At 65.6% G+C, this 209,968-nt stretch carries 194 protein-coding genes (1 of these 194 running past the window's edge); 90 read left to right on the plus strand and 104 right to left on the minus strand.

The genetic code is table 11. The features are described from left to right. From AC3EC3_RS11065 to AC3EC3_RS11075, 3 genes are all read left to right on the plus strand, one after another. A protein-coding gene (locus AC3EC3_RS11065; protein ID WP_488489660.1) for an aminotransferase class I/II-fold pyridoxal phosphate-dependent enzyme crosses the window boundary here: on the plus strand, nucleotides 1-1,073 show its 3' portion. It extends 142 nt beyond the left edge of the window; only the last 1,073 of its 1,215 coding nucleotides appear in the window; its start codon lies beyond the left edge, outside the window; it ends in the stop codon at nucleotides 1,071-1,073. 209 nt (nucleotides 1,074-1,282) lie between these two features. After that, nucleotides 1,283-1,735 (plus strand): hypothetical protein, encoded by a 453-nt coding sequence (locus AC3EC3_RS11070; protein ID WP_488489661.1) that lies wholly within the window; start codon nucleotides 1,283-1,285, stop codon nucleotides 1,733-1,735. 244 nt (nucleotides 1,736-1,979) lie between these two features. Further along, entirely contained in the window at nucleotides 1,980-2,759 is a 780-nt protein-coding gene (locus tag AC3EC3_RS11075; RefSeq protein WP_488489662.1) for an SDR family oxidoreductase, read from the plus strand. Nucleotides 2,760-2,811: 52 nt separating this feature from the next. On the opposite strand, the gene AC3EC3_RS11080 is transcribed toward AC3EC3_RS11075, so the two are convergent. From AC3EC3_RS11080 to AC3EC3_RS11170, 19 genes are all read right to left on the minus strand, one after another. Further along, nucleotides 2,812-3,414, minus strand: a complete 603-nt coding sequence (locus tag AC3EC3_RS11080) for a response regulator transcription factor (protein ID WP_488489663.1) — start codon at nucleotides 3,412-3,414, stop codon at nucleotides 2,812-2,814. Between the two features lie 170 nt (nucleotides 3,415-3,584). Continuing rightward, complete coding sequence (locus tag AC3EC3_RS11085) at nucleotides 3,585-3,959, minus strand: flagellar protein FliS (protein WP_488489664.1); 375 nt, start codon at nucleotides 3,957-3,959, stop codon at nucleotides 3,585-3,587. A 4-nt stretch (nucleotides 3,960-3,963) separates the two neighbouring features. Continuing rightward, complete coding sequence (gene fliD / locus AC3EC3_RS11090) at nucleotides 3,964-5,406, minus strand: flagellar filament capping protein FliD (RefSeq protein WP_488489665.1); 1,443 nt, start codon at nucleotides 5,404-5,406, stop codon at nucleotides 3,964-3,966. Between the two features lie 43 nt (nucleotides 5,407-5,449). Next, nucleotides 5,450-6,595, minus strand: coding sequence for an EscU/YscU/HrcU family type III secretion system export apparatus switch protein (locus tag AC3EC3_RS11095; RefSeq protein WP_488489666.1), 1,146 nt, complete (start codon nucleotides 6,593-6,595; stop codon nucleotides 5,450-5,452). Further along, entirely contained in the window at nucleotides 6,592-7,362 is a 771-nt protein-coding gene (fliR, locus tag AC3EC3_RS11100; protein ID WP_488489847.1) for a flagellar biosynthetic protein FliR, read from the minus strand. The genes AC3EC3_RS11095 and fliR overlap by 4 nt, the downstream gene beginning before the upstream one ends. 5 nt (nucleotides 7,363-7,367) lie before the next feature. Continuing rightward, nucleotides 7,368-7,658: a flagellar biosynthetic protein FliQ gene (locus AC3EC3_RS11105; RefSeq protein ID WP_260925074.1), complete on the minus strand. Its 291-nt coding sequence runs from the start codon at nucleotides 7,656-7,658 to the stop codon at nucleotides 7,368-7,370. A gap of 14 nt (nucleotides 7,659-7,672) precedes the next feature. Further along, entirely contained in the window at nucleotides 7,673-8,422 is a 750-nt protein-coding gene (gene fliP, locus AC3EC3_RS11110) for a flagellar type III secretion system pore protein FliP (protein WP_488489848.1), read from the minus strand. A gap of 62 nt (nucleotides 8,423-8,484) precedes the next feature. After that, nucleotides 8,485-8,841, minus strand: a complete 357-nt coding sequence (locus AC3EC3_RS11115) for a flagellar biosynthetic protein FliO (protein ID WP_488489667.1) — start codon at nucleotides 8,839-8,841, stop codon at nucleotides 8,485-8,487. Next, complete coding sequence (gene fliN, locus AC3EC3_RS11120) at nucleotides 8,841-9,155, minus strand: flagellar motor switch protein FliN (RefSeq protein ID WP_488489668.1); 315 nt, start codon at nucleotides 9,153-9,155, stop codon at nucleotides 8,841-8,843. The genes AC3EC3_RS11115 and fliN overlap by 1 nt, the downstream gene beginning before the upstream one ends. Continuing rightward, entirely contained in the window at nucleotides 9,152-10,135 is a 984-nt protein-coding gene (locus AC3EC3_RS11125; protein ID WP_488489669.1) for a FliM/FliN family flagellar motor switch protein, read from the minus strand. Before AC3EC3_RS11125 ends, fliN begins: the two co-directional genes overlap by 4 nt. 16 nt (nucleotides 10,136-10,151) lie before the next feature. Continuing rightward, nucleotides 10,152-10,742 carry a flagellar basal body-associated FliL family protein gene (locus AC3EC3_RS11130; RefSeq protein ID WP_488489670.1) on the minus strand — a complete coding sequence of 197 codons (591 nt, stop codon included), beginning with the start codon at nucleotides 10,740-10,742 and terminating at the stop codon, nucleotides 10,152-10,154. Nucleotides 10,743-10,773: 31 nt separating this feature from the next. After that, a complete protein-coding gene (locus AC3EC3_RS11135; protein ID WP_488489671.1) occupies nucleotides 10,774-12,495 on the minus strand; it encodes a hypothetical protein in 1,722 nt (573 codons plus the stop codon). 36 nt (nucleotides 12,496-12,531) lie between these two features. Continuing rightward, a complete protein-coding gene (locus tag AC3EC3_RS11140) occupies nucleotides 12,532-12,975 on the minus strand; it encodes a hypothetical protein (RefSeq protein ID WP_488489672.1) in 444 nt (147 codons plus the stop codon). 22 nt (nucleotides 12,976-12,997) lie between these two features. Beyond that, nucleotides 12,998-14,323, minus strand: coding sequence for a FliI/YscN family ATPase (locus AC3EC3_RS11145; RefSeq protein ID WP_488489849.1), 1,326 nt, complete (start codon nucleotides 14,321-14,323; stop codon nucleotides 12,998-13,000). Nucleotides 14,324-14,340: 17 nt separating this feature from the next. Continuing rightward, nucleotides 14,341-14,994 (minus strand): FliH/SctL family protein, encoded by a 654-nt coding sequence (locus AC3EC3_RS11150; protein WP_488489673.1) that lies wholly within the window; start codon nucleotides 14,992-14,994, stop codon nucleotides 14,341-14,343. Further along, nucleotides 14,987-16,003, minus strand: coding sequence for a flagellar motor switch protein FliG (locus AC3EC3_RS11155; protein WP_488489674.1), 1,017 nt, complete (start codon nucleotides 16,001-16,003; stop codon nucleotides 14,987-14,989). Before AC3EC3_RS11155 ends, AC3EC3_RS11150 begins: the two co-directional genes overlap by 8 nt. Further along, nucleotides 16,000-17,664: a flagellar basal-body MS-ring/collar protein FliF gene (gene fliF, locus AC3EC3_RS11160; protein ID WP_488489675.1), complete on the minus strand. Its 1,665-nt coding sequence runs from the start codon at nucleotides 17,662-17,664 to the stop codon at nucleotides 16,000-16,002. Before fliF ends, AC3EC3_RS11155 begins: the two co-directional genes overlap by 4 nt. Before the next feature lie 4 nt (nucleotides 17,665-17,668). Then, complete coding sequence (gene fliE, locus AC3EC3_RS11165) at nucleotides 17,669-18,067, minus strand: flagellar hook-basal body complex protein FliE (RefSeq protein ID WP_488489676.1); 399 nt, start codon at nucleotides 18,065-18,067, stop codon at nucleotides 17,669-17,671. Beyond that, a complete protein-coding gene (locus AC3EC3_RS11170; RefSeq protein WP_488489677.1) occupies nucleotides 18,064-19,422 on the minus strand; it encodes a sigma-54 interaction domain-containing protein in 1,359 nt (452 codons plus the stop codon). The genes fliE and AC3EC3_RS11170 overlap by 4 nt, the downstream gene beginning before the upstream one ends. A 350-nt stretch (nucleotides 19,423-19,772) precedes the next feature. Between AC3EC3_RS11170 and AC3EC3_RS11175 the strand changes: the two genes are divergently transcribed. Both AC3EC3_RS11175 and AC3EC3_RS11180 read left to right on the plus strand, forming a co-directional pair. Further along, on the plus strand, nucleotides 19,773-20,597 hold the full coding sequence (locus AC3EC3_RS11175) for a flagellin N-terminal helical domain-containing protein (RefSeq protein ID WP_488489678.1): 825 nt from the start codon (nucleotides 19,773-19,775) through the stop codon (nucleotides 20,595-20,597). A 309-nt stretch (nucleotides 20,598-20,906) separates the two neighbouring features. Next, complete coding sequence (locus AC3EC3_RS11180) at nucleotides 20,907-23,123, plus strand: TonB-dependent siderophore receptor (protein WP_488489679.1); 2,217 nt, start codon at nucleotides 20,907-20,909, stop codon at nucleotides 23,121-23,123. An 84-nt stretch (nucleotides 23,124-23,207) separates the two neighbouring features. Here the strand turns inward: AC3EC3_RS11180 and AC3EC3_RS11185 are convergent, their stop codons facing one another. The 13 genes from AC3EC3_RS11185 to flgB are packed head-to-tail and all read right to left on the minus strand — an operon-like array spanning nucleotide 23,208 to nucleotide 33,006. Then, on the minus strand, nucleotides 23,208-24,053 hold the full coding sequence (locus tag AC3EC3_RS11185) for a flagellar motor protein MotB (protein ID WP_488489680.1): 846 nt from the start codon (nucleotides 24,051-24,053) through the stop codon (nucleotides 23,208-23,210). Nucleotide 24,054: 1 nt separating this feature from the next. Further along, nucleotides 24,055-24,918 (minus strand): flagellar motor stator protein MotA, encoded by an 864-nt coding sequence (motA, locus tag AC3EC3_RS11190; RefSeq protein ID WP_260925040.1) that lies wholly within the window; start codon nucleotides 24,916-24,918, stop codon nucleotides 24,055-24,057. A 31-nt stretch (nucleotides 24,919-24,949) separates the two neighbouring features. Then, nucleotides 24,950-25,888, minus strand: a complete 939-nt coding sequence (flgL, locus tag AC3EC3_RS11195) for a flagellar hook-associated protein FlgL (protein ID WP_488489681.1) — start codon at nucleotides 25,886-25,888, stop codon at nucleotides 24,950-24,952. 4 nt (nucleotides 25,889-25,892) lie between these two features. Beyond that, on the minus strand, nucleotides 25,893-27,242 hold the full coding sequence (gene flgK / locus AC3EC3_RS11200) for a flagellar hook-associated protein FlgK (RefSeq protein ID WP_488489682.1): 1,350 nt from the start codon (nucleotides 27,240-27,242) through the stop codon (nucleotides 25,893-25,895). A gap of 6 nt (nucleotides 27,243-27,248) precedes the next feature. Continuing rightward, a complete protein-coding gene (locus AC3EC3_RS11205) occupies nucleotides 27,249-27,611 on the minus strand; it encodes a rod-binding protein (RefSeq protein WP_488489683.1) in 363 nt (120 codons plus the stop codon). Nucleotides 27,612-27,655: 44 nt separating this feature from the next. Next, nucleotides 27,656-28,816: a flagellar basal body P-ring protein FlgI gene (locus tag AC3EC3_RS11210; RefSeq protein ID WP_488489684.1), complete on the minus strand. Its 1,161-nt coding sequence runs from the start codon at nucleotides 28,814-28,816 to the stop codon at nucleotides 27,656-27,658. Then, nucleotides 28,816-29,496 (minus strand): flagellar basal body L-ring protein FlgH, encoded by a 681-nt coding sequence (locus AC3EC3_RS11215; RefSeq protein ID WP_488489685.1) that lies wholly within the window; start codon nucleotides 29,494-29,496, stop codon nucleotides 28,816-28,818. Before AC3EC3_RS11215 ends, AC3EC3_RS11210 begins: the two co-directional genes overlap by 1 nt. A gap of 2 nt (nucleotides 29,497-29,498) precedes the next feature. Next, entirely contained in the window at nucleotides 29,499-30,287 is a 789-nt protein-coding gene (gene flgG / locus AC3EC3_RS11220) for a flagellar basal-body rod protein FlgG (RefSeq protein WP_488489686.1), read from the minus strand. 38 nt (nucleotides 30,288-30,325) lie between these two features. After that, a complete protein-coding gene (locus AC3EC3_RS11225; protein ID WP_488489687.1) occupies nucleotides 30,326-31,069 on the minus strand; it encodes a flagellar basal body rod protein FlgF in 744 nt (247 codons plus the stop codon). 28 nt (nucleotides 31,070-31,097) lie between these two features. Further along, the gene (locus tag AC3EC3_RS11230) at nucleotides 31,098-31,907 is read right to left on the minus strand and encodes a flagellar hook-basal body protein (RefSeq protein WP_488489688.1); all 810 of its coding nucleotides are present in this window, start codon (nucleotides 31,905-31,907) and stop codon (nucleotides 31,098-31,100) included. A 28-nt stretch (nucleotides 31,908-31,935) separates the two neighbouring features. Further along, nucleotides 31,936-32,250, minus strand: coding sequence for a flagellar hook assembly protein FlgD (locus tag AC3EC3_RS11235; protein ID WP_488489689.1), 315 nt, complete (start codon nucleotides 32,248-32,250; stop codon nucleotides 31,936-31,938). After that, nucleotides 32,247-32,654: a flagellar basal body rod protein FlgC gene (gene flgC / locus AC3EC3_RS11240; RefSeq protein WP_488489690.1), complete on the minus strand. Its 408-nt coding sequence runs from the start codon at nucleotides 32,652-32,654 to the stop codon at nucleotides 32,247-32,249. Before flgC ends, AC3EC3_RS11235 begins: the two co-directional genes overlap by 4 nt. 4 nt (nucleotides 32,655-32,658) lie before the next feature. Next, entirely contained in the window at nucleotides 32,659-33,006 is a 348-nt protein-coding gene (flgB, locus tag AC3EC3_RS11245) for a flagellar basal body rod protein FlgB (RefSeq protein ID WP_488489691.1), read from the minus strand. Between the two features lie 234 nt (nucleotides 33,007-33,240). Between flgB and AC3EC3_RS11250 the strand changes: the two genes are divergently transcribed. The 8 genes from AC3EC3_RS11250 (at nucleotide 33,241) to AC3EC3_RS11285 (ending at nucleotide 39,799) form a co-directional block, all read left to right on the plus strand. Further along, complete coding sequence (locus tag AC3EC3_RS11250) at nucleotides 33,241-33,906, plus strand: MotA/TolQ/ExbB proton channel family protein (RefSeq protein WP_488489692.1); 666 nt, start codon at nucleotides 33,241-33,243, stop codon at nucleotides 33,904-33,906. Beyond that, nucleotides 33,903-34,343, plus strand: coding sequence for a hypothetical protein (locus AC3EC3_RS11255; protein WP_488489693.1), 441 nt, complete (start codon nucleotides 33,903-33,905; stop codon nucleotides 34,341-34,343). The genes AC3EC3_RS11250 and AC3EC3_RS11255 overlap by 4 nt, the downstream gene beginning before the upstream one ends. Nucleotides 34,344-34,412: 69 nt before the next feature. Next, entirely contained in the window at nucleotides 34,413-34,913 is a 501-nt protein-coding gene (locus tag AC3EC3_RS11260; protein ID WP_488489694.1) for a flagella basal body P-ring formation protein FlgA, read from the plus strand. Between the two features lie 106 nt (nucleotides 34,914-35,019). After that, the gene (locus tag AC3EC3_RS11265) at nucleotides 35,020-35,346 is read left to right on the plus strand and encodes a flagellar biosynthesis anti-sigma factor FlgM (protein WP_488489695.1); all 327 of its coding nucleotides are present in this window, start codon (nucleotides 35,020-35,022) and stop codon (nucleotides 35,344-35,346) included. Next, on the plus strand, nucleotides 35,343-35,708 hold the full coding sequence (locus tag AC3EC3_RS11270) for a flagellar protein FlgN (protein ID WP_488489696.1): 366 nt from the start codon (nucleotides 35,343-35,345) through the stop codon (nucleotides 35,706-35,708). Before AC3EC3_RS11265 ends, AC3EC3_RS11270 begins: the two co-directional genes overlap by 4 nt. Before the next feature lie 220 nt (nucleotides 35,709-35,928). Next, on the plus strand, nucleotides 35,929-36,864 hold the full coding sequence (locus AC3EC3_RS11275; protein WP_488489697.1) for a transglycosylase SLT domain-containing protein: 936 nt from the start codon (nucleotides 35,929-35,931) through the stop codon (nucleotides 36,862-36,864). 5 nt (nucleotides 36,865-36,869) lie between these two features. Continuing rightward, a complete protein-coding gene (locus AC3EC3_RS11280) occupies nucleotides 36,870-39,005 on the plus strand; it encodes a flagellar biosynthesis protein FlhA (protein ID WP_488489850.1) in 2,136 nt (711 codons plus the stop codon). Then, the gene (locus AC3EC3_RS11285; protein ID WP_488489698.1) at nucleotides 39,002-39,799 is read left to right on the plus strand and encodes a sigma-70 family RNA polymerase sigma factor; all 798 of its coding nucleotides are present in this window, start codon (nucleotides 39,002-39,004) and stop codon (nucleotides 39,797-39,799) included. The genes AC3EC3_RS11280 and AC3EC3_RS11285 overlap by 4 nt, the downstream gene beginning before the upstream one ends. Before the next feature lie 4 nt (nucleotides 39,800-39,803). Here AC3EC3_RS11285 and AC3EC3_RS11290 read toward each other — a convergent pair whose 3' ends face one another. Further along, complete coding sequence (locus tag AC3EC3_RS11290) at nucleotides 39,804-41,864, minus strand: protein-disulfide reductase DsbD family protein (RefSeq protein WP_488489699.1); 2,061 nt, start codon at nucleotides 41,862-41,864, stop codon at nucleotides 39,804-39,806. Nucleotides 41,865-41,993: 129 nt separating this feature from the next. Between AC3EC3_RS11290 and AC3EC3_RS11295 the strand changes: the two genes are divergently transcribed. Together AC3EC3_RS11295 and AC3EC3_RS11300 are read left to right on the plus strand one after the other, a co-directional pair. Continuing rightward, on the plus strand, nucleotides 41,994-43,676 hold the full coding sequence (locus AC3EC3_RS11295; protein ID WP_488489700.1) for an alkaline phosphatase family protein: 1,683 nt from the start codon (nucleotides 41,994-41,996) through the stop codon (nucleotides 43,674-43,676). Then, entirely contained in the window at nucleotides 43,673-44,917 is a 1,245-nt protein-coding gene (locus AC3EC3_RS11300; RefSeq protein ID WP_488489701.1) for an FAD-dependent monooxygenase, read from the plus strand. Before AC3EC3_RS11295 ends, AC3EC3_RS11300 begins: the two co-directional genes overlap by 4 nt. Nucleotides 44,918-45,123: 206 nt before the next feature. Here the strand turns inward: AC3EC3_RS11300 and AC3EC3_RS11305 are convergent, their stop codons facing one another. The 4 genes from AC3EC3_RS11305 to hemC form a co-directional block, all read right to left on the minus strand. Continuing rightward, entirely contained in the window at nucleotides 45,124-45,750 is a 627-nt protein-coding gene (locus AC3EC3_RS11305; protein ID WP_488489702.1) for a hypothetical protein, read from the minus strand. 202 nt (nucleotides 45,751-45,952) lie between these two features. Further along, entirely contained in the window at nucleotides 45,953-46,969 is a 1,017-nt protein-coding gene (locus tag AC3EC3_RS11310; protein WP_488489703.1) for a hypothetical protein, read from the minus strand. Then, nucleotides 46,969-47,703: a uroporphyrinogen-III synthase gene (locus AC3EC3_RS11315; protein ID WP_488489704.1), complete on the minus strand. Its 735-nt coding sequence runs from the start codon at nucleotides 47,701-47,703 to the stop codon at nucleotides 46,969-46,971. Before AC3EC3_RS11315 ends, AC3EC3_RS11310 begins: the two co-directional genes overlap by 1 nt. Nucleotides 47,704-47,709: 6 nt before the next feature. Beyond that, a complete protein-coding gene (gene hemC / locus AC3EC3_RS11320; protein ID WP_488489705.1) occupies nucleotides 47,710-48,642 on the minus strand; it encodes a hydroxymethylbilane synthase in 933 nt (310 codons plus the stop codon). Between the two features lie 64 nt (nucleotides 48,643-48,706). On the opposite strand from hemC, the gene tsaD reads away from it, so the two are divergent. The 5 genes from tsaD to AC3EC3_RS11345 all read left to right on the plus strand — a co-directional run bounded on the left by tsaD (nucleotide 48,707) and on the right by AC3EC3_RS11345 (nucleotide 53,893). Continuing rightward, a complete protein-coding gene (tsaD, locus tag AC3EC3_RS11325; RefSeq protein ID WP_488489706.1) occupies nucleotides 48,707-49,753 on the plus strand; it encodes a tRNA (adenosine(37)-N6)-threonylcarbamoyltransferase complex transferase subunit TsaD in 1,047 nt (348 codons plus the stop codon). Further along, complete coding sequence (locus AC3EC3_RS11330) at nucleotides 49,750-50,754, plus strand: NAD(P)H-dependent glycerol-3-phosphate dehydrogenase (protein WP_488489707.1); 1,005 nt, start codon at nucleotides 49,750-49,752, stop codon at nucleotides 50,752-50,754. Before tsaD ends, AC3EC3_RS11330 begins: the two co-directional genes overlap by 4 nt. Continuing rightward, complete coding sequence (locus AC3EC3_RS11335; protein WP_488489708.1) at nucleotides 50,751-52,358, plus strand: lipopolysaccharide biosynthesis protein; 1,608 nt, start codon at nucleotides 50,751-50,753, stop codon at nucleotides 52,356-52,358. Before AC3EC3_RS11330 ends, AC3EC3_RS11335 begins: the two co-directional genes overlap by 4 nt. Before the next feature lie 32 nt (nucleotides 52,359-52,390). Continuing rightward, a complete protein-coding gene (locus tag AC3EC3_RS11340) occupies nucleotides 52,391-53,113 on the plus strand; it encodes an OmpA family protein (protein ID WP_488489709.1) in 723 nt (240 codons plus the stop codon). Between the two features lie 156 nt (nucleotides 53,114-53,269). Then, nucleotides 53,270-53,893 carry a hypothetical protein gene (locus AC3EC3_RS11345; protein ID WP_488489851.1) on the plus strand — a complete coding sequence of 208 codons (624 nt, stop codon included), beginning with the start codon at nucleotides 53,270-53,272 and terminating at the stop codon, nucleotides 53,891-53,893. Nucleotides 53,894-54,079: 186 nt separating this feature from the next. Here AC3EC3_RS11345 and AC3EC3_RS11350 read toward each other — a convergent pair whose 3' ends face one another. The 3 genes from AC3EC3_RS11350 to uvrB all read right to left on the minus strand — a co-directional run bounded on the left by AC3EC3_RS11350 (nucleotide 54,080) and on the right by uvrB (nucleotide 59,562). Then, on the minus strand, nucleotides 54,080-55,594 hold the full coding sequence (locus AC3EC3_RS11350) for a S10 family peptidase (protein ID WP_488489710.1): 1,515 nt from the start codon (nucleotides 55,592-55,594) through the stop codon (nucleotides 54,080-54,082). A 149-nt stretch (nucleotides 55,595-55,743) separates the two neighbouring features. Then, nucleotides 55,744-57,249, minus strand: a complete 1,506-nt coding sequence (gene scpC, locus AC3EC3_RS11355; protein WP_488489711.1) for a succinyl-CoA:acetate CoA-transferase ScpC — start codon at nucleotides 57,247-57,249, stop codon at nucleotides 55,744-55,746. Between the two features lie 123 nt (nucleotides 57,250-57,372). Further along, on the minus strand, nucleotides 57,373-59,562 hold the full coding sequence (gene uvrB, locus AC3EC3_RS11360; RefSeq protein ID WP_488489712.1) for an excinuclease ABC subunit UvrB: 2,190 nt from the start codon (nucleotides 59,560-59,562) through the stop codon (nucleotides 57,373-57,375). Between the two features lie 127 nt (nucleotides 59,563-59,689). Here uvrB and AC3EC3_RS11365 point away from each other — a divergent pair, with 127 nt between their 5' ends. The 3 genes from AC3EC3_RS11365 to AC3EC3_RS11375 all read left to right on the plus strand — a co-directional run bounded on the left by AC3EC3_RS11365 (nucleotide 59,690) and on the right by AC3EC3_RS11375 (nucleotide 63,031). Further along, complete coding sequence (locus tag AC3EC3_RS11365; RefSeq protein ID WP_488489713.1) at nucleotides 59,690-60,235, plus strand: DUF3617 domain-containing protein; 546 nt, start codon at nucleotides 59,690-59,692, stop codon at nucleotides 60,233-60,235. Between the two features lie 63 nt (nucleotides 60,236-60,298). Then, on the plus strand, nucleotides 60,299-61,129 hold the full coding sequence (locus tag AC3EC3_RS11370) for an esterase/lipase family protein (RefSeq protein WP_488489714.1): 831 nt from the start codon (nucleotides 60,299-60,301) through the stop codon (nucleotides 61,127-61,129). Between the two features lie 144 nt (nucleotides 61,130-61,273). After that, complete coding sequence (locus AC3EC3_RS11375; protein WP_488489715.1) at nucleotides 61,274-63,031, plus strand: hypothetical protein; 1,758 nt, start codon at nucleotides 61,274-61,276, stop codon at nucleotides 63,029-63,031. A gap of 102 nt (nucleotides 63,032-63,133) precedes the next feature. On the opposite strand, the gene AC3EC3_RS11380 is transcribed toward AC3EC3_RS11375, so the two are convergent. Both AC3EC3_RS11380 and AC3EC3_RS11385 read right to left on the minus strand, forming a co-directional pair. Beyond that, on the minus strand, nucleotides 63,134-63,964 hold the full coding sequence (locus tag AC3EC3_RS11380; RefSeq protein WP_488489716.1) for a TraB/GumN family protein: 831 nt from the start codon (nucleotides 63,962-63,964) through the stop codon (nucleotides 63,134-63,136). A 20-nt stretch (nucleotides 63,965-63,984) separates the two neighbouring features. Beyond that, entirely contained in the window at nucleotides 63,985-65,493 is a 1,509-nt protein-coding gene (locus tag AC3EC3_RS11385; RefSeq protein WP_488489852.1) for a YifB family Mg chelatase-like AAA ATPase, read from the minus strand. Nucleotides 65,494-65,662: 169 nt separating this feature from the next. On the opposite strand from AC3EC3_RS11385, the gene AC3EC3_RS11390 reads away from it, so the two are divergent. From AC3EC3_RS11390 to AC3EC3_RS11435, 10 genes are all read left to right on the plus strand, one after another. Continuing rightward, nucleotides 65,663-66,535 (plus strand): alpha/beta hydrolase, encoded by an 873-nt coding sequence (locus tag AC3EC3_RS11390; protein WP_488489717.1) that lies wholly within the window; start codon nucleotides 65,663-65,665, stop codon nucleotides 66,533-66,535. Between the two features lie 306 nt (nucleotides 66,536-66,841). Then, nucleotides 66,842-66,976 (plus strand): 50S ribosomal protein L34, encoded by a 135-nt coding sequence (rpmH, locus tag AC3EC3_RS11395; protein WP_086494189.1) that lies wholly within the window; start codon nucleotides 66,842-66,844, stop codon nucleotides 66,974-66,976. Between the two features lie 155 nt (nucleotides 66,977-67,131). Continuing rightward, complete coding sequence (gene rnpA / locus AC3EC3_RS11400; protein WP_488489718.1) at nucleotides 67,132-67,599, plus strand: ribonuclease P protein component; 468 nt, start codon at nucleotides 67,132-67,134, stop codon at nucleotides 67,597-67,599. Next, nucleotides 67,596-67,853 (plus strand): membrane protein insertion efficiency factor YidD, encoded by a 258-nt coding sequence (yidD, locus tag AC3EC3_RS11405; RefSeq protein WP_260924943.1) that lies wholly within the window; start codon nucleotides 67,596-67,598, stop codon nucleotides 67,851-67,853. Before rnpA ends, yidD begins: the two co-directional genes overlap by 4 nt. Nucleotides 67,854-67,943: 90 nt before the next feature. Continuing rightward, entirely contained in the window at nucleotides 67,944-69,713 is a 1,770-nt protein-coding gene (gene yidC, locus AC3EC3_RS11410) for a membrane protein insertase YidC (RefSeq protein WP_488489719.1), read from the plus strand. 22 nt (nucleotides 69,714-69,735) lie between these two features. Next, nucleotides 69,736-70,389, plus strand: a complete 654-nt coding sequence (yihA, locus tag AC3EC3_RS11415; RefSeq protein WP_260928006.1) for a ribosome biogenesis GTP-binding protein YihA/YsxC — start codon at nucleotides 69,736-69,738, stop codon at nucleotides 70,387-70,389. 10 nt (nucleotides 70,390-70,399) lie between these two features. Then, entirely contained in the window at nucleotides 70,400-71,524 is a 1,125-nt protein-coding gene (locus tag AC3EC3_RS11420) for a DUF47 family protein (protein ID WP_488489720.1), read from the plus strand. A gap of 16 nt (nucleotides 71,525-71,540) precedes the next feature. Further along, nucleotides 71,541-72,542, plus strand: a complete 1,002-nt coding sequence (locus AC3EC3_RS11425) for an inorganic phosphate transporter (protein ID WP_488489721.1) — start codon at nucleotides 71,541-71,543, stop codon at nucleotides 72,540-72,542. A 256-nt stretch (nucleotides 72,543-72,798) separates the two neighbouring features. After that, nucleotides 72,799-73,464, plus strand: a complete 666-nt coding sequence (locus AC3EC3_RS11430) for a glutathione S-transferase family protein (protein ID WP_488489722.1) — start codon at nucleotides 72,799-72,801, stop codon at nucleotides 73,462-73,464. Between the two features lie 7 nt (nucleotides 73,465-73,471). Beyond that, nucleotides 73,472-74,323, plus strand: a complete 852-nt coding sequence (locus tag AC3EC3_RS11435; protein WP_488489723.1) for a S1/P1 nuclease — start codon at nucleotides 73,472-73,474, stop codon at nucleotides 74,321-74,323. A gap of 19 nt (nucleotides 74,324-74,342) precedes the next feature. On the opposite strand, the gene AC3EC3_RS11440 is transcribed toward AC3EC3_RS11435, so the two are convergent. Then, nucleotides 74,343-74,810: a cupin domain-containing protein gene (locus tag AC3EC3_RS11440; RefSeq protein ID WP_488489724.1), complete on the minus strand. Its 468-nt coding sequence runs from the start codon at nucleotides 74,808-74,810 to the stop codon at nucleotides 74,343-74,345. A gap of 74 nt (nucleotides 74,811-74,884) precedes the next feature. Between AC3EC3_RS11440 and dapE the strand changes: the two genes are divergently transcribed. Both dapE and AC3EC3_RS11450 read left to right on the plus strand, forming a co-directional pair. Then, entirely contained in the window at nucleotides 74,885-76,057 is a 1,173-nt protein-coding gene (gene dapE, locus AC3EC3_RS11445; RefSeq protein WP_488489725.1) for a succinyl-diaminopimelate desuccinylase, read from the plus strand. Nucleotides 76,058-76,221: 164 nt separating this feature from the next. Continuing rightward, a complete protein-coding gene (locus tag AC3EC3_RS11450) occupies nucleotides 76,222-77,541 on the plus strand; it encodes a dicarboxylate/amino acid:cation symporter (RefSeq protein WP_488489726.1) in 1,320 nt (439 codons plus the stop codon). Between the two features lie 44 nt (nucleotides 77,542-77,585). Here the strand turns inward: AC3EC3_RS11450 and AC3EC3_RS11455 are convergent, their stop codons facing one another. From AC3EC3_RS11455 to dapB, 3 genes are all read right to left on the minus strand, one after another. Continuing rightward, nucleotides 77,586-77,786, minus strand: a complete 201-nt coding sequence (locus tag AC3EC3_RS11455; RefSeq protein ID WP_488489727.1) for a hypothetical protein — start codon at nucleotides 77,784-77,786, stop codon at nucleotides 77,586-77,588. A gap of 68 nt (nucleotides 77,787-77,854) precedes the next feature. Continuing rightward, nucleotides 77,855-78,517: an endonuclease III gene (nth, locus tag AC3EC3_RS11460; protein ID WP_488489728.1), complete on the minus strand. Its 663-nt coding sequence runs from the start codon at nucleotides 78,515-78,517 to the stop codon at nucleotides 77,855-77,857. Then, entirely contained in the window at nucleotides 78,514-79,257 is a 744-nt protein-coding gene (dapB, locus tag AC3EC3_RS11465; protein ID WP_488489729.1) for a 4-hydroxy-tetrahydrodipicolinate reductase, read from the minus strand. Before dapB ends, nth begins: the two co-directional genes overlap by 4 nt. A gap of 36 nt (nucleotides 79,258-79,293) precedes the next feature. Here dapB and AC3EC3_RS11470 point away from each other — a divergent pair, with 36 nt between their 5' ends. After that, nucleotides 79,294-80,013, plus strand: coding sequence for an NAD-dependent deacylase (locus AC3EC3_RS11470; RefSeq protein WP_488489730.1), 720 nt, complete (start codon nucleotides 79,294-79,296; stop codon nucleotides 80,011-80,013). Between the two features lie 89 nt (nucleotides 80,014-80,102). Here the strand turns inward: AC3EC3_RS11470 and AC3EC3_RS11475 are convergent, their stop codons facing one another. The 6 genes from AC3EC3_RS11475 to AC3EC3_RS11500 all read right to left on the minus strand — a co-directional run bounded on the left by AC3EC3_RS11475 (nucleotide 80,103) and on the right by AC3EC3_RS11500 (nucleotide 85,402). Beyond that, a complete protein-coding gene (locus tag AC3EC3_RS11475) occupies nucleotides 80,103-80,480 on the minus strand; it encodes a DUF2750 domain-containing protein (RefSeq protein ID WP_488489731.1) in 378 nt (125 codons plus the stop codon). Nucleotides 80,481-80,607: 127 nt separating this feature from the next. Then, nucleotides 80,608-81,474: an acyl-CoA thioesterase gene (locus AC3EC3_RS11480; protein ID WP_488489732.1), complete on the minus strand. Its 867-nt coding sequence runs from the start codon at nucleotides 81,472-81,474 to the stop codon at nucleotides 80,608-80,610. Further along, nucleotides 81,471-81,854, minus strand: a complete 384-nt coding sequence (locus AC3EC3_RS11485) for a MerR family transcriptional regulator (RefSeq protein ID WP_488489853.1) — start codon at nucleotides 81,852-81,854, stop codon at nucleotides 81,471-81,473. Before AC3EC3_RS11485 ends, AC3EC3_RS11480 begins: the two co-directional genes overlap by 4 nt. A 59-nt stretch (nucleotides 81,855-81,913) precedes the next feature. Beyond that, complete coding sequence (locus AC3EC3_RS11490; RefSeq protein WP_488489733.1) at nucleotides 81,914-83,602, minus strand: long-chain-fatty-acid--CoA ligase; 1,689 nt, start codon at nucleotides 83,600-83,602, stop codon at nucleotides 81,914-81,916. Next, nucleotides 83,602-84,900, minus strand: a complete 1,299-nt coding sequence (locus AC3EC3_RS11495; RefSeq protein WP_488489734.1) for an OmpP1/FadL family transporter — start codon at nucleotides 84,898-84,900, stop codon at nucleotides 83,602-83,604. The genes AC3EC3_RS11490 and AC3EC3_RS11495 overlap by 1 nt, the downstream gene beginning before the upstream one ends. A gap of 52 nt (nucleotides 84,901-84,952) precedes the next feature. Further along, the gene (locus tag AC3EC3_RS11500; protein ID WP_488489735.1) at nucleotides 84,953-85,402 is read right to left on the minus strand and encodes a DUF2147 domain-containing protein; all 450 of its coding nucleotides are present in this window, start codon (nucleotides 85,400-85,402) and stop codon (nucleotides 84,953-84,955) included. 189 nt (nucleotides 85,403-85,591) lie between these two features. Here AC3EC3_RS11500 and AC3EC3_RS11505 point away from each other — a divergent pair, with 189 nt between their 5' ends. The 3 genes from AC3EC3_RS11505 to AC3EC3_RS11515 all read left to right on the plus strand — a co-directional run bounded on the left by AC3EC3_RS11505 (nucleotide 85,592) and on the right by AC3EC3_RS11515 (nucleotide 90,914). Then, nucleotides 85,592-86,728: a thiolase family protein gene (locus AC3EC3_RS11505; RefSeq protein ID WP_488489736.1), complete on the plus strand. Its 1,137-nt coding sequence runs from the start codon at nucleotides 85,592-85,594 to the stop codon at nucleotides 86,726-86,728. Further along, entirely contained in the window at nucleotides 86,725-89,040 is a 2,316-nt protein-coding gene (locus AC3EC3_RS11510; RefSeq protein ID WP_488489737.1) for a 3-hydroxyacyl-CoA dehydrogenase/enoyl-CoA hydratase family protein, read from the plus strand. Before AC3EC3_RS11505 ends, AC3EC3_RS11510 begins: the two co-directional genes overlap by 4 nt. A gap of 83 nt (nucleotides 89,041-89,123) precedes the next feature. Continuing rightward, nucleotides 89,124-90,914 carry an acyl-CoA dehydrogenase C-terminal domain-containing protein gene (locus AC3EC3_RS11515; RefSeq protein ID WP_488489738.1) on the plus strand — a complete coding sequence of 597 codons (1,791 nt, stop codon included), beginning with the start codon at nucleotides 89,124-89,126 and terminating at the stop codon, nucleotides 90,912-90,914. Between the two features lie 108 nt (nucleotides 90,915-91,022). Here AC3EC3_RS11515 and AC3EC3_RS11520 read toward each other — a convergent pair whose 3' ends face one another. Together AC3EC3_RS11520 and AC3EC3_RS11525 are read right to left on the minus strand one after the other, a co-directional pair. After that, a complete protein-coding gene (locus AC3EC3_RS11520) occupies nucleotides 91,023-92,015 on the minus strand; it encodes an autotransporter outer membrane beta-barrel domain-containing protein (RefSeq protein WP_488489739.1) in 993 nt (330 codons plus the stop codon). Next, on the minus strand, nucleotides 92,012-94,213 hold the full coding sequence (locus AC3EC3_RS11525; RefSeq protein WP_488489740.1) for an ATP-binding protein: 2,202 nt from the start codon (nucleotides 94,211-94,213) through the stop codon (nucleotides 92,012-92,014). The genes AC3EC3_RS11520 and AC3EC3_RS11525 overlap by 4 nt, the downstream gene beginning before the upstream one ends. 617 nt (nucleotides 94,214-94,830) lie before the next feature. Here AC3EC3_RS11525 and AC3EC3_RS11530 point away from each other — a divergent pair. Together AC3EC3_RS11530 and AC3EC3_RS11535 are read left to right on the plus strand one after the other, a co-directional pair. Beyond that, complete coding sequence (locus tag AC3EC3_RS11530) at nucleotides 94,831-95,610, plus strand: response regulator (RefSeq protein WP_488489854.1); 780 nt, start codon at nucleotides 94,831-94,833, stop codon at nucleotides 95,608-95,610. Nucleotides 95,611-96,051: 441 nt separating this feature from the next. Then, nucleotides 96,052-99,132 (plus strand): autotransporter domain-containing protein, encoded by a 3,081-nt coding sequence (locus AC3EC3_RS11535; RefSeq protein ID WP_488489741.1) that lies wholly within the window; start codon nucleotides 96,052-96,054, stop codon nucleotides 99,130-99,132. Between the two features lie 104 nt (nucleotides 99,133-99,236). On the opposite strand, the gene galE is transcribed toward AC3EC3_RS11535, so the two are convergent. Continuing rightward, nucleotides 99,237-100,253 (minus strand): UDP-glucose 4-epimerase GalE, encoded by a 1,017-nt coding sequence (gene galE / locus AC3EC3_RS11540; RefSeq protein ID WP_488489855.1) that lies wholly within the window; start codon nucleotides 100,251-100,253, stop codon nucleotides 99,237-99,239. 176 nt (nucleotides 100,254-100,429) lie between these two features. On the opposite strand from galE, the gene AC3EC3_RS11545 reads away from it, so the two are divergent. Together AC3EC3_RS11545 and AC3EC3_RS11550 are read left to right on the plus strand one after the other, a co-directional pair. After that, nucleotides 100,430-101,461 carry an NAD-dependent epimerase/dehydratase family protein gene (locus AC3EC3_RS11545; RefSeq protein WP_488489742.1) on the plus strand — a complete coding sequence of 344 codons (1,032 nt, stop codon included), beginning with the start codon at nucleotides 100,430-100,432 and terminating at the stop codon, nucleotides 101,459-101,461. A 78-nt stretch (nucleotides 101,462-101,539) separates the two neighbouring features. Further along, nucleotides 101,540-102,850 (plus strand): UDP-glucose dehydrogenase family protein, encoded by a 1,311-nt coding sequence (locus AC3EC3_RS11550; RefSeq protein ID WP_488489743.1) that lies wholly within the window; start codon nucleotides 101,540-101,542, stop codon nucleotides 102,848-102,850. On the opposite strand, the gene AC3EC3_RS11555 is transcribed toward AC3EC3_RS11550, so the two are convergent. After that, a complete protein-coding gene (locus tag AC3EC3_RS11555; protein ID WP_488489856.1) occupies nucleotides 102,826-103,680 on the minus strand; it encodes a PDZ domain-containing protein in 855 nt (284 codons plus the stop codon). The genes AC3EC3_RS11550 and AC3EC3_RS11555 overlap by 25 nt on opposite strands. 218 nt (nucleotides 103,681-103,898) lie before the next feature. On the opposite strand from AC3EC3_RS11555, the gene AC3EC3_RS11560 reads away from it, so the two are divergent. From AC3EC3_RS11560 to AC3EC3_RS11580, 5 genes are all read left to right on the plus strand, one after another. Further along, nucleotides 103,899-104,147: a hypothetical protein gene (locus AC3EC3_RS11560; RefSeq protein ID WP_488489744.1), complete on the plus strand. Its 249-nt coding sequence runs from the start codon at nucleotides 103,899-103,901 to the stop codon at nucleotides 104,145-104,147. A gap of 242 nt (nucleotides 104,148-104,389) precedes the next feature. Continuing rightward, nucleotides 104,390-105,757 carry a hypothetical protein gene (locus AC3EC3_RS11565; RefSeq protein WP_488489745.1) on the plus strand — a complete coding sequence of 456 codons (1,368 nt, stop codon included), beginning with the start codon at nucleotides 104,390-104,392 and terminating at the stop codon, nucleotides 105,755-105,757. Between the two features lie 60 nt (nucleotides 105,758-105,817). Further along, nucleotides 105,818-107,089, plus strand: a complete 1,272-nt coding sequence (locus AC3EC3_RS11570; protein ID WP_488489746.1) for a nucleotide sugar dehydrogenase — start codon at nucleotides 105,818-105,820, stop codon at nucleotides 107,087-107,089. Between the two features lie 145 nt (nucleotides 107,090-107,234). Then, nucleotides 107,235-108,539: an oligosaccharide flippase family protein gene (locus AC3EC3_RS11575; RefSeq protein WP_488489747.1), complete on the plus strand. Its 1,305-nt coding sequence runs from the start codon at nucleotides 107,235-107,237 to the stop codon at nucleotides 108,537-108,539. Then, the gene (locus tag AC3EC3_RS11580; protein ID WP_488489748.1) at nucleotides 108,532-109,434 is read left to right on the plus strand and encodes a glycosyltransferase family 32 protein; all 903 of its coding nucleotides are present in this window, start codon (nucleotides 108,532-108,534) and stop codon (nucleotides 109,432-109,434) included. The genes AC3EC3_RS11575 and AC3EC3_RS11580 overlap by 8 nt, the downstream gene beginning before the upstream one ends. Before the next feature lie 128 nt (nucleotides 109,435-109,562). On the opposite strand, the gene metH is transcribed toward AC3EC3_RS11580, so the two are convergent. The 5 genes from metH to AC3EC3_RS11605 are packed head-to-tail and all read right to left on the minus strand — an operon-like array spanning nucleotide 109,563 to nucleotide 115,824. Next, entirely contained in the window at nucleotides 109,563-112,205 is a 2,643-nt protein-coding gene (gene metH, locus AC3EC3_RS11585) for a methionine synthase (protein WP_488489749.1), read from the minus strand. Between the two features lie 22 nt (nucleotides 112,206-112,227). Continuing rightward, nucleotides 112,228-112,791 (minus strand): GNAT family N-acetyltransferase, encoded by a 564-nt coding sequence (locus AC3EC3_RS11590; RefSeq protein ID WP_488489750.1) that lies wholly within the window; start codon nucleotides 112,789-112,791, stop codon nucleotides 112,228-112,230. A gap of 14 nt (nucleotides 112,792-112,805) precedes the next feature. Further along, a complete protein-coding gene (locus tag AC3EC3_RS11595; RefSeq protein WP_488489751.1) occupies nucleotides 112,806-113,852 on the minus strand; it encodes a homocysteine S-methyltransferase family protein in 1,047 nt (348 codons plus the stop codon). Then, entirely contained in the window at nucleotides 113,849-114,766 is a 918-nt protein-coding gene (gene metF / locus AC3EC3_RS11600; RefSeq protein WP_488489752.1) for a methylenetetrahydrofolate reductase [NAD(P)H], read from the minus strand. Before metF ends, AC3EC3_RS11595 begins: the two co-directional genes overlap by 4 nt. Beyond that, entirely contained in the window at nucleotides 114,763-115,824 is a 1,062-nt protein-coding gene (locus AC3EC3_RS11605) for a metalloregulator ArsR/SmtB family transcription factor (protein ID WP_488489753.1), read from the minus strand. The genes metF and AC3EC3_RS11605 overlap by 4 nt, the downstream gene beginning before the upstream one ends. 167 nt (nucleotides 115,825-115,991) lie before the next feature. On the opposite strand from AC3EC3_RS11605, the gene AC3EC3_RS11610 reads away from it, so the two are divergent. From AC3EC3_RS11610 to gltX, 5 genes are all read left to right on the plus strand, one after another. Beyond that, nucleotides 115,992-116,165: a hypothetical protein gene (locus AC3EC3_RS11610; RefSeq protein ID WP_260924874.1), complete on the plus strand. Its 174-nt coding sequence runs from the start codon at nucleotides 115,992-115,994 to the stop codon at nucleotides 116,163-116,165. 171 nt (nucleotides 116,166-116,336) lie between these two features. Next, on the plus strand, nucleotides 116,337-118,019 hold the full coding sequence (locus AC3EC3_RS11615; protein ID WP_488489754.1) for an NAD+ synthase: 1,683 nt from the start codon (nucleotides 116,337-116,339) through the stop codon (nucleotides 118,017-118,019). A 439-nt stretch (nucleotides 118,020-118,458) separates the two neighbouring features. After that, nucleotides 118,459-118,659 carry a hypothetical protein gene (locus AC3EC3_RS11620; RefSeq protein ID WP_260924868.1) on the plus strand — a complete coding sequence of 67 codons (201 nt, stop codon included), beginning with the start codon at nucleotides 118,459-118,461 and terminating at the stop codon, nucleotides 118,657-118,659. 40 nt (nucleotides 118,660-118,699) lie between these two features. Further along, a complete protein-coding gene (locus AC3EC3_RS11625; RefSeq protein ID WP_488489755.1) occupies nucleotides 118,700-119,587 on the plus strand; it encodes a bestrophin family protein in 888 nt (295 codons plus the stop codon). Between the two features lie 59 nt (nucleotides 119,588-119,646). Then, nucleotides 119,647-120,972: a glutamate--tRNA ligase gene (gene gltX / locus AC3EC3_RS11630; RefSeq protein ID WP_488489756.1), complete on the plus strand. Its 1,326-nt coding sequence runs from the start codon at nucleotides 119,647-119,649 to the stop codon at nucleotides 120,970-120,972. Nucleotides 120,973-121,126: 154 nt separating this feature from the next. On the opposite strand, the gene mauJ is transcribed toward gltX, so the two are convergent. From mauJ to AC3EC3_RS11655, 5 genes are all read right to left on the minus strand, one after another. After that, a complete protein-coding gene (gene mauJ / locus AC3EC3_RS11635; RefSeq protein ID WP_488489757.1) occupies nucleotides 121,127-122,134 on the minus strand; it encodes a methylamine utilization protein MauJ in 1,008 nt (335 codons plus the stop codon). A 92-nt stretch (nucleotides 122,135-122,226) separates the two neighbouring features. Next, entirely contained in the window at nucleotides 122,227-122,775 is a 549-nt protein-coding gene (locus AC3EC3_RS11640) for a pseudouridine synthase (protein ID WP_488489758.1), read from the minus strand. A 77-nt stretch (nucleotides 122,776-122,852) separates the two neighbouring features. Further along, complete coding sequence (locus tag AC3EC3_RS11645; protein ID WP_260924854.1) at nucleotides 122,853-123,635, minus strand: 3-hydroxybutyrate dehydrogenase; 783 nt, start codon at nucleotides 123,633-123,635, stop codon at nucleotides 122,853-122,855. Nucleotides 123,636-123,692: 57 nt separating this feature from the next. Continuing rightward, nucleotides 123,693-124,850 (minus strand): patatin-like phospholipase family protein, encoded by a 1,158-nt coding sequence (locus AC3EC3_RS11650; protein ID WP_488489759.1) that lies wholly within the window; start codon nucleotides 124,848-124,850, stop codon nucleotides 123,693-123,695. A 265-nt stretch (nucleotides 124,851-125,115) separates the two neighbouring features. Beyond that, the gene (locus AC3EC3_RS11655) at nucleotides 125,116-127,863 is read right to left on the minus strand and encodes a [protein-PII] uridylyltransferase (protein WP_488489760.1); all 2,748 of its coding nucleotides are present in this window, start codon (nucleotides 127,861-127,863) and stop codon (nucleotides 125,116-125,118) included. 201 nt (nucleotides 127,864-128,064) lie between these two features. On the opposite strand from AC3EC3_RS11655, the gene lgt reads away from it, so the two are divergent. Genes lgt through AC3EC3_RS11675 form a run of 4 tightly spaced genes read left to right on the plus strand, consistent with a single transcriptional unit; the run spans nucleotide 128,065 to nucleotide 131,302 of the window. Beyond that, a complete protein-coding gene (lgt, locus tag AC3EC3_RS11660) occupies nucleotides 128,065-128,979 on the plus strand; it encodes a prolipoprotein diacylglyceryl transferase (protein ID WP_488489761.1) in 915 nt (304 codons plus the stop codon). Beyond that, nucleotides 128,976-130,082 (plus strand): class I SAM-dependent methyltransferase, encoded by a 1,107-nt coding sequence (locus AC3EC3_RS11665; protein WP_488489762.1) that lies wholly within the window; start codon nucleotides 128,976-128,978, stop codon nucleotides 130,080-130,082. The genes lgt and AC3EC3_RS11665 overlap by 4 nt, the downstream gene beginning before the upstream one ends. Nucleotides 130,083-130,085: 3 nt before the next feature. Then, the gene (locus AC3EC3_RS11670; protein WP_488489763.1) at nucleotides 130,086-130,784 is read left to right on the plus strand and encodes a TMEM175 family protein; all 699 of its coding nucleotides are present in this window, start codon (nucleotides 130,086-130,088) and stop codon (nucleotides 130,782-130,784) included. Beyond that, entirely contained in the window at nucleotides 130,781-131,302 is a 522-nt protein-coding gene (locus AC3EC3_RS11675; RefSeq protein WP_488489764.1) for a DUF2306 domain-containing protein, read from the plus strand. Before AC3EC3_RS11670 ends, AC3EC3_RS11675 begins: the two co-directional genes overlap by 4 nt. A 220-nt stretch (nucleotides 131,303-131,522) precedes the next feature. Here the strand turns inward: AC3EC3_RS11675 and AC3EC3_RS11680 are convergent, their stop codons facing one another. From AC3EC3_RS11680 to AC3EC3_RS11695, 4 genes are all read right to left on the minus strand, one after another. Further along, nucleotides 131,523-134,957 (minus strand): AAA family ATPase, encoded by a 3,435-nt coding sequence (locus tag AC3EC3_RS11680; RefSeq protein ID WP_488489765.1) that lies wholly within the window; start codon nucleotides 134,955-134,957, stop codon nucleotides 131,523-131,525. Between the two features lie 42 nt (nucleotides 134,958-134,999). Next, a complete protein-coding gene (locus AC3EC3_RS11685; RefSeq protein WP_488489766.1) occupies nucleotides 135,000-135,755 on the minus strand; it encodes a DsbA family protein in 756 nt (251 codons plus the stop codon). 97 nt (nucleotides 135,756-135,852) lie between these two features. After that, nucleotides 135,853-136,596 carry a thioredoxin domain-containing protein gene (locus tag AC3EC3_RS11690; RefSeq protein ID WP_488489767.1) on the minus strand — a complete coding sequence of 248 codons (744 nt, stop codon included), beginning with the start codon at nucleotides 136,594-136,596 and terminating at the stop codon, nucleotides 135,853-135,855. Further along, on the minus strand, nucleotides 136,596-137,195 hold the full coding sequence (locus AC3EC3_RS11695) for a DUF721 domain-containing protein (protein ID WP_488489768.1): 600 nt from the start codon (nucleotides 137,193-137,195) through the stop codon (nucleotides 136,596-136,598). Before AC3EC3_RS11695 ends, AC3EC3_RS11690 begins: the two co-directional genes overlap by 1 nt. A gap of 29 nt (nucleotides 137,196-137,224) precedes the next feature. On the opposite strand from AC3EC3_RS11695, the gene AC3EC3_RS11700 reads away from it, so the two are divergent. From AC3EC3_RS11700 to nudC, 3 genes are read left to right on the plus strand one after another with little or no spacing between them, the layout of a single operon-like run. Next, complete coding sequence (locus AC3EC3_RS11700) at nucleotides 137,225-138,319, plus strand: A/G-specific adenine glycosylase (RefSeq protein WP_488489769.1); 1,095 nt, start codon at nucleotides 137,225-137,227, stop codon at nucleotides 138,317-138,319. Further along, nucleotides 138,316-139,623: a serine hydrolase domain-containing protein gene (locus AC3EC3_RS11705; RefSeq protein WP_488489770.1), complete on the plus strand. Its 1,308-nt coding sequence runs from the start codon at nucleotides 138,316-138,318 to the stop codon at nucleotides 139,621-139,623. The genes AC3EC3_RS11700 and AC3EC3_RS11705 overlap by 4 nt, the downstream gene beginning before the upstream one ends. A 2-nt stretch (nucleotides 139,624-139,625) precedes the next feature. Then, a complete protein-coding gene (gene nudC, locus AC3EC3_RS11710; protein WP_488489771.1) occupies nucleotides 139,626-140,552 on the plus strand; it encodes an NAD(+) diphosphatase in 927 nt (308 codons plus the stop codon). Nucleotides 140,553-140,579: 27 nt separating this feature from the next. Here nudC and AC3EC3_RS11715 read toward each other — a convergent pair whose 3' ends face one another. The 5 genes from AC3EC3_RS11715 to AC3EC3_RS11735 all read right to left on the minus strand — a co-directional run bounded on the left by AC3EC3_RS11715 (nucleotide 140,580) and on the right by AC3EC3_RS11735 (nucleotide 145,143). Then, nucleotides 140,580-142,058 (minus strand): MFS transporter, encoded by a 1,479-nt coding sequence (locus AC3EC3_RS11715; RefSeq protein ID WP_488489772.1) that lies wholly within the window; start codon nucleotides 142,056-142,058, stop codon nucleotides 140,580-140,582. Beyond that, nucleotides 142,055-143,176 carry an NADH:flavin oxidoreductase/NADH oxidase gene (locus AC3EC3_RS11720; RefSeq protein ID WP_488489773.1) on the minus strand — a complete coding sequence of 374 codons (1,122 nt, stop codon included), beginning with the start codon at nucleotides 143,174-143,176 and terminating at the stop codon, nucleotides 142,055-142,057. The genes AC3EC3_RS11715 and AC3EC3_RS11720 overlap by 4 nt, the downstream gene beginning before the upstream one ends. A gap of 138 nt (nucleotides 143,177-143,314) precedes the next feature. Beyond that, on the minus strand, nucleotides 143,315-143,668 hold the full coding sequence (locus tag AC3EC3_RS11725; protein ID WP_488489774.1) for a type 1 glutamine amidotransferase family protein: 354 nt from the start codon (nucleotides 143,666-143,668) through the stop codon (nucleotides 143,315-143,317). Then, a complete protein-coding gene (locus tag AC3EC3_RS11730; RefSeq protein ID WP_488489775.1) occupies nucleotides 143,643-144,641 on the minus strand; it encodes an alcohol dehydrogenase catalytic domain-containing protein in 999 nt (332 codons plus the stop codon). Before AC3EC3_RS11730 ends, AC3EC3_RS11725 begins: the two co-directional genes overlap by 26 nt. A gap of 1 nt (nucleotide 144,642) precedes the next feature. Continuing rightward, nucleotides 144,643-145,143 (minus strand): lactoylglutathione lyase family protein, encoded by a 501-nt coding sequence (locus tag AC3EC3_RS11735; protein WP_488489776.1) that lies wholly within the window; start codon nucleotides 145,141-145,143, stop codon nucleotides 144,643-144,645. Between the two features lie 105 nt (nucleotides 145,144-145,248). Between AC3EC3_RS11735 and AC3EC3_RS11740 the strand changes: the two genes are divergently transcribed. Next, nucleotides 145,249-146,127, plus strand: a complete 879-nt coding sequence (locus tag AC3EC3_RS11740; protein WP_488489777.1) for a LysR family transcriptional regulator — start codon at nucleotides 145,249-145,251, stop codon at nucleotides 146,125-146,127. Nucleotides 146,128-146,161: 34 nt separating this feature from the next. On the opposite strand, the gene AC3EC3_RS11745 is transcribed toward AC3EC3_RS11740, so the two are convergent. Further along, nucleotides 146,162-147,697, minus strand: coding sequence for a TolC family protein (locus AC3EC3_RS11745; RefSeq protein WP_488489778.1), 1,536 nt, complete (start codon nucleotides 147,695-147,697; stop codon nucleotides 146,162-146,164). Between the two features lie 167 nt (nucleotides 147,698-147,864). Here AC3EC3_RS11745 and AC3EC3_RS11750 point away from each other — a divergent pair, with 167 nt between their 5' ends. Both AC3EC3_RS11750 and AC3EC3_RS11755 read left to right on the plus strand, forming a co-directional pair. Then, on the plus strand, nucleotides 147,865-149,622 hold the full coding sequence (locus AC3EC3_RS11750; RefSeq protein WP_488489779.1) for a type I secretion system permease/ATPase: 1,758 nt from the start codon (nucleotides 147,865-147,867) through the stop codon (nucleotides 149,620-149,622). Then, nucleotides 149,619-150,962, plus strand: coding sequence for an HlyD family type I secretion periplasmic adaptor subunit (locus AC3EC3_RS11755; RefSeq protein ID WP_488489780.1), 1,344 nt, complete (start codon nucleotides 149,619-149,621; stop codon nucleotides 150,960-150,962). Before AC3EC3_RS11750 ends, AC3EC3_RS11755 begins: the two co-directional genes overlap by 4 nt. Nucleotides 150,963-151,501: 539 nt before the next feature. Here AC3EC3_RS11755 and AC3EC3_RS11760 read toward each other — a convergent pair. From AC3EC3_RS11760 to mutM, 5 genes are all read right to left on the minus strand, one after another. Beyond that, the gene (locus AC3EC3_RS11760; protein WP_488489781.1) at nucleotides 151,502-152,305 is read right to left on the minus strand and encodes a HesA/MoeB/ThiF family protein; all 804 of its coding nucleotides are present in this window, start codon (nucleotides 152,303-152,305) and stop codon (nucleotides 151,502-151,504) included. A gap of 204 nt (nucleotides 152,306-152,509) precedes the next feature. Continuing rightward, nucleotides 152,510-153,358 (minus strand): GGDEF domain-containing protein, encoded by an 849-nt coding sequence (locus AC3EC3_RS11765; RefSeq protein ID WP_488489782.1) that lies wholly within the window; start codon nucleotides 153,356-153,358, stop codon nucleotides 152,510-152,512. 246 nt (nucleotides 153,359-153,604) lie between these two features. Then, the gene (gene dnaA, locus AC3EC3_RS11770; protein WP_488489857.1) at nucleotides 153,605-155,038 is read right to left on the minus strand and encodes a chromosomal replication initiator protein DnaA; all 1,434 of its coding nucleotides are present in this window, start codon (nucleotides 155,036-155,038) and stop codon (nucleotides 153,605-153,607) included. A gap of 637 nt (nucleotides 155,039-155,675) precedes the next feature. Beyond that, complete coding sequence (gene rpsT / locus AC3EC3_RS11775) at nucleotides 155,676-155,936, minus strand: 30S ribosomal protein S20 (protein ID WP_260924799.1); 261 nt, start codon at nucleotides 155,934-155,936, stop codon at nucleotides 155,676-155,678. Nucleotides 155,937-156,080: 144 nt separating this feature from the next. Next, a complete protein-coding gene (mutM, locus tag AC3EC3_RS11780; protein ID WP_488489783.1) occupies nucleotides 156,081-156,893 on the minus strand; it encodes a bifunctional DNA-formamidopyrimidine glycosylase/DNA-(apurinic or apyrimidinic site) lyase in 813 nt (270 codons plus the stop codon). A gap of 151 nt (nucleotides 156,894-157,044) precedes the next feature. Between mutM and AC3EC3_RS11785 the strand changes: the two genes are divergently transcribed. The 4 genes from AC3EC3_RS11785 to dut all read left to right on the plus strand — a co-directional run bounded on the left by AC3EC3_RS11785 (nucleotide 157,045) and on the right by dut (nucleotide 161,336). Further along, nucleotides 157,045-157,776: a class I SAM-dependent methyltransferase gene (locus AC3EC3_RS11785; protein WP_488489784.1), complete on the plus strand. Its 732-nt coding sequence runs from the start codon at nucleotides 157,045-157,047 to the stop codon at nucleotides 157,774-157,776. A 10-nt stretch (nucleotides 157,777-157,786) separates the two neighbouring features. Further along, nucleotides 157,787-159,361, plus strand: a complete 1,575-nt coding sequence (ubiB, locus tag AC3EC3_RS11790; protein ID WP_488489785.1) for a 2-polyprenylphenol 6-hydroxylase — start codon at nucleotides 157,787-157,789, stop codon at nucleotides 159,359-159,361. 69 nt (nucleotides 159,362-159,430) lie between these two features. Beyond that, nucleotides 159,431-160,879: a bifunctional phosphopantothenoylcysteine decarboxylase/phosphopantothenate synthase gene (locus AC3EC3_RS11795; RefSeq protein WP_488489786.1), complete on the plus strand. Its 1,449-nt coding sequence runs from the start codon at nucleotides 159,431-159,433 to the stop codon at nucleotides 160,877-160,879. Beyond that, nucleotides 160,866-161,336: a dUTP diphosphatase gene (dut, locus tag AC3EC3_RS11800; RefSeq protein WP_488489787.1), complete on the plus strand. Its 471-nt coding sequence runs from the start codon at nucleotides 160,866-160,868 to the stop codon at nucleotides 161,334-161,336. The genes AC3EC3_RS11795 and dut overlap by 14 nt, the downstream gene beginning before the upstream one ends. A gap of 32 nt (nucleotides 161,337-161,368) precedes the next feature. On the opposite strand, the gene AC3EC3_RS11805 is transcribed toward dut, so the two are convergent. From AC3EC3_RS11805 to AC3EC3_RS11815, 3 genes are all read right to left on the minus strand, one after another. Then, nucleotides 161,369-161,542 carry a hypothetical protein gene (locus AC3EC3_RS11805; protein ID WP_488489788.1) on the minus strand — a complete coding sequence of 58 codons (174 nt, stop codon included), beginning with the start codon at nucleotides 161,540-161,542 and terminating at the stop codon, nucleotides 161,369-161,371. Nucleotides 161,543-161,752: 210 nt separating this feature from the next. After that, nucleotides 161,753-161,926 carry a hypothetical protein gene (locus AC3EC3_RS11810; protein WP_488489789.1) on the minus strand — a complete coding sequence of 58 codons (174 nt, stop codon included), beginning with the start codon at nucleotides 161,924-161,926 and terminating at the stop codon, nucleotides 161,753-161,755. A 259-nt stretch (nucleotides 161,927-162,185) separates the two neighbouring features. Beyond that, entirely contained in the window at nucleotides 162,186-162,851 is a 666-nt protein-coding gene (locus AC3EC3_RS11815; protein WP_488489790.1) for a DUF4136 domain-containing protein, read from the minus strand. Between the two features lie 221 nt (nucleotides 162,852-163,072). Here AC3EC3_RS11815 and AC3EC3_RS11820 point away from each other — a divergent pair, with 221 nt between their 5' ends. Next, complete coding sequence (locus AC3EC3_RS11820; RefSeq protein ID WP_488489791.1) at nucleotides 163,073-163,726, plus strand: MOSC domain-containing protein; 654 nt, start codon at nucleotides 163,073-163,075, stop codon at nucleotides 163,724-163,726. Nucleotides 163,727-163,752: 26 nt separating this feature from the next. Here the strand turns inward: AC3EC3_RS11820 and AC3EC3_RS11825 are convergent, their stop codons facing one another. The 4 genes from AC3EC3_RS11825 to secB form a co-directional block, all read right to left on the minus strand. Next, entirely contained in the window at nucleotides 163,753-164,094 is a 342-nt protein-coding gene (locus AC3EC3_RS11825; protein ID WP_488489792.1) for a hypothetical protein, read from the minus strand. 58 nt (nucleotides 164,095-164,152) lie between these two features. Next, nucleotides 164,153-165,172, minus strand: a complete 1,020-nt coding sequence (gene trpS, locus AC3EC3_RS11830) for a tryptophan--tRNA ligase (protein ID WP_488489793.1) — start codon at nucleotides 165,170-165,172, stop codon at nucleotides 164,153-164,155. A 63-nt stretch (nucleotides 165,173-165,235) separates the two neighbouring features. Next, complete coding sequence (murJ, locus tag AC3EC3_RS11835) at nucleotides 165,236-166,801, minus strand: murein biosynthesis integral membrane protein MurJ (RefSeq protein ID WP_260924768.1); 1,566 nt, start codon at nucleotides 166,799-166,801, stop codon at nucleotides 165,236-165,238. Nucleotides 166,802-166,883: 82 nt separating this feature from the next. Continuing rightward, nucleotides 166,884-167,381: a protein-export chaperone SecB gene (gene secB, locus AC3EC3_RS11840; RefSeq protein WP_260924766.1), complete on the minus strand. Its 498-nt coding sequence runs from the start codon at nucleotides 167,379-167,381 to the stop codon at nucleotides 166,884-166,886. A 359-nt stretch (nucleotides 167,382-167,740) separates the two neighbouring features. On the opposite strand from secB, the gene AC3EC3_RS11845 reads away from it, so the two are divergent. The 3 genes from AC3EC3_RS11845 to AC3EC3_RS11855 all read left to right on the plus strand — a co-directional run bounded on the left by AC3EC3_RS11845 (nucleotide 167,741) and on the right by AC3EC3_RS11855 (nucleotide 170,444). Further along, nucleotides 167,741-168,424 (plus strand): Tim44/TimA family putative adaptor protein, encoded by a 684-nt coding sequence (locus AC3EC3_RS11845; protein ID WP_488489794.1) that lies wholly within the window; start codon nucleotides 167,741-167,743, stop codon nucleotides 168,422-168,424. A 108-nt stretch (nucleotides 168,425-168,532) separates the two neighbouring features. Next, nucleotides 168,533-169,840: a murein transglycosylase A gene (mltA, locus tag AC3EC3_RS11850; RefSeq protein WP_488489795.1), complete on the plus strand. Its 1,308-nt coding sequence runs from the start codon at nucleotides 168,533-168,535 to the stop codon at nucleotides 169,838-169,840. 1 nt (nucleotide 169,841) lies between these two features. Continuing rightward, nucleotides 169,842-170,444, plus strand: a complete 603-nt coding sequence (locus AC3EC3_RS11855; RefSeq protein ID WP_488489796.1) for a Smr/MutS family protein — start codon at nucleotides 169,842-169,844, stop codon at nucleotides 170,442-170,444. 25 nt (nucleotides 170,445-170,469) lie between these two features. Here the strand turns inward: AC3EC3_RS11855 and AC3EC3_RS11860 are convergent, their stop codons facing one another. The 5 genes from AC3EC3_RS11860 to ahpC all read right to left on the minus strand — a co-directional run bounded on the left by AC3EC3_RS11860 (nucleotide 170,470) and on the right by ahpC (nucleotide 174,699). Next, a complete protein-coding gene (locus AC3EC3_RS11860; RefSeq protein WP_488489797.1) occupies nucleotides 170,470-170,838 on the minus strand; it encodes a hypothetical protein in 369 nt (122 codons plus the stop codon). 263 nt (nucleotides 170,839-171,101) lie between these two features. Beyond that, on the minus strand, nucleotides 171,102-171,287 hold the full coding sequence (locus AC3EC3_RS11865) for a hypothetical protein (RefSeq protein WP_260924758.1): 186 nt from the start codon (nucleotides 171,285-171,287) through the stop codon (nucleotides 171,102-171,104). Between the two features lie 68 nt (nucleotides 171,288-171,355). Then, nucleotides 171,356-172,150 carry a hypothetical protein gene (locus tag AC3EC3_RS11870; RefSeq protein ID WP_488489798.1) on the minus strand — a complete coding sequence of 265 codons (795 nt, stop codon included), beginning with the start codon at nucleotides 172,148-172,150 and terminating at the stop codon, nucleotides 171,356-171,358. A 211-nt stretch (nucleotides 172,151-172,361) separates the two neighbouring features. Further along, nucleotides 172,362-173,990, minus strand: a complete 1,629-nt coding sequence (ahpF, locus tag AC3EC3_RS11875; protein ID WP_488489799.1) for an alkyl hydroperoxide reductase subunit F — start codon at nucleotides 173,988-173,990, stop codon at nucleotides 172,362-172,364. A 142-nt stretch (nucleotides 173,991-174,132) separates the two neighbouring features. Beyond that, nucleotides 174,133-174,699 carry an alkyl hydroperoxide reductase subunit C gene (ahpC, locus tag AC3EC3_RS11880; RefSeq protein WP_488489800.1) on the minus strand — a complete coding sequence of 189 codons (567 nt, stop codon included), beginning with the start codon at nucleotides 174,697-174,699 and terminating at the stop codon, nucleotides 174,133-174,135. A 368-nt stretch (nucleotides 174,700-175,067) separates the two neighbouring features. Between ahpC and AC3EC3_RS11885 the strand changes: the two genes are divergently transcribed. Further along, nucleotides 175,068-175,949, plus strand: a complete 882-nt coding sequence (locus AC3EC3_RS11885) for a GGDEF domain-containing protein (protein WP_488489801.1) — start codon at nucleotides 175,068-175,070, stop codon at nucleotides 175,947-175,949. A gap of 4 nt (nucleotides 175,950-175,953) precedes the next feature. Here AC3EC3_RS11885 and AC3EC3_RS11890 read toward each other — a convergent pair whose 3' ends face one another. Then, entirely contained in the window at nucleotides 175,954-176,391 is a 438-nt protein-coding gene (locus AC3EC3_RS11890) for an SPFH domain-containing protein (protein WP_488489802.1), read from the minus strand. Nucleotides 176,392-176,485: 94 nt separating this feature from the next. Then, a complete protein-coding gene (gene aroC, locus AC3EC3_RS11895) occupies nucleotides 176,486-177,598 on the minus strand; it encodes a chorismate synthase (RefSeq protein WP_488489803.1) in 1,113 nt (370 codons plus the stop codon). 136 nt (nucleotides 177,599-177,734) lie between these two features. On the opposite strand from aroC, the gene AC3EC3_RS11900 reads away from it, so the two are divergent. Beyond that, complete coding sequence (locus tag AC3EC3_RS11900) at nucleotides 177,735-178,037, plus strand: antibiotic biosynthesis monooxygenase family protein (RefSeq protein ID WP_488489804.1); 303 nt, start codon at nucleotides 177,735-177,737, stop codon at nucleotides 178,035-178,037. An 18-nt stretch (nucleotides 178,038-178,055) separates the two neighbouring features. On the opposite strand, the gene AC3EC3_RS11905 is transcribed toward AC3EC3_RS11900, so the two are convergent. Next, nucleotides 178,056-178,727, minus strand: coding sequence for a TetR/AcrR family transcriptional regulator (locus tag AC3EC3_RS11905; protein WP_488489805.1), 672 nt, complete (start codon nucleotides 178,725-178,727; stop codon nucleotides 178,056-178,058). Between the two features lie 37 nt (nucleotides 178,728-178,764). On the opposite strand from AC3EC3_RS11905, the gene AC3EC3_RS11910 reads away from it, so the two are divergent. Both AC3EC3_RS11910 and AC3EC3_RS11915 read left to right on the plus strand, forming a co-directional pair. Beyond that, complete coding sequence (locus AC3EC3_RS11910) at nucleotides 178,765-179,130, plus strand: darcynin family protein (RefSeq protein WP_488489806.1); 366 nt, start codon at nucleotides 178,765-178,767, stop codon at nucleotides 179,128-179,130. A 197-nt stretch (nucleotides 179,131-179,327) separates the two neighbouring features. Then, on the plus strand, nucleotides 179,328-179,669 hold the full coding sequence (locus AC3EC3_RS11915; protein ID WP_488489807.1) for an arsenate reductase: 342 nt from the start codon (nucleotides 179,328-179,330) through the stop codon (nucleotides 179,667-179,669). Nucleotides 179,670-179,736: 67 nt separating this feature from the next. Here the strand turns inward: AC3EC3_RS11915 and ubiG are convergent, their stop codons facing one another. Further along, nucleotides 179,737-180,525 carry a bifunctional 2-polyprenyl-6-hydroxyphenol methylase/3-demethylubiquinol 3-O-methyltransferase UbiG gene (gene ubiG, locus AC3EC3_RS11920; RefSeq protein ID WP_488489808.1) on the minus strand — a complete coding sequence of 263 codons (789 nt, stop codon included), beginning with the start codon at nucleotides 180,523-180,525 and terminating at the stop codon, nucleotides 179,737-179,739. A gap of 89 nt (nucleotides 180,526-180,614) precedes the next feature. On the opposite strand from ubiG, the gene AC3EC3_RS11925 reads away from it, so the two are divergent. After that, nucleotides 180,615-181,874 (plus strand): aspartate kinase, encoded by a 1,260-nt coding sequence (locus AC3EC3_RS11925; protein WP_409934907.1) that lies wholly within the window; start codon nucleotides 180,615-180,617, stop codon nucleotides 181,872-181,874. Nucleotides 181,875-181,998: 124 nt separating this feature from the next. Here the strand turns inward: AC3EC3_RS11925 and AC3EC3_RS11930 are convergent, their stop codons facing one another. Then, the gene (locus tag AC3EC3_RS11930; protein WP_488489809.1) at nucleotides 181,999-182,688 is read right to left on the minus strand and encodes a winged helix-turn-helix domain-containing protein; all 690 of its coding nucleotides are present in this window, start codon (nucleotides 182,686-182,688) and stop codon (nucleotides 181,999-182,001) included. Between the two features lie 209 nt (nucleotides 182,689-182,897). Between AC3EC3_RS11930 and AC3EC3_RS11935 the strand changes: the two genes are divergently transcribed. After that, nucleotides 182,898-185,453, plus strand: a complete 2,556-nt coding sequence (locus AC3EC3_RS11935; RefSeq protein WP_488489810.1) for a TonB-dependent receptor — start codon at nucleotides 182,898-182,900, stop codon at nucleotides 185,451-185,453. A 98-nt stretch (nucleotides 185,454-185,551) separates the two neighbouring features. Here the strand turns inward: AC3EC3_RS11935 and AC3EC3_RS11940 are convergent, their stop codons facing one another. Then, nucleotides 185,552-187,081, minus strand: a complete 1,530-nt coding sequence (locus AC3EC3_RS11940) for a catalase (protein ID WP_488489811.1) — start codon at nucleotides 187,079-187,081, stop codon at nucleotides 185,552-185,554. 315 nt (nucleotides 187,082-187,396) lie between these two features. Here AC3EC3_RS11940 and AC3EC3_RS11945 point away from each other — a divergent pair, with 315 nt between their 5' ends. Continuing rightward, nucleotides 187,397-188,413 (plus strand): NAD(P)H-dependent flavin oxidoreductase, encoded by a 1,017-nt coding sequence (locus AC3EC3_RS11945; RefSeq protein WP_488489812.1) that lies wholly within the window; start codon nucleotides 187,397-187,399, stop codon nucleotides 188,411-188,413. A gap of 40 nt (nucleotides 188,414-188,453) precedes the next feature. Continuing rightward, entirely contained in the window at nucleotides 188,454-189,308 is an 855-nt protein-coding gene (purU, locus tag AC3EC3_RS11950) for a formyltetrahydrofolate deformylase (protein WP_488489813.1), read from the plus strand. Here purU and AC3EC3_RS11955 read toward each other — a convergent pair. After that, nucleotides 189,305-191,440 carry a DUF3857 domain-containing protein gene (locus AC3EC3_RS11955; protein ID WP_488489814.1) on the minus strand — a complete coding sequence of 712 codons (2,136 nt, stop codon included), beginning with the start codon at nucleotides 191,438-191,440 and terminating at the stop codon, nucleotides 189,305-189,307. The genes purU and AC3EC3_RS11955 overlap by 4 nt on opposite strands. A 189-nt stretch (nucleotides 191,441-191,629) precedes the next feature. On the opposite strand from AC3EC3_RS11955, the gene AC3EC3_RS11960 reads away from it, so the two are divergent. The 3 genes from AC3EC3_RS11960 (at nucleotide 191,630) to AC3EC3_RS11970 (ending at nucleotide 195,597) form a co-directional block, all read left to right on the plus strand. Next, nucleotides 191,630-192,511 carry a dienelactone hydrolase family protein gene (locus tag AC3EC3_RS11960; protein WP_488489815.1) on the plus strand — a complete coding sequence of 294 codons (882 nt, stop codon included), beginning with the start codon at nucleotides 191,630-191,632 and terminating at the stop codon, nucleotides 192,509-192,511. A 237-nt stretch (nucleotides 192,512-192,748) separates the two neighbouring features. Further along, on the plus strand, nucleotides 192,749-193,147 hold the full coding sequence (gene msrB, locus AC3EC3_RS11965) for a peptide-methionine (R)-S-oxide reductase MsrB (protein WP_488489816.1): 399 nt from the start codon (nucleotides 192,749-192,751) through the stop codon (nucleotides 193,145-193,147). Between the two features lie 137 nt (nucleotides 193,148-193,284). Then, nucleotides 193,285-195,597 (plus strand): transglycosylase domain-containing protein, encoded by a 2,313-nt coding sequence (locus tag AC3EC3_RS11970; protein ID WP_488489817.1) that lies wholly within the window; start codon nucleotides 193,285-193,287, stop codon nucleotides 195,595-195,597. Between the two features lie 145 nt (nucleotides 195,598-195,742). Here AC3EC3_RS11970 and AC3EC3_RS11975 read toward each other — a convergent pair whose 3' ends face one another. From AC3EC3_RS11975 to hflK, 3 genes are all read right to left on the minus strand, one after another. Next, a complete protein-coding gene (locus AC3EC3_RS11975) occupies nucleotides 195,743-197,314 on the minus strand; it encodes a Do family serine endopeptidase (protein ID WP_488489858.1) in 1,572 nt (523 codons plus the stop codon). A gap of 170 nt (nucleotides 197,315-197,484) precedes the next feature. Further along, nucleotides 197,485-198,258 (minus strand): protease modulator HflC, encoded by a 774-nt coding sequence (gene hflC, locus AC3EC3_RS11980; protein ID WP_488489859.1) that lies wholly within the window; start codon nucleotides 198,256-198,258, stop codon nucleotides 197,485-197,487. Nucleotides 198,259-198,335: 77 nt separating this feature from the next. Continuing rightward, nucleotides 198,336-199,583 carry a protease modulator HflK gene (gene hflK / locus AC3EC3_RS11985; protein ID WP_488489818.1) on the minus strand — a complete coding sequence of 416 codons (1,248 nt, stop codon included), beginning with the start codon at nucleotides 199,581-199,583 and terminating at the stop codon, nucleotides 198,336-198,338. Between the two features lie 171 nt (nucleotides 199,584-199,754). On the opposite strand from hflK, the gene AC3EC3_RS11990 reads away from it, so the two are divergent. From AC3EC3_RS11990 to AC3EC3_RS12025, 8 genes are all read left to right on the plus strand, one after another. Beyond that, nucleotides 199,755-200,789 carry an Mrp/NBP35 family ATP-binding protein gene (locus AC3EC3_RS11990; RefSeq protein ID WP_488489819.1) on the plus strand — a complete coding sequence of 345 codons (1,035 nt, stop codon included), beginning with the start codon at nucleotides 199,755-199,757 and terminating at the stop codon, nucleotides 200,787-200,789. Continuing rightward, the gene (locus AC3EC3_RS11995; protein WP_488489820.1) at nucleotides 200,789-203,074 is read left to right on the plus strand and encodes a molybdopterin cofactor-binding domain-containing protein; all 2,286 of its coding nucleotides are present in this window, start codon (nucleotides 200,789-200,791) and stop codon (nucleotides 203,072-203,074) included. The genes AC3EC3_RS11990 and AC3EC3_RS11995 overlap by 1 nt, the downstream gene beginning before the upstream one ends. A gap of 2 nt (nucleotides 203,075-203,076) precedes the next feature. Continuing rightward, nucleotides 203,077-204,099, plus strand: a complete 1,023-nt coding sequence (gene hemH / locus AC3EC3_RS12000) for a ferrochelatase (protein ID WP_488489821.1) — start codon at nucleotides 203,077-203,079, stop codon at nucleotides 204,097-204,099. A gap of 148 nt (nucleotides 204,100-204,247) precedes the next feature. Next, nucleotides 204,248-205,231, plus strand: coding sequence for a MarR family transcriptional regulator (locus AC3EC3_RS12005; protein WP_488489822.1), 984 nt, complete (start codon nucleotides 204,248-204,250; stop codon nucleotides 205,229-205,231). 378 nt (nucleotides 205,232-205,609) lie between these two features. Then, on the plus strand, nucleotides 205,610-206,650 hold the full coding sequence (locus AC3EC3_RS12010) for a mannose-1-phosphate guanylyltransferase (protein WP_488489823.1): 1,041 nt from the start codon (nucleotides 205,610-205,612) through the stop codon (nucleotides 206,648-206,650). 192 nt (nucleotides 206,651-206,842) lie between these two features. Beyond that, nucleotides 206,843-207,262, plus strand: a complete 420-nt coding sequence (locus AC3EC3_RS12015; RefSeq protein WP_488489824.1) for a hypothetical protein — start codon at nucleotides 206,843-206,845, stop codon at nucleotides 207,260-207,262. A 12-nt stretch (nucleotides 207,263-207,274) separates the two neighbouring features. Next, nucleotides 207,275-208,165 carry a nucleotide sugar dehydrogenase gene (locus AC3EC3_RS12020; RefSeq protein ID WP_488489825.1) on the plus strand — a complete coding sequence of 297 codons (891 nt, stop codon included), beginning with the start codon at nucleotides 207,275-207,277 and terminating at the stop codon, nucleotides 208,163-208,165. Nucleotides 208,166-208,189: 24 nt separating this feature from the next. Further along, nucleotides 208,190-209,692 carry a glycosyltransferase gene (locus AC3EC3_RS12025; protein ID WP_488489826.1) on the plus strand — a complete coding sequence of 501 codons (1,503 nt, stop codon included), beginning with the start codon at nucleotides 208,190-208,192 and terminating at the stop codon, nucleotides 209,690-209,692. Here the strand turns inward: AC3EC3_RS12025 and AC3EC3_RS12030 are convergent. Then, on the minus strand, nucleotides 209,676-209,968 hold a 293-nt coding region (locus tag AC3EC3_RS12030), incomplete at its 5' end, for a hypothetical protein (protein ID WP_488489827.1). The two genes, AC3EC3_RS12025 and AC3EC3_RS12030, sit on opposite strands and share 17 nt — an antisense overlap.

Consider the following 209,968-nt stretch of genomic DNA (forward strand, 5'->3'; position numbering starts at 1 on the left):
CGCCAGCCGCGGCGCTGGCTGCTGCGCAGGCCTCGCTGTCGGGGGCGCCACGTGGGTATTGGGAAAGCACCGCCTTGCTCGATCGCATCGCGCGGTATTATCGCGAGGCGCACGGCGTGCATGTCGATCGCGAGCAGGTGGTACTGACCTGTGGGGCTTCGCCTGCGCTGGTCCTGGCGCTCTCCAGCCTGTTCGCGCCGGGAGCCAGAGTGGCGATGGCGCGTCCGGGCTACGTTGCTTATCGCAATACGCTGCGGGCGCTCTATCTCGAACCGGTGGAGATCGCCTGCGGCCCGGCCGAGCGCTACCAACTCACCGCGCAGGCCCTGCAGGCGCTGGATCCCGCGCCGGACGGGCTGATCCTTGCCAGTCCCGCCAATCCCACGGGCACGGTGATCGCGCCGGACGAAATGGAGGCCATCGCGGCGATCTGTCGGCAACGGGGCATTCGGGTGATTTCCGACGAGATTTATCACGGGCTCGCCTACGCGGACGCCGGGGAGGGAGCCGCCCTGCTGCAGGTGCGTTCCATGCTGGAGTTTCTGGACGATGCCGTGATCGTCAACAGTTTCTCCAAATACTATTCGATGCCGGGCTGGCGGCTCGGCTGGCTACTGGTTCCGCCGCAACTCGTCGGCGCGGCACGGGCGCGGATGGGCAATCTGTTCCTGACGCCATCCGAGATGGCGCAGCATGCAGGACTGGCGGCGTTCGAGGCACGCGAGGAGTTGGAGGGGCACATTGCCAACTACCGACGCAACCGCGAGATGCTGCTGGCGGCGATGCCTCGCCTTGGGCTCAATCGGATCGCGCCGCCCGACGGGGCGTTCTACATATGGGCGGACATCGGCCATCTGACACGGGACAGCCTCGGCTTCTGTCGTGCATTGTTGCAGGATACCGGCGTCGCCACCGCGCCGGGAATCGATTTCGATCCGGTCGACGGTCACCGTTTCATGCGCTTCAGTTTTGCGGTTTCGCCAGAGGAAGTCGCTGAAGCCATCGTGCGGATGGAGCCATGGTTCGCGCAGCGACAGGCAGAGGCGAAAGCCGTGATCGGAACAAGCGACTGACACGCTGACATTTATCGTCTGCGCCGCCTTCATGATTGCTTTCATGATTGCGCAGTCTTGGTGCAGTTCCCGCCATTTCTGCGGCAATTCCGACCTGTCGCAACTCGGGACGGATACGTACGCCCGTGTTTCTGCCCATTGACGAGGGCGCGTTTCAGGCGTTCTTTCCCGCTAATTAAGGGACGCACAAGAACAAAGCGATAAAGACCATGAAGACCGCACACGAAGTGCAGGGATGGACTGTCAGCCTGGACGGTCTGCGGCGGGCATGCATGTCCTGCGCCGCGCAAGAGGAACTCCAGCGCCTGCACGAGGCGCTCGACCTGTTGCGCCGCACGCCCAAGGAGCTGGGGCAAGCGCTGAGCCGGGCCGAAGCGGGCAGGATCGAGATTATGCTGGCCTGCGGAGCGGCGGAAAGCGCGGCGCTTTGCCTGATTGGGCCGCAGACGTCGGTGATGATGTCTCGCGGCAGCCATGGTCAGTGCCTTGCCAGTGCGGTGACGGAGCCGGATGGGCTGGAACTGATGTGCGAAGGGGCGACTGTCAGCCTCGCGGTTCTGGCAGCGCATCTCTCGATGGTCATGGAGGCGCTCGGCTTGCCTGAAGCCCAGATGGGCGAGCGGCTGGTTTCCGGCTGGGAGGATCCGGTGACGCTGCACTGAATAGCGGTTCCCGTTCCCGTTCCCGTTCCCGTTCCCGTTCCGGTGTCAGGTGATGTCCGCTGGCGTCTCTTGATACGTTCTTCCCGGTTCGGGATGACCGGGGCGTTGTCGCTATCGCGTGATTGCGATACTCTTGCGTGCGGCTCACAGGAGTTTCTCGAAATGATCCCGCGCTACCGCTGAGGCGGATCGACATAGGCTGGTGGAACAATCCGCCGATCGGATTTCTGTTTTCGAGAACATCATGCACAGACTGACAGGCAAGACATGCGTCGTCACCGGCGCGGCGCGCGGGATCGGACGCGCCATCGCGGCCCGTTTCCACGACGAGGGCGCGCGGGTTATCGTGACCGATATGGACGAGGCGGGGGGCGCGGCAACAGCAGCCGAAATTGGCTGTCGGTTCGAACCGCTGGACGTGCGTGAGGAGGCCGCCTGGGCGCGGCTGGCGATTGGCGTCCCGGTGGCGGACGTTGTGGTCAATAACGCGGGCATCACCGGATTTGAGGCAGGCATGGTGCCGCACGATCCGGAGCATGCCAGCCTTGCGGATTGGCGTGAGGTTCACCGGGTCAATCTCGACGGCACGTTTCTGGGCTGCCGTTATGCGATCGGGGCGATGAAAGCGGCGGGCAAGGGCTCGATCATCAACATCTCCTCCCGCTCCGGACTGGTCGGCATCCCCGGTGCCGCGGCCTATGCCTCGTCCAAGGCCGCCATACGCAATCACAGCAAGACGGTTGCGCTCTACTGTGCCCAGCAGGGTTGGCAGATACGGTGCAATTCGATCCATCCGGCGGCGATCCTGACGCCGATATGGGAGCCGATGCTGGGGAATGGCCCTGATCGCGAGAAGAGGATGCAGGCCTTCGTTGCAGATACACCGCTGAAACGCTTCGGGATGCCTGAAGAAGTCGCAGCGATTGCGGTCATGCTGGCATCGGACGAGGCGCCCTATATCACCGGGACCGAAGTGAATATCGACGGCGGATTGCTTGCCGGTTCGGCAGCTTCGCCGGGCTGATTGTCGCATCGGGTTTGCTCAGCTGGCGGTCTGGATGCGGCACCCCCCTTTTTTACGACACCAGCGATGCCTCGATGGCGATGCGGATCGCGTCGGAGGTATGGTTGGCGCCCAGCTTGTTGAGCATGTTAGCGCGGTGGATTTCCACGGTGCGCGGGCTAATCGAAAGCTTTTCGCCGATCAGGCGGTTGGAAAGCCCGCTGGCGACGCCGCCCAGCACTTCGCGTTCGCGCCGGGTCAGCCGCTCGATCCGCGCGCGGGCCATGACCTCGCGCAGCTTGGCATTGCCGATCTGGTCTGCGCGGCCCATCGCGCGGGTGAGGATCGTGGCGAGTTCGACCGGGCTGATCGGCCAGCCGACATAATCGATCGCGCCGTCAAGAATGGCCTCGACCACGCGGCCGGTGGTGGCGTCTTCGGAGAAGGCGATGATCGGAAACCAGTCACCGTGCGCGGCCATGCGTTCCACCACGTCGGCAATCGCGCCGGGAGCATCATGGATCAGGATCACGCCCGAGCGCGGCCAGCTGCCCGACAGTTCCGACGTGCTTTCGAAAGGCTCCACATGGATGCCGGAAGACGACAGCGCATGGCTGATCGCGGCGCGGCGGCGCATATCGGCATCGATCAGAAGCAGATTCGAAAGACGCTCCACGGACATTCTCCCTATCGGTTTGTCCGTAGGGGGGTGCCTTTTAATTGTCCGGCATGCTCGTCCTACAAGGTCCGGTTCCGAGGCAAGTTACCGGTATGGCTGGTAAAGACATGGCAATCAGGGGTTTTGCGGTGCCGAAATGGTGGCGTATTCACTCTGAGTAAATGTTGTCAATTAACCCGCATGGCGCTGGCGATTTCGAGAAAATCATCGCGCAATGCTCCGACCCGGTGTGCATCGAAAGCAATGGCACTGTCGAGAATTGTCCTGCGTGCGGATTCGTACATATGACGCAGCGCTTCGGCCACGCCGCCTTCGCCCGACACCCCCATGCGCAGCGCGGTGATCGCGGTCAGCGCGCGGGTCATCGAGTGGCTTTTCAAGGCGTTGTCGCCCAGCCCTTCGGCATGGACGGCGGTGCCCAGCGCGCCGACGAGATGCTCGTAGCAGACGTGAACCAGCTCGGCAGGCGCGGCGCCGCGCACGCGGGCGTCGAAATCGACGCTGCGATAGGCTTCGTGGACAGTGCGGTGACGGTGGATCATCGGCTCAGCTCGACTTGTTCCACTGTGCGATCTGGTTCGTCAGCATCGACATCGTCGACTTGATCGAACTGATCCGCGTTTCGGAGGCAGTGAACTGGGTGGCGAGGCGTGAGCGCAGCGCTTCCTGCTGTTCGGCAAGATCGCTCTGGTCGGTGGCGATCTGCGTCAGTTGCTTGGTCCAGGTGCTGATCGAGGCGCCCAGCGAATAGGTGCCGGTGGTGGAGGTCGCATCGCGATAGACCTTGTCGACCGTCGCGAAGACGCCGCTGACGCCGTTGGTCCACATCGCCGCCACGCCCTCGGGATCGCTGGCCACGGTGGCATTGAGGCGGCTGGTGTCGAGCGCGAATGTGCCGTCGCGCTGGGTCTTGAGGCCAAGGTCGGCCAGCGTGCGCGCGGTGCCGGTGGCATTGGGCATCACCGTCTGGCTGCCGATCGCCATCAGCGAGCGCTTGAGGGTGCGCGCGCCCGCATCGTTGGCAAGGTCTCCGCCGAGCGAGGTCGCGGTGTTGAGCGCGCCCATCACCTCGTTCAGCGCATCGACCAGATCCTGCATCGAGGTGCCGATGGAGGATGTCGGATCGGCGAAGGTGATCGTCGTCGGCGCGCCGATGTTGGTGGCGGTCAGTTGCAGCTTCACGCCGTTGACGGCGGTGGCAACGCTGTTCGAGGTTGCGGTCATCGGCAGGCCGTCGACCTTGAAGGCGGCGTCCTGCGCGGTGGTCATCAGGGTGGCGCTGCCGGAGGAGGGGCTCCAGGCGAGCCTGGAAAGGCCGCTGCCCGAAGCGGCATCGGTCTCCAGCGTGAAGCCGTTGGCGGCGCCTTCTGCACCCTTCATCACCAGCTGCGCGCCGTTCACCGTCTGCGCGACATAGGCGCTGACGCCCGCGTTCGCGCCGTTGATCGCGCTGGCGACATCGGCCAGCGTGGCGCCTTCGGGGATGGAGATGTTCACGGCGGAATGGCTCGAATCCTCGGCAAAGGACGCGCCTGCCACTGTGCCAAAGCGTAGCGTCAGGGTGCCCGAGCCGACCGTCTCGGTGCCTGCACCAAAGGCCGCGCTGGCCAGCGTCTGGTTGGAGGCCAGTTGCGAGACTTCCAGCGAATAGCTGCCCTTGGGCGCAGTCGCGCCGGTCAGCGAGGCGGAGGCGACCGCCGCGTTGGCGACCGAAGGCGTGCGCGCCAGATCGCCCGAGCGGACCAATGTGCCCATCGAGGTATCGAGCGCCAGCAGCATCGACTTGATGTTGGAGGCGGTGGAAACCTTGGTGTTGAGCGTGTCGGTCTTCGTCGAGAGCTGACTGGTGCGGGCAGAGAACTGCGCGGTCGCCAGATTGTTGGCCAGCGCCAGCATGTCGACCCCGCTGCCGCCGCCGAGAAGCGTGGCGAGCGAGGTCGTCGTGGGCGAAGTCGTCGTCGCGGACGTGGAGGATGTGCTCGTGACCATGCCGGATAGAACGGCGGTGAGGAGAGGGTTTTAAGGGGAAATCTTACGCGAAACTGCCGGGATCGGGGCGGCCTTCGGCATCGAAGCGCACCGTGACCGGCACCGAGATGTGGGGCCGTTCGCGCCGCTCGCCGCGTTTCAGCGACATCACGAAGGCAAGGATCGAGGCGATGGCGACATAGTGTTCCTCGCGGATCATCTGGTTCTCGCGCGTAGTGTAGAACACCGAGCGGGCGAGCGCGGGATATTCCAGCATCGGCACGCCATTCTCCAGCGCCAGCGCGCGCATCGCGGCGGCCTTTTCGTCGCGCCCCTTCGCCAGCAGGACCGGCGCGGGAGCCTTGAGCTGATCGTAAGTGAGCGCGACAGCGAAGTGGGTGGGATTGGTGAGGACGAACTGCGCCTCCTTCATGGCGGGGACGAGGCCGCCCATGGCGATCTTGCGCTGGCGGTCGCGGATCGCGGCCTTCTTCTCGGGCGAGCCTTCGCTTTCCTTGGATTCGTCGCGCACGTCCTGCAGCGTCATCTTCAGGCGCGACAGGCGGCGCACCATCTGTACTGGCAGATCGACGAAGGCGATGGCGAAGAGGCCCGCGGCGAGCAGGAACAGCAACATGACCACCGCATGCCAGGCATAGGCGAGCTGCCCGCCAAGGTCTCCGCGCCCGAGTCGGGCGAAGGTCTCGATACGCGTACTAGCCCATACCCAGACGATCGTGCCGAGCAGCGCGACCTTGGCAAGGCCCTTGCCGATCTCGATCAGGCCGTTGGGGCCGAACATCCGCTTGAGCCCCTGCATCGGGTCGATCCGCGAGGGCTTGGGGGCAAGGTTGCCGGGCAGCCATCGCCCCTCGCCAAAGCCCAGTTGCGAGAGCAGCGATAGCGCGATCACCGGCAGGCCGAGCAGCAGGATCGGCGGCAGGGCGGCCCACATCGCGCGTATCAGCAGGGGGCCGGGTTCGAAGCTGTCGAGATCGGCGCGGCTGAACTGGAAGCCGCCGCGCAGCACCTCTTCCAGCAATCCGAACACCCACGGCCCGGCCATCAGCATCCATACGGCGCCGACCAGCATCGAGGCGGCGGTCGCCAGTTCGCGTGAGCGCAGGACATCGCCGCGTTTGGCGGCCTCGCGCTTGCGCTTTTCGGTGGGGGCGAAGCTCTTCTCGCCGCTGCTTTCGCCGCCACTCATTTGAGCACCGCACCTGCATTGGCGATGGCATCGGCGGAAATCCGGGTGACGAGATCGGTCAGCACCGGGGCCGAGATTACCAGCGCGGCAAGGCCCGCCAGCACGCCTGCCGGAAGCCCCAGCGCGAACAGGTTGAGGGAAGGGGCAGAGCGCGAGAGGATGCCGGTCGCCACCTGCATCACCAGCAGGATCAGGCACACCGGCAGCGCGATGGTGACGGCGGTGACGAACATCTGCGTGGCGTACCCTGCGATCAGCGCGAACCGCTCCGGCCCCAGCCACGTATGCCCCGGCGGGAACACGCGGTAGCTGTCCACCACCAGCGCGAACCATTGCAGGTGCGCGCCCAGCGCCAGGAAGATCACGGTGACGACCACCGAGAAATACTGTCCCAGTGCGGGCGATTGCGTGCCCGAATTGGGATCGACGGCGGTGGCGATCCCCATGCCCATCGCGCCGCCGACAAGCTCCGCCGCGATCACCGGCGCGGCGAACGAGAGTTGCAGTACGAAGCCCAGCGACAGGCCGACCAGCGCCTCCCCGGCAATCGCCAGCAGCCCCGGCAGCGAGAGCAGCGCGGGCGGCGTCGCCACCGGCGTCCAGACGCAGACCAGCACGGCGACGGCGCCTGCCACGATCACCCGGATCTGCGCAGGCACGGCGGCATTGCCGAACAGCGGCGCGGCGACCAGCGCGGCGCCGATCCGCGTCATCACGAAGACCAGCCGCCAGAACTCGGCTTCCAGTGGACCGAAGCCGAAGTTCATCTGGATCACGGCGCCACCTGCTGGGCCTGCGAGATGTTGGCGATCTGGGCAAAGATATCCGACGCGAAATCGCCGATCAGCGTCATCATCGAACTGCCCAGCACGATCAGCATGAAGGCGATCACCGCCAGCTTGGGCACGAAAGTCAGCGTCTGCTCGTTCACCGAGGTCGCCGCCTGCACCAGCCCGACGACGAGGCCGACCGCAAGGCTGGCCAGCAGGATCGGCCCTGCGACGAGCGCGGTGGTCCACAGCATCCGGTCGGCAAGGGCCAGCAATCCGGTGATGTCGTCCATCGCGCGTGCCCTCCCTAGCCGAAGCTCGCCGCCAGCGAGCCCATCAGCAGCGACCAGCCGTCGATCATCACGAACAGGAGCAGCTTGAAGGGCAGCGAGACGACGGTGGGGCTCATCATCATCATGCCAAGGCTCATCAGCACCGAGGAGACGACGAGGTCGATCACCAGGAACGGCAGGAACAGCATGAAGCCGATCTGGAACGCGGTCTTCAATTCGCTGGTCACAAAGGCGGGCAGCAGGATCGAGAACGGCACATCGGCGCCCGAATTGAAGCGCGGGGCCTTGGCCATGTCGGCGAACATCGCCAGATCGCGCTCGCGGGTCTGGCGGATCATGAAGGCGTGAAACTCGCGCCCGCCGTTCTGGATCGCCTGCTCGGCGTTGATCCGGCCCGCCGAATAGGGCTGGATTGCGGTCTGGTTCACGCGGTCCAGCGTGGGCGACATCACGAACAGCGAGAGGAACAGCGACAGCCCGATCAGCACCTGATTGGGCGGCGATTGTTGCAGGCCCAGCGCCTGCCGCACGATCGCCAGAACCACCAGAATGCGGGTGAAACTGGTCATCATCAGGATCAGGCTGGGCAGGATCGTCAGCAGCCCCATGACGAGCAGCAGCTGCAGCGACATGCTCAGGCTTTGCCCGCCCGGACCCGTGCCCCCGCCGTTCAGCGAGCCGAGCGCGCGGTCCAGCGCACCGGAGAGGGCTCCTCCGCCGGGCGCGGCTTGTGCCTGTGCGGCTACATCCTGGGCATGGGCCAGCGTCGCCCCGGCAAAGGACGCGCACGCCGCGCCGAAAGCAGCCAGTCTGGCGAAGCGTGCCCTCACGCGCCGTCGTTCCGGAAGTTCGGCATCTCGAAGCCAGGACGGGGCGCGGGGGGAGGCGGGGAGGGAGGGGGCGTCGAAGGCACCGCAAATTCGGCTTTCGCCCGCGCCGGCGCCTCGGCCAGCCGGGTCAGCCCGCCGCGTGAGGCCGAGACGAGGATCTCGCGCCCATGGAACTCGATCACCGCCAGCTTGAGCGTGGGCGAAAGCATCGTCGTCTCGATCACGCGGACGGACTTCGTGCCGCTGCCGATCCCGGCCTTCTCCTGCATCCGGCGCGCCAGCTTCAGCGAGCCCCAGATCGCCAGCGCGATCAGCGGCAGCATGATCGCCAGCTTGAGGACGTACCATAGCATCAGAAGCGGCCGACACCGGGCATCGCCGGGGCATCGCCGTCGGGGTCGTCGTTGCCCCCGGCCTCGCCCTCACCGATCATCTCGACGATGCGCAGGCCGAAACGGCCGTTCTGCGAGACGATCTCGCCGCGTGCCACCGGCTTACCGTTGACCAGCACGTCGAGCAGGTCGTCGGTCATCCGGTCGAGCGTGACGAGGCTTTCGGGGCCGAGCGCGAGCACGTCCTTCAGCTTCATCTCGGTGCGGCCCAGTTCGATGGACAGGCGCACATCGACATCGCGCAGGAAATCGAGCGTGCGGACGGGTGTTGTCATGGTCTTTCGGTCCTTTCGGGGAAGGCGATCTGCACGGCGACGCGCTCGTCTATCTCGCCGATGGTGCCGGTGGCGAAGGTGCGGCCACCGATCTGCAGGGGAACGTGGCGCGTGACCGTGACCGGCAGCACGTCGCCCGGCTTCAGTTCGGACAGGCGCGCAAACGCGATCGGCATGTCGACCAGCACGGCGGTCAGCGCGATGGGCAGCGAGGCGAAGGGCTCGACCGTCGGATCGGACGGGCCGGCATGCCGCTCCGGGCGCAGGCTGGGGATCACCCGGCGGCGCGGCGGGGCCAGCAGCGCGGCCAGCGTGGGTTGCGGGAACGCGATCGGCAGGTGCCAGCGCTCGCCATCGAGATCGCGGACCTCCAGCGAAAGCACCAGCATTTCCTCGTGCGCGGGGAAGGCATCGATCAGCCGCAGGTCGTCCTCGCGGCGCAGCGCCCGCACGCTGTCGCCTGCCACGCCCAGCGCCTGTGCCAGGGCGAGCGTGAGCACCTCTTCCAGCCGCGCCAGCAGCAATTCGGCAGAGAGCGGCAGGACAGGCCCGGCAGTGGCGGGCAGGCGCCCGCGTCCGCCGAACAGCCGGTCGATCATCCGCAACAGCGCCGCGCCCTCGAACGAGGTCAGCGCGCGATGTCCGGCCACGCCGATCGCCAGCTGGACATGGATACCGGGCAACGCAGGCGGCTCCACCGAGGCGGTAGCGTCCGAGGCGACAGCGGCGGCCAGATCCTGCATCCGCGCCTCGTGCGGCATCGCGGCGCGCACTTGCGCGGCGGCCCCGGCATCGAGCTTGGCCAGCCCTTCGGCAAAGGCGCGGGCCAGGCGCTCTCCCGCCATCGCCAGCGCAGGCGCAAGTTCGCCCAGCGAAGGCCCTTCGCCCAGCAGTTCGGGGCAGTGGCGGGCATTGCGTTTACCCGTGGGCCGACCATTCTGGCGGCGGGGCGGCGGAGGGGGACTGGCAGCGGCGTTCATGGCAGGCACCGGGGCATCACTGGATGATGAAATTGCGGAAATAGACCGCATCGACGCCGCCGAAGCCCTCGTTCTGCTTCAGCACCGTGTTGATTTCGGCGGTCATCCGCTTTTGCAGGCGATCCTTGCCCTCGACCGTGGTGATCTCCTCCTCGGTGGTATCGGCGAGAACCGCCAGCAGGCGCGAGCGGATCGCCAGTTCGTGCTTCTTCAGCCACATCAGCACGCGTCCGTCGCGCCGGGTGGAGCAGGCCAGCGAGACCTGCACCAGCGCATCCGAGCCTTTGAGGTTCGAGGTGAATTCGTCCGCGAAGGTGTAATAGGCGACGCGGTATTCATCGCCGCCTTCTCCCTCCACTTCAGGTGCGCCGCCTTCCTCGCCGCCTTCGGCCTTGGGGGCATAGGGGTCTTCCTCCCCCTTGCGGATGAGCTTGGGAACGTCCGGTTCCTTGACCTTGCCGTGCTCGCCACCGCCCAGCAGCCCGGCCTGCATTGCCCCATAGGCGCCGCCACCGCCCACGCCGAGCAGGACGAGCGCGCCCAGCAGCAGCGGCAGCTTGCTCTTCTTCTTGGCAGGCTTGTCGTCCTGAGGGGCGGCATCACTCACGATGGGTATCCTTCATGAAAAACAGGGGAGGTTAGGCGTAGAGGCCGCTGGCCTGCGGGCCGCTGCGGGGCGAGGGCGATGGGGCGTCGCCGCCGGGAAAGCCGGTGCCGGAGCCGCCGTTGCGCGCCGGGCGGCTGTCCGCTGCAGCGTTCCCGCGCGCGGTGTCGCGCTGCTGCTGGCCGCTGTTCGAGGCGGTGGTGCTCCCAGAGGGAGCGCCGTTGGCAGACGCGGGACTGCCGCCCGAGTTCGCATTGCCATCCTGCCGCTGCGGGTTGCTTTCGCTGCGCGGTTCGCTGCCGTGGCGCGAGGGCGCCTGCTGCTGCGCCTCGCCTTGCATCCGCTCGCGCGCGGTATCGGCGCCGGCGGCGAGCGCGGCCTGAACGGCAGGGGCAAAAGTCGGGTCGAGGCTGGCCATGGTGACGCTGAGGCCGCCGTCCTCGTGGCGCAGGGCCAGGTTCACGCGCCCGAACTCGGCATGGACCAGCGCGGTTTGCACGACTTGCGGCGTCACTGCCTCGCGCGCCTCGTTGAGCCGCTGGACCAGCGTGGCGAAGTCCTGCGGGGCTTCGGGCGAGGGCGCGGTTGTCGTCGGTGCTGGGGTGGTTGCGAGCGTTGGAGCGGGGGCGCTTGCCAGCGGTGCCGTCGCGACGGGATCGGCGGCAGGTTCGGGGTCATGCGGGCGCGCTGGCGTTGATGGCACGTCCTGTGCGGTCGTCGAGGGCATCTGCATCGGGGTGGGTGGCGTCCGCGATACCGGGGCATCGACGGGGGCTTCCGGCGCCTGCGGGACAGCCGCAGGGACGGCGTCGGGTACTGTTCGGGCGCCTGCCTTTAGCACTTCCGACGTCGCGGCCATCGGTGTGGAAGCAGGGGTGACGACCGGCGCGGTCAGGCGTACATCCGGCATGTCCGCCGTACGGCCTTGCTCTATGGCGACAGGCTGTGCGGAAGGCGGAACGCCGGTTTGTGCAGGGCTGTTCGGAACACGGCCTTCCGGCGGAGCATCGGGCGATTGCAGCGGCAGGGCGATAGCCCCGGTATTCGCGGCCAGCACCACAGCGGGCGTTGCGGCAGGCGGGGCCACACGGATCGGAGACGAAACGGAAGGGGGCGTCAGAGGCGTCGTCGCAGCCATGGGCGCGCGCGCGTTTCGGGTCTGAAGCAGCGCCAGCGCCCCTGCGGTCCCGATGTTTGCGGCAGGAGGAAGTTGGGCGACGACGGGGGCTTGCGGGGGGGCGCTGCTCGTCGCAGCAGGCTGCGGATTTTCGGGGAGCGAAGGTTCTGCCGTCAGGATCAGCTTTTCGCTGTTCGCCATCTGCGGTGCGGCCATCGGCGTTTCGCCCGATATCCCGTGCGATACCTTGTCTGTCGTTTTGCCAGAGTGCTTCTCGGCGGACCTGTTCTGCGCCGCCTCCCGTATCGCGTTTGCCGCGACTTTTTCGCGCCCCGGCAAGATCTTGCCGCCCTTGCCGGAAGGCCCCGCAGCGCTTGTCTCCGGGGCTGCGCTTTCGGGGGCGGGGGCAGGCGGGATATTCGCGGCAGGTTCGACGGCAGGTTCCACGGGAGCGGCCTGCAAAGCATTGCCGCCGATCTTTGTCGGAGCCGGTACGCTGGCATTCAGAACCTGCGAGAAGTCGAGCGGCGCGGTGCCTGCGGGCGCGGGAAGGACCTCTGCCGGACCGGCTTTTACGCCTGCTTTCAGCGGGTTGGCGCCGGGAAGGGATGGCAGGGCAGGCGAGGGCGAGGGGATCATGCGCGCGGTGGTCCTTGGGGTCAGTCGTGACCGGTGCTATTCACGATCCGTGCCAGATTCCTCGGCGCCGCTTTTACGCATGCCGCCCAGCACTTGCGGCTGGGTGGTGCGGGCGATCAGGCGGGCCTGAAGCTGGGCGCGTTCCTCCACGGCGGCACGACGGCGTTCCGCCTCGCCCAGCTGTTTCATTCGGGAATCGGCAATGTTCTGCGCGCGTTGCGTGTCGTGCTCGGTGCTTTGCACAAGCCGGTTCAGACCGGACACAAACGCCCCGAGACGCACCAGAGAGGCGCCGTCGGCCATGTCCGTGCGGCTGGCATAGCCTTGCGCCATCGCCTGCGTGCGTTCGCTCAGCGCGCGCAGCTGGCCCAGCGTGCCTTCCGCCGCCGCCGCCTCCAGCATGGCCGTGCGCTTGGCCACCGCGCGGACCTTTTCCAGCCGTCGCAGCCGGGCCAGCTTGGCGCGCGCCTCGCGGCTCATGCCAATGCCCCATGGCAACGCCTCATGACAGCAGCCCGGCCAGTTGGCTGGCGCTGGTGGCAAGATCGATCGTCTCGTCGGCATCCTGCTTCAGGAACTGGGTGAGGCTGGCCTGCATGGCGATAGCGCGGTCGAGCTGCGGATCGGCCCCGGCGCGATAGGCGCCCATCAGCACCAGATCGCGGTTCGCCTCGTAACTGGCGGTCAAGGCGCGGAACGTGCCTGCAAGGCGCCGGTGCTCGACGGGCACGATGTCGTTCATCACCCGGCTGAGCGAGGCGGCGATGTCCACTGCCGGGTACTGCCCGCGCTGCGCCAGTTCGCGCGAGAGCACGATGTGCCCGTCTAGGATCGCGCGGGCGGTATCGACCACCGGATCGTCCTGGTTGTCGCCATCCGCCAGCACCGTGTAGAGCCCGGTGATCGAGCCGCCGCTGGCCTTCGAGTTGCCCGCGCGCTCGACCAGCTTGGTGATCGTCGCCAGCGCGGAAGGGGGGTAGCCCCGCGCCGCGCCCGGCTCGCCCAGGAGGAGCCCGATCTCGCGCGCGGCGTGGGCGACGCGGGTCAGGCTGTCGAGGATCAGCAGCACGCGCTTGCCCTGTGCGCGGAAGTGCTCGGCCATGGCGGTCGCCAGCATCGCGCCGCGCAGGCGCAGGTTGGGCGCGTGGTCGGCAGGCACGGCGACGATGGCGGTCCTGTGGCGGATCTCGCCCTCCATGTGCCGCTCGACGAAATCGGACACCTCGCGTGCGCGTTCACCGATGAGCCCGACGACGATCGCTTCGGCGCCTCTGGCCTTGGCGGCGCCGCGCGCGATCATGTCGATCAGCACCGATTTGCCGACGCCCGATCCCGCCATCACCCCCACGCGCTGGCCTACGCCGAACGTGATCATCGCATTGAGCGAGCGCACTCCGGTATCGAAGGGCACGCGCACCGGGCTGCGATCGAGCGCGGAGGCGCGGATGCCGCCGGCCGGGGCCTCGTCGCGCCAGGCGATGGGCAGGCCGCCGTCGATCGGATGCCCCTCGCCATCGACCGCACGGCCGAGGAACGCCTCGCCCACCGGCAGCATGCCGGGGCGGCCTTCGGGCACCACACGCGCGCCGGGACGCAGCGAGACGGTATCGCCCAGAAGCATCATCATCGTCTTGCCGCCGCGAAAGCCGATCACTTCGGCGGCCAGCGGTTTCTCGCGGCGATAGGCGACACGGCAGATCGCGCCGACCGGCACCGAAATCCCCATCACTTCGAGCAGGCCGCCGTCGCAGGCGGTGACGACACCGTAGCGACGCGGCGCCAGATCGAGCGCGGTTGTGCCCATTTCGGCAAACAGCGTTTCGAGCATGTCTTCAGAGCGCGCGCTCAACACTGGTGCAGCGCTTCGCGGATCGCCTCACGCCACAGGGCGGGGCTGTCCTCGACACCGCCGCAGGCTGCCTCGACGCGCACGGTGCCACGCTCCAGCGAAGGGTCGGGCTCCACCTTCCAGTCGGGCGAGAGGCGATTGGTCACCAGTTTCAGATCTTCGGGATGCAGCCGCACCACGCGCTCGTCGTCGGCGCGCGCCAGCATTCCTGCGGCCTTGGCGACGCGGCGGGAGAGCGCTTCGGGATCGAGGGTCATCGGCGCGATCGCGGCCTCGCACAGCGCGGCGACCGTTTCGCGCAGGCGCAGGCGCAGTTCCTCTTCCATGCGGGTGTTCATCCGCGCGAAGGCGAGGGAGAGCGCTTCGACCGCCTGTGTCGCCTCGGCCTGCTGCGCGGCGGCTTCGGCGGCGGCCTGATGGAAGCCCGCCTCGAACCCCTGCGACCAGGCATCGGCGACCGGATCGCTGAGCGGCGCAGGGGCGATCCCCGGCGGCAGCTGGCCTTCGGGCAGTGGGCGCGCGGTGGTGAAACGCGGCGGTGCATCGAAGCGGTTGTCGGCGCGAAACCCGCGCGAAAGGCTCAGTTCGCCGGACAGCGAGGCGGGGCCCGAGATCGTTCTGGGCGTGAAGCGGAACCCGAAGTCAGACATAGTCGTCGTCTCCCGAACCGAACACCAGCACGCCTTCGGTGGCGAGGCGGCGGGCGGTGGCGACCACCGCTTTCTGCGCGGCGACCACATCGGCCAGCTTCACCCGGCCACGCGCGGCGATCTCGTCCTTCACGCCATCGGCGGCGCGGCTGGACATGGCGCGGAAGAACACCTCGCGCTCGTCTTCGGAGACGCCCTTCAGCGCATCGATCAGTGTCTCGTTCGGGGTGTCGCGCAGCAGCGCGCCCATCGCCTGCGGATCGAGCACGAAGAGGTGCTCGAACTTGAACATCTCCTCCTCGATCAGCCTGGCCAGCTTCTTGTCAGCCTTGCCGATCTCGCCCATCACCCGCTTTTCGACCAGCTTGCCGACGCCGTTGATGATCCCCGCCGCCTCGCGCACACCACCCATCGTCAGCGCCTGGCGGCCATGGCACTTGGTGATGCGCCGGGTCAGCAAATCGTCCAGCATGGCCAGCGCATGGGGGGCGACCGGGCCGAGCGTGGCGACGCGGTGGACGATCTCGGCCTGCTCCGCCTCGGGCAGGGCGTGGAGCACCTGTGCGGCGACTTCGGCTTCCAGCTGCACCAGCAGCACTGCGATGACCTGCGGATGCTCGCCCACGATCAGCGGCACGATGGCAGACGGCACCAGCCAGCGCGCGAGTTCCAGCGGCGAGGTGCGCGGCGCTTCGGGCGCGATGCGGTGCATCAGGTTGTCGGCCTTCACCTCGCCCACCGCGCGGGTCATCATCGTGTGGACCTGCTCGCGCCGGGCGTGCGCGGTGATGCCCATCGCCTCGCTGGTCTCGACGAAGCCGGTGATGGCGCCCGCGATCACGTCCGGGCCGATCTCGCCCAGCGCGACCATCTTCTCGCCCAGCAGGCGCAGCTCGCGCGGGTCGAGTTCGGAGAGGATGCGCGCGGAATGCACCTCGTCCAGCAGCATCACCATGATCGCGGCCTTATCCGCAGTAAGGTCCGTCGTCAGCGCCGTCTGCTCGCTCATCGCGCACCCGCCGCCCCGGCATCGGCCGGGTCTTTCAGCATCTGGCGCAGCGCCTGCACCGCCTGCTCGGGCTTTTCGGATACCAGCCGCTGGGCGAGGTTGACCTGCGCGCTCAGCAGATCGGCGCGCGAGACATCGACCTGCACGCCCTCGGTCGAGCGAACGGGTACGGCCTGCGGGGCGGAGAGTGCGGCAGCGGCGATGTCGGCAGGATTGCTGCCTTTTGCCTGCTTCTTCGACGAACCATCGCCGCGTAGCGCTTTCAGCGCCGGGCGCACGCCGAGCAGCAGGACCAGCAGCACCGCCAGCAATGCGGCGACGTTGCGTACTACAGTGGCGAACCATGGCGTCTCGTAGAAGGCGGGCGCGACCGTCTCGTCCGGCTGGAAATTGCGCATGATGACTTTCACCTGATCGCCGCGCTGCGTGTCTGCGCCCACGGCGGCGGAAATCAGCTGTTGCAGGTCGGTGACGTCCGTCGCCTTGCCGTTCTTCATCGCCTCGCGGCTGACCGCGACCGCGACCGAGATGCGCTTGAGATCGCCGGGGTGGTTGTTGGTCACTTCGACCTGACGGCCCAGTTCGTAGTTGCGCGAGGAACTGCTCTCGCCGTTGCTCGGAGGCGTGGCGCCGGGCGGTGGCGCAGGCGGAGCCGTGCCCTGAGGCGGGGCGGCCTGCACTTGCGTCGCGGGCGGGGGGGTGTTGGAAAGCACGCCGGGCACACCGCCTGCCTGCCCCGGCGCGCTGCTCTGCGACTGCTGCTGCGTTTCCGAACGCACCACGCCGTCCTTGTCGTAGCTTTCGCGGGCCGAGGTGATCTCGTTCATGTCGAGCTGGACCTGGATCTCGGACGAGAAGTTGCCCTGACCCAGCATCGGCGTGAGCAGCTGGTCCACCTGATCGCGCAGCTTGGCTTCCATGCGCGATTGCAGATCGAATACGCTGTTCTTGTCGCCATCGGGATCGGACAGCAGATCGCCGTGCTGGTCCACCACGCGCACGGCCTCGGCGGTCAGCCCCGGCACCGATCCGGCGACGAGGTTGACGATCGCGCGCACCTGCCCGTCGCTCAGCGTGCGGCCACGGGCGAGGCGTACCATCACCGAGGCGCTGGGCGGCGTATTGTCGCGCACGAAGACCGATTTCTCGCCTTGCGCCAGATGGACGCGGACGGCTTCCACCCCGTCGATCTCCATGATCGAAAGCTGGAGGTCGTGCTCGCGGGCGGAACGCAACCGCTCGCCCTCCAGCGTGCGGCTGGCGCCCATCGGCAGCTTGTCGAGCATGGCATCGCCGCTTTCGGGGGCAGCGAGCGCGCCGTCCGAGGCGACCAGCATGCGCGCCTTGTAATAGTCGCCCTCGGGCACGGTCAGCGCGCCGGACTGGTTGTCGATGGTGTATTTGATCCCCGCCTGCTCCAGCGCGGCGGCGACACTGGCGCGCTCGCTGTCGTCAAGCTGCGAATAGAGCGTGCGCTGCGGTGAGGGGCTCAGCATCGACCACGCCAGCAGCGCGCCGCCGATCGCGGCAAGGCCGACGAAGGCGGGCAGCATCTTCCTGACGGCAGGCTGCGCGGTGAAGCCCGAAACGCGCGTCAGTACCGATCCGCCTCCGGGGAAAGAGATCGCTGGGCTGGCAGAAGCAGGAACGATATCGGCCATAGGGTCAGACGCCCATCCTCATGATGTCCTGATAGGCGGACAGCAGCTTGTTGCGGACCTGCAGGGTCGCCTCGAACGCAACCCCGGCTTCCTGCCGGGCGAGCATGACCTTGGCGACATCCGTCACTTCGCCGCGCTCGTAGGCGGTGGAAAGATCCTCGGCGCGGTTCTGCACGCCGCTGACGCCATCGAGCGCGGATTTCAGCGAATCCGCGAACCCGCCCGAGGGGCTGGGGCCTTCGACGGATTGGCTGGCCCCGGCCTGTCCGGTCTGGCTCGCATCCTTGGAGGCATGCAACTGCTGGAGCAGGTCGGAGCGGGCGATGATCTGCTGGCGCATCGCCAGGATTTGCTGGATGCCGCCGCCTGTACCAAGGCCCCCGATGCCGGACGTGGCGCTCATCGGGCGCTACCGGCCATGCGGCCGACCTCGATCCCGGCCTCGCGCATCGAGGCGAGGCGATAGCGCAGCGTGCGCTCGGAAATGCCCAGTTCGCGCGCCGCGCGCAGGCGGTTACCGCCACAGGCTTCCAGCACTTCGAGGATCACCCGTGCCTGCGAGGTCTGGACCACGCTGGCGAGGTTGCGATCCCTGTCGGGGCTGGTGCTTTCGGCGTTGGCGTGCTCCGGGCTGGCGGGAAGCTCTACCACCGGCGCGGTGAAGGGCGAGGATGCGAAAGGCTGGACCAGACGCGCCGGGCGGTCGAACACGATATGCTCGGGCTCGATCAGCGCGGAGCCTTGCGCCAGCAGCAGCGCGCGGCGGATGACGTTCTCCAGTTCGCGCACGTTGCCGGGCCACGAATGCAGCTTCAGCAGCGCCAGCGAGGCTTCGGACAGGCAGGGGATGGCCCTGAGGTCATGTGCCCGATCATGTGCCCGGTCCTGCGAATGCCGCAGCACCATCGCGCAGGCGAGCGGGGCGATGTCCTCCGCCCGTTCGCGCAACGGCGCCAGCTGGAGCGGGAAGACGTTGAGGCGATAGAACAGGTCGGCGCGGAAGCGCCCTTCGGCGACTTCGGTGGGCAGGTCGCGGTTGGCGCAGGCGATGATCCGCACGTCCACCTTGATCGCGCGGCTGGCGCCCACGGGGACCACTTCCTGCTCTTGCAACGCGCGCAGCAGCTTGGCCTGAAGCGTCAGCGGCATCTCGGCGATCTCGTCGAGCAGCAGCGTGCCGCCGTCCGCCGCGCGCATGAAGCCTTCGGACGCCGCCGTCGCGCCGGTGAAGGCGCCTTTCTGGTGGCCGAACAGCATGGCCTCCAGCATCGTCTCGGGCATCGCGGCGCAGTTGACGGCAATGAAGGGCCTGTCTGCGCGGGGGCTGCGGGCGTGGATGAAGCGGCTGAGCACTTCCTTGCCGGTGCCGGTGGGGCCGTTGATCAGCACGGGAATGTCGCTGGCGGCGAGCCGTTCGGCCAGCGCGAAGACGGCAAGGCTCTGCGGATCGGCGGCGATCGGCTCCTGCGGCCCGGCGAGCGCGGCGAGCACGAGGGCGAGCGCGCCTTCGCTGGCGGGATCGGCATAGGTCAGCAGGATGCGGTTGCCGCCCTCGCGGGTAAGGGCCGGTTTCGATCCGCGCGCCAGACCGACCACGCGGCTGCGTGGGTGTGCTGCACGATGTTCGTCGGCGTCGCGCAGGTCGATGGCGGAAATGTCGTAGAGCGAGGCGGCGATCCCCGCCGCGCGGCGGGCAAGCGGCCCATGCTCGCGCGAGATGCTCCAGGATTTTTCGGTGTCGAAGGCTGTTTCGACCATAGTCCCAAGTCCTCGTTGGAATGTACTAGGTTCCGGACTCGGGTATGCGCGCGAATGGCCAATCTTTTGAAAACCCTACCCCTCGGGTTTGCCCGTAGGAGAGAGGATGCGCGCGCCTGCGGGTGATCGCGCGGGACGTTGGCAAAGGATTGCAATGGCAGGATTTTGCCGTTTGCAGGCGGCAGGATCGCGGAGGCCGCGCCAAGGCGCATCGGCACATCCCGCCAAAAAAATCGACGGGCCCTGCTTAAAAACCGACGCGCCCTGTCGGTCTGGCTGGTGACGGTGCTGCCGGATGGTCCGGGATCGCCGCAAAGCGATTTTCCAGATTTATCAAAGGGTACTTTATCATGTCAGTGATCAACACGAACATTTCGGCGATTCGGGCAAGCAATGCGTCGGCGGCGGCGGACAAGGCGCTGGGCACGGCGATGGAGCGCCTGTCGACCGGCAAGCGGATCAACTCGGCCAAGGACGATGCTGCGGGTCTGGCGATCTCGACCTCGATGACCTCGCAGATCAAGGGCATGAGCCAGGGCATCCGCAACGCCAACGACGGCATCTCGCTGGCGCAGACCGCCGAAGGCGCGCTGTCGGAAGTCACCAACATGCTCCAGCGGGTCCGCGAGTTGTCCGTGCAGTCGGCCTCGGGCACCTACCAGGCTTCGGACCGCACGGCGATGCAGTCGGAAGTCTCGGCGCTGACCAGCCAGATCTCGGACGTGATGACGCAGACCAAGTTCAACGGCAACGCACTGTTCTCGACCACGGCGGGCACCGACAAGACCTTCGACATCCAGACCGGCGCCAATGCGGGTGAAAAGGTGACGCTGACCAGCACCGCGATCGACGGCACCAACCTGACCGCCGCCGCCCTCGACGTGTCGGATGCGACCAAGGCTGCCGCGACGATGACCAGCGTGGGCAAGGCGCTCGACGACGTAAACGCGACGCGCGCCTCGCTGGGCGCAGGCCAGAACCGCCTCGAATCGGCGATCAACACGCTGACCAGCAACAGCACCAACCTCTCGGACGCGAAATCGCGCATCGAGGATGCCGACTACTCCACCGAAACCACCGCGATGGCCAAGGCCCAGATCCTCTCGCAGGCCTCCACCGCGATGCTGTCGCAGGCCAACCAGAGCCAGCAGAACGTCCTGTCGCTGCTGCGCTGATAGGCTGAAAGAGAGCCGCTTCGGGTCGCATCGAAGCGCTGCCAAAGGCACGCGATAACACAGTCGAAGCGCTGCAAAAGTACGACATGCCAACGAAGTACCCCGGCCCGCCGGATAACGGCGGGTCGCGGGCCGGGCGGGTTTCCCCAAACCCTCCCGGCCCGTTTGCATTGGTCCCGATCGCGATAGCGCCGTTGGGGCCAGCTGTTGCGCAATAGCAACTGCAAATCATTTTCGGATACCGGTCATTGAGAGGCGTTCTCAATAGCAGTAGGGGCGCCTTACGAATTTGTAACGGAAGGTATCCCGATGTCGAAGAATCTCGCCCGCACCCGGCTTCTGACCAGTGCGGCGGCCTGTCTCGCAACCCTCTCGCTGACCACTCCGGCGCTTGCGGATGCCGCCGGTGCAGATGCGGGCGATCAGGCGGACCAGACCCAGCGCGAATCCATCGTCGTCACCGGCGCCCGCCCGACCACCGAAGCCAGCTCGGGCACCAAGACCGACCTGCCGATCGCGGAAACCCCGCAGTCGATCTCGGTCATCGATTCCAAGACGATCGCCGATCTGGGCATCCAGAACCTCAACCAGGCGATGCGTTTCGTCGCCGGTGTCACCCCGGAAACCCGCGGTTCCTCGGCCGAAGTCTACGACCAGTTTAACCTGCGCGGCTTCACCGTCCCGACCTTCCTTGATGGTCTGAAGCTGTTTTCCAGCGCCACCGGCTATGCCGTGCCGCAGGTCGACATGTCGCGCCTCGATCGTATCGAAGTGGTCAAGGGTGCGTCCTCGGCGCTGTACGGTGCGTCGAGCCCGGGCGGTCTGGTCAACGAGCAGAGTAAGCTGCCGCTCGATCGTGATTTCTACGGCTCGGTGGCAGGCACCTATGGCAACTACGACACCTACCGCGTCGATGCGGACGTGGGCGGCAAGGTCGGCCAGAGTGTGCTCTGGCGCCTTTACGGCAGTGCCAACGGTGCCGACACGCAGCAGAACTATGGCAAGCGTGAACGCCAGACGGTTTCGGGCGCAGTAACTTTGGGCGCCGGTTCCTCGACCGATTTCACCGTGCTGGCCGCCTACTCGCACGATCCCTACAACGGCAACTACGGCGGCTTCCCGGTCGTCGGCGTGCTGACCGACAATGGCGATCTCGGCAAGATTTCCAGCAAGGTCTATGGCGGTGAACCCGGCGATTACTTCAGCCGCGAGCAGTTCGGCCTGACCTACATCTTCAACCATGACTTCGGCGGCAGCTGGAAGTTCCGTTCGGCCGCACGCTACCAGTACGTGGGCAGCGACCTTGGCCTCGTCTATGTCGCCGGTGCGCAGACCTCGGCGGATACGGACCCCACCCTCTACAACCGTGCGTCCTATGCCACACACGAGAAGCTCAACAGCTGGACTTATGATAACCAGCTGACCGGCAAGGTGCAGACCGGCCCGCTGACGCACACGCTGCTGTTCGGTGTCGACCGTCAGGTCGCGCATTCGACCGAACTCTATGCGTTCGGTTCGGCCACCCCGATCGATCTGTACAACCCGGTTTACGGCACGATGCCGACCCCGCAGTCGCCCTATGACGTGGCAGGCTACGATGCCGACGGCAATTACGATGCCAACGCAACGGCGACCCCGTACTTCACGGCCGCACAGTCGCGCCAGCAGGGTGTCTATGCGCAGGACGAGATTTCGGTCGGCGGTCTGCGGGTGCTGCTCAGCGGTCGTCAGGACTGGGCGCGTGCCACCAACGGCACCAGCGTACGCAAGGACAAGAAGTTCACCTATCGCGCGGGCGTCCTCTACAAGACGAGCATCGGCCTGTCGCCCTACGCCAGCTATGCGACCTCGTTCGAGCCGCAGGGAACCACGCTGCTCGATGACGGCACCCTCGCCAAGCCTTCGCTCGGCAAGCAGTTTGAGACCGGCCTGAAGTATCAGGTTCCGGGCACCGACATCCTGGTGTCGGGCGCGTACTATCGCATCACCCAGACCAATGTCGTCGTTTCGAACCCGACCACTTATGCGGCCTTCCAGACCGGCAAGGTCCGCTCGAAGGGCTTCGAGCTGGAAGCCAGCGGCTCGCTGCCGTATGACTTCAACTTCCGTGCGGCGTTCAGCACCCAGAAGGTGCGTGACGTCAAGGACGTGAACGCCGATCTGGTGGGCTACGGTATGCCGACCGTCGGTCGCGGTGGCACCAGCGTCAACCTGAACTGGGCACCGAAGTCGGGCACCGTGCAGGGTCTTGTCATCGGTGGTGTGATGCGTCAGGTCGATCGCGTCTATGCCGGTCGCTATGCGCTCAATAACGAGCCGATGAACAGCCCAGGCTACACCGTGTTCGACGCTTTGGTCCGTTACAACCTGGGCGCTGTCAGCCAGCGCCTGCAGGGCATGACGCTGGGCCTCAACGCGACCAATATCTTCGACAAGAAGTACATCACCAGCTGCTACGCCAACTACAGCTGGTGCTGGTACGGCAACCGCCGCACCGTGCAGGCGACTGTCGGCTTTACCTGGTAAGCCTTCCGGCTCTTCGAGCGACCGAAATGAGCGGCGGCGGATCGATACGGTCCGCCGCCGTTTCGCGTTTTGGGGGGTGGTGAATCAGTTCAACACGGTGATCGAGATGCGGCGGTTGCGCGGGTCGTGGGGGTCGGCGGGGATCAGCGGTTCCATGTCGGCGACGCCTTCGATGCGGCGGAAGTGGTCGGCAGCCACGCCGTCGCGGATCAGGGCCTGTCGGGTCGCCTCGGCGCGGCCTGCGGAGAGCGACCAGTTGTTGCCGGCGATGCCCGGCTTGTAGGGCAGCGCGTCGGTATGGCCGCGCACGGTCAGCTGGCCGCCATCGGGGCCGAGGGCCTGCGCGATGGCGCCCAAGAGCGCGCTTGCCTCGCCGGTCAGCACTGTCGTGCCCATGCGGAACATCGAGAAATCGGCATTGTCGACCAGATCGACACGCACGCCCTCGGTCGTATCGACCAGCCGCACCTGCTTGGCCAGGCGGCGCAGTTCGGGGGTGGAGGCGAGCTTGGTTTCCAGCCGCTGCTTGGCGCGCGCGGCGCGCTTGATCTTGGTGCCGCCCTCCAGCTTGCCGCCGGTGGAATCGCGCGGGATGGTGATCGTGCGCGTGCCGCTGCCGCCCGGATGCGGCAGGTTGTCCTTGTCCACCAGCGACGAGCCGCCGAGCAGGCCGTTGGCCGAGCCCGCGCTCTGCTCGCGCGTCTTGACGAGGGTCGGGGAGAAGTAGTCGGCAATGCCCTTGCGCTGTTTTTCGGTCGTGGCGCCGACGATCCACAGCAGGAGAAAGAACGCCATCATCGCCGTCACGAAATCGGCATAGGCGACTTTCCAGGCGCCGCCGTGATGCCCGGCGGCAACGATGGTGATCTTCTTGACGATGATCGGGCGCGCCGGAATCGATCGGGGCGACTCGTTCTTCTGCGTTGCCACCTCAGCGGCCTCTCATCGCGTCGAGCAGTTCGGAGAGGCCGGGGCGGAAGGCATGGCCAAGCCCAGAGCGCGCGGATTCCACCACCAGCGGCTGTGGCCAGCCATGTAAGGAAGCGATCACCACCTGCTTCACCGCGTGGAAGATCTGTTCGTCCTGCTCGACGATCTGCTTGAGCCGCCCGGCCATCGGCGCGACGATCCCGTAAGCCAGCAGCACGCCCATGAAGGTGCCGACCAGCGCGGAGCCGATCATCCCGCCCAGAATCGAGGGCGGCTTGTCGATCGAGCCCATGGTCTTCACCACGCCCAGCACGGCGGCGACGATGCCGAGCGCGGGGAGCGCATCGGCCAGCCCCTGAAGCGCATGCTGCGGCTCGTGCATCTCGTGGAAATGCGTCTTCATCGCATTGTCCATCACGTCTTCCACCGCGTTCACTTCCAGCGTGCCGGAGGAGACGACGATCAGCGTCAGTGTGTCGGCGATCAGGTGGACGAGCGCGTCGTTTCCCAGAATGCGTGGAAACTCGGCGAAGACGGCGGAGGCCTTGGGATCGGTGACATGGCTTTCCAGCGCCACCGGCCCTTCGGCGCGCAGGATCTTCATCAGCCGCGTGACCAGCACGATCACGTCGACATGATCCTGCTTGTTGTGGCGCGGGCCCTTGAACACCTTGGCCATGCCTTTGCCGAGTGCTTTCAGCTCATGCATCGAATTGCCGGTGACGATCGCGCCCACGGCGGCGCCGCCGATGATGAGCATTTCGTGCGGGATCGCCTCCATCACCGGGCCAAGCGCGCCGCCGGTGATGGCAAAGCCGCCGAACACCATCGCCAGCAGGATGACGATGCCGATGATTACGAACATGGCGCGGGGCTTTCTGTCAGGGGCTTGGCTGTCAGCTGATCTGGTCGAACAGGCTGAGCGAGGCGAGCTTGGCGAAGCTGGCCTGGCTGGCCTCCAGCACGGTCATCGTTTGCTGCAACCGGGTGACGGCATCGGCGATGTCGACCTGCCCGATGTCGCTTTCCAGCTGGGTGCGCGTGGTCTGGCTGGTGGTGCGCCGGTCGGTGGTGAGGTCGATCCATGCCATCCGTGTGCCGACCACGGTCTGCCCGGTGGTGAGCGCATCGAGGCCCTTGTCGAGGTCGGTCAGGCCCTTGCTGGCCGCTGCCACCGGATCGCCCGAGGTGGTGGAGAGCGCATCGGCCAGACCTTTCATCATCGAGAGCAGGTCGGTCTGGTTGCCATCGGCATCCTTGAAGGCGAGGAACTCCGGCCCGGTCATCGACGGGGTGACGGCCTGCCCTTCGCCCAGCGACACGGGCCCCGCGCCAGTGCCGCCCGAGTAGGTCGGTTTGCCCGCGGCATCGAGCGAATAGGCCGCCGCCGTACCCTGTCCGCCGAACAGCGCATTGCCCGAGGAATCCTTCGTGTTGGCGAGCGAGAACAGTGTGTCGTAGATGCTGCCCAGTTCCGCGCCGATCGCCTTGCGCTGGTCGGCCGAGAGCGTGCCGGTGGACGCCTGCACGGTCAGTTCCTTGGCGCGGGTCAGGGCATCGGCCATGTCGGACATGGTGGCATCGGCCAGTTGCAGGTCCGAACTCGCCTGAGAGGCGGTGGCAGTGTCGATCTTCGAGAGCGCATCGGCGCGCGCCATCAGCCGCAGGCGCGAGGCAGCGACCGGATCGTCGGACGAACGCGTCAGCCGGTTGCCGGTTGAGGCCTGCGTCTGCAGCGTTTCGGCCTGCGAGCGCAGGCTCTTCATGTCGCTGAGCGAACGGTCGTAGAAAGCGCCTGTCGCTGTGGTTACGCCGCTGCCGGGAATGCTGGTCATGGTCTCACCTGATGCCGAGAATGGTGTCGAAGATGTCCGAGGCGACCTGCATCACCCGGCCCGAGGCCTGATAGGCCTGCTGGTAGCGCACGAGGTTCGTCGCCTCCTCGTCGAAATCGACGCCGGTCTGCGCCTTGAGCGCTGCCGAGGTCGTGTCCGCGATGGATTGCAGCGTGTCGCGCGTCACTGTGCGACCGGCGACGGCGCTGGAAATGTCGAACAGCACCTGATCCACCGCCTTGGCAGGCGGGGCGCTGTCCCACGCGCTGCGCAGCGCGGTGAGGTTGCCTGCATCGCGGCTTCCCGCAGCGGCCCCGGCAGGGGCGGTCGCCAGCGCATCGCCGCCGCTTGCCACCATCGCCATGTCGCCCGCGCCGGTGCCGGAGAACAGCGGCTGGCCCGCGTTGCCCTTGATATCGACGCCTTGCGCCTGCGCGGCGTTCACGGTGTCGATCACCGAGGCGGCGACCGCATCGAGTTGGCCGCGCGTGGCTTTCAGCGTGACCAGCGCCTGGCTCTTGCCTGCCAGCGCACCGGCATCGAGCGCCACCGCCTTGCCGGTGCCGCCGTTCGTCACCGAGAAGGCAATCGTGCCGTCGCTGGCGCTGGTCATCGCCAGCGTTCCGGCACTGGCGCCGTTCACCAGCGCCACGCCGGTCGCGCCGCCAAGAGTTACGGTCGCGGTCTTGTCGGCATTGATCGTGGTGGCGATGCCGGTCTGCTGGCTCATCTGTTCGAGCAGGGCATCGCGCTGGTCGAGCAGGCTGGACTGGTCGCTCGACCCGTCGATGGCGCGCGAGAGCTTCTGGTTGACCTTGGCGAGCGCGGCGGCGGCGCTGTTCACGCTGTCGACCCCGCCCTGAGCCTCCAGCCGCAACCCGTCGCCCGCTGCATCGAGGCTCTGTGAGGCGGTGTTGAAGGTCTGCGCCATGGTGCGCGCCTTCTCCACCGTGGCGGCGCGCAGCGATCCGTCGGTGGGCGCGGTGGCCAGTTGCTGGAGGCTGGCCTCGAAATCGACGACCGCATCGTAGGCGCCGGACTGTTCGACAGCGCTCTCGATGCTGGTCAGCCCGGTCACTTCGGCATCGGCGCGCGCGGCATCGGCGCCGGTGCGGCGCACTTCGGCCTGCCGGAACGTGTCGGCATTGCGGGTGATCCCGGTGATCCGCGTGCCCGATAGGCTGACGGCGGCCTGCGTCATCGACAGCGTGCCGCCCACCACCTCGACCGTGGTGACGCTGCGCCGGACATAGGTTTCCGAAGCGGCATTGGCGATGTTGCTGGCCGTCACGTCGAGCGCGGCGCGCGAGGCGCGGATGCCGCTCTTGGCAATCGACATCATGTCGGAGGACATCGCCGGTCAGCCTTTCTTGTCTGCGGGGGTGGGGGTGGAAGACGGGGAGGCGGCACCCTTGTCGGCACCCCCTGCGCTGTTTGTGTCGGTGGGCAGGAACCGCGCCATCTGTGCCTCGATCAGCGAGGCGAAGCCCAGCGTGCCGCTTTTCGCGGTGATGTCGGCGAAGTTGTCGTCCTGCATCTGGCGGAAGGTGTCGGTGCCGGGATCGGTGCCGAACACCGCGCCTTCATCGCTGCTGCTGCCGAAATCGGTCTTGCGCGCGGCGCCCAGCATCTGGCGCAGGAACAGCGCCTCGAACTGCTGCGCCGTCTCGTGCAGTTTTTCCTGCTCGGACTTCGATGCAGTCTTGCCAGTCGTTTTGTTCAACGCAGTGGCCGCGCCGGTCGCGGAGGTGGGAGGCAGGAGCGGGCTCATATCACCACCATCTCGGCCTTGAGCGCACCTGCCTGCTTCAGCGCTTCCAGGATCGCCACGAGATCGGACGGGGTGACGCCCAGCATATTGAGCGCATCCACCACTTTCGACAGCGAGGCACCGCCCTTGAACAGCGCGACCGAGCGCTTTTCCTCGTCCACCGAAATGGCGGAGTGCTGTTCGGTCTGAGTCTGGCCGTTGCCGAACGGGCGCGGCTGCGAGACGTGCTGGTCCTCGTCGATGCGCACCGTCAGCTTCCCATGGCTGATCGCAGCCGGAGAGAGGCGCACGGCGGAGTTAATGACCACGGTGCCGGTGCGGCTGTTGACGATCACCCGCGCCTGCGTTTCGGCGGGCGCAACGTCGATCATCTCGATCGCCGCCATCATCGAGGCGCGCGAATTGGGATCGGCGGGCAGGGTGAGCGCCAGCGTCACCCCGTCCTCCACCGTGGCGATGCCGGGCAGGCGCTGGTTGATCGCATCGCGCACGCGCGATGCGGTAAGGAAATCGGCGTCGAACAGGTTCCAGCGCAGCACCGGAGACGTATCGAACCCGGTGGCGACGGCGCGCTCCACCGAGGCGCCCTCGGCGATGCGGCCCACGGTCGGGATATTGACGGTGACTTTCGAGCCGTCCCTGCCCGAAGCATCGAGGCCACCGACGGCAAGGTTGCCCTGCGCCATCGCGTAGATCTGCCCGTCCGCGCCATAGAGCGGTGCCATGATCAGCGCGCCGCCGCGCAGCGACTTGGCCTTGCCGATGGTCGATACGGTCACGTCGATGCGCTGGCCAGGCTTGGCGAAGGCGGGAAGGTCCGCCGTCACCATCACGGCGGCGGCGTTCTTGAGGCCGGGGGAGACACCCGCGGGCAGGGTCAGGCCCATGCGGCCCGAGACGCCCTTCATCGCCTGCGTCAGGTATTCCAGATTGTCGTCGCCGGTGCCGGGAAGTCCTACGACCACGCCGTAGCCGGTCAACTGGTTCGAGCGCACGCCCTGGAACTGGCCGAGATCGCGCACACGCTCGGCCATGGCAGTGCCGGGAGCACACAGGGCCAGCGCGCCGATAAGGAAGAACCACCAGCTCCCCTTCCGCTTGCGGGAGGGGAGAAGAGAGGCGATCTGTCGCGCGATCGGAGTTGTCGTCCGGGCCATCAGAACGGGGAGATCGCGTTGAAAAAGCGGCCCAGCCAGCCCTGCTTGCTGGCGGTCTGCAACGCGCCCTTGCCGGAATACTGGATATGGGCATCGGCCACGCGGGTCGAGGCGATGGCGTTGTCCTCGTCGATGTCGGCAAGGCGCACGATCCCTGAAAAGCGGACCCATTCATCGCCCTGGCTCAGCAACATCTGCTTTTCTCCTCGAACCAGCGCGGTCCCGTTGGGGCGCACTTCGGCGATGGTGACGGTGAGCGTCGATGCGAGCGCACTTGTCTGCGCCGCATTGCCCTGACCATTGAACGACGAGGACGAGCTGGCATTAAGGGCGTTCGGGTTGAGAAACGAAAGAAGCCCGGCGCTGGGCGGGGTGATCGAGGCGCCGCCGCCCTTCTGGCTCTTGGAACTGACCGCCTTGGACGCGGTGGTGCTTTCCAGCAGCACGATGGTGACGGGATCGCCCACCGCATGCGCGCGGGTTCCGGCATAGAGCGGCGCGTAGCCTGCCGTGGGTGAGAAGATGCCGCCGGTCGGCGCGGCTGCGACCGGCGCGGGCGCGGCGGGCAGCGTGGGCTCGTAGCCCGAAGGTTTGGGTGGCTTCTTCGCGGCGAGCGCGGGCAGGGCGGGAAACCCTGCCAGTACCGCCGCCGAAAGCAGAAGGGTGATGCGCCGCTTCATGGTCAGAGCGTCTGGTTCGCGTTCTTCAGCATCTCGTCGACGGCGGAGATCATCTTCGAGTTGATCTCGTAGCTTCTCTGCGCCTCGATCATGTCGACCAGTTCCTCGACGATGCTGACGTTCGAGGCTTCGAGCATGCCCTGCCGGATCTGTCCGCGCCCGTCCTGACCGGCCACGCCGATCTGGGCGGGGCCACTGGCGGCGGTTTCGAGCATGAAGTTGTCGGACGAGGACTGGAGCCCTGCCGCATTGGTGAAGCTGGCGATGGTGATCTGCCCCAGCTGCGAAGGCTCGGACTGGCCCGAAAGCTGCGCCGACACCGTGCCGTCGGTCGAGATCGTGATCGAGGTCGCGCCTTCGGGAATGGTGATCGCGGGCTGTACGGGATAGCCCTGCGATGTCACCAGCTGGCCTTCCGCAGACCGGCTGAAGTTGCCCGCGCGGGTATAGGCGAGCTGGCCACCGGGCAGCGCAACCTGAAAATAGCCGTCGCCGTCGAGTGCGAGATCGAGGCTGTTCGAGGTGCTCTGGAGTGTCCCCTGCGTCTCCATCCGGCTGGTCGACTGCACGCCGACGCCGGTGCCAAGGTTCAGCCCGGTGGCATAGGCGGTTTCGCTGGACGACTGGGCACCGGCAACGCGCGCGTCCTGATAGGCCAGCGTCTCGAAGTTGGCGCGGTCGCGCTTGAAGGCGGTGGTCGATACGTTGGCGAGGTTGTTGGCGATCACGCGCATGCGCGTGTCCTGCGCCTCAAGCCCGGTGCGGGCGACCTGTAGAGCGGAACTGGGCATCGGGTTATCCTCTTGTTGTGCTGCCGAACCGTTACGGCTCAGCCATCCATGCGCATCAGGCGGGCGCCGCTCTCGTCGAGCTGGCGGGCGGTCTCGACCATCTTGGTGCGCATATCGAACAGGCGCTGGGCGGAGATCATGTCGACCAAGACCTGCGAGGTGTTGACGTTCGACTTCTCCAGCGCGCCGGGCACCACCTTGGCGTTTTCATCGACCGGAAGGATGCCGCCCCCTTTCACGCGAAACTGGCCGGCGAGGTCTTTCTCGATCTGGCTGCCCGTTGGGGATACCAGCTTGAGGCGATCAAGACGTTGCGGTGCCCCTCCGGGATTTGCCGGATCGGCGGCGAGCACCGCACCGTCGGGGCCGATGGTCACGCCCATCCCCGGCGGCACGGTGATCGGCCCGCCTTCGCCCAGCACCGGCAATCCGTCGCCGTTCTGGAGCAGCCCGCTGGAGGCGACCGAGAGATCGCCTCTGCGGGTATAGGCCTCGCTCCCGTCGCCGACCTGCACCGCCAGCATCGCCTGTCCATCCAGCGCGACGTCCAGCGGGCGGCCGGTCTGGGTGATCTCGCCCTGCTTCATGTTGGCGCCGCGCACTTCGGTGTCGGTCATCGCGCGCACCTGCAACTGCGGGCCGTCCAGCGTCATCGGCGTTGCCTGGATCTCCTCGGCGCGAAAGCCGACGGTCTGGGCATTGGCCATGTTGCTGGCGATCACCCGCTCGCGCGTCATCGAGGCGTTCATGCCCGACACTGCCGTGTAGATCAGCCGGTCCATCGCGGGAGCCCTTCCGGTTCAGGCGCCGTCAGTTGCGCAGGTTGATGACGGTCTGCGAGATCTGCGTGGCGGTATCGATGGCCTTGGCGTTGGCCTGGAAATACCGCTGCGCGCTGATCAGATCGACCAGCTCCTCGGCGATATCGACGTTCGAGCGCTCCAGCGTGCCCGAATTGATCGCGCCGAATGCGCCCGAACCCGGTGCGCCATAGCTTGCCGCGCCGGACTTGCCGGTGACTTTCCAGCTCGAATCGCCGGTCTGCTTGAGGCCGTTGGGCGCCACGAAGTTCGCCAGCGCGACCACGCCGACGGTGGTGTTGGTGCCATCGTCGTACGAGGCGACGACCTGGCCTTCCTGATCGACGGTCACGCTGGCGAGCGTCGAGCCCGCCGCATTGGTCGGCGCGGCCAGCGCATCCTGATGGCTGCTGGCATCGACCACGCCGTTCGTCATCGGGAACACCTGGAGCCGGCTGCCCTCGGCGTTCTTGATATAGCCGCTGCCATCGACGCTGAACGAGCCGTTGCGGGTGAACTCGGTCTGGCCCGAGGTGGGCGAGACGATCGTGAAGAAGCCTTCGCCGCCGATCGCGAGGTCGAGCGAGTTGCCGGTCTGCTCCAGCGCGCCGACCGAGAAGTTCTGCTTGATCTCGGCCACGCGCGATCCGATCCCGACCGTCAGCGCCGGGTCGGTGACGACCGAGGATGAGACGATGTCCGCGAACTGGGTATCGCTTTTCTTGAAGCCGTTGGTCTCGGCATTGGCGATGTTGTGCGAGATGACGTTGAGTTCGGTCTGCGCGTTCTTCAGGCCGGTCAGCGAGGTGTAGTAGGACATGGGTTCGGTCTCCGAAGGGAAAGGGGGATCAGGTCGAGGATGACTGGGCGGCGACGAGCTTGGCGACGGCATCGGTGGTCGCGGTCTGGGCCGAGACCACCTGGTCGAGCTTGTCGGCGATCGACTGCAACGTCTCGCTGCTCTTCGTGGTGTTCGCCAGCGAGGAGAACTGCGCCATCTGCGCCAGCATCTCGTTGTTGTCGGTCGGGTTCGTAGGGTCCTGCTGCTGGAGCTGGGTGGTCATCAGCTTGATGAAGTCCCCTGAATCGAGGTCCGACAGCGAGGTCTTGTCCTTGACGGCAGCCGTCGCGGGTGTGGTGGAGGTTACGGAAGAAATGGTCATTTGAGCCTCATCGTGTCGAGCATCAGTTGCTTGGCGGTGGAGAGGGCCTCGACCATGTTCTGGTACTGGCGCGAGGCTTCGAGCATATCGACCATCTCCGCGTTCTCATCGACGGGAGCGGTCCACACGTCGCCGTTGGCATCGGCGAGCGGGTGATCGGGATCGTGCTGGCGGATCGGCGCGGCGTTCTCGCGCATCACGCCCTGCACCGAGACGCTGGCAAGGCCGCTCGCCTTGTCGAGGTCTTCCGAAAACACGGCGCGGATCGGGCGATAGGCCTGCGCCTCGCTGGAGGAGACCGAACCGGCATTGGCGAGGTTGGACGCCGCCGCGTTCATCCGCACCAGCTGCGCGGACATGCCTTTCTGCGCCAGCGAGAACAGCGTCATCGGGTTTCCGGCCATGGGCCTATTCCCCCCGCAGCGCGCGGGTCGTGGTGTCGACCCGGCCGCGGATGAATTCGAGCGTGGCGGAATAGCCCACCGCGTTCTCGGAGAAGGCGACCTGCTCGGTCTGCAGTTCCACCGTATTGCCATCGAGCGAGGGCATCAGCGGCACGCGGTACTGCTCGGCGCCCTTGGCGGCACTGTCGATATCCGTACCCGCCGCGCTGGCGCGCAGCGCGGCGGCGAAGTCGATGTCCCTGGCCTTGTAACCGGGGGTGCCGGCATTGGCGATGTTGGACGCCAGAAGGCCCATGCGCTGCGAGCGCAGTTCCAGAGCCTTGGCGTGGATACCGAAAAGATCGGACGACATGGGTTCTCTCAAGTTGAAAGGGTTCGGGGGCGATCATCGCAAGGGGCGTGCCAAACGCGCGAACGGCAGGAATCGGGCGCGGTTGGCGGGCAGGGGAAGGCGGCTTGCCGGTAGAGGCGGCAATCCATTGCCGGTCCCGGCAAGCCTTCCGGCAAATGTCGATGATCTGCGAAAAAGCCCTGAAAAAGCGAACCGCGCTGCCGTTCTGTCGGTCTGAGGAGGACTCCTGATCCGATGCATTGGCAGAACCTGATCGACGGACCCAGCGCGCTGATCGTGGTGGGCGGCACGCTCGCGGCCACGCTGCTGCGCTGCGGCTTTGCGGACTGCGGCGCGGCGCTTGGCGGCTTGCGTGCGTTGCTGGCCCGCCGCTTCGATACCGAGCGCACCCGCGCCGAGCTCGCTTCGCATATCCGCGAGATCCGGCAGGACGGGCTGATCCGCGCCCAGCCGCGCCATCTGGGCGATGCCGAGATCGACGACGTGACCGACGCGCTGATTGGCACCCGTTCGATCGCGGGGCTCCAGCGCGCCCACGAAGCGCACAAGCAGCGCCGCGCCGAAGCCAGCGCGCGCGCGGTGCGTACGCTCAACCAGGCCTCGGACCTCTCGCCGGTGTTCGGCCTCGCGGGCACGCTGGTCTCGCTCAGCCAGCTGTCGAGCGCAGGGGGGCTCGATCAGGATTTCCGCCCGGCGATTGCGATGGCAGTGCTGACCACGCTCTACGGGCTGCTGCTGGGCAACATGATCTTCGCCCCGCTTGCCCGGATGATCGCCCGCGGCGCGGCGCACGAGGAAGAGGCGCGGCAGGCCCTGCTCGACTGGCTGGAGGCGCAAGTCGCCGATGCGCTTCCCGGTATGGCCGAAGCCGCGCTCCACCACGGGCGCGCGGCGCGATGAGCGGACGCGGCGCGACCAACTGGCAGACCTCGCTGGCGGACCTCTCGCTGGTGCTGTTCATGATCGCTGCCGCCGCGATGGGGCGCCACGACAAGGTGAAGGCGCACCCGGTGCCGCCGCCGTCAGTCCAAACGCCCGCGAAGCCCGGAAAGGTCGAGCGGTCCGAGCCGGTTGCCGTCTGGGTCGAGGCCCCCGGTGCGCCGCCGCTCGCATTGTGGCTCAAGCAGCAGGCGCCCGACCCGCGCCAGCGCCTGACCGTGGCCGCATCCTATGGTGACGGGGCCTTGACCCGCGCGCAAGCCCTGGCCGAAGCGGCACGGATCGCCGGGGCAGCGGATGCCGCAGGCTATGCCCCGCGCATCGTCGTCGAGCCGGGGCAAGGGCTGGTGCGCGCGGTTCTTGCCTATGACAACGATGGCCCGGTGGGCGTGAACTAGCGGCAACTGGCACGGGCTTTGCGTATGTCGAGGCGATATTCGCCTTTCGATGGACGTGACGTACTCCCGATGTTTGCAACCCCCGTTCTCGCAAGCGTTGCGCTGCTCGCCAGTGCCACCGGCTTTGCCGATCTCGATGTGGTGGACCGGCAGGTCGCCGCCTTTACCGGCGCGGCTGTCGGCCAGCCGGGCGGTGCCGCCGCGCCCATCGACCGGCGCCTGCGCCTGCAACCGCGCCGTTCGGGCCTCGCGCTCGCATGGCGCACGGCCGGGCATGACAGCGTGGTCGTCCAGTGCGGCGATGCCAACGGCTGGCGCCTGTTCGTGCCGGTCCGCCAGTCCCCGCAACTTGCAGTCGCGCAGCAGCCCAATGCGGTGACGCGCGGCGATGCCGTGGCGATCGCGGTGACGGGGGAGGGCTTCAGCGTCTCGCAATCGGGCCAGGCGATGGAATCGGGGCCGGTCGGCAGCTGGATACAAGTCCGCCCGACTGCCGGAGGCATCGCGCGGGCAGAGCCGATGCGCGGCCAGATCGTGCGCCCCGGCCTTGTCGAAGTGCCGCTTCCATAAGGAGAAACCGCGTAGCCTTGCCGTTTGCCACAGGAATTTCCCATAGCCCCTTAAAAGCTGTGTCCCGGTGCCGTTCTTCGATGGGCAAACGTCAAGGAGCGGCACCATGCCACCATCAGATCTTGGCCCGGCAGCTGCCCTGAGCAGTGTCGGCGCCGTTACCGCCCGGCCCGTCGCGCGTGCCGCCGGGGATATCGCCATCGCGCCGGCCGATGCGGCCCAGCGCATCTCGAAGAGTTCGGCCATCGCGGTGGCCGCCGCGCCGTCTGTCGAAACCACCGCCGCGCTCGATCCGGGCGAGGCGCCGGTCGATACCGAACGCGTCGCGACGATCCGCCGGGCCGTCGAATCCGGCAACTATCCGCTGGTGCCTGCGAAGATCGCCGATGCGATGATCGCGGCCGGCATGATCCTCAGGAGTCCCAAGCCGTGAGTGCAACTCTCCTTTCCGCCCACCCGCAGCGCGGGTCGCTTCAGGACTCGGTGCGCGAGACGTTGCGGCAGATGCTTGCCGTGCTGGAGACCGAGCGGCAGGCGCTTGCCGGTCTCGACCTCGACACCATCATGGGCGCGGCGGGCGACAAGGAGAGGCTGTGCTTCCGGCTGGAGGCCGCCGACGGCTTCGTGCTCGACGACGAATGCCGGGCGATGCTGGAAGCCGCCCGGCGCCTCAACGAAGTGAACCGGCAGGTGCGTAACATCATCGCCGCCAACGTCACCACGCGCCTGAACGCGCTGACCGGCGCGCCGCAGGTCTATCAGGCCAAGGCAAGGGCGCACGGCTTCCTCCGCTAAGGCTGTCACCATTCAGTCCTGACGGTATGCAGATGGCGGCTTTCCGAGCTTCCGGTGCTCACGTACTGAAAGTACGCTCCGCTCCGGCTCTCGAAAACCGCCATTTTCGCCACGTCATCATCTGAATGGTGATCAGCCTTAGGCCGAACGAGTGCCTCACCCCAAATGGCACGCTCCTTGCTGAAACCGCTCCCGGCAATTCTGCCAGCCGGAGCAGATCGTGAGCGAAGCCTCCCCATTCGGTGCCGTCGCCGCAGGCGCGCTACAAAGCGCGGGGCAGGGCGTCGATCGCGTGCGTTCGGCCATCGCCCGTGCGGCGCAGGCGACGGGTGTCGATTTCAACTATCTGATGGCGCAGGCGAAGCTCGAATCCGGGCTCGATCCGCAGGCGAAGGCGGGCACCTCCAGCGCGGCGGGGCTCTACCAGTTCACCAGCGGAACATGGCTTGGCGTGCTGGGCCGTCATGGCGACGAGCACGGCCTCGGCGCGGCGGCAGCGGCCACCGGCAATCCGGCGATGCGCCAGAAACTGCTCCAGTTGCGCTACGACCCTGAGGCTTCCGCCAGCATGGCCGCCGAACTCGCGGTGGAGAACAAGGCCTGCCTCAGCGCCACGCTGGGCCGCGAGCCGGACAATGCCGAGTTGTATCTCGCCCATTTCATGGGGCAGGCGGGGGCGACCCGGTTCCTTTCCGCCCTCAACGCCAATCCCGGCCAGAGCGCATCCTCGCTATTCCCGCGTGAGGCGGCGTCCAACCGCGCGATCTTCTTCGATGGCGGCGCCCCGCGCACGCTGGGCGGGGTGATGGCGCTGCTGCGCGACAAGGTCTCGCGCGCGATGGACGGGGCGGATGGCTACACCGGCGGTGTTTCTGAGGGTATCCCCGGCGGGATCGACGCCCTCGGTAGCGGCTATGCCACCGCCGCCTTCCTGCCCCGGATGAACTACGAGCCGCTGAGCGAACCTGCCACCGGGCCGATGGCCGCCGAGTTTCAGGCCGCCCGAACCGAGGCTGCCGCGCCGGTCCGCTCGATGTCGGAAACCCTGCGCGGCGCCTTTGGCGATGGCGCAGGGGACGCCAGCAGTTCCGGCGGCAAAGTGCTGCCGTCCCGCGTTGCCGCCGCCTATGAAAAGCTCGCGAGGTTCGGCCTTTGAACGCGCTGCTCAAGCGGATCGGCGATCCCGGCGCGGTGGCGCTGCCTGCCGGTATCCTCGTCCTGATCGTGCTGATGATCGTGCCGGTCCCGGCCTTCGTGCTGGACGTCTCGTTCACGCTCAACATCGCGCTGTCGGTGGCGGTGCTGATGGCGGCGATGAATGCCGACAAGCCGCTCGATTTCTCCTCGTTCCCGTCCGTTCTGCTGTTCGCGACGCTGCTGCGTCTGGCGCTCAACGTCGCCTCCACCCGCGTCGTGCTGGTTCACGGGCACGAGGGCGAGGCGGCGGCGGGCAAGGTGATCGAGAGCTTTGGCGCCTTCCTGATCGGCGGCAATTTCGCGGTCGGCATCTTCGTGTTCCTGATCCTGATGATCATCAATCTGGTGGTCGTGACCAAGGGTGCGGGTCGCGTTTCCGAAGTCTCGGCGCGCTTTACGCTCGATGCGCTGCCCGGCAAGCAGATGGCCATCGACGCCGATCTGGCGGCAGGCCTGATGACGGCGGACGAGGCCAAGGCCCGCCGCCGGGAAGTGGCGACCGAGGCCGATTTCTACGGCTCGATGGATGGCGCCTCGAAGTTCGTGAAGGGCGATGCCATCGCCGCGCTGCTGATTCTGGGCGTGAACATCGTGGCGGGGTTCTGCCTCGGCATGATCTCGCACGGATTGTCCGCGCAGGAGGCGGCGCAGGCCTATATCACGCTGGCGATCGGCGATGCGCTGGTGGCGCAGGTGCCCGCGCTGCTGCTGTCGATTGCCGCCGCGATCATCGTTACCCGCGTTTCCGACCAGCGCGGCCTTGCCGGGCAGATCGGCGGGCAATTCGCCGCGCCCGGCACCTGGTTGCCGGTGGCGGTGGTGCTGGGCGCCATCGGATGTATCCCGGCGATGCCGCAAAGCGTGTTCCTGCCCGCCTCGGCGCTGGCGTTCTGGCTGTGGCGCACCTTGCGCCGCCGCGCGCTGCGACCCGCGCCGGTGGTCGAGACGAGTACCGCGCCCGAACCGGCAGACCCCGCGCGCATCGCGCTGGACGAAGTGTCCGACCACACGCTCGTCACCATCGAGCTGGGCTATGGCCTTGTCCAGCTGGTGGACGAGCGACGCGGCGCGCCGCTGGTGGCGCGCGTCACCGGGGTGCGCAAGCAGCTCAGCCAGTCGTTCGGGTTCATCGTGCCGCAGTTTCGCGTGCGCGACGCGCTGGACCTGTCGCCGCACGAATATCGCATTGCCCTTGGCGGGGTGCCGCTGGGCGGGGCGACGATTCGCCCGGACAAGGTGCTGGCCATCGACGCGGGTGAAGTGCGCCCCGGCCACACCTTGCGTGGCGAGCCGACGCTCGATCCCAGCTTCGGTTGCCCGGCGATCTGGATCGAGGCCGCCGCGCGCGATCAGGCGGTGGCCGAGGGGTTCCTGGCCGTCGATGCAGGCACCGTGATCGCCACGCACCTGAACCAGCTCTTGGGCGAGCGTCCGCAGGACTTGCTGGGGCCGGACGAGGTGAAGACGCTGATCGAGGGGCTCAAGGGCCACTCCGCCGGGCTGGTCGAGACGGTCACGCCGGCCCCGCTGGGCCTCGCCGCCGTCACCCGCCTGCTGCGCGCGCTGCTGGAGGACCGCATCCCCATCGGCCATCCGCTGCCGATCTTCTACAGCCTTTCCCGTGCCTTGCAGCAGACGGTCGAGCATGATCGGCTGGTCGATCTGTTGCGCGCCGATCTCGGCTCGCTGATCGTCGGGCGCATCTGCCCGCCGCATGAACGCCTGCCGGTGCTGACGCTGGAGGCCGGGCTCGAAGGCGCAATCGTGCAGGGCATGATCGATCCCAGCACCGGTCAGCCGGTGATCGAGCCGGACCTCGCGCGCATGATCGGCGAACGGATCGCCGGGCTGATCGCAGCGCGCGGTGTCCATGCCATTCCGCTCGCGCTGGTGGTCCAGCCGCGCGCGCGCCGGGCGCTGTCCGCGCTGCTGCGCCTGCGCGCGCCGGGATGTCTTGTCCTCTCCATCGCCGAACTTCCCGCGACCCAGCCGATCGAGGTGGTCGAGGTGATCGGCGCGGCTCCGCCGCAGCCCGTTCATCCGGCGCCCGGCCTGCCTTCCCCCTCCCCGCATGACGAACCCGAGAGCATGCCCGCATGAACCAGATGCACTCCCTGTTCGATGGCCCGACTTATTCGGTGGCCCCCTTTCCCGGCGGCTCGCTCGCCTCGGCGCGACGATCCGAGGTGGCGGAGCGGGTCAAGCGCTTCCTGCCGATGGTCCGCCGCCTTGCCTGGCATGTGCAGGGTTCGGGCGGCCGCGTCGGCATCGAGCTGGAAGACCTGATGCAGGCGGGCCTCGTTGCGCTGACCGAATGTGCGCAGACGCACGAGGCGCGGCTCGGTAACGGGTTGGGAGCGGGCGTGGAGGACGGATTTGCCGCTTACGCCAAGATGCGCGTGCGCGGGGCGATGGTCGACATGGTGCGCCGCGCGGTGCCGGGATCGCGCGGGGGCAGCGAAAAGCGCCGCCAGCTGGCCTCGGCGCAGGACACCTTGCGCACCGCGCTGGGCCGCGAGCCGACTTCGCGCGAACTGGCAGGCGCGATGCGGGTGGACGAGAGCGAGGTTCTCGCGCTGCGCGACGGCACGCGCCCGCTGCGCTTCGAATCGATCGACGAGAGCTATTCCGACCAGTCGATGGCCTTCGCCGCCGATGCTCCCGACGCGCACGATCTGCTGGCCGATGCCCAGACCCGCGGCGCGCTGATCGAGGCCATCGGCGACTTGCCCGAGCGGCTGCGGCTGATCGTCCAGCTCTACTTCGTGGAGGAGCTGAACCTGTCGGAGATCGCCGGTGTGCTCGACGTTTCGGTGCCGCGCGTCCACCAGCTGAAAGCGCAGGCACTGGCGCAGCTGAAGCAGAGCCTTGCAGGGGTGGCGGACGTGTTGTGAGGAGTTACCCCGCCGCCAGTTCCGCCAGCAGGCCGGGGGTCAGCACTTGCGGCAGCTGGCGGGCGTGGCCCTGCCGGTCGTACCACATGTAGAGCGGCACGCCCGCCGCGCCTTGCGCCGTCAGATATCGCGTGATCGCCGGATCGCGCCGGGTCCAGTCGCCGCGCAGCACGACGACACTGGCCTTGTCGAACGCCGCTTTCGTCGCGGCGCGTTCGATGGCGGCGGCTTCGTTGACCTTGCAGGAGAGGCACCAGTCGGCGGTCATATAGACGAACACCGGCTTGTGCGCGGCTTTCGCCCTGGCGAGCGCGGCCTCGCTGAAGGGCTGGGCGGCGAGCAGCGAGGGTTCCGCTTCGGCAGGTGCCTTGGTCTGCGGCAGTGTCGCAACGGCCAGCGCCACCACGGCGAGCGCGATCAGCGTGTGCGACAGCGCGCTCTTGCCCCGCCGCTGGTTGCGCCCGGCAAGGCCGAGCAGCGCCAGCGTCAGCAACGCCAGCACCGCGACGTAGCTGAGCAGCGCGCTGCCGCCCAGACGCCACACCAGCCAGCCGAGCGCCAGCGCGGTCAGCGCCATCGGCACCGCCATCACCTTGCGGAAGGTCTCCATCCAGCCGCCGGGACGCGGGAGCAGGCGGCGCAGCGCGGGCACGAAAGCGAGCGCGAGGAACGGCAGCGCGATGCCAAGGCCCAGAGCGGCGAACAGCGCCATCGCAGCAGGCACCGGCAGCAGCAGTGCGGCACCCATCGCGCTCGCCATGAACGGTCCGGTGCAGGGCGTGGCGACGAAGGCGGCGAGCAGCCCCGTGGCGAAGGCGCCCTGCGGCGATCCGGCACGCGCGAAGCCGGGGACGGCGAATTCGAACAGGCCGAGCAGGTTGGCGGTGATCGTGGCGGCGAGCAGGAACAGCAGCACGACGACCCACGGTTCCTGCAACTGGAACGCCCAGCCCACCTGTTGCCCCGCCGCGCGCAGGCCCAGCAGCACCGCGCCGAGGATCAGGCAGGCGACGATCATACCTGCGGAATAGGCAAGCCCCTCGATCCGGGCATGGCGCTCGCTCTCGCCCGCCCGAGCCAGGCTCAGCGCCTTGAGGCTGAGGATCGGGAAGACGCAGGGCATCACGTTCAGGATCAGCCCGCCCAGCAGCGCGGCGAGCAGCAGCCACGGCAACGCGGGAAGCGAGGCGGGCGAGGGCGATGCGTCGGCGGTGTCGCCCGCCAGCGGCGTGCCTCCGCTCGGCACGGCGCCGGGCCTTGCGGTGAAGGCGATGCCGTTGCCGTCACTGTCGAGCCGCAGCACGCCATCAAGGCTTGTCGGGCTGATGGGCGCGAACTTGGCGCGCGGGATCGTCACGGTCAGCACGTCGCCCTTGCGCGCGAAGTGCTGCGGCGCGGCATAGTCCACCACCTGATCGGCGGCCACGAAGACGTGCGGGTTTTGAAGCGGTGCCGACGCAGGCAGCGGGATCGCCAGATGCAGCGCCTGTGCGTCCAGTGCCATCGTCGCCGCACGGTCGAGCGGGGCGGGCAGGCTCTGGATCCAGCCCTGTTCGGTCGCCGAGGGCACCGGCGCGGGCGATCCGGCAGGCGCGATCGTCAGTGAGGCGGAGAGCGTGGCGCGCTCGGGCACGCAGATCGTCTCGGTACAGGCCAGCCACTGCGCGCGCACCTGCACCGTGCGAAGGCCGGGGGCGGTGTTCTTCGACGGGCGCACCGGCACCATCACCGCGTAAGCGTGCTCGTAGACGTGGTTCATCAGCCCGCTGACCAGCAGCGTCTGCGGTACGGGATAGCGGGGCGCGCCGGCGGTGACGTCCTTGGGCAGCGTCCAGTTCAGCGTCATGCCCTGTCCCGCATCGCCGGGGTTGAGCCAGTAGCCGTGCCAGCCGGGCTGCGGCGTCATGTGGATCGCCAGCAGCCCCTCGCCGCCTGCCGGGACCGGCCCCGGCGCAACCAGCTCTGCGGTGATGTGCGTCGCAGCGCCTTCGGTCTGCGCAGAGGATACGGCAGGTAGCAGCGCGCTTGCCGCGACGATCAGCAGGACATGACGCCAAAGTGTCATGAGGAACGGATAGCGGCGAGGGATCATCGGGCTCCGGGGGGTGCGTATGGGCTTGCCATCGTGCAGACCCATGTCTCACACTGTCTAGTGCCCGCATCGCGCCGACATTTCAAGGAAACGCCGACCCTTATGCGCCCGCTTCGACATGCTCTTATCGCCCCGGCCTTCCTCGCGCTGGCGACCGCACTGGCGGTGCCGACCGCCGCTTTTGCCGATGCTGCGCCTGCTCCAGCATCCGAGGCCCCGCCCGCAACGCCCCCGCGCCTGATCCTAGCGATCTCGATCGACCAGTTCTCCGCCGATCTCTTCGCACAGTATCGCGAGCACTTCACCCAGGGTTTCGCGCGGTTGCAGCAGGGCGCGGTGTTCCCACAAGGGTTCCAGTCGCACGCGGCGACGGAGACCTGCCCCGGCCACTCCACGCTGCTGACCGGCGTGCATCCGGCGCGCACCGGGATCGTCGCCAACGACTGGTTCGTGCCCGGCCTCGCCCGCGCCGACAAGGAAGTCTACTGCGTCGAGGACGAGACCAACCCGAAGAGCACACCCGACGATCCGGTAGTGACGACGAAGCATCTGAAGGCGCCGACGCTGGGTGATCTGCTCAAGCGCAAGAACCCGAAGACGATCAACGCCGCCGTCTCGGCCAAGGATCGCGCGGCGGTGATGATGAGCGGGCATGACACCGATGCCGTCTACTGGTTCAAGGATCAGGGCTTCACCACGTTCGAGAACCGCAGGATTTCCAAGGCCGTTGTCGCCGAGAACGCAGCGATGGCCGCGCGCGTCAACGCAGGCGACGGCGATCTGTCCGCGCCCGACTGGTGCGGCAAGCTGGACCGCGCGACGCAGTTGGGCGGCTTCACCATCGGCACGTACAAGTTCCCGCTGAAGGCAGGGGACTGGAAGGCCTATGCCAATGGCCCGCGCATCGACGATGCCACCGGCGAAATGGCGCTGCGCATGGTCGACGAACTGGGCATGGGCAAGGATGCCGTGCCCGATGTGCTTTCGGTCAGCTTCTCGGCCACCGACAAGGTCGGTCATGCCTATGGCACCGAGGGCGTCGAGATGTGCATCCAGCTGGCGCGCCTCGATGCGACGCTCGGCCGTCTGTTCGACGCGCTCGACCAGCGCGGGATCGACTACGAAGTGGTGCTGAGCGCCGATCACGGCGGCTTCGATGCGCCTGAGCGGCTGGCGCAGCAGGGCTATCCCACCGCACAGCGCATCGACCCGGCGCTGACCGGCAAGGCGCTGGGGCAGGCGATCTCCGCCGAGACCGGGATTGCCGCACCGTCCGGCCCGCTGCTGTTCGGCGGCGGCAGCTCGGGCGATATCTGGGTGGCGGCGGGCCTGACGCCCGAGCAGCGCCGAACGGTGATCGGCGCGCTCGTAAAGAAGCTCGCGGCCCACCCGCAGATCGCGGCAGTCTATACGGCGGACGATCTGGCGAAGATGCCGGTGCCGCAGGGCGCGCCGCAGGACTGGACGATGGAACAGCGCGTGCGCGCCTCGTTCGTCGAAGGCGTCTCGGGCGACGTGCTGATGATGACGAAGCGCGGCGTCGTGCCCGGCAAGCCACGCCCCGGTGCGGTCGCCACGCACGGCAGTCCGTGGGATTACGACCGCCGCGTGCCGATGCTGTTCTGGCGCAAGGGCATGACCGGCTTCGAACAGCCCGATCCGGTCGAGACCGTTGATATCGCGCCCACCCTTGCCGCCACGGTGGGTCTGGTCGAGCCGAAGGGCACCTGGGACGGAAGGTGTCTCGACATTGCTGCGGGAGAGGCCGATAGCTGCGCTCGATGAGCGACTCTATCACGACTGACATCGCAGCGTCCGAGCGGCGCGACCTGATCATTCTGGGCGGCGGCCTCGTCGGCATGACGCTGGCGCTGGCGGCGGCCAAGGTGGGGATCACCAGCCACGTGATCGATCGCGCCGATCCGGCCGATCTGGTCGCGGAAGGCGCGGACGGGCGCGCCTCGGCGATTTCGACCGCCAGCTGGAACCTGTTCGCCAACATCGGTCTGGCGAACAGGCTGGCGCCGCTGGGCTGCGCGATCGAGGCGATTGCCGTCACCGACGCGATGAAGCCGGGCCGCATCGATTTCCGCCCCGAACCGGGCGAGGGCACGCTGGGCCGCATGTTCGCCAACCGCGACTTGCGCATCGCGCTGTTCGAAGCCGCGCGCGAAGAGCCCGCCATCGCCTGGCATGTTAAGACCGAAGCGGTGCGTCGCGACCGTGGTCCGCACGGCGTCGAGGTGGAACTGACCGACGGACGCGTGCTCAAGGCCTCGCTGCTGATCGCCGCCGAAGGCCGCCAGTCGCCCACCCGCGACGAGGCCGGATTCTCGATGGCGAAGTGGGATTACCACCACCGCGCGATGGTGACGGCGCTCTATCACGAAAAGCCGCACGAGGGCGTCGCCTGGGAAATCTTCTATCCCGCAGGCCCCTTCGCGCTGCTGCCGCTGCTCGACGACGAGCAGGGCCGCCACCGCAGCGCGCTGGTCTGGACCGTTGCCGAAAAGGACGCAGCGGGCGCCATCGCGATGACCGATGCGATGTTCCTGAATGAAGTGGCGGAGAACATGCACGGCATCTACGGCGAGATTTCGCTGGCCGCCCCGCGCATGAGCTATCCCTTGCGCTTCCACCACGCGGTGAACGTGGTGGAGGATCGCCTTGCGGTGATCGGCGATGCCGCGCACGGCATGCACCCGATTGCCGGGCAGGGCCTCAATCTGGGCCTGCGCGATGTGGGCGCGCTGGTGGAGGTGCTGACCGAGGGCATGCGGCTGGGTCTCGAACCCGGCGATGCGCAACTGCTCGCCCGCTACGAGAAGTGGCGTGCGCTCGATTCGGTCTCGGCCATGGCCGCCACCGATGGCCTGACGCGCCTGTTCGGCATTCCGGGCAAGACCGCCAGCGCGGTGCGTCGCCTCGGCATGGGCGCGGTCCAGCGCCTGCCGCTACTCAAGACCTTCTTCATGGACGAGGCGCGCGGCATGTCGGGCAAACTCCCGGCGCTGCTGCAGGACTGAGCGACAGGCGGACCAATGCACGCCCGCCTTGCGCGGCGCATTATCCGGGCTGTGGAAAAAGGCGCGGGCTAGGCGGCGTGGACTTGGACGGTTCGCAAACGCCTCTTTGCCGTCCTTCAGCGCGTGAGAAATGAGCGGCCGCTTTCAAGCCGTCCCAGTTTCGGGCGCCATGGCATCAATGTCGGGGTGAGCGGACGGTTACGCAATTAGGCAATCCAAAGGTTGACCGCTCCAGCTTTCTGCCAAACGCCCTTTACCTTCCTGAATTTAATTAGGCTTCCACCGCCAGCGAGTGGGCCTGAACTACTGCTCACCACAACCAGTGCGGTCTGCCCATCCTCGCTGATAACAGGTAGAGACACATAGGCGCTCGACTTCGGATAAAGGTCACGCACGTCGCGCTGCCCTATATCTGACGAAGCCTCGTTACCAAACGATGCTCCATTTTGGCGAAGGTATGCTTTCGTTTCGGGGCAACTCGATATGGCGCTCCCAAGTCCTTCTTTCTTAATCTTGGAGAATAGGTCTTTGTCTTTCGCCGTTATTGGAGATTCTTCAAATCTATCTTTCAATGGCGCCTTGGGGTGGAAGAGTATCCACCCTTGTCCCCCCAATTTGTCCAAGCCAATCTGGTTCAGATCAGCAGACGAACTCGGAAAACTATCGCTGAAGACAAGCCCTGATTTATCGCTGCCATCAAAAAATGTTCCAATAGCGATTTGTGCAACTTGGCATTTGTCCGCAGCCTGCTCGTCACTCGCAGCGGCGCAGCCAACCAGAACTTGGACGGCTAATAGCCCGAGCACATGCGATTGAACATTGATAGGGCGCATAACCTGGTGGTTAGTTCATTGAAGTTTCCCGAGCAAGCTGGTGCCGAGAAGGTCGGCGTGTCCGGAAAGGTAGCTTTTGAACCAAAGTCTTGGATTGCTAACCTTTGCCCCGATTACGGCAAAGGCAGCTTCCAACCCATCGCAGCCATTCAGTAGACGTTGATTTGTCCACGCCGCCAAGAGTGGACCGCCTCGTTCCGCCTCAGTTGCTGGCCTGATCCGCGTCAGGCTCGCCTGCATCGCCGAGATCGTCGTTCGCGGGCGCTGCCGGAGCCGTGGCTTGCGGCGGCGTCACGCCCGGCGCCAGCGGGCTCGGCTGGTCGACCTGTCGGCCTTCGGAATCGTGCAGGCGGTTGGGTTCGAGCATCGCGGTCGTTTCCAGCAGGTCGAGCGCGCGCTGGACGGCGGCATAGCGGCGGGCATCGCGAATCCAGACCTGCGCGGCCTCGGCGCCCGGCAGGCGCTGCACTTCGTCGATGGCGTCCTTCACGCGGTGCGAAATCAGCATCAGCCGCGCGCGCTCCAGCCGGGCATCGGGCGCGACCAGCGTGCTGTCGTCGCGGCGGATCACGAACAGGCCGTTCACCTCGCGCCGGAAGCGCGTCCACAGGTTGTCATCGGGCGATGTACCCGAAAGCTGCGGACGCAGCGCTTCGAGGCGGGCGCTCAACTGGTCGAGCGTGACCGGGCTTTTCGAGAAGTTGATGATCGTCTGCACCGAATTGGGCTGGGCGTCGGCAAAGCGCAGGCGCAGCTGGTCGGTGACATAGTTGAGCGGCTGGCCCTGATCGATCATGCGGCGCGCGGCGAACGCGATCAGCAGGCCCTCGGCGCGTGCGGCATTGCCCGAGGCCGCGTTCGACTGGCTGTCGATCCGCGAGATGCGATCCTCGATCAGCGCGAGGCGCCCCTCGATCGTGCCGATCTGCGCCATCTGCTGCGGGTCGGTCAGCGGGTGGAGGGCTGCGCTGTCATCGGCGGGCGCCGTGCCGTAGTCCGTGGTCGCCAGCGGCGCCTCGGTATCGTTCTGCACCGTCTCTGTCGGGCTCTCGGTCGCGTCTCCTGTGGGCAGGAAACGGTTGAACAGGCCGTGCGACATGGCGAGGCCGACCAGCAGGCCGCCCAGCACGATCCCGACCAGCGCGGCCACGACCAGCCCCATGCCGGAGCGCGGCGGGCGGGGAGGCGGCGGAGTGTGAACGGCGGAATCGTCGGGCATCAGGGCCTTTTTTGTGTCTGGAAATGCGAGCCGGAGGCGATGTCTTGGCACATCCGAACCGCCAACGCCAGCAGTGCTGCATCGCTCGGCTCGCAAGCGGATTCGAGCCTTGCCCAGCCGGTTCCGAGGCGTGGGTGCAGGCGGGGGCGCAGGCGCGGGCCGATCAGCGCGAGCGAGAGGCGCGCGCGGTCCACCGAAAGGGCATCGCAGACCTCGCAAAACCGCGCTGCCGCTTCGCCCGAATGGAGCAGTACGACAAGCGGACGGGCAAGGATTTCTGCGAGGTCGGCAGGCGGATCGAGGGGCTCGGCGGCGTAGACCTCGCAGGTCTCCATCCGGATCGCGGCAGGCACGTCCAGTACGACCCGCTCACGCCCGGCAAGGCGCAGCAGGCGGGTATGTTCGGGCGCCACATCGCCCAGCACGCCCTGAAGTCCGCCGCTGCCGATGCCTGCGATGGCGAGCCCCGCTGCGCGCGCCGCCTCGGCTGTCGCTTCGCCCACAACATAGGCCGGGCGGCCCCGCCAGCTTTGCGGCAGTGCCCCTGCATGGCGTAGCGCATTGACGCTGCCGAGCAGCAGCGCGTCCCACGTTGCGGGATCGGGCGGTGTCCAGTCGAACCCGCGCACCGCGAACAGCGGGCGGGCGAGCGCGTCGAGTCCCAGCGTCTGCGCCCGTGCCAGCGTTGCCGTGGCGCCGGGCTCGGGCCGCAGGATCAGGACGCGCGGCGTCACGGCCTCTCAGCCAAGGCCCGAGAAATGCGCGGTAATTGCGGGCGCCGCGCGGCCCAGCAGGTCGGCGGCAAGGCGCATCGGCGCGTCGAGGTCGCTGGGGGCGAAGCGGGCCTCGCCGTCCACGCGCTCGGCGCCATCGGGGCTGAACAGCGCGGCGCGCATGACCAGATCGCTGCCGTCGGCCTCGCACAGCACTGCGATCGGGCTGTGGCACGAGCCGCCAAGGCCGGTGAGCAGCGCGCGTTCGGCCATCACTTGCGCGCGGCTGGGCGCATGGTCGATCAGGCGCAGGAAATCGCGGGTGCGCGCATCCTCGGCGCGGCACTCGATCAGGATCGCGGCCTGCGCGGGCGCGGGGAGCCACTCATCGGCGGCGAGCGCATGGCCGGTGCCGGTTTCGCCCAGCCGGATCAGGCCCGCGGCGGCAAGGAAGGTCGCGTCGGCCTCTCCGGCGGCCAGCTTGGCGAGGCGCGTCGCGACATTGCCGCGAAACGTCACGACCTTGCAGTCGGGCCGGGCGTGGAGCAGCTGCGCGGCGCGGCGCGGGGCGCTGGTGCCCACGACCGCGCCTTGCGGCAGCGCGCGGATGCTCTCTGCGCCCACCAGCACGTCGCGCACGTCGGCGCGTTCGAGCACGGCGGCGATCGTGAAAGCCTCGGGGCGGATCGTTTCGACATCCTTGCCCGAATGGACCGCAAAGTCGATTTCGCCGCTCGCCAGCTGGGCGTCCAGCTCTTTCGTCCACAGCGCTTTTCCGCCGATTTCGGCCAGAGCGCGGTCCTGGATGCGATCGCCGCTGGCAGTAACCGCCACGATCTCTATATGCGCGGGATCGATTCCATGGGCACGGGCAAGGCGCTCGCGCGCTTCTTCGGCCTGCGCAAGGGCCAGCGGGGAGCGGCGGGTGCCGAGACGGTAGGTGTGGGATTGCAGTGTCATCGGCGACTTGTGCTAGCCGTCAATGTGTTGGAGTGGAAGGCTCGTTCGTAAGTTGGATCGCGCGATGAAGACAGTTCTTGGCCTCGAAAGCTCGTGTGACGAGACGGCCGCCGCGATCGTGACCGATGGCCGGGTGATCCTTGCCCAGCGTATCGCGTCGCAGGACGAGGCGCATCGCCCGTTCGGCGGAGTGGTGCCCGAAATCGCCGCGCGCGCCCATGCCGAGCGCCTTGCGCCGCTGGTCGAGGCGGTGCTGGCCGATGCGGGCATGACGCTGGACGAAGTGGACGCCATCGCCGCCACCGCAGGCCCCGGCCTGATCGGCGGGGTGATGGTCGGCCTTGTCACCGGCAAGGCACTGGCGATGGCCAGTGGCAAGCCGCTGATCGCGATCAACCATCTGGAAGGCCACGCCCTTTCGCCGCGCCTTGCGGATGAGACTCTGGCCTATCCCTATCTGCTGCTGCTGGTCTCGGGCGGGCATTGCCAGATCCTGCTGGTGGAAGGTGTCGGCAAGTTCCGCCGCCTTGCCACCACCATCGACGATGCGCTGGGCGAGGCGTTCGACAAGTCCGCCAAGGTGCTGGGCCTCGGCTATCCGGGTGGCCCGGCGCTGGAGCGTCTGGCAGCCGAGGGCGATCCCAAGGCGGTGCCGCTGCCGCGCCCGCTCTATGGCTCGCCCGAGCCGCATTTCTCGTTCGCGGGGCTGAAAAGCGCGGTCCTGCGCGCGCGCCAGTCGGGCGAATATGCCGATGCCGATATTGCCGCCGCGTTTCAGAAGGCCGCGATCGACTGCCTGATCGACCGGACCCGCCGCGCGCTCGACAGCGTGCTGGCCGAGGGCGTCGCGTTGAACGGGCTGGTCGTCGCGGGCGGTGTCGCTGCGAACAAGTCCGTGCGCGGGGCGCTGGAGGCGCTTGCCGCCTCGCACGATCTGGCCTTCGTGGCGCCGCCGCTCTCGCTGTGTACCGACAATGCCGCGATGATCGCCTGGGCGGGCGTCGAGCGCCTCGCGCTGGGCCAGTCCGACCCGCTGGACGTCGCCGCAAGGCCGCGCTGGCCGCTGGACCCGGACGCCGCGCCGGTTCGCGGTGCGGGGGTGAAGGCATGACGGGCGCAGCGACCATCGGCGTGCTTGGCGCGGGGGCCTGGGGCACCGCGCTGGCGCAAGTGCTGGCGAGCGACGGCACGCCCGTCCGCCTCTGGGCGCGCGAGCAGGACCTGGCCGAGGCGATCAATGCCGACCATCGCAATCCGGTCTATCTGCCCGGCGCCGTGCTGTCGGACGCGATCACCGCGACCAGCTCGCTGGAGGAGATGTCCTCGCTCGATACGCTGCTGGCGGTCGTTCCGTCGCAGTTCCTCGGCGGCGTGCTGGGGCAACTGGCCGATACGCCGCGCGATCTGGTGCTCTGCGCCAAGGGGATCGAGGCGGGCAGCGGACGCCTGATGGCGGATGTGGCCGCGCAGGCCCTGCCGCAGTCGCAGATTGCCGTGCTGTCCGGGCCGACCTTCGCACATGAAGTGGCAGGAGGCCTGCCGACGGCGGTGACGCTGGCCTGCTCGGGCGGTGAGGAGCAGTGGCACCGGCTGGCGCCGCAGGTCGCGCGCGCGGCGTTCCGGCCCTATTTCTCCGACGATGTGACCGGCGCCGAGATCGGCGGGGCGGTCAAGAACGTGCTCGCCATCGCCTGCGGCGTGGTCGAGGGGCTAGCGCTCGGCCAGAATGCCCGCGCGGCGCTGATCGCGCGCGGCTATGCCGAGATGCTGCGCTTTGGCCTTGCGCGCGGCGCACAGGCCGAGACGCTTTCGGGGCTGTGCGGCCTTGGCGATCTGGTGCTGACCTGCTCGTCCACTTCCAGCCGCAACTTCTCGCTCGGCCTCGCGCTGGGGCAGGGCGCGAGCGCGGTGGAAGCGCTGGCCGGCAAGTCGAGCGTCGCCGAAGGCGCGGCGACCGCCCCGGTGCTGGCCGGGATCGCCGAGGCGGAAGGCATCGACATGCCGATCGTCACGGCGGTCAACCGCCTGCTTCAAGGCGAGGCGCCGGCGCGCGAGGTCGTCTCCGGCCTGCTGGCCCGGCCCCTGCGCGCCGAGCGGGAGCACCTCGCTTGAACGATATTCCGGCTCGCGACGCCCAAAGTCGCGAAGAGCGTGATGGCGACGATATCGCGGCGCTCGCCAAGGGTGGCCGCACCAATTTCGTGGGCTTCTTCCTGCGCCTGATCGCGCGCATCCCGTTCCTGTTCATCGCCGGTCGCGCCGCTGTCTACGGACCCGATGCGCTGGGCCGTTTCGCCTCGTCGCTGGTGGTGATGGAACTCGCCTCGATGCTGTGCACGATGGGCGAGAAGCGGGGCCTTGCGCAGCGCCTGTCCGATACCGAGGGCAAGGTGCATCCCGCCAATGTGGTGATGGATGGCGCGTGGCTGGCGCTGCTGTCGAGCACGGCGGTGGCGATATTCCTCTATCTCGTGCCCGCGCCGATGTTTCCGGGTGGGGACTATACCGAGGCCGACCGGCTGATCGTGCTGGCGATCCCGCCGCTGACGCTGACCGAGATCTGGCTGGCCGCCGCCGCCTATCGCCTGCAGGTGGCGCCCACCGTCTGGGCGCGCTCGCTGGTGGAGCCGTGGACGATCTCGATCGTGGCAGGCGCGATGATCTTCATTGCCCCCGCCAGCGGCCTGTCGATCGCCTATACTGCCTCGATTTTCGCAGCGGCGGTGACGGCTTTCGTGCCGTTCCTGCGCATCTACGGGTTGCCGCGCGGCTGGCGTCCGCACCCGGTGTCGATGGCGCGCCTCGCGTGGAACTCGCTGCCGATCGCGCTGGCGGACGGGATCGAGTGGGGCACGCGCCGCCTCGACCTGATGCTGCTGGGCTTCCTTGCGCCGCCCTCGGCCGTGGGTGTCTACTACGCCGCGCAGCAGGTCGCGAGCCTGCCGCAGAAGCTCAAGACCAGCTTCGAGCCGGTGCTCGGCCCGGTGATCACCCGCAAGCTGAAGGAGCGCGACTACGCCGCCATCGCGCGGCAGATCTGTCAGGTCGGCTTCTGGATCACCGCCGCGCAGGCGGGCATTGCGCTGGCGCTGGGCATTCCGGGCGCGGGCGTGATGGGCCTTGTCGGGCGCGAATTCGTGGGCGGCACCGGAGCGCTGGCGTTTCTGCTCGCCGCCGAAGTGGTCGCCTCGCCCGCCGTGGTGAGCGAGGGCGCGCTGATCTACCTCGCGCGCGTGCGCAACATGAACGTTTCGATCGGGACGGTCGTGGTGCAGGCGATACTGACTTATGGGGGCATCCGCCTGATGCAGCATATGGGGTACAACCCGCTCTATCAGGCCGCCGCTGCCGCGATCGCGCTGATGCTGGCGCTGGGGCTGACCTCGCTGGTCAAGGCGCGGATGCTTTCGGGCATTCTGGGCGAGCGGATCAGCAACTTCCGCTGGCCGCTGGTCTGGGCGGCGATTCCGGCGATCGTGATCGGCATTCTGGCCAAGCGCTTCCTGCCTGAATGGGCGGAGCTGGCCTTCGGGATTCCAGCCATTCTGGGCAGTTACCTGCTGGTGATCTGGAAGAAGGCGTTCGGCCCGGAAGATCGCATGCTGTTCGCCAAGCGTCCGCCGCAGGAGGGGGAACCGGGCGAACTGGCTACGGCGCTGGGCGTCGCTCCGCATGCCGTGCCGCAATCGGCACCGGGCCTGTCACGAGAAGGCTGACAGCCGCGTCGCGCTCGCCTAGGCTCTTTCGTATGAATGCCCGCCGCCTTGCCCTTGTCGCTGTCGGAGCCGCTCTCAGCCTCGCGCTGGCCTTGATGGCGACGCGCTGGGAGGGGCCGGTGTTCGCCGCGGGACTTGCGGCGAAGGCCGCTGCGGTGCGCGATGAGGCAGGCGGCAAGGGCATCGCGATCTCGTTTCGCGATCGCTACGGCGTGCTGACCCGGCACCCGACGCTTTCGGGCGGCAAGGGCCTCAGCCCCGATGTGCGCCGTCTGGTGGCCGAGCGAATTGCCGATGTGCCGGGGATCGGCGGCGTGAGCTGGGCGAACGACCCTGACGGCTCGCCGCAGTCGCTTCACTGTCAGGACGATGTCGAGGCGATCCTGCGGACCCGCTCGATTCGGTTCTCGCAGAACAGCGCGCATCTCGATCCTGCCAGCAATCGCCCGCTGGATGAGGTGGCCAAGGCGCTGCACCCGTGCGTCGGCAGCATCATCGCCGTGACGGGGCATACCAATGCCACGGGTAATGAGGCTGCCAATATCGAGCTGTCCCGCGCGCGGGCCGAGGCGGTCCGCTGGTCGCTGATCGGGCGCGGCCTTCCCGCCGATGGCCTGCGCGCGACAGGCATGGGCGCGGCGAGACCTTTGCCGGGGCTCGATCCGCTCGATCCCGCCAACCGCCGCATCGAGTTCTCGGTGATCGCCAGCGCGCCGGTGAAGCCGACGCCGATCGACACGCCGGGGCCGGGGTGATGGCGGATGTGTTGAACGAACCGATTATGCAAACGAAAGGGCCCGTCGATGCCGATGTGGCTTGAAATGGGAGTCTCGGTGCTGCTGACCTATGCGGTCGGTTTCGGCATCGGCTGGCTCGTCTGGAACCGGAAGGGATAGATACACGTGCTGGAGATGATTCAGGCGAACTGGCTGGTATTCGCCGCCGCGCTGGTGATCGGCCTGCTGATCGCCTGGTGGCTGTTCGGCCGCGCGACCAAGCCCAAGGCGCGGCACCACCGCCCCGATGTGCTCGACGAGGGCGCGGCGCCCGCACAGCGCAATCAGGCGCTTATAGACAGTCCGCCCGCCGCGCGGTTCGACACGCCCGTCCATGTCGATCCCCCGGCGATGGCCGGGACGATGGCGGGCGTGGGTGAGATCATCGCGGTTGCCGCGCAGGACGAGATCGATGCCGCAGAACCGCCGGTCGTGCCCGACGGCGAGGTGGAGAAGAACGCGGCGGTTGAGGAGAGTGCTTACGCGGCACCTGCAACACCTGTGGCGCCTGCTGCAAAGGAAGGCGACGATCTGCGCCGCATCAAGGGGCTTGGCCCCAAGCTGGTTGCGCTGCTGCACAGTATCGGCGTGACGCGCTATGCGCAGATCGCCGCGTGGAGCGATGCCGATCTCGACGATCTCGACACGAAGCTGGGCGCTTTCGCAGGTCGCCCGCGCCGCGACAGCTGGGTGGAGCAGGCCAAACTGCTCTCGGGCGGGGACACCGGGGCTTACGAGGCGAAGTTCGGCAAGCTCTGATACCAAAGCTCGATGAGCTTGACTCATCGAGCTTTGGTTAAGCCCGTGTGGCGCTTGAACATTGCCAAGGCGTGATGCGTTAGCATCTCAGCGCCTTGGTTATGAGAAGTCTTTCGCAGACAAGCGAAAGGGCAGGAAACCATCGCGGTTTCCTGCCCTTTCTCGTTTCAGCCTGTAAAAAAGCGCTTACTGCGCCTGCTGCTGGTAGCTGGCCATGATGTCTTTGCGCAGCATCGCGCCGCTGGAGGCGCGGGCGTAGAACATGTGGCCGCCCGGGTACATGTGCAGTTTGACCCGGTCCGCTACGCCGAAGCTGGGCATCTGCGCGAGGATCAGGCGCGAAGTCATGTAAGGGCACGACAGATCGTCCCAGCCATGGACGATGTTCACCGTCATTTTCGGATCGATGGCGATCGCCTTGCGCAGGTCCGAGACCGGGCTGTCCGAATTGTCGCGGTCCCACTCGCGGTTCACCTCGAACGAGAGTGCCTCGTATGGTGCATCGATCTTCCAGCCGACCTGACGGGTCACGAAGTCGACCATGGCCGAGGTCGTCGGCGCGATCAGAGTGGTGAGCAGCGGGTCTTCGTATTGCGCATCTGCGCTGGCGGGGAAGGGATCGTACTGGGTGTAGTTGGAATCGTAGACCGAGCCGATCAGCCCCTGATCGCGGCGAATTTCGCGAAGGTAGGTGCCGATGTCGACGCGTCCGTTCATCCGGCGCACAAACGTGGGATCGAGGCCCGTCAGTTCGGCCACCTTGGCCGAAAGGCGGTCGGTCGCCTCCTTGTCACGCGGGCCGGCCAGGAAGTCCTGCACGTACTGGGTGCGCACGTACTGCTCGACAGGAGCCATCGTCGCCTCGTCGAGCGGCTTGCCCTCGCGCTCGAAGTGACCGGCTGCCATGGCAGGCAGATTGATCATCCAGGGCAGCGGCGAGAGCGCGTCGTCCTCGCCGATGGCGGGCGGGTCGAGATAGGGCGAGACCATCGTGATACCCGAGACGCCCACACCCATCTTGGTCTGCAGGTAATAGGCCAGACGGGGCACGCGGTAACCGCCATAGCTTTCGCCGACGAGATACTTGCGATCGGTCAGGCGCTCGTTCTTGACGAGCCAGTCGTAGACCACGCGGCTGAGGTAATGAATGTCGGCGTCCGAGGAGAAGAAGTCCTTCTTGGTCTTGTCCTCATCCTCACGGGTGCGTGAGAAGCCGGTGCCGATGGGATCGATGAACACCAGATCGGTGAAATCGAGCCAGGAATTGGCATTGTCGTGCAGTACGGCGGGATCGGACGGGGAATCTCCCTCCGCGCCGAAGCGCACGGTCTTGGGGCCGATGGCGCCAAGGTTGAGGTAGACCGAGGCCGCGCCGGGGCCGCCGTTGAAGGCGAACGTTACCGGGCGATGCACGCCGGTCATCGTATAGGCGGTGAACACCACCTCGCCGATCAGCTTGCCGTCCTTGCCCTTGACGGGGATGGTGCCGACGGTCGCCGTATAGTTGACGGACTTGCCGCCGATTACTGCGGTCTGCTTGATGGATTTGTCAGCGGGGAGCGGGGCGAGCTTGGTCTCGTCGCCGGCTGCCTTCTGGTCTTCGGTCTTGGTCGGGGAGGGGGCCGGCTTGTCGGCCGCAATGGCCGCACCGGACAGGGACGCGAGCAGTATGGCTGCGTACCCCATGATGAGCATTCGCATTGGTTCGAGCACCTTGCCTGAAAGGCCGGCGCGGGAAGAGAGGGGAGAGTGCGCCGGAATGGCGCGTACTGTATACGGGATATGTTGTAACACAAGTAGCCCCGCACCGGTTCCGGAGGTGCGGGGCTATTTTCATGGTTATCAGCGTGTTAGGGTATCATCGAACCCGTATCGATAAAGCGCTGGTGCCACGAGAGCGCCTCGTTCGGCAGCATCGGGCTATATCCGCCGAACGAGCCCTTGAGCGCGCGCTGGTGATAGTCGTTCAGCATCGGGCGATAGGCGGGATGGGCGCAAGTGCCGATTACCTTCTCGGCGCGCTGGCGCGGGGTGAGGCCGCGCAGGTCGGCGAGGCCCTGTTCGGTGACGATCACCTGCACGTCCTGCACGATATGGTCGACATGGGCCACCTGCGGGACGATCGAACTGATCGCGCCGCCCTTCGCGGTGGACGGGCTCATGAAGATAGAGACATAGCCGTTGCGCGCGAAATCGCCCGAGCCGCCGATGCCGTTCTGCATCTTCGAGCCCATGATCCGGGTGGAGTTCACGGCGCCGTGAATGTCGGCCTCGATCATGCCGTTCATCGCGATACAGCCGAGGCGGCGCACTACTTCGGGGTTGTTCGAGATATCCTGCTGGCGAAGGATCATCTTGTCGCGATAGCGCGCCATGTCGGCATTTACGCGCGCGGCGCCATCGGGGCTGAGCGAGAACGCGGTGGCGCTGGCCATGCGCAGGCGTCCCGAATCGAGCAGGTCGATCATGCCGTCCTGGATCACTTCGGTGAAGGCCATCATGTCGTGGAACGGCCCGTCGACCAGCCCGGTCAGCACCGCGTTGGCGATGTTGCCCACGCCCGACTGGATCGGCAGCAGCGAGGCGGGCAGGCGGCCGACCTTCACTTCATGCGCGAGGAAGTCCAGCAGATGCCCGGCAATGGCGAGCGCGTTGTCGTCGGCAGGCGAGAACGGCGCGTTGCGATCGGGCGCGTCGGTCTCGACGATGGCGACGATCTTGGCGGGATCGACGCGCATGTAAGGTTGGCCGATGCGCTGGTCGGCGCGCACCAGCGGGATCGGCACGCGGAACGGCGGCAGCGCCATGCCGTAGTAGACATCGTGCATGCCTTCCAGATCGGCGCTCTGCCACGAATTGACCTCAAGGATCACCTTGTCGGCCAGTTCCAGCCAGGCCTTGTTGTTGCCCACCGAGGACGAGGGGATCAGGCTGCCGTTCTCGGTGATGCCGACGACTTCGATCACCGCCACGTCGATCTTGCCGAGCGCGCCCTGCCAGGCGACCGGGGCTGCCTGCGACAGGTGCATGTCGAGGTAGTCGATCGTGCCTTCGTTGATCTTGGTGCGGGCGATCGGGTCGGTGTTGAACGGCAGGCGCTGGCCGATGCCGTCGACCTTGGCGAGTACGCCGTCGAGTTCGGGGCCGGTCGAGGCGCCGGTCCAGACGTTGACCTTGAACGGGCGGCCTGCCGCGTGCTCGGCCTCGATCCGGCTGGCGAGTGCTGTGGGCAGTACCTTGGGATAGCCCGAGCCGGTGAACCCGCTCATGCCCAGCGTCATGCCATGGTGAATGAAACCCGCCGCGTCCTCGGCCGACATGACCTTGGCGCGCAGCGCTTCGTTGTGGATCCTCATGGAACCTCTCCTGTATGTCCTGTGGGCGCATGCCTTGCCCTTCGCGGCGCGTAAAGACAGCGCAAAGGTGGACAGAAGAGTTGCGTTTAGCTCACGCTACGCATGTCCCGGTTATGGGACAAGTCACTTCCCCCACTTCTTCTGCTGCTTGCCGTAGCGGGTCTTGCGGGTTCCGGGCTTGCCTTCGTTGCTGCGACCGACCAGCGGGGCCTTGTGTTCGCTGGGGGGTAGGCCGAGTTCGGTCTGCTCCATGCGGCGGATTTCGTCGCGCAGGCGGCCGGCTTCCTCGAATTCGAGATCGGCGGCGGCAGCGCGCATGCGCTTTTCCAGATCCTCGATATAGGCGCGCAGGTTGTGGCCGACGAGATTGTTGGCGCCGCTCTCGGTCTCGATCTCCACTGTCACGCCATCGCGCGCGGCGGTATCGGCGACGATGTCGGCGATGCGGCGCTTGATCGTCTGCGGGGTGATGCCGTGCTCGTCGTTGTAGGCCTGCTGGCGCGCGCGGCGACGGTCGGTCTCGGCGATGGCGCGCTCCATGGAGCCGGTCATGCGGTCGGCATAGAGGATCACCCGGCCATCGACGTTGCGCGCGGCGCGCCCGATGGTCTGGATCAGCGAAGTTTCGCTGCGCAGGAAGCCTTCCTTGTCGGCATCGAGAATGCACACCAGCCCGCATTCGGGAATGTCGAGCCCCTCGCGCAGCAGGTTGATGCCGATCAGCACGTCATAGACGCCCATGCGCAGATCGCGGATTAGTTCGATGCGCTCCAGCGTCTCGACGTCGGAGTGCATGTAGCGCACCCGCACGCCCGCCTCGTGCATGAACTCGGTCAGATCCTCGGCCATGCGCTTGGTCAGCGTGGTGACGAGCGTGCGATAGCCGTTCGCGGCGGTCGCCTTGCACTCGACGATGCAATCCTGCACCTGATCCTCGACCGGGCGGATATCCACCGGCGGATCGATCAGGCCGGTCGGGCGGATGACCTGTTCGGCAAAGACGCCGCCGCTCTGCTCCATTTCCCAGCCGCCGGGCGTGGCCGAGACTGCGAAGGTCTGCGGGCGCATCGCGTCCCATTCGTTGAAGCGCAGCGGGCGGTTGTCGATGCACGAGGGTAGGCGGAAGCCGTATTCGGCGAGTGTGATCTTGCGGCGGTGATCGCCGCGCGCCATTGCGCCGATCTGCGGCACCGTCTGGTGGCTCTCGTCGATGAACAGCAGCGCATTGTCGGGCAGGTATTCGAACAGCGTTGGCGGCGGCTCGCCGGGCAGGCGTCCGGTCAGGAAGCGGCTGTAGTTCTCGATGCCGTTGCACGATCCGGTGGCGGCGATCATTTCCAGGTCGAAGTTGGTGCGCTGCTCCAGCCGCTGGGCTTCCAGCAGCTTGCCTTCGGCGTTCAGCTCCTTGAGCCGCTCTTCCAGCTCGAACTGGATGGCGGCGCTGGCCTGCTTCATCGTCGGCCCCGGCGTGACATAGTGCGAGTTCGCATAGATGCGCACGGCGTCGAGCGTTGTGCCCTTCTTCCCGGTGAGCGGATCAAACTCGGCGATCTCCTCGATCTCATCGCCGAAGAAGGACACCCGCCAGGCCATGTCCTCGTAGTGTGAGGGGAAGATTTCGAGATTGTCGCCGCGCACGCGGAAGGTGCCGCGGGTGAACGCCGCATCGTTACGTTTGTACTGCAGCGCGACAAGTTTGCGGATGATCTCGCGCTGGTCCTGATTTTCGCCCTTCTTCAGGTCGAAGATCATCGCCGAGTACGTCTCGACCGAGCCGATGCCGTAGATGCACGAGACCGAGGCGACGATGATCACGTCGTCGCGTTCCAGCAGCGAGCGGGTGGCCGAGTGGCGCATCCGGTCGATCGCCTCGTTCACCGAGCTTTCCTTCTCGATGTAGGTGTCCGACCGGGGCACATAGGCCTCGGGCTGGTAATAGTCGTAGTACGAGACGAAGTATTCCACCGCGTTGTCGGGGAAGAAGTCCTTCATTTCGGCATAGAGCTGCGCGGCCAGGATCTTGTTGGGCGCCAGGATCAGCGCGGGGCGCTGCAGTTCCTCGATCACCTTGGCCATCGTGAAGGTCTTGCCCGAGCCGGTGACGCCCAGCAGCACCTGCGTCTTTTCATCGACGCGCGCGCCTTCCACCAGTTCGGCGATGGCGGTGGGCTGGTCGCCGTTGGGCTGATAGTCGGAAACGACGGTGAAGCGTTTGCCCGGCAGCGACTTTTCGGGGCGCTGCGGCTTGTGCGGCACGAAGGAGCCCGAGGTATCGGGTTCCTCCAGCCCTCTGCGGATCACGAGTTCGGCCATGCGGAACATATGGGGTATATCGCGCGTGGCTGCAATGGCCGGACTTTCAGCCGAATGCAGTCTCTCTTGGCACGGGAGGCAAGCTGTGTCAGGCGCTCGCGCTCTCGAATGTGGAGTCGCGCGGGTGATGGCAGGGTTTCGGACGGCAGGGGGCGTTTGCGCATTCGGCCTTGCAGCGATGCTCGCAGGCTGCGGGCAGGGGCACAAGTCGGCGGACGACGTGCGCGCCGAAGTCGCCAAGCTGGAGCGGCCCTTGCCCGGTCGCTACGAGCAGACATCCTCGATCACGCGCTTCGATGTGCCCGGCATGGACCCGGCCGCGCTCGCGCAGCTGCGGCAGATGATGGAGCGCACGCAAGTCCAGACGCTGTGCCTCACCAAGGCGCAGTCGGATGAAGGGTTCAAGGCGATGTTCGCGCGGCTGGAGCAGGGCGGGCAGTGTCATTACGCGCACTTCACCGTGACCGGCGGCAAGATTGATGCACAGATGACCTGCAAGGGGCAGAACGGCGGTACAGCTGCCATAAACATGACCGGTACTATCGGCGCGCAGGGCTCGGACGTGACGGTCGCAATGGACCAGACCGGGCTGCCCGCGCCTGCCGAAACGGTGGCGATGACGATGCATATGGTCACGCGCCGGACCGGCGAGTGTGATAACGGTAAACCCTGAGCGGCGGCATCAGGACACGACAACAGGAACGCGACAGGACCGGAACGAATTTCACGACAGGCCATGGCGAAGAGCAATCCGTACACCACTGACCGGATGACGGCTGCCGGAGGATCTCCGGGGGCCTCGGCGGACTGGCGCGAGGCGATCTCGCGGCGGGCGGCGCTGGCGCGTGAACGGCGTCCGTCCAGCGCGCGGGCGCCTTCGCTCAAGCTGCTGTGGTCGGAACTCGGCTCGCTGCTGCGGCTGGAGCGTTCCTCGGCAGGGCATCTTGCCGGCGGGAAGCCCGCGCGCGCCGCACATGTCGCGGGCGGGGCGCGGCCGCAGCTTGTCATGCTGCTGCCCGGTTTCGGCGCGCACCCCAAGCGCATGCGCCGCCTGCGGCTGGGGCTGGAAGCGGCGGGCCATGAAGTCCACGACTGGGGGCTGGGCGTCAATTTCGGACCGAACCCGGCCAATTTCGCGTTCCTGATGCGCCGCGTGGGCACGCTGGCGCGGGCGCGGCGCCAGCCGGTGACGCTGATTGGCTGGAGCCTTGGCGGCCTGTTCGCGCGCGAGATCGCCCGGCGCGAGCCCGAGGCGGTATCGCGCGTCATCACCATGGGCACGCCGTTCTCGGGCGATCCGCGCAACAACAATGCCTGGCGCGCCTATCAGGTGATCACGGGGCATTCGGTGGACGCCCCGCCGGTCGACTGCGATTTCGCCACCAAGCCTCCCGTACCGACGATCGCCTTGTGGAGCCCGCGCGACGGTGTGATCCACCCGCGCTCGGCCTGCGGCTGGCCGGGCGAGCGCGATCTGGCCGTGGCGGTGCGCTGCACGCATCTCGGCTTCTCGGGCGATCCGCGCGTGGTCGCCGAAGTGTTGCGCCAGCTTCAGGCGGCGATCTAAAAGCGCCGCTTTCCTGCGATGAGACGTGCCGGGGCATCGCCCGCGCGCGTGCCTTACCGGTTCGATGAACCGCTCCGCCAACCCCTGTTCAGCTACCCTGCGGTACAAGCTGAACGACATCGGGGGAGGAAAAGGAGCGACACCATGACCCGGATCCCGCTGTCCGATCCGCCATCCGCCAGTGGCCCGAGAATCCGCGACCGCAGGCGGGTGCGCCCGGTGCTGGCGACCGGATTGCTCGCGCTGTCGCTGCTGCTGGTCTCCTGCGGCAAGTCCGATCGCGGCACCGAGGCGGCGCCGACCAGCGGCTTCAGCGATTTTGCCTGGGGCGGGACCAACCCGGCAGGGGATGCGCCGCTTCCGGATGCCGAGCCGATGCTCGACACCGCGCCGCCGCCCGCGCTGGCCGCGCCCACGGGGGCCTCGCGCTATCTGGCGTCCAGCGGCCCCGCGCCGGTCCAGTACCTCCCGCAATATCGCGATTACCCCGCCGACGATGGCGGCTATGTCAGCGATCCCGATGCGGGTGCCTATGACATGCTCGCGCTCGCCTCGACGCTGGGGGCTGTGTTCGGCTCGGCCCCGCCTGACTATGGCTTCGTCTATGGCGACGAGCGCCCGTGGGCGTGGGAGACCGGCGACCGCTATGTGCGCTATGCCGAGCCGATCGATCAGGGCTATCGCTACTATTACTACGGCCCGGATTCCGACCAGCCCTATCTCGTGCGCGATCCGTGGTACAGCTATGGCTACCGCGACGGGCGGCTGGCGCAGATCTACGGTCGCGACGGGCGGGTGCTCGACGCGCGCCGGGCGCTGGTGCAGCGGCGCATGGCCGACCGCTACTACGCCCGCGCGCTCGCCATGCGCCGCGCTGCCGAGAGCGAGCGCCATCAGGGCGTCTCGGCGCAGAACTGGGCGCGCCACCGCGTCGCCATCGCCCGCGCGCAGGATGACTGGGATCGCGATGTGGCCCGCCGTCCGGGCTGGGAGCAGTGGAACGAACGCCACGCGCCCGTCGTCGCGGCGCGCTGGACGCAGGAGCGCGCCGTCCGTCGCTTCGCAGGCGATCGCTTCGCGCGCTGGCAGCAGGCAGGCTTTCGCGGCAAGTCGCCAGACTTCTACCGCGAGGCCGCCGACGACAGCAGGTTGCAGCGCGACATTCGCACCCAGCGCCAGCAGGCGGTCCGGCAGGCCCAGATGCAGGCTCAGGTTCAGGCCCGGATTGGGCAGGCCAGCCGGAGAGACAATCGCGAGCAGGACCGCCAGAGAGAGCAGCAGGCTCAGCGTGAGCAGGTCCAGCGCGAGCAGCAGCAACGCCTGATCGCGGCCCGGACGCAACGTCAGCAGATGCAACAGCAGCGCCAGTCACAGGCGCGCGAGGTTGCGGTACATCGCCAGCAGGCGGCACGAGTGCAGCAGCAGCGCCAGTCGCAGGCGCGGGAGGTTGCGGTACATCGCCAGCAGGCGGCACGAGTGCAGCAGCAACGCCAGTCGCAGGCGCGTGAGGCGGCGGCGCATCGCCAGCAGGCGGCGCGGGCGCAGCAGCAACGCCAGTCGCAGGCGCGTGAGGCGGCGGTCCATCGCCAGCAGGCGGCGCGGGCGCAGCAGCAACGCCAGTCGCAGGCGCGTGAGGCGGCGGTCCATCGCCAGCAGGCGGCGCGGGCGCAGCAGCAACGCCAGTCGCAGGCGCGTGAGGCGTCGATGCATCGCCAGCAGGCCGCGCGGGTGCAACAGCAGCGCCAGTCGCAGGCGCGTGAGGCGTCGATGCATCACCAGCAGGCGGCGCGGATGCAGCAACAGCGTCAGGCCCAAGCGCATCAGGCCCAATCGAGGCCGCATGGCGGTGGGCATGGCGGGCCGCGAGACGGGCACGGCGGCGGACATCCCGGCCATCCCTGAGACCGCGGCGGTGTGCGTGGCGGCTAGGGTTGATCGACGTTCATATGATGACGAGCCGAAAATCGCCATTCGCAGGCCGTCGGGGCCGAATGTCGATCAACCCTAAGCCTTGCCTGCCGGGACGGCGGGAGGTGCAGCCGAGGTCGGCATGCCGAGATTGAGGTAGCCGGAATAGGCGTGGTCGCGGGTTTCCTTCAGGACCACGCCGCGCGGATAGCGCTTGTACGATGGGCCGGAATCGCGGGCTTTGCAGGTGGATGAGGAGGGGCTGCCAAAGCACGACCACTGGGCGCCGCCATTGCCGCTGGCATCGAGCGTGACGGTGGCCTTGCCCGGCAGCCATCCGGCCATCGGCATGTAGCTACGCGTGCCGAATGTCACGGTAGAGCGACGGGCATGGGCATTGCCGACCAGCGTCAGCACGAGGGCGCCGGGCTTTCCGGCAGATGACCCAAGGGCGTGCTCGACATTAGCGGCCATCGCCTTCTCGTAGGCTTCCGGCGTAGGCTCCGGGTGCGGTTGCATGGCGACCACTGCGGTTACCTGCCCCTCGCGCCGCATCGTGCGCAGTCGCTCGATCAGGCCCAGCATGGCGACGCTGGAGCGGCCGTCCCTGAACCAGTCCTTCCACATGGGTTGCGCCAGCCATGCCGCGCGGGCCTCGGCCCCGCCATCGGAGGCCAGATAGGTGTCGAGCGCGGCCTGCTCGTCGTCCGGCAGTTCCAGCGCGATCGTCAGCGGACGGCCCGTTCGCGCGGCCAGACAGGCGAGATCGCCGAAGGCCTGCGGGGTTTCCATCGTGCCGTGCTGTTCGCCGACGACGATCCACTGCACCTTGCGGTCGGCAAGGAGTGAGGCCGCGCCCGGGATCGGCGGGCAGGGCGCGGCCATGGCGGCGGCAGAGGTCAGCACGGACAGAACGGCATCCAGCATCGGTGTACTCTCCTCTCGTGTTAGTTGACGGGCGCCCGCCGACGGTAACTTAAGGCCTCCGCGATATGCACGCGTTTCACCGTGTCCGACCCGGCCAGATCGGCAATCGTCCGGGCGACCCGCAGGATGCGGGTATAGCCGCGCGCGGACAGGCGCATCGCCTCGGCGGCCTGCAGCAGCAGTTTCTGGCCTTCGGCATCAGGGGCGGCGTGGCGTTCGAGCAGCTCGCCATTGAGTTCGGCATTGGTGCGCGTCGCGGTGCCTTCGTAGCGCTCGGTCTGGCGCGCGCGCGCCCTTGCCACGCGGGCTGCAACTTCGGCGCTGCCTTCCTTGGGCGGGGGCAGCGCGAGATCGACCGCGCGCACCGGATCGACATCGACGTGCAGGTCGATACGGTCGAGCAGCGGGCCGGAGATCTTCGCCTGATAATCGACCGCGCATTTCGGCGCGCGCGAGCAGGCGAGGGCGGCGTCCGTCAGGTGTCCGCAGCGGCACGGGTTCATGGCGGCGATCAGCTGGACGCGGGCGGGAAAGGTCACATGCGCATTGGCCCGCGCCACGCTGATCTCGCCGGTCTCCAGCGGCTGGCGCAGCGAATCGAGCACGGCGCGCTGGAACTCGGGCAGTTCGTCGAGGAACAGCACGCCCAGATGCGCCATGCTGACCTCGCCGGGGCGCACGCGCAGGCCACCTCCGGTCAGTGCCGCCATCGAGGCGGAATGGTGCGGGCTGCGGAACGGCCGCGCGCGGCTGATCCGCCCTTCCTCCAGCGTGCCTGCGACACTGGCAACCATGGAGACTTCCAGCGCTTCGGGCGCGGTCAGCGGGGGCAGCACACCCGGAAGGCAGGCCGCCAGCAGCGACTTGCCCGCACCCGGAGGCCCGTTCATCAGCAGGTTATGGGCGCCCGCAGCGGCGATTTCCAGCGCGCGCTTGGCCGTTTCCTGCCCCTTCACCTGCTTCAGGTCCGGCCCCGGCGCCGGGGGCTCCACCGCGCCCGGCGCAGGGGCGGGCAGCACTTGCGTACCCTTCAGGTGGTTGATGAGGCTGATCAGGTTGGGGGTGGCGATCACCGGCACGCCGCTGGCCCAGCGCGCTTCGGAACCCTGTGCGGCGGGACAGATCAGCCCCTTGTCGGCGCTGCTGGCATGGATCGCGGCGAGCAGCACGCCGGGCGAGGGGATCACCCGCCCGTCGAGCGCGAGTTCGCCCACCGCCACGTAGTCCGCCAGTTGCTCGGCATCGAGAACGCCCATCGCGGCGAGCAGCGCCAGCGCCACCGGCAGATCGTAGTGCGAGCCTTCCTTGGGCAGATCGGCGGGCGAGAGGTTTACCGTGATACGCTTGGCCGGCAGCGCCAGCCCCATCGCGGTGAGCGCGGCGCTGACCCGCTGGCGGCTTTCGCCCACGGCCTTGTCGGGCAGGCCGACGAGCGCGAAGGCAGGCATGCCCGGCGCGATCTGGCACTGCACCTCGACAGGCCGGGCCTCCAGCCCGAGATAGGCAACTGTCGATACCAGCGCGACCACCGGGGCCATGTCCTTTCCGGTCCGAAATTGCAGGAAATCCCGGCGGAATGACGGGCTTCCGGCGGGCGTTGAGGTTTCGGCAAGGAGTATCGGGTAATAACCCTAAGGTCTCGCCCGGAAATCATGCCTTACAGCGATTTAACCCTGTTCCTCACCGCTTCGGTAAGCGGTGGCGGCGCATGTTCAGACCATGCGCTACAGCTTCGCTCTTCTGGCCTTTTCGGCCCTCGGTACGGCCCCTTTCGGGGCTGTCGCCGCGCATGCCGAAGTCAGCGTGGCGGATGCGGAGCTTCAAGGGCCGGTGATCGCTTACGAAGCGCTCGATCTCGATGCCGATCGCATCGTGGCGGGTGGTGAGCGCATGATGCTGCTGAGCGTAGGGCACCCTATTGGTACGGCCCTCGGTAGTGCCGCCTACGACTCGGGACTGGGCGCACCGAACTACGACAATCCCATCGCGATCCCGCGCGGCATTGCCCGCTACGGCCCGTTCCGCGTGCTCGATTCGCGCCGGGCCGCGCTGGTCGATGTGACCGACGCGCGCAGCCCTGCCGCTTTCGCCGCGATGGTGCGCGATCATCCGGGGCTTGCCGAGATCGACATGATCGACTGCCCGGGCACCGAGGACGATGTTGCCAATTTGCGCCTTGGCCGGATGATCCGCGCGAGGGGCATGGCGACATATGTGCCGCGTGGCGGCTCGGTGCGCTCGGGCGGGGTCGAACTGTTTCTGGCGGGCACCCGCCGCGCTGCCGATCACGGCGCCGAGTTCGCCGTCCATTCGTGGATGGACGATTCGGGGCGTGAGCCTGCGGACTATCCGCTGACCGCGCCTGAGAACCGTCGCTATCTCGATTACTACCGCGAGATGGGCATGAGCCGCGCCGAGGCCGTGGCGTTCTATGCGATGACGAATTCGGTACGCTTCGATCAGGCCCGCTGGTTCGGCGCCGAGCAGATGGCCCAGTGGGTTATGCTCACCCCGGCCAAGGGCCTGAACGCCAGCGTCCTGCGCGCGCCGACCCTCGCACTGGCGCGCTGAAGGCGACCCGCTGGTGCGCTGATTTCTCAGGCACGCTCGCTATCTCAATCTTCGTCATTCCCGCGAAGGCGGGAATTCATCGCGCGTATCGCCTCAGGGTATGACCGGTAGAGTTTCCGGGACAGGTTGCAGGTATCTGTCGGCAGGCGTAGCAGTGGGCGTGAGCCCTTCCTGCGCCATCGCATATCGTGCTCCCGCCCCGTCGCACGCTTCCTTGACTCTCTCGGCGGATTTGCGTAAGCGCGCCGTCTGTTTAGCGGCCTCTCGAAACGGGTGGCCTAGGTTATCCGTTTTTCGAGGTTTGTCATGAAGCGCACTTTCCAGCCCAGCCGCCTTGTCCGCGCCCGCCGTCACGGCTTCCGCGCCCGCACCGCGACCGTCGGTGGCCGCAAGGTTCTGCGTGCCCGTCGCGCACGCGGCCGCAGCAAGCTTTCGGCCTGATTTCAGCCAGCCTCCGGGCTGGTCGTGATGCCGGCCCGCGTTGCCTTTCCGGGGTTCGATGTGCTTCGTGCGCGGCGAACCGGAGTGGCGGCGCGGGCCGGTCTCGTTTCCGGCCCTGCTGATTCGCGCCCACTGATTCGTAGCTGCCTCCGGCCATGACCGCGCCTTACGCCACGATGACCCGCCGCGCCGATTTCGTCGCCGCGAATCGGGGTTTGCGAGTCGCGCGGGCGGGCTTCGTGCTGCTGGCCTATCCCAACGGCGGGCAGGGCATGCGCGTCGGGTTCACCGTCACCAAGAAGATCGGCAACGCCGTCGTGCGCAATCGCATGAAGCGACGGCTGCGGGCGCTGGTGCGCGAGATTCTGCCTGCGCACGGTCTGGCGGATACCGATCACGTGCTGATCGGGCGCGAATCGGGCATCGAGCGCGACTTTGCGCTGCTGCGCGAAGAGCTGCTGATGGCGCTGTCTCGCGCGCAGGCGGGCAAGGGCGATCCGCCGCGTCGGCATCCTTCGGGCAAGCGTTCGGGAGGCGGAAAGCGCCCCGGCGGCGGCAAGCCTGCGCAGAAATCGGACAAATCGGCGCAGGTGCCGACGGCTGGCGTGGACGGCACTCGGTGAAACCTGTGACAGCCCGCAGCCTTGCCTTTGTGCGGCGGCTTCCGGGGCTGCTGCTGATCGGCATCGCGCGGGCCTGGCAGCTGGGTCCTTCGCGCCTGATGCCGCCGACCTGCCGCTACACACCCTCCTGCTCGCAGTATGCGATTGAGGCAGTCCGCCGCCATGGTGCGATTAAGGGTGGATGGCTGGCGTTCTGGCGTATATTGCGCTGCCAACCCTGGGGCGGGTGCGGCCACGATCCCGTGCCGGACTGACTTGCGCCCCTATATATAGACGATTGAGTGGATGCGGCCTGCGTTTCTTGCGGTCCGCGACGGATCGAAGACGACAGGAAGCGACCCTCGGTGAACAATCAGCGCAACATGATCCTTGCGGCACTGCTGACAGTGCTCGTGCTGTTCGGATCTCAGTACGGGATGAACTACTTCTACCCGCAGCCCAAGGTGCCCGAGAAGGTCGCCGAGCAGCAGGTGGCAGACCCGGCGGCGGCGGCCAGCGCGATCAAGCCCACCCGCGAAGGCGGCATCCGCGATGCCGCCGATCAGGCGCTTGAGGCGAAGGATCTCAAGACCGAGCTGGCCACCGGCCCGCGCCTGCCGATTTCGGCGCCGGGCCTGTCGGGTTCGGTGAACCTGAAGGGCGGTGTGATCGACGATCTCGTGCTCAACCGTCATCGTACCAGCGTAGACAAGGATTCCGGCCCCGAGCGCATCTATTCGCCGTCGGGTACGCCGGCGCAGGAATTCGCACAGTTCGGCTGGCAGGGCGCCGCCGGCACCACGCCGACCGGCGATACCGTGTGGACGGTTCCCGCGGGGGCGAAGCTGACGCCGCAGAGCCCGGTGACGCTGACCTGGGACAACGGTCGCGGCCAGACCTTCGGCATCACGCTCAAGATCGACGACAATTACCTGATCACCGCAACGCAGACCGTGGCCAACCGCGCGGGCGGCGCGTTGCAGGTGCAGCCCTTCGCGCTGGTCAAGCGTACCGACCTGACCGCCAGCCTCGATAGCTGGCAGGTTCATGCTGGGCCGATCGGCGCCTACGACGGCGGTTCGGTCAGCTTCGGCACGAACTACAAGGACGTCGTCGCGGCCCAGCAGATCAAGGAAGAAGGCCAGACCGACTGGATCGGCTTCACCGACGTCTACTGGATGAGCGTTGTCGCGCCTGTCGATGCCAAGGCGACCGGCTCGTTCCGTTCGCTGGGTAACGACCTGTTCCGCGCCGATCTCGTCTACGACCAGAGCGTGGTTCAGCCGGGGCAGAGCCTGTCGCGCACCACCAAGTTGTTCGCGGGCGCCAAGGAATATGACGTCCTTGCCGCCTACGAGAAGCAGGGGCTGACCAACTTCGACCTGTCGATCGACTGGGGCTGGTTCCGCTGGTTCGAAAAGCCGATCTTCTGGCTGCTCAACAGCCTGTTCAAGATGGTCGGCAACTTCGGTGTGGCGATCATCCTGCTGACGCTGATCGTGCGCGGTGTGATGTTCCCGATCGCCCAGCGCGGCTTCGCCTCGATGGCGGCGATGCGCGCGATCCAGCCGAAGATGAAGGCGATTCAGGAGCGCTACAAGGACGACAAGGCGCGCCAGCAGCAGGAGATCATGCAGCTCTACAAGCAGGAGGGCGTCAATCCGCTCGCCGGCTGTCTGCCGATGTTCCTGCAGATCCCGGTGTTCTTCGCGCTCTACAAGACGCTGACGCTGTCGATCGAAATGCGCCACCAGCCGTTCGTGCTGTGGATCAAGGATCTTTCGGCGCCCGATCCGCTGCACATCATCAACCTGTTCGGCCTGATCCCCTTCGACCCGCCGGCCTACCTCGGCATCGGTATCCTGGCGCTGCTGCTGGGCGTGACGATGTTCCTGCAGTTCCGCCTGAACCCGACGCAGATGGACCCCGCGCAGCAGCAGATCTTCAACCTGATGCCGTGGTTCATGATGTTCGTGATGGCGCCCTATCCTGCGGGCCTGCTGCTCTACTGGATCACCTCGAACATCCTGACGATCGCGCAGCAGAAGTACCTCTACAGCCGCCACCCGCAGTTGAAGGCGCAGGCGAAGCAGGACGCCGAGACCGCCAAGGCCAAGAAGGGCGCCAAGGCCTGATCGGGCCGCGGCATTACAGATGATGGACAACTTCAACCCAGACGATAACGGCGAACTTCAGGAACGCGCACGCAAGCTCTTTTCCGGGCCGGTGACGTTCCTGAGGAGCGCGCCGCAGCTGCAGTTCCTGCCCGACCCCACGGTGCCGGAGATCGCCTTTTGCGGTCGCTCCAACGTGGGCAAGTCCTCGCTGCTGAACGCGCTGACCGGGCGCAAGGCGATCGCGCGTACCTCGGTGACGCCGGGGCGCACGCAGGAGCTGAACTTCTTCGACGTGGGCGAGCCCTTGCAGTTCCGCCTCGTCGACATGCCGGGCTACGGCTTTGCCAAGGCGCCGCCCGCCGTCGTCGAGAAGTGGCGCCGTCTGGTGCGCGACTTTCTGCGCGGCCGCGTGGTGCTCAAGCGCACGCTGCTGCTGGTGGACGCGCGCCACGGCATCAAGCCGGTCGATGCCGACATGATGGAAATGCTGGACCAGTCGGCGGCGACCTATCGCATCGTCCTGACCAAGGCCGACAAGATCAAGGCGACCGAACTGGACGCGGTCTATGCCGCGACCGTGGCCGAAGCTCGCAAGCACTCCGCCGCTTATCCGCAGGTCCACGTCACCTCCTCGGAAAAGGGGCTCGGCATCGAGGCCCTGCGCGCGGCGGTGCTGGGCGACTCGGAGCTGTAAGGCGATGGCGATGCGTCAGATCGCGGTGCTGCCCTATCGCGCGACCGGTCCCGGTATCGATGCGCCGGTGCGCATCCTGCTGGTGACGTCGCGGGGTACGGGGCGCTGGGTGCTGCCCAAGGGCGGTCTGATGAAGGGCCTGTCGCCCCATGCCGCGGCCGAGGCGGAAGCGCTGGAAGAGGCAGGGGTGCTGGGCGCGGTGTGCCCGACTCCGCTGGGCTCTTTCCGGTATCGCAAGCGCCGCGATTCGGGCGCGTCGGTGTGGGCGGACGTCGATGTCTTCCCCTTCGCCGTGACCGAGGAACTCGATACCTGGGAAGAGCAGCACCAGCGCGAACGTCGCTGGTTCACGATGGCGCAGGCGGCCGAAGCGGTCGACGAGGAAGACCTGCGCGCGCTCATCCGTTCGTTCGGCGCGCGCGAATTCCGCGCCGCCACAAGTCCTGCCCGCTTCTTCGGGGCGATGGCCGACAAGACAGGGGTCAATACGATGTTTGCCTGGTTCCAGAAGCTGCTGCCGCAGCAGGGCAATTTCTTCGATCTGTTCGAGCAGCAGTCGCAGACGCTGGTTGCCGGCGCCGATGCGCTCGCCCGCCTGATGCAGGGCGGTCCGGGCCGTGCGCAGCATATCCGCGAGATCGAGGAGCGCGAGCACGACGCCGATAACGTCACGCGCGAGGTGCTCCAGACGGTGCGCCGCACGTTCCTGACGCCGTTCGACCGTTCGGCGATCTCGGACCTGATCTCGACGATGGACGATGCCATCGACGAGATGCAGCAGGTGGCGGGTGCGGTGAACCTCTACGACGTGACCGAGTTCGAGCCCGAGATGCGCGACATGGCCGCGATCATCGTCGAGGCCGCGCGCGTCGCTGCCGAAGCGATACCGCTGCTGCGCAAGATCGCCGACAACGCCCATCGCCTGCACGAGCTGACCGAGCGCCTCGTGCGCATGGAAGGCCACGCCGATTCGATCCACGAAGCCGGGCTCAAGCGCATCTTCCAGGCCAGCCAGGGCGGCGATCCGCTGCAGTTCATCGTCCGTCAGGAGATGTTCAAGCGGCTGGAGCGCGTGGTCGACCGCTTCGAGGATCTGGCGAACGAGATCGACGGTCTCGTGATCGATCACGCCTGACGGCGGCGGACTCCACATGGACCACAGCCTTGCCTTTCCGCTGCTGATCGGCCTTGTCGCCCTCGCGCTGGCGTTCGACTTTCTCAACGGCCTGCACGATGCGGCCAATGCCATCGCGACAGTGGTTGCCACGCGCCTGCTCTCGCCGGTGCTGGCGGTCTTGTTCGCCGCTGCGGGCAACTTCGCGGCCTACTGGTTCGTCGGGCTTCATGTGGCCGAGACGGTCGGCAAGGGGATCATCAACGTCGATGCGGTGACGCCTGCCGTGGTATTCGGCGCGCTGGTCGGCGCGATGTTCTGGAATGTCGTGACCTGGATCAAGGGCATTCCTTCGTCCTCCAGCCACGCGCTGATCGGTGGCCTGATCGGGGCGGGCATCGCTGCTGCCGGTCCCGGCGTCGTCGAAAGCTCGGGCACGATCAAGACGCTGATCGCCATCGTCGCCTCCCCGATCCTGGGCTTCATCATCGCCATGGCGCTGATGCTGCTGACCGCGTGGATGTTCAAGGGCTTCACCCCGCGCGGTGCGAACTCGGTGTTCAAGGTGCTGCACCTGTTCTCGTCCGCCGCCTATTCGATCAGCCACGGAGGCAACGATGCGCAAAAGACGATGGGCGTCATCGCCGTGCTGCTCTACTCCACCGGCCACATGCAGGGCGCGTTCCACGTTCCCGAATGGGTGGTGATCTCGTGCTATTGCGCGATTTCGCTGGGCACGCTGTCGGGCGGCTGGAAGATCATCAAGACGATGGGCTCCAAGCTCACCAAGCTGAACCATCACTCTGGCTTTTGCGCCTCGTCGGCAGGCGCGATCGTGGTGTTCGGCGCCAGTGCGATGGGTATTCCGGTCTCCACCACCCATGCCATCACCGGCTCGGTCGTCGGTACCGGCGCCGCGCGCCGCGCCAGTGCAGTGCGCTGGTCGGTCGCCAGCCGCGTGATCGTCGCCTGGGTAGTGACGATCCCCGCCAGCGCCGTGGTCGGCGCGCTGTTCTTCGAGATCACCAGATTGTTTTGATTGCGATCCGGCTGAAGGCCGGATCGGTGCGGCACCAGCCCACGCCCCCACCCACCACCCGGTCAGGATACTCTCGTCGGGTGGTGGGTGGGGGCGTGGGCTGGTGCCGCACTTCGAGCGTCAGCTCGAACAAATGACTTGCGTGGGCCGGTGCCGCACCAATCCGGCCACGAGCACTCGACACGTCCGCCCCCAGCTTCTAGGCCCTTGCTCCTGTAACGGAACCAACCGCAAGACCTGAACACTGGGGACGCGCGTGAAGCTGATTATCGGCAACAAGAACTATTCGAGCTGGTCGCTGCGCGGCTGGCTGGCGTGCAAGCAGTCGGGCCTCGCCTTCGAGGAAATTACCGTTCCGATCCTGGGTGACGACTGGGAGGAGCGCAAGCGCGCCTCGGGCGATCTCGCCCCCTCGCAGGGCAAGGTGCCGATCCTGTGGGACGGCGAGGCGGTGGTGTGGGATAGCCTCGCGATCATCGAATACCTTGCCGACAAGGTCGGGCGTGAACGCTTCTGGCCCAAGGACGATGCCGCCCGCGCGATGGCGCGTTCGATGGTGGCGGAAATGCACGCAGGCTATCTGCCGCTGCGCCGCGCGCTGCCGATGAACATCCGCGCCCGCGTGACGCTGCAAGGGATCGACGACGAAGTGCGCGCCGACATCGTGCGCATTCTCCAGCTCTGGGCCGAGGCGCGGGCGCGCTTCGGGCAGGGCGGGCCGTTCCTGTTCGGCACCTTCGGCGCGGCGGACCTGATCTATGCACCCGTCGTCAGCCGCTTCCTGACCTACGGCATCGGCGTGCCCGGTTTCGCGCAGGCCTATATGCAGGCGGTGTGGGAGCATGACTGGATGCAGGCCTGGATATCTGCCGCCGAGTCCGAGGACTGGGTGATCGAACAATATGAAACTCCGGTGAGGTAAGCCCCCGATGCGTCGTTTCCTTCTGCTCATGGCCGCGCTTGTCGGCTTCTCCTCGCTCGCCACGCCTGCCATGGCCTGGGGGTATCTCGGCCATGCCACCGTGGGTGAGATCGCGATGGCCAACGTCAAGCCTGCGACCCGCGCGGCGATCCAGCGGCTGATGAAGTCGCAGTCCGGGCTCGATACGCCCGAATGCGCGATGACCTCGATCGACAAGGTCGCCACCTGGCCGGACTGCATCAAGGGTGAGAAGGGGCGCTGGGCTTTCGCCAGTTCGTGGCACTATCAGGACCAGCCGGTCTGCGGTACCTTCGACATCAAGGCCAACTGCCGCGACGGTACGTGCGTCACTGCGCAGATCGAGCGTAACGAGAAGCTGCTGGCCGACCGCAAGCTGGCGCCGGTGCTCCGTCTCGAAGCGCTCTCGTTCGTGGTCCACTTCGTGGGCGACGTCCATCAGCCGCTTCATGTCGGCGAGAACGAGGATCTGGGCGGCAATACCGTGAAGGCGCAGTACGGCGATGCACCGGGCCGCAATCTCCACTCGATCTGGGATACCACGCTGGCCGAGCGCGCGATCACTTCGGCCCGCCCGCCGCTAGTGCGCGTCTACAGCAAGGCGGAGAAGGCGGAAATGTCGGGCGGCACGCCCGAAGACTGGGCGCGCGAAAGCTACGAGATCAGCCGCGACGTGCTCTATCCGCTGGCCTTCGGGGGCAAGCTGCCCTGCGGCGCCAAGGAGCCGCAGAAGATCGTGTGGACCAATGCCGCGATCGAGCAGACCATCCCGATCGTCGACAAGCGCATTCAGGAAGCGGGCCTGCGCCTTGCGAAGATGCTGGATGCCGCTTTGGGTTAAGGGATAGGCGGGAGGCAGCCTATCCTTTCGCCGGATAGGCTGTGCCGTCGCGGTGGCAGTAGCCGCGCTCGTTCCAGATCATGTCGAGATCGGGGTATTCGCCGCCGCGATCGGTGCCCGCGCTGATCGCCACGAAGACACAATCGGCCTCGCTCTCGTTGACCAGATGATGCCCGTCCTCGACATCGGCGGGCCAGGCGCAGACGTCGCCGGGGCGGATCACGGTACGGGTCAGCGTCTCCGGGCCATCCTCGATCAGCACCGCTTCGCCTGAGATCATCACCAGCAGTTCGTCCTCGCCCCGGTGCCAGTGGCGCTGGCTGGACCACGCGCCGGGCTTGAGCACCACATGGCTCGCGCCCATGTGGGTGAGGCCGCCCGCAGGCGCGAGTCGTTTCCACCAGCGGCCTTCAACCGGCGTATCGTAGGGCGCGGGATAGCCGGTGGCGTTCGAGGGTTCGAGGGCATCGATATCGATCCGGGGCATCGCTCTGCTGTGTCCTGAAGAAGGGGCCTGATGGGCTATGGTCATTGGCCGGTCGCTGTGCGATGGCGCATCCCATGTCCCAGATCACGCTGTCCGCCTCAAGCCCCGACGCCGACGAGGTCATCCGCCTCGCCCATGACCTGATGGCCTGCGAAAGCGTCACGCCTGCCACCGGCAAGGTGTTCGACGTGTTCGAGAAGCAGCTCGCGCCGCTCGGCTTCGAGGTCCATCGCTTCGTGGCGGGAGAGGCGCCGGACGGCCCGGTCGAGAACATGTTCGCGATCCGTCGCGGCCCCGAAGGTTCGCGCCACTTCGCCTTTGCAGGGCATCTCGACGTGGTGCCGCCGGGCGAGGGCTGGACCAGCGAAGCCTTTGCCCCGGAAGTGCGCGGCGATCTGCTCTATGGGCGCGGGGCGGTCGACATGAAGGGCTCGATCGCGGCGATGGCGGCGGCCGTGGCGACGATCCCGGCAGAGGCGGGCACGGTCAGCTTCATCATCACCGGTGACGAGGAAGGCCCCGCCGTCCACGGCACCCGCGCGCTGATCGACCACATGCGCGCGATCGAGACGTTCCCCGATCTCATTCTCGTGGGCGAGCCGACTTCGGTACATCGTCTGGGCGACATGATGAAGATCGGGCGCCGAGGCTCGGTCAATATCTTCCTCGATGTCGAGGGCGTGCAGGGCCACGTCGCCTACCCGCATCTCGCCGATAACCCGATCACCAAGCTGGTGGCGATGCTCACCGAGCTGAAGGGGCTTGTGCTCGACACCGGGACCGACTGGTTCCAGGCATCCAATCTCGAAGTGACCGACCTGACCGTCGGCAATCCGGCGCACAACGTGATCCCGGCCAAGGCCTCGGCGCGCATCTCGATCCGCTTCAACGACACGCATACGGGCGCCAGCCTCTCTGCACTGGTCAGCGAGATTGCCGAGCGCCACGGCGGAACCGCGCGTCCGCTGATCTCGGGCGAGGCGTTCCTGACCGAACCGGGTGAGTTCTCCGCGCTGCTGGCCGACGCGATCCGCGCCGAGACCGGCATCGAGCCGGAGCTGTCCACCAGCGGCGGCACGTCTGATGCGCGCTTCCTCAAGGATGTGGCCCCGGTGATCGAATTCGGCCTGTGCAACGCGACGATGCACAAGCGCGACGAGGCGGTGGCCGTGCCCGATCTCGAAGCGCTGGTGCGCATCTACCGCCGCGTGACGCTGGCCGCGCTGGCCGCTCCTGCAAGCCTGTAACAAAGCGTTGCAAGGTAGCGGATCGGCGCGTCCTGATCGTTAAGACGAAACAAACGAAGACCGTCGCGGCATAGCCTCGCGGGGGGCGAAGGCACGTATCGGGCATTGCCGCGCGGGAATCGCGCTGTTACCATCGTGCGCAACATTATTGCGGGGGTCGCAACTTGGGTAAGCGTCTTACACTTTTCATCATCATCGGCATGGTGCTCGGCATCGTGCTCGGCTGGCTGCTCAATGTCACGCTGACGCCTGCCGATCCGTCGCTTGCGAAGATTGCCGACTACTTCAAGCTGCTGCCCGACGTTTTCCTGAAGCTGATCAAGATGATCATCGCGCCGCTGGTGTTCGCGACGATCGTCACCGGCATCGCCAACATGGGTGACAGCACGGCGCTTGGCCGGATCGGCGGCAAGGCGCTGGGCTGGTTCATCTCGGCCAGCCTGATGTCGTTGGCGCTGGGGCTGATCCTCGTCAACCTGTTCCAGCCGGGCGTCGGCGTCGGCCTCCAGCCCACCGGCGATCTCGGTTCGCTGTCGACAGGCGAGCTGTCGTTCCGCCACTTCGTGCTGGAAATCTTCCCGACCAGCGCGTTCGACGCGATGGCGAACAACAATATCCTCCAGATCCTCGTGTTCTCGGTCTTCGTCGGCGTCGCACTCACCGCCATCGGCGAGAAGGGCAAGATCATCGTCGAGGGCACCGAGGCGCTGGCCGACCTCATGCTCCAGATCACCGATTACGTGATGCGCTTCGCCCCCTTCGCGGTGTTCGGCGCGCTGACCAGCGTGATCGCCACCAAGGGCCTCGGCATCGTCGTGACCTATGGCGTGCTGATGAGCGAGTTCTACTTCAGCATGGGCCTGCTGTGGGTGATCCTGTTCGGCATCGGCGCGCTGTTCCTGGGGCGGCGCATCTTCACGCTGGCGCGATATATCCGCGAGCCGCTGCTGCTGACGTTCTCCACCGCCTCGTCCGAAGCAGGCCTGCCCAAGCTGTTCGAGCAGCTCGACCGCTTTGGCGTGCCGCGCCGTATCTCGGGCTTCATCCTGCCGCTGGGCTACAGCTTCAACCTCGACGGCTCGATGATCTACATGACCTTCGCGACGATGTTCATCGCGCAGGCTTATGGCATCCACGTCTCGATCGAGCACCAGATCATGATGCTGCTGACGCTGATGGTCAGCTCGAAGGGCATCGCCGGGGTGCCGCGCGCCAGCCTCGTGGTGATCGCCGCGACGCTGGCGCAGTTCGGCCTGCCGGTCGAAGGCATCGCCCTGCTGCTGGGTATCGACACCTTCCTCGACATGGGGCGCTCGGCCACCAATGTCGTCGGCAACGCGGTGGCGACGGCGGTGATCACGCGCTCGGAGGGGATGCTCCAGCCGTCAGTGGACGATGCGCCGGAGGATCGCCATTCGCCGCATCACTCGGCTTCCGAGGGACGCAAGGGGCTGAACGTCGATCCGGCTCAGTACGAGGCTTGATGCAGGGCTAAGAGTGATCCCGGGGCCATAGGCCCCGGACCCCGTTACGTCTTCCGGCGCAGGCCTTGATTATACACACACACCTTCGTCATTCCTGCGATGGCGGGAATCCAGTTCTGTATTTCGGTTTGCGGAGCGTCCTGAAACTGGCGCTGCGTATTCTGAATTCCCGCCTTCGCGGGAATGACGAAGTAGAAGGTGGCGGGAGCAGGTTGGCGGGCAAGCGCTGCCAGTGCAGCAAGCACTATCCTATAGTCGGAAGACGTAACGGGGGTGCAGGGGGGCTCTGCTCCCCTGCCTTACACTTCTCTCTTCAAGCCGCCGCTACCGCACGAACCTTCGGCGCTTCGCTCTTGGGCTTGAAGCTGCACAGGTCGTCCACCGGGCAGCGCCAGCATTCGGGCTTGCGGGCCTTGCAGATGTAGCGGCCGTGGAGGATCAGCCAGTGGTGTGCGCCGACCCGGAAGGGCTGGGGCACGTTCTTTTCCAGCTTCTTCTCGACCTCCAGCACGTTCTTGCCCTTGGCAAGGCCGGTGCGGTTGCCGACGCGGAAGATGTGGGTATCGACCGCGAAGGTCTCTGCCCCGAAGGCGCAGTTCATCACCACGTTGGCGGTCTTGCGCCCGACGCCGGGCAGGCCGACCATGGCATCGCGGTCTTCGGGCACTTCGCCGCCGTAGCGATCGACGAGGATCTGCGAGAGCGCGATGACGTTTTTGGCCTTGGTGTTGAACAGCCCGATCGTCTTGATGTGCTCTTTAAGGCCTTCCTCGCCCAGATCGACCATCTGCTGCGGCGTCTTCACCTCGCGAAACAACGCGCGGGTGGCCTTGTTGACGCCCACGTCGGTCGCCTGTGCGGAGAGCGTGACGGCGACGAGCAACTGGTAGGTGTTGCCGAACTCCAGCTCGGTCTCGGGCGAGGGGTTAAGCTCGGCCAGACGGCGAAAGAATTCGAAGATCTCGGCTTTCTTCAAAGGCCCAGCACCTCGGGCATGGTGTAGCGACCGGGCGCCTTGCCCAGCAGCCACTGCGCGCCGCGAACTGCTCCACGCGCGAAGATCGAGCGGTTCTCGGCCATGTGCGAGAGGGCAAGGCGCTCGTTATCGCCGAGGAAATGCACGGTGTGGTCGCCCGCCACGGTGCCGCCGCGCAGCGCCGCGAAGCCGATGGTGCCCGCCTCGCGCTTGCCGGTGATGCCCCCCCCGTTCATATTGGCCCGCCCGCGCACCGAGGCGTCGGCCAGCGAGACGGCGCGGCCCCTGGCAGCGGCCTCGCCCAGCAGCAGCGCGGTGCCCGAGGGGGCGTCCACCTTCATGCGGTGGTGGCTCTCGACGATCTCGATATCCCAGTCCTCGCCCAGCCGCGCGGCGGCCTCGCGCACCAGATGCGCCAGCAGGGTGACGCCGAGCGAGGTGTTGCCGGTCTGGAGCACGGGGACTTCCTGCGCGGCCTGATCGATCAGCCAGTGGTGGCGTTCCTCAAGGCCGGTGGTGCCGATCAGGATCGGCACGCCGGCGGCCATCGCGGCATCGAGATTGGGTTCGAGTGCTTCGGGGCTGGAGAAGTCGATCAGCACGTTCGAGGCTTTCGCGAGCACCGTCACATCGTCGCCGCGCCCGGCGCCGCCTGCGAAGTGCTCGCCCGCGTCTGCCAGTGCGAGTTCGATCGCCTGTCCCATGCGTCCCTTGCTGCCCAGTATTCCGAATCGTGCCACTTGCCGTCTCCTGCAATCGCTGGTCTCATGGCGGCGATGGCAGCACACCGCAACATCCTGATCCTGACCGGCGCGGGGATCTCCGCCGAAAGCGGCATCGACACCTTCCGGGGCGGGGGTGGCCAAGAGGGAATGGGACTCTGGGAGCAGCACCGAGTCGAGGACGTGGCGACGCCAGAGGCCTTCGCGCGCGATCCCGATCTGGTGCTGTGCTTCTACGACATGCGCCGCGCCGCGATCCAGACGAAGGAACCCAACCCCGCGCATGCCGCGCTCGCCCGGCTGGAGCAGCTGTGGCCGGGCGAAGTGACGGTGGTGACGCAGAACGTCGACGATCTGCACGAGCGCGCCGGATCGCACAACGTGATGCACATGCACGGCGAGCATCTTTCGGCCTGGTGCACGGCCTGCGGCGAACGGATGGGCTGGACCGGGCCGTTGGTAGGCCGTCCGCCGTGCCCCTCGTGCGACGAACCGGCGCTGCGCCCGGACATCGTGTGGTTCGGCGAGATTCCCTATCGCATGGAGGAAATCCACGCCGCGCTCGACCGGGCGCACCTGTTCGTTTCCATCGGCACCTCGGGCGCGGTCTATCCGGCAGCAGGCTTCGTGCGCCTCGCTCGCGAGATCGGCGCCGAGACGCTGGAGATCAATCTGGAGCCCTCGCAAGGCACCCACTGGTTCGACGAGGCCCGCCACGGCTCTGCGGGCAGGGAAGTGCCGGCCTGGGTAGAGGAACTGTTGGCAGGGCTTTAGGGCGCGAGGTTGGAGCTGGGGCTGAAATGGGACGGAAGCGAAAGATTGGCTTTGGGAGAGCACCGTTTCTTACTGCGGTTTGATACCGCTTAAAATTGCTCCATTTCGGCTTCAAGCATCGCTAGCAAATCGTTAGGCGCGACCATCACGCCACTCCCGGCAGGAGTTTGAAACACCGCTACGAACGAACGTTTCTCCCGAAGCATGGAAAAGAGCGAGTCCGTTAAATCGTGGAGAGGTATGGGACGAGGCACGTAAGTATTCCAGTCGCCCGTTGCACATATTGCAGCATATTCTCTGGCGGGCCAAAGGGGAAAGGCCATCTCTCCATTTTCGGTGATGCTTGCCGCCCACCCGTCAGCATAGAGGCCCCAAGCCTCTTCCCGGTCGGCCACAACCTTTGCGAAATGCTCCGTTCGTTCAGGGCCGTTGAGTGCAATCACGGCCTCAAGCTGTTTCGCGTTCATACTAAGCCCACGGCTGCTCTCCGGTAGTTTGGCAATCGCGCTAATCGTCCGCAACCGGGAAGTGTGCTCCTTCGGCTTGTCCGAGGCGCCGGATTGCGGCCTTTTCGGCCTTGCGGCGGGATGCTCGCTAGCCCCGTGTCTTGCGGCGGATCAGGCCTTCCTGCGTCACGCTGGCGATCAGCTGGCCTTCGCGGGTGAACACCGAGCCGCGGGTGAAGCCGCGGGCGTGTCCTGCCTGCGGGCTCTCCATCGCGTAGAGTACCCAGTCGTCGAGCGGGGGCGTCTCGTGGAACCACACCGCGTGATCGAGACTGGCGAACTGCATGTCGGGCGTGAACAGGGTGACGCCATGCGGCAGCACCGAAGTACCCAGCAGTGCAAAGTCGCTGGCGTAGGCCAGAAGCACCCGCGCCATGGCGGGGGAGGCGCCGAGCGGTGAGGCGAGGCGCAGCCATGTGCGTTGGGCGGGAATGCCGCCGACCGGCTCGCAAGGCGGGCAGGGGCGCATCTCGAAGGCGGCGAGGCGATCGACGAGACTGGCGGGCATCGAGCGCCCCACGGCGGCCAGCGCCTCGGCGAGCGAAGGACACTTTTCGGGCGGCGGTACGCGCGGCGCGTCAAGCTGATGCGCGAAGCCGGGCTCAGGCCGATGGAACGAGGCGGCAAGGTTCAGGATCGGCACCCCGCCCTGCGTCGCCACCACCCGGCGATGGGTGAAGCTGCCGCCGTCCATGTCACGCAGCACGCGGAAGATCACCGGGCGGGCGGTGTCGCCTGCGCGCAGGAAATAGGCGTGGAGCGAATGCGCCGGGCGCGAGCCGTCAAGGTCGTACCCCGCTGCGGCAAGGGCCTGTGCCACGACCTGCCCGCCAAAGACGCGGGCGGCAGGGCCGGGCAGCGCGGGCGCGCGGAACAGATCGGTATCGATCGGCTCGACTTCCAGGAAGGCGGCAAGGTCTGCCGGGCTGGCGCGCGGGATGTCGCGGTCGGTCATGCGTTCTTGCCCTCCGGCGGGTCGCCCAGCCAGTCGCGGGCCTGCTGCTCGATCAGCGCGAGTTCCTCCAGCGTCTGTTCCAGCGCGTGCTTCTGGCGGCGCAGCTCGTCCATGCGCTGGCTGACGCGGGACAGCAGCGCGCGCACCTGCTCCTGATGCTCGGGATCGACATCGTAGAGGTCGAGGAATTCCTTGATCTCGCGGATCGAGAAGCCCAGCCGCTTGCCGCGCAGGATCAGCTGCATCCGGCCGATCTCGCGCCGGGAATAGATGCGCGTGGTCCCGGCACGCTGCGGCGCGATCAGGCCCTTGTCCTCGTAGAAGCGCAAGGTGCGCATGGTGACGCCCAGCTGTACGGCCGCTTCCTGAATTCCGAACATCTCGTCTGCAGGCGGGGTGGCCGCCTGCCGCGCGCCATCGTCGCGCGCCAGTGCCTGCGTCATGCGTCGTTGCCGACCGCGCGCCGCGCGGCCTCTTCGGCAACCAGTTCCTTCTTGGAAAGCTTGCCGACCATGGTCTTGGGCAGGCTGTCGCGGAATTCAATGGCGGAGGGCATTTCGATCTTGTTCAGACGGTCGCGCAGGAAATCGAGCAGCTCGTTCTCCTCCAGCAGATCGCCGGGGTGCAATGCAACAAAGGCCTTGGGCGTCTGGCCGCGATAGGGGTGTGGAATGCCGATCACCACGGCTTCGGCCACCATCGGATGTTCATAGAGCGCGTCCTCGATCACGCGGGGATATACGTTATAGCCGCCGCACAGGATCAGGTCCTTGATGCGATCGACGAGGAAAAGATAACCGTCTTCGTCCAGATAGCCAATATCGCCTGTGCGAAGCGCACCTGCAGCAAAGACTTGCGCTGTATCCTCCGGCCGGTTCCAGTAGCCGGACATGACCTGCGGGCCGCGCGCGCAGACCTCGCCCTTTTCGCCCGGCGGCATCAGGCGCTCCATGTTCTCGGGATCGCGGATCTCGATCACGGTGCCGGGGAAGGCGGGGCCGCAGGAGTTGTCCTTGACCGTGCCCTCCAGCGGATTGCAGGTGATGATCGGCGAGGCTTCGGACAGGCCGTAGCCTTCGACCACGCGCACGCCGGTCTTCTCCTCGAAAGTACGGCGCACTTCCAGCGGGAGCGGGGCGCCGCCCGAAATGCACACGCGCACATCGTCGAAGGCGCCCGCGAGCGGCTGGTGGTTCAGCGCCGCATAGAGCGTGGGCACGCCGAAGAACTGCGTAGGCCGGGTGCGCCGCGCGGTCGCGAGGAACGAGCGCATCTCGAAGCGGGGCAGCAATACCATTTCGGCGGCGGTATCGACCGAGTAGTTGAGCACGGTGGTCAGTGCGAAGACGTGGAACATCGGTAGCACGCCCAAGGTGCGTTCCTGCTTTTCGGGCATATGGCCGACATGCGCGATCATCTGCGCCGAATTGGCGGCAAGGTTCGCGTGGCTGAGCATCGCGCCCTTGGGAATGCCGGTGGTGCCGCCGGTATATTGCAGCACCGCCAGATCGTCCGGCGTCAGATCGACCGGATCGGGATCGTCGTGCCGGGCGACCAGATCGTCGAACATGACGTAGCGCAGGTCATGCGGGACGGTGGCGATGTCGGCGCGCTTGAACAGGCGGAAGGCAGTGGCCTTCACGCGGGGCAGGGCATCGGCGAAGGGGCACACGATCACCCGGTGGAAGCTGCCCTTGCCGACCAGCGGCGTCAGCTTGGGCAAAGAAAGCGCCAGATCGGTGGTGATGACCACGCTCGCCTGCGAATCCGTGACGAGCTGCTCCATCTCGCGCGCGGTGTAGAGCGGGTTGAGGTTCACCACTACGCCGCCGATGCGCAAGACCGCGAAGTAGCAGATCACGTACCACGGCGTATTGGGCAGACACAGGCCGACGCGGGTGCCCTTGGTCACGCCCAGATCCTGAAGACCGCGTGCGGCCCGGTGGGCAAGATCGCCGATTTCGGCATACGTCCAGCGCCGGCCCATGAAGTCGACCGCCGGCCAGGCGCCGTGGTATTCCACGGCGTGGTCGAGCAGGTCGGTGAGCAGCCGCGGTGCGATCGGCGGCATCTCCTCGCCGGCAAACGGGTTGGGCGACAGGCCCTCGATCGTCACCGCGGCCCCCATCAGAACGCCACCCGCGCGCCGAGCGAGAGCACCCAGGCGGAGGCGTCCTGCAATTCGCCGTCGACGAGGATCGGCGTCTGCACCACGGTTCCGGCATAGGCCGCCGTCGTGCGGTTGATCGGCGCGTCCTTGAACGCGATGTACGAGGCGGCTGCGTCGATCGCGATGCTCTTGCTCATCTGGTAGCTGGTGCCTGCCGAGAAGTTCCAGCGGTCCGAATCCGGCACACGAGCATCGCGCTCGGTGTCACGCGTGGGCGTGCTGGCGTACTGGACACCGGCGCGCAGGGTCCACTTCGGATTGACCCGATAGTCGATACCGCCTGCGTAGGACCACGAGTTGCGGTAGTCTTCGGGGATCGAGGTGTTGAGTGGGGCGCCGAGGTCAATGGTGTCGAACTTGCTCCAGCCATAGCGCACAACCTGCGCGTTGAGCGTCAGCGCTTCGGTGGCGCGATAGCGGATCGAGCCGACCGCCTGCCAGGGCGTGCTGAACTTGGCCTTGGCGTTGATCGTGCCGTTCTGCGCGGCAAGCGGCCCCAGCAGCCCGTCGATCGTGACCGAGCCCTTGAGCGTGTGCTCGATGCTGGACTTGTACGCCAGGCCGATCTGCAGCGGGCCGGTCTGGTACTGGACACCGGCCGACCAGCCCACATCCCAGCCCTTGCCTTCCAGCGACTGGTGGCCATCGGGCAGCGCGGAAGACAGGTTGGGCAGGTAGTTGGACAGTGTGGCATCGACATGCTCGACGTTCAGCCCCACGCCGATGCGCAGGCCCGGCGTTGGCGCGAAAGCGACGGTGGGCTGGATGTCGATAGTGCGCAGCTTGGTCTTGTCCGCCGAATAGCGCGACCAGCTGTCCGAAGCGTAATCGGTCGTGAACGAATAGGGCGAGGTCACGGAGACGCCGAAGGCCAGTTTGCCGGTGCCCCAGGCGATGGCGCCGGAGGGCAGCACGCCGTTGTTGATCGGGTTCTTGGCGACGGGGTTGCCGCCGACCGCTTCGCCGGTAGTGCCGGGGCGCACGACGACGGTGCCGTTGTCCACCACCTTGCCGCGCGGCAGCACGGCGCTGGCGTGTACGGAGGCCTCGCCGCCCTGGATCTCCGCGATCGAGGCCGGGTTCCACCAGATCGAATCGATGCCGGTATCGGCGGCCTCGCCCGAAAAGGCGCGGCCTTGTCCGCGTACCGACTGTTCCTGCAGATAGAACGCCTGCGCGTGGGCGGCGCCTGCGCTGGTCAGCGCCATCAGCGATGTGGCGCCTGCCAGAATCAGCCGCGTCGATTTCGTGGTCATGTTGTACTCTCCCTTATTATCATGGCCTTGCTGGCCGTTTTATCGCGCCTGATCAGCGTATCCGCGTCCAGGTCTGGGTCTTGCACAAGGGCCAGACGATGCAGCCCTTGAGCTTGAGCGTGTCGGCCCCGTCAGGCGTGATCGTCGCCTTGTAGGTGCCGCCATCCTCAGGATTGTAGATCGTGCCACCGCTCCAGACGTTCCCCTTCGACGTGAATCCGCCGCCGAGAATCTGCAGGCCCTTGATCGCGCGGCCACGCTTGGTCTGGTCCTTGTTGTTGACGTCGCGCAGGTCCGGGTTGGCCTTCAGGCCATCGGACTCCATCAGCCGCCCGCAGATCGAGGTGCCGCATTTCACGATCTCGACCTGTCCGTGCTTGGTGGGGGTGCGCCATGTTCCGAGAACTGATTCGGGGCTGGCTGCGGAAGCAGGTACGCTTAGCCCTGCTGACAGCATCGTCAGGGCTGCAAGCCCCGCGATTGCGGGATTCCTGTAAGTCATGAACGACCTTTCCATCCTCTCTCACATCCTTCCCTTTTTCGCTGCGGGTTTTGCCGGAGCGGGAAGTGACAAGACGAGGTCTGCCATAAAATTTACTTGACGTATAGGGAAACCTTTGCACCTTTAGGGGAAATAAAGGCTGCCGTTCGGGACTCGCCCGGTCACGGTGTCCGCCCATGGAGAGAGTGCATGAAATCTGTCGTGATCGCGGGCTATGTCCGCTCGCCGTTCCACCTTGCCAACAAGGGCGCGCTGGCCCGTACCCGGCCCGACGATCTGGCCGCGCAAGTGGTGCGCGGGCTGATCGCGAAGACGGGCGTTGCCGCGCAGGATATCGAGGATCTGGTGGTCGGCTGCGCATTCCCCGAAGGCGAGCAGGGCTTTAACGTCGCGCGCCTCATCGGATTGCTGGCGGACCTGCCGATCTCGGTGGGGGGGATGACCGTCAACCGCTTCTGCGGATCTTCGATGAGCGCGATCCACTATGCTGTGGGCCAGATCCAGATCGGCGCGGGCGAGGTGTTCGTCTGCGCGGGTGTCGAATCGATGAGCCGGGTGCCGATGATGGGCTTCAATCCGATGCCCAATCCCGAACTTGCCAAGCGCAGCGCCGCCTACATGTCGATGGGCGAGACGGCCGAAAACGTCGCCGAAAAGTACCGGATCGCGCGCACCGAGCAGGAAGCCTTCGCGGTGGAAAGCCAGAAGCGTGCCGGGGCCGCCCGCAGCGAGGGCAAGCTGTCCGACGAGATCGTGCCGATCGAGACCAAGGCCGGAACAGTGACCGAGGACGGCACCATCCGCCCCGAAACCACGGCGGAAGCCCTCGCCGGACTGAAACCCGCGTTCGACGCCAAGGGTTCGGTGACGGCGGGCACCTCCTCGCCGCTGACCGATGGCGCCAGCGCGGTGCTCGTCACCAGCGAGGACTATGCCCGTGCCCATGGCCTGCCGATCCTCGCCCGGATCAAGTCGGTGGCGGTTTCCGGCTGTGCCCCGGAGACGATGGGCCTTGGCCCGATCCTCTCCAGCCGCAAGGCGCTGGAACGCGCCGGGATTGCCGCTGCCGATCTCGACGTGGTGGAACTGAACGAGGCGTTCGCGAGTCAGGCGCTGGCGTGCCTGCGCGATCTCGAACTCGATCCCGCCAAGGTGAACATCGATGGCGGCGCCATCGCCATCGGCCATCCGCTGGGCGCCACGGGTGCGCGTATCGTTGGCAAGGCGGCCTCGCTGCTCAAGCGACAGGGCGGCAAGTACGCGCTCGCCAGCCAGTGCATCGGCGGCGGGCAGGGTATCGCCACCGTTCTGGAGGCAGCAGAATGAGCAGCAAGATCAACAAGGTCTGCGTGATCGGCGCAGGCACCATGGGCGCAGGCATTGCGGCGCAGGTCGCCAATGCGGGCGTACCGGTGCTCCTGCTCGACATCGTGCGCGATCCGGCCAACCGCAACGCCGTGGCCGAAGGCGCAGTGGCGAAGATGCTCAAGACCGAGCCTGCCCCGTTCATGAGCAAGGCCGCCGCCAAGCTCGTCGAAGTCGGCAATGTCGAGGACGATCTGGGCAAGATCGCCGAATGCGACTGGGTGATCGAGGCCGTGCTCGAACGGCTCGACGTGAAGCAGGATCTCTACGCCAGGCTGGAAGCGGTGAAGCGCCCCGGCACAGCGGTCTCGTCGAACACGTCGACGATCCCGCTCGGCAAGCTGGTGGAGGGGCGCAGCGAGGCCTTCCGCCGCGATTTCCTGATCACCCACTTCTTCAATCCGCCGCGCTACATGCGGCTGATGGAGATCGTCACCGGCACCGATACCGACGCCGCGCTGGCCGAGACGGTCGAGCGCTTCGCCGACATTTCGCTCGGCAAGACGGTGGTCCATGCCAAGGATACGCCGGGCTTCATCGCCAATCGCATCGGTACGCTGTGGATCCAGCTGGGCCTCAATGCCGCGTTCGATCTGGGGCTTTCCGTTGAGGAAGCCGATGCCATCGCGGGTAAGCCGATGGGCGTACCCAAGACCGGCATCTTTGGCCTCGTCGATCTGGTCGGCATCGATCTGATGCCGCATCTTCAGGCCAGCCTTACCTCGACGCTGCCAGCCGACGATCCCTATCAGGTAATTGCGCGCAGTATTCCGCTGGTCGAGACAATGATTGCCGAGGGCTACACCGGCCGTAAGGGCAAGGGCGGGTTCTACCGTCTGGGCGAGAACCGCCGCCGCGAGGCGATCGACCTTGCCTCCGGCGAATACCGCGAGAAGGTTTCGGCCCGCGCACCGTCCGGTCCGGCGGGCAAGGGCGATCTCAAGGCACTGGCCGAGGCCAAGGGCAAGGCTGGCGACTATGCCTGGACGATCCTGGGTGGGACGCTCGGCTATGCCGCCAGCCTCGTGCCGTCCGCCGCGAACGATGTGGTTGCGGTCGATGACGCGATGAAGCTGGGTTACAACTGGAAGGCCGGCCCGTTCGAGATGATCGACCGGATCGGCGCGAAGTATCTGGCCGAGCGCCTTGCCGCGGAAGGCAAGCCGGTGCCGGAACTGCTGACCCTGGCAGGCGATCGCACCTTCTACCGGATCGAGAGCGGCAAGCGCCAGTTCCTCGGCCTCGATGGCGAGTACCACGACATCGTCCGCCCCGAAGGCGTGCTGCGTCTCGAAGAGGTGAAGCTCGGCAGCAAGCCGGTGTTGAAGAATGCGTCTGCCGCGCTGTGGGATGTGGGCGATGGTGTCGCCTGCCTCGAATTCACCGGCAAGATGAATGCGCTCGACGGCGAGGTCATGAAACTGATCGCCGAGGCGCTGCCGTTGGTCGCCAAGCAGTTCAAGGCGCTGGTGATCTACAACGACGGCGCGCATTTCTCGGCAGGGGCGAATCTTGGCCTTGCGCTCTTTGCGCTGAACATCGCGGCCTATGGCGAGATCGAGAAGCTGGTCGGCGGCGGGCAGATGGCGATCAAGGGCTTGAAGTACGCGCCGTTCCCCGTGGTCGGCGCACCTGCGGGCATGGCGCTGGGCGGTGGCTGTGAAGTGCTGCTGCACTGCGATGCCATTCAGGCTCATGCCGAACTCTATGTCGGTCTGGTCGAATGTGGCGTCGGGTTGATTCCCGGTTGGGGCGGCAATGGCGAGATGCTCGAACGCTGGCGCAATGCGAAGGGCATGCCCAAGGGGCCGATGCCGCCGGTCGCCAAGGTGTTCGAGATGGTCTCGACCGCGACGGTCTCCAAGTCCGCCGCCAATGCCCGCGAGTTGCAGATCCTGCGCGAGGGCGACGGCGTGACGATGAACCGCGACCGCCTGCTGCACGATGCCAAGCAGAAAGCGCTTTCGCTGGTCGATGGCTATACTGCGCCCGCGCACCCCGAGTTCCGGCTGCCCGGCGCCAGTGGCCGCGCGGCGCTGTCGCTGGCGGCGGAAGGCTTCCATAAGCAGGGCAAGGCGACCGACTATGACATGGTCGTGTCCGATGCGCTGGCAGGCGTGCTGACCGGAGGCGAGGCCGATGTGGTCGACGTGGTGGGCGAGCAGGATCTGCTGCGGCTGGAGCGCGAGGCGTTCATGAAGCGGGTGCGCGACAATCGTACGGTGGCCCGGATCGAGACGATGCTCGCAACCGGCAAGCCGCTGCGTAATTGATAGATGCTGGTCGGCACCGGCCCTCAACCAAAGAAGCGCGCGCCGGATAGCGAGACGTGCGCCCGATCCGACGGAGAGTGAAAATGCAGGTCTATGAAGCCCCCTTGCGCGACATGAAGTTCGTGCTCCACGAGCTTCACGAAGACGACGGGTTCGGCGGTCTGGAGGCTCTGGAAGAGTTCAGCCCCGATCTGGTCGACGCGGTGCTCGAAGAGGCGGCCAAGGTCGCCAAGGACGTGCTCCTGCCGTTGAACCGCAGCGGCGATATCGAGGGCTGTACGCTGGAAAACGGCGTGGTGCGCACGCCCAAGGGCTTCAAGGAAGCCTATGACATGTTCCGCGAGGGCGGCTGGTGTGCGCTCGCCTCCGATCCCGAATGGGGCGGGCAGGGCCTGCCCGAGACGGTCAACAAGATGACCGAGGAGATGATCTGCTCGACCAACCTCTCGTTCTCGCTCTATCCCGGCCTGACCCACGGCGCGACCACCGCGATCGAGGGCTATGCCAGTGACGAACTGAAGCAGGCTTACCTGCCCAAGATGGTCGAGGGTACGTGGTCGGGCACGATGTGCCTTACCGAACCGCATTGCGGCACCGACCTCGGCATGCTGCGCACCAAGGCCGAATCGCAGGGCGATGGCTCGTTCAAGGTTTCGGGTTCCAAGATCTTCATCTCGGCGGGCGAGCATGACCTGACCGAGAACATCATCCACCTCGTGCTCGCGCGGCTTCCCGATGCGCCCGAAGGCGTGAAGGGGATCAGCCTGCTGCTGGTGCCCAAGTACCTGCCGAAAGAGGACGGTACGCCGGGCGCTGCGAATGGGGTGTCGGTCGCCGCGATCGAGCACAAGATGGGGCTCAAGGGCTCGGCCACCTGCCAGCTTAACTTCGATGGTTCCACCGGCTGGCTGGTCGGCAAGCCGCACAAGGGCATGGAGGCGATGTTCACGATGATGAACACCGAGCGAGTCTCGGTGGGCGTACAGGGCCTTGGCGTTGGTGAAGCAGCCTATCAGGCGGCGGTGTGGTATGCCAAGGATCGCCTGCAGGGGCGCTCACTCTCCGGCGTGAAGAACCCCAAGGGCCCGGCAGACCCGATCATTGTCCACCCCGACGTGCGCCGCATGCTGATGACGATGCGCGCCTACAACGAAGGTTGTCGCGCGATCACCGGCTGGGTCGCTCGCGCGCTCGATGCGCAGAAGCACGCCACGGACCCGGCGGTGAAGCAGAACGCGGAAGACTTTATCGCGCTGATGACCCCAGTGGTGAAGGCGCTGTTCACCGACCTCGGCTTCGAGAGCGCGAACCTTGCGGTGCAGGTTTACGGCGGCCACGGCTACATCGCCGAGAGCGGGGTGGAGCAATATGCCCGCGATGCCCGGATCGCGATGATCTACGAAGGCACCAACGGCATCCAGGCGCTCGATCTGGTCGGCCGCAAGCTGCCCGCGCACATGGGGCGCTATCTGCGCGCGTTCTTCCATCCGGTTGCCGCCTTCATCGAGGCGCATAAGGATGACGAGGGGACCGGGCCTCTGTTCAAGGCGCTTGAGCAGGCGTTCGGGGCGCTTCAGCTCTCGACCGGAACGATCGCACAGAAGGGCCTCAAAGACCCCGAAGAAGCGGGGGCTGCGGCGACCGACTACCTGCGCCTGATGGGGCTTGTCGCGATGGGCCACTGCTTTGCCAAGTCGGTGGTGCTGGCCCGCGCGAAGCTGGAGGAAGGCAGTGCAGAGGCCGGTTTCTACAAGGCCAAGATCACGACGGCGCAGTTCTTCTTCGACCGTATCCTGCCGCAGGCGACTGCGGCGTTCCTCGCGATCAAGTCCGGCAAGGCCTCGATGATGGCGCTCGACGTGGAAGCCTTTTGACACCAAAGCCCGATGAGCTTGAATCATCGGGCTTTGGTTAAGCCCGTGTGGCGCTTGAACATTCCCAAGGCGTGATGCGTCAGCATCTCAGCGCCTTGGCATGGCGGTTTAGAAGGCGCGGCGCAAAGTGATCCCGGCGCTCGTCGTGGCGCCGGACTTGGCCTCGAAACTGCGGGTTGCGAACAGGTCCAGATAGAGCCTGTGCGTCACCTGCAGATTCGTGCTGGCACCCACTTCGAACCAGCTGTCGGCGATATGGTTGCTGGAAATCATCGTCGCGAAGCTGGTGGCGTTGGCATATTCGGTGGAGGAATAGCGGATATCGGAGACGGCATTGCTGCTCCAGGCCCGCGTTACCGAAAGACCGACATAGTTCTCGGCGTGGTTGCCGAAAGCGCGATCGAGGCGAAGGGTGCCCGAGGCCGACCAGGTCGGCTCGTCGGTTTCCGCGTCGATGAGCCCGGAGTAATCGGGCGCGGGGCGAAGCAGTTTGCCGTGCGCGTAGGAGCCGGTGACGGTGGCCGTCAGATACCAGAGCTTGGCGAAGGGTATGATCTTGCCGAAATCGGCGCCGAATGCCTCGTAATCGCTGGACTTGGGACCTGTACTTTCCCGGCTGCCCAGTGAGCTGGAAATCCTGCCGTAGTCCTGAACGCCGAAACTGCCCCAGACATCGGTGACCCAGTTGTGGAAGTTCCCGCCAGCACCCAGAGTGCCGACATAATACGTGGAAGGCAGCGCGGTGTCCGATTGCACCAGCGTTCCGCGATAGCGCATGAACCCGGCCCGCACGTAGGCCTTGCCGACCTGACGGCTCAGCGAGAGCGTCTGCCATGAACCGTCCGGACCGTCATCGCGCTGGCTGATGCCGCCGGAGGCTTCTGCAGACCAGAGCGGTGTCGAGCCTTCGGCATTATCGGAAGCAGCAGGAACTTCAATCTGCCCATCGTCGTCCTTGGCGGGCGTCGTTGCCGCAGGCGCAGTGCCAGTCGCCGTTACCAAGGGCGTGCCATTCTCGCTCTGCTGGGCGCAGGCGAGGCCGGGGCACAGCAGAGTGCCTGCCGCCAGAAGGGCGAAACGCGGGACGTGCATTGCGGTCATGCAGCCTTGCGCAGGACCGGTTCCGCCGGACGACGACGGGTCTGTTCGTAGGATGCCGGCAGCGACAGCCGTGCCACGAACCCGTCGCTGGTGTGCTGGAATGTGACGTCCCCGCCGTGCGCTCTGGCGATCGAGCGACAGACGGCGAGGCCTAGCCCGGTCCCTTTCTGCCCGGATTTGCGCGCCGCTTCGCTGCGATAGAACGGCTCGAACGCGTGGTCGAATTCCTCTTCGGGAATGCCGGTGCCGTTGTCGATGATCTCGACCACGGCCTCGCCGTTGCGCAGGCTCGCGCGCACGCGAACCGGTGTTGCGCCGTACTTGATCGCATTTTCGAGCAGATTGCCGATCAGGCGCCGGATGCCGACGGGATCGACATCGACCGGTATGTGGGCATTGCGCTCCAGCTTGACGTCGCCGCCGACCAGTTGCGCATCGTCGACGCTGCGGCTGATCAGATCTGCGAAATCGAAACGTTCGCGTGGGCCGGGTGTCGAGGCGTCGCGGATGAAGGCAATGACCTGACTGATCATGGCTTCCATTTCGGTGACTTCCCGCAGCAGACCTTCGCGCTGCTCGTCCGGCACATCCTCGATCCGGAACCGCAGCCGGGTCAGCGGCGTGCGCAGGTCGTGGCTGATCGCGCCGACCATGGCGGTGCGATCGTCGACGAAGGAACGGACCCGGTTGCGCATCTGGTTGAAGGCGTTGGCCGCACGACCGATTTCGGCAGGCCCGGACAGCGGCAGGATCATCGCGGAAGGATCGCGTCCCAGTTGTTCGGCAGCGCGGGCAAATTCGCGCAAGGGCAGCACGATGCGGCGCACAAACATCCAGGCCAGCGGGCTGGTGATCAGCAGCGAGAGCGCGAACCACAGCATCACGCGCTTCTGCCAGGCGTTGGGGAACGGTTCCGCGCGTGGCGCAACCGCGATCCAGCGGCCGTCGGGCTGACGGGCGGCAGCGATGAAATCGCCTTCGATGAATGGCGGCGAGGCGAAGGCGAACAGGCTCTCGTTCGAGCGACGGAACGGGATCGGCTGCGGTGTGCCCGCCACGGTGGCATCGAAAGCGGCTTGGCGCGCCAGCGCGGCGCTGCGCTCGACAGAGACAGGATTGAGATCGTCGATCAGCCCGGCAGCCTGGGCCGGGGCGCTGCTTGCCATGGCGATTGGCGTGCGCACGGCTGGACGACGGGTCATATCCGCGCTGCCATCGGCATCGTCACCCGCTTTTGCCGCAGGGCTGTCGATTACGAGCGGCCCTGACAGCCCGGCCGGGCGCGCGGCGTTCAGTGGTGCGGACACGAAGCCCGGGTTGTGAGCCGGCCCCATGCCCTGAGCGCCGACTTCGCCGCCGATGCCGTTACCGATCAGGGCCGTCGCAGGGTTCTGTCCAAAATTGGGGATCTGCTGATAGCCGTGATCGGTCACACTGGAACTGCCAGTGACAAGCGTGCTTTCCGGGCTGGTGCCGGTGAAGCCATTGCCGGGCGTGCGGGAGGGCATGGTGCCGTCCGGGTTCCGGGTTCCGGTCGGCTGGGCGCCGGGGGTAACGCCACCGCCGCCGGGAAGATGATTGCCGGGAAGGTGTCCGCCGGGGAAGCGCCCGCCGGGCATGCCACCGCCGGGCAATCGTCCGCCCGGCAGGCGACCGCCGGGAAACTGGCCGCCGGGGAAGCGCATCGGACTGGCGCTTTGCCCGATGCTGGGCGGTCCGCCGGGGATGGATTGGGCGTGGGCGACCTCGATCAGCAGCGAGGAAAGGCCCAGCCAATGCGGAATGGCCGGACCCGCCGGCGTATTGTCGGCGAAATCGGACAGTGGCGAGCGGGCTTTGGCCGGGACTGCGACACCGCCGACAGGCAGCTGGGTATAAAACGCCAGCACCACGTTACGACGGTCAACGCCGAGCCGTTTGGCAAGTACATCGCGCGAGGATTCGGACACCAGCCATCCCTCGCCGCTTACATCGGGCGGCCCGGCCATGGTCTTGCGTTCAAGCCTGTCGGCCAGTTGCCGGTTGGTAAGCGCATCGACGACCTCGTCGATGCTCCAGCGCGCGGTCGGACTCGGCGGAAGCATCACCGTGAGGGCCAGCGTTACCAGCTGTGCGGCGATGAGCGCGCAGACAAGCATCGCGATCATCTGCACCGCCAGGGGCAGACCCTTCAGGCGCGTGGTGGAAGGAGACTTCATGCGCGCTCCCATGCCACGATTCGGCGTCGAAAACGAGCGGTTGCGCAAGGTGTGTTTCGATCTCGGGCGTTTTGCGAAGCGGGCACAGGAGAGAGGGACACATCCCTCCTGAGCCCGCTCCGCGTCCCCGCCTGCCCGAAAGCGGTGCGGGAACGGTCACCTCGTAAAACCTTCAGGTCAGACCCGAACGTCGCAGCTGACGGCGCGATTCGTTTCGGGCTGACGGCCTGGAGCGGCATCTAGCCGATCCTTGTTGCAATTCCGAGGCCGTTGGAAAGCAGGGCGGGTGCGACAACAATTCCTGCTAAGCCAACGGCCCCGGGGCCGGCAGGGGTCTTGGCGGCAACCCCGGTGCCGGCGGTCTTGCCCATTTTACAGAATGCCGAATCGTGCGGTATCTCGACGGGGGGCGCCGAAGTTGGTGCACGAAACATTCTGTATAACGGGCCAAGCCTTGCCTGACTGTTCATGCTGTTCTGAGTGCAGGGGGCAGTTTGCTGACCGATTTCAGGTCGGTTTCACACTGTTGCATGACTGTCGCGAGCTGTATCAATCGCTGAAATGCCGCTGGCACGCAGCCTTTCTATCTTCGGGCAATGAGCCTAGAAAATCCCGTGATGGACATGCAGACCCGAATCCTGATCGTCGATGACGACGAAGGTATCCGTTCGCTCATCGGCGAGTTTCTTGCCAAGCACGGGTACGACACCGTAACCGCCGCAGATCCGCCGGCCATGCGCGAGCATCTCGCGCAGGGGCGTTTCGATCTGATCGTGCTCGACGTGATGATGCCGCGTGAAGATGGCTTGACCGCGCTTCGCCAGTTGGGGCCTGACGCGCCGCCGGTCATCATGCTGAGCGCGGTCGGAAGCGACGTCGATCGTATCGTCGGCCTGGAGATGGGGGCGGACGATTATCTCGCCAAGCCCTGCAATCCGCGCGAGCTTCTGGCGCGCATCCGGACTGTTCTGCGTCGTCGCGAGACCGGCGCGCCATTGCTCCATCTCGTTGCCGACAATACGATTTCCGCTTCGCCGCGCTCAGGCGATAACGAGATCCACTCCGGCGAATGCCTCTATTTCGCGGGTTGGCGGATGGACCTTGGCCTACGCCTGCTGTTCGATCCGGCGAACCGGCTTATCTCGCTGTCGGACGGTGAGTTCCGTTTGCTGCGCGCCTTTGCCGAGCATCCGCGCCGGGTGCTGACCCGCGACCAGTTACTCGACTGGTCGCGTGGGGAGGACAGCGAGCACTACGATCGCGCGATCGATGTGCAGCTCAGTCGCCTTCGTCGCAAGCTGTCGGATGGCGAGGGTGGTCAGGACATCATCCGCACCGTCCGCAACGAAGGGTATCTCTTCGTTCCTTCGGCATCGACCGAGCCGCAGCCGCGGTGATTCGATAATAATTGCAACAAATGGCCTGCCCGGTGGAAATTCGGGTGGGCCTTTTGGCGTCTTTCGGCCTCTCGCAAACCTTTGCGATGGAGTGGACGTCGCTCTATTTCACCAAATTGTCGCGATTTGTAGCAGTCGCCGTCGGGGCGGTAACAATGCGATGAACTGGTGAAATTTTCCGGCAAATGCCCATGGCCAAACCCCTTCCACCTTGCGGCTTTCCGCCGTGAGAACGGGGAGGGTTTACCCAATGTACGGCTGTTCGATCGGCAGCGTCGCCATGACTGACATTGTCAGATGGCGAAGCGATCCCGAAGGGCTCCGGCATACCAGGGGACCATCCTGTCATCCGACGCTTGGGTCATCGCGACACTGAGCCTTTCGTCAGATACCATGGGGGTGCTGCGGCGTACCCCTGTTGCCAGACAGTAGAAAGCCAATATGCCCTCTCTCAAGACATCCTCGAGCCTCGGTGCGATGGTGCTGGCTCTTGCCGCCCATCCGGCGCTGGCGGCGACCAAGATCAGCGGTGATTCCACCACCGCGCAGACCACCTCGAGCACCGGCGATCTCACCGTCGCCGATTCCGGCACGCTGACCGTCAAGAGCGGCGCCGCCGTCACGGTAGACAGCAACAACGCCGTCACCAACAACGGCACCATTACGGGCGGCACCGGTGACAGCGCCAGCGCGATCTACGTGAACGCAGGCACCACCTCGACGATCAGCAACGCCGGCACGATTTCGGTTCTCGAGACGTACAACCCTGATTCGACGACGACGAACGTGACAGCCTCGGCTAGCGATCGCTACGGAATTTATGTTGCCTCGGGTGCTACCAGCGCCGGATCGATTTCGAACTCGGGTACGATCTCTGTCGACGGCAACGATTCGGGCGGCATCGTGCTTGCTGGCGACTACACCGGCGATGTGACCCAGACCGAAGACGGCTCGATCAAGGTTCTCGGTAACAACAGTGTCGGTATTTCAACCCAGGCGGTGGATGGCAACGTTGACATCGCTGGTGCCATCACAGCCATCGGGGAGGGAACCAGCGCCGTTGCGATCAACGGCGACGTGACCGGTAGCGTGACGCTCGAAGGCACGCTCACCAAGAGCTACAGCTACACCGACGATGCAGGTTCGACGGTTGTTCTGGGCCGTGAAGCACTGAATGCCGGGACGCCTGCCGTCTCGATTGCCGGTAGCGTTGATGGCGGCATCTACATTCCCGATGGCGATGACACCGACGATAACGGCAACGCCGGTTCGATCGTCAACTACGGCAACGGCGCGGCGCTGCTGATCGGCGGGACCAGCGATACTACCATCGGCGGCGTGGTGAGCGACACCGGCACCTACTCGCTGGCGATCGACGGCACTGTCTCCAGCAGCTCGTACTACTCGCAGACCGACGCCTATGGCGTGGTCATCGGCGGTCAGGGCGGCAATGTCACGCTGACCGACGGTATCGGCGTCTCGGGCACGCTCACGGCCTCGACCGTGGACAGCAGTTCGACCGCGCTGCTCATCAACTCGGGGTCGACGGTGACCTCGCTTTACAACGAGGGCACGATCTCGGCTGCGGTCTCGGCTGGCGGCGAAGGTTCGGCAACCGCGATCCAGGATCTGTCAGGCACGCTGACGACGATCAACAACACCGGCTATATCGGGGCGACCGGCACCTCGGGCGATACGCTGACGGCGATTGACTTGTCCGCCAACACCACCGGCGTCACGATCAATCAGTACCTCAACTCCACCGATGCCGCCACCAAAGCCAGCAACGAGGCCGATGGCACGACCGACACGACGGTCTACGCCAGCATCGTCGGCGATATCCATACCGGTTCGGGCGATGACACGATCAACGAAGAGACCGGCCTGATCAATGGCGATACCTACTTCGGTACCGGCAGCGACACGCTGAATGTCTCCAGCGACGCCGAATACGAAGGCGATGTCTACTTCGGCGGCACCGGCACGGCGAACCTCTCCGATACCGCCACGTACACCGGCACGATGGACTTTGCGGGCAACACCGGCACCGTCAACATTTCGGACAGCGCCAAGTACACCGGTAGCTTCTCCAATGCCGGAAATCTCACGGTCAACGTCGATGGCGGCAGCCTGATTTCGGATGCCGCCGGTACGGTGAGCTTCAACACGCTGAACGTCACCAACGGCGGTACGCTGGCGGTGTATGTCGATGGCGATACCGGAACGAGTTCGACTTATTCGGTGACCAACGCCAACCTGGGCGACGGAACGCTGATCTCGGCCAATATTTCGAGCCTGGCCAATGCGGAAGGCACCTATACGGTGCTGACGGCGGACAACCTGACGACCACCGGTACGCTCAGCTCCAGCGTGCCGTATATCTTCGACGGCACGGTCGCGGTCGACGGCAACAGCGTGGACCTGACGATTTCGCGCAAGACCGCATCGGAACTGGGCCTCACCAGTTCGCAGGCTTCGGCCTGGGATGCGATCTATTCGACCGCGCAGAACGACGACAACATGACGAGCAGCCTGCTTGACGTCGAGGACCAGGCGACGCTGCGCAAGCAGGTGGCCTCGATGCTGCCGGATCATGCAGGCGGTATCTTCGATGCCGTGACGCAGGGCACGCGACTCGTCTCGCGCCCTGTGGGCGAGGACACCAACCGCTTCAGCATCAGCGATGTCGGCGGGTGGCTGCAGCCGGTCTACTGGCGTGACAGCAAGAGTGCGACGGGCACCGCCAGTTACAAGGACAGCGGCTGGGGCATCACCCTCGGGCTCGAGAAGAAGACCAAGCTGGGCTACTTCGGCGTGTCCTATGCTTACCTGAGCAGCACGGTGAAGGATAACGGCGGGTCGCAGAAGCTCGACCTTGGCCAGAACGACTTCGGTGCCTTCTGGCGCTACGACAAGGGGCCGCTGCTGGCTTACGCGCGGATTGGCGCCTCGAAGGTTTCGGTCGATTCGACCCGTACCTACACCGGCACCATCGACGGCACGGACTTCACCGAGAGCGCGGACGGCAAGTGGGGCGGCTGGCTCTACTCCGGCCTGCTCGGCGCAACCTATCGCGCCAAGGTTTCGACCCGCTTCAGCCTGAAGCCCAAGGTCGAACTGGAGCAGTTCTACCTCAAGGAGCGTGGCTACACCGAAACCGGCGATTACGACGCGCTCAACCTGACCGTCGATGGCCGCACCAGCAAGTCGACCACCGCGACCACCACGGTCACGGCTTCCTACTCGCTGGGCAAGATCTCCGAAGACTGGCGCCCGCTGACCTTCGAATTCGAAGGTGGTCGCCGTTCGGTGCTCTCGGGCTCGCTGGGTGACACGACGGCGAACTTCGAGGACGGCGATCCGTTCACGATCCAGGCCGATAGCCTGAAGGGTGCCTGGATCGGCGAAGCACGCATGCTGGCCGGTGGCTACGACTTCACCTGGCAGCTGGCGCTGCGTACCGAACAGAGTTCGGACTATTCGGACTACTCGCTGCGCGCGGGTCTTTCGATCGCCTTCTGATCATAACGGTCCGCCCTCCAAGGGCAGATCTGCGGAACGGAAAAAAAGAAGGGGCTCTCCGGCACAGTGGAGGGCCCCTTTTTGGCATTTGCAGCCTTCAGATGTCAGGCCTGCTCCGCAACCGGCTGAAGCATGGTCAATTTGCGCTCCCATGTCAGCGCGTGGCCGATCATCGTGTCGAGATCGGCATAACGGGGTGCCCATGGCAAAGTCGCGAGAATCCGGGAGTTGTCGGAAATCAGGCATCCCGGATCGCCTGCCCGGCGGCCTTCCAGGCGGCGGTCGATTTTCGTATTCGTCGCGCGATCGACCGCATCGAGCACTTCGAGCACGGAGAAGCCTCGCCCGTAGCCGCAGTTCAGGGTCAGCGAGCGCGTCGGCTGCGCGATCAGCGCTTCGAGAGCAAGAACATGCGCGGCGGCGAGGTCCGAGACATGGATATAGTCGCGCACTCCGGTGCCGTCTGGCGTGTCGAAATCGGTCCCGAACACGCCGACATGCTGCCGTTTGCCGAGTGCGGCTTCGACAGCGACCTTGATCAGGTGGGTCGCTCCGGCGGTCGACTGGCCTACGCGTCCCTGGGGGTCGGCGCCGGCGACGTTGAAATAGCGCAGCGCGCAGTAATTGAAGGCAGCGGCGCGGGACACATCGCCGAGCATGATTTCGGTCATCAGCTTCGACATGCCATAAGGGTTGATCGGAAGCTGCGGTGTGTCTTCGGTGACGGCGGCGACCGATGGCGTTCCATAAGTGGCGGCCGTCGAGCTGAAGATGAAGTGCGGGACCGATGCCGCAACGCATGCAGCGATCAGGGTGCGGCTCCGGGCCGTGTTGTTGTGGTAGTATTTCAACGGGTCGGACACCGATTCCGGGACAACCACGGATCCTGCGAAGTGCATCACTGCACCAACACGCTGTTCGGCAAATATCCGTGCCAGCAACGCAGTGTCCTCGATGTTTCCCTCGTAGAACGGCACGTCGTGCGGCACCGCGAAGCGGAAGCCCGTCACCAGATTGTCGATCACGCACACCGGCCAACCGGCATCCTGCAGCGCGAGCACGGCATGGCTGCCGATATAGCCCGCGCCGCCGGTCACGAGTACGGTAGGTTTGCTGGTCATCATATGTCCTCGTCCATCGCCCGAGCCCGATAGTTCAGGGATATGGGCTGGCCTGCCTCGCCTCAAGCCTGTAGCGCGAACAGGTTAGATTTTCGTAAGCCCGCCTTCATGAATGATCGCTAAAGGCGGGCGCAAGCGGCCCCTGTTTCAGGAGTCCACAAGAATAAGGTGCCAAGGTGACGACAGTTTCCGATCTCTCTTCGAAAGGCAGGATTCTGGTGACGGGTGCTGCCGGGTTCATCGGCGCCGCTGTCTCCGAGGCGCTTGTCGCGCGGGGACAGGCCGTCATCGGCATCGACAATCTCAACGAATACTATCCGGTTGCGCTCAAGCATGCGCGTCTGAAGCGGCTGGAAGAGCAGGCGGGGACCGCGTTCTGCTTCAGGCATATCGACTTCTCCGACATGGCCGCCTTGAACGCGGGGCTGGAGGGCGAGGATTTTGCGTCGGTCATCCATCTGGGAGCACAGGCGGGCGTGCGCTATTCGCTTGAGAATCCTCAGGCCTATGTCGCCTCCAACCTGGCGGGCCATGTCAACATGCTCGAACTCGCACGGGCGCGGCAGGTCGGGCACATGGTCTATGCCAGTTCCAGTTCGGTCTATGGCGGCAATGTGAAGCAGCCCTTCGCGGTGGAGGATCGCACCGACCATCCCGTCTCGCTCTATGCCGCGACCAAGCGAGCCGACGAGCTGATGAGCGAGACTTATGCCCATCTGTTCCGCATCCCGTTGACCGGGCTGCGTTTCTTCACGGTCTACGGGCCCTGGGGACGGCCTGACATGGCGCTCTGGAAGTTCACCGAGCGGATGCTCGCCGGGCGCCCGATCGAGGTCTACAATCATGGCCGGATGCACAGGGACTTCACCTATATCGACGATATTGTCGCCGGAGTCCTTGCCTGCCTCGACCGCCCGCCGCTCGATGACGGTGCGGTGAAGCCCGGGGGGTCTTCGAAACCGCATGCGGTCTACAACATCGGCAACAACCGCCCGGAAGAACTGCTTCGCGTGATTTCCGTGCTGGAAGAGGCCTGCGGGGTGAAAGCGAACATGCAGATGCTGCCGATGCAGCCCGGCGATGTGCCCGCAACCTATGCCGATATCGACGCGCTTGTGCGGGACACCGGCTATTCGCCGCGGACTTCTGTCGAGGTTGGAATTCCGCGCTTCGTCGATTGGTATCGCGCCTATCATGCGCGCGACTGATAGCCGCGCTGTACGCATTTTGCCTTCGACGCCCGCCGGGTGTAGGGGGCGCATGAAACCTGAAATCAAGGTGTTTGCATGAAGATTGCCATGGTGGGGTCGGGCTATGTCGGCCTCGTATCCGGAGCCTGTTTCGCCGACTTCGGTCACGATGTCGTCTGTATCGACAAGGACCAGTCGAAGATCGATCGCCTGCACGATGGGGTGATGCCGATCTACGAGCCGGGGCTCGCCGCGCTGGTCGGCAGCAACGTGCAGGCGGGCCGCCTTTCGTTCACTACCGATCTTGCCGAGGGCATTCGCGGCGCAGATGCGATCTTCATCGCAGTCGGCACGCCTTCGCGCCGCGGTGACGGCCACGCCGACCTCTCGTTCGTCTACGCGGTCGCGCGCGAGGTGGGCGAGGCGCTCGAAGGCGATGCGGTCGTGGTCACGAAGTCGACCGTGCCGGTCGGCACCGGCGACGAGGTTGAGCGGATCCTGCGAGACAGCGGCACCCCGCACCGCGTGGCGGTCGTCTCCAATCCCGAATTTCTGCGCGAAGGCGCCGCGATCGGCGATTTCAAGCGTCCCGATCGTATCGTCCTCGGCGTCGAGGACGATTTCGGGCGCGAGGTGATGCAGGAAGTCTATCGGCCGCTGTTCCTCAACGAATCGCCGATCCTGTTCGTCTCGCGCCGTTCCGCCGAACTCATCAAGTACGCCGCGAACGCCTTCCTCGCGACCAAGATCACTTTCATCAACGAGATGGCGGACTTGTGCGAGAAGGTCGGCGGCAACGTCCAGGACGTGGCGCGCGGGATCGGGCTCGATGGCCGTATTGGCTCGAAGTTCCTGCACGCCGGGCCGGGCTATGGCGGCTCGTGCTTCCCCAAGGACACGCTGGCCCTGCTCAAGACCGCCGAGGACTATGACAGTCCGGTGCGTATCGTCGAGGCGGTCGTGAAGGTCAACGAAAGTCGCAAGCGGGCGATGGGGCGCAAGGTCATCGAGGCGCTCGGCGGCCCAGAGGCGGCGCGCGGCAAGCGCGTGGCGCTGCTGGGGCTGACGTTCAAGCCCAACACCGACGATATGCGGGATTCGCCTGCCATCGCGGTCGCACAGACGCTGGAAGATGCCGGTGTCGCCGTTGCGGCCTACGACCCCGAGGGCATGGAGCAGGCGCGGCCGCTGATGCCGGGTGTGGAGATGCACAAGGGCACTTACGAGGCGATCGAAGGAGCCGATGCGGTGGTGATCGCCACCGAGTGGGATGCGTTCCGCGCGCTCGACTTCCAGCGCGTGCGTCAACTCGCCAAGGCGCCGGTGCTGGTGGATCTGCGCAACATCTACAAGCCCGACGCGGTTCGTGCGCTTGGCTTCAGCTATTCGTCGGTCGGGCGCGAATAACCGATCTGCGCTGCCGGCAGTGTTCCGTCCGCATAGCGCGAGAGGGGGCACTGTACGGCAGGCAGCGCTGCGTGCATCCGGGTGATGCGGTCCTTGACCGACCCATGCGTTGGGTCAGAGAAGATCCAGCCCAACGGGCGCTTGCGAAAGCGCACCCAGAACTGCAGCCCGCGCTCCACATCGTAACCGGCACACTTGGCCAGCGCCATTCCCAGAAGATCGGCCTGTTCTTCCTGCTGACGGATCGCCGTGACGTTATGCAGGTCGCGATGGTGGTCAATCACATGCCCGAACTCGTGTCCCAGCAGGAGGGCGAGTTCATCGTCGTTGTGCATCCCGGCAATGGTGTCGGTCCCGATGGCGACATTGCGGGCATCGCTCTGAAGGTCGAGGCCGCCCGTTGTTTCGACAATGGCCTTGCCTGCGCAGGCCCGCTGTGCCGTGACTTTCAGGTCCCGTGTCCCGGTGCCGCGAATGACGGAAATTGAAATGCTATGCCCTTCAGGAATCTTGGAAAACTGGTCAAGTAATGCATCGGATAACAGAGCGGGGTCAGGGATGTTCGCCTTGATCTTGGCGATCGGAACGCCATCTATCGCTGCGATGTCATCGCCGATCTGCATTCCTGCGCGTGCAGCTGGACTATCGGGGGCAACGGATACCACTTGTGGCATCTCGCCCATATGGACAGTTGCGTATAGTTGTTTCCAGAGCTTGCTCTGGTAAGCCTCGCGGTTATCTGTTGATATACCTATATCTGTGGAAGTACGCGTGCATAATCCAGCGGCCTGATTTTTAAGTTTCCAGCTTATAACGTTAACTCTATTCATGTATTCATGAATTAGTATTGGCCATGGGTGTTGTTCTGTGTTGTTGGCATATGCGCGATTTTCGGCTGGCGCGGTGATTAATGCCAATGTAATGATAAATTTTATGGACGATGATTTCACTTTGGAACCGTCGCATTATTTGTTGCGTTGCGTTGTGCGGTGCAGTATATATATTGCTCCGGAATACGTCCAGCATTGGGTACTAATGGAGGCGCCCCATGAAATTTGGTAAGATTCTCACCTCGGTTGCTGCAGTTGGCCTGGTTGCCGCTCCGGCGATCGCACAGGCCGGCACCAAGGCTTCGTCGGCCATGCCGGTTCGTGCCTCGGCCTCGGTCAAGGGCAGCCACAAGGCAAGCGGCGGCACGTTCGTGCTCGCTGGTCTTGGTGTCGCTGCGGCGGCTGGCGGTATCTATGCCGCCACCAAGAGCCACCACCATGACAACAAGTCGGACGGCGCTCAGTAAGGCTCCTTAGCCTTCTGTTTGCCGACCGATAACGGTTGGAATAGCCTCGGTTGCTTTGAGTGGCCGAGGCTATTTTTTTGCGCATGCCACTTGCAGTACAGTCGGCCGCATCGCCGCAAAGCGAGTAACGGACCTTTCGCTTCCCCGAAATTGTTGCGCCTGTGGAGTGCAAACGTCTCGCCTAGCTGTTAGGCGTTTTCCATTAAGGCTCGCGCGACGGGCTTTTGCTGATGAGGTGCCTTGTGCCGTCCAATCCCATTCCCGTTCCGGGCGCCGGCACAGTTCCGCTGCAGCCGAGGCGTCGCGCCGATATCGGTCCGCGTGGAAGGCCTGGCGGTGCGGTTCAGGCAGCGGTCGCACAGCCCCAGCTGACTTATCTGGCAATTACGATTGCCGTTTCGCTGCTTCCGCCACAATTCGCGCTGAATCTGGGAGCGGTGTTGCCGCTGTACCGCTTCTTCCTGCTGGCCGCGATCCCTTGGCTGGCCTTTGATCTCGTAAAGGGGCGTGCCCCTGTACGAAATGTCGACTTGCTGATCCTGGCCCTGTGTGGCTGGATTTTCTTGTCGGTCGCCGTTGTCCAGGGGCTCGATCATGCGGTGAACTCGGGCGGATCCATGGCAGTGGACATTGGCGTCGCTTATTGTCTGGCAGCGTGGAATATCCGCAGCCTCCGAGATGTGAGGCGTTTGCTGGTGATGATCGCCATCCCGTATTTCCTCGCGACGGTGTTCATGCCGCTGGAATCGGTTACGCGGCATTACATTGTGCAGCCATTGGCGGTTAAGGTCGCCGGCAATGCGCAAATGAACATCGATACGTATGACTCTCCAGACAAGCTCATGCGCTTCGGACTTCTGCGTGCAATGGGGCCGTGGGCTCACCCGATTCTGGCCGGTCTGATCCTCAGCAGCCTGCTGCCTTTCGCCTGGCGCGGGTCCATGCGCGGATGGCCTCGTACGATGCTGATGGTGAGTGGCCTGTTCTCGCTGTTTTCGATCAGTTCTTCGGCATTCTTCGCGTTGTTCGTCCAGGCTGTCTTGATGATATACGACCGGCTCGTCCGCAAGGTGCCGCAGTTGAGTTGGTCCAAGTTTTTCTGGGCCGCGATCATTTTTGCGATCGCCGCCGAAGTGGGGACCAAGCGCGGGCTCTGGGGTATGCTGCAGATGGCGGCGCTCAACGGCGGAAGCGCCTACTATCGCACCCTGATCTGGCGGTATGGCTCTGCCAGCGTCGTCAACCACCCCTGGTTCGGCGTCGCCTGGGGGCCTTGGCAGCACGAGTCGTGGATGACCGATTCCATCGACAACTATTGGTTGAACGTTGCAGTGCAGTTCGGTTTTCCTGCGGTCGTTTTCGCTCTGGCCGTGCCGGTTGCCACGATCGTCTCGCTGATCCGGTCTGCCCGTAGCGAGCGGGGGCCGGATCGCGATCTGGTCGTGGCTGCGGCAATCAGCCTTGCGGTGCTGGTGTTCGGGCTTATCAGCGTGTCTGTCTGGCTGAACGCGCAGGTCTGGCTGTCCGTGCTCATGGGGGTGTGCGCCGCAATTGCCCGTATTGCCAAGGGCCGCCGCCCGGTACGTCGGCCTGTGCCTGGCAATCGATAGATCGTCCGCGCTGCGTGCGCAGGACATTCCAGTATCAGCCGTTCAAAGAGGGGAACCACATTGAAGATTGTCATTTTCGGGATCGGGTATGTCGGACTGACGTCAGCGGCCTGTCTGATCAACGATGGGCACGATGTGACCGGTATCGATATCAGCGCCAGCAAGGTCGCTCAGGTCAATGCGGGTAAAAGCCCGATCTTCGAGCCCGGCCTTGAAGAGCTGTTGGCAAAGGGGGTCACCGAAGGTCGTCTGCGCGCCAGCCAGGAGGTTGGCGATCACTTGCGCGATGCGGATATCGCCATCGTGTGCGTCGGTACGCCCAGCGCGGTCGATGGCTCCCATAACATGGGTTTCATCGCCGAGGTCTCCCGGCAGATCGCAGTCGCAGTCGCGCCGCTGGACCGGGCAGGAAACCCGCTTACGGTCATGTACCGTTCGACAATGCGCCCCGGTTCTATCGACCGGCTGATCGCGCCGATCTTCCGCAACTTCCTCGGCGGCGACGAAGGTGTGGTGGAACTGGTCTACAATCCCGAGTTCCTGCGGGAATCGACTGCCATCAAGGATTATTACGCCCCCCCCAAGATCGTGGTGGGAACCCGCGACGGGACGCTGAGCGCGAATGTAGCGCGTCTCTATGCCGGTATCGATGCGCCGACGTTCGTCGTCGGTTATCGGGAGGCCGAAATCACCAAGTTCGTCGACAACACGTTCCATGCGCTGAAAGTGGCCTTCGCCAACGAACTGGGCCGCATCTGCGATGCCGAGGGCGTAAGCGCTGCGCAGGTCCATGAAATCTTCGTGGCGGATACGAAGCTCAACATTTCGCCGTACTATCTTCGTCCGGGCGGCGCCTTTGGTGGTTCCTGCCTGCCCAAGGACGTTCGCGCGCTCACGTACCTCTCGAACGAGGCCGGGGCGCAGACCTTCGTCGTTGATGCAATCATGCGGTCCAACGAAGCGCACAAGCTGTTCATTTTCGAACGGTCGATCAATGGACTGGCCCCGGGCGCGAAAGTGCTGCTCAACGGCCTGGCTTTCAAGAAGAACAGCGATGATCTGCGGGAAAGCCCGAATGTCGATCTGGCTCGCCGCCTTCTGAATGCGGGCTACGATCTGAAGATCTGGGATCCGCAGATCAAGCCGGACGCGCTGACCGGGCAAAACCTGGGTTACAGCTTCGCGCACCTGCCGGAGATGGATAGCCTGATGGTGTGGGACAAGGCGGAACTGGCGTCTGCCGGGTTCGCAAGAGTCATCGATGCCCGCGGCAATGCCGCAGATCTGGGTCTTGCCGATGTCGACACCCTCAAGGTTCACGACTTTTATTGAGCTGGCAGCATCGGCGCGCGCGGAATGTTCGTCCGAGGCGTGCCGGCGCTGGAACCTCCCGATCGTGACCGTGCAGGCACGGTAACGGCGGTTGGCGGATGATGACGGCAGGCTGGGGAGTTTCTGCGAGGATGCAGGGCATTTCATGAAAAAGCATCTGCAGAATTTCTCTTACATGTTTTTCGTGCAGGTTGCGAATTATGCGTTTCCGCTTGTCACGATCCCACTTGTTTCGCGCATATTCGGGCCGTCCAATATTGGCTTGATCAATTACGTCGCAGCGATAGTCAGCTATTTCGCTTTGGCGGTGAACTATAGCTTCAATTATACCGGTGTGCGCCGCCTGGCGAAGGGGGAGGCGGATGCCGAGAAGGTTTTCTCGGCCATATTCATGTCGCAGGTTTACATCTTTTCGCTGTGTCTCGTGATTTTCGCGGCGATGACCTGGATGTTCGACGATCTCCGGAACAACATGGGGCTGGCCTGGGCAACCTTCCTGACCTGCCTGGCCATGCTGTTCAATCAGGTCTGGTTCCTGCAGGCAAAAGGCGATTTCAGGACGATTGCCCTGATCTCCTTTGCGGCCAAGGCTGCCACTTTTGCGCTGATCCTGTTGGTCATCAGGGCGCCCAAAGATGTCGTTACCTATGTCCTGATTCTCAATGGGGCGGCCGTCGTCTCCGGGCTGTTCGGCCTTATCGTCGTCTTGCGCAAATACCGGATAAGATTGGCGATCCCTCCTGCCTCCGAGTGCCTGAAGATGATCGGCGAGGACAAGATCCTGTTTTTCTCCGCCGTATCGACTAGCCTGTACACCTCGGGAGGGATCGTGCTTCTGGGCGCTTTTTCCGGGGTCCAGGAGATCGGCTATTACTCCTCGGCGCAAAAACTGATCGACGTCATCCGCACTGTGGCGCTTAATCCGTTCTTCCAGATCCTGTTTCCGATCCTTTCGGCAAGCGTGAGCCGGGATCGCGAGGGTGCTTTGAAGGTCATCAGGCTGTACATGCCGGTTTTCGTTCTTTTCAGCATCGGCCTGCTGATCGGCATGCTGCTGTTCGGGAAACTGATGATTTCGGTCATTTTCGGTCAGGCGTTTCTCCCTGCGTTGCCGACCTTCCTCGTCCTGTCTTTCGGCTTGATCGCGGTCTTCTACGGCTTGCTGGTCGGTGGGCAGGTCATGCTCAATCTGGGGTATGACAGGGCCTTCCTGAATATCCAGATCGTGGTGTCGGTCGTGAGCCTGATCGCGAACTATTTCGTGCTGCCACGCGGCGGTGGCATGACCACGGCTATCGTGTGGTCCACTGCGGAAATCGTGATGTCGCTCTCGCAGGTTATCTTCCTCAAGCGGGCGGGTGTCACGCTGTTCGAGCGGGATGCATTCCGCCTTGCGTCCCTGCGCAGGTTGCCCGGCCGGCTGCTGCACAAAGGGGAGAGCCATGCTTAGGCGGTTTGCAAAACTGGCCGATGCGCTGGCGATCTTTGCCGAAAAGGAGGGGACGCTACCCGTCCCGCAATGGCTGGAGATCAATCCAGCCTGCGCGATGCCGGAAGAGGGGTATCTCGTCCCCAAGACGATCTGGATGTACTGGGACAGCTTGGAAGTTCCCGAACTCGTCGAGGTGTGCCGACGGCGGGTGCAGGAACTATGCCCCGATTATCGTCTGCATTTTCTGAACGCGCAGACCTTGGGAGACTATATCACGCTGCCAGAGGTTCGCGTGGATCTTCCCAAGGCGAACTATGCCGACCTCGTCAGGTTTGCGCTGCTGGCGCAATACGGAGGTTTCTGGCTCGATGCCAGCGTACTGCTGCTTACGGATCTGGACTGGATCGTCTCGCGGATGCGGGGGCAGGAGGCGTTTCTGTTCTATTCCGATGAATGCACGCAGGATCTGTCGCGCCCGATCTCCGAAAACTGGATGATCGCGGCCCCCCGGCACAGCCCGTTCATGCAGGAGTGGCTGGAGGAGTATTCCCGCTGCCTGGCATCGGAGGATCCCAAGCGCTACTACAGCACTCTCGATAACTACGAATACCACGTACAGAATTTGACAAAGCCGGAATATTTGCTGCCGTATGTGTCGGCCATCGTTGTGCTGAACAGGCGCAAATGCAATATTCTGTACGTTTCTTCGGCGTCGTCCGGGCACTACTTCAATTACAAGTACCGCTGGAACGATCTGAAGATCGCGCTGCGCCTTCTGGTCAGGCCTCGGCTCGATACCGATTCCCTGCGGCTCATAAAATTCAACTCCACTGTCAGAAAGGCCAGTGAGTGGCTGATCGCCAGGCGCCTGTTTCGTCGGAACAGTGAGGTCGGACAGTACCTGCGCCGCTGAGCCTGCTCTGTGCTGTGGGCAGATTCGACAGGTCGCCCCGGTGTGCGCCGGGGCCATCGGCCTGATCGGGCCTGTTCGCGAACGGGCCGAAAGCCTCCTGTGGATGCAGGAGGCGTATTCAACAAAGCTCAATCCAGGTTCGGACGGAGCCAGCGTTCGGCAACTTTCAGGTCCATCCCGCGACGTGTCGCATAGTCTTCCAGCTGGTCGCGGCCGATGCGCGCAACGCCGAAGTACTGGCTGTCCGGGTGGCCGAAGTAGAAGCCCGAGACCGCCGAGGTCGGCAGCATCGCCTGGCTTTCGGTCAGGGTGATCCCGGCGTTATCCTGCGCCTTCAGCAGATCGAACAGGATGGGTTTCAGCGAGTGATCCGGGCAGGCCGGATAACCGGGGGCGGGACGGATGCCGCGATATTCCTCGCGGATCAGCGCCTCGTTGGTGAACTGCTCGTCGGGTGCATAGCCCCACAGCCTGGTGCGCACATGTTGGTGCAGCTTCTCGGCAAAGGCCTCGGCGAAGCGGTCGGCCAGTGCCTTGAGCAGGATGTCCGAATAGTCGTCGTGCGCGGCCTTGAAGCGTGCGATGTGTTCATCGATGCCGTGGATGCCCACCGCGAAGCCGCCCAGCCAGTCGTTGCCTGCCGGATCGATGAAGTCGGTGAGGCAGAAGTTGGCGCGGCCCCGGCTCTTCTTGAACTGCTGGCGCAGGAAGGGCAGGCGGACCTCGCCGAGTTGGCCGTCTTCCAGCACCACATCGTCGCCCTCGGCACGGGCGGGCCAGAAGGCGCAGACGCCCTTGGCGGTCAGCCACTTTTCGGCAACGATCTTGTCCAGCATCGCCAGCGCATCGGCATGGAGGCTGCGCGCGCTCTCGCCCACCACCTCGTCATCGAGGATCGCCGGGTAATTGCCTGCCAGCTCCCACGAGCGGAAGAACGGCGTCCAGTCGAAGGTCTCGATCAGGTCCGTGAGGCTCCAGTCCTCGAAGACGTGAAGGCCGGGCGCGAGCGGCGCAGCGGGCTTGAGCGCGAAGTCCGCCGGGAACCTGTTCGCGCGCGCTTCGGCAATGGGGAGCAGGTCGCTCTGACCCTTGCCCTCACGGGCGATACGGACCTTCTCGTATTCGTCGGCCACGCTCGCCTTGAAGCCTTCGGCCTGCGTGTCGGACAGCAGCTGCGAGGCTACGCCCACCGCGCGGCTGGCATCGAGAACGTGGACCACCGGGCCTTCGTAGGCCGGATCGATGCGCAGCGCGGTGTGGACCTTCGAGGTCGTCGCGCCGCCGATCAGCAGCGGAATGCTCATCCCGGCGCGCTGCATTTCCTCGCCCACCGTCACCATCTCGTCGAGCGAGGGGGTGATGAGGCCGGAAAGGCCGATGATGTCGGCATCGTGCTCGACCGCCGATTCGAGGATTTTGCTCCACGGCACCATGACGCCAAGGTCGATCACCTCGTAGCCGTTGCACTGGAGCACGACGCCGACGATGTTCTTGCCGATATCGTGGACGTCGCCCTTCACGGTCGCCATGATGATCCGGCCCTTGGCCTTGGTCTTGGCGTCCTTTTCCGCTTCGATGAAGGGGATCAGGTGGGCGACGGCCTTCTTCATGACGCGGGCGGACTTGACCACCTGCGGCAGGAACATCTTGCCCGAACCGAACAGGTCGCCGACCACGTTCATGCCGCCCATCAGCGGGCCTTCGATCACCTCGATCGGGCGACCGCCGGCAGCAGCGATGGCGGCGCGGGCCTCTTCGGTATCCTCGACCACATAGGCATCGATCCCGCGCACCAGCGCATGCTCGATGCGCTTGGTCACGTCCCAGCCGCGCCATTCCTCGGCGGCCTTTTCGGCGACGACATCCTTGCCCTTGTAGCTTTCGGCCAGCTCGATCAGACGCTCGGTAGAGGTCTTGCCGTCCTCGCCCACACCGGGGCGGCGCATCATGATGACGTCTTCGCACGCCTCGCGCAAAGCCGGATCGATCTGGTCATAGACGTCGAGTTGCCCTGCGTTGACGATCGACATGTCGAGGCCCGCAGGGATCGCGTGATACAGGAACACCGAGTGCATTGCGCGGCGCACCGTCTCGTTGCCGCGGAAGCTGAACGAGAGGTTCGACAGGCCGCCCGAGAAGTGGACGTGCGGGCAGCGCGCGCGGATTTCGGCGACAGCCTCGATGAAGTCCAGCCCGTAGCGATCATGCTCCTCGATGCCGGTGGCGACCGCGAAGACGTTGGGATCGAAGATGATGTCCTCGGGCGGGAAGCCGATGCCGACGAGCAGCTTGTAGGCGCGCTCGCAGATCTCGATCTTGCGCTCCTTGGTGTCGGCCTGCCCGGTCTCGTCGAAGGCCATCACCACCACGGCGGCGCCGTAGTCCATGCAAAGGCGGGCATGGTGGAGGAAGGCTTCCTCGCCTTCCTTCATCGAGATCGAGTTGACGATCGGCTTGCCTGACACGCACTTGAGGCCCGCCTCAATGACCTCCCACTTCGAGCTGTCGACCATCACCGGCACCCGCGCGATGTCGGGCTCGGCGGCGAGCAGCTTGAGGTAGGTGGTCATCGCCACAACGGCGTCGAGCAGGCCCTCGTCCATGTTGACGTCGATCACCTGCGCGCCGTTCTCGACCTGCTGGCGGGCGACCTCGATGGCGGCGGGATAGTCGCCTGCCATGACCAGCTTCTTGAACTTGGCCGAGCCGGTGACGTTGGTGCGCTCGCCGATGTTGACGAAACGGGCGCCGGAAGAAGAAGGATTGGTCATGGTCGGTCCAGAATAAGAAGGTTCAGCCTGCCGCAGCAGGCAGAAGGTCGCGGGCAGTGAGGTCGCAGGCCAGCACATAGTCGTCATGTTCGACGCTGCCCACAAGGAAACGGCGCGAGCCGATCGTTTCGAAGCCCTGACGGGCATAGAACGCCAGCGCGCGGACGTTCTTCGCATTCACGCCCAGCAGCAGGCGGCGATGACCTTGCGCACCTGCGAGTGCGGCAGCCATCAGCGCCTTGCCAAGGCCGGAGCCCTGCATGCGGGTGAGCGTGTAGATGCGCTTGAGTTCGATATCGCCATCCCGCGCCTGGTCGATCTCCGGCGGGCAGAGCAGCGCATAGCCGAGCGGGCAACCGGTCGCGGTGTCCTCACCCAGCCAGATGCGCCCGCCCTTGGCCAGATAGCCGCGATAGGCTGCCGCGCTGTGCCCGTCGCGGCAGAACGCCAGTATGTCGGCGCGCTGGAGCAGCCCGGCATAAGTCTCCAGAATGGCCGCGCTGCCTACCAGCGCGATCGCTTCCAGATCGTCTTCAAGGTTGGGCTCACCAACCTCTCGCACCTGCCAGCCGTTGATATCGAACATCGCGAAAGGCTCGATCAGGCGGGCATGATGAAGGGTTCAAGGCCCGCCAGACGCGTCACCGGTTCAAGGCGCGGCAACTGGCGCGAGGGGAGGCCCGCCACCTTCTGCGCGATCGCGCCGATGTGCGCAGGCGTCGAGCCGCAGCAGCCGCCCAGCACGTTGACCTGGCCTGCGACCGCCCATTCGCCGACGAAGCCTGCCGTCGTCTCGGGCATCTCGTCATAGGCGCCCAGTTCGTTGGGAAGCCCGGCGTTGGGGTAGATCATGATCGCGCAGTCGGCGATTTCGGACAGCGTCTTCACGTGAGGGCGCAGCTGGGTGGCGCCGAACGAGCAGTTCAGTCCGATGGTCAGCGGACGGGCATGGCGTACCGCGTGCCAGAACGCCTCGACCGTGTGGCCCGAGAGGTTGCGGCCCGAAAGGTCGGTCAGCGTCATCGACAGCATGATCGGCACTTCGCGGTCCAGTTCCTGCTCCAGATGGCGCACTGCCATGATCCCGGCCTTGGCGTTGAGCGTGTCGAAAACCGTCTCGATCAGGATGAAGTCCGCGCCGCCCTCGACCAGCGCGGCGGCCTGCTCCTTGTAGACATCGACGAGAAAGTCCCAGTCGATCTCGCGATAGCCCGGATCGTTGACGTCGGGGCTGAGCGAGAGCGTCTTGTTGGTCGGCCCGATCGCACCGGCCACGAAGCGGGGGCGCCCATCCTTGGCCTGGAACTCGTCCGCCAGCTTGCGCGCGAGCTTGGCCGATTCGAGGTTGATCTCGCGCACCAGATGCTCGGCGCCGTAGTCGGCCTGGCTGATGCGGTTGGCCGAGAAGGTATTGGTCTCGGCAATGTCCGCGCCTGCCTCGAAGTAGGCGCGGTGGATCGCCTCGGGCACTTCGGGCTTGGTCAGCGCGAGGATGTCGTTGTTGCCCTTCTGCTCGTGGCTGAGGCCAAGGTTGCCCGCATAGTCGGCTTCCGAGAGCTTCCAGTTCTGGATCTCGGTGCCGAAGGCGCCATCGGTGATGAGGATGCGCTTGGCAGCCTCGGCGAGGAAGGTTTCACGCGCGCTCATGCCGCATTCTCCGTCAGGGTCTCTTGGGGACGCACGCCCAGCAGCTGGCAGATCGCATAGGCCTGCTCGGCGCGGTTGAGCGTATAGAAGTGATAGTCGCGCACACCGCCTTCGTAGAGGCGCTTGCACAGGTCCGCTGCCGCCACGGCGGCGACGAGGGCGCGCGGGCCGGGGCGTTCGTCGAGCCCGTCGAACATCGTCTCCAGCCACGCCGGGATTTCGGTATTGCCCGACATGCGGCGGATCGCGGCGAAATTCGTCACCGGCATGATGCCCGGCAGGATCGGCGCGTCGATGCCTGCTGCCAGCACCTTGTCGAGAAAGCGGAAGTAGGCGTCGGTCGAATAGAAGAACTGCGTGATCGCGCGGTTTGCTCCGGCATCGAGCTTGCGCTTCAGGTTGTCGAGATCGCTCTGGGCGCTCAGCGCCTCGGGGTGAACCTCGGGGTAGGCGGCGACCGAAATGTCAAAGTCATGGCGGCGGCGCAGGCCCGCCACGAGGTCGGCCGCGCCGGTGTAGCCATCGGGGTGGGGCACGAAACGGCCGCCGTCCGACGGCGGCGGGTCGCCGCGCAGGGCGACGATATGGCGCACGCCCGCGTTCCAGTACTGGTCGGCGATCTCGTCGATCTCGGCCTTGCTGGCGCCCACGCAAGTCAGGTGCGCAGCGGCGGGAATGCCGGTCTCGCTGGCGATGCGGGCCACGGTCGCATGCGTGCGTTCGCGCGTGGTGCCGCCTGCGCCGTATGTCACCGAGACGAAGCTGGGCGCCAGCGGAGCAAGCTGGCCGATGGCGTCCCACAGCTGTTCTTCCATCTTCGCCGTCTTGGGCGGGAAGAATTCGAACGAGACGGAAACGTCACCGGGCAGGTCCGCAAACAGCGGTCCCGCGGGCAGCGGCGCGGTGGCATTCATCGGGGTATGACCTTCCTGTTGTCGTCGGCGTCGGCACTGTGTTCAGGTGCAGGCGCATCGGGGAGCCGCGTCGCGGTCCAGATCTTCACGGTAAGCGGATCGCCGGGCAGGGCGACCGGCAGCTCGGGTGCGAACCCGGCGGTTTCGAGCAGGTCGCGCATCTGATCGTCGGTAAAGCCGAGGCGCGCGTGGGCATGGGTTTCGCGCAGATCCTCGCGCTCGTGCGCGGCCAGATCGACCACGGCGATACGCCCGTCTGCGCGGAGCACGCGTGCGGCTTCGCCCAGCACGGTGGCGGGCTGCTGCGCGAAATGGAGCACCTGATGGAACGTGACCGTATCGAACGAGGCGGTGGCAAACGGCAGGTCGGTGAAATCGCCCTGCACCAGATCGAGCTTGTCGGACGGCAGTTCCTGCAAGCGCGCGCGGGCGAGGCGCAGCATGTCCGGGCTCTTGTCGAGCCCGGTCACGCGGCGTGCGCGCGGCGCCAGCAATTGCGCGATGCGACCCGTGCCGGTGCCGACGTCGAGCAGGGCGCCGAGTGCGCCTTCTTCATTCTTTACGCTGTTCCTGGCCAAGCCGCCGGACATGAGCGCGGCGCACAAGGCCTGCTCTACCGGCTCATCTGCACCATGAAGTGCGCGTAAAGTGTCCCATTCCGAAGCGTGTCTTGCAAAATATGCCTCTGCACTTGCTTCCCTTGCACTTCGAATCGCCGCGAGTTGACGGCGATCTTCGGCGCAGCGGGTCGAAAAGCCGATGTCCTCTGCCTCTGCCGCCGCCAGGAGCTGGGCGGTCGCCGGGCCGAGACTGCCGACGCTGCGGTTGTGTTCGCGGCTCTCGTGAATTGCGCTGCGCAGGAACACCCAGCTGCCCTCGCGGCGCCGCTCGGCAAGGCCTGCATCGCAGAGAATCCGGATGTGGCGTGATACTCGCGGCTGGCTCTGGTCGAGCACCAGCGCAAGCTCTCCGACCGCCAGCTCCATATGCGCCAGCAGACGCATGATGCGCAGGCGGGTGGGTTCCGCCAGAGCGCGAAGAAGGGGGTCGATGTGCATGGCTTGCATATAAAGATATCTTTATATGTGCGCAAGTCCTAGGCGGCAGGCGGTTTTGCCCCCCCATCATTCCCATTTGCGTTGCACCATCGTCTCGTCTAAAGACTGGCACCGCAGGCTTGCCTGTAAGCGTTGGCCTATGCGCCAAACAATGCAAGGGGATTCGCATGAAGAAGATTGCTCTGGCCGCGTTCGCGTCGGCTGCCGTTCTTTCGCTCGCTGCTTGTGGTTCGGAAGCTCCGACCGACGCATCGACCGAGTCGGTTGAGACCGCACCGGAAGAAATGATGACCGGTGACGCCACCGACGCACCGACCGAGGCTGCGACCGAGGCGATGTAATCCGCAAAGGGGGCCGTCCCTCGCCCACAAGGCGAAGCGGCCTCCATTGCTACACCGGAAATTATCGAATTTTTTCGATAGCTTCCGGCCTGTTTCGGCAGGAAAAAGCCCTCCCCTGACGGGAGGGTTTTTTATTTGCATGGGGCATTTTCGGCGGGCATCACTTGCGCCATGGCCGATACCCTCAAGATCACTCTTGCACAGTTGAACCAGTCGGTCGGCGATATCGCCGGTAACGCTGCGTCGGTGCTGGAGGCGAGGGCGAAATCGCCCGATTCGGACCTTGTGGTCTTTCCCGAACTTCACCTGATCGGCTACCCTGCTGAGGATCTGATCCTCAAGCCGTCGCTGATCGAACGCGCGGCGGCCCAGCTCCAGACCTTGGCCGAAGCTACCGCGCAGCCCGGCCCGGCCTTGCTGGTGGGCTCTGCCTTCGTGCTCGATGGTGCGTTGCACAACGGGGTGGCCTTGCTTGATCAGGGGCGCGTTTCGGCGGTCCGGCTGAAACACGAACTGCCCAATTACGGCACCTTCGACGAGATGCGGCTGTTCCAGCCAGGCCCTCTGCCCGAGCCGGTGATCCTGCGCGGCACGATGCTGGGCGTGCCCATCTGCGAGGATATCTGGCGCCCCGAAGTGTGCCGCCATCTGGCCGACTTCGGCGCCGAGATGCTCGTGTGCATCAACGGCAGCCCTTACGAGATCAACAAGGACGCGCTGCGAATCGAAGGCGTGGCCAAGCGCCGGGCGGTCGATACCAACCTGCCGCTGGCCTATCTCAACCGCGTGGGCGGGCAGGACGAACTGGTGTTCGACGGGGCCAGCTTCGTAGTGAACGGCGATGGCGCGCTGGCGGTGCAGATGGCCGACTGGCGCGAGCAGGTGGTGCAGACCAACTGGACGCGTACCGCGCAAGGCTGGCGCTGTGACCGGGGAAGGATTGAGGCCCTGGCGACGCATCCTGAGGATATCTACTGCGCGATGGTCGTCTCGCTGCGGGACTATGTGGAGCGCAACGGGTTTCCCGGTGTCGTGCTGGGCCTGTCCGGCGGGATCGATTCGGCAACCTGTGCGGCGATTGCCGTCGATGCGCTGGGGCCGGACCGGGTCTGGGGGGTGATGATGCCTTCGCGCTTCACCAGCGCCGAAAGTCTTGAGGATGCCGCCGAATGTGCCCGGCGTCTCGGCATCCGCTATACCGTGCTGCCGATTGGCGACGGCGTGGACGGGTTTGACGCGATGCTCGGCACCGTGTTCGACGGTCTTGCCCGCAACGAGGCCGAGGAAAATTTGCAATCGCGTATTCGCGGCACGGCGCTGATGGCGCTGTCGAACAAGTTCGGGCCGATGGTGCTGACCACCGGCAACAAGAGCGAGATGAGCGTCGGTTTCGCGACGATCTACGGCGACATGGCGGGCGGCTACAATCCGCTCAAGGATGCCTACAAGATGACAGTGCGCTCGATCGCGCAGTGGCGCTGCGGGCAGGTGCCCAGAGTGCAAGCCGCTCGTGCTCAGGCTGGCGGGATGGCAGAGGTCGAAGGCGCCCCGATTCCCGAGCGGATCTTCACCAAGCCGCCCAGCGCCGAACTGCGCGCCGACCAGCGCGATTCGGATACGCTGCCGCCCTACGAAGTGCTCGACCCGATCCTCCTCGGGCTGGTCGAGCATGACAAGAGCGTCGAGCAGCTGGTGGGCGAGGGCTTCGAGCGCGATCTCGTTCAGCAGGTCGAGCGTCTGCTCCACCGCGCCGAATTCAAGCGTCGGCAGGCCGCGCCGGGCGTGAAGTTGACCGCCCGCAACTTCGGCCGTGACAGGCGCTATCCGATCACGCACGCCTTTCGGAGCGGGTGACGTATCGGCAGGTTGCCGACAACGGGCCAGCTCGACAGCGCAGCGCTTCGCGATCCTGCCGGGGCCATACAGAGAGGGCGCGATCGAGGCGGCGCACACCCATCCCGATGTTCTGGCGATGTGGAAGCGCTACGCGGCCGTCTGCGATTATGTGCCGTTTGGAGAGCTTCCCGAAGCGCAGGACCTGTTTGCGCAGTTCGAACCCATCGACCTGACCTGATCCGCCGTCTCCGGTCCTGGCGCCGACCGGACGGTCAGCCAGCAATCCTTTGTTACGAACCTGCATTTCGTCGCACGTCCTGCACTGCACGCACACGTTTCGCGCCGCAGCAAAACTTTGTAACGCAATACACATGGCGCAGACAGATCGTTGCACCAGATAGTGTGGGAAGGGCGCCATTGTGCGGCGCACCATGAAACACCGTTCGGAGATCCTGACATGCGACAGTTTGACGAACTCAAGCAACGCAACGCCACCGAAAGCCTGCGCTCGACGCTGCTGCTGCTGCTGTTCGGGCTTGGCACACTGGGCTTCCTGGTCGCCGCCGACCACCCGCAGTGGTTCTCGATTCGCCCCGCCAGCGGCAGCTCGTTCGCGATGTCGCAGGCGGTTGCCAGCGAGGCACGCGAAGCGCCATGATGCCTGTCATGTCCTTTGAAGTTCCCGGAGGCGCTCCCTCGTGATCGTGACTGCCCATCCCCGCGTGGGGACATTCCTGAAGCAGATCGCCGCGCCGCTTGGCCTGCTGTTCGTCTGGGACGTGCTGGTCACGGTGACGTACTTTACCGTGCCGTTCACCGCGCCGGACCTGCCGCTGACCCTGTTCGGTACGGCGGTGGCGCTGGTGCTCGGTTTCCGCAGCAATTCGGCCTACAACCGCTGGTGGGAAGGGCGCGGGCTGTGGGGGCTGATGATCAACGCCAGCCGCAACCTGTTGCGCGGCGTGATCAACTTCATGCCCGATCCCGAAGCTGCCGAGATGAAGCGCCGTATCGCGAAGACGCAGATCGCCTACGTCAACGCGCTGCGCTGCCAGTTGCGCCGCCTCAAGCCCGATGACGAAGTGCGCTCGCGCCTGCCCGAGGCTGACGCCGATGCCGCGCTCGCCAAGACCAACGTCGCCAACGCCCTGCTCAACGAGATCGGTCGCGAGATCGACGAGGCGCGGCGCATGGGCTGGATCGACACCATCCAGCAAAACCGCCTCGAATCGGTGCTGATCGACATCGCCAACTCGCAAGGCGGGATGGAGCGGCTCAAGAACACGCCGCTGCCCAACCAGTACCGCTTCTTCCCGACCTTCTTCACCCACCTGTTCTGCGTGCTGCTGCCGTTCGGGCTGGTCGAGACGCTGGGCTATGCCACGCCGCTCGGCTCGACGGTGGCGGGCGTGATGTTCCTGGCCGTACTCAAGATTGGCGACGATCTGGTCGATCCTTTCGCCAACACGATCCATGACCTGCCGCTCAATTCGATGTGCCGCACGATCGAGATCGACGCGCTCCAGTCCGTGGGCCTCGAAGCGCCCAAGCCGCTGACGCCCGACAAGGAAGGCGTGCTCTGGTGAGCCGGACTATGATTATCCCCGTTTGACGCCTGCCCCGGCGCGCCGTAATCGCGCCGGGTATGACCGTCACCCGCTTCGCTCCCTCGCCCACAGGCCGCCTCCATGTCGGCAATATCCGCACGGCGCTGCACAACTGGCTGCTGGCGAAGCGCGAGGGGGGCAGGTTCCTCCTGCGTATCGACGATACCGATGCCGAGCGCAGCCGCGAGGAGCATGTCGAGGCGATCCGCGCCGACCTCACATGGCTGGGCCTGCACTGGGACGGCGAGGCGCGCCAGTCGGAACGCTTCGCGTTGTACGAGGCGGCATTCGAGCGTCTGAAGGCTGATGGCCGCGTATACCCCTGCTGGGAAACACCGCAGGAGCTGGATTTGCGCCGCAAGGTGCTGCTGGGGCGCGGACTGCCGCCGATCTACGACCGCGCCGCGCTCAATCTTTCCGAGGACGAAAAGGTCGCGCGCATCGCGGCGGGTGAGATGCCGCACTGGCGCTTCCTGCTCGATCACGAGGCGCCCATCGGCTGGACCGACGGCATTCGCGGCGAGCAGCACTTCGACCCCGCGCAGATGAGCGACCCGGTGGTGCGCCGCGCCGATGGCTCGTGGCTCTACATGCTGCCCTCGGTGATCGACGATATCGACATGGGTGTGACCGCGATCCTGCGCGGCGAGGACCACGTTTCGAACACCGCGGTGCAGGCGCAGATGTTCACCGCGCTCGGCGCGCCGCTCCCGGCCTTCGCGCATGAGGCGCTGCTGGTGGGATCTGAGGGCAAGCTGTCCAAGCGCCTCGGCTCGCTGGGCCTCGCGGAACTGCGCGAGGCGGGCACCGAGCCGCAGGCGCTGATCGCGTTGCTGGCAAGGCTGGGCACGTCCGATCCGGTCGAGGCCGGGCTGTCGGTGGAGGAGCTGGCCGCCGCCTTCGACCTGTCGCACTTCGGCCGCGCGCCCGCGCGCTTCGACGAGGCGGAACTCGCGCGGGTGAACGCCGGCGTGGTCCACGCACTCCCCTTCGCCGCCGTGGCAGGCCGCCTGCCCGAGGAGATGGACGAGGGCGCCTGGGAAGTCGTGCGCCCGAACCTTGCGACCGTCGCCGAAGCGCACGACTGGTGGCGCGTGGTGATCGGCCCGGTCGAGGCCCCCGCCCTCACGGACGAGGACCGCGCCTTCGTGGCACAGGCCGCAGAGGTGCTCGATGGTCTGGAATGGTCCGACGCGATCTGGAAAAGCCTGACCGAGGCGCTGAAAGCCGCGAGTGGCCGCAAGGGCAAGGCGCTGTTCCTCCCCTTGCGTCAGGTGCTCACCGGCATGGACCACGGCCCCGACATGAACGCCCTCCTCCCCCTGATCGGTCGCGACGCCGCCCTGGACCGCCTGCGCGGGTGAGGGGAGGGGGGCTTCCGCTGCTCTCCTGATCCCGAACTCTGCTCAGCCTGAGCCTGTCGAAGGCTGCATGGAAGTGTTTGGTCGGTTGCGGCTCGCGCCAATTTAATAAAATCGACATCGGCAATAAACTTGATGCTGAAGAAATTCAGTAAACTTATGAAGTTTGGACTTTGGTTGCCCGGACTTCACCTAGCCATGCTTCGTGCTGTGCGATCAGGACGCGCGCGCATAGGTCCATAATGAACGCAACGTCCGTAAACCTGCTGACATCGATAGGCGAGCTGACATCGAGTGCGCTCTTTTCCCGTAATGTGAAGTGAGCCATCGCATCTCGATACTGTTTCGAGAGGAACCCATCGTAGAATTCCTTCATTGGCTTATCTACGAACTTTTTTAGCCATTCCGGCAGGTCCGCATTATCGGGCACTCTGAGCTTCTCGCGACGTACGTCGATCCCCGCCGCTTTAGCCCGTTTGAACAATCCCGTACGAAGCGGGCCTAATATGCCTTCCATGATTTTATGCAGGCACAGAACGCGGTAGTACGGGCTGCTTGCGTTAAGCGCTTCGCGATACAGCGCGTAGACTGTCCTCATTTCCAAATCGAGCTCTTCCCCGCCAGCACCAACCGTTACGGGTTGAGGAGGGGAAACATAGTGTATGTACTGCACCTCGTGCCGTATGTCGCGGATCACGACAAGCGCTGCAAACGCGGGAACGCGGCCCAAATAAGACATCCTATCAAGATAACGGGCGAGAAGTTCTGAAAATTCAATCCGCGCTTCCTCAGCCGTCCTCGCTGTTATCGTGGCTGATGCCATGGAGATTTCCGCATTGGAATTTACATCCAACCGCAGCGAACGTGCGCCGATCCCAAAATTGAGATGACCAATGCCCGCAGCGACGGTAAGATATGAACCGCCCGAGTTTTTATCAAAGTCCCCAGCGAAGTTGCTCGACAACTCCGCATGGCGTGACAGCCTTGCCCTTATCTCAAACTCGCGAGGCGACTTATCGCTCATTCGCAAATGATCGTCGTTCACACGATCTTTGAACTGAGCAACGATAATCAGATTACCTTGGACCCCAGGTGCGCCGAATTCACTCGCCGGTATTACCATTGAGGTTCCTTCGGACTGCCCAATAAATTTGTTTGCGTTCATTGCTTGCAACTTTACGCTTCACTCATGGCGATGCAACTTTCACATTTAGCCTGCGGGCCTTGAATGTTTTGGGTGCGCAGTAGCTACCCCCCCTAAACCGCCACTTCCCGCCATTCGCCCGGTGCCAGATCACCCAAGGTCCATTCGCCGATGGCCTTACGCACGAGACGCAGGGTGGGATGGCCGACGGCGGCGGTCATGCGGCGGACCTGGCGGTTGCGGCCTTCGTGGATCGTCAGTTGCAACCATGAATCGGGCACCGTCTTGCGGAAGCGCACCGGGGGATCGCGGGGCCACAGGGCGGGATCGTCGATGGCGATGGCCTTGGCGGGGCGCGTCGGTCCATCGTTGAGCACGACGCCGCGGCTGAGCGCGGTGAGGGCCTCGTCGCCGATCGTGCCTTCCACTTGCGCAAGGTAGGTCTTGCCCAGTTTATAGCGCGGGTCGGCGATGCGGGCCTGCAGGCGCCCGTCGTCGGTGAGCAGCATCAGCCCCTCGCTGTCACGGTCGAGCCGACCTGCGGGATAGACGCCGGGTACGTCGATGAAGTCCGACAGTGTGCGGCGCGTCGTCTCGGTCCCCCGATCCGTGAACTGGCTGAGGACATCGAAGGGTTTGTTGAACAGGATCAGCCGGGCCATGACAGCCCGGCTGGATCATCTTGGGGGGCGGGTCAAGAAGAACCCGGCGAAAGACCCTGTCAGTTCATGTACCAGCGTCAGTTCATGTACCAGCCGTGGCTGGCGACGAGCGACTGGCCGGTCAGCGCATTGGTCTGGAACGCGGCGAAGAACAGCGCGACTTCGGCGATGTCATCCACCGTGGTGAACTCGGTATCGACGGTATCGCCCAGCATGACCTTCGAGATCACCTCGTCCTCGGAGATGCCCAGTTCCTTCGCCTGCTCGGGAATCTGCTTGTCCACCAAGGGCGTGCGCACGAAGCCGGGGCAGATCACGTTGGTGCGAACGCCCTTCCTGCCGCCCTCCTTGGCGATCACGCGGGCGAGGCCCAGCAACCCGTGCTTGGCGGTGACATAGGCGCTCTTGAGCGGGCTGGCCTCCTTGGAGTGGACCGAGCCCATGAACAGGATCGCGCCCGAACCCTTGGCATACATGTGCGGCAGACACGCCTTGGAGGTGAGGAAAGCGCCGTCGAGGTGGATCGCCAGCATCTTCTTCCAGTCGGAAAACGCGTATTTCTCGACCGGATTGACGATCTGCACGCCCGCGTTGGAGACCAGCACGTCGACGCCGCCGAAGGTATCGACCACCTTCTGCACGCCTGCGTTCACCTGCTCCTCGCTGGTGACGTCCATGGCGATGGCGAGCGCCTCGGTGCCGAACTTGGCCTTGATATCGTCCGCCGCCTTCTGCGCAGCTTCGAGCGCGATATCGGCGATGACGACCTTGGCGCCTTCGCCTGCATACTTGTGCGCGATGGCATTGCCGATGCCGCTGGCGGCGCCGGTGACGATGCAGACCTTGTCCTGAAGTTTCATGGCAGGCTCTCTCCTCTTGACTGTAAAAAGCGAATGGGAAGCGGACGGCAGGAAAGGTCAGCGTGCGTCGAGGGGGCGCTCGCCGGCCAGATCGAACGTGATGATTTCGTCGGGATGCAGGACGCGCCCGGTCCAGTCGGGATGGTGCAGTGAGTGGAGCGCGTCGGCCTTGCCCGCAGCCCAGTGCTCCTTCACCGTCATGCGCGAAAACTCGTAGTCCTTGGAATGCGTCTCGTAGCCGCGCGGGCGGTTGATGAGGTGCATGATCGAGACCGGGCCGACCGCGTGATTGGCCAGCAGCGCCTTGAGGTCGGGATCGTCGGCCAGCTCGTCGGGCAGCTTCTTTTCGAGGCGCCGCGCCGCCGCGCGCAGCTTCTGGAGCTGGCGCGAAAGGTCGGTGTTCATGCGGGTGCGGCTGGAGAAGCGGATGTCCTTCTCGCGCTGCGCGGCCTCGGCCATGGTCGTGGGCACAATCCCGCGCGAGGAGAACAGATCGACCTGATAGATCGTCATGTCGCAGCTGGGCCGGTTGTCGAGCACGTATTGCAGCGGGGTGTTGGAGACGAGGCCACCGTCCCAGTACCATTGCCCGTCCACCTGGATCGGCGGAAATCCCGGCGGCAGCGCGCCGCTCGCCATGATGTGTTCGGGCACGATGGTACGCTGGCGGTTGTCGAAATAGGCGAAGTTGCCGGTCAGGACGTTGACGGCCCCAACGGAAAACCGCGTCTCGCTGCTGTTCAGCCGGTCGAAGTCGACGACTTTCAGCAGCGTGTCGCGCAAGGGGGTGGTGTCGTAGTAGCTCAGGCGCGAGAAGTCCTCGGGCCAGTCGGGCAGGGGCATCGGCACGCGTGGGTTGAAGAAGCCGGGCACGCCGAAGCTGGCGACCATGTTGGCCGAGGCCTGATTGAATAGGCGGCGGGCGAAACCGGCGGGTTCGTCGAGTTCGTATTGCAACTCGCTGGAGACCAGACCCCAGAACTTGCGCAAGTGCTTGACGCGCTCGCCCACCGCGTTGCCCGCGATGATCGCGGCGTTGATCGCGCCGATGGAAATGCCTGCGATCCAGTCAGGCCGCAGGTCCGCCGCTGCCAGTGCTTCATAGACGCCCGCCTGATAGGCGCCCAGCGCGCCGCCGCCCTGCAGGACGAGCGTGGTGTGGCTCGATTTCTCGGCGTCCGATTTTTGGGCTTCTGGCTTTCTGGCGTCCGGCATAGTCCGACTCCCGCGAACAGGCGCCGATGTTGCGACGCAGCACACGGGTAACACATGGGCCGGGAACGGGTTGCTTGCAAGTCTTCGCACAGCGCTTGCGAAAGTTTGCATCCGCATGTGTTGGGGGAGGCATGCCTCCTACTTCGTCATTCCCGCGAAGGCGGGAATCCAGCTCCGCCCGTCGGGATAGCGTGGCGTCTGGATTGAGGCGTTGCGCTATCTGGCCTCCCGCCTCGCGGGAATGACGACGAAAGGATTATAGGGCTCAGGAAACCTCCTGCGCCGCCTCCGCCAGACGGCGCTCCAGCGCCTTGATGCGGCTGCCCGAGGTCAGTTTTCCGCCCAGCAGGTCGGTGACGTAGAAGGTATCCACCGCCTGCTCGCCATACGTGGCGATATGGGCGGAGTGGACCATCAGGCGCTGCTCGAACAGGCCGTGGGCAAGACGGTTGAGCAGGGCAGGGCGGTCGCGCGCGCTCACTTCCACCACGCTGAAGCGGTTGGAGGCCTTGTTGTCCACCAGCACGCTGGGGCGCACCTCGAAGGCGTCGGCGCGCGGGCGCACTTCGGGCTTGGCGACCAGCTGGGGCAGGATCTTGACCCGGTTGGCGAGCGCGTTCTCGATCGAGATGCGCAGGCGTTCGAGCTGGCCTTCCTCGCGGAACGGACGCCCGAGCGGGTCCTGCACGAGGAAATTGTCGACCGCGCGGCCGGTGCGCATCGTGTGGATGCGCGCGTCGATCACGTTGCCGCCCGCAAGGTGGATGCCGCCCGCAATGCGGTAGAACAGCCCCGGATGGTCCGAGGCGATCACGGTGACGAGCGTGGCACCGCGCGCGGGATAGTATTCGGTCCAGATCGACAGCGGTTCGCTGCCGGTCGCCTCGATCTGGGCGAGGTTCTTGACGATCACGTCCTCGCTCTCGGCCACCCAGTAGCTGTCGAGCAGGTCCGGGCCGATGGTCTCGACCAGCGAGGCCTGTTCGGGCGCCAGTGCCATCACGGCAGCTTTCTTGGCCAGCACGCGGTGTTCGCGTCCGAACTCGGCATGGCCGAGGCGCAATTGCTGGTCGGCGGCGTTGTAGAGATCGCCGATCAGCTGGCGTTTCCACGAATTCCAGATGCCGGGGCCGACCGCGCGGATATCGACGATGGTCAGCAGCGTCAGCTGGCGCAGGCGGTCGATCGTCTGCACCACGGTGACAAGGTCGGTGATCGTCTTGGGATCGGACAGGTCGCGCTTGAAGGCCATGGCCGAAAGCAGCAGGTGATGGAGCACAAGCCAGCTGACCAGCTTGGTCTCGTCCTCGTCCAGACCGAGGCGCGGGCACAGCTCCAGCGCGATCTCGGCGCCCAGCTCGGAATGATCGCCGCCGCGCCCCTTGGCGATGTCGTGGAGCAGCACCGCCACATAGAGCACCCGGCGCGAGCGGATCTTGTGGACAATGGTGCTGGCCAGCGGGTGGTCCTGCATCAGGTCGCCGCGCTCGATCCGCGAGACGAGGCCGATGGCGCGGATGGTATGCTCGTCCACCGTGTAGTGGTGGTACATGTCGAACTGCATCTGCGCGTTGACGCGGCCGAACTCGGTGATGAAGCGCCCGAACACACCGCCCTCGTTGAAGGCGCGCAGGGCCTTTTCGGGGTCGTTGCGGCTGGTCAGCAGCTCCATGAACAGCGCATTTGCCTTGGGATCGGCGCGCAGCTCGTCCTTCACCAGCGCGGCGTCGCGGGCGATCAGGCGCACCGTTTCGGGATGGATTTCCATCCCCTCGCGGTCGGCGATCACGTAGATCTCGATCAGGCGCAGCGGCTTTTCGCGGAACCAGTCGTCCGAAGGCGCGCGGATGCGCCCGCCGAACACCTTGTAGCCCTTGATCGTGCGCTCCTTGGCGCGGAATCCCGCCAGTAGCCCGCGCGGCTGGCGGCGGGCGAACTGCTCGTCCAGCTGCGCCAGGAACACGCCGGTCAGCACGCCGACGACCTTCGCCTGCAGGAAGAACATGTGCATGAACCGCTCGACCGCGCTCTTGCCGGGGCGGTCGGTGTATTTCATGCGCGCGGCGACCTCGCGCTGGAGATCGAAGGTCAGCCGGTCCTCGGCGCGGCGGGTGATGGTGTGCAGGTGGCAGCGCACGGCCCAGAAGAAGTTCTCGGCGCGGCGGAAGGCGTGATATTCCTTGCGCGTCAGCAGGCCTGCATCGACCAGTTCGCTGGGATCGCGCACCTTGTGGATGTACTTGCCGATCCAGTAGAGCGTGTGCAGATCGCGCAGGCCCCCCTTGCCTTCCTTCACGTTGGGTTCGACGACATAGCGCGTATCGCCCATGCGCTTGTGCCGCTCCTCGCGTTCGGCCAGCTTTTCGGAGACGAACTGCCGCTCGGTCCCGGCCACCACGTCGCGCCAGAAGCGCGCGCGCATCTCCTCGTAGAGATCCTGATCGCCCCAGACATAGCGGCCTTCGAGCATCGCCGTGCGGATGGTGAGGTCCGACTTCGACATGCGCACCATATCGTCCAGCGAGCGGCTGGAATGGCCGACCTTCAGCCCCAGATCCCACAGGAAATAGAGCATCGCCTCGATCACCTGCTCGCACCAGTGGGTTTGCTTGATCGGGGTGACGAAGGCGAGATCGACATCCGAATGCGGCGCCATCTCGCCGCGCCCGTAGCCACCCACTGCCACGATCGTCAGGCGCTCGCCCTTGGTGCGGTTGGCCGCCGGGTAGACGTTCACGGTGACGTGATCGTGGATGATGCGCAGCAGCTGGTCGACCAGATAGGCCTGTGCCTCGGCGATCTCGTGCCCGGCCGAAGGCTTCTCGACCAGCCTCCGGGCGATCTCGGCACGGCCGTTCTCCAGCCCCTCGCGCAGCAGGTCGACGATCAGGCGCCGCGCCTCGCGGGCGCCGCCGGCGGTCGTGCCGTGCGTCTCGACGATGACGGCGATGCGCTCGACCAGATCGCGGCGGTCGATCACGGCGCGGGGAGAGGGGATGCGGATGACGCTCATGCAGCGGCTATCTAGTGATCCTTGGCGGGCGAGGGAAGCGGGGAAGCCTGTGTGAACGCCTTAGCGCGCAAAGGTGAATTCCCCGCTACCATCGCGCCTGCGCCTATGCCAGAAGGCGCCGCATGATGTGTCGCCACAGGGCCTGTCGCTCCGTGGTGTCCCAGCCAAGCCAATAAGCCAAGCCAAGAAGAGGCCGCGTCCTTGTCCCTGCTCTCGTTACTCGCTTCCGCTGCCGCCGAGGTCCACCAGCCGATCTACTGGGCCGACCTTGGCCTCAAGAAGGGGATCGACCTGGGTGTGTTCACCCTGCGGTTCTACTCGCTGGCCTATCTTGCGGGCATCCTGCTGGGCTACTGGCACCTCTCGCGCATGATCAAGGCGCCCGGCGCCCCGCTGGCGCAGCGCCATGCCGACGACCTGTTCTTCTACTGTACGTTGGGCATCATCCTGGGCGGACGCCTTGGCTATGCGACCTTCTATACCGGCGGCAATACCGGCATTCCCAGCCTCTGGGCACACCCCAAGGACCTCGTCTCGCTGTGGCACGGCGGGATGAGCTTCCATGGCGGCGTGATCGGCGTGCTGCTGGCGATCAGCTGGGTGTCGTGGAAGAACAAGCTGAACTTCATCCGGGTGGCCGATTACATCGCGGTTTGCGTGCCGTTCGGGATGATGTTCGGGCGCCTTGCGAACTTTGTGAACGGCGAGCTGTGGGGGCGTGTCGTGACCAGCTACGTGCCATGGGAAATGGTCTTTCCCGACGGTGGCCCGCTGCCGCGCCACCCCAGCCAGCTCTATGAAGCCGGGCTTGAGGGGCTGACCATGGCGATCATCATGCTCACCGTGTTCTGGAAGACCCGCGCGCGTTATCGCCCGGCGCTGCTGGTGGGCGTGTTCACCGCCGGCATCTCGGTCGCGCGCTTCACGGTCGAGTTCTTCCGCGAGCCCGACGCCCAGCTGCTCACCTTTGCCGAGCGCACCGGCCTGTCGATGGGCCAGTGGCTGACGATCCCGCTGTTCCTGGTGGGCCTTGGGATGATCGTCTGGTCGCTTTCGCGACCCGCGATCGGCTCGGGCCAGACGCTGGAGCCCAGGACAGAGCCCCAGAACGCATGAGCGAGCCGGGGGGCATCGGGAATGGCGGCGGCGGAGCACCGGAGGGCGATGCGCTCTCGGTGATATTCCGCCGCCTGATTGCCAACTACGGCCCGATCACGATCCAGCACTACTTCGCCGAATCGAACGCGCGCTATTACACCGCGAAAGACCCGCTCGGCAGCGAGGGCGATTTCGTCACCGCGCCCGAAATCAGCCAGATGTTCGGCGAACTGATCGGCCTGTGGCTGGCCGACATGTGGATTCGCGCAGGTAAGCCGGAGCCGGTCCACTACGTTGAGCTTGGCCCCGGTCGCGGCACGCTGGCGCGCGATGCGCTGCGGGTGATGGCGCGCTATGGCCTGACCCCGCAAGTCCACTTCGTCGAGGGTTCCGCCGCGCTCAAGGCGGTGCAGCTTGAAGCGGTGCCGCACGCGCGCTGGCACGCCGATCTCGATACCGTGCCCCATCACGGCACCCTGCTGGTCGTCGGCAACGAGTTCCTCGATGCCCTGCCGATCCGCCAGTTCGTGCGCATGCCCGAAGGCTGGCGCGAGCGGATGGTCGGCCTTGCCGACGATGGGGCCGAGGATGGCCAGAGCTTCCTGCCCATCGCAGGCGAAAAGCCGATGGACCTTGTCGTGCCTGTCGAACTGCGCGAAGCGCCCGAAGGCACGATTGTCGAAACCTGCCCGCCCGCCACCGGCATCGTCTACGAGCTGGCCGGGCGGCTCAATACGCAGGGCGGCTGCGCGCTGCTGATCGACTATGGCCATGCCCATACCCGCACCGGATCGACCCTGCAGGCGGTGCGCGCGCATCGCAAGGTCGATCCCTTCGTCAACCCCGGCGAGGCGGACCTTACCGCCCATGTCGACTTCGAGGCGCTGTCCCGCGCCGTCCTCTCGCGCGAGGGCAAGTGGCTGGGCACGGTCACGCAGGGGCACTTCCTGCGCGCGCTCGGCATCGAGGCGCGCACGGCAGCCCTTGCGGCGAAAGCCCCGGCGCATATAGTCTCGCTGGAGACAGCCCGCGACAGGCTGATCGAGGAGGGACAAATGGGGGCATTGTTCAAGGTCATGGGGATAGCCGCGCCGCAGTGGCCGGATGGAGCCGGTTTTTAGGGGATGGGGTCGCAGGCCGGGGCTTTCGTCGCCTCTCCCGCTCCCTCCCTTCCGGCGGATGGACCTGTTCCCCATAGCGGCGGGGCGGGCTTCGCGCTGGAACGGGTGGTGTTCTTTTCCGATGCGGTCTTCGCCATCGCCATCACCCTGCTGGTGCTGGAGATCGAGGTGCCGCATCTGCCTGAAAGCGCACCTGCGCAGGCTTACTGGCACGACCTCGCCGGGCTGGCGCCCAGCCTGCTGGCGTTCCTGCTGAGCTTTCTGGTCATCGGGCGGTTCTGGATCGGCCATCACCAGATCTTCAGCCGGGTCAGCCACTTCGCGCAGGGGCTGCTCTGGCCCAACCTTGCCTGCCTGTTCACCATCGCGACGATGCCCTTCACCACCGCCTTCGTCGCGGCGGGGCACAACAGCTTCGTGCCTGCGCTGTGCTACAACCTGAACCTGCTGGCGGCCGGGATCGCGACATGGTTCCTGATGCTGCGCGTCCGGCAACTGGGCCTCGCCGTGCCCGAGGCGAGCGGAGATCGAGGTGGCGCCGGATCACCTGCGGTTATCGCTGCCGCGCTGCTGAGCGTCGCGCTCGCCTTCGTGGTGCCGACGATCAGCCAGGCCGGGATGCTGACCCTGCCGCTCTGGCGCCTCGCCTTCCGGCGCCTCGCCTTCCGGCGCCTGACATCGAACGGGGAGGTGCCGGCATGAGCACGCTTCCCGCCGGGGCCCTTTCGTTTACACCAACTCCGATCCGCAACACCGCGCCCGACCCGCTGGAGCGCGCGCTCGGCGTGCTGTCGCTGGCGATGCTCGCGGTGGTCGCCGTGGCTGTCGCCAAGGGGGCGTCGCAGTGGAGCCTGATCCCCGGCCTCGTCTGGGCGCATCTGGGCACCATCTGCTTCGCACTGGCGATCACCCCGGTGCTGATGTGGCAAAGGCGAGGCACGCGGCTGCACCGCCGGCTGGGCTATGTCTGGTGCGCGGCGATGTTCGGCACCGCCATCGTCAGCTTGTTCGTCCACGGCGCGAACAGCCGGTTCAGCGTGATCCATATCCTGTCGATACTGGTGATCGTACTGGTCCCCTCGCTGATCCTCGCCGCCCGCAGCCATAACGTCGCCCGCCACCGTCGCACCGTGCGCGGCCTGATCATCGGCGCGCTGCTGGTCGCCGGGTTCTTCACCTTCCCGTTCCACCGCCTGCTGGGCATGTGGCTGTTCGGGTAGGGGGCGGCATGTCCGGATTGGAGTTTGTGCCGTAAAGTTGCTCGCGGTATCAAACGCTTCGTCATTCCCGCGAAGGCGGGAATCCAGCCAGCGCAGCGCGTCGAAGCCGAAATCGCTGGCGAGGTCGCCACTGGTTTCCCGCCTTCGCGGGAATGACGAAATGAAGAGGATGCCGGCCGACCGACCGGAACGGCCAGCCGGAGCGCATCCCTGCTTCCCCTCACGCCCCCAGCAGTTCCTCCGCGCCCACAAGGTCCACGCTGACGAGGCGCGAGACGCCCTGTTCCACCATCGTCACGCCGAACAGGCGGTGCATGCGGCTCATCGTCACGGCGTTGTGGGTGACGACCAGATAGCGTGTTTCGGTCTCGCGGGTCATCGCTTCGAGCAAGTCGCAGAAGCGCTCGATATTGGCATCGTCGAGCGGGGCGTCGACCTCGTCGAGCACGCAGATCGGCGCGGGGTTGGTCAGGAACAGCCCGAAGATCAGTGCCACTGCCGTCAGCGCCTGCTCGCCGCCCGACAGCAGCGTCAGCGATTGCAGGCGCTTGCCCGGCGGCTGGGCGAAGATTTCGAGGCCAGCCTCCAGCGGATCGTCCGAATCGACGAGGGCAAGGTGCGCCTGCCCGCCCTGGAAAAGCTGCGTGAACAGGCGGCGGAAGTGGCCGTCCACCGCCTCGAAGGCGGCGCGCAGACGCTCGCGCCCCTCGCGGTTGAGTTTGCCGATCGAGCCGCGCAGGCGATTGACGGCCTCGATCAGTTCGGCCTTCTCGGTGGCGCTGGTGCCCAGCCGCGCCTCGGCCTCTACCAGTTCGTCGGCGGCGACGAGGTTGACCGGGCCGATCTTCTCGCGCTCTCCCGTCAGCCGCTCCATCGCGGCGCTCTCGGCAGATACCGTGCCGACATCGCCCCAGGCAAAGCCGTGGCGTTCGGGCAGGACCGGGGGCGGGCACTGGAAACGCTCGGCGCAGGTGCGGTTGATGTCGAGCCGCCGCGCGTCCTCCGCCTCGGCGCGGGCGGTGGCTCCAGCGCGTGCCTCGCGGGCAGAGGCCAGCGCTTCGGTGGTGGTGGCAAGAGCGATGTCGGCCTGTTTCGCGGCCAGTGTCGCGGCTTCCAGCGTGGCATCGGCTTGCGCAAGCTCGACGGCGAGGCGCTGGCGGATGGTCTCGGCCTGCTCGATCTGCGCCAGCAGCGCATCGGGACGCCCGGCATTGACCGCGTGCTCGGCTTCGATCTCCTCCAGACGGCCCGCCATCTTGGCGAGCCGCTGCGCCGCATCGCCTGCGCGCGCCTGCCAGCCCTTGATGTCGCCGCGCTGCGAGGCGATCCGCTCGCGCGAGACGGCAAGCCCCTGATCGTGCGCGGCGAGCGTGGCGGTGGCCGTGATCATGCTCTGCCGCATGGCCTCGTTGCGCTGGCGGGCTTCGGCAAGGCTTGCCCGACCGACTTCAGGATCGGGCAGGCCAGTGCGCTTGGCCTCGGCGGTAGCGAGTTCGTCCTGCGCGGCGGTGAGGCGTTGTGACAGGTCGTCGCGGGCCGCCTCGATCTCCACGCAGCGGGCTTCGTGACGGCGTGCGGCGTCCTCGGCCTGATCGACGGCGCGCAAGGCGGTGCGCTCCTCCGCTGCCGCATCGCCCAGTGCGCGTTCGAGCGCGGCTATCTCGGCCTGAAGTGCGTTCAACCGCGTTTGTGTCGCGGTCTGTGCTGTTTCTGTCCGTTTCAGGGCATCTCTGAGCGGCGGTATCTGCGCGTCGAGCTGGGCAAAGCGATTGTCCGCCTCAAGCCGCGCGGCCTCGGCCCCGCCTTCGCCACGCGCGATGAAACCGTCCCAGCGCCGCAGCACACCCTCGCGCGTCACCAGCCATTCGCCGGGTGCCAGAAGGCGGTCGTCGTCGGTCTCGACAACGTGTACCAGCGCCAGTCGTGCACGTAGTTCCGGCGGGCATTCGGGGACGTGAAGCGACAGGTTTTCAGAGACTTGCACCGGGGAATCTGCCCCGGTCCAGTAGCGCCCGTCGCTGCCCGGATCGCGCCCCAGCGGCGCGCGTGCATCGCGCCCGAGCACGGCGGCGAGTGCGCGTTCGTAACCGGGTTCCGCGCGCATAGCCTCGATAGCGGGCGTCATCCCGTGGGCGACTTTGGCTCCGCGTGCGCGCGCCTCCCGGTCACGCAGCAGGGCGGAATGTTCGCGCTCGACACCGGTCAGATCGGCGCGAGCCGCCGCCAGCGAGGAGGCTGCGGCATCGCGCTCGGCCTGCAAGGAGCCCCTGGATTCGTTAGCTTTTTCGAGGTTCTCCTGCGCTGTGGTCAGGGTCGCAGTGGCGGCCTGTACGCGGGCCCGCGCCTGCATCACGGCATCTGCAAGATCGCCTGCCGCAGCATGGGAGGACGCTTGCGCTTCGATCCGGGCAACCTCGCCATTCAGCCGATCGCGCGCGGTCTGGGCTTGCCGGATCTCGGCCTCGACGATGCGCCATTCCGCCTCGATACCCGCCTGCGCCGCCGTCGCCTGCGCAAGATCAAGCTCGGCAGTTCGCGCCGAGCGCTCGGCCCCTTCCAGCGCGTTGGCAAGGCGGGGGCGCTGCGCTTCCTCGGTCTGGAGGCGCACTTCGCCCTCGGCCACGTCCTTCTCCAGCCGGGCAAGCGCTTCTGCGGCATCGCGGGTCAGCCGGTCAGCATCGCTCCGGTCGGATTCCAGCCGCATGCGCTGGCGTTCGAGGTCTTTCAGGCGCTGTTCTGCCGCATCGAGCTGCCCGGTCAGCGTGGCGAGGCGGTGGCCTTGTGCATTGGCATCGTCGCGCCGGTCGGTGAGGAGATCGCGTGCCTTGGCCAGCGTCGCTGCGGTTTCGGCCTGTTCCGCCTGCGCCTGCGCGGTGGCGGTCTGCGCGGTTGCGACCGAGGCTTCACAGGCGAGCGCCTGCTTCTTCGCCGCTTCCGCAGCCTCTGCCGCGTCTCGCCAGCGGGCAAACAGCACGTGGGCCTCGGCCACGCGGATCTGGTCGGAGAGGGCGCGATAGCGCTCGGCTGCACGGGCCTGCCGCCGCAGCGCGCCGACCTGCCTGTCGAGCCCGGCCATGATATCGTCGAGCCGGGCGAGGTTGGTTTCGGTGGCCTTGAGCTTGCTCTCGGCATCCTTGCGGCGGACGTGAAGCCCGGCGATACCGGCGGCCTCTTCCAGCATCGCGCGGCGTTCGGCAGGCTTGGCGGCGATGACGGCAGCGATGCGGTCCTGGCTGACGAGCGCAGGCGAATGCGCGCCGGTCGCCGCATCGGCAAAGGTGAGGGCAACGTCCTTGGCGCGCACGTCGCGACCGTTGATGCGATAGGCGCTGCCCGCGCCGCGCTCGATCCGGCGGATGACTTCGAGTTCGTCGCGGGTGCCGTCTTCGCGAAGGGCCGTATCGCCCACCAGCACGACTTCGGCGAAGGCGCGGGGCGGGCGGCTGGCCGTCCCTGCGAAGATCACGTCCTCCATGCCGCCGCCGCGCATCGACTTGGCCGAGCTTTCGCCCATGACCCATCGGATCGCTTCGAGGAGGTTGGACTTGCCGCAGCCGTTGGGGCCGACGACGCCGGTCAACCCCGGCTCGATGCGCAGTTCGGCAGGCTCTACGAAGCTCTTGAAGCCACTGAGCCGAAGACGCCGGATGCGCATCGAGAGGGTATCAGCTGTTCAGATGATCAGGTCACGCGCGGATCAGCGCGCGCCGGCCTCTTGCAGCTTGGTTTCCAGCTCGCCCCATTCCATCGACCCGATCGACGAGCCGTTGAGAATGAAGGTAGGCGTGCCTTCGACGTTGTACTGCTTGGTCGCCTGATCGGTCATGTCGCTGAGCGCCTTGGCCTTGGCGGTGTCGGCAAGGCAGGCCTGGGCCTGCGCCTTGGGGATGCCACGCGCGGCGAAGAAGTCGGTCATGCCGGAAAGCTGGGCGACAGCCGGGATCTGCTGCGGCGGCGGCATGGCCTGCAGTTCCTTCAGCTTGGCGTCGCCGGCGGCCTGGATGTTCTGGAACATGTTGGGCTGCCAGGCCCAGAACTGTTCGGACAGCGGGATGACCGTTTCGGTCGAACCGCAAGTGGCCAGCAGCGCTGCCGGAATGTCGAAGGCGTTCAGCATGAAATAGCGCAGTTCGTAGCTGACGCGGCCGCTGTCGATATAGGTGTTGCGCAGCGTGGCGAAGCCGTCGTCCGCCAGCTTGGCGCAGTGCGAGCAGCTGAGCGCGCCATATTCGACCAGCTTGATCGGGGCGTTCGGGTTGCCCATGCGATAGCCGCCTTCGGGTGTCTTGGAGACGACGTCGGACCACTGCTCACCGGTCGGCGGAGCGACCTTGGCAACTGCGGTGGCGCTGGCGGTTGGGCCGTCGCTGGAGGAGCCGGAGCCACAGGCGGCAAGGCCGAGGGCAAGCGGAGCGGCCAGAAGGCCAAGCGCAAGAGCGCGGATGCGGGTCATCGACAGGAGATCCTTTGCTGGAAAGGGTAAGCTAGCGGAGGATGCATCGCAGAGGCAAGCGCATCAGTGCTGCGCTGTCCTTGCGTGGGAGAAAGTGTCAGGAAAGGCCGCTGCGGTGTGCCGCGATGCGACCGAGCAGGTCTTTCTGGAGGGAAGGCCAGTCATGCTCTTCCACCAGTTTTCCATTGACCACGAAGCTGGGGGTGCCGGGAACACCGACCTGTTCGGCAACCTTCTGCAGCCCCATCAGCTTGTCGATCGCCGCCTTGCTGGAGAGGCACTGGTCGGCCTGCGCCTGGCTGATGCCCCAGGGCTTGACCGTCGCATAGAAGTCGAAGTCGGTGGCGATCGCCTTCATGCGGTCAGGTACGGCGCCGGTGAACCAGCGCTGCTGCTGATCGCGCGTGAACATCTCGGCCTTGGCGATCCACACATCCTGGGTGCCCATGAAAGCATTGTGGCGGGTCCACATCTGGCGCGGATCGCCGCAGGCCACCAGCAGCGAGACGGCAAGGTCGATCGGGTTACGGAGCAAGGAACTGACCGTCACCTGGATCTGGCCCTTGGGGATCGCCGACTGCTGGAGTGCGGCGGTCGAGTCCTTGTGGAATTCCGCGCAATGCGGGCAGGTGTAGCTGACGTATTCGGTCATCTTCACCGGCGCATTGGGGTTGCCGACGGTGATCGTGCCATCCGGGTTGGCGCTTTCGACCAGCGACCAGTTGCGGCCTGCCGAGACTGCGGCCTTTTTAGGGGCAGCGGCGGAAAGGGCGGTGCTGCCTGCCGTGCCGATCAGCAGCGCGGCGGACAGGCCGACAAGCGCGGCGGTATGCTTGAACATTACTTGGTCTCCTGTCCGTCCCTGGCGCTCATGCTGCGGGCAAGCGATTCGAGGACCGCGCGCAGTTCGGGATCGCCGATGTCGCGCAGCGACTCGCCAAGTTCGAACGGCACGGGCTTGAGTGATGGCGGCGCCCCCTTGGGCGGTGAAGCAGGCGGTGCCTTAACCGCGCCTTGCCGGATCTTCACTTTCGCCACGGCATTGTACCCGAAGAACCGGTTTACCCGATCGACGATCTCGGGGATCACATGCTGGATGATCGTGGCATGGGCAGGCACGACCACCAGCTGGAGGATGCCCTCGCTCTTTTCGCCGGGCGGAAAGCGGATCGATTCGGGCGAGCAGATGCGCGCATGGCGGGCACCGACGATCTCGGGCCAGCGCGAGACCACGCTCGACTGGACGAAGCCGAAGCGCCGAAATGCCGTGCGCCCGACTTCGGGCATGAGATCGGAGATCGCCCGCGCAGGCCCGCCGCGCGCCCGCTCGAAGCGCTTGGGCGCGACGGCAGCTTTCTCGCCCTTGGCCTTTTCAGCCTTGGACCCTTCTGCCTTTTTGGGGGCGGATTTTCCCGGAGATGTCGAGCCTTGGCGTTCCATTGTCCGCGTTCCAATGCCATAGCGGCGCGATGGACTCCAGTTCCGAAACGGCCCTGCTTGCAAACGATCCACCACACGTTGCAGTCGCACGCGATCTGCTGGCCTGGTACGACGTTCATGCGCGGCAGTTGCCCTGGCGGGCACCGCCCGGAACGCCGCCGAGCGTGCCCTATCGCGTGTGGCTGTCCGAAGTCATGCTCCAGCAGACGACGGTGGCGGCGGTAAAGGCCTATTTCGCTGCCTTTACCGAGCGCTGGCCGAGCGTGATGGACCTTGCCGTGGCGCCGGATGCCGATGTCATGGCGGCATGGGCGGGCCTTGGCTATTATGCCCGTGCGCGCAACCTTCTGGCCTGCGCGCGCGAAGTGGCCGCGCGGGGCGGCGTGTTCCCCTCGACCGAGGAGGAACTGCGCGCGCTGCCGGGTCTGGGGGCCTATACGGCGGCGGCGGTCGCGGCCATCGCCTTCGGGCAGCGCGCGGTAGTGGTCGATGCCAATGTCGAGCGCGTAGTCGCCCGGCTGTTCGCGCTGGAGGACGCCTTGCCCGGCGTGCGGCCGCGTATCCGTGAACTGGCCGACCGGATCACGCCGGATGCGCGCGCGGGCGATTTCGCGCAGGCGATGATGGACCTTGGCGCGACCGTCTGTACCTCGCGCAACCCGCGCTGTCTGCTCTGCCCGATCTCCGCAGACTGCGTGGGACGGATGTCCGGCGAGCCGGAGCGGTTTCCCGTAAAGGCGCCGAAGAAAGCTAAGCCGCGCCGACAGGGCCGGGCGTTCTGGATCGAGCGCGAGATCGGGGGCGAGCCGCATGTCCTGACCGTGCGGCGTGAGGGTAAGGGCATGCTCGGCGGGATGCGGGCACTCCCCGATGATGGATGGAGCGCGAAAGCCGATGGGCATACTGAGCCGCCGTTAGCAGGGGCTTGGGAGCCGCTGGGCCGGGTGGAGCATGTCTTTACCCACTTCACGCTGGAACTGGGCGTCGCGGGCTGGCTTGGCGCCGATGCGCCGCTGGAGCAGGTGGCGCATGCCCTCGATGGCGAGTGGTGGCCGCTCGCCCGGATCGACGAGGCGGGTCTGCCCACGCTGTTCGCCCGTGCGGCAAGGCTGGGGCTGGCATGACCACTGAAGGCCTCGGTGCTGCGCTCGACCGGCGGCTGTTCCTGCGCATGGCGGCGAGCGCAGGGGTCGGCGCCGCGCTGCTGCCGCGCCTTGCGCTGGCTGCCTCGCAGCCCGACCATATGGCGCATGTCGAGGCCGTGGTCGCGCGCTGGGTCGGGACGGGGCATTTCCCCGGCCTCGTCGCCTCGCTCGGCCTGCCGGGGCAGCCCGCGCAGTTCGTCGCGCGCGGCATGCAGTCCTTTACCGATGGCACGCCGATGAGCGCGGACAGCCTGTTCCGCATCTATTCGATGACCAAGCCGATCACCGGCATCATGGCCATGCAGCTGATCGCGGAAGGCAGGCTCGGCCTCGACCAGCCTCTGGCGGAAATCCTGCCCGAATATGCGCAGATGCAGGTGCAGAACCAGTACGATGGCTCGATCACCGCGCTGCATCCGTCGCCGCGCGAGATCACCATCCGGCAACTGGTGACGCATACCTCGGGCCTTGGCTATTCGATCGTCCAGAAGGGACCGATTGCCGCGCTGATGCGGCGGCAGGGACTGGTGCCGGGGCAGGTGACGCGGATCAGCCTGCCGGGGCTTGACTGGGGGACGCCGGTTTCGGGGCTGGAGGCTTTCGCGCAAAGGCTGGCGAAAGTGCCGCTGGTCGCCGATCCGGGCACGGCATGGCACTATTCGATGGGGCTCGATCTGATGGGCCGGGTGATCGAGGTGGTGACGGGGCAACGCTTCGACGCTTTCCTGCGCGAGCGTCTGTTTGTACCTGCCGGGATGGCGAGCACGACATTTCAGGTGTCGCCTCGCGATATGCACCGGCTGACGGCCAACTACGGCGTCGTTGCGGGCCATCTGGTGCCGATAGATCCGGGCGATACCTCGGTGTTTCTGAGCGCGCCCGCGTTCCCGTTCGGTGGCTCGGGCCTCGTTTCCTCCCCACGCGATTACGACCGGTTCCTGCGGTTGCTGGCGCAGGGCGGCATGCTCGACGGGCGCCGTATCCTGAGCGAGCAGGCGGTGCGGATGGGCACGTCGAACCTCCTGCCCGCCGGTGTACCGCTGCCGGTGATCGACGGTTCTCCCCGCAGCGGCTTCGGGGCCGGAGGCCGCGTCGGTATGGGGGCAGAAGCCGGGATCTTCGGCTGGTCGGGCGCTGCGGGGACGGTGGCGATGGTCGATATGGTTCACGGCTACCGCTCGCAACTGTTTGCCCAGTTCATGCCCCCCAACGCGCTAGGCCTGCTGCCTGAGTTCCAGCGCGCCCTCAAGGCCGACATCATGGCCATTCTGGAGACTTCCTGACCGTGTCGCTTCCCCCCGCTTCTTTGCTGACCCGCACGCTCGGGCCGATTGCCTTTTCCGGTTCGCACGTCGACCGTGCCGACCATGTCCGCGCCGATCCCGAGGCTTTGGCACGCCTGAAGACATCCGATGCGCGCCTGCTGCTGCTCGACGATCTGGAGCCGCGCCTGACGGCGACCGGCGCGCTAGACTGGGGCACGCTGGCCGATACACGGGAGGATGCCGAGCTGGTTTTCCTCGGGCTCGACGGAGAGCGCGGCTGCTTCGTGGCCGTGCCCGAAGTCGCGCCCAAGGGCGGCTACCGTCCGGGGCGGGCCAACTGGAGCGTGATGGCGGGGCTCGGCAGCGGTGAACTGGCTGCCTATGGCACCGCACGAGCATTGGCTGCGTGGCATGCAAACCATCGCTTCTGCCCGGTCTGCGGCCATGCCTCGCATATCGCCAAGGGCGGCTGGCAGCGCCATTGCGGCAGCGAGGATTGCGGGGCCGATCACTTCCCGCGTGTTGACCCTGTGGCGATCATGTTGATCGAGCACGAGGGGCGCGCCTTGCTGGGCCGGGGCCTGAACTTCCCCGAGCGCCGTTATTCCACGCTCGCCGGTTTCATCGAGCCGGGCGAGACCATCGAAGAAGCCGTGGCGCGCGAGGTCTACGAGGAAGCGGGCGTGCGGGTACGCGACGTGGCCTATATCGCCAGCCAGCCATGGCCTTTCCCCGCCTTGCTGATGATCGGTTGCCATGGCCTCGCCGACAGTGCCGAGATCGTCATCGACGAAAGCGAGATGGCCGATGTGCGCTGGTTCACCCGCGAAGACGTGATCGAGGCGCTGACCGCGCGCGAGGCCGGGCGCGACGGTGAGGCGTTCGATGCCCCGCCGCTCACGGCTGTCGCCAACTGGCTGATGCGCTGGTGGGTGGAGAAAGGCTGAGCGTATAGGGAAGGGGAAAGCCTTCCCTTATGCGGCCTTGCGGCTCAGCAGCTCGTCTCCGGCGTTTTTGGGTAGCAGCAGCCCGTCGATAATGCCGGTCAGGGTCAACAGCGCCATGCCCAGGAAGGCCAGGCGGTAGGCGATGCCGGGCTCGTTCAGGCCGAGCATGGCGGCCAGCGGTTCGGCGCCTCGCACCAGCAGGGCCGATATGGCGATGCCGGCGGCCATCGCCAGCTGCGAGGTGGTGTTGAACAGGCTGTTGGCATCGCTCATGTCGGACTTGGGCACATCGGCGAAGGCGAGCGTGGCCATGGTGGTGAACTGCATCGAGCGAGCCATGCCGCTGGCGAAAAGGATCGCGCAGATTACCACGAGCGGGGTGTCAGGGGTCAGCAGGGCGCAGGCCCCGATGGTGACGACGCAGGCCAGTCCGTTGACGAGCAGGACCCGGCGATAGCCGAATGTCCGTAGCGTGCGCGTCGTCACCAGCTTCATCGTGATATTGCCGGCGAACAGCGCCAGCACCAACAGGCCTGCATGAAACGGTGTGTAGCCGAAGCCGACCTGGAACATCAGCGGCAGCAGAAATGGCACGGCGGCAATGCCGAGACGCGCCAGCGAGCCGCCGCGGATCGAGGCGCGGAAGGTCGCGATCCCCCAGGATTTCAGGCGGATCATCGGGGCAGCCACGCGATTCATGTGAGCGACGGCAAGCGCCAGCAGGACCAGGCCGATCGCCATGGCGCCAAGGCCCATCGCGTTGCCGCCTTCGCCTGCCAGTTCAAGGCCGAGCAGCAGGGCGAACGTGCCAAGGCCGCTCAGGAAAAAGCCGGGCCAGTCGAACCGGCGGGCTTCGCCATAGGCCTGCGGGATCAGCACCCAGGCCGCAAACAGCGCCGTCACGCCCAGCGGCAGGTTGATGTAGAAGATCCAGCGCCAGCCGAAGTGCTGGGTGATGAAGCCCCCCAGTGGCGGCCCCAGCACCGGGGCGACCAGTGCGGGCCAGACAAGGTTGTTGAGCGCCACGACCAGCTGGTTGCGCGGTGTGAAGCGCATGACGACCAGCCGTCCGACCGGTACCATCATGGCGCCGGCCATGCCCTGTAGTACGCGCAGGGACACGAAAATCCACAATTCGCCCGCCTGCGCGCACAGCACCGAGGAGAGCGTGAACAGCCCCACCGAGGCGGCGAATACGCGCCGTGCGCCGAACCGGTCGGTGACCCATCCACTGGCCGGGATGAAGACACCCAGCGCCAGCAGATAGGCACTGACACCGATGTTGAGCGCCACCGCAGTGGTCCCGAAGGCCTTGGCCATCGAGGGCAGCGCGGTGGCGATGATCGTCCCGTCGAGAATTTCCATGAACATCGATCCGGTGACAAGGATCATCACCAGCCGCAACCGAGCATCGGAAATGCGGGGCTGCGGCTCGGATTGAGGGCCGGGCTGACTGTCGCGAGGACTGGCAGCCGAGTTCATGGGGGCGCGGGACGTTTCACTCATTCGATCGGATCACCGTTCTGGGGGCCGGGATAGCGCGACAGCCAATAGGCGTACTGCTCGGGCAGCAGTGTAGCCGACTTGGGCACGCCAAGGTTGCGCGCAAGGCGGAAGGGATAGTGCGGATCGGCAAGATGCGCGCGGGCGACGAATACCACGTCCATCTGCTCGCCGTCGATCGCGGCCGTGACGACCTCGGGCTTGTCCATGCCCCATGCCGTGCCGACCGGCAGGCCGGTTTCCTCGCGCACGCGCTTGGCGATGGGGCCCATGAAACCGTCGCTCCACGGCACGTTCGCCTCGGTCGTCGAGAAGCCCATCGAGACCGACAGGAAATCGAGCCCTTCGGTCTTGAAGGTCTTCACCAGGCCGATGGCTTCGGACAGCGTTTCCTCGTCGCGGCCGTCGAACTCGATCACGCCGAACCGGGCGGTCAGCGGCAGGTTTTCCGGCCAGACCTTGCGCACTTCGCGCAGAGTTTCGATCAGGAAGCGTCCGCGCTTCCGGGCATCGCCGCCGTACTCGTCGGTGCGGGTGTTGGCGTGGACCGAGAAGAAGCTCTGCGCCAGATAGCCGTGGGCGAAGTGCAGTTCGAGCCACTGGAAGCCCGCATCGAGCGCGCGTTTGGCAGCGCTGACGAAATCGGCGGTGACGCGGGCGATGTCCGCTTTCGACATTTCGGTCGGCAGCTTGGGCAGGCCGCCACCGAAAGCGATGGCCGAGGGCGAGATCGTCTGCCAGCCGCCGGGAGCATCGTTGGCGATATGGTCATCGCCTTCCCACGGCTTGTTGGCGCTGGCCTTGCGACCGGCGTGGCCGATCTGGATGCCGGGCACAGAGCCCGCCGCCTTGATGGCATGGGCGATGCGCGCCATGCCCTCGATCTGGCCGTCTTCCCACAGGCCGGTGCAGCCCGGCGTGATGCGACCTTCGGGCGAGACGCCGGTTGCCTCGACGATGACGAGGCCTGCACCGCCGCGGGCCATGCCGGTGTAGTGGGCCAGATGCCATTCGGTGACGTAGCCGTCGCGTGCCGAATACTGGCACATCGGCGGCACCGCGATGCGGTTGCGGAGAGTGACGTCCTTCAGGGTGAAGGGAGAGAAGACTCGAGTGGTCATGTCGTTGCCTCGTAGACGCAAGTGACGGAAAAGGAAAAGTGTGCGTGCGGGAGTTTCAGAGGGGGAGGGAGAACGCCGCGCACGCACACCCGGGTCCGGTCGCTTTCGGGGGGTGAAGATGCGACCGGGGGGACGAAATCAGGCCGAGGGAGTAATCGCTTCCAGCACCAGCTGCGCGACGCCGAGCGAGGATGCCGGATTCTGCCCGGTCACAAGCTGCCCGTCGCGAACGGCGTGGGGCTCGAAGTCGGGGCCCTTGTCGATCTGCGCGCCGAGTTCGGCGAGGCGCGTTTCGAGCAGGAAGGGAACGGCCTTGTCGAGACCGGCGGCGCGTTCCTCACTGCTGACCTTGCGACCGGCAACGAGCGGCTTGCCGTCTTGGTCGATGGAGCTGACCAGCCCTGCCGGGCCGTGGCATACGGCGGCGAGGTGACGACGATCAGGACACGGGAGTTGGTGACGTCGGTCATTGTGATGCCTTTCCGTCCACAAGGAGGATCGGTTTGCCGGTGAAGTCCCGGTCGCGCAGGCCTGCAAGGGCCTGCGGCAGTTCCGCGAAGGAGGCGGAGATGAGCGGTTCGGCGACGATTCGGCCCGCAGCAACGTCGCCGAGCAGGGCTTCGCCGTGGGTGATGAGGCGGGCCCAGTCCTCATTGTCGCCGTGCTGGTGCAGCGCGCCGAGCGCGACTTCGTGTAGCGACAGTGCGCGCCCGAAGGCCGGGCTCGGCCATTGGGCGACACGACCCTGGATGCACACGAGGTGCCCCTTGGCGCGGACGGCTGGGTGGAGACGCATGGCGTGGTCGGGGCCAATCGAATCGATCACGACGAGGAAGCGGCGGGGATCGCTCCACACCGTATCGTCCGGCAGAGGGCCCGCGATCCAGTCGACCGCGCCCAGCCCCGCGAGTCGTTCGCGATGGCGCGCGTTGCACATCGCCGTGACGCGCCATCCCGCTCGGGTGGCCAACTGAACGATATACCCGCCGACAGCACCACCTGCGCCGCTCACCAGCATGGCCTCGCCGTGACGCGAGGGGAGTTGGTCGAGCGCGGTCCAGGCGGTCAGCAGCGGGCAGGGTAATCCGGCCGCCGTGGCGAAGTCCATCGCGGCGGGCAGGCGCAGCAGTACCTTGGCGCGCACCGGTGTGAACTGCGCGTAGCTGCCGTGTACCGAGAGGTTCTGGTGATAGGTGACGCGCTGGCCGAGCCACCCGGTCGCGACGCCTTCGCCCAACGCGACGACCACGCCTGCACCGTCGACACCCGGCACATGGCCCGGTGCCCAGCTGTCCATCGCGCCCAGCACTTTCCAGTCGACCGGGTTCAGTCCGATTGCGTGGTTCTGCACGAGCACCTCGCCCGCTGCCGGAGAAGGCAGCGGGCGGGTGTCATGCGTCAGAGCCAGCGGGTCGGAGCCTTCCCGCCAGCCCCAGACCTCGTATTCGCCGGGAAGCACGGTCATCTCAGGCGTAGGCCCCGGCCGAATAGGTCAACTCGTAGCTGTGGCTGTAGACTTCCAGGATATTGCCGAACGGATCCTCGCAGTAGACCATGCGATAGGGCTTTTCGCCGGGATAGTAATAGCGCACCGGCATGCGCTGCTTGCCGCCGGCGGCAACGATCTTCTCGGCGAGGCCTTCCACGTCAGGGTCCTGCACGCAGAAGTGGAAGACGCTGGTCTTCCAGTATTCGAAGTTGTTGTCGGGCTTCTCGGCATTGAGGAACTGGAAGATTTCCACGCCCACGCGGTCGCCGGTGGAAAGGTGGGCAATGCGGAAGGACTTCCATTCCTTGCCGAACACGTCGGTACACATCACGCCGATGGCGCTGTCGTCCTCGGTGATCGTGGTGGGCGGCATGATGAGATACCAGCCCATGACTTCGGTGTAGAACTTCACGGCGGCATCGAGGTCCGGCACCGAAAGGCCGATATGCGAGAACGCGCGTGGATAGGTGGTGGTCATCAAGATCGCTCCTTGAAAGGGTCGTTCTTGGAATAAGTATGGATGTGGATTAGAAGAAGGCATGATTCCTTATTCAATTCATAAAATATCCTAATGATAAATCCGTTGTGGAGTCGCTCGCTGCTGGCGCTGCAAAAGGCCGGCAGCTTCACCCGCGCCGCGCAGGCGCTCGATCTGACGCAGGCCGCCGTCAGTCAGCATATCCGCCAGTTGGAAGACCGGTTCGGGGCAGTGGTGCTGCGCCGCTCGCGGGCGCTGGAATGGACGCCTGTGGGGCTGGCCTTGCTGGATCATGCGCGGGAGCTTGAAGCGGCCGAACTGCGACTGGCGGCGCGGCTGGTCGGGCAGGATGTGCTGGCCGGTGACGTCGAAGTGGTAACGCCGGGCAGTGTCGGCCTGCTGCTGAACCCGTTGCTGCTCGATCTTCAGGAGCGGGAACCGGGCCTCGTTATCCGTCACCGTTTCGCGCCGGATGCCGGGGTGGTCGAGGATGTTGCCGCCAACCGGGCGGACTTCGGCATAGCGTCGATCCGTCCGGACGATCCTCGTCTTGCCGCAACGCCCTTTCTCGAAGAGCCGCTCGAACTGATCGTTCCTGTGAACGAGGTCGCGGACAGCTGGGAGGATCTGCGCCGCATCGGTATGATCGATCACCCGGACGGCAAGGCAATGGCGACGCGGCTTCTCTCGCGCCGGTTCGGGGGCAATCCCGGCGTACGCCACCTGCCGGTGCGTGGCTTTTCCAATCAGGTCGGCCTGATTCTGGAGCCGGTGGCGCGTGGCCTCGGCTTCACCGTGTTGCCGCGTTACGCCCGGCAGGCTTTTGCGAAGCAGGAGTGTATCCGCGTTGTCGAGTGCGGAACTCCGGTGGTCGATACGCTGTGGCTGCTGCACCGTGCAGAATGGCCGTTGCCTGCCCGCGCACGCCATGTGGTGGAACACCTGCGGCGGTCGCTGGGGCTGCCCGCCGATATGGCTCGCTAGGTTCAGGTACGGCTGGGGTCAGGGGCAGCTGGGGTCAGGGCGGGGTACTGGCAGGCAGGGAGGGCCAGACAAATTGCGCGTCGTCTTGGTGATGGACTTCGGGCGGTGTGGCGCGGCTGGAAACCGCCAGCGCATCGAGCGGTGCGATCAGTGGCCGGAGCGGCAGTCCTGCCAGATTATCCGTTGCCGGGGATAGTGATAGAGAGGGGGTGGCGAGGTGTTCGTCCGGCGGCGTGACATTGTCGATGGCTGGTGCGAACAGGGCGGTCTCGTCGTCAAGCAACCCGGCAGCGCGCAGGGCGCTGGCCTGCGTGGTCAGGGCATCGGCTTCCGCCTGCGCCAGCGTGGTGCGGGCCGTCAACAGGTCGGTCGTGGCATCGAGCACTTCGCGCAGTGTGCGAATGCCGGCGCGCTCCTGTTCCTGAATACCAGCTACGGCGCTTTCGGCATTGCGGACCGCTTCCCGGTAAAGCGGCAGCCGCTCGCGCGCGGTGGCGGCGCTTGCCTGATTGGCGGCAATCGCTTCGCGCATGTCGCGCCAGGCCTGTTCGATCTGGAGGATCGCGGCCTGATCGCGGGCCTCTGCCTCGCGCACCGCAGCCGAGAGCTGGCCACTGCTGTAAAGTGGCATCGACAGCGTGACGCCTGCCACCAGCGATTCGCTGCGGCTGGTATTCGCATAAGGCGTGAAGGGCGTTCGTTCTGCCGAGGCGTGGGCGGAAAGCGCCGGCCCTGTCTCGGCGCGGGCTGCGGCGAGCGCGGCGGAGGCGATCCGCTCCTGCAGGCGGGCGATAGCCAGATCGGGGCTGGCATCGATGCCTTGCGCCTCAAGCTCCGTGCGCGCCGGGAGCGGCGGGGGCGAGGGGATCGTCTGAAGGTCTGCCGGGTAATGGCCAACCAGATTGCGATAGCGGGCAGCGCTTTGTTCGACAGCGGATCGGGCATCCAGCACGCGCCCCTCTGCCAAAGCCAGTTGGGCGGCGGTCTGTTCCAGATCGGGGGCAGTCGCATCGCGAAGATCGTAGCGGGCCTGAATGATCGCGCGCTGGCGCGTCAGCAGATCGCGGTTCTCCCGTGCCACGGACTCCAGCGCAAGATCGCGTCGAAGCGCGGCATAGGCAGCGACGACATTGAGGATCAGCGTCTGGCGCGCGGCCCGCAACTGTTCGCGTGCCAGCCCCTGCTGCGCCTTGGCCGACAGGGTAGCAGCCGCGAGGCGCCCGAACGTGAACAGCGGCTGCGTCAGCGTCACGGCACCCGAGGTGGCGAACCCGTCCCGCGTCGAGGCATAAGGCGGGTCGCGATCGCTTTCGAGCGTGTAGTCATGGCTGACCGTTACCGACAGGCTTGGGCCATAGGCGCCTTGCGTCCGGTTGCGAACTTCGTCTGCTGCACGCACCTGCGCCTTGTCGGCCGCGAGAACGGGGTTCTGTTCGAGCGCGGCGGCAATCGCCTCGGACAGCGTTTCCGCATGGGCGATGCCGGGACACAGCAACAGAATTGCGGCCGGCAGCAGGCTCTCGGCGGTCCACAGGCGAGGGCGATCCGTGGCGGCTGTGCGAAGGGGCATGGTGGTGTCATCCGGCAGGGCGGCATGGGCAAGCGCCAGCCACCGCCAGTGTAGAGCGCGGATGGGGCGTCCAGCACGCGGGGATTGCTCGAAAATGCACCGATCTCGCCTTGCGCCGCCGCGTCTTGCAGCGGACCATCCGAGCTTGCTGCGGAGGTAGAGGATCGATGTTCGGCTTCGGCGTTCTGGCGCAGGATCTTCGTGATGCCACGACCCCGGTGCGTCGGGTGCTTTTGCCGATCGCTGCGATCAGCAGCGTCTACAACGTCCTGCTGCTGTCGGGCTCGTTCTTCATGCTGCTCGTTTATGACGATGTACTGCCCTCGCGCAGCGTGCCCTCGCTGGTCGGCCTGTTCGTGCTGGTTGCCTTTGCCTACCTGTTTCAGGCGGGTTTCGACATCCTGCGCGGCGCGATCCTTGTACAGGCCGGCACCATGTTCACCCGGCGCCTGTCTGATAGGGTCATGGATGTGGTTTCCGGCTTCGAGCTGACTCACGGTGTCCTGCCCAATGGTATCCAGATCGTGCGCGATGCCGATGCCGTGCGCAGTTTCCTCTCCGGGCCGGGGCCTCTGGCACTGCTGGACCTGCCCTGGGTGCTGCTCTACCTGCTTGTGTTGGCCGTGTTTCACTGGAGCCTTGCGCTGCTGGTGACGGCGGGCGCGCTGGTACTGATCGGGCTGATGATCTTCAACGACCGCGCTACCCGCACAACCGCCATGCTGAACGTGCAGGCATCGAGCGCGCGTTTCGGCATGGCCGAGACCACGCGCCGCAATGCCGAGACGATCCGGGCGATGGGCATGTCGCGCTGGCATCGCCGGGCCTGGCACGATGCGGAGACCGCGCATCTCGCCGCCAACGATCGTCTCGCCTGGCTGTCCAGCTCGATCGGCGGGGCGAGCAAGGCCTTTCGCCTGCTCCTGCAGTCAGCGGTGCTGGCACTGGGCGCATGGCTGGTGATCGAGGGCAGGGCGAGCGGTGGAGTGATCATCGCCAGTTCGATCCTGTCCGCCCGCGCGCTGGCGCCGGCCGAACAGGTGATCGCCAACTGGAAGCAGTTGCTCGCCGCCCGGCAGGCCATGGTCCGGCTGCGCGATCATCTGCAGGCCGTGCCGGTGGAACAGGAGCCGATGGGGCTCGATCTGCCCTCGCACGATCTGGTGCTGGAGGCGGTGGCCTGTGCGCCGCCGGGGCTTCGCGAGCAGACTGTGTCGGGGGCGAGCTTTCGTGTGCAGGCAGGCGATGCTGTGGCGGTGATCGGGCGCAGCGGGTCGGGGAAATCCACGCTGGCACGGGCGATCTGCGGGATCTGGCCGCTGCGCCATGGTTCGGTACGACTGGACGGGGCCACGCTCGATCAGTGGTCGGGGCCGCAGCGCGGGCGGATCGTGGGGTATGTGCCGCAGGGGATCGAGTTGTTGCCCGGGACGCTGGCGCAGAACATCGCGCGCTTCGAGCCGGACGCCGACCGCGATGCGATCCTGGCCGCGGCGCGCGCGGCCGATGTGCATGATCTTATCGTCGGGCTGGAGGGCGGATACGACTACGTGATCGGGGCCAATGGCGCCAGCCTTTCGGGTGGGCAGCAGCAGCGTATTGCGCTGGCGCGGGCACTCTATGCCGATCCTTTCCTGCTGGTGCTGGATGAGGCCAACAGCAATCTCGATTTCGAGGGGGAGCGTGCGCTGGCGCGGGCGATCGCCTCGGCACGGGCGCGTGGTGGCATCGTCATCGTGATCGCGCATCGGGCCAGCATCGTCGAGCATGTCAGCCATGTGCTGGTGATGGGCAATGGCCGCATAGAGCAGTTCGGACCGCGCGACCGCTTCGTGCGCCGCGATGCGAGCGAGCAGGGCTCGCAGCCGTCACCGGTGGAGGAGGATCTCGCGATGGCCGAGGCCGATGCCGAAGGGCACGGATGATGGGGCTGGTGCTCGTCACACCCACCGCTGCGGTTTCTTCGGACCCGGTTCGCTCGACTGCCGCTGCAGACGAGATGCGTCTGCGACGGCTGGCGGGTGCGGGCGTTCTGGGCGTTGTCGTACTGGTGTTTGGCCTGGGCGGACTGGCGGCCTTCCTGCCGCTGGCAGGAGCCGTCGTGGCCGAAGGGACAGTCGATGTCGCAGGCCAGGTCAAGCGCGTCTCGCCCCCTTATGGCGGTGTGGTCTCAGAGATTGCCGTGGAGAACGGCGATCACGTGCGGGCCGGGCAAGTGCTTGTGCGGCTGGACCAGGCTGTCGCAGGGGCCAGTGCGGCATACGCCGGGCTGGGGCGGGATCGGCTGATCGCGCGGGTCGACCGGCTGCGTGCGCAAAGCGAAGGGCGCAGCGACGTCGCCACGTCGACGGCGCTGTCCGGGCAGGCGGCCACAGGAATCCTGCGCGACGAGCGGCAGGCGCTGCACTTGAACGAGGCCGCTCTTGCCGATCAGGCACGCGCGTTGCGGGCGCGGATCGCGGCGGCGTGGGCGGATGTCCGGCGCGGTGAGGCGGACACTGTCGCTTACGCCAGCCAGCAGGCGCTTATCGGGCGCGAGCTGGACCAGACCCGCAAACTCTACGAACGCCGTCTGACCACGCTCGATCGGTTGAGTGCGCTGGAACGGGCAGCCGTGGGGGTGGAGGCCAGTCGCAAGACCGCAGAGGAAAGCGTTGCCGGGGCACGGGCACAGATCGCGGAACTTGAGGCGCAGCTTGCCGCGCTTGCCAGCACTTCGCGGGCGCAGGCGGCTGCCGATCTCGGGCAGGCGCAGGCGGCGCTGGCCGACGCAGGGCCTCGCGCTGCCGGCGCGGAGGATGAAGATCGGCATACCGCGATCCGCTCGCCGGTCGCGGGCACGGTCGAAAAGCTGGCGGTCTCGACGATTGGCGGGATCGTGCGGGCAGGCGATACGGTGGCCGAGGTCGTACCGGATGGCGGGACGCTGGAGGTCAGTGCCCGGATTCCGGTGAGTGCGGTTGACCGGGTAGGGGCGGGGCGCCGGGCAGTGCTGCGTTTCACTGCGTTCGACATGCGCACCACACCCGAACTGGACGGGCGTGTCCTGCGCGTTGCGACGGACCGCACGCAGGACGCTGCCACCGGCGCCGTGTGGTATGAGGCGCGGATCGCCATTCCGCGCAAGGAACTGGCCCGGCTTTACGGCAAGCATCTGGCTGTGGGCATGCCGGTGGAAGTGTTCATCCAGACGCAGCAGCATTCGCTGCTCAGCTACATCCTGCGCCCGCTGTCGGACCAGTTCAAGCGGGCATTGCGGGAGTAGGCAGGGGAACGCGGCGTCGTTTTTTACGCGATCGATCAGACGTTAGATGGCGGGCTTGGTGGGGGAATAAAAATGGACGTATCCCTGCTTGTCATCCTCAATTCGCTTCAAGATCGATGGCAGAGAGGGTGTCGCGGTGAGAATCCGCAATCCGCGCCAGCCCTTCATGACCGGAGTCGGCTTGATGGACCTGAAACACGTCCAGTTTGACGTCTGTTATGGGTGGGAAGTTGCCGTTCTCATAATGCCGTCATCCCAGCGAAAGCTGGGATCGCTCTCGGTCAATTGAGACGGTCGAACAGATCACACCATCCGGGATTGTGCTTTTCGACTTCCGGCGCGGTGCTGCATCATCCGCGACGCAGGAATGCAGGTCCAGCCTCCCATCCCGCTATCGTTACATAATGCCGGAAGCGATCCCAGCTTTCGCTGGGATGACGACAGGATTTTAACGGCGGCTACGGGGCGTTTGCCGAACGGCAGAAAACCTCGCTCCCGGCGGTATTGCATATCGTAACTGGAAAACCCTCCTTCAGACTTTACCCTCCACACGCCCGGCAGGCCGGGTCTTTCGCAATTCGCATCGCGCGCATGCTGGGCTTGAGGCCGTCGATCAGGTGGAGCGTGCCGAACTGCGGGTCGTCGCCCAGCGCGGCGTGGCCGTGGAGCAGGACGCGCATCGCGTGCATTGCCGCGAAGGTGCCGACCATGCCGACCATTGCGCCCAGCACGCCGTCGGCGGCGCAGGTGTCACAGTCGGCCGCGTCGAAGGCATCGCCCACGAAGCAGCGGTAGCAGGGCTGGTCGGGCAAGTGTCCGGCGAAGTTCGCGACCTGCCCCTGAAAGCGGCCGACCGCCGCACTTGTCAGCGATATGTCACTGGCGACACAGGCATCTGACACGGCGAGGCGAGTCGCGAAGTTGTCACACCCGTCCAGTACCAGATCGGCGCCGGAGACCAGTGCGCTCGCGTTTTCGCTCCCCACGTTCTCGACGCAAGCGGCGACATCGATGGCAGGATCGAAACGCCGCACCCATCCGGCCGCCGCTTCCGCCTTGGGCGTGCCGACATCCGACGGCGTGAAAACAGTCTGGCGCTGGAGATTGCTGGTGTCGACGACATCACGGTCTATCAGCGTCACTTTTCCGACACCCGCGCCTGCCAGATACTGGAGCGCGGGCGCACCGATGCCGCCGCAGCCGATCAGCACCACATGTGCGCGGGCGAGGGCAACCTGTCCGGCGCCGCCGATCTCGGGCAGCACGATGTGCCGGGCGAAGCGCTGGGCGCGCTCTGGCGTGATGATGGGGGTGATTGGTGCGATCGAGGGGGAAGGAGCCATGGCCCTGCCCTAGCGCATGGGCAGGGCAGGGTGAAGGTTCCACCTGATGCCGCAGGCCAACGCCCAGGGGCGTTCGACATTCAGATGATGACGAGCCGAAAATGGTGATTTTTCGAGACCCGGAGCGCAGCGTACTTTTTTGTACGTGAGTACCGGAAGCTCGGGAAATCGCCATTTGCAGGCCGTCAGGGCTGAATGTCTGCCCTATGCAGCCAGCGTCACCCGGTTCCGCCCGCCGGCCTTGGCGCGGTAGAGCGCGGTGTCCGCTGCACGCGTGGCCTCTCCCAACGACGAGAAGCCTGAAAGCGGGGCAAGGCCGCACGAGAACGTCACCCGGCGACTGCCGACGCCGAGCGTGGTGCTGTCGGCAATCGCGGCGCGCAGGCGGTCCATCACCCGGTGCGCCTCGTTCATGTCGGTATCGGGGAAGACCACCGCGAATTCCTCGCCGCCCCAGCGCGCGACCAGATCGGTGCGGCGCACACCTTCGGACAGGCGCGCGGCAAAGGCGGTGAGCAGGTCGTCGCCGCGATCGTGGCCGAGCTGGTCGTTGATGAGCTTGAAGTGGTCGATGTCGACCAGCGCGAACACGCCCGGACGCTCGCCGTCGAGCAGGCGCTCGGCCGTGCCTAGGAAGCCGCGACGGTTGCGGATGCCGGTCAGCGGGTCGCGCTCTGCCGCATCGGTCAGCTTCTCGATCCGCGCGGCCGATTCGTTGGCGGCGGTGGTGACGCCATGAAGCAGCTGGCCGACCAGATCGCGCCCCCCGATGGGAATGTCCTGGACGCGCCGTCCGGCCTGGATCGATTCGAGCATCCGCGTGGCCTTGGTGACGGGGGAGAGCAGGCCATGCACGGCGGCAAGCCCGCAGGCGGTGCCGGCCAGCGTCGCGAGCAGCAGGACCAGCAGGGTGATCGGATGCCACTGGCCCGACAGCGCGGCAAAGGCGACGCAGGCGATCAGGGGAACATGCACGGCGCCGAAGCAGACGGTCAGAATGCGCCACTCGTAATGGCGCGGAAACAGGAACGTGGTGGCCTGATAGAAGCGCATAGGGGGGGGGGGCTTGCCTCTTCCTCTGGTTGTAGACGTTGGTGTGGTCGAACCCGAAGACCATCGGGCTTGAAGAGGACGCTAGAGAGGCGCGGGTTAGCCAAAAGTTAAAAAGTGTGAACACGCGCCGATGCGGGCTTTGGAGGCGGTGAAACGCAAACAGGCCGGCGCGCATCGGGTGCGGCCGACCTGTGGATAACGTTGTGAATAGGCTGTTGTTGCACGCCGGATATCCGGCGGAAAACCTCAGCTTTCGAGCTGGCGGAGCAGCGAGCGCACGTCGCCGTCCATGTCGGCATCGCGGCTGCGCAGATCCTCGATCAGGCGCACGGCGTGGATCACCGTCGAGTGATCGCGGCCACCGAACTTGCGGCCGATCTCGGGGTACGAGCGCGGCGTCAGCACTTTGGCGAGGTACATCGCCACCTGACGCGGGCGCACGACCGCACGGGCGCGGCGCTTGCTGCTCATCTCGGTGCGGTCGATGCGGTAGAACTGGCAGACCGTGCGCTGGATCTCGTCGATGGTGATCCGGCGACGGTTGGCCGAGAGGATATCGGTCAGCTGCTCTTCGGCGAGCTGGAGCGACACCGCCTGGCCCGTCAGCTGGGCATAGGCGATCAGCTTGTTGAGACCGCCGACCAGCTCGCGCACGTTGCGATTGATGGTGCGGGCCAGGAACTCGATCACGTCCGCAGGCACGTCCACCGAAGCGAAGCGTGTCAGGCGGCCTTCGAGGATCGCGCGGCGCAGTTCGATGTCGGCAGGCTGGATGTCGGCGACGAGGCCCATCGACAGGCGCGAGAGCAGGCGCGGCTCGACACCATCGAGCGCCTGGGGGGCGCGGTCGGCGGCGAAGACCAGACGCTTGCCTTCCTGCAGCAGCGCATCGATCGTGTAGAGCAGCTCTTCCTGTGCCGAAGCCTTGCCGATGATGAACTGGATATCGTCCACCAGCAGCAGGTCGAAGCCGCGCAGGCGGGCCTTGAACTCGATCATCTGGTTCTGGCGCAGCGCCTGGACGAACTCGACCATGAAGCGCTCTGCCGAGCAGTAGAAGATCCGCGCCTGCGGGTGGCTGGCGAGATAGGCGTGGCCGATCGCGTGCAGCAGGTGCGTCTTGCCCTGACCGGTGGCGGCCTTGAGGTAGAGCGGCGAGAACTGCGGCGTTTCCGTGGCCGACATGCGCTGCGCGGCGTTGAACGCCAGCACGTTCGAGGTGCCGGTCACGAACGAGGCGAACGTCTGCGAGGCGTCGATCCCGGCCGGGCCCTGACCCAGCGAGGCAAACGATTCGCCGACGAGTGCAGCGGCCAGCGTGTCGCCGGCGCCCTGTGCCGAATCATTGGCAGGCGCGCTGGCGGGACGGCCTCCGCCGCCCAGACGCAGCTCGGGCAGCTGGCGACGGCCCGGATGCACCAGCACGCGCACGTGGCGCACGTCGGGACGGGCAATCTTCCAGGCCAGCGAAAGCCGGTCGGCAAAACGGTCGGCAACCCAGTTGGCGGAGAATTCGGTGGGGAGATAGAGATCGAGCGTGCCCGTCTCCGCGCAGTAGTTGCCCGGCTGGATCGGACGGATCCACTGGCTGTGCGCCTGATGGCCCAGGTCCTTACGAAGGCCCAGGCTGATGTCTGCCCAGTCTGCCGCCAGATTCACGGCTTCCTGATCCTCTTCCATCGCCACTTTCACCGCCTTCGACTTCCTTACTGCGACTTGACCTTGACCCGCGCGCGCCTCGCTGGCGTGCCCGGACGACGAATGACCCGCTGACGTTGCTGTCATGACCCGGAACTCCGTCTTGAACGTGTTTGCACCCATGGCCGTAGCGCGGAACGGGCACCCACCAACCTTTCACGAAGCAAAAACGATCCCGTGCCGCAAACGCGAGTTCGCAGCGCCCGTTTCCTGTTTCTGACTTGATTCTGGTCGGTGATTCCCCGGCACGTTCCGCAACGGCCGAGGTCCTTTTAGGGAGCGCTTGAGCCGGGGCGCAATACGGTCCTCCCCAAATAAAAAAAATTATCGCGGTTGACTCATGTCATCTGACGGAAATCCGCGATTGTGGAAAATTATCCCAATTTTTCATGTGGTTGTGATTGATCCGTTTCCGAATCACAAAAGTGGACACAGGGAATCGGCGGGTTTCCTTACATTTCGAAGACAACGCACATGCAGCATCGCAGGCGCAAAAAAACGGAGCTGAAGATTGCTCTTCAGCTCCGTTCTCTATCCGTACCTGTCCCGCTGCCGGAGCAGCGGTCAGCGCGTGGATCGTCGGTCCCGAATCACCCGTCCGTTTCCGGACGGCGGCGAATCAGAGAGCGGCGACGCGCTTGGTGAGGCGCGACATCTTGCGCGCCACGGTGTTCTTGTGGAGCACGCCGCGCGCAACACCACGTGCCAGCTCGGGCTGCGCTTCCTTGAGCGCGGCAGCGGCGGCGGTCTTGTCGCCACCCTCGAGCGCCGCTTCGACCTTCTTCACGAAGGTGCGGATGCGGCTGAGACGGTTGGTGTTGATGAGCGCACGGCGGTCGTTGCGACGGATGCGCTTGCGGGCTTGCGGCGTATTGGCCATCGAAAATCCTCGTATCTGGCCGCCGGGCGGCCCCTGCCTGGTTGATCCGGTATGGCGAGCTGTCTCGCCGGAAAGCGCGCCCCTTACCGATGGTGGGGGTTTTCGTCAAGCGCCGGGATGACCGGAAAGTGGACCGAAACCCGCCTACTTCTGGCATTTCCGGCACCAGAAGGTGCTGCGCCCACCCTGAACGAAGCGCAGAATCGGGGTGCCGCAGCCGCAGGCGAGCCCTTCGCGCCCATAGACTTGCCAGGACGCCGCGAAATAGCCCAGTTCGCCGCTGGGCTGGGCGTAATCCTTGATCGTGGAGCCGCCTGCCGCGATCGATTCGGACAGGACGGCGCGAATCGCGGGCACGAGTCGCTCCAGCGCCGCACGGCTGACTTTGCCCGCTGCCTTGTCCGGGCGGATGCCGGAGCGGAACAGCGCCTCACAGACATAGATATTCCCCAACCCTGCGACCACGCTCTGGTCGAGCAGCATCTGCTTGACCGGGGCGAGTCGTCCGGCGAACGCGGTGTGGAGGTGGAGGGCAGTCAGGCCATCGCCCAGCGGCTCCGGGCCAAGCGCGGCGAACGGCCCCCAGGCATCGAGCGCGGCGGTTTCGACCAGATCGACCGAGCCGAATCGCCGCGCGTCGTTCAGGGCGAGGATATGGCCCGAGCCTGTCTCCAGCACGAGGTGATCGTGCCTGTCGGGCTTTTCGGGTTCGATCCGCCAGCGCCCGGACATGCCGAGGTGGAACACCATGGTGCGCTCGCGGTCGGTCTCGATCAGGCCGTACTTGGCGCGCCGCCCCATGCCCGTCACCCGCGCGCCGGTGAGCGTCTGGACGAGATCGGCAGGGAAGGGGCGGCGAAGGTCCGCGCGGTTCAGCGTGACGCGGGCGATCCGCTCGCCATCGAGAAAGCGCGCAAGGCCGCGCACGGTGGTTTCGACTTCGGGAAGTTCTGGCATCGTGGGGCGCTATATAAGGTGTGGCCCCGGCCTCTGCCAGATCGTGAGGAGGGAGTAGATGCCGGAAGCAGGATAAGGCCCGTCGGGCATTTTCCGGCAAACGCTGCCCGCCCCCTTTGCTCCCGCGCCAAACCCGCCTAAGGCATCCCGCATGAGCGAAAAGGTTTCCTTCGGTTACGAAGACATCGACCCCGAGGAGAAGGAAGGGCGCGTCGGCGCGATCTTCTCTTCCGTCGCACGCAAGTACGACGTGATGAACGATGCCATGTCGGGCGGCATGCACCGTTTGTGGAAGGACAAGTTCGTGCGCCGGGTGAAGCCGCGCGAAGGCGAGCAGATCCTCGACATGGCAGGCGGCACCGGCGATATCGCCTTCCGCATGGCCGCGCACGGCGCTTCGATTACCGTGTCGGACATCAATCAGGACATGCTCGACGTCGGTATCGAGCGAGCGATGGAGCGTGGGCTCGACAGCCTCGTATGGTCGCGCCAGAACGCCGAGGAACTGACCTTCGAAAATCGCATCTTCGATGCCTACACGATTGCGTTCGGCATTCGTAACGTCACCCATGTCCAGCAGGCGCTGGGCGAGGCGCACCGCGTGCTCAAGTTCGGCGGGCGTTTCTTCTGCCTTGAGTTCTCGACGACCGAATGGCCGGGCTTCAAGGAAGTCTACGATGCCTATTCGCACAAGCTGGTGCCCAAGCTGGGCAGCATGATCGCAGGCGATGCCGAATCGTACCGCTACCTGATCGAATCGATCCGCCGCTTCCCGCCGATGCCCGAGTTCGAGAGCATGATCCGCAAGGCCGGTTTCAAGCACACCAAGGTCGAGCCGATTCTGGGCGGTCTGGTCGCGATCCATTCGGGCTGGAAGGTCTGACGGCACCGGCATGACGCCCCGCATCACGCATTTCTGGCGCCTCTATCGCTGGGGCCGCATCCTCGCGCGGCACGGCGCACTGCGCGGCATCGAGAACGACCGCAACGCGCCGATGACGGTCAAGCGGCTGTGCCGTCTTGCCCGCTTCGGCACGCGCCAGCCTGCCGAGCCCGATTACGCGGGGGCGTTCCAGGAGATCGGTCCTGCCGCGATCAAGCTGGGGCAGGCCCTGGCGACGCGCCCCGATCTGGTCGGTGAAGGCCCCGCGCGCAACCTGCTGCTGTTGCAGGACAGCCTGCCGCCGGTGCCCTTCGCAGATATCAAGACGCGGATCGAAAGCAGCTTCGGCCGCCCGATCGGTGAGGTCTACGCCAGCATCGAGGAAGAGCCGGTCGGCGCCGCCTCGATCGCGCAGGTCCACCGTGCGGTGACGCGCGACGGCCGCGCGGTGGCGGTCAAGGTGCTGCGCCCCGGCATCCGCGAGCAGTTCTCGCGCGATGTCGAGACTTATGAGTGGGCGGCGGCGCATCTCGAAGCCTTCGGGGCGGAGGCCGCGCGCCTGCGCCCGCGTGCGGTGATTGCCAATCTCAAGCGCTGGACCCTGCGCGAGTTCGACCTGCGTCGCGAAGCCGCCTCGGCGTCCGAACTGGCCGACGTGATGGAGGGGATCGAGGGCTACCGCGTCCCCGATATCGACTGGGACCGCACGGCTGGCTCGGTGCTGACGCTCGAATGGATCGACGGTATCAAGATGAGCCAGGTCGAGGCGCTGCGGGCCGCTGGGCACGACATGCCTGCGCTGGCGCGGCGGCTGGTGCTGACCTTCCTGACGCAGGCGATCTCGGCTGGGTTCTTCCACGCCGACATGCATCAGGGCAACCTGTTCGTGAAAGGCACGCCCGAGGCGCCCGAGATCGTCGCGATCGATTTCGGCATCATGGGGCGGATCAACCGGCAGGCGCGGCTGTGGCTGGCCGAGATCCTCTATGGCCTGACCACCGGCAACTATCGCCGCGTGGCCGAGATCCACTTCGAGGCGCAGTACGTGCCGAGCTACCACACGGTGGAAGAGTTCGCGACCGCGCTGCGCGCCGTGGGCGAGCCGATGCGCGGCAAGCCGGTGTCCGAGCTTTCGGTCGGCGCGATGCTCGACGGGCTGTTCGCGATCACCCGCGATTTCGACATGCAGGTCCAGCCGCATCTGCTGCTGCTGCAAAAGACGATGGTGATGGTCGAAGGCCTCGCCACCGCGCTCGATCCGCAGATCAACATGTGGGACGTCGCCAGCCCCTTCGTGAAGGAATGGCTGCGCGACGAACTCGGCCCCGAGGCCAAGATCGCCGACCGCCTGCGCGAAGACCTGAACCTGCTCATGCGCCTGCCCGATCTGGTGCGCCGCATCGAGGAGAAGTTCCCGCCCAAGGGCGGTGCGCCCGAACAGGCGCCGCTGCCCGAGGTCGAGCTGGTCTGGGACCGCATGATGGCCCGCCGCCGCGAAGGTACGCGCTGGCCCGCCTACGTCGCCTCGGTGATCGCCGGCGGCCTCGCAACCTGGGGCGTGCTGGCGTGGATGCACTGGGGCTGACGGTGCGGCAGGGTGTGCACACCCGGTGGCCATTGCTCTCCCTTCGGGCCTGAGGCACAAGCCAAAGCCATGAGCGGTCCCCGGATTCTCCTCGTCGTCGGCGGCGGTATTGCGGCCTACAAGGCCTGCGAACTGGTGCGTGCCATCCGCAAGGAAGGCGGCTCCGTCACCTGCGTCGTCACCGAGGCGGGGACGCAGTTCGTCACGCCGCTCAGCCTTGGCGCGCTGTCCGAGCGGCCGGTCTATACCACGCTGTTCGATCTCAAGAACGAGGTCGAGATGGGGCATATCCAGTTGAGCCGCGAGGCCGATCTGGTGGTTGTGTGCCCGGCGACGGCGGACATGATGGCCAAGATGGCGCACGGCATTGCCGACGATCTGGCGACCACGCTGCTGCTCGCCACCGACAAGCCGGTGCTGGCGGTGCCTGCGATGAACGTGCGCATGTGGCAGCACGCGGCGACGACCCGCAACGTGCAGGTGCTGCGCAGCGCGGGCGTCGACGTGATGGAGCCTGACGAGGGCACGATGGCCTGCGGCGAATATGGTCCCGGCCGTCTCCCCGATCCTGACAAGATCTGGCAGCGCATCGCCTGGAGTCTGGGCCTTGGTCCGGTGGACATCGCGCCGGTGCCGGGCGGCCCCGGCGTACCGGGTAATGAGGGTACGGATGCCGATAGCGGGCTGGGCGGTCTCACCGGTGCGCATGTCGGCCGCGCATCTGCACAGCCTGCGATGGCTGGCCGCGATTCGCTGCTGGCGGCCAAGGGCGAGGCGCGCGGCGCGGCGTCGAGCGATCCGGGCGCGATCGACTTGTTCATTCCGCCTGCCGACGGGCCGCTCAGCGGGCACCATGTGCTCGTGACCGCCGGGCCGACGCATGAGCCGATCGATCCGGTGCGCTACATCGCCAACCGCTCGTCGGGCAAACAGGGCTTTGCCATCGCCGCTGCCGCTGCCGAGGCGGGCGCACACGTGACGCTGGTCGCAGGCCCCGTCACGCTGCCGACGCCGCCGGGTGTGACCCGCGTGGACGTGGAAAGCGCGCGAGAGATGCTCGCGGCGGTCGAGGCGGCGTTGCCTGCCGACATCGCGGTGATGGTGGCGGCCGTGGCGGACTGGCGCGCGGCGGAAGTTTCCGGCCAGAAGATCAAGAAGCAGGGGGATGCCGCGAATCGTGTGCCGCCGCCGCTGGTGCTCGCCGAGAACCCGGATATCCTCGCCACGCTCTGCGCCTCGCCGCGCCGACCCGCGCTGGTGGTGGGCTTCGCGGCAGAGACCAACGATGTGCTTTCCCATGCCGCCGCCAAGCGGGCGCGCAAGGGCGCCGACTGGATTGTCGCCAACGACGTCTCGGGCGATGTCATGGGCGGCGATGCCAATACCGTGCATATCGTGTCCGGCGAAGGCGTGCTGAGCCTGCCGGAAATGCCGAAGGGCGAAGTCGCCCGCGCGCTGGTGGCCCGAATTGCCGAAACGATTTCAGACACAAGAAGGACGACCGATGCACACCCCTGACACTATCCCCGTGCGCGTGAAAGTGCTGGAGCACGGGCAGGGGCTGGCGCTGCCGGTCTATGCCACCAGCGGGGCGGCGGGCATGGACGTGGTTTCGGCCGAGGACGTGACGCTGGCCCCCGGTGCGCGCCATGCGGTCGCCACCGGCCTTGCCTTCGCGATCCCTCACGGCTTCGAGATCCAGGTGCGTCCGCGCTCCGGCCTCGCGCTCAAGCACGGGATCAGCGTGCCCAATGCGCCGGGCACCATCGATTCGGACTATCGCGGCGAGCTGAAGGTCATCCTGATCAACCACGGCGCCGAGCCCTTCGCCATCGTGCGCGGCGACCGCGTGGCGCAACTGGTGCTGGCGCCCGTCAGCCGGGCCAGCTGGATGGAAGTCGAGGAGCTGGACGCGACCGATCGCGGCGAGGGCGGCTTCGGCTCGACCGGCGGCGTGGTCGCGCTGGGGAACTGAAGAACCGGGGGAGTGAGCGCCGGAAAGCGCTCTTACCCGGCGAACTTGCTCGCCATCGGGATCGCGATTACCAGAAACAGCACCAGCCCGCCGAGCGCGAGGATCAGGCACCCGGCGCGGTTGGGACGGCGCTCGGGGTCGTGCCCGGTTGGGCTGTTATTGGTCGGGCTGTCGTTGGTTGGGCTGTGATTGGTGTCGTCGGTCATGCAAAGCCCCTGTAACTGAGGGGCGCCTGATCGAAGGCGCTCCACCAGCCGATGCCGATAGCCTGCGCGCCGTACCGGTCAAGGTTCGCTACCGTTTCGCCGGGGCGTTTTCCCATGGGGGAAATTACCGGGAGGCTGGGAAAGTGCGGCAACCAGGCACCTGGAAGGCTTAGATTCGGTCCAGCCAGCTCAAATGCTGCTGCAGGCGCCTCAGTCGCGCTTCTTGTCGCGGCCCTTGCGATGGTGGCGCAGGCCCCACCAGCCGAGCCCGCCGATGCCGAAGGCCACGGCCAGCCCTTGCCCGATGGCGGTGAACGCGGCGCTCAGCGCGCCGATCGTCACGCCCCAGAAGAGCTGCGAGAGGATGGCCATGAAATTGTACATCTGCCCTGTTCGCTGCCTTTTTCCGCGTCGGGCCTGCTCGTTGCCGGGCGGCCTGACTGGCGCTCTCCTGTTGCCCCGAAATGTCGCCTCACCGCATGCGGGGCCAATGTGGCCGCAACACGGCAGGGGCGTATCACGACCTTTCATGTAGGTCGCCACCGTCTGCCCAAAAAGAGAGCAGGCAAACAAAAAGGACGGGCCCGCCTCGTCAACGGACCCGTCCCTCGGTGTCTCCCGCTTCGCAGGGGGAGCCTGTCAGTTACTTTTTCTCTGGCGCGACCGTAATGCGCACGGTCTCCCCAGAGTTCCCGGGAAATCCGGTAAACATTGCGTCGACCAGATTCGGGACCAGATACTGCAGGCGATTGGAGGTCGACAGGGCCTCGGCATGGCCTTCGAAAAGGCGCTGTCCGTCAACGGCACGGTCGATCTTCAGCGAAATCTTGCTGGTGTAGATGGTGTAGGACTGCACGCCGCCGTCAAACCACGGGTCGTACATGCCAAAGCGCCACGGGCCGCCCCAGCCGCCGCCCCAGCCACCGAAGCGACCCCAGCCGCCGCGATAGCCGTACCACGGGCCGAAGTAGGGCGAAGGCGTGCTCTGCACGCGCTCACGGCCATCGTCGACGCCGTAGCTGAAGCGCACGATCATCGTCGCCTTGGCGGGATCCTGCACCGGGGCATAGCCCAGCTTGGTCAGGTGGTCGGTCACGACACCGGCGTACTGCGCGAATTCCAGACCGCCGACCAGCTTGGGATCGTCGGCGACGACCGCGAAAGTCTGGCCTTCGGGCGTCGGCAACTGGGTGCGGAAGCGCGAAACATCGGCATGGAAGGGCGCGGCGCAGGCGGCCACGGCCATGAACAGCACGGCGGCGGCGAACAGCCTCAGCCTTGCCAGCGGGGAATTGGTATCAGTCCTCATAATCCGGTCACTCCACGAGCCCGAAGAGCCCCATGAAACGCCTCCGCCGGGCGCGGCCCTCGATTCTTGCCATCCTGCCGTAAAATCAACGGGCTGAATAGCGCTTGAACGAAATGGAAATGCGACAGGCCGAACCGGTGCGCTCACCATCTGTTCAGCGCAAACGACCAGTCCGCAGGCGTCTTGAGCAGGTGGGCACTATGTAGGAATAAGGGGGCACGATGACGAGTCCCGTACCCCTTATTTCGCTGGCGACCGGCAAGGTCCGTCCGTTCCGCAACGCCGATGAGCCGAGCGCCATCGCCAAGGCGCCGGTCACGGGGCCTGTGCGCGTGACGTTTCTCGGGCTGGAGGGCGACGAGCAGGCCGATCTGTCGGTCCATGGCGGGCAGGACAAGGCGATCCACCACTATCCCCACGATCACTACGCCTTCTGGCGCGAGGCGATCGGCGATCACGGCCATCTCGCGATGCCGGGTGCGTTCGGAGAGAACGTGTCGACCACGGGCCTGACCGAAGGCGAGGTCTGCATCGGCGATCGCTGGCGGCTGGGCAGTGCGCTGGTCGAGGTCAGCCAGGGGCGCCAGCCGTGCTGGAAGCTCGATCACCGCTTCGACGGCGCGCGGATCAACGCCGCGATGATCCGCGCGCGCCGCCCCGGCTGGTACTACCGCGTGATAGAGGAGGGCGAGGCGGTCGCCGGAGAGCCGATGAGGCTCGTCGCGCGCCCGTGCCCCGACTGGAGCGTGGCCCGCGTGTTCGGCCTGCTGATCGCAGGCGACCACAAGACCGACCGCGCAGGGCTGGAAGCGCTGGGGGCGGTGTCGATGCTGGCAGAGCCGTGGAAGCGCCGCCGGGTGAAGCTGCTGGGGTGAGGGGCTTTTTTTATAAGCCTTTGGTTTTACGGCTGCTCTGCAGGCGGTGCGTAGAGAACGACGCCGTATCGATAGGCCAGTTTGGCACTGCCTTTGACCCGGTCGCCGGAACGGCTGACCTCGATATGGATCGGCCTGTCGATCCGGGTCATCAGGATTCCGAGACAATCGTAGGGCTTGAGATTGTCGTCCTTGGATGCCGTTTCGACATGCAGGGCCAAATCCTCAGTCCGTGTGCCGTAATGGCGAAGGACCACATCGTCACCGAACACCTTCTGCACGGCGCTTACGATAAACGCAGCCTCGGCCTGTTCCAGCGTTACGGGGACAGGCGGCAGGTTTGCGCTCGATAGTGTCGAAGCGGACATGGCGGGATGATGCGCCTTGTCCGGTTCGATCACAAGTCTGCGCTGTCGCCGCTCAGCCTCAGCCCCGAACCAGCCCCAGCGCCTCGTAAGTGCGCTCCAGCGTCGGCACGGCGAGGGCGCGGGCCTTCTCGGCACCCTTGCGCAAGATCGCGTCGAGCGCGGTGCGGTCCTGGCGCAGTTCCACGAAGCGCGCGTTGATCGGCGCGAGGCGCTCCACCAGCAGTTCGCCCAGCGCAGGCTTGAACGTGCCGAAGCCCGCGCCGCCGAAATCGGTCAGGATCTGCTCGATGGTCGAGCCCGACATCGCGGCATAGATCGCCACGAGGTTCTTCGCCTCGGCGCGGCCTTCAAGCCCTGCGATCTCCGAGGGCAGCGGTTCGGGATCGGTCTTGGCCTTCTTGACCTTCTGCATGATCGTGTCGGCATCGTCGGTCAGGTTGATGCGGCTCATGTCCGAGGGGTCGGACTTGCTCATCTTGCCCGAGGCATCGCGCAGCGACATGATTCGCGCGGCTTCGGGCGGGATCATCGGCGCGGGCAGGGTGAACACCGGGTTCTCCTCTGTCGCGAAGTCGTTGTTGAACTTCTGAGCGATGTCGCGTGCCAGTTCGAGGTGCTGCTTCTGGTCCTCGCCCACCGGGACGTGGGTGGACTGGTAGAGCAGCACGTCGGCGGCCTGGAGCACCGGATAGGTGTAGAGCGCCACCGAGGCACCCTCGCGGTTCTTGCCCGCCTTGTCCTTCCACTGCGTCATGCGGTTCAGCCAGCCGGTGCGCGCGGTGCCGTTGAGCAGCCATTGCAGCTCGGCGTGCTGGGGGACCTGCGCCTGGTTGAACAGGATCGAGCGGTCGGGATCGAGCCCGCAGGCGACCAGCGCCGCCACCATCTCGCGCGTGTTGGCGGACAGCGTGGCCGGATCGTGCGGCATCGAGATCGCGTGGAGATCGGCCAGGAAGTAGAGGCAGGTGCCGCCTTGCGCGGAAATCTCGTCCTGCATGAGCACCCAGTTGCGGATCGCCCCAAGGTAGTTGCCGAGGTGCAGATTGCCGGTGGGCTGGATGCCGGAGAGGATACGCATGGGTGGTTCGCTTCTTCTTCTATGTGTCTGTCGTCTGGGTGCGGGCGTCTGAGTGTCAGGCGTTCAGGCGCGGCGGCGCCGCAGCAGGGCGAGGTCGTCGCGGGTGAAGGCGCCCGAAAGCACGGTGGCGAGGCCATAGACCACGCAGCCCGCGCCGACCAGTACCGCCAGCGCAAGGCCGCGCACCAGCCACGTCCCGTGGGTATAGGGCATCATCCAGTCCTGCGCGAACCACAGCGCGGCGCCCATCAGCAGCGCGGCGACGGCAAGGCGCGGAGCCCGGCGGCGCAGGCGCGCATCGGCCTGGAAATGCCCGCGCCGCACCAGCGTCAGGTAGAGCATCAGCACATTGACCGTGGACGACAGCGCAGTCGCCAGCGGCGGTCCCATGTGCTGCAGCGGCACGATCAGCGCGAGGTTGAGCGCGATATTGAGCCCGATCGAGATCATCGCATAGCGCACCGGCGTCTTCGTGTCCTGACGGGCGTAGAAGCCGGGGGTCAGCACCTTGACGAGGATGTAGCTGGGCAGGCCGATCGAGAACGCGGCAAGCGCCTGTGCGGTGCGGGTGACGTCGGTGGGGTCGAACTTGCCGTAGCCGAACAGCGCGGCGGCGATCGGGCGGCCGCACAGCACGAGCGCCACGCAGGCGGGCAGGGTGAGCAGCAGCGCCAGTTCCATGCCGCGGTTCTGCGTGGTCATCGCGTCCGCCTCCTGCCCCGCACCCAGCTGTCGCGAGATCGTGGGCAGCAGCACGGTGCCAAGGCCGATGCCGATCAGGCCCAGCGGCAGCTGGTTCAGGCGGTCGGCCATGTAGATATACGTGACCGAGCCGTGGGCGAGGAAACCGGCGGCGAGGAAGTTCGAGATCACGAGGTTGATCTGCATCGCGCCTGCCCCGGCAGCGGCGGGCCAGATCAGCGCCAGCAGCTTCTTCACGTCGGCATTCCACACCGGCAGGCGCAGGCGCATCGAGACGCCGTTGGCGCGGCAGGCCCACATCAGCCAGCCCAGCTGGAGCGCGCCCGATACCGAGACGCCGATCGCCTGGTTGCGCGCGGTCATCAGCTGTTCGTGGCTGTGGAAGGCCAGCAGCGCGACGATCAGGGTGAGGTTCAGCAGGATCGGTGCGGCGGCGTTGACCCAGAACTTGTTCATCGAATTGAGCACGCTGCCGAACAGCGAAGTCAGGCTGATGAAGCCGAGATAGGGGATCGTCAGGCGGCTGAGTTCCACCGCGAAGTCGAACTGGGCAGGCGTGACGCCGTTGAAACCGCCCGACAGCGCCAGCGTGATCGGCCAGGCCAGCACTTCGAGCAGCACCGTCATCGCCAGCAGCACCGGCAGCAGCACCGACAGCGCCTGTTCGGCAAAGGTGATGCCCGCCTTCAGGCCGGGGCCGTCCGGGTCGGCGGCCTTCTGGTTGAACAGCGGGATGAACGCCGAGGCAAAGGCCCCTTCGGCGAACAGCGAACGGAACATGTTGGGCAGCCGGAACGCGAGCAGAAAGGCGTCCGAGGCGAAGCCGGCGCCGACATAGCGGGCGAACAGGCTGTCGCGCAGCAGGCCGAGCACGCGGCTGATCAGAGTGAGCCCGCCGACACCGGCAAGCGATTTCGCCAGATTCATCGGGTCAGGCTCATGAGGTCTGACGGATTTCCGTCGGAAAAGGGCGCCGGGGCATCATCGCTGAAACCCCGGCGGTGTCAGGTCAGGCGTGGCCGGCCACGTCGCCGCCTGCCTGCTGTGCGGCAAGCTGCTGGGCGTAGAGGCCGTTGAAGTCGATCGGCTCCAGCAGCAGCGGCGGGAAACCGGCATCGCGCACGGCATCGGCTACCACGCGGCGGGCGAACGGGAACAGGATACGCGGTGCCTCGGCGAACAGGAACGCGTGGGCCTGGCCTTCCTGCAGGTTACGCATGCCGACCAGCGCGCCATAGGCGAGGTCGACGACATAGGCGGTGCCTGCATCGGCGCGCGCGGTCGCGGTGATCTTCAGTTCGACCTCGTGCACTTCATCGGTCTCGATGGCGCGCGAGGAGATGTTGAACTGAACGTCGACCTGCGGCGCGTCCTGCCACTGGAAGCTCTGCGGCGCGTTCGGGTTCTCGACCGAGAGATCCTTGACGTATTGGGCGATAAGGCCCGCCACCGGCTGGTTGTCGGCGTCGAGATTGAGATCGGAAAGGACGTTGCCTTCGTCGGCCATGAGGTTCGATTCCCGCTGGATTGCAGTTAGGTCAGCCGGCGCGACTAGAGCATTTTGCGCAGGCTTGGAACACTGTTGCGCGCATTTTCCCGATGAATCGCCAAGAAACAACCGGCGCGATACGGGAACCTGCATGGCTTTCGTGCGCTGTGCATTATCGAAAAACACTGCGGACAACTGCGCTCACGCGTTGTTCATTTGTCAAGCGTACCTATGTGGGGCTATGAAGACTCGTCCGGGAACTCGGTACTGATCCCGGAAGCGCACCTGAGGAAGGGTGCGATTTTACAGGCCGTGCGGGCGGGATGCCCAGCCATCCTCAGCTGCCCGCGCGGGACAGAAGGGATGGTTTTGCTGCCGTGACTGTGGAAATCGTGATTCTGGCCATGATCGCCGCCTTCCTGGGGCTGCGTCTCTACTCGGTGCTGGGGCGCCGTGCCGAGCACGAGGAAGAGCCGATCCAGGGCCGCTTCCAGGAGCCGCGTGGCCCCGCCGGTGCGCCGCGCCTGCCGCTTCCGGTCCGCCATCAGGACAAGACCCCGGCCGAGCGTGCCGCCTCCGCTGTCCGGCCCGACATGCCGCGCGTGTCCGCCTCGGTCGAGCGCGGGCTGGTGGCGATTGCCGGGGCCGATCGCGGCTTCGATGCCGCCGCCTTCGTCGAAGGCGCGCGCGGTGCCTATCGCATGATCCTCGAAGCCTTCTGGAAGGGCGACAAGGCCGAACTGCGCAGCCTGTGCGACGATGACGTCTACGCCAGCTTCGCCGCTGCCATCGATGCCCGTGCCGAGGCGGGCGAGGTGATGGACAATCGCCTGATCCGCATCGAGGAAAGCGCCATTACCGGGGCCGAGATCGACAGCGGCTATGCACGCATCACCGTGCGCTTCCAGTCGGACGTTGCGGCCGTCACCCGCAATGCCGAAGGCCATGTGGTGGCAGGCTCGCTCGACGATGCCATCGATTCGATCGACGTGTGGACTTTCGCGCGCAACGTCAATTCGCCCGCGCCCGACTGGCTGCTCGACGAAACCGACGAGGGTTAAGGGCTGAGGTCTGGGGCGCTGGCCGATCCGGTCGATGCTTTACGTGCAATTTCGGAAATTACCGAGCGGGTCGCCTTGGGCGGCCCGCTGCGTTTGTGGGAACAGGGAATGACAGGGGCAATCGGCGCCATGGGATCGACGATGCAGGCGCGCTACGGGCGAGCCACCGATAAGCGGCTGTTCCGCAAGGGCCCCATCCGCAAAAGCATCGCTGCCGCGCTGCTGGCGCTGCTGGCCTCGTGCGGGCATATCGTGCCGCCGGGCGGTCCTTCGACCACGCCGCCGCCGTCGAAGCCGCTCCCGCCGCCGCCTGCCAATGCGCTGTCGGTGGGCGTCGCCGCCGGGCCGTCGGTCGCCGCGTTGCCGATGGAGGCCGCCGATGCCGCCGCAGCGCTTGCCTCGTTCAGGGAGAGCTGCCCCCGGCTGCTGGCGCGCACCGATGTCAGCGGGCTGACGCATCCGCAGGACTGGCAACCGGCCTGCGCTGCTGCGGCGACATGGGCGCCGGCTCAGGCGCCGCAGTTCTTCGCGCAGTATTTCGAGGCCGACCGGGTGGGACCGGGCACGGCCTTCGCCACCGGCTACTTCGAGCCGGAGATCGCCGGATCGCGAACCCATGTTCCGGGCTACGACACGCCGGTCTATGCGATGCCTGCCGATCTGGTGCGCGCAAAGCCGGGAGACGCCACCCCGTCCGCCAGCGGGCAGATGCCGCTGGGGCGCTATGACGAGACGGGCCGGTTCGTGCCCTATTTCGACCGCACCCAGATCGAGAACGGCGCGCTGGCCGGGCGCGGGCTGGAAATCGCCTGGGTTCAGGACCCGGTCGCGTTCTTCTTCCTGCAGGTGCAGGGATCGGGGCGTCTTGTCGGGCCGGATGGCGCGGTGATGCGCATCGGCTATGCCGGGCAGAACGGCTGGCCCTATACCGGCATCGGCTCGGTGATGGCGCAGCAGGGGCTGATCGGCACCGGGCCGGGACAATACCCCGGCTCGATGCAGGGGATCGTGCGCTACATCCACGATCACCCCGATGACGGACGCCTGCTGATGCAGCAGAACCGGTCGTGGGTGTTCTTTGCCGAGCGCGTGGGCGACGGGCCGCTCGGCGCGCTGGGCGTGCCGGTGCGCGGGCACGTCTCGGTCGCGGCAGACCCGCAGTTCGTGCCGCTGGGCGCGCCGGTCTGGCTCGATCTCGACCGCCGCGAGGCGAGCGGGGTGTGGGTGGCGCAGGATACCGGCGGCGCGATCAAGGGCGCGAATCGCTTCGACACATTCTGGGGCGCAGGCGCGCAGGCGACCGTAACGGCAGGCGGGATGAGCGGCCATGGCCGGGCGCTGCTGCTGCTGCCGGTCGGCACGCTCGCACGGCTTCAGGCCGCTGGGCAGGTCTCGGGCCAGGTCTCGGGACACTGATGTGAAACGGCCGGGGCGGAACCTGACGGCGGAGGAGGCGGAAGACTGGGCACGCGTCGCGCGCTCGGTGACGCCGCTTGCCCTGCGCCGCAAGAAGGTGGTCGCCAGAACGCCGTCCGCCCCGCCTGCAGACGTGCCGGTCATGGTCATGCCCTCGGATATCCCCCTCAAGCCCGCCCGCAAGGTGCAGGGCAGGGTTCCGCCGCCGCTCGCGCCCAAACCGGTGCCGGTGAAGATCGCGGCAAAGACCGAACCGCAACTCCATCTCGACGGGTCGTGGGAGCGGCGCATCGCCAAGGGTACGCTGATGCCCGATTTCAGCCTCGACCTGCACGGATCGAACCTCGAGAGCGCCTATGCGCGGCTGATGCTGGGTCTGGCGCAGGCGCGGGCGATGGGCGCGCGCGTGGTGCTGGTGGTGACGGGCAAGGCGCGCCCGGTCGATGCCATGGACCGGGGCGACCGACGCGGGGCGATCCGCGCCAAGATCGTCGACTGGCTGGGGGCGAGCGAGCACGCCGGGCAGATCGTCGCGATCCGGGGCGCGCACCGCCGCCATGGCGGGGCAGGTGCGCTGTACGTGGTGCTCAGGAAGTCACAGTAATCGAGTACGGACGGGAGCGCCGTCATCAGCCGGGCGGGCGGTCCTGAATCTCGTAGGCGAACCAGCTTTCCACGCCGTAATCGTAGACCTGCACGGTGCGATCCCGCACTTCGGCGGCGTAGAAATGGCCGCTGCCCCGGTCATAGCCCTTGGCATTGGGGCCGACGATCTCGAACGAGATGAAGGCCTGATCGCCCTCGTCGTGCAGTTCGGGAAGGATGCCGCCGAACTTCGCGGCGCGATCTCCGTCGAAGCCCTGAAGGCGATCAACCCGCGCCTCGGCGGCGATTTCGCGGTCGCGCTGCTCCGAATGATCATAAAGCCCGGCGACTTTTTCTCCCGAATGAAAGGCATAGGTGGCGGCGGCGAGCATGGCGCGGGTGTGTGACTGCATGCCTGCGATGTGGGGGCAGGGGGCAAAGGAGGCAAGGGGTGGGGACGCAAGGGGTGGGGAGGGGGCGGGCAAGGACTTCCGGACATTTGCCGGACGTCCCCCTCTTGCGTCATCCCAGCGCAGGCTGGGATCGCTCTCAAATTCGCGCCAAGCACATGACGATCCCAGCCTGCGCTGGGATGACGCTCTGGTTGGCGCCGTGCGTGATATCCGCCTGTTCGTCTGCCCAAGGCGCGCGCTATTCTTGCCGTGAAATGACTATGTCAGCTGAAACGCGCGTGAAGGTCGCTGGCGACTTCGGCATTTCTGGTCAGTGCAAAAGTCATGGGGCCTGCACGTCGCAGCGATTGGCAAATCCAGATCGCGTTGTCTTCGCAATAGTTGCGCAATTCGTGGAAGTTTTCGTCTCGATAGGCGAAGCGGTGAAAGTCCGAAATAGTGTTGCTCATGCTCCGTGATATAATGCATTTGCACGAAATTTTCAACCCGAGGCGCCGCACAACATATTTCCGGGTCTCTATGATCCCGCAGAAACGCCCGTCGCAGCGGGCGCGCTGGGGGCCGCGCGCCGCTCGGCGATCACGGTGAGTTCGTTGCGGGTGATCGCGTTGTCCGGCTCGTCCGCCTGCGATTCGCGATAGGCCTTTTCGGCGCCGTCGAGATCGCCCTGATCGATCAGGATATAGCCCAGGCCCCGCCATGCTGCGGCGCGGGCGTGGGTAACGCCCTGCCGGTCCTCGGCGGTGCCGCCCTCCAGCCAGTGCGAGGCGTCGATCGCCGCCTGATAGCTGGCGTGCGCGGCGGTCACATCGCCGCTCTCGCGCTGGGCATAGCCCAGTTCGACGAGGAACTGCGGGTTGTAGGGCGCCAGCGCATGCAGCGCCTCCAGCGTCACCAGCGCGTCGGTCTTGCGGCCCAGTTCGGTCTGGGCATAGGCGGTGAAGAAATAGGCCTGACAGACGTAGCCGGGCAGTATCGTGGGCAGCTTGCCCTCGCGCGTGGCCATGTCGTCATAGAGTTTCCACTCCGGCTCGCTCATCGCGCAAAAGGCGCTGCCCTTGCCGTCCCCCTTGGCGCGGGCGGCATCGGCGAGCTTGCTGAAAGCCGCAAGCTGCGGTTCGATCGCGGCGATGCCCTTTTCCGGCTCCTTCTTGTCGAACATCAGCGATACCGCGCGCTGGACGGCCTGCTGTGCGGGATCGGCGGGCGGGGCCTGCTGCGGGGTTTCGGCGGCACAGGCCAGCGATGTGCCCAGGCTGCCGGCGAGGGCCAGGGTCAGCGTCACGCCGCTCTTCCAGATCGTGTGCCGCATCAAGCCGTCTCCTGTCGTTCGCGTCTCCCGGCGATGCTAACCCCAGCCGATGGTGCGCGACAAGCGGTTGTGCATCGGCGACAGGGTGCGTTCGCCGGTCGGACGCGAAAACGGGCGCGAGACCGATGTGGTCCGCGCCCGTTTCCGTCATGGGGCTTGTTCCCCCTTATACTCGTCCGGTCACTTATTCGTCAGGTCATTGACACCCGCCTCAGGCGGTGACGGCTTCCTTCTGGGCCTGGAAGGCCTGCGCGATCTCGCCCGGCGCCTCGTTGCGGATCAGGTAGTCGAAGGCGGACAGCGCGGCCTTCGATCCCTCGCCCATGGCGATGATGATCTGCTTGTAGGGCACCGTGGTCGCATCGCCCGCGGCGAACACGCCGGGCAGGTTGGTCGCGGCCTTGGCATCGATCACGATTTCGCCGTGCTTGGTCAGCTCGATCCCCGAGTCCTTGAGCCATTCGGTGTTGGGCACCAGACCGATCTGGACGAACACGCCTTCCAGCTCGATGCGGGTATCCTCGCCGGTGGCGCGGTCCTTGTAGACCAGACCGTTCACCTTGCCGCCGTCACCGGTGACTTCGGTGGTCTGGGCATTGGTGAGCACGACGACGTTCGCCATCGAGCGCAGCTTGGTCTGCAGCACCTGATCGGCGCGCAGTTCCGTGCCGAATTCGATCAGCGTGACATGGCCGACGATGTTGGCGAGATCAATCGCCGCCTCGACGCCGGAGTTCCCGCCGCCGATCACCGCCACGCGCTTGCCCTTGAACAGCGGGCCGTCGCAGTGCGGGCAATAGGCCACGCCCTTGTTCTTGTACTCGGCCTCACCGGGGACGCCCAGATTGCGCCAGCGGGCGCCGGTGGTGAGCACCAGAGCACGGGCCTTCAGCGAGGCGCCGTTCTCGAACACGACCTCGTGATAGCCGCCCAGTTCCTTGGCCGGGATCAGCTTTTCGGCGCGCAGCAGGTTCATCGCGTCGATGGCGTACTCGGCGATATGCGCTTCCAGCGCGCCAGCGAGCTTCGGACCTTCGGTGTAGGGGATCGAGATGAAGTTCTCGATGCCCATGGTGTCCTGCACCTGACCGCCCATGCGCTCGGCTGCGATGCCGGTGGAGAAGCCCTTGCGCGCGGCATAGATCGCTGCCGATGCCCCAGCGGGGCCGCCGCCGATCACCAGCGCCTCGAACGGCGCCTTTTCGGCAAGCTTGGCCGCCGCCTTGGCCGAGGCCCCGGTGTCGAGCTTGGCGAGGATTTCCTCGACGCTCATCTTGCCCGAGCCCCACATCTTGCCATCGAGGAAGACGGCGGGCACGGCCATCACGCCGCGTTCCTCGACTTCGGCCTGGAACGTGCCGCCCTCGACCAGTGTGGCGGTAACACGCGGGTTGTTCAGCGCCATCAGCGTCAGCGCCTGCACCACGTCGGGGCAGTTGTGGCACGAGAGCGAGAAGTACATCTCGAAATTGTAGTCACCGTCGAGCGCGCGGATCTGCTCCAGCACCTCGTCGGAAACCTTGGGGGGATGGCCGCCGGCCCACAGCAGGGCGAGCACCAGCGAGGTGAATTCGTGGCCGAGCGGCAGGCCGGCGAAGCGCACGGCGGCGTCCGGGTTGGACGCGCGGCGGATCAGGAAGCTGGGCTTGCGGGCATCGGTGCCGTCGAAAGTGGCAGTAACCTTGTCCGAGAGCGAGGCGATGGTGGTCAGCAGCTCGCGGGTCTCGGTCGATTTCGCCGAAGTTTGGGCATCGTCGCCGAGAGAGGCGACCAGCTCGATCGGTTCGCGCAGCATGGCGAGATATTGCGAGAGCTGTTGCTTCAGAGTGGCGTCGAGCATGTCTTACGGTCCTTATAATGTCGTTGGTGCGGTGTGCGGCCCGGGGGACTTCCGTGGAGAGGGCGCAACGGGTGCGGTCGCCGGGAAGGGAGCCCCCGGGCCGCACACCGTCAGTACGCGACCCTAAGGTGTCGCGAGGGTCTTAGATCTTGCCGACGAGGTCGAGCGAGGGAGCGAGGGTTTCCGAACCTTCTTCCCACTTGGCCGGGCAGACCTGGCCGGGATGCTCGCGCCAGTACTTGGCGGCCTTGATCTTGCGGACGAGTTCGGTGGCATTGCGGCCCACGCCCTCGGGGGTGATTTCAACCAGCTGGATCACGCCGTCCGGATCGACCACGAAGGTGGCGCGGTCAGCCAGGCCAACGCCTTCGCGCAGCACGCCGAAGTTGTTGGTCAGCGCGTGGTTCTGGTCGCCCAGGAACGCGTACTTCAGCTTGCCGATGGTCTCCGAGGTGTCGTGCCAGGCCTTGTGGCTGAAGTGCGTGTCGGTCGAAACGCCGAACACTTCGACGCCGAGGCCCTGGAGCGTCTCGTACTGCTCGCCAAGGTCTTCCAGCTCGGTCGGGCACACGAAGGTGAAGTCGGCCGGGTAGAAGAAGAAGACGGCCCACTTGCCTGCGATGTCACCCTCGGTGACGTCGAAGAAGTCCTTGCCGGCCTGGAAGGCGGTGTTCTGGAACGGCTTGATGGTGCTGCCGACGATACCCATGGATATGCTCCCTTGCGTTGGGTGGTGTGAAACTGATGCGACGGAGATAGTCCGGCCGCGTGACGGTTTGTAGGGGCTTGATCCGATTGGCCTGATCGAAAGAGGCGATTACCCGGCGGGTGATTGACCGGATGTTTCGATAAAACGGGATGGATCTGCGACAAAGCGCCGAAAACCGCGGACAGGCTGTGAAATTAATTCAGAATTTACCAATTTTCCCCTAGGGAATGAGCATTAGAGCATTTTCTAATCAGGTAGAGTTACCTGATGGCTCGGAAAATGCGATAAACCAAAAAGCTGGAGCAGTTGAGCCGACGTAGTCGGATCGCAAACTGCTCCAGTGATCTTTCCGGGGCCTTTCGTCCGCCATGTCCACGGCCATTGCTGCATTTTCGGGACGTGGTGCGGTTGACGGAGGTCCCGTGCTTGGCAGCTGGTCGTGCGATCTGGGGCGCGAGAGGATCAGCTGGGACACCGGCGTCTATTCCATCTTCGGTATCGACCCCGCCCATCGGCTGGACCGGCGTGAGACGCTGGGCTTCTACGACGAGCCCTGCCGCGAAACGCTGGAGCGCGTGCGCGGCTCGGCCATTCGCGCCGCGCGGCCGTTCACGCTGGAGGCGCGCATCCGCCGCAACGACGGGCAGTGGCGCTGGATGCGGATCACCGCGATGCCGCAGGTGGTCGAAGGGCGAACGCTGGGCATCTACGGCGTCAAGCAGGACATCACCGCCGAGCGCGAGGAATGGGAGACGCTGCGTCGTCTGGCCTATCACGACGCGCTGACCGGTCTCGCCAACCGCACCGCTTTCAACGAACGCTTCCTCGACCAGCCGCGCGGCGGGCAGGGGATGCAGGGGCTTGGCGCGTTGGTGCTGTTCGATCTCGACGGGTTCAAGGCGATCAACGATCGCTGGGGCCATCTGGCGGGCGATGCCTGCCTCGTCCATTTCGCCCGCCGCCTGCGCGCGATGTTCCCCGATGCGGTGCAGATCGCCCGGCTCGGCGGTGACGAGTTCGCGGTGCTGCTGCGAAGCGACGCCCGGCGCGATCGCATCGCGCTGGCCGCCCGCCTGGCCCGCGCCGCGCCGATGCTCGCCGCGCCGTTCCCCTGGCATGGCGAGATGGTGGCGATGGGCACCTCCAGCGGTTTCGCGCTGACGCCTGCCGGGGCCTTCGCCGACCCGGAGGAAATCTTCACCCACGCCGACGCCGCGCTTTATCGCGACAAGACGGCGCGGCGGGGGTGAAGTTCTACTGCTGATCCGACGAAGCAGGTGCGGTCGCGCCGCGATGCCCGGCTTCCAGAATGGGCAATCCGCCTTCGGTCGGTACGTAGATGATCTGCCCCTTCGATTCTTCCAGGTTCTGGATGTAGAGGTAGCGTAAGTAGCCTTCCGGACCGCCGAGGCTGTCGGCAACGATCTTGTTCGCGGCGGCAAGGCCCTTGGCACGCTCGACTTCGGCCTGTGCCTTCAGTTTGGCGCTGTCGAGGGCTGCCTGTGCTTCCAGTACGGCGATCTTGCGGTTCTGACCTGCCTGCGCCAGCTGCGCCTCACCGGCGGTCCGGGCGTTCCAGACGCGCACCGAGTTGTAGGCCCCGCAAGATGCGAGTCCGCCGCCCACCGTCAGCACCAGCAGCAGGACAATCGCGAACGCCAGCTTTACCACGTTATTATATGTCTGGTTCACGCCATACCCCTCCTGTTGTCGCGGAAAGAGCGATAGCGCGAGCAATCATGCCTCGGCAAGCGCAGGTAGTGGCCGTTCCTCCCTTACCTGCCCCTTACCCGCACTGCCCCCGGTGGAGCAGCTTGTGGTCGGCCAGCACCAGCGCCATCATCGCCTCGACCACGGGCACGCCGCGAATGCCGACGCAGGGGTCGTGGCGGCCCTTGGTGAACATCTCGGTGGCCGAGTATGCGCCGGTCGCGGGATCGCGCGTCACGGTCGGCTGCGGGGTGAGGATCGAGCTGGTCGGCTTGAAGGCCACGCGGCAGGTCACCGGCTGGCCGGTGGAGATGCCGCCTGCGATACCGCCTGCGTGGTTCGCCAGGAATTCCGGCGCGCCATCGGGGCCAGTCTCGAAGGAGGGCTGCATCGGGTCGGCGTTCTGCTCGCCCGAAAGGCGCGCGGCGGCGAAACCGTCGCCGATCTCGATGCCCTTCACCGCGTTGATGCCCATCATCGCGGCGGCAAGGTCGGCATCGAGCTTGCCGTAGAGCGGCGCGCCCCAACCGGCGGGAACGCCGGTGGCGACGCATTCCACCACCGCGCCCAGCGACGAGCCGTTCTTGCGGGCATCGTCGACCAGCACTTCCCAGCGCTTGGCGGCGGCGGCATCGGGGCAGAAGAACGGGTTGTTGCCGATCTCGGCCGCGTCGAACTTGCCCGGATCGATCATGTCGCCGCCGATCTCGGAGACGTAGGCGAGGATCGTGACTTCCGGGATCACCAACCGCGCCACCGCGCCTGCCGCCACACGGCTGGCGGTCTCACGTGCCGACGAGCGTCCGCCGCCGCGATAGTCGCGAAAGCCGTACTTGGCGTCATAGGCATAGTCGGCATGGCCGGGACGATAGGCGCGCGCGACTTCCGAATAGTCCTTCGAGCGCTGGTCGACGTTCTCGATCATCAGCGAAATCGGCGTGCCGGTGGTGCGCTGCACGCCATCAGGCGCGGCGAACACGCCCGAGAGGATGCGCACCGCGTCGGGCTCCTGACGCTGCGTGGTGAACTTCGACTGGCCGGGGCGGCGCGCGTCGAGGAACGGCTGGATCACGCTCTCGTCGATGGCGAGGCCCGGTGGGCACCCGTCGATGACCGCGCCGATCGCGGGACCATGGCTTTCGCCCCAGGTGGTGAACCGCAGCAGGCGGCCAAACGTATTGACGGACATGTTCGCGCCCTTGCATGGCCACGCGCGAAAAGTCCATGGCCCGCGAAGCGTCGATGCACCAACGCGCGCAACCTTCGGCAAGCCGGAGGGGTGTGCGGCGTAACGCGGATACTATCGAGAGAGTGAGAGAACCGCGATGTACCTCAACGTCTTCCGCAGCCGCAAACGCGCCGACTATGATGCCGCCGCCTATACCGCCGACGCCGCGTGGATGATCGAACTGGCGCAGGCGCAGCCGGGTTTCCTCGCGGTAAAAAGCTACGCGGCGCCCGATGGCGAGACGGTGACGATCTCCGAATGGGAAAGCGAGGCCCACGCACAAGGCTGGGGCCGCCACCCCGAACACGCGCTGGTGCAGGGCCGGGGTCGTCTGGAATACTACGAGAGCTACACGATGTTCACGTGCGCCGAGCCCCGCGTGCAGCGATTTGGCGGGTGAGGGGAAGGAATACCCTCGTCAGATCCGGGCGCTGCGGGAACTGTCCGTCGCTTCTACAAGGTAGCCCATGACGGCTCGCCTGACGCGGGTTTTCAGGGTTATGGTATCCGCCTCGCCCCTGCGGCCTGCTTCGTCGATCATCCCGCGCGACAATGCGACGATGTCCTGGGCAGCAACCTTGGCGCAGACGATGCCGTGGTGCGCCATTACGCGGGCCAGGCATGCCATTATGGCGCGGCCCAACACCTGTGTTTCCGCATCGATTGGCAGCAGGGCTTCGGCCTGCTCCAGAGCCATCGCCAGCCCGGGGCGATCGAACTGATGGCGTAGGGCAGCGGTGATGCAGGCATCGATGCTGGCGGCGAGGTCGCCACCGTCTGACGCCAGCGTGGCCCGCTCGATCGCGTCGAGCAGATCCTTGCGACCTTGCCGGATCAGGCTGGCAAGCAGCGCCTCCTTGCCCGGAAAGTATTGGTAGAGGCTGCCCACACTCACCCCGGCGCGCTCGGCCACGGCATTGGTGTTGAAACCGGACAGGCCGTCACGCTCCAGAACGCGAGTTGCGGCTTCGAGGATCACTTCCACCGTGGCGAGGGAGCGTGCCTGGCGCGGGGATCGGCGGGCGTCGAGTGCGGGAGGGCGACCGGTCATCGAACGCGAGTACGCCAAAATCTCGCGGCGGGCCATCATCGGGGCTCCTTTTCCGGACATCAAGGATACCGTACCGATGACGTCTTTCCAGCATGCAATTCCTGCGTCACCCCGTTTCACCATGTTCGTCTTGTTGCGGGCGTTGCCTGCGTGGCTGCGGCTGGACCGGGCACAACGCAACATCATCGCCGAGCGGGCGATAGGCAGCGCCGTTGAATCGGAGGCGGAAAAGGGCGTGCTGACCTTGCGTCATTTCGATGCCGAAGCCTTCACGGCGATATGTTCGGACGTGGCGATGTTCGAGACATCCGACCTGCCCGCCTTCTATTTCGCGATGGAGCGCCTGCGAGACACGCCGCTGTTTGCCGAACCCTATTTCGAACTTGTCCAGATCATCCCCGCCATGGAGGATGGCTATCGGCATTTCGAGGCGGCGGCATAAGCGGCGGTCGCGGTTTCCTACAGGTGGTCCGATGGGATAGATCACGGGACATGACACCGCATCCCCAGTTCCGGCGTTGCTGCATTCTGCCCCTGGGGTGACAGGTTCGCATGGCAGGGTGACACTTTCGCTCTGGACTGTGTAAACCGTGTCAACCTGAAGGCTGGATACGGCCTCTCCCCGATCGAAGGACGACCATGGATTTCTACGGCATTCCCAACTGCGACACGGTGAAGAAGGCGCGTAAGTGGCTGGAGGCAAAGGGCCTCGACTATGCGTTTCATGACTACAAGAAGGAAGGCGCCGACGCTGAGAAGCTGGCGCGCTGGGTTGCCGCCGTGGGCTGGGAAAAAGTGCTCAACCGGGCGGGGACCACGTTTCGCAAGCTGCCCGAGGCGGACAAGGCCGATCTCGATGCGGGCAAGGCCATCGCGGTGATGGTCGCCAATCCCAGTTGCATCAAGCGCCCGGTGGTCGAATACCCCGGCGGCGTGCTTGTCGGCTTCAAGGAGCCTGAGTGGGAAGCGGCGCTGGGCTGACCGTTCGGCTTCCTCGGCGCTCTTCTCTTGCCAGTGGATGAAGAAGAGCGCCGAATGCCCGCGATGATCAGCGACGCTTGCGCGCGGTCACGATAAAGTTGAGCGAGAGGTCGTCCGAGAGGTGTAGGCCCTTGCTTGGGCGCCAGGCGATGCCCCTGGGCGTGCCGAGTTCGAGCCCGGCTTCGGCGGCCAGATCGGCGAGCTCCTCGGGCGTCGGAAAGGCGCTCCAGTCATGCATGCCGCGCGGCAGTTTGCCGAGGCGCTCGGCAGCCTCGACCAGCAGCAGGCGCGAGACGGCGGTGCGGTTGGGGCACGAGAGCACCATTAGCCCGTCGTCGGCGAGCGTGTCTGCCAGCGCTTTGAGGAATGCGGTCTTGTCAGCGACGTGTTCGATCACTTCGAGTGAGCAGACGAGGTCGTAGCCGGTGAGGCCGAGCGTCCTGATCTCGCCATGGCGATAGTCGATGGCGAGGCCGCCCGCTGCGGCATGGGCGGCAGCGGCGGCGATATTCTCGGCCGCGGCATCGACGCCGGTCACGGCAGCGCCAAGCCGGGCGAGCGGCTCGCACAGCAGGCCGGCTCCGCAGCCGACATCCAGCGCGCGGCGTCCGGCGAGCGGGCGGATGCCTTGCGAATCGCTCGCGAAATGCGAATCGATCGCCTCGCGGATAAAGCCCAGGCGCACCGGGTTCAGCTTGTGCAGCATGCCCGAGGTGCCCCTGGGATCCCACCACTCGGCGGCAAGGGCTCCGAAACGCTCGGCTTCTTCGGGGCGGATGGTCGCCGGAGCGGCTGAGGTCGCTGCGGTGGAAGGTGTGGTTTCGGGCGCGACGTCAGAGGCAGTTGCATTGTCCATGAGTCCCCCCTAACAGCGCGCCCGAAACATATCCACATCGTGCGCTCATTCTGACGCACGATTCTGACTTTCGAGGGAGCAACGGCACCTTGGCACGTATCGTGATGAAATTCGGCGGCACTTCGATGGCCGGGACCGAGCGAATTCGGCGCGTGGCGGGTATCGTGAAACGCCAGCAGGAAGCCGGCCACGAAGTCGCGGTGGTGGTATCCGCCATGGCGGGCGAGACCGACCGGATGGTCAACTTCTGCCGCGAGGCCAACGCGCTCTACGATCCGGCGGAATACGATGTCGTGGTCGCTTCGGGCGAACAGGTGACGTCGGGCCTGCTGGCGCTGACGCTGCAGGCGATGGGCTGCAAGGCGCGCTCGTGGCTGGGCTGGCAGGTGCCGATCAAGACCGACGATGCCCACGCTAAGGCACGCATCGAGGAGATCGACGCCGAGGCCATGCTCGCCTCGATGGCGGCGGGCGAGATCGCGGTGATCCCCGGCTTCCAGGGTGTATCGCCCGAAGGCCGCGTGACCACGCTGGGCCGTGGCGGCTCTGACACTTCGGCCGTCGCCGTGGCGGCGGCGGTCAAGGCTGACCGCTGCGACATCTACACCGATGTCGACGGCGTCTACACCACCGACCCGCGCATCGTTGCCAAGGCGAAGAAGCTGCCGCTGGTGACGTACGAGGAAATGCTCGAACTGGCCTCGGTCGGCTCGAAGGTGCTGCAGACCCGCTCGGTCAGCCTGGCGATGAAGGAGAACGTGCGCGTTCAGGTGCTCTCCTCGTTCATCGACGAGAACGCGCCTGCCGCCGATACCCTGCCCGGAACGATGATCGTCAGCGATGAAGAACTTGAAGGAAGTGATATGGAACGCCAGCTGATCACCGGTATCGCCGCCGACAAGAACGAGGCGAAGGTCACTCTCACCCGCGTGCCCGACCGTCCGGGCGCGGTGGCGTCGATCTTCACCCCGCTGGCCGAGGCGAACATCAACGTCGACATGATCATCCAGAACGTGGCGAAGGACAAGGGCGAGACCGATGTCACCTTCACCGCGCCGATGTCGGACCTCGTCCGCACGCTGGCGATCCTCGAAGAGCGCAAGGAGGCCATCGGCTTCTACCGCCTGATCTCGAACGACAACGTCGCCAAGATCTCGGTGGTCGGCGTCGGCATGCGCAGCCATGCAGGCGTTGCCAGCACGATGTTCAAGTCGCTCGCCGATCGCGGGATCAACATCCAGGCGATCTCGACCAGCGAGATCAAAGTCTCGGTGCTGATCGACGCCGACGAGACCGAACTGGCTGTGCGCGTGCTGCACACCGCCTACGGCCTCGACGCGACGGCCTGATCTGATCCGGGTCATCCCGGCGCGAGCCTGCTCTTGGAGCAGGCAGCGGGACACAGGCTGGATGCATAAAAAGCGGGGTGTCGATGCGCCCCGCTTTTTTATGTCCGCGACTATTCCAGCGGGATCACGTCGCGTCGGTATCGAAGTCCATGATATAGCCGAACGCGCGCACGGTCCGGGGCGTATAGGGCACGCCGTGGTTCTTGAGCGTGGAGCGCAGGCGACTCACCCAGACGTCCACCGTGCGTTCGTCGGTGACGTTCACGCTCTTGCCTAGCACGCCGATCAACTGGCTGCGGGTGAACACCCGGTTCGGGTTCGCAGCGAAATGTGCCAGCAGGCGGAACTCGCCGGTCTTGAGCGTGATCGGCTTGCCGCGATAGCGGGTGGAATAGGCATCCACGTTCACCACCAGTTCGCCGATCTGCACGTTCTGGGTATCGTCGGTCAGCTGGATGCCGCGATAGGTACGCATGCGCTCCACCAGCGCGCCGGGGGTGAGCGGGCCGAGCATGTAATCGTCGGCGCCCACCGCGATGGCGCGGGCCTGAAGCGCCGGGTCGGCCTCGGGCAGCACCATCGAGATTCGCGCCCGACGGGTGAGGGGCGATTCGCGCAGCAGCCGCACCAGTTGCAGGCCCGCCATCATCGGCAGCAGCCAGTCGACGAAGATCCAGGTGCCGTCATCCATCGAGGCGCCGAGCAAATCCTGCACGTCCACGACCTTGGCCTGAAGGTTGAGAAAGGCATCGTAAACCGAGGCGATATGATCGTCGGTTCCGGAGGTGAGGAGAATCTGGCCGAATTTCAGCATGGTGATACGAATCCGAGAGGGACGTTTCCCGCCAATTGCGCGCCTGCAACAAAACGTAACATGAACGTAGCAACTTGATGAGGAAACAACCGCGAATGTGACATCCGTGTTGCGTAGTGGCGCAAACAGCGCAGGGGGCGCAGGGCGGATCAAGACCGCAGAAAACCGCGATTTCCCCGCGCATCAGGTTTGCCAGGGAGCGCCATTTCGTGAGGAATATTTCCGTTTATCTCGGCCTTTCGGCCTGCACCTTCGCCCTTGCGGCATCGAATCCGGCCTTTGCAGCGGATAGCGCCGCTGGAGCGGTTGCTGCCACTGCCAGCACGGCAGCGAGCGACGCGGCTGCTACTGACGGCACGGCTACCGGACCGGGCCTTGGCGAGATCGTCGTCACCGCTACCAAGCGCGAAACCGATCTCCAGAAGACGCCGATCTCGATGAGCGTGCTCAGCAATCAGGCGATGGCCGACCGCCACGTCCAGACGCTGATCAATCTCGCGGACGGCTCGATCCCGTCCTTGCGCATCGCCACCTTCGAGGCGCGCCAGTCGGCGCTGACGGTCGGCATTCGCGGCATCGTGCCCTACGACCAGAACCAGACCGCGCGCGACGCAGGTGTGGGCGTCTATGTCGATGGCGTTTATATCGGCAAGTCGCAGGGCCTGAACGCCGCACTGTTCGACGTCGATCGTATTGAGGTTCTCAAGGGCCCGCAGGGCACGCTGTTCGGCCGTAACAGCGAGGGCGGTGCGCTCAGCATCGTCACTGCGCAGCCGACCGGCGAGTTCGGCGGACGCGTGGTCGCAGGCGTGGGCAACTACGGTAGCAAGAATGCCGAGATCCACCTCAACCTGCCCGAGTTCTACAACATCTCGATCAAGATGGACGGCGTCTACCAGCATCAGGACCCGACCGTGAAGGACCCGCTCGCAGGGTCGACCGGCTGGAACTATTACGACAAGAAGGGCGGCCGCATCCAGGCCAAGTGGGAGCCGTTCAAGGGGCTTTCGGCTACTTTCTCCTACGATCAGGCGGAAGACGACAACACCCCGATGTACAGCCAGCTGCTGAACTACAACCCGAACGGGTACAACGTCGGCACCTATGTCCAGACCGCTGCCGGAACCGATCCGGTGCTTTATTACAACGGTGCAAAGTGCAACGTCTCGAACGGTGCGGGCGGTGTCACCAACGCCTGTATCGCGCCCAAGGCCTCGGCTGTCGGCACGCATTCCAAGCGCCAGTCGGTCGCCGATGTTGGCGTGCCGCAGCAGCCCAGCGTCGACAAGACCCATGGCGTTTCGGCGCATGTGAACTGGGACGTCGCCCCGCACCTCCAGCTGCGCTCGATCACCGCATGGCGCGGTGTGACGACCGACCAGTACGATAACTCGGGCGGCCCCGAGCGCGTGCCGTACTCGCCCTCGTACGCGGGTGAGAACCTTGCCACGAGCAACTCGGGCAAGTTCAGCCGCTATTCGCTCTCTTTCCTGCAGCAGCACCAGTTCAGCCAGGAATTCCAGGGCGTCGGCTCGATCGGCTCTACCATCGACTATGTCTTCGGTGCCTATTACTACACCGAGCAGGCGTCGGAATATGCAGCGACGCCTTCTTCGAACCTGTGGAATTCGGACGGCACCGGCTACACGATCCTGCCTTCGGGCGTGCTGGGCGCCGTGACCTCCAAGAACCAGGGCTGGGATACCGACTCGCAGTTCGTAACCCGCAACAGCCACGCGACCGATCATAACTACGCCGTCTACGGTCAGGCGACCTGGACCCCGGCGGGCCTCGACATGCTGCACATCACCGGCGGTGGCCGCTGGACCAAGGATGACCGTCACGGCAACCTGACGATGGTCAACGGCATCGTCACCGACTTCAGCTTCAAGAACAATATCAGCCGCTTCGACCCGATGGTGAACATCGCCCTCGACGCGACGCAGGACATCCACCTCTACGCCAAGTACTCGTCGGGTTTCCGCGCCGGCGGTGCGGACGATCGTTCGCAGACTTTCGATGCCTTCGGTCCGGAGACGGTCAAGGCTTACGAAGTCGGCGCGAAGATGGACTTCCTCGACCATCACGCCCGCCTGAATCTGGCCGGCTACATGATGGATCGCAAGAACACCCAGTTCGACTTCGACCTGTACGATACCGACCCGAGCAGCCCGACGTACAACTCGCACCTTGAAGAGGCGATCAACGCGCAGGGCACCAACCACATCCGCGGCATCGAGGCCGACCTGACGCTGGCGCCGGTGCAGGGCCTGACTCTGAACGCATCCTATGCCTACACCTACTGGGACAAGCCGACGGCGACCAACCCGCTGACCGGCGTCACCCAGTCGCTGTACATCGTCTACACGCCAAAGAATGCGGCATCGGGCTCGGCGGATTACGTCTTGCCGGTGGGCGCGGGCGACACCAACCTGCGCTTCCACATCGATGCCAACTACGCCAGCAGCCAGTACAGCTTCGAGGCGGAGAGCACCAAGACCGACCCCAGCTTCATCGTCAACGCCCGCATCGCGCTGGCCGATATCGCAATGGGCCCCGGCGGCCAGAAGCTGACCGTCTCGGTATGGTCGCGCAACCTGTTCAACGAGCAGCACATCTACCGCCGCTCGGATGCGAACTCGGTGCCGACGCTGAGTTACAACGGCTCGACGCTGGCCTCGACCAGCTATGCCGGTGTGCTGGGTGACTACGGCAACTTCAACCCGCCGCGCACCTGGGGTCTGGAAGCGCAGGTCAACTTCTGATCTTACATTCCCGCCTGTAGGTGGGAGTGACCCAAAGAGAAAGGCGCCGTCCCTTGAGGGGCGGCGCCTTTTCGTTGTGGGGCGGAGACCCGCCTCGATCAGTCGGCGATCTCGGGCTCGGGCGAGAGATCCGGGTTCACGCTCATGCCCAGCGCCGCGGCCACACCCGCGCCATAGGCCGGATCGCAGCGCGTGCAGTTGTCGATGTGGCGCTGCTTGATGAAGTCCGGCGCATCGCCCATCGCGCGGGCGGTGTTGCCGAACAGGCGTTCCTGCTGGGCGGCATCCATCAGCTGGAAGAGCGCGCGCGGCTGGCTGTAGTAGTCGTCGTCATCCTCGCGGAAGTTCCAGAAGTCGGCATCGCCCGAAAGGCGCAAGGGCGGCTCGCGGAACTCGGGCTGGCCCTGCCACTGGCTGAACGAGTTCGGGTGGTAGTGCGGCAGCGAGCCATAGTTGCCATCGACCCGCCCTTGTCCATCGCGGTGGTTGTTGAACACCGGGCAGCGCGCGGCGTTCACCGGGATCTGATGGTGGTTCACGCCAAGGCGATAGCGCTGCGCATCCGAGTACGCGAACAGGCGTGCCTGCAACATCTTGTCGGGCGAGACGCCGATGCCGGGGACGAGGTTGGACGGCGAAAACGCGCTCTGCTCCACGTCGGCGAAGAAGTTGTCCGAATTGCGGTTCAGCTCCATCATGCCGACCTCGATCAGCGGATAGGTCTTCTGCGACCACACCTTGGTCAGGTCGAAGGGGTGGAAGCCGCAGGTCTCGGCCTCGGCTTCGTCCATGATCTGCACCATGACCTTCCACTTCGGGAATTCGCCGCGCTCGATCGCCTCGTAGAGATCGCGCTGGTTGCTCTCGCGATCGGCGGCGACCACTTCGGCGGCTTCGGCGTCGGTCAGGTGAGCATGGCCCTGCTGGGTCTTGAAGTGCCACTTCACCCAGAACCGCTCACCCGCCTCGTTGTAGAACGAGTAGGTGTGGCTGGAGAAGCCGTCCATGTGACGATAGCTCTTGGGAATGCCGCGATCGCCCATCACGTAAGTCACCTGGTGGAAGGCTTCGGGCAGCAGGGTCCAGAAGTCCCAGTTGTTCTGCGCGCTGCGCATGTTGGTGCGCGGATCGCGCTTCACCGCCTTGTTCAGGTCGGCAAAGTGGCGCGGATCACGCACGAAGAACACCGGCGTATTATTGCCGACCATGTCCCAGTTGCCTTCCTCGGTGTAGAACTTCACCGCGAAGCCGCGAATGTCGCGCTCGGCATCGGCGGCGCCGCGTTCGCCTGCAACGGTGGTGAAGCGGGCGAACAGTTCGGTCTGCTTGCCGGGTTCGAGAAACTTCGCGCGGGTGTACTTCGCAACGTCGCCGGTGACGGTGAAGGTGCCGAACGCGCCCGAGCCCTTGGCGTGCATGCGTCGCTCGGGGATCACTTCGCGGTTGAGGTTGGCCAGCTTCTCCAGCAGCCACACGTCCTGCATCAGGAGGGGGCCGCGCGGCCCGGCGGTGTAGGAGTTGGAGTTGTCGACGACGGGCGCGCCGAACTGGGTGGTCAGCGGGGTGGCTCCGTCAACAGCGGGATGCGCGTACGGGCACTTGCCGTCGCTGGAGTTAGATCCGGTCATGGCTGGGCTCCTTTGTCCTGCGGCTGCTTTCATGCGCCGCGATTGTCTCTGTGTGCCCCAGTCTACTGGGCAGGTCATTATCGGAGAAGCTATACAAATGGCTTACTGTAATCGACATAGGCGATCAGTTTTGCCATGAGGCCTTCTCCTGCCGATCAAACGCACGGAGGCGGATGTAGTGCCGCAAGGGGGTGGCATTCGATGCAGGCCATAAGTGAAAGGCCGCAAGGTTCGGCGCTTTCGCGGCTTGTGCGCGGCGATCCGGCAATCTATGGGGCCTCGCTTGATATTTTTGCGGGTAATTCTGGAGTTTCGATGACCGCCTACAGCAAGACTGCCGCGCTGATGGCGCGTGGACGTGAATTCCTCGGCAGCGAGACTGCCATCCTGTGCGGCGCGATGTCGTGGGTGTCGGAGCGCAACCTCGTCTCGGCGATCAGCAACGCGGGCGGCTTCGGCGTGATCGCCTGCGGGGCGATGACGCCCGAACTGCTCGATACCGAGATCGCCGCGACCAAGGCGCTGACCGCCAGCCCCTTCGGCGTCAATCTCATCACCATGCACCCGCAGCTGTTCGATCTGATCGCGGTCTGCGCCCGGCATGGCGTGACCCATGTGGTGCTGGCGGGCGGCATTCCGCCCAAGGGCAGCGTCGAGGCGATCAAGGAATCGGGCGCCAAGGTGATCTGCTTTGCGCCCACGCTGGCGCTCGGCAAGAAGCTGCTGCGCTCGGGCGCGGACGCGCTGGTGATCGAGGGTTCGGAAGCAGGCGGCCACATCGGCCCGGTCTCGACCTCGGTGCTGGCGCAGGAAATCCTGCCGACGCTGGCCGCCGACAACCTCGTGTTCGTGGCGGGCGGTATCGGTCGCGGCGAGGCGATGGCGGGCTACCTCGAAATGGGCGCTGCCGGTGTCCAGCTGGGCACGCGCTTTGCCTGCGCCAGCGAATCGATCGCGCATGAGGCGTTTAAGAAGGCGTTCTTCCGCGCCTCCGCCCGCGATGCGATCGCCTCGGTGCAGGTCGATCCGCGCCTGCCGGTGATCCCGGTGCGCGCGCTCAAGAACAAGGGCACCGAGGAGTTCACCGCCAAGCAGTTCGAAGTGGCCAAGCTGCTCGATGCAGGCGATGTGGACATGGGCGAGGCCCAGCTCCAGATCGAGCGCTTCTGGGCAGGCGCGCTGCGTCGCGCGGTGATCGACGGCGACGTCGAGGGTGGTTCGATCATGGCGGGCCAGTCGGTCGGCATGGTGACGAAGGAAGAGCCGGTCGCCGAGATCATGGCCGCGCTGATGGCCGAAAGCGAAGCGGCGCTGACCGCGCGCGTGGCTTGATGGGTAAGTTGGGCTGACATAAACTCAGAGGTATCCGGTGATGAACGAGACGATGGTTTTGGCACTGTCCTGTGCGGATCGTCCGGGCATCGTTGCCGCTGTCACCGGCTACCTCGCGCAGCAAGGCTGCAATATCGTCGAGGCGCAGCAGTACGACGATCTGGCGGGCGGGCGCTTCTTCATGCGCGTCGCCTTTGCCATCGGCAGCGCAGATCGCGAGGCGATCCGCAGCGGCTTTACGGCCGTGGCGGACGCCTACGGCATGGACTGGTCGATGCTCGGGCGCGACCGTCCGCGTCGCGTCCTGCTGATGGTCAGCAAGTTCGACCACTGCCTCGTCGACCTGCTCTATCGCCGCCGCATCGGCGAATTTGCGATGGACGTGGTCGGCGTCGTCTCCAACCACCCGCACGAGGCGCTGGGTGACCTGTCGCTCGGCGATATTCCCTTCCATCACCTGCCGGTGACGAAGGACACCAAGGCCGCACAGGAAGCGCAGGTCCGGGCGCTGGTGGACCAGACCGGCGCCGAACTGGTGGTGCTGGCGCGCTATATGCAGATCCTCTCGGACGAGATGGCGGCGTTCCTGTCGGGGCGCTGCATCAACATCCACCACTCGTTCCTGCCCGGCTTCAAGGGCGCCAAGCCCTATCACCAGGCCCACGCCCGCGGCGTGAAGATGATCGGTGCGACTGCGCACTACGTGACCGGCGATCTCGACGAAGGCCCGATCATCCATCAGGACGTCGAGCGGATCAGCCATGCCGACACGCCCGACGATTTGGTGCGCAAGGGCCGCGATATCGAGCGCCGGGTGCTGGCCGAAGCGGTGCGCCTGCATCTGGAAGACCGCGTTCTGCTCAACGGCGCACGCACCGTGGTGTTTCGCGGCTAACGCTTCGCTGGGCTCTTGTCGGGCAGCGCCTCGCGCAAGCGTGCGGGCAGGCAGGGGTCGGGGGCATTGGCCCAGTCGACTGCATCGAACGAGACCATCGGTTTGCCGTCCAGTTCGGTCGAGGGCCCCTTGCCGGTGATCTGCGAGACATAGGTCTTGTTGTTGTCGAAGGCAGGGATCTGTCCGTTGGCCACTTTGGCCTCGCCCGGCGTGATTTCATCCTGCATCGTGCGCGATGAGCGGATCTGGCTTACCACGCCATCCTCGATTTGCGCGCGGCGGTAATAGGCGATGCCGCCCACGCTGCGGTCGATCGATCTGGCCGTCAGGCCCCAGTGCATATTAGGAACGGTCGGCATGCGCATGCGCGTGACCGAGCATGAAAATTCGCCCGGCTTGTTGGAGTAAGGGGCGCTCTGGTCCTGCTCTTTGGGGCGCTTGAGTTCAGCAGGCGCATAGAATCCGCCCCCGGGCAGGTAGAATGTGTGGTCGTCATCCTCCCAGTCCAGCTTGGCGGTGCCCACCGTGGTCATGGTGAGGGTGCCGTTGGCGGTGTCATACGACCAGTCGATGGTATCGGGCGTGATCCACCCGCCGCTCATGCTGCGGCGCATCGCCTCTACGGCGGCATCGTGCGGCATTGAGGATAGGCCCAGGCTGATGCCCAGTGCGGTATCACCCCGCGTGATTGAGACGATCCTGATCTTTGCGGGCTTGTCTACCCCGGCGCTGTCATCGATGTCCGTGAACGTGAGGTCCATCGGGAAGCGGGGGGCGTGGTACGGCAGATGCACCAGTTCAGCGCCCTGCGCGCTGACCGGCAGGAACTGGCGATAGGGCACTTCGGCATCGGTCAGCAGGCGGTGCTCGCTCTGGCGCGTACCGTCGAGCCACAGGCGCTGGCCGTCTATCGTCAGGGTGACGACGACATGGTCGAACATTGCGGGGCTGGGCAGGTGCTCGTCGATCCCGTCGCCCCCGCCGCTGTTGACGATCACGGCCTGCGCCTTGATCCCGAGCCCGTGCAGCAATGCCATCAGCAGCGCGGCCTTGCCCTTGCAGTCTCCGAAGCGGCGCTCCCAGGTCTGGTCGGCGGGGGCGGGCGTATAGTTGCCGTCGTCCATGCCGGTATAGACGTAGCGTATCTTGTCCTGCACCAGCGCCAGCGCGGCAAGCGCCTGCGCGCGCGGGTCCGGAGAGGCGGCACGGATGCGGTCGATTTCGGCATGGAGCGGCGAGGTGGCGGCGATGGCGGCGCTGCGCTCGAACAGCGGATACCAGGCGGCCGAGACATCCTGCCAGCGCGAGAAGTCCGAATATTCGATGTAGCGTCCCGTCGCATAGCGTGCAGGCGCACCATCCGGGGCTACGAATTTGCCCGGATCGGTAAGTGTGGCGATGATGGAGGCATCCGTTTTCGTCAGCGCCGGAGCGAGATCGGCGCTCGGTCGCAGGAGCGGCTTTTCGCCTCCTGCCCACGATACGCCCATGCGATAGCGCCCCGGCGCCAGTGCCGAATTGAGCATGACGACATCGAACTGCCGGTCGCCGAACACCGAGTTGCGACGGACCTGCGTCTGCACGAATTCGATCTCGTCGCCCACGCGCAGGCCGGGGATCTGCAGGTTCGCGGTAAGCTCGCCGTTCAGCATGGCCTGTTCCAGCCCGCCTTCGCGCTGGAAGATCTGGAAGCGTGTGGTGTCGAGCACCGGGATCATCTGTCCGTCGCGATAGACCACGAGCCGGTTGACGGTGACTTGTGTGGTATCGGGATTCCACACCAGCGAGAGATTGCCGATTTGCAGGGCTTCGGGACGCAGCAGCCTGATCCGCGAGGCGGTATAAGTGGTGACGGAGGTTGGCGTGATGCGCTGTTCGCTGTCACTCCATACGACGTGGACGGGGCTGTCGCTCTCGCCAGCGCTTGCGTCGCCGGATGTCGTCCCCGTACTGGCGGGGGGCTGTGACACCCAGTCCGGGGCATTACCGTAATGGACTTCGCGATTGGCCGTCGTGGCCGGGGCGGCCGCTGTCTTGTCGGACGGCTTCGCCTTGGCCGCTGCCCCCGTCGGCGCGAGCATCATGGCCAGCGCCAGACACGATGCAACGCCGGCATATCCACTTTTCATCATCGTTTACCCCTCATCGACCGGGCGGGATCGACCGACCGGTGACGTAATCGCATTCTTGTTCCGCCTTGGCGGCTTTTCCAAGCGGTTTCAGGAAATTCATTGCGCGATCGATGGGTGCTCTCGTCTTCCTCTCGCCTCTTCTCCGCGCCTCGGCTAGCCTTGCATCGAGGAAACTGGAGGAGACTCGTGATGTGCGACGAATTCACGCTGGAATCGGAAGAGGCCAATCTCGCCCGGCGCGGGCTTGACCGTCGCGCGTTCGCGGCCTTGAGCGCGGCAGGTGCCATGGGCGCGGCGTTGGCGGGCTGCTCCAGCAGCTTCGCGCAGACCGGCGATGCCGTGGCCGAGGGCATGGTCTCGATCGCCATGGACACCGGCGTCTGCGATGCCTTCTTCGTCCATCCAGCCAAGGGTACGCATCCCGGCATCGTGCTGTGGCCCGACATCGCGGGACTTCGCGATGCCTTCAAGATTATGGCCCGCTCGCTCGCCTCGCAGGGCTTCGCGGTGCTGGCGGTGAACCACTATTACCGCTCCGGCCATTCGCCGGTGATGGAGAGCTTTTCGGACTATCGCACGCCCGAGGGGCAGGCGAAGGTCGCGCCGATGCGCGAACTGCTGACCCCGGCGGCGATCACGGCGGATGCGAAGCGCTATGTCGCCTTCCTCGATGCGCAGGGCGCGGTGGCGAAAGACCGTAAGATCGGCACCAGCGGCTATTGCATGGGCGGACCGTTCACCGTGCGCACCGCAGCTGCCGTCCCGGCACGCGTCGGCGGTGCGGTCTCGCTCCACGGGGCCGGTCTGGTGACGCCCGCGCCCGACAGTCCGCACAGGCTGCTGGCGCAGACCAAAGCGTCCTACCTCTTTGCCATCGCCCGTAATGACGATGCCAAGCAGCCCGACCAGAAAACGCAGCTGCGCGCCGCCGCCGATGCCGCGGGGCGCCCGGCCGAGATCGAGGTCTATCCTGCCGACCATGGCTGGACCGTGCCCGATAGCCCGGCCTGGGACCCCGATGCGGCGGACAAGGCGTGGAAGCGGATGGTCGCGCTGTTCTCGAAGCTCTGAGAGGCTGTTTGAAAATTCGCGTGATGCGAATTTTGCGGCACCGGCCCTCTCCCCCACCCCGCCACCCGCAGGATACTACCGTTGGGTGGCAGGGTGGGGGAGAGGACCGGTGCCGCCTCAAAATACCCTACTGGGCATTTTCCAAACAAGCGCTGAGCGTCCTGACGCGACAGCGCACGGGCTCTGGACGGGAGGCAGGGTGCTTCCCATATCCGGCGAGGTAGGAGAACGAGCCAGATGACCGACAAGTTTACCCTCACCGACGAGCAATGGCGCGAGCGGCTGACGCCCGAGCAGTACCGTGTGCTGCGCCAGCAGGGGACCGAGCGCGCCTTCACCGGCAAGTACGAGAACAACGACCAGCAGGGCGTCTACCTTTGCGCCGGTTGTGGAACGCCGCTGTTCTCGTCGGGCACGAAGTACCATTCGGGCTGCGGCTGGCCGAGCTATACCGCGCCGGTCGACGGCGTCGCGGTCGAGGAACTGCGCGATACCTCTCACGGTATGATCCGCACCGAAGTGCGCTGTGCGACCTGCGAAGGGCACCTGGGGCATGTCTTCCCCGATGGTCCGGGCCCTGAGGGGCTGCGCTATTGCATCAACAGCGCCTCGCTGGACTTCGAGCCGGAGAGCTGAGGCGTTCGGGCCGGAACGGTCCCGCTTGTGTGCCGGCCCGAACCGCTCTCGTGTTAAGCGCGGGTTACAAATCCCTGCGCCACGGTGTAGGGAGCCTGCGGACGCATCGGTCCGCCATTGGGATTTGCTTCTAGTCTATGGCCAACAATTCCGGCCGACGCGGCTCTTCGGAGAGCCCGTCCCCCAAGAATGCTTCCTCGAAGAAAGGTCGTCGCCCGCTCTGGCTGCGCATCGTGCGCGGTGTCGTGATGTGGGGCGTGGCGCTGTGCTTGCTCGCCGCGATCTTCCTGGGCACGGCGGTCTTCATCACCGAGCGTCAGCTTCCCGATTTCGATGCGCTCAAGAGCAGCCAGAACGGCCAGATGATCGTCGTGCGCGCGCGCGACGGCACCGAACTCGTCTCGCTCGGGCCGAGCTATGGCAAGTGGCTGTCGTTCGACGATATCCCGCCGATCATGCGCGAGGCGATGGTCTCGGTCGAGGATCGCCGCTTCTTCTCGCATCCCGGCGTGGACCCTTACGGTCTGGCGCGTGCGGTGTTCGTGGGCGTGGCCGAGGATCGCCGTTTCGCCGCGACGTCGACAATCACGCAGCAGCTTGCGCGCAACATCTTCCTGAACAACAACCGCAACTATGCCCGCAAGGCCCGCGAAATGGTGCTGGCGCTGGCGCTGGAGCGCAAGTTCAGCAAGGACCAGATTCTCGAACTGTACCTCAACAAGGTCTACTTCGGCGGCGGCGCCTACGGTATCGACGCGGCCAGCCGCAAGTTCTTCGGTCATCCCGGCACCAGCCTGTCGGTGGGCGAGGCGGCGATCATCGCCGGACTTGTGAAGGCGCCGTCCAACTATTCGCCGACCGCCGATGTCGATGCCTCGATCCGGCGCGGCAAGGTCGTGCTGGGCACGATGGCCGACAATGGCGTGATCACGCCCGAGCAGGCGCAGGATATCGACCTTTCGCAGGTCAAAGTCGTGAAGGACCGCAACCAGAACTCGGTGCGCTACTTCACCGACTGGGCGCTGCCGCAGCTCGACACGCTGCTGCCTGACAACGACGAGCCGATCGAGGTTTGGACCACGCTCGATCCCAAGCTCCAGCAGGCAGGCGCCAAGGCTGTTGAGGCCCGCGTGCCCGCAGGCGCGCAGGGGGCTCTCGTCAGTCTCGACAACGACGGCGCCGTGCTGGCGATGGTCGGCGGCACCGATTACGTAACCTCCAACTACAACCGCGCGACCAGCGCCGTGCGTCAGCCCGGTTCCTCGTGGAAGCTGTTCGTCTACATGGCCGCGCTCGAAGCCGGGTATACGCCGAGCGACGCGGTGGACGATGCGCCGATCACCATCGACGGCTGGAGCCCGCATAACGACGATGGCCGCTTTGCGGGCAAGATCGATATCCGCAGCGCCTTCGCCTATTCGAAGAACACCATCGCGGCCAAGCTGGGCAACGAGGTGGGCTTCGGCACGGTGGCGGCGATGGCGCGTCGTTTCGGCATCACCACGCAGATCAACACGCAGCCCGCGATGGTGCTGGGCACCTCCGAAGTGCGCGTGATCGACATGACCCGTTCCTTCGCCGAAGTCTCTGCCGGGGGCACCTCGGTCGAGCCCTATGGCATCACCAAGGTGACGACGACGAGCGGCAAGGTGCTGTATCAGCACCAGTCCACCCGTGGTCAGGTGCTGGTGCCGCCCTATGTCGCGGCGGGCATCACCGACCTGCTGCAATCCGCCGTCGCCACCGGCACGGGGCGTGCGGCCAACATCGGTCGTCCGGTTGCGGGCAAGACCGGCACCACCACCTCGAACAAGGACGGCTGGTTCCTGGGCTTCTCCAGCGGCGTTACCACCGGTGTGTGGATGGGCCGCGACGATGCCAAGCCGGTGCGTGGCCTGTGGGGCGGCACGGCGCCTGCCCGCGCGTTCTCCGATTACATGAAGGTCGCGGTCGCCAATCGCCCGGTCCAGCAGTTCCAGACCCAGCTGCAGCTGCCCGAATGGCAGCTCGAACCGGACGAGCAGAACCTGCAGGGCGATCCCAACGACTATTACTACACCGACGAGAACGGCAATCTCGTGCGCGGTCCGGGCAACGGGCAGGACGGCCAGCCGGGCGATGGTTCGCAGGGGCAGGGTGGACAGGGCCAAGGCGGACAGGGCCAGCAGATGCAGTACGAGGACGGCACGGGGGCTGCGGCACCCGGTTACGGCCCGAACGGCTCGGGACAGGGGCCTTCCGCGCCGCCGACCTCGGCGGTGGGCGAGGACTTCCTTGACCGTGCGACCGGCCGTTCGGCCCCGTCGCACGGTGGCGGGAGCAGCCAGGCGATGGTCGCTCCGCGGCCGGTCGGCGGGCGCCCGGTATCGCCTGCCGCCACGCCTACCGCACGGCCCACGGGTGCCGCGCGGAACGGCAGCGGCAACAGCGGCTACAACGACGGCTACTGACGGCCCTTGCTGCCCTTCGGGTCAGGCCGGGGCAGCAGGAGAATGCAATACGAAAAAGGCCCCGCCGGAAATCTCCGGCGGGGCCTTTTTTCATGGAAAGGACAGGAGCGGGAGGGGTGCCTTCCCGCTCCTGTCCTGTCGCGGATTACTTGCCGTCGCTCAGGCGGAACGGCACGAAGATCGGCTGCTGGCCGCGCGGCTTGACGCGCAGCAGGATGGCCGAGCGGCCATCGGCCTTCACGGCCTTGATCGCATTCTCCAGATCGGCCTTGGTCGCGACATCCTGCCCGTTGGCGCTCTGCACGATGAAACCGCGCGACAGGCCCTTCTGACCGGCATCCGAGTTCGGATCGACTGCCACGACGACCAGACCCTTCATGGTGTCCGAGACGCCCAGCTGGCGCGCGATGTTGGCGCTCAGCGGCGTGACCGAGAAGCCGAGGGCATTCTCGATGACACCCTTGGCCATCTGCTGCGGCGGGTTGTTGTAGGCATCGTCGTTGTTGTCGCTGCTGTCGTCGTCGCCGAAGGTCTGCTGCTGCAGGTCTTCCTCGCTCGGGCGCTTGGCGACGGTCAGGTTGAGCGTCTGCTTGCGACCGTTGCGGATCACGTCGACCGGGATACGGCTGCCCGGCGCCGTGTTGGCGACGAGGAACGACAGCGACTGGTCGGGGGTGACGTCCTTGCCGTTGACGGCGGTGACGACATCGCCTGCCTGCATGCCGCCCTTCGCTGCCGGGCCATCGGGCTCGACGCTCTGGATGAACTCGCCCTTGTTGTGGGGCAGGCCCAGCGAATCGGCCATGTCCTCGCTGATCGGCTGGATGCGCACGCCTAGATAGCCGCGCTCGATCGCCTCGCCCTTGATGAGCTTCTGGACGATCGGGGCCGCGGTTTCCGCCGGGATGGCGAAGCCGATCCCGACGCTGCCGCCGGTGGGCGAGAAGATCGCGTTGTTGATGCCGATGACATTGCCCTGCATGTCGAACATCGGGCCGCCCGAGTTGCCCCGGTTGATCGCCGCGTCGGTCTGCAGATAGCGGTCGTAGGCGGTGTTCTGGCCGGTGTTGCGATAGACCGCCGAGACGATGCCCGCCGTGACCGTGCCGCCCAGACCGAACGGGTTGCCGATGGCGATGATCCAGTCACCCACGCGCGCCTTCGAACTGTCGCCGAACTTGACGAACGGGAAGGGCTTGGTGCCGGTGATCTTGAGCACGGCGAGGTCCGATGCGGCGTCCTTGCCGATCAGCTTGGCCGGATACTCGGTGCCGTCGGGCATGGTGACGGTGATCGATTCGACCTGTCCCTTGCCGTCGGCGGTGATGACGTGGTTGTTCGTCACGATGTAGCCATCGGACGAGATGATGAAGCCCGAGCCGAGCGACTGCGCCTCACGCGTCTGCGGGGCGCTGTTGCCGCCGCCGTTGCCGCCACCGAACAGCCCCTCGAACGGGGTGCCGGCGAACGGGTTGGAGCCGTCGCCCCCGCCGCTGGAGACCTGGATCTTCTGGCGGGTGGAAATGTTGACCACGGCCGGCGCAAGCTGCGCGGTGAGGTCGGCGAAGCTGGCAGGCGCACCGGCACGCGGGACCACGTGGGCCATCTGGCTCTGCTCGTTCTGGGCGACTTGCGCACCGGCGGGGTAGCCGGTCACGAGCGTGGCGGTGGCGCCTCCCAGCAGGAGAGCGGTGGTCAATCCGTAAGCGTATCGCACTGGCTTCACGTCCTTTGATTCCTCCGTAGCGGCGGCGGCAACCGCGCACCGTGTTCCGTTGGACAACGGTTGTGACGGTATCGGCTTAACCGGTATTGAATGGCGCGGTTCCGCCGAAATTTCGTGGCAAGGGACCATTTTCATCCGGGTATGGCAACCCGGATGAAGGGTCAGGGCTGCTGAAAGTGCTTCAGATAGGCGCTGTCGGGCGAGAGCAGGATGGTAGCGGAGCTGTCATCCTGCGAGAATGCATAGTCGTAGCTCTGCATCGCGCGATAGAAATCGTAGAACTGCGGATCCTGACCGAAAGCCTTGGCGTAGATGGCGCTGGCCTGTGCCTCGGCATCGGCGCGGATGATCTGCGCATCCTTTTGGCCCTCGGCGGTAATCGTCTTGGCCTCTTCCTGCCGCGCTGCGCTCATGCGGTCGAACGCGCTCTGGAGCGCACCGTCGGGAAGATCGGCGCGCTTGATGCGCACGTCCACCACTTGCGCGCCGTACTGGCGTGCCTCGCGGTCGAGTCCGGCGCGGATGTTCTCCATCGCCTGCCCGCGCTCTGCCGTCAGCAGCGACTGGAACGTGCGGTTGCCCAGTTCCTGACGCAGCACCGAGGTGAGGATCGGCTCAAGTTGGTCCGCCACCCGCTCGGTCGTGCCCGCCGTCAGCACCATCTTGACCGGATCGACCACGCGAAACCGCGCATAGGCATCAACGTTAAGCCGCTGCTGGTCGGTCGAGAGCACCTGCTGCTGTTCCATGTCGACCGAGAGCAGCCGCTTGTCGATCCGCTCTACGTGGTCGACAAGAGGGATACGCAGGGCGAGGCCAAAGCTGCCCTGGCCCAGAGCTTCTCCGGGGTGGTAGGGATTGATCACGGCAACCGGTCTGCCTGCGCGCACGATGACCGCCTGCTGGCTTTCGGGCACCTCGATCACGCTGGCCATCGCGGCGATGACCACGACGGCGCCACCGAGCAGCCAGCCCCAGTGTCGCGGGAGTCCGGTCGGAAAGGAAGCGGTGGTCACTGGGCATCTCCCGACGTGGCGGCAGGGGCATCGGCCGGGGGTGCCGGCTTCTTCGGGGCAGGCAGCGGCAGGTAAGGCACGGCGCCATGGCCGTCCTTGCCCTCGTCGATCACCGCGCCGTTCTTGCGCAGCACGCGCTCCATGGTTTCATACCACATGCGCCGCTTGGTCACTTCGGGGGCGAGCTTGTACTCGGCATATTCCTTGTTGAAGGCTTCTGCGGCGCCCTGCGCGCCTGCCAGCAACTGCTGCGACCAGGCGCGCGCGTTCGAGCGGTCGCGCTCGGCATCCTGCTGTGCCGCCGTGACCTGCTGGAAGGCATCGACGACCTTGGCCGGCGGATCGGCCTTCTTGATCTCCACGCCCTGGATCAGCACGCCTGCATGATAGTTGTCGAGCACCCGCTGCATGCGATCGCGCACGCCATCCTCGATCTGGCCGCGTCCGGCGCCGGTCAGTAGCGCGTCGAGACCGATCTGCGCCACCGAGGCGCGCATCGAGGCTTCGGCCACTTCGCGAACGGTATCCTGCGGGTCGGCGATCTGGAACGAGTAGTCGCGCAGGTTCTTGATGTTCCAGCGCACCAGATAGCTCAGGTCCACCAGGTTCTTGTCGCTGGTGAGCATCAGCATTTCGGATTCGCCCTCGGGGATCGAATCGATCTTGATGCTGGTGACGTCGGTCACGGCAACCTGCTCGACCGGCCATGGCAGCGTCAGCGAGACGCCGGGGCCGAGCGTGCGCGAATAGCGCCCGAACTGGGTGACGATGCCCTCTTCCTTCTGGCCCACCACATGAATGCTGGAGGCGGCCGCCACGGCGATCACCGCGGCGCCGATGGCCCAGGGGATCCAGCGCGCGGCGAGTTCGGGGCGCATGGGAAACTGCGGCAGCGAAGGGCCGCGATTACCGCCGCCCGGCGCGGACGGGCGCCGCGCGTTGCGGTTGCCGCTGTCCCGGCCACGGAAGATATCGTCGAGGCCGGGGCCTTTGCGTGGCGGCGTGCCGGTGGGCAGCCAGGGGTTGCGGGGCCCGCGTTGTTCCGGGGCCTTGGACGGAGGAGGGCTGCGATCCTCGGGTGTCCCGCTGTCGGGCGCCTCATCCGCGCCGACTTCGGGGTCGGCGCTGTCGCCGGGCTCATGCGCGTGATCGTCGCCGTCGTTTCGCGATCCGTCGCCGCCGTTGTCCGAGGAACCTCCCCAGGGACTGCGTCGTCCGGTCATCGCAAGAACACCGCGCGCCATCGCTCCACCTAATCCTGTCATCCGGTCTCTATAGGAACCGTTGGGGCACAAAAACAGAGGCTCTCTTGTCCTTTTTGATCCACTGGGCCACGGCAGCCGCAAGGATGCGCATGTCCGGCGGTTCGGATCGCTGCCGACTGCGCTTGCGAGGCAAGGTGCGCTGGAGGTGTTGTGGCAGGCGAACGGGACGAAAACACGGAAGTTTTGCTGAAGGCGAAACTGCCTGCGGAGGCTGCCGCACGCCTGCAATCGCTGCGTGCGGTCGATGGTGTGGTGACGCTGGTGCTCGATGGCGAGGGGCTGGACGAGCGCGCCGCCGTCCGTCTCGAACAGGCCACGCGCGCCGCGCTGGCCGAAGTTCCCGGCGTGACCGAACTGCGCGTCGCCATGATGGGCGAGCGTCGCCCGCAGCCGACAGGCCCGCGTATCATCGCCGTCGCCTCGGGCAAGGGCGGGGTCGGCAAGTCCACCGTCTCGGCCAATCTGGCGGTGGCGCTGGCGCGCCGGGGCCTGCGTGTCGGGTTGGTCGATGCCGACATTCAGGGCCCGTCGCAGGCCCGGCTGCTGGGTGCCGAGAACGAGCGTCCGGTCGCTCACGACAAGCGGCTGGTTCCCGTGGCGAGCCGCTGGGGCGTGCCGATGCTGTCGATGGCGCAACTGGCGGGCGCCGGTGAGGCGATCGCCTGGCGCGGCTCGATGGTGGCAGGGGCCATGGTCAAGATGCTGGAAGCGCACTGGGATCATGCCGAAGTGCTGATCGTGGACCTGCCGCCCGGCACCGGCGATATCCAGTTGACGCTGGCCAAGCAGTTCCCGCCCTCCGGCATCGTGATCGTCTCGACCCCGCAGGACCTCGCGCTGATCGACGCCGCGCGCGCCACCGGGCTGTTCCGCAAGCTGGGCGTGCCGATCGTCGGCCTGATCGAGAACATGGCGGGCTATGCCTGCCCGCACTGCGGCGAGGTGAGTGATCCGTTCGGCTGCGGCGGGGCGGAAGCCTCGGCGGCCGAGCAGGGGCTCGATTTCCTGGGGCGTATCCCGCTCGACATCGCCATCCGGCGCCAGAGCGACGAAGGCGTGCCGGTGGCGGCGGGCGACGGCGCACAGGCGGAGGCTTTTGCCGCGCTGGCGGCCCGCGTGGCGGACTGGCTCGATACGCAAGGTTCTGACGTGCAGGCTCCTGACACGTCCGAAGGCGCCCGCTAATGGCGCTGACCCGGCGCGGCGTGCTGATCGGGGCGCTCGCCGGGGGCGGGCTGGCGCTGGGTTTCGTGCTGCGTCCGCGCCGCTTTCCCTTGCCCCTGAAGGCCGGGCCGGATCAGTTCGCCTTCGATGCGTGGCTCAAGATCGATACGCAGGGTGTCGTCACTGTCGCGGTGCCGCAAGTCGAGATGGGGCAGGGGATCACTACGGTCCTGCCGCAGATCGTCGCGGCGGAATTGGGCGCGGACTGGCGGCAGATCGCGGTCGAGCCCGCGCCGCCCAGCGCGCTCTATGCCAACACCGTGCTGGCGGCGGAATGGGCGCCGCTGTGGATGCCGACCGGTCCGCGTATCGCCGATGCGCTGGCGGGCGATCCGGTGGACCTGCTGACGCGCCGCTGGGCACAGGACAATCGCTTCGATGCGACGGCGGACGGCACCTCGCTCGCCGCCTACGAGGCGCCCGCGCGCGCTGCCGGTGCTATCGCGCGCAGCCTGTTGACGCAGGCCGCAGCGGCGCGCTGGGGCGTGACGCCCGAAGAGTGCGCGGTCGCCGGTGGCCTTGTAACCTATGGCGACAAGGCGCTCTCGTTCGGACTGCTGGCCGAAGCGGCGGCGGGTCTGACGCCGCCTTCACCCCCGCCGCTGCTGAGCGATCCCGAGGCCGAGAGCCCCGAGGAGTTTCCGCCCGGCGCTCCCTTGCGTCATCCGCGCCTCGATCTGCCCGCCAAGGTCGATGGCTCGTGGACGTTCGCAGGTGACGTCCGCCTGCCCGACATGCTGTTCGCCGCTATCCGCCACGGACCGCTAGGGGCTGCGCAAATCGCCGGCTTCGATGAGCAGGCGGGCAAGGGGCTGCGCGGCTTCGTCCGCTTCGTCCAAGGAGTAGACTGGGTTGCGGCGGTCGCCAGTGACTGGTGGACCGCCGAGCAGGCGCTCCAGCGCGCCGCGCCACATTTCAGGGTCGCACACGCCGCCGATGGCGATGCGATCGACCTTGCGCTCGATGCCGCGATGACGCGCGGCGATCCGCACCGCATCCACCTTCAGGGTGATGCGGAAGCGGTGTCGGGCGGCCTGCCGGTCCAGCTGCGCTACGAGGTCGCCCCGGCGCTCCACGCCACCATCGAGACCGCCAGCGCCACCGGGCGGCTGGGCGAGGACGGGCGGCTGGAACTGTGGATCGGCACGCAGGCACCCGAGGCTGCGCGCCGTGCTGCGGCGAAGGCGGCGGGCGTGGGGGCGGGCGACGTCGTGCTCTATCCCATGCCCATCGGCGGCAGCTTCGACCGGCGGCTGGAATTTACGCAAGGGGCCGAAGTCGCGGCCATCGCCAAGGCCGTCGGCAAGCCGGTGCAGCTCACATGGTCGCGGCGGCAGGAGCATGTCGCGGGCCTGCCGCGCACCCCTGCCGTGGCGGTCATGGCTGCGCGACCCGATGGCGATGGCCAGATCACCGCCTGGCGCGCCCGCATCGCCGTGCCCGCCACCGCGCGCGAATTCGGCGAGCGGCTGTTCGGGGCGCAATCTCCTGCCGATGCTGCGCGCGCGGTGCAGGGCGCGGCCGATCCGCTGGCGCTGTCCGGCGCGGTGCCGGGCTACGATATCGCCAACCTCGCCGTCGATCACGTGCCCGCCGCGCTCGACCTGCCGACCGGGCGGATGCGCGGCAATGCTCACGGCTACACCGCCTTCTTCAACGAGTGCTTCGTCGATGAACTTGCCCACCGTGCCGGGCGCGAGCCGCTGAGCTATCGCATGGCGATGCTGGGCGGGGATCCACGCATGGCCGAGTGCCTCCAGCGCGTCTCCTCGCTGGCGAACTGGGACGGCGGCAGCGACAACAGCGGGCAGGGCATCGCCTGCCACCGTATCGGCGATGTGCGCATCGGGGAGGGCCGGATCGCCCTTGTCGCCCGTGTGCGCCGCGACGAGGGCGGCGTGCGCGTCGATGCGCTGAGCGCGGTGGTCGATATCGGGCGGATCGTGAATATCGACATCGCGCGCCAGCAGATCGATGGCGGGTTGATCTTCGGCCTGGGGCTTGCGCTCGGCAGTGCGGGCAGCTGGACGCAAGGCTGGCCGGATGCCGACAGGCTCTCGGCGCTCGCCGTGCCTGCGCTGAAGGACTGTCCGCAGATCGATGTGGCCTTCGTCACCAGCACGCAGCCGCCTGCCGATCCGGGCGAACTGGGCGTCGCGGTCGCCGCCCCTGCCATTGCCAATGCCCTGTTCTCCGCAACCGGGCTGCGTCTGCGGCGTTTGCCGCTCTTTGCCGAGGATGCCTGAGCGTGCCGAACCCTACTCTCCCTGCCGATCACCCGCACCTCGCCGCGCCGCGCGTGGGCGTGCTGCTGGTCAACCTCGGCACGCCCGATGCACCGACGCCGCAGGCGGTGCGTCGCTATCTGGCCGAGTTTCTTTCCGATCCCCGCGTGATCGAGATTCCGGCTGTCGTCTGGAAGCCGATCCTGCACGGGGTGATCCTGCGCACCCGACCGGCCAAGTCCGCGCATGCCTATGCGCAAGTGTGGACGGACAAGGGCTCGCCGCTCGCCGCGATCACGGCGGCGCAGGCAGAGGCCTTGCAGGCGCGGCTGGGGGGCGAGGTGATGGTCGACTGGGCGATGCGCTACGGCAATCCCTCGATCCCCTCGCGGATGGAGGCGATGCACAACGCGGGTTGCGAGCGTATCCTGATCGCGCCGCTTTATCCGCAATATTGCGCGGCGACGACTGCCTCGGTGATGGATGCGGTGGGCGCGGCGCTCGGCGCGATGCGCTGGCAGCCCGCCCTGCGCACGCTGCCGCCGTACTATGACGCCCCGGCCCACATCGACGCGCTGGAAGCCGATCTGGGCGCGCAGCTGGCAGCACTTCCCGAATTGCCCGAGGCACTGTTGCTCTCGTTTCACGGCATGCCCGAGCGGACGCTGAAGCTGGGCGATCCCTATCACTGCCATTGTCTCAAGACGGCGCGCCTGCTGCAGGAGCGCCTGTCCGCGCGCTTTCCCGCGCTGGAGATCCGTCACGCGTTCCAGTCGCGATTTGGCCGGGCCAGGTGGCTGGAGCCTTCGACAGAGGCGGTTCTTGCCGAGATGGCACGCGGCGGCAAACGGCGACTCGCGATCGCGGCGCCCGGTTTTTCCGCCGATTGTGTCGAAACGCTGGAAGAACTGGCGATCCGGGGCCGCGAAGTCTTCCTCGAATCCGGGGGTGAAAGTTTTGTAACCCTGTCCTGCCTCAATGCTTCCGGGGCGGGTATGGACATGTTGCAGGCTCTTGTTCGCAATGAACTTTCCGGGTGGCTCTGACCCGCTTCCGACGTGCCTTACAGACTACTGCGTAGTTTCTTGACTTGATCGCTTTTTGTTCCGATCCTGTTCTTGTCATTAGGCCCGTTTTATCAACTGGGGAGGCAAGACGATGGATGCAGGGCAATGGGATTGTGTACGTGGCAGCATGGGCACTGCCGCTCCGGTAATCACGGCAGACTTCGCCTACGCGCACCCCGGCAGATCGCTTTCGGGTACGGGTGTGCCGGTGCGAGATGATGTTTCGCTGGCGATTTACGGCGATCGGGTCACGCAGCGTGCGATGGTTCAGGACGATTTGAAAGCAGCGGGCATCGAAGTCCGACGGGCTGCCCCACTGGACGAGTTGTTGCATGGTGATGCCTGCCTGGCGGATGTGGTTCTGGTGGACTGTCCCTCGATTGGCGGGCGTCATCTCGCCGCTCTCTGCCAGCTCGATGTGCGGGCGGCGCGGGTCGGGACGGACCTGATCGTTTCGACCAATACGGCAGCCCTTGATGGCGTGTTCGCCTGCCTCGATCAGTCCCGCGCGCAGATTCTCGTCGATCCGGACCGGGCAGAGCGTGTCATGGCGCTCGGTCGGGCCTTGGCTGCAAGATCGCAGAGCGGTGTGCGGGAATTGTCCGAGGACGATCGACTGATGATCCTGAGGTTGACAGAGCAGGTGGGCCAGATCGCCGGTCGTATCGAACGCCTGGCGCCGGATGGGGTACGCGTCGGGGGGCGTGCCGGGGGAGAGGGAGCTTCCGGTGGTCCGCCGCCGCCAGGGCAGCTTCAGGACGGAGGGCAAGTCCGCAAATTCGCCCTTCCCGATGCGCGTCTGGTGCGGCGTATGATCCGGCAACGGCAATTGCGCGGTCGGTTCCTCGATGCAGCCCTGTTTGCCGATCCCGCATGGGATATGTTGCTCGATCTCACAGCTGCGCGGGGCGAAGGCGGCAAGGTATCGGTGACATCATTGTGCATTGCAGCGGCAGTGCCGCCAACGACGGCGCTGCGCTGGATTGGCCAGATGGTCGAGGTTGGGCTGTTCGTGCGGACATGCGACGATGCGGATCGACGCCGTGCTTTCATTGAACTCAGCGATCACTGCGCGGAAGCGATGTCCCGTTATTTTGCCGAGATTGCCTGATTTGGCTTTTTGGTCTCTCGGCGCCTTATGCAAGCAGCGCCGGGTGTTAGGCTGGCTTTATATCGAGATACCAAGGGTACAATAAAGTGGCCTTCCGCACCTTTGGTCGAGCTTTCGCAGCGGTTGAGCATTTCGGGCGCCTAAGCCTGTTCAGGTCGTCTACAGGCTGCTTCCCACGCGGTATGCCACGAGGGTGGGAACGAGATCGGGCCATTCCAGTGGCAATCCGCAGCGATTGAGTCGCAAGTAATTTCTAAAAATAAAACGATTTAAACTTTGTATAGATTTATCGAAATTCGACCAATTTGGATTAATATATTGCCAATTACGTGTTATCCACGAGTTGTGACCCGCAATTGAGAGCGATATTCTTCGCTCATGCAGCAAATAACTCCTGTGATTCTGTGCGGTGGCAACGGAACCCGGCTCTGGCCGAGAAGCCGGGCTACCAAACCGAAGCCCTTCGTCCAGCTCGTCGGTGAGCGCACTCTTTTTGAGGCTACGGTCAGCCGTTGTCTCGGCGCTGAAGGATTTACGGCGCCGGTGGTCGTCACTGGGCATCGTCATCTCGACCATGTCGAGGCTCAACTGGCCGGGGTCGAGGGTGCAACGATCCTGGTCGAGCCTCAGGCGCGGAACACTGCGGCAGCAATTGCTCTGGCGGCCTACTCGCTGCCGGATGAAGCGATTATGCTGGTATGCCCCAGCGATCACCATATCGGTAATGTAGAAGCATTTGTGGAAGCCGCCCGCGGGGCAGCGGAGCTTGCCGGTGAAGGGTGGCTAGTTTCGCTGGGGATCGAAGCGACGGCGCCTGAAACCGGTTTCGGTTATTTACGGAAAGGTGATGCGATAGGGAATCGCGGCTTTCGTACGGTGCAGTTTGTGGAAAAGCCCTCACTCGAACGAGCCCAGCAATTTCTGGCTGAAGGTAACTATGCGTGGAATGGTGGAATTTTCGCCTTCCGCGTTTGCGATTTTCTTTCTGAACTTAAGGCGTATCATCCTCAACTCGCGAGTGAAGTTCATCGCGCCGTCGCTCTGGGGACGCGAGAAGGTCAGCGTTTCCATCCTGATACAGAAGTTTTCTCCCGCGTCGAAAGCGACTCTGTCGACTGTGCGGTGATGGAAAATACCTCACGTGCGGCGATGGTGCCTGTCGACATGGATTGGTCGGATATCGGCAACTGGCACGCGTTGCATGGTGCATTGGAAGCCGACGCATTCGGCAATGTAATGCGCGGCGCTATTTGTGAACTGGTAGATTGTCGGAATGTCATGGTTGATTCTGATGGCCCCAGGGTCTCGCTGATTGGGCTTGAGAACGTGATTGTCGTCATTGATGGCGATGACATCATGGTGACTGCAGCTGCCGGTGTTCAAAACGTGGGGAAGCTTCGTGGCGCATTGCGACAATGAATGAGGGCGTGTCTGCCTGAAATTGATATAATTATCGATTTTTATTTTGAATATAAAAATGAAATAAAATCTAAATTGGATTATTTAATATCTTACATCCACCAAATCGGCTGATCAATCGCTTTATGGTCGGTGAATCTACCGTCAACATAAACAGGCATAGAGTGAACTCTACCAATAAGGGGCGATACAATGAACATTTCCATCTTCGGTATCGGATATGTCGGTGCAGTCACCGCAGCCTGTTTGGCAAGTGGGGGGCACAGGATCATCGCTGTTGACCCCAATATCGAAAAGGTGCGTCTACTTAATTCGGGTCAAGCACCGATTGTAGAGGCAGGCCTACCTGAACTCCTCGCTGCGGCTATCGACAAGGGGATGTTGACCGCAACGAATGACGTTGCGGCGGCAATCGGCGGTAGCGAATTGTCGATTATCTGTGTTGGGACCCCTAGCCTGCCAAGCGGCAAGCTCGACCTGTCTTATGTGAAGACGGTGTGCGAGCAACTCGGTGCAGAGTTCAAGAAAAAGCCTGATGTGTTTCATTCGGTGGTCATTCGTTCGACTATGCTTCCTGGCTCTATGGCTGGTGTGGTTATTCCTGCGCTTTAGGCGGCTTCGGGAATGACCGCAGGACAGGATTTCGGTCTGGCAATCTATCCCGAGTTTTTGCGCGAAAGCACCGCTATCGCCGATTATCTCAATCCCGCTGTTATAGTTCTCGGGAAGTTGGACGACCTTACAATCGAGCGCCTGGATGAACTCAATAAAGGTATTCCAGGGGAAGTACGCGTAGTCGATATCGGTACTGCAGAAGCCATTAAATATGCAAATAATTGCTGGCACGCGACGAAGATCGTTTTTTCGAACGAGATCGGTAATATTTGCAAGGCTGCTGGGATCGACGGTCATGAAGTGATGGACGTGGTATGCGCAGATAAGCGCCTTAACATTTCAAAAAGTTATATGAAACCGGGTATGGCGTTTGGCGGATCCTGTTTGCCAAAGGATCTTCGGGCGTTGCGATACAAGGCAATCTCCCTCGATATCGGGACGCCGCTTCTGCGTGCAGTGCAGGAATCGAACGCCCTGCAGATCGATCGTGCGTTCGATATTATCGCATCAAGAGCTACCTCGCGGCGCGTTGGCCTTTTGGGCTTGAGCTTCAAATCGGGTACGGATGATTTGCGCGAAAGTCCGCTCGTTGAAGTGGCTGAACGGCTCTATGGTAAGGGTTACGCACTCAAGATATTCGATGCAAATGTCAGTTATTCGAGGCTGACCGGGGCAAATTTGCAATTTATTCGCACGCATATCCCGCACTTGGAAGACCTTCTTGTCGAAGAAATCGATGAGGTCGTAGATCATGGCGATGTCATTGTCATTGGTAACTCAGACAATCGCTTTCGCCCCGTGATCGACGCTTTACCGGCCGAGAAATCGATCGTTGATCTGGTGCGTATCGGTGCGGAACTACGTACCGACGGTCGCCAGTATGAAGGTCTTTGTTGGTAAAATTGGGTGATGTGAGGGCGGACTATGTTGGGTTTGATTGTGTTCGCTCTGGGGCTTGCTTCAATTGGGTATCAGTTGCCTGAAGAATGGTGGGATGCAGCTTCACCATCTTATCTTTTTCTTCTCGGTGGTGTCGCTTTCTGGAGGTACGGTTGGGGCGCCGTCAATCTTGTGAGAGCGCACATCTACCTGCGAATTGTGTTTCCTAGGTTGCGGATGGAAATCGATAGTAGGGGGGATGCGCTAATGCCGAGCCATACCTACCTGCTGATGACGAGCTTTCGGATCGATACGGAAACCACTCGGCTTGTTTATGATGCGGCATTCGCAGAGGCGGTGCGTTCGGGCCTGAAGTGCACTATTGTGGCGTCGATCGTTGAAATGGCGGATCAACGCTTAATCAAACGACTGTTTCAGCTGCATAATCCCGATCCGGCAATGGTCGATCTCGTATTTGTTCGAATTGCCGGGACTGGGAAGCGCGATGCGCTTGCGGAGGGGTTTCGTGTCATATCAAGGGCGAGTCCCGCCATTGATGCAGTGGTGTGTGTGATCGATGGAGACTCCCTTCTTGAGCCGGGATTATTGCGTAAGAGCTTGCCGTTTCTGAACATGGAAGGTGTTGGTGCCTTCACTACAGATGAAGTCTGTGAAGTGGTCGGACGAAGGATTTTCCGGGAATGGTACAGTATGCGTTTCGCTCAGCGGCAGATACTGATGTCCTCGCATGGCTTGGCTCGGAAGGTTCTTACTCTAACGGGTAGGATGTCTGCGTTTCGGGCTTCGATCGCTACCGATCCAGAATTCATTCGACGCGTCGAGGTGGATTACATCGACCACTGGCGACTTGGTCGACTGAAGTTTCTTACTGGAGACGATAAATCCAGTTGGTTCGATTTGCTCAGTCGTGGGTGGAAAATGATGTATATCCCCGACGTTCGGGTAGTCACAATTGAAACGCCGCCGAATAATTCGTTTTTGATTGCGTCGACTCAACTTATGGTCCGCTGGTTTGGAAATATGCTGCGGACTAACGGCCGAGCCCTGGCTCTTGGTCCCCGGCAGATTGGCTTCTGGACTTGGTGGTCGATTTTTGATCAACGGATATCGATGTGGACTTCGCTGACTGGCTTGGTGTCTTCCGCTCTAATGGCGATATTTGTCGATCCCATACTTTTTGTTGGTTATTTGTATTGGGCAGCATTATCGAGATTCATTTTGACGTTAACGCTGTTATCTGTTCGTGAAAGTGTAGATTGGCGATATCCATTTCTTCTCTTCTATAATCAGATAGTGGGATCAATCATCAAGACGTATATTATATTTCGCCTTGATCGTCAAAAATGGACTCGCCAAAATACCAAGAATTCCAATACATCAAATAGCATAAGAGTTATTTATAATATCATGGGGTCGAGGGTCGCTCATGTATTTGCGCTTGCGCTGTTTGTGTCGATAGTCGGAAGTTACATTGGCGTTTTGACGCCAAATTCATTTAGAAATATCGACTTTATTGGCAATTTTTGAACGGGGACTGGTCATGAATACGGAAGCCCGCATTGTGCACGAGGCAGCTAGCCAGCGTCAGTATCTTCGTCTTAAGACGCCTTTGCTCGTTGATATTGACGGTCAGACTTTTGCGACTGATGACTGGTCGGTCGGTGGTATTCGCATTACAGGCTTTAACAGGTTGCGGAAAAAGGCTCTTTCCTCGAGCCGCTTGAGGTGATTCAGACGCCTTCAACTGAGGTTGAAGGATTTGAGATGCGGGGCGGCGATTACCGGAGCGAAGGGCTGTTTTCC

It is taken from the genome of Novosphingobium sp. BAM6, assembly GCF_057784955.1.

Bases quoted from the DNA above. Each gene is read 5' to 3' on its own strand.
- AC3EC3_RS11250 (WP_488489692.1), top strand. From the start codon at position 33,241: ATGCATTGGCAGAACCTGATCGACGGACCCAGCGCGCTGATCGTGGTG.
- AC3EC3_RS11350 (WP_488489710.1), bottom strand. From the start codon at position 55,594: ATGCGAATGCTCATCATGGGGTACGCAGCCATACTGCTCGCGTCCCTG.
- AC3EC3_RS11640 (WP_488489758.1), bottom strand. From the start codon at position 122,775: ATGGCCCGGCTGATCCTGTTCAACAAACCCTTCGATGTCCTCAGCCAG.
- AC3EC3_RS11075 (WP_488489662.1), top strand. From the start codon at position 1,980: ATGCACAGACTGACAGGCAAGACATGCGTCGTCACCGGCGCGGCGCGC.
- AC3EC3_RS11290 (WP_488489699.1), bottom strand. From the start codon at position 41,864: ATGACACTTTGGCGTCATGTCCTGCTGATCGTCGCGGCAAGCGCGCTG.
- fliD (WP_488489665.1), bottom strand. From the start codon at position 5,406: ATGGTCACGAGCACATCCTCCACGTCCGCGACGACGACTTCGCCCACG.
- AC3EC3_RS11500 (WP_488489735.1), bottom strand. From the start codon at position 85,402: ATGACTTACAGGAATCCCGCAATCGCGGGGCTTGCAGCCCTGACGATG.
- fliR (WP_488489847.1), bottom strand. From the start codon at position 7,362: ATGAACTTCGGCTTCGGTCCACTGGAAGCCGAGTTCTGGCGGCTGGTC.
- AC3EC3_RS11300 (WP_488489701.1), top strand. From the start codon at position 43,673: ATGAGCGACTCTATCACGACTGACATCGCAGCGTCCGAGCGGCGCGAC.
- hflC (WP_488489859.1), bottom strand. From the start codon at position 198,258: ATGGCCAGCGTGATCGAGGTGCCCGAAAGCCAGCAGGCGGTCATCGTG.
- AC3EC3_RS11365 (WP_488489713.1), top strand. From the start codon at position 59,690: ATGGCAGGGTTTCGGACGGCAGGGGGCGTTTGCGCATTCGGCCTTGCA.
- AC3EC3_RS11375 (WP_488489715.1), top strand. From the start codon at position 61,274: ATGACCCGGATCCCGCTGTCCGATCCGCCATCCGCCAGTGGCCCGAGA.
- AC3EC3_RS11085 (WP_488489664.1), bottom strand. From the start codon at position 3,959: ATGATCCACCGTCACCGCACTGTCCACGAAGCCTATCGCAGCGTCGAT.
- AC3EC3_RS11435 (WP_488489723.1), top strand. From the start codon at position 73,472: ATGCGTCGTTTCCTTCTGCTCATGGCCGCGCTTGTCGGCTTCTCCTCG.
- AC3EC3_RS11670 (WP_488489763.1), top strand. From the start codon at position 130,086: ATGGGGTCGCAGGCCGGGGCTTTCGTCGCCTCTCCCGCTCCCTCCCTT.
- ubiG (WP_488489808.1), bottom strand. From the start codon at position 180,525: ATGGACAATGCAACTGCCTCTGACGTCGCGCCCGAAACCACACCTTCC.
- metH (WP_488489749.1), bottom strand. From the start codon at position 112,205: ATGACCAATCCTTCTTCTTCCGGCGCCCGTTTCGTCAACATCGGCGAG.
- AC3EC3_RS11295 (WP_488489700.1), top strand. From the start codon at position 41,994: ATGCGCCCGCTTCGACATGCTCTTATCGCCCCGGCCTTCCTCGCGCTG.
- AC3EC3_RS11265 (WP_488489695.1), top strand. From the start codon at position 35,020: ATGCCACCATCAGATCTTGGCCCGGCAGCTGCCCTGAGCAGTGTCGGC.
- AC3EC3_RS12025 (WP_488489826.1), top strand. From the start codon at position 208,190: ATGTTGGGTTTGATTGTGTTCGCTCTGGGGCTTGCTTCAATTGGGTAT.
- AC3EC3_RS11530 (WP_488489854.1), top strand. From the start codon at position 94,831: ATGGACATGCAGACCCGAATCCTGATCGTCGATGACGACGAAGGTATC.
- AC3EC3_RS11095 (WP_488489666.1), bottom strand. From the start codon at position 6,595: ATGAGTGGCGGCGAAAGCAGCGGCGAGAAGAGCTTCGCCCCCACCGAA.
- AC3EC3_RS11580 (WP_488489748.1), top strand. From the start codon at position 108,532: ATGCTTAGGCGGTTTGCAAAACTGGCCGATGCGCTGGCGATCTTTGCC.
- AC3EC3_RS11345 (WP_488489851.1), top strand. From the start codon at position 53,270: ATGATTCAGGCGAACTGGCTGGTATTCGCCGCCGCGCTGGTGATCGGC.
- AC3EC3_RS11785 (WP_488489784.1), top strand. From the start codon at position 157,045: ATGAGCGAAAAGGTTTCCTTCGGTTACGAAGACATCGACCCCGAGGAG.
- metF (WP_488489752.1), bottom strand. From the start codon at position 114,766: ATGAATGCCACCGCGCCGCTGCCCGCGGGACCGCTGTTTGCGGACCTG.
- AC3EC3_RS11370 (WP_488489714.1), top strand. From the start codon at position 60,299: ATGGCGAAGAGCAATCCGTACACCACTGACCGGATGACGGCTGCCGGA.
- AC3EC3_RS11615 (WP_488489754.1), top strand. From the start codon at position 116,337: ATGGCCGATACCCTCAAGATCACTCTTGCACAGTTGAACCAGTCGGTC.
- AC3EC3_RS11765 (WP_488489782.1), bottom strand. From the start codon at position 153,358: ATGCGCTTCTATCAGGCCACCACGTTCCTGTTTCCGCGCCATTACGAG.
- AC3EC3_RS11705 (WP_488489770.1), top strand. From the start codon at position 138,316: ATGACCACTGAAGGCCTCGGTGCTGCGCTCGACCGGCGGCTGTTCCTG.
- AC3EC3_RS11905 (WP_488489805.1), bottom strand. From the start codon at position 178,727: ATGATGGCCCGCCGCGAGATTTTGGCGTACTCGCGTTCGATGACCGGT.
- AC3EC3_RS11510 (WP_488489737.1), top strand. From the start codon at position 86,725: ATGAGCAGCAAGATCAACAAGGTCTGCGTGATCGGCGCAGGCACCATG.
- AC3EC3_RS11175 (WP_488489678.1), top strand. From the start codon at position 19,773: ATGTCAGTGATCAACACGAACATTTCGGCGATTCGGGCAAGCAATGCG.
- AC3EC3_RS11645 (WP_260924854.1), bottom strand. From the start codon at position 123,635: ATGAAACTTCAGGACAAGGTCTGCATCGTCACCGGCGCCGCCAGCGGC.
- AC3EC3_RS11225 (WP_488489687.1), bottom strand. From the start codon at position 31,069: ATGGACCGGCTGATCTACACGGCAGTGTCGGGCATGAACGCCTCGATG.
- AC3EC3_RS11115 (WP_488489667.1), bottom strand. From the start codon at position 8,841: ATGCTATGGTACGTCCTCAAGCTGGCGATCATGCTGCCGCTGATCGCG.
- motA (WP_260925040.1), bottom strand. From the start codon at position 24,918: ATGTTCGTAATCATCGGCATCGTCATCCTGCTGGCGATGGTGTTCGGC.
- AC3EC3_RS11955 (WP_488489814.1), bottom strand. From the start codon at position 191,440: ATGATGAAAAGTGGATATGCCGGCGTTGCATCGTGTCTGGCGCTGGCC.
- tsaD (WP_488489706.1), top strand. From the start codon at position 48,707: ATGAAGACAGTTCTTGGCCTCGAAAGCTCGTGTGACGAGACGGCCGCC.
- mltA (WP_488489795.1), top strand. From the start codon at position 168,533: ATGACAGGGGCAATCGGCGCCATGGGATCGACGATGCAGGCGCGCTAC.
- AC3EC3_RS12005 (WP_488489822.1), top strand. From the start codon at position 204,248: ATGGGCACTGCCGCTCCGGTAATCACGGCAGACTTCGCCTACGCGCAC.
- trpS (WP_488489793.1), bottom strand. From the start codon at position 165,172: ATGCGTATCCTCTCCGGCATCCAGCCCACCGGCAATCTGCACCTCGGC.
- AC3EC3_RS11155 (WP_488489674.1), bottom strand. From the start codon at position 16,003: ATGAGCGAGCAGACGGCGCTGACGACGGACCTTACTGCGGATAAGGCC.
- dut (WP_488489787.1), top strand. From the start codon at position 160,866: ATGCACACCCCTGACACTATCCCCGTGCGCGTGAAAGTGCTGGAGCAC.
- ahpF (WP_488489799.1), bottom strand. From the start codon at position 173,990: ATGCTCGACGCCACTCTGAAGCAACAGCTCTCGCAATATCTCGCCATG.
- AC3EC3_RS11180 (WP_488489679.1), top strand. From the start codon at position 20,907: ATGTCGAAGAATCTCGCCCGCACCCGGCTTCTGACCAGTGCGGCGGCC.
- flgL (WP_488489681.1), bottom strand. From the start codon at position 25,888: ATGACCAGCATTCCCGGCAGCGGCGTAACCACAGCGACAGGCGCTTTC.
- AC3EC3_RS11425 (WP_488489721.1), top strand. From the start codon at position 71,541: ATGGACCACAGCCTTGCCTTTCCGCTGCTGATCGGCCTTGTCGCCCTC.
- AC3EC3_RS11420 (WP_488489720.1), top strand. From the start codon at position 70,400: ATGCGTCAGATCGCGGTGCTGCCCTATCGCGCGACCGGTCCCGGTATC.
- AC3EC3_RS11380 (WP_488489716.1), bottom strand. From the start codon at position 63,964: ATGCTGGATGCCGTTCTGTCCGTGCTGACCTCTGCCGCCGCCATGGCC.
- galE (WP_488489855.1), bottom strand. From the start codon at position 100,253: ATGACCAGCAAACCTACCGTACTCGTGACCGGCGGCGCGGGCTATATC.
- AC3EC3_RS11915 (WP_488489807.1), top strand. From the start codon at position 179,328: ATGGATTTCTACGGCATTCCCAACTGCGACACGGTGAAGAAGGCGCGT.
- AC3EC3_RS11865 (WP_260924758.1), bottom strand. From the start codon at position 171,287: ATGAGCAACACTATTTCGGACTTTCACCGCTTCGCCTATCGAGACGAA.
- AC3EC3_RS11215 (WP_488489685.1), bottom strand. From the start codon at position 29,496: ATGAAGCGGCGCATCACCCTTCTGCTTTCGGCGGCGGTACTGGCAGGG.
- AC3EC3_RS11815 (WP_488489790.1), bottom strand. From the start codon at position 162,851: ATGAGGACTGATACCAATTCCCCGCTGGCAAGGCTGAGGCTGTTCGCC.
- AC3EC3_RS11105 (WP_260925074.1), bottom strand. From the start codon at position 7,658: ATGGACGACATCACCGGATTGCTGGCCCTTGCCGACCGGATGCTGTGG.
- AC3EC3_RS11150 (WP_488489673.1), bottom strand. From the start codon at position 14,994: ATGTCTGACTTCGGGTTCCGCTTCACGCCCAGAACGATCTCGGGCCCC.
- rpmH (WP_086494189.1), top strand. From the start codon at position 66,842: ATGAAGCGCACTTTCCAGCCCAGCCGCCTTGTCCGCGCCCGCCGTCAC.
- flgB (WP_488489691.1), bottom strand. From the start codon at position 33,006: ATGTCGTCCGATCTTTTCGGTATCCACGCCAAGGCTCTGGAACTGCGC.
- mauJ (WP_488489757.1), bottom strand. From the start codon at position 122,134: ATGAACGCAAACAAATTTATTGGGCAGTCCGAAGGAACCTCAATGGTA.
- AC3EC3_RS11870 (WP_488489798.1), bottom strand. From the start codon at position 172,150: ATGCGGCACACGATCTGGAAGAGCGGCGTGACGCTGACCCTGGCCCTC.
- AC3EC3_RS11945 (WP_488489812.1), top strand. From the start codon at position 187,397: ATGACCGCCTACAGCAAGACTGCCGCGCTGATGGCGCGTGGACGTGAA.
- AC3EC3_RS11440 (WP_488489724.1), bottom strand. From the start codon at position 74,810: ATGCCCCGGATCGATATCGATGCCCTCGAACCCTCGAACGCCACCGGC.
- AC3EC3_RS11900 (WP_488489804.1), top strand. From the start codon at position 177,735: ATGTACCTCAACGTCTTCCGCAGCCGCAAACGCGCCGACTATGATGCC.
- AC3EC3_RS11810 (WP_488489789.1), bottom strand. From the start codon at position 161,926: ATGTACAATTTCATGGCCATCCTCTCGCAGCTCTTCTGGGGCGTGACG.
- AC3EC3_RS11475 (WP_488489731.1), bottom strand. From the start codon at position 80,480: ATGAACGCGAAACAGCTTGAGGCCGTGATTGCACTCAACGGCCCTGAA.
- AC3EC3_RS11235 (WP_488489689.1), bottom strand. From the start codon at position 32,250: ATGACCATTTCTTCCGTAACCTCCACCACACCCGCGACGGCTGCCGTC.
- AC3EC3_RS11685 (WP_488489766.1), bottom strand. From the start codon at position 135,755: ATGACCCGCATCCGCGCTCTTGCGCTTGGCCTTCTGGCCGCTCCGCTT.
- AC3EC3_RS11860 (WP_488489797.1), bottom strand. From the start codon at position 170,838: ATGCAGTCACACACCCGCGCCATGCTCGCCGCCGCCACCTATGCCTTT.
- AC3EC3_RS11820 (WP_488489791.1), top strand. From the start codon at position 163,073: ATGACGAGTCCCGTACCCCTTATTTCGCTGGCGACCGGCAAGGTCCGT.
- AC3EC3_RS11825 (WP_488489792.1), bottom strand. From the start codon at position 164,094: ATGTCCGCTTCGACACTATCGAGCGCAAACCTGCCGCCTGTCCCCGTA.
- aroC (WP_488489803.1), bottom strand. From the start codon at position 177,598: ATGTCCGTCAATACGTTTGGCCGCCTGCTGCGGTTCACCACCTGGGGC.
- AC3EC3_RS11995 (WP_488489820.1), top strand. From the start codon at position 200,789: ATGGCGCTGACCCGGCGCGGCGTGCTGATCGGGGCGCTCGCCGGGGGC.
- msrB (WP_488489816.1), top strand. From the start codon at position 192,749: ATGACCGACAAGTTTACCCTCACCGACGAGCAATGGCGCGAGCGGCTG.
- AC3EC3_RS11795 (WP_488489786.1), top strand. From the start codon at position 159,431: ATGAGCGGTCCCCGGATTCTCCTCGTCGTCGGCGGCGGTATTGCGGCC.
- AC3EC3_RS11700 (WP_488489769.1), top strand. From the start codon at position 137,225: ATGGACTCCAGTTCCGAAACGGCCCTGCTTGCAAACGATCCACCACAC.
- uvrB (WP_488489712.1), bottom strand. From the start codon at position 59,562: ATGGCCGAACTCGTGATCCGCAGAGGGCTGGAGGAACCCGATACCTCG.
- flgK (WP_488489682.1), bottom strand. From the start codon at position 27,242: ATGTCCTCCGACATGATGTCGATTGCCAAGAGCGGCATCCGCGCCTCG.
- AC3EC3_RS11560 (WP_488489744.1), top strand. From the start codon at position 103,899: ATGAAATTTGGTAAGATTCTCACCTCGGTTGCTGCAGTTGGCCTGGTT.
- AC3EC3_RS11505 (WP_488489736.1), top strand. From the start codon at position 85,592: ATGAAATCTGTCGTGATCGCGGGCTATGTCCGCTCGCCGTTCCACCTT.
- AC3EC3_RS11525 (WP_488489740.1), bottom strand. From the start codon at position 94,213: ATGAAGTCTCCTTCCACCACGCGCCTGAAGGGTCTGCCCCTGGCGGTG.
- AC3EC3_RS11485 (WP_488489853.1), bottom strand. From the start codon at position 81,854: ATGTTCGGAATTCAGGAAGCGGCCGTACAGCTGGGCGTCACCATGCGC.
- AC3EC3_RS11970 (WP_488489817.1), top strand. From the start codon at position 193,285: ATGGCCAACAATTCCGGCCGACGCGGCTCTTCGGAGAGCCCGTCCCCC.
- AC3EC3_RS11695 (WP_488489768.1), bottom strand. From the start codon at position 137,195: ATGGAACGCCAAGGCTCGACATCTCCGGGAAAATCCGCCCCCAAAAAG.
- AC3EC3_RS11745 (WP_488489778.1), bottom strand. From the start codon at position 147,697: ATGCCCCTTCGCACAGCCGCCACGGATCGCCCTCGCCTGTGGACCGCC.
- AC3EC3_RS11910 (WP_488489806.1), top strand. From the start codon at position 178,765: ATGACGTCTTTCCAGCATGCAATTCCTGCGTCACCCCGTTTCACCATG.
- AC3EC3_RS11690 (WP_488489767.1), bottom strand. From the start codon at position 136,596: ATGTTCAAGCATACCGCCGCGCTTGTCGGCCTGTCCGCCGCGCTGCTG.
- AC3EC3_RS11605 (WP_488489753.1), bottom strand. From the start codon at position 115,824: ATGCACATCGACCCCCTTCTTCGCGCTCTGGCGGAACCCACCCGCCTG.
- AC3EC3_RS11480 (WP_488489732.1), bottom strand. From the start codon at position 81,474: ATGACCGACCGCGACATCCCGCGCGCCAGCCCGGCAGACCTTGCCGCC.
- AC3EC3_RS11620 (WP_260924868.1), top strand. From the start codon at position 118,459: ATGCGACAGTTTGACGAACTCAAGCAACGCAACGCCACCGAAAGCCTG.
- rpsT (WP_260924799.1), bottom strand. From the start codon at position 155,936: ATGGCCAATACGCCGCAAGCCCGCAAGCGCATCCGTCGCAACGACCGC.
- fliE (WP_488489676.1), bottom strand. From the start codon at position 18,067: ATGAGCGCCACGTCCGGCATCGGGGGCCTTGGTACAGGCGGCGGCATC.
- AC3EC3_RS11760 (WP_488489781.1), bottom strand. From the start codon at position 152,305: ATGGCTCCTTCCCCCTCGATCGCACCAATCACCCCCATCATCACGCCA.
- dapE (WP_488489725.1), top strand. From the start codon at position 74,885: ATGTCCCAGATCACGCTGTCCGCCTCAAGCCCCGACGCCGACGAGGTC.
- AC3EC3_RS11285 (WP_488489698.1), top strand. From the start codon at position 39,002: ATGAACCAGATGCACTCCCTGTTCGATGGCCCGACTTATTCGGTGGCC.
- AC3EC3_RS11735 (WP_488489776.1), bottom strand. From the start codon at position 145,143: ATGACCACCACCTATCCACGCGCGTTCTCGCATATCGGCCTTTCGGTG.
- mutM (WP_488489783.1), bottom strand. From the start codon at position 156,893: ATGCCAGAACTTCCCGAAGTCGAAACCACCGTGCGCGGCCTTGCGCGC.
- AC3EC3_RS11730 (WP_488489775.1), bottom strand. From the start codon at position 144,641: ATGACCGTGCTTCCCGGCGAATACGAGGTCTGGGGCTGGCGGGAAGGC.
- AC3EC3_RS11655 (WP_488489760.1), bottom strand. From the start codon at position 127,863: ATGAGCGTCATCCGCATCCCCTCTCCCCGCGCCGTGATCGACCGCCGC.
- AC3EC3_RS11310 (WP_488489703.1), bottom strand. From the start codon at position 46,969: ATGCCCGACGATTCCGCCGTTCACACTCCGCCGCCTCCCCGCCCGCCG.
- AC3EC3_RS11885 (WP_488489801.1), top strand. From the start codon at position 175,068: ATGTCCACGGCCATTGCTGCATTTTCGGGACGTGGTGCGGTTGACGGA.
- AC3EC3_RS12015 (WP_488489824.1), top strand. From the start codon at position 206,843: ATGAACATTTCCATCTTCGGTATCGGATATGTCGGTGCAGTCACCGCA.
- AC3EC3_RS11520 (WP_488489739.1), bottom strand. From the start codon at position 92,015: ATGACCGCAATGCACGTCCCGCGTTTCGCCCTTCTGGCGGCAGGCACT.
- AC3EC3_RS11805 (WP_488489788.1), bottom strand. From the start codon at position 161,542: ATGACCGACGACACCAATCACAGCCCAACCAACGACAGCCCGACCAAT.
- dnaA (WP_488489857.1), bottom strand. From the start codon at position 155,038: ATGGAAGAGGATCAGGAAGCCGTGAATCTGGCGGCAGACTGGGCAGAC.
- AC3EC3_RS11940 (WP_488489811.1), bottom strand. From the start codon at position 187,081: ATGACCGGATCTAACTCCAGCGACGGCAAGTGCCCGTACGCGCATCCC.
- AC3EC3_RS11140 (WP_488489672.1), bottom strand. From the start codon at position 12,975: ATGAGCCGCGAGGCGCGCGCCAAGCTGGCCCGGCTGCGACGGCTGGAA.
- AC3EC3_RS11720 (WP_488489773.1), bottom strand. From the start codon at position 143,176: ATGACCACTCGAGTCTTCTCTCCCTTCACCCTGAAGGACGTCACTCTC.
- AC3EC3_RS11555 (WP_488489856.1), bottom strand. From the start codon at position 103,680: ATGAATAGAGTTAACGTTATAAGCTGGAAACTTAAAAATCAGGCCGCT.
- AC3EC3_RS11590 (WP_488489750.1), bottom strand. From the start codon at position 112,791: ATGTTCGATATCAACGGCTGGCAGGTGCGAGAGGTTGGTGAGCCCAAC.
- hemC (WP_488489705.1), bottom strand. From the start codon at position 48,642: ATGACACTGCAATCCCACACCTACCGTCTCGGCACCCGCCGCTCCCCG.
- flgG (WP_488489686.1), bottom strand. From the start codon at position 30,287: ATGCCCAGTTCCGCTCTACAGGTCGCCCGCACCGGGCTTGAGGCGCAG.
- AC3EC3_RS11170 (WP_488489677.1), bottom strand. From the start codon at position 19,422: ATGGTCGAAACAGCCTTCGACACCGAAAAATCCTGGAGCATCTCGCGC.
- purU (WP_488489813.1), top strand. From the start codon at position 188,454: ATGAACGAGACGATGGTTTTGGCACTGTCCTGTGCGGATCGTCCGGGC.
- ahpC (WP_488489800.1), bottom strand. From the start codon at position 174,699: ATGGGTATCGTCGGCAGCACCATCAAGCCGTTCCAGAACACCGCCTTC.
- AC3EC3_RS11595 (WP_488489751.1), bottom strand. From the start codon at position 113,852: ATGAGCGCGCGTGAAACCTTCCTCGCCGAGGCTGCCAAGCGCATCCTC.
- AC3EC3_RS11680 (WP_488489765.1), bottom strand. From the start codon at position 134,957: ATGCGCATCCGGCGTCTTCGGCTCAGTGGCTTCAAGAGCTTCGTAGAG.
- AC3EC3_RS11750 (WP_488489779.1), top strand. From the start codon at position 147,865: ATGTTCGGCTTCGGCGTTCTGGCGCAGGATCTTCGTGATGCCACGACC.
- AC3EC3_RS11070 (WP_488489661.1), top strand. From the start codon at position 1,283: ATGAAGACCGCACACGAAGTGCAGGGATGGACTGTCAGCCTGGACGGT.
- AC3EC3_RS11145 (WP_488489849.1), bottom strand. From the start codon at position 14,323: ATGCTCGAAACGCTGTTTGCCGAAATGGGCACAACCGCGCTCGATCTG.
- secB (WP_260924766.1), bottom strand. From the start codon at position 167,381: ATGGCCGACGAAGGCAACGTCCTTTCCGATCTCAATCTCGACGCCGAC.
- AC3EC3_RS11755 (WP_488489780.1), top strand. From the start codon at position 149,619: ATGATGGGGCTGGTGCTCGTCACACCCACCGCTGCGGTTTCTTCGGAC.
- AC3EC3_RS11495 (WP_488489734.1), bottom strand. From the start codon at position 84,900: ATGACCACGAAATCGACGCGGCTGATTCTGGCAGGCGCCACATCGCTG.
- AC3EC3_RS11135 (WP_488489671.1), bottom strand. From the start codon at position 12,495: ATGATCCCCTCGCCCTCGCCTGCCCTGCCATCCCTTCCCGGCGCCAAC.
- rnpA (WP_488489718.1), top strand. From the start codon at position 67,132: ATGACCGCGCCTTACGCCACGATGACCCGCCGCGCCGATTTCGTCGCC.
- fliF (WP_488489675.1), bottom strand. From the start codon at position 17,664: ATGGCCGATATCGTTCCTGCTTCTGCCAGCCCAGCGATCTCTTTCCCC.
- AC3EC3_RS11610 (WP_260924874.1), top strand. From the start codon at position 115,992: ATGAAGAAGATTGCTCTGGCCGCGTTCGCGTCGGCTGCCGTTCTTTCG.
- AC3EC3_RS11330 (WP_488489707.1), top strand. From the start codon at position 49,750: ATGACGGGCGCAGCGACCATCGGCGTGCTTGGCGCGGGGGCCTGGGGC.
- scpC (WP_488489711.1), bottom strand. From the start codon at position 57,249: ATGAGGATCCACAACGAAGCGCTGCGCGCCAAGGTCATGTCGGCCGAG.
- hflK (WP_488489818.1), bottom strand. From the start codon at position 199,583: ATGGCGCGCGGTGTTCTTGCGATGACCGGACGACGCAGTCCCTGGGGA.
- AC3EC3_RS11550 (WP_488489743.1), top strand. From the start codon at position 101,540: ATGAAGATTGCCATGGTGGGGTCGGGCTATGTCGGCCTCGTATCCGGA.
- AC3EC3_RS11305 (WP_488489702.1), bottom strand. From the start codon at position 45,750: ATGCGCCCTATCAATGTTCAATCGCATGTGCTCGGGCTATTAGCCGTC.
- AC3EC3_RS11490 (WP_488489733.1), bottom strand. From the start codon at position 83,602: ATGGGGGCCGCGGTGACGATCGAGGGCCTGTCGCCCAACCCGTTTGCC.
- AC3EC3_RS11210 (WP_488489684.1), bottom strand. From the start codon at position 28,816: ATGGCCCGGACGACAACTCCGATCGCGCGACAGATCGCCTCTCTTCTC.
- AC3EC3_RS11665 (WP_488489762.1), top strand. From the start codon at position 128,976: ATGAGCGAGCCGGGGGGCATCGGGAATGGCGGCGGCGGAGCACCGGAG.
- AC3EC3_RS11470 (WP_488489730.1), top strand. From the start codon at position 79,294: ATGGCAGCACACCGCAACATCCTGATCCTGACCGGCGCGGGGATCTCC.
- AC3EC3_RS11125 (WP_488489669.1), bottom strand. From the start codon at position 10,135: ATGAACGCCGCTGCCAGTCCCCCTCCGCCGCCCCGCCGCCAGAATGGT.
- AC3EC3_RS11340 (WP_488489709.1), top strand. From the start codon at position 52,391: ATGAATGCCCGCCGCCTTGCCCTTGTCGCTGTCGGAGCCGCTCTCAGC.
- ubiB (WP_488489785.1), top strand. From the start codon at position 157,787: ATGACGCCCCGCATCACGCATTTCTGGCGCCTCTATCGCTGGGGCCGC.
- yihA (WP_260928006.1), top strand. From the start codon at position 69,736: ATGGACAACTTCAACCCAGACGATAACGGCGAACTTCAGGAACGCGCA.
- AC3EC3_RS11255 (WP_488489693.1), top strand. From the start codon at position 33,903: ATGAGCGGACGCGGCGCGACCAACTGGCAGACCTCGCTGGCGGACCTC.
- flgC (WP_488489690.1), bottom strand. From the start codon at position 32,654: ATGGCCGGAAACCCGATGACGCTGTTCTCGCTGGCGCAGAAAGGCATG.
- AC3EC3_RS11515 (WP_488489738.1), top strand. From the start codon at position 89,124: ATGCAGGTCTATGAAGCCCCCTTGCGCGACATGAAGTTCGTGCTCCAC.
- AC3EC3_RS11230 (WP_488489688.1), bottom strand. From the start codon at position 31,907: ATGTCCTACTACACCTCGCTGACCGGCCTGAAGAACGCGCAGACCGAA.
- AC3EC3_RS11715 (WP_488489772.1), bottom strand. From the start codon at position 142,058: ATGAGTGAAACGTCCCGCGCCCCCATGAACTCGGCTGCCAGTCCTCGC.
- AC3EC3_RS11575 (WP_488489747.1), top strand. From the start codon at position 107,235: ATGAAAAAGCATCTGCAGAATTTCTCTTACATGTTTTTCGTGCAGGTT.
- AC3EC3_RS11960 (WP_488489815.1), top strand. From the start codon at position 191,630: ATGTGCGACGAATTCACGCTGGAATCGGAAGAGGCCAATCTCGCCCGG.
- AC3EC3_RS11650 (WP_488489759.1), bottom strand. From the start codon at position 124,850: ATGCCGGACGCCAGAAAGCCAGAAGCCCAAAAATCGGACGCCGAGAAA.
- fliN (WP_488489668.1), bottom strand. From the start codon at position 9,155: ATGACAACACCCGTCCGCACGCTCGATTTCCTGCGCGATGTCGATGTG.
- AC3EC3_RS12010 (WP_488489823.1), top strand. From the start codon at position 205,610: ATGCAGCAAATAACTCCTGTGATTCTGTGCGGTGGCAACGGAACCCGG.
- AC3EC3_RS11260 (WP_488489694.1), top strand. From the start codon at position 34,413: ATGTTTGCAACCCCCGTTCTCGCAAGCGTTGCGCTGCTCGCCAGTGCC.
- AC3EC3_RS12020 (WP_488489825.1), top strand. From the start codon at position 207,275: ATGACCGCAGGACAGGATTTCGGTCTGGCAATCTATCCCGAGTTTTTG.
- AC3EC3_RS11675 (WP_488489764.1), top strand. From the start codon at position 130,781: ATGAGCACGCTTCCCGCCGGGGCCCTTTCGTTTACACCAACTCCGATC.
- gltX (WP_488489756.1), top strand. From the start codon at position 119,647: ATGACCGTCACCCGCTTCGCTCCCTCGCCCACAGGCCGCCTCCATGTC.
- AC3EC3_RS11535 (WP_488489741.1), top strand. From the start codon at position 96,052: ATGCCCTCTCTCAAGACATCCTCGAGCCTCGGTGCGATGGTGCTGGCT.
- murJ (WP_260924768.1), bottom strand. From the start codon at position 166,801: ATGAATCTGGCGAAATCGCTTGCCGGTGTCGGCGGGCTCACTCTGATC.
- AC3EC3_RS11930 (WP_488489809.1), bottom strand. From the start codon at position 182,688: ATGCTGAAATTCGGCCAGATTCTCCTCACCTCCGGAACCGACGATCAT.